The organism is Parasphingorhabdus sp. (assembly GCF_036568145.1).
Classification (GTDB): Bacteria; Pseudomonadota; Alphaproteobacteria; order Sphingomonadales; family Sphingomonadaceae; genus Parasphingorhabdus.
Genome location: NZ_DATCTC010000030.1, coordinates 1 through 167,982 on the forward strand (window position 1 = coordinate 1; position 167,982 = coordinate 167,982).

160 protein-coding genes, 2 tRNA genes and 2 pseudogenes are annotated in these 167,982 nt (G+C 55.6%); 101 read left to right on the forward strand and 63 right to left on the reverse strand.

Translation table 11 applies throughout. The features are described from left to right. Window positions 1–308 precede the first annotated feature (308 nt). Window positions 309–1,006, forward strand: a pseudogene (locus VIN76_RS10710) (IS701 family transposase); the annotation flags it as partial. A gap of 81 nt (window positions 1,007–1,087) precedes the next feature. Then, window positions 1,088–2,455: a DUF2779 domain-containing protein gene (locus VIN76_RS10715; RefSeq protein WP_332041841.1), complete on the forward strand. Its 1,368-nt coding sequence runs from the start codon at window positions 1,088–1,090 to the stop codon at window positions 2,453–2,455. An 81-nt stretch (window positions 2,456–2,536) separates the two neighbouring features. Here the strand turns inward: VIN76_RS10715 and VIN76_RS10720 are convergent, their stop codons facing one another. The 3 genes from VIN76_RS10720 to VIN76_RS10730 are packed head-to-tail and all read right to left on the reverse strand — an operon-like array spanning window position 2,537 to window position 6,884. Continuing rightward, window positions 2,537–4,612 carry an ATP-binding protein gene (locus tag VIN76_RS10720; RefSeq protein WP_332041842.1) on the reverse strand — a complete coding sequence of 692 codons (2,076 nt, stop codon included), beginning with the start codon at window positions 4,610–4,612 and terminating at the stop codon, window positions 2,537–2,539. A gap of 41 nt (window positions 4,613–4,653) precedes the next feature. Then, complete coding sequence (locus VIN76_RS10725) at window positions 4,654–5,622, reverse strand: ADP-ribosylglycohydrolase family protein (protein WP_332041843.1); 969 nt, start codon at window positions 5,620–5,622, stop codon at window positions 4,654–4,656. Window positions 5,623–5,672: 50 nt separating this feature from the next. After that, window positions 5,673–6,884, reverse strand: a complete 1,212-nt coding sequence (locus tag VIN76_RS10730; protein WP_332041844.1) for a hypothetical protein — start codon at window positions 6,882–6,884, stop codon at window positions 5,673–5,675. 148 nt (window positions 6,885–7,032) lie between these two features. Here VIN76_RS10730 and VIN76_RS10735 point away from each other — a divergent pair, with 148 nt between their 5' ends. From VIN76_RS10735 to VIN76_RS10755, 5 genes and pseudogenes are all read left to right on the forward strand, one after another. After that, window positions 7,033–8,049: a WYL domain-containing protein gene (locus tag VIN76_RS10735; RefSeq protein ID WP_332041845.1), complete on the forward strand. Its 1,017-nt coding sequence runs from the start codon at window positions 7,033–7,035 to the stop codon at window positions 8,047–8,049. Window positions 8,050–8,152: 103 nt separating this feature from the next. After that, window positions 8,153–8,530, forward strand: coding sequence for a hypothetical protein (locus VIN76_RS10740; RefSeq protein WP_332041846.1), 378 nt, complete (start codon window positions 8,153–8,155; stop codon window positions 8,528–8,530). A 299-nt stretch (window positions 8,531–8,829) separates the two neighbouring features. After that, window positions 8,830–9,306 carry a hypothetical protein gene (locus VIN76_RS10745; RefSeq protein ID WP_332041847.1) on the forward strand — a complete coding sequence of 159 codons (477 nt, stop codon included), beginning with the start codon at window positions 8,830–8,832 and terminating at the stop codon, window positions 9,304–9,306. Next, window positions 9,303–12,011: pseudogene (locus VIN76_RS10750) on the forward strand (BPTD_3080 family restriction endonuclease); the annotation flags it as partial. The gene VIN76_RS10745 and the pseudogene VIN76_RS10750, both read left to right, overlap by 4 nt. A gap of 912 nt (window positions 12,012–12,923) precedes the next feature. Beyond that, window positions 12,924–13,841 (forward strand): tyrosine-type recombinase/integrase, encoded by a 918-nt coding sequence (locus tag VIN76_RS10755; protein WP_332041849.1) that lies wholly within the window; start codon window positions 12,924–12,926, stop codon window positions 13,839–13,841. A 5-nt stretch (window positions 13,842–13,846) separates the two neighbouring features. Here VIN76_RS10755 and VIN76_RS10760 read toward each other — a convergent pair. Both VIN76_RS10760 and cpdR read right to left on the reverse strand, forming a co-directional pair. Then, a tRNA-Val gene (locus VIN76_RS10760) sits at window positions 13,847–13,921 on the reverse strand. A 43-nt stretch (window positions 13,922–13,964) separates the two neighbouring features. Beyond that, window positions 13,965–14,342 (reverse strand): cell cycle two-component system response regulator CpdR, encoded by a 378-nt coding sequence (cpdR, locus tag VIN76_RS10765; protein ID WP_332041850.1) that lies wholly within the window; start codon window positions 14,340–14,342, stop codon window positions 13,965–13,967. A 126-nt stretch (window positions 14,343–14,468) separates the two neighbouring features. Between cpdR and VIN76_RS10770 the strand changes: the two genes are divergently transcribed. Then, a complete protein-coding gene (locus VIN76_RS10770; protein ID WP_332041851.1) occupies window positions 14,469–15,377 on the forward strand; it encodes an N-formylglutamate amidohydrolase in 909 nt (302 codons plus the stop codon). 400 nt (window positions 15,378–15,777) lie between these two features. Here VIN76_RS10770 and VIN76_RS10775 read toward each other — a convergent pair whose 3' ends face one another. From VIN76_RS10775 to VIN76_RS10785, 3 genes are read right to left on the reverse strand one after another with little or no spacing between them, the layout of a single operon-like run. Further along, window positions 15,778–16,311: a cytochrome b gene (locus VIN76_RS10775; protein WP_332041852.1), complete on the reverse strand. Its 534-nt coding sequence runs from the start codon at window positions 16,309–16,311 to the stop codon at window positions 15,778–15,780. A 24-nt stretch (window positions 16,312–16,335) separates the two neighbouring features. Next, on the reverse strand, window positions 16,336–17,115 hold the full coding sequence (locus tag VIN76_RS10780) for a SapC family protein (RefSeq protein WP_332041853.1): 780 nt from the start codon (window positions 17,113–17,115) through the stop codon (window positions 16,336–16,338). 39 nt (window positions 17,116–17,154) lie between these two features. Next, window positions 17,155–18,615, reverse strand: coding sequence for an FAD-binding oxidoreductase (locus VIN76_RS10785; RefSeq protein ID WP_332041854.1), 1,461 nt, complete (start codon window positions 18,613–18,615; stop codon window positions 17,155–17,157). A gap of 279 nt (window positions 18,616–18,894) precedes the next feature. Here VIN76_RS10785 and VIN76_RS10790 point away from each other — a divergent pair, with 279 nt between their 5' ends. Beyond that, entirely contained in the window at window positions 18,895–19,284 is a 390-nt protein-coding gene (locus VIN76_RS10790) for a hypothetical protein (protein WP_332041855.1), read from the forward strand. A gap of 184 nt (window positions 19,285–19,468) precedes the next feature. Beyond that, entirely contained in the window at window positions 19,469–20,833 is a 1,365-nt protein-coding gene (locus tag VIN76_RS10795; protein ID WP_332041856.1) for a DEAD/DEAH box helicase, read from the forward strand. Window positions 20,834–20,953: 120 nt separating this feature from the next. On the opposite strand, the gene VIN76_RS10800 is transcribed toward VIN76_RS10795, so the two are convergent. Next, window positions 20,954–21,535, reverse strand: a complete 582-nt coding sequence (locus tag VIN76_RS10800) for a hypothetical protein (RefSeq protein WP_332041857.1) — start codon at window positions 21,533–21,535, stop codon at window positions 20,954–20,956. A 102-nt stretch (window positions 21,536–21,637) separates the two neighbouring features. Further along, a complete protein-coding gene (locus tag VIN76_RS10805) occupies window positions 21,638–23,065 on the reverse strand; it encodes a sigma-54 dependent transcriptional regulator (RefSeq protein WP_332041858.1) in 1,428 nt (475 codons plus the stop codon). A 189-nt stretch (window positions 23,066–23,254) separates the two neighbouring features. Here VIN76_RS10805 and VIN76_RS10810 point away from each other — a divergent pair, with 189 nt between their 5' ends. From VIN76_RS10810 to VIN76_RS10840, 7 genes are all read left to right on the forward strand, one after another. Continuing rightward, window positions 23,255–23,377 carry an aa3-type cytochrome c oxidase subunit IV gene (locus VIN76_RS10810; protein WP_332041859.1) on the forward strand — a complete coding sequence of 41 codons (123 nt, stop codon included), beginning with the start codon at window positions 23,255–23,257 and terminating at the stop codon, window positions 23,375–23,377. Window positions 23,378–23,389: 12 nt separating this feature from the next. Further along, entirely contained in the window at window positions 23,390–24,520 is a 1,131-nt protein-coding gene (locus tag VIN76_RS10815; protein ID WP_332041860.1) for a Re/Si-specific NAD(P)(+) transhydrogenase subunit alpha, read from the forward strand. An 11-nt stretch (window positions 24,521–24,531) separates the two neighbouring features. Continuing rightward, window positions 24,532–24,828 (forward strand): NAD(P) transhydrogenase subunit alpha, encoded by a 297-nt coding sequence (locus tag VIN76_RS10820; protein WP_332041861.1) that lies wholly within the window; start codon window positions 24,532–24,534, stop codon window positions 24,826–24,828. Beyond that, window positions 24,825–26,309, forward strand: a complete 1,485-nt coding sequence (locus tag VIN76_RS10825) for an NAD(P)(+) transhydrogenase (Re/Si-specific) subunit beta (RefSeq protein WP_332041994.1) — start codon at window positions 24,825–24,827, stop codon at window positions 26,307–26,309. The genes VIN76_RS10820 and VIN76_RS10825 overlap by 4 nt, the downstream gene beginning before the upstream one ends. 104 nt (window positions 26,310–26,413) lie before the next feature. Then, window positions 26,414–27,130 (forward strand): aspartate/glutamate racemase family protein, encoded by a 717-nt coding sequence (locus VIN76_RS10830; protein WP_332041862.1) that lies wholly within the window; start codon window positions 26,414–26,416, stop codon window positions 27,128–27,130. 126 nt (window positions 27,131–27,256) lie between these two features. Then, window positions 27,257–28,456, forward strand: a complete 1,200-nt coding sequence (locus tag VIN76_RS10835) for a parallel beta-helix domain-containing protein (protein ID WP_332041863.1) — start codon at window positions 27,257–27,259, stop codon at window positions 28,454–28,456. Then, complete coding sequence (locus VIN76_RS10840) at window positions 28,456–29,481, forward strand: SO2930 family diheme c-type cytochrome (RefSeq protein WP_332041864.1); 1,026 nt, start codon at window positions 28,456–28,458, stop codon at window positions 29,479–29,481. Before VIN76_RS10835 ends, VIN76_RS10840 begins: the two co-directional genes overlap by 1 nt. 3 nt (window positions 29,482–29,484) lie before the next feature. On the opposite strand, the gene VIN76_RS10845 is transcribed toward VIN76_RS10840, so the two are convergent. Beyond that, window positions 29,485–30,726, reverse strand: a complete 1,242-nt coding sequence (locus VIN76_RS10845) for a multidrug effflux MFS transporter (protein ID WP_332041865.1) — start codon at window positions 30,724–30,726, stop codon at window positions 29,485–29,487. A 76-nt stretch (window positions 30,727–30,802) separates the two neighbouring features. Between VIN76_RS10845 and VIN76_RS10850 the strand changes: the two genes are divergently transcribed. After that, window positions 30,803–32,401 (forward strand): hypothetical protein, encoded by a 1,599-nt coding sequence (locus VIN76_RS10850; protein ID WP_332041866.1) that lies wholly within the window; start codon window positions 30,803–30,805, stop codon window positions 32,399–32,401. Then, entirely contained in the window at window positions 32,398–33,513 is a 1,116-nt protein-coding gene (dinB, locus tag VIN76_RS10855) for a DNA polymerase IV (RefSeq protein ID WP_332041867.1), read from the forward strand. The genes VIN76_RS10850 and dinB overlap by 4 nt, the downstream gene beginning before the upstream one ends. Before the next feature lie 69 nt (window positions 33,514–33,582). Here dinB and VIN76_RS10860 read toward each other — a convergent pair whose 3' ends face one another. The 5 genes from VIN76_RS10860 to VIN76_RS10880 all read right to left on the reverse strand — a co-directional run bounded on the left by VIN76_RS10860 (window position 33,583) and on the right by VIN76_RS10880 (window position 38,039). After that, window positions 33,583–33,798, reverse strand: coding sequence for a hypothetical protein (locus tag VIN76_RS10860; RefSeq protein WP_332041868.1), 216 nt, complete (start codon window positions 33,796–33,798; stop codon window positions 33,583–33,585). A 22-nt stretch (window positions 33,799–33,820) separates the two neighbouring features. Beyond that, complete coding sequence (locus VIN76_RS10865) at window positions 33,821–34,096, reverse strand: hypothetical protein (protein WP_332041869.1); 276 nt, start codon at window positions 34,094–34,096, stop codon at window positions 33,821–33,823. Between the two features lie 190 nt (window positions 34,097–34,286). Further along, complete coding sequence (locus VIN76_RS10870) at window positions 34,287–35,687, reverse strand: glutamate--cysteine ligase (protein ID WP_332041870.1); 1,401 nt, start codon at window positions 35,685–35,687, stop codon at window positions 34,287–34,289. A gap of 96 nt (window positions 35,688–35,783) precedes the next feature. Continuing rightward, window positions 35,784–36,365: a YqaA family protein gene (locus VIN76_RS10875; protein WP_332041871.1), complete on the reverse strand. Its 582-nt coding sequence runs from the start codon at window positions 36,363–36,365 to the stop codon at window positions 35,784–35,786. Between the two features lie 102 nt (window positions 36,366–36,467). After that, a complete protein-coding gene (locus VIN76_RS10880; RefSeq protein WP_332041872.1) occupies window positions 36,468–38,039 on the reverse strand; it encodes an alanine/glycine:cation symporter family protein in 1,572 nt (523 codons plus the stop codon). 322 nt (window positions 38,040–38,361) lie between these two features. On the opposite strand from VIN76_RS10880, the gene VIN76_RS10885 reads away from it, so the two are divergent. From VIN76_RS10885 to VIN76_RS10895, 3 genes are all read left to right on the forward strand, one after another. Beyond that, entirely contained in the window at window positions 38,362–40,143 is a 1,782-nt protein-coding gene (locus VIN76_RS10885) for a cyclic nucleotide-binding and patatin-like phospholipase domain-containing protein (RefSeq protein ID WP_332041873.1), read from the forward strand. A 324-nt stretch (window positions 40,144–40,467) separates the two neighbouring features. Further along, the gene (locus VIN76_RS10890; RefSeq protein ID WP_332041874.1) at window positions 40,468–41,133 is read left to right on the forward strand and encodes a DUF6151 family protein; all 666 of its coding nucleotides are present in this window, start codon (window positions 40,468–40,470) and stop codon (window positions 41,131–41,133) included. Between the two features lie 191 nt (window positions 41,134–41,324). After that, window positions 41,325–42,419: an AI-2E family transporter gene (locus tag VIN76_RS10895; RefSeq protein ID WP_332041875.1), complete on the forward strand. Its 1,095-nt coding sequence runs from the start codon at window positions 41,325–41,327 to the stop codon at window positions 42,417–42,419. Window positions 42,420–42,432: 13 nt separating this feature from the next. Here VIN76_RS10895 and VIN76_RS10900 read toward each other — a convergent pair whose 3' ends face one another. Together VIN76_RS10900 and VIN76_RS10905 are read right to left on the reverse strand one after the other, a co-directional pair. Next, window positions 42,433–42,633 (reverse strand): hypothetical protein, encoded by a 201-nt coding sequence (locus tag VIN76_RS10900; RefSeq protein WP_332041876.1) that lies wholly within the window; start codon window positions 42,631–42,633, stop codon window positions 42,433–42,435. Window positions 42,634–43,061: 428 nt separating this feature from the next. Next, window positions 43,062–43,985 carry a hypothetical protein gene (locus tag VIN76_RS10905; RefSeq protein ID WP_332041877.1) on the reverse strand — a complete coding sequence of 308 codons (924 nt, stop codon included), beginning with the start codon at window positions 43,983–43,985 and terminating at the stop codon, window positions 43,062–43,064. A 338-nt stretch (window positions 43,986–44,323) separates the two neighbouring features. Here VIN76_RS10905 and VIN76_RS10910 point away from each other — a divergent pair, with 338 nt between their 5' ends. From VIN76_RS10910 to VIN76_RS11005, 20 genes are all read left to right on the forward strand, one after another. Further along, entirely contained in the window at window positions 44,324–44,941 is a 618-nt protein-coding gene (locus VIN76_RS10910) for a hypothetical protein (protein WP_332041878.1), read from the forward strand. After that, the gene (locus VIN76_RS10915; RefSeq protein WP_332041879.1) at window positions 44,931–46,253 is read left to right on the forward strand and encodes a DNA-packaging protein; all 1,323 of its coding nucleotides are present in this window, start codon (window positions 44,931–44,933) and stop codon (window positions 46,251–46,253) included. The genes VIN76_RS10910 and VIN76_RS10915 overlap by 11 nt, the downstream gene beginning before the upstream one ends. A 341-nt stretch (window positions 46,254–46,594) precedes the next feature. Beyond that, the gene (locus VIN76_RS10920; RefSeq protein WP_332041880.1) at window positions 46,595–46,903 is read left to right on the forward strand and encodes a DUF6127 family protein; all 309 of its coding nucleotides are present in this window, start codon (window positions 46,595–46,597) and stop codon (window positions 46,901–46,903) included. Further along, window positions 46,900–47,298, forward strand: coding sequence for an HK97 family phage prohead protease (locus VIN76_RS10925; RefSeq protein ID WP_332041881.1), 399 nt, complete (start codon window positions 46,900–46,902; stop codon window positions 47,296–47,298). The genes VIN76_RS10920 and VIN76_RS10925 overlap by 4 nt, the downstream gene beginning before the upstream one ends. Window positions 47,299–47,596: 298 nt before the next feature. Then, window positions 47,597–48,733 (forward strand): phage major capsid protein, encoded by a 1,137-nt coding sequence (locus tag VIN76_RS10930; protein WP_332041995.1) that lies wholly within the window; start codon window positions 47,597–47,599, stop codon window positions 48,731–48,733. A 72-nt stretch (window positions 48,734–48,805) separates the two neighbouring features. Continuing rightward, complete coding sequence (locus VIN76_RS10935; RefSeq protein WP_332041882.1) at window positions 48,806–49,351, forward strand: head-tail connector protein; 546 nt, start codon at window positions 48,806–48,808, stop codon at window positions 49,349–49,351. After that, entirely contained in the window at window positions 49,348–49,674 is a 327-nt protein-coding gene (locus tag VIN76_RS10940; protein WP_332041883.1) for a head-tail adaptor protein, read from the forward strand. Before VIN76_RS10935 ends, VIN76_RS10940 begins: the two co-directional genes overlap by 4 nt. Continuing rightward, window positions 49,674–49,892: a hypothetical protein gene (locus VIN76_RS10945; RefSeq protein WP_332041884.1), complete on the forward strand. Its 219-nt coding sequence runs from the start codon at window positions 49,674–49,676 to the stop codon at window positions 49,890–49,892. The genes VIN76_RS10940 and VIN76_RS10945 overlap by 1 nt, the downstream gene beginning before the upstream one ends. After that, window positions 49,889–50,290 (forward strand): DUF3168 domain-containing protein, encoded by a 402-nt coding sequence (locus VIN76_RS10950; protein ID WP_332041885.1) that lies wholly within the window; start codon window positions 49,889–49,891, stop codon window positions 50,288–50,290. Before VIN76_RS10945 ends, VIN76_RS10950 begins: the two co-directional genes overlap by 4 nt. Before the next feature lie 364 nt (window positions 50,291–50,654). Continuing rightward, window positions 50,655–51,062, forward strand: a complete 408-nt coding sequence (locus VIN76_RS10955) for a phage tail protein (protein WP_332041886.1) — start codon at window positions 50,655–50,657, stop codon at window positions 51,060–51,062. Continuing rightward, window positions 51,055–51,381: a gene transfer agent family protein gene (locus VIN76_RS10960; protein ID WP_332041887.1), complete on the forward strand. Its 327-nt coding sequence runs from the start codon at window positions 51,055–51,057 to the stop codon at window positions 51,379–51,381. Before VIN76_RS10955 ends, VIN76_RS10960 begins: the two co-directional genes overlap by 8 nt. 4 nt (window positions 51,382–51,385) lie before the next feature. After that, window positions 51,386–51,589, forward strand: a complete 204-nt coding sequence (locus VIN76_RS10965) for a phage tail assembly chaperone (RefSeq protein ID WP_332041888.1) — start codon at window positions 51,386–51,388, stop codon at window positions 51,587–51,589. After that, window positions 51,582–52,172, forward strand: a complete 591-nt coding sequence (locus VIN76_RS10970) for a tail tape measure protein (protein WP_332041889.1) — start codon at window positions 51,582–51,584, stop codon at window positions 52,170–52,172. The genes VIN76_RS10965 and VIN76_RS10970 overlap by 8 nt, the downstream gene beginning before the upstream one ends. Before the next feature lie 3 nt (window positions 52,173–52,175). Next, window positions 52,176–54,524 (forward strand): DUF2460 domain-containing protein, encoded by a 2,349-nt coding sequence (locus VIN76_RS10975; protein ID WP_332041890.1) that lies wholly within the window; start codon window positions 52,176–52,178, stop codon window positions 54,522–54,524. Beyond that, a complete protein-coding gene (locus VIN76_RS10980) occupies window positions 54,521–55,339 on the forward strand; it encodes a DUF2163 domain-containing protein (RefSeq protein ID WP_332041891.1) in 819 nt (272 codons plus the stop codon). Before VIN76_RS10975 ends, VIN76_RS10980 begins: the two co-directional genes overlap by 4 nt. Before the next feature lie 3 nt (window positions 55,340–55,342). Beyond that, window positions 55,343–55,756: a peptidoglycan endopeptidase gene (locus VIN76_RS10985; protein WP_332041892.1), complete on the forward strand. Its 414-nt coding sequence runs from the start codon at window positions 55,343–55,345 to the stop codon at window positions 55,754–55,756. Next, window positions 55,757–57,970 (forward strand): phage tail protein, encoded by a 2,214-nt coding sequence (locus VIN76_RS10990; protein WP_332041893.1) that lies wholly within the window; start codon window positions 55,757–55,759, stop codon window positions 57,968–57,970. Window positions 57,971–58,105: 135 nt separating this feature from the next. Then, entirely contained in the window at window positions 58,106–58,567 is a 462-nt protein-coding gene (locus VIN76_RS10995) for a DUF2793 domain-containing protein (protein ID WP_332041894.1), read from the forward strand. Window positions 58,568–58,750: 183 nt separating this feature from the next. Then, a complete protein-coding gene (locus tag VIN76_RS11000) occupies window positions 58,751–59,854 on the forward strand; it encodes an OmpA family protein (protein ID WP_332041895.1) in 1,104 nt (367 codons plus the stop codon). 233 nt (window positions 59,855–60,087) lie between these two features. Next, window positions 60,088–60,612: an AHH domain-containing protein gene (locus VIN76_RS11005; RefSeq protein WP_332041896.1), complete on the forward strand. Its 525-nt coding sequence runs from the start codon at window positions 60,088–60,090 to the stop codon at window positions 60,610–60,612. Here the strand turns inward: VIN76_RS11005 and purQ are convergent. The 5 genes from purQ to purC form a co-directional block, all read right to left on the reverse strand. Further along, a complete protein-coding gene (gene purQ / locus VIN76_RS11010; protein WP_332041897.1) occupies window positions 60,609–61,265 on the reverse strand; it encodes a phosphoribosylformylglycinamidine synthase subunit PurQ in 657 nt (218 codons plus the stop codon). The two genes, VIN76_RS11005 and purQ, sit on opposite strands and share 4 nt — an antisense overlap. A gap of 2 nt (window positions 61,266–61,267) precedes the next feature. Continuing rightward, window positions 61,268–61,522: a phosphoribosylformylglycinamidine synthase subunit PurS gene (purS, locus tag VIN76_RS11015; RefSeq protein ID WP_332041898.1), complete on the reverse strand. Its 255-nt coding sequence runs from the start codon at window positions 61,520–61,522 to the stop codon at window positions 61,268–61,270. 128 nt (window positions 61,523–61,650) lie between these two features. Next, window positions 61,651–63,087: a surface lipoprotein assembly modifier gene (locus tag VIN76_RS11020; protein WP_332041899.1), complete on the reverse strand. Its 1,437-nt coding sequence runs from the start codon at window positions 63,085–63,087 to the stop codon at window positions 61,651–61,653. A gap of 8 nt (window positions 63,088–63,095) precedes the next feature. After that, a complete protein-coding gene (locus VIN76_RS11025; RefSeq protein ID WP_332041900.1) occupies window positions 63,096–64,277 on the reverse strand; it encodes a transferrin-binding protein-like solute binding protein in 1,182 nt (393 codons plus the stop codon). A 145-nt stretch (window positions 64,278–64,422) separates the two neighbouring features. After that, window positions 64,423–65,202 carry a phosphoribosylaminoimidazolesuccinocarboxamide synthase gene (purC, locus tag VIN76_RS11030; protein WP_332041901.1) on the reverse strand — a complete coding sequence of 260 codons (780 nt, stop codon included), beginning with the start codon at window positions 65,200–65,202 and terminating at the stop codon, window positions 64,423–64,425. A gap of 214 nt (window positions 65,203–65,416) precedes the next feature. Between purC and VIN76_RS11035 the strand changes: the two genes are divergently transcribed. The 3 genes from VIN76_RS11035 (at window position 65,417) to VIN76_RS11045 (ending at window position 68,922) form a co-directional block, all read left to right on the forward strand. Beyond that, complete coding sequence (locus VIN76_RS11035; protein ID WP_332041902.1) at window positions 65,417–65,857, forward strand: hypothetical protein; 441 nt, start codon at window positions 65,417–65,419, stop codon at window positions 65,855–65,857. 40 nt (window positions 65,858–65,897) lie between these two features. Beyond that, window positions 65,898–68,171: a DNA topoisomerase IV subunit A gene (gene parC / locus VIN76_RS11040; protein ID WP_332041903.1), complete on the forward strand. Its 2,274-nt coding sequence runs from the start codon at window positions 65,898–65,900 to the stop codon at window positions 68,169–68,171. Between the two features lie 313 nt (window positions 68,172–68,484). Then, window positions 68,485–68,922 (forward strand): FKBP-type peptidyl-prolyl cis-trans isomerase, encoded by a 438-nt coding sequence (locus VIN76_RS11045; protein ID WP_332041904.1) that lies wholly within the window; start codon window positions 68,485–68,487, stop codon window positions 68,920–68,922. A 65-nt stretch (window positions 68,923–68,987) separates the two neighbouring features. Here VIN76_RS11045 and VIN76_RS11050 read toward each other — a convergent pair whose 3' ends face one another. The 4 genes from VIN76_RS11050 to VIN76_RS11065 are packed head-to-tail and all read right to left on the reverse strand — an operon-like array spanning window position 68,988 to window position 71,977. Then, window positions 68,988–70,262: a CCA tRNA nucleotidyltransferase gene (locus tag VIN76_RS11050; protein ID WP_332041905.1), complete on the reverse strand. Its 1,275-nt coding sequence runs from the start codon at window positions 70,260–70,262 to the stop codon at window positions 68,988–68,990. Then, window positions 70,184–70,795, reverse strand: a complete 612-nt coding sequence (locus VIN76_RS11055) for a CoA pyrophosphatase (protein WP_332041906.1) — start codon at window positions 70,793–70,795, stop codon at window positions 70,184–70,186. The genes VIN76_RS11050 and VIN76_RS11055 overlap by 79 nt, the downstream gene beginning before the upstream one ends. Beyond that, window positions 70,792–71,358, reverse strand: a complete 567-nt coding sequence (locus VIN76_RS11060; protein ID WP_332041907.1) for a DUF1285 domain-containing protein — start codon at window positions 71,356–71,358, stop codon at window positions 70,792–70,794. The genes VIN76_RS11055 and VIN76_RS11060 overlap by 4 nt, the downstream gene beginning before the upstream one ends. A gap of 52 nt (window positions 71,359–71,410) precedes the next feature. Then, the gene (locus tag VIN76_RS11065) at window positions 71,411–71,977 is read right to left on the reverse strand and encodes an N-acetyltransferase (protein ID WP_332041908.1); all 567 of its coding nucleotides are present in this window, start codon (window positions 71,975–71,977) and stop codon (window positions 71,411–71,413) included. Window positions 71,978–72,099: 122 nt separating this feature from the next. Here VIN76_RS11065 and VIN76_RS11070 point away from each other — a divergent pair, with 122 nt between their 5' ends. Further along, on the forward strand, window positions 72,100–72,963 hold the full coding sequence (locus VIN76_RS11070) for a DUF1499 domain-containing protein (RefSeq protein ID WP_332041909.1): 864 nt from the start codon (window positions 72,100–72,102) through the stop codon (window positions 72,961–72,963). Window positions 72,964–73,004: 41 nt separating this feature from the next. Here the strand turns inward: VIN76_RS11070 and VIN76_RS11075 are convergent, their stop codons facing one another. Beyond that, window positions 73,005–74,234, reverse strand: coding sequence for a PQQ-dependent sugar dehydrogenase (locus VIN76_RS11075; protein ID WP_332041910.1), 1,230 nt, complete (start codon window positions 74,232–74,234; stop codon window positions 73,005–73,007). A gap of 163 nt (window positions 74,235–74,397) precedes the next feature. On the opposite strand from VIN76_RS11075, the gene VIN76_RS11080 reads away from it, so the two are divergent. The 4 genes from VIN76_RS11080 to VIN76_RS11095 all read left to right on the forward strand — a co-directional run bounded on the left by VIN76_RS11080 (window position 74,398) and on the right by VIN76_RS11095 (window position 77,986). After that, window positions 74,398–75,744, forward strand: a complete 1,347-nt coding sequence (locus VIN76_RS11080; protein WP_332041911.1) for a methyltransferase family protein — start codon at window positions 74,398–74,400, stop codon at window positions 75,742–75,744. Between the two features lie 62 nt (window positions 75,745–75,806). Next, the gene (locus VIN76_RS11085) at window positions 75,807–75,989 is read left to right on the forward strand and encodes a hypothetical protein (RefSeq protein WP_332041912.1); all 183 of its coding nucleotides are present in this window, start codon (window positions 75,807–75,809) and stop codon (window positions 75,987–75,989) included. Between the two features lie 48 nt (window positions 75,990–76,037). Beyond that, entirely contained in the window at window positions 76,038–77,039 is a 1,002-nt protein-coding gene (locus tag VIN76_RS11090; RefSeq protein WP_332041913.1) for a threonine aldolase family protein, read from the forward strand. Continuing rightward, window positions 77,036–77,986: a DMT family transporter gene (locus tag VIN76_RS11095; RefSeq protein WP_332041914.1), complete on the forward strand. Its 951-nt coding sequence runs from the start codon at window positions 77,036–77,038 to the stop codon at window positions 77,984–77,986. The genes VIN76_RS11090 and VIN76_RS11095 overlap by 4 nt, the downstream gene beginning before the upstream one ends. A gap of 13 nt (window positions 77,987–77,999) precedes the next feature. On the opposite strand, the gene VIN76_RS11100 is transcribed toward VIN76_RS11095, so the two are convergent. Further along, a complete protein-coding gene (locus VIN76_RS11100) occupies window positions 78,000–78,800 on the reverse strand; it encodes an SDR family oxidoreductase (protein WP_332041915.1) in 801 nt (266 codons plus the stop codon). A 97-nt stretch (window positions 78,801–78,897) separates the two neighbouring features. On the opposite strand from VIN76_RS11100, the gene pepN reads away from it, so the two are divergent. The 4 genes from pepN to VIN76_RS11120 all read left to right on the forward strand — a co-directional run bounded on the left by pepN (window position 78,898) and on the right by VIN76_RS11120 (window position 85,148). Further along, a complete protein-coding gene (pepN, locus tag VIN76_RS11105; RefSeq protein WP_332041916.1) occupies window positions 78,898–81,489 on the forward strand; it encodes an aminopeptidase N in 2,592 nt (863 codons plus the stop codon). Between the two features lie 13 nt (window positions 81,490–81,502). After that, on the forward strand, window positions 81,503–82,264 hold the full coding sequence (gene pgeF / locus VIN76_RS11110; protein WP_332041996.1) for a peptidoglycan editing factor PgeF: 762 nt from the start codon (window positions 81,503–81,505) through the stop codon (window positions 82,262–82,264). A 67-nt stretch (window positions 82,265–82,331) separates the two neighbouring features. Continuing rightward, window positions 82,332–83,738 carry a DASS family sodium-coupled anion symporter gene (locus tag VIN76_RS11115; RefSeq protein WP_332041917.1) on the forward strand — a complete coding sequence of 469 codons (1,407 nt, stop codon included), beginning with the start codon at window positions 82,332–82,334 and terminating at the stop codon, window positions 83,736–83,738. 129 nt (window positions 83,739–83,867) lie between these two features. Beyond that, entirely contained in the window at window positions 83,868–85,148 is a 1,281-nt protein-coding gene (locus tag VIN76_RS11120) for a cystathionine gamma-synthase family protein (RefSeq protein WP_332041997.1), read from the forward strand. Window positions 85,149–85,199: 51 nt separating this feature from the next. On the opposite strand, the gene VIN76_RS11125 is transcribed toward VIN76_RS11120, so the two are convergent. Then, on the reverse strand, window positions 85,200–85,874 hold the full coding sequence (locus tag VIN76_RS11125) for an HAD family phosphatase (RefSeq protein WP_332041918.1): 675 nt from the start codon (window positions 85,872–85,874) through the stop codon (window positions 85,200–85,202). Between the two features lie 122 nt (window positions 85,875–85,996). On the opposite strand from VIN76_RS11125, the gene VIN76_RS11130 reads away from it, so the two are divergent. The 4 genes from VIN76_RS11130 (at window position 85,997) to VIN76_RS11145 (ending at window position 89,619) form a co-directional block, all read left to right on the forward strand. After that, complete coding sequence (locus VIN76_RS11130; protein ID WP_332041919.1) at window positions 85,997–87,109, forward strand: MlaE family lipid ABC transporter permease subunit; 1,113 nt, start codon at window positions 85,997–85,999, stop codon at window positions 87,107–87,109. Window positions 87,110–87,189: 80 nt separating this feature from the next. Beyond that, window positions 87,190–87,969, forward strand: coding sequence for an ABC transporter ATP-binding protein (locus VIN76_RS11135; RefSeq protein ID WP_332041998.1), 780 nt, complete (start codon window positions 87,190–87,192; stop codon window positions 87,967–87,969). A 64-nt stretch (window positions 87,970–88,033) separates the two neighbouring features. Beyond that, a complete protein-coding gene (locus VIN76_RS11140) occupies window positions 88,034–88,981 on the forward strand; it encodes an MlaD family protein (RefSeq protein ID WP_332041920.1) in 948 nt (315 codons plus the stop codon). An 11-nt stretch (window positions 88,982–88,992) separates the two neighbouring features. Continuing rightward, on the forward strand, window positions 88,993–89,619 hold the full coding sequence (locus VIN76_RS11145) for an ABC-type transport auxiliary lipoprotein family protein (protein WP_332041921.1): 627 nt from the start codon (window positions 88,993–88,995) through the stop codon (window positions 89,617–89,619). A gap of 27 nt (window positions 89,620–89,646) precedes the next feature. Here VIN76_RS11145 and VIN76_RS11150 read toward each other — a convergent pair whose 3' ends face one another. Further along, window positions 89,647–90,705 carry a class I SAM-dependent methyltransferase gene (locus tag VIN76_RS11150; protein WP_332041922.1) on the reverse strand — a complete coding sequence of 353 codons (1,059 nt, stop codon included), beginning with the start codon at window positions 90,703–90,705 and terminating at the stop codon, window positions 89,647–89,649. Beyond that, complete coding sequence (gene lgt, locus VIN76_RS11155) at window positions 90,698–91,558, reverse strand: prolipoprotein diacylglyceryl transferase (RefSeq protein WP_332041923.1); 861 nt, start codon at window positions 91,556–91,558, stop codon at window positions 90,698–90,700. The genes VIN76_RS11150 and lgt overlap by 8 nt, the downstream gene beginning before the upstream one ends. A gap of 147 nt (window positions 91,559–91,705) precedes the next feature. Here lgt and VIN76_RS11160 point away from each other — a divergent pair, with 147 nt between their 5' ends. Together VIN76_RS11160 and VIN76_RS11165 are read left to right on the forward strand one after the other, a co-directional pair. Beyond that, entirely contained in the window at window positions 91,706–93,370 is a 1,665-nt protein-coding gene (locus tag VIN76_RS11160) for a class I adenylate-forming enzyme family protein (protein WP_332041924.1), read from the forward strand. Next, on the forward strand, window positions 93,367–96,162 hold the full coding sequence (locus tag VIN76_RS11165; protein WP_332041925.1) for a [protein-PII] uridylyltransferase: 2,796 nt from the start codon (window positions 93,367–93,369) through the stop codon (window positions 96,160–96,162). Before VIN76_RS11160 ends, VIN76_RS11165 begins: the two co-directional genes overlap by 4 nt. On the opposite strand, the gene VIN76_RS11170 is transcribed toward VIN76_RS11165, so the two are convergent. Both VIN76_RS11170 and VIN76_RS11175 read right to left on the reverse strand, forming a co-directional pair. Continuing rightward, window positions 96,159–96,701: a DUF177 domain-containing protein gene (locus VIN76_RS11170; protein WP_332041926.1), complete on the reverse strand. Its 543-nt coding sequence runs from the start codon at window positions 96,699–96,701 to the stop codon at window positions 96,159–96,161. The two genes, VIN76_RS11165 and VIN76_RS11170, sit on opposite strands and share 4 nt — an antisense overlap. Next, on the reverse strand, window positions 96,698–97,225 hold the full coding sequence (locus tag VIN76_RS11175; protein ID WP_332041927.1) for a ubiquinol-cytochrome C chaperone family protein: 528 nt from the start codon (window positions 97,223–97,225) through the stop codon (window positions 96,698–96,700). Before VIN76_RS11175 ends, VIN76_RS11170 begins: the two co-directional genes overlap by 4 nt. A gap of 222 nt (window positions 97,226–97,447) precedes the next feature. Between VIN76_RS11175 and VIN76_RS11180 the strand changes: the two genes are divergently transcribed. Then, complete coding sequence (locus VIN76_RS11180; RefSeq protein WP_332041928.1) at window positions 97,448–97,930, forward strand: outer membrane protein assembly factor BamE; 483 nt, start codon at window positions 97,448–97,450, stop codon at window positions 97,928–97,930. Window positions 97,931–98,057: 127 nt separating this feature from the next. Here VIN76_RS11180 and VIN76_RS11185 read toward each other — a convergent pair whose 3' ends face one another. Then, entirely contained in the window at window positions 98,058–100,328 is a 2,271-nt protein-coding gene (locus tag VIN76_RS11185; RefSeq protein ID WP_332041929.1) for an NADP-dependent malic enzyme, read from the reverse strand. A gap of 277 nt (window positions 100,329–100,605) precedes the next feature. Between VIN76_RS11185 and mutS the strand changes: the two genes are divergently transcribed. From mutS to VIN76_RS11220, 7 genes are all read left to right on the forward strand, one after another. Beyond that, window positions 100,606–103,254, forward strand: coding sequence for a DNA mismatch repair protein MutS (gene mutS / locus VIN76_RS11190; protein ID WP_332041999.1), 2,649 nt, complete (start codon window positions 100,606–100,608; stop codon window positions 103,252–103,254). After that, window positions 103,255–103,833: a peroxiredoxin gene (locus VIN76_RS11195; protein WP_332041930.1), complete on the forward strand. Its 579-nt coding sequence runs from the start codon at window positions 103,255–103,257 to the stop codon at window positions 103,831–103,833. A 221-nt stretch (window positions 103,834–104,054) separates the two neighbouring features. Beyond that, complete coding sequence (argB, locus tag VIN76_RS11200) at window positions 104,055–104,996, forward strand: acetylglutamate kinase (RefSeq protein WP_332041931.1); 942 nt, start codon at window positions 104,055–104,057, stop codon at window positions 104,994–104,996. 109 nt (window positions 104,997–105,105) lie between these two features. Beyond that, window positions 105,106–105,408 carry a YggT family protein gene (locus VIN76_RS11205; RefSeq protein ID WP_332041932.1) on the forward strand — a complete coding sequence of 101 codons (303 nt, stop codon included), beginning with the start codon at window positions 105,106–105,108 and terminating at the stop codon, window positions 105,406–105,408. 11 nt (window positions 105,409–105,419) lie between these two features. Then, a complete protein-coding gene (gene folD / locus VIN76_RS11210; protein WP_414696346.1) occupies window positions 105,420–106,322 on the forward strand; it encodes a bifunctional methylenetetrahydrofolate dehydrogenase/methenyltetrahydrofolate cyclohydrolase FolD in 903 nt (300 codons plus the stop codon). After that, on the forward strand, window positions 106,322–107,041 hold the full coding sequence (locus VIN76_RS11215) for a hypothetical protein (protein ID WP_332041934.1): 720 nt from the start codon (window positions 106,322–106,324) through the stop codon (window positions 107,039–107,041). Before folD ends, VIN76_RS11215 begins: the two co-directional genes overlap by 1 nt. Next, a complete protein-coding gene (locus VIN76_RS11220) occupies window positions 107,038–107,655 on the forward strand; it encodes a MarC family protein (RefSeq protein WP_332041935.1) in 618 nt (205 codons plus the stop codon). Before VIN76_RS11215 ends, VIN76_RS11220 begins: the two co-directional genes overlap by 4 nt. Window positions 107,656–107,697: 42 nt before the next feature. Here the strand turns inward: VIN76_RS11220 and VIN76_RS11225 are convergent, their stop codons facing one another. Genes VIN76_RS11225 through VIN76_RS11235 form a run of 3 tightly spaced genes read right to left on the reverse strand, consistent with a single transcriptional unit; the run spans window position 107,698 to window position 109,417 of the window. Next, window positions 107,698–107,883: a Trm112 family protein gene (locus VIN76_RS11225; RefSeq protein WP_332041936.1), complete on the reverse strand. Its 186-nt coding sequence runs from the start codon at window positions 107,881–107,883 to the stop codon at window positions 107,698–107,700. Next, window positions 107,880–108,500, reverse strand: coding sequence for an LON peptidase substrate-binding domain-containing protein (locus VIN76_RS11230; protein WP_332041937.1), 621 nt, complete (start codon window positions 108,498–108,500; stop codon window positions 107,880–107,882). The genes VIN76_RS11225 and VIN76_RS11230 overlap by 4 nt, the downstream gene beginning before the upstream one ends. A gap of 2 nt (window positions 108,501–108,502) precedes the next feature. After that, window positions 108,503–109,417 carry a tetratricopeptide repeat protein gene (locus tag VIN76_RS11235; protein ID WP_332041938.1) on the reverse strand — a complete coding sequence of 305 codons (915 nt, stop codon included), beginning with the start codon at window positions 109,415–109,417 and terminating at the stop codon, window positions 108,503–108,505. A gap of 256 nt (window positions 109,418–109,673) precedes the next feature. On the opposite strand from VIN76_RS11235, the gene VIN76_RS11240 reads away from it, so the two are divergent. From VIN76_RS11240 to VIN76_RS11250, 3 genes are all read left to right on the forward strand, one after another. Continuing rightward, window positions 109,674–109,748 (forward strand) — tRNA-Gly (locus VIN76_RS11240). A gap of 411 nt (window positions 109,749–110,159) precedes the next feature. Continuing rightward, window positions 110,160–110,429: a hypothetical protein gene (locus VIN76_RS11245; protein ID WP_332041939.1), complete on the forward strand. Its 270-nt coding sequence runs from the start codon at window positions 110,160–110,162 to the stop codon at window positions 110,427–110,429. 11 nt (window positions 110,430–110,440) lie between these two features. Then, window positions 110,441–111,442 carry an ArdC family protein gene (locus VIN76_RS11250; RefSeq protein ID WP_332041940.1) on the forward strand — a complete coding sequence of 334 codons (1,002 nt, stop codon included), beginning with the start codon at window positions 110,441–110,443 and terminating at the stop codon, window positions 111,440–111,442. A 16-nt stretch (window positions 111,443–111,458) separates the two neighbouring features. Here the strand turns inward: VIN76_RS11250 and VIN76_RS11255 are convergent, their stop codons facing one another. Beyond that, window positions 111,459–111,623, reverse strand: coding sequence for a hypothetical protein (locus VIN76_RS11255; protein WP_332041941.1), 165 nt, complete (start codon window positions 111,621–111,623; stop codon window positions 111,459–111,461). 45 nt (window positions 111,624–111,668) lie between these two features. Here VIN76_RS11255 and VIN76_RS11260 point away from each other — a divergent pair, with 45 nt between their 5' ends. Continuing rightward, complete coding sequence (locus VIN76_RS11260; protein WP_332041942.1) at window positions 111,669–112,046, forward strand: DUF2958 domain-containing protein; 378 nt, start codon at window positions 111,669–111,671, stop codon at window positions 112,044–112,046. Window positions 112,047–112,213: 167 nt separating this feature from the next. Next, window positions 112,214–114,046: a ParB/RepB/Spo0J family partition protein gene (locus VIN76_RS11265; RefSeq protein ID WP_332041943.1), complete on the forward strand. Its 1,833-nt coding sequence runs from the start codon at window positions 112,214–112,216 to the stop codon at window positions 114,044–114,046. 262 nt (window positions 114,047–114,308) lie between these two features. On the opposite strand, the gene VIN76_RS11270 is transcribed toward VIN76_RS11265, so the two are convergent. Next, window positions 114,309–115,424, reverse strand: coding sequence for a Fic family protein (locus VIN76_RS11270; RefSeq protein ID WP_332041944.1), 1,116 nt, complete (start codon window positions 115,422–115,424; stop codon window positions 114,309–114,311). A 457-nt stretch (window positions 115,425–115,881) separates the two neighbouring features. Here VIN76_RS11270 and VIN76_RS11275 point away from each other — a divergent pair, with 457 nt between their 5' ends. Genes VIN76_RS11275 through VIN76_RS11285 form a run of 3 tightly spaced genes read left to right on the forward strand, consistent with a single transcriptional unit; the run spans window position 115,882 to window position 116,681 of the window. Further along, entirely contained in the window at window positions 115,882–116,013 is a 132-nt protein-coding gene (locus VIN76_RS11275; RefSeq protein ID WP_332041945.1) for a hypothetical protein, read from the forward strand. After that, a complete protein-coding gene (locus tag VIN76_RS11280) occupies window positions 116,010–116,204 on the forward strand; it encodes a type II toxin-antitoxin system PrlF family antitoxin (protein ID WP_332041946.1) in 195 nt (64 codons plus the stop codon). Before VIN76_RS11275 ends, VIN76_RS11280 begins: the two co-directional genes overlap by 4 nt. 21 nt (window positions 116,205–116,225) lie before the next feature. Continuing rightward, window positions 116,226–116,681 carry a type II toxin-antitoxin system YhaV family toxin gene (locus VIN76_RS11285; RefSeq protein ID WP_332042000.1) on the forward strand — a complete coding sequence of 152 codons (456 nt, stop codon included), beginning with the start codon at window positions 116,226–116,228 and terminating at the stop codon, window positions 116,679–116,681. 313 nt (window positions 116,682–116,994) lie between these two features. Here VIN76_RS11285 and VIN76_RS11290 read toward each other — a convergent pair whose 3' ends face one another. Beyond that, a complete protein-coding gene (locus VIN76_RS11290; protein WP_332041947.1) occupies window positions 116,995–117,258 on the reverse strand; it encodes a hypothetical protein in 264 nt (87 codons plus the stop codon). A 48-nt stretch (window positions 117,259–117,306) separates the two neighbouring features. Here VIN76_RS11290 and VIN76_RS11295 point away from each other — a divergent pair, with 48 nt between their 5' ends. Further along, complete coding sequence (locus VIN76_RS11295; protein WP_332041948.1) at window positions 117,307–117,630, forward strand: DUF736 domain-containing protein; 324 nt, start codon at window positions 117,307–117,309, stop codon at window positions 117,628–117,630. 51 nt (window positions 117,631–117,681) lie between these two features. On the opposite strand, the gene VIN76_RS11300 is transcribed toward VIN76_RS11295, so the two are convergent. Then, on the reverse strand, window positions 117,682–117,909 hold the full coding sequence (locus tag VIN76_RS11300) for a helix-turn-helix transcriptional regulator (RefSeq protein ID WP_332041949.1): 228 nt from the start codon (window positions 117,907–117,909) through the stop codon (window positions 117,682–117,684). A gap of 233 nt (window positions 117,910–118,142) precedes the next feature. Between VIN76_RS11300 and VIN76_RS11305 the strand changes: the two genes are divergently transcribed. The 10 genes from VIN76_RS11305 (at window position 118,143) to VIN76_RS11350 (ending at window position 125,054) form a co-directional block, all read left to right on the forward strand. After that, entirely contained in the window at window positions 118,143–118,397 is a 255-nt protein-coding gene (locus VIN76_RS11305; RefSeq protein ID WP_332041950.1) for a DNA -binding domain-containing protein, read from the forward strand. Between the two features lie 162 nt (window positions 118,398–118,559). After that, window positions 118,560–118,772, forward strand: coding sequence for a transcriptional regulator domain-containing protein (locus VIN76_RS11310; RefSeq protein ID WP_332041951.1), 213 nt, complete (start codon window positions 118,560–118,562; stop codon window positions 118,770–118,772). 163 nt (window positions 118,773–118,935) lie between these two features. Continuing rightward, the gene (locus VIN76_RS11315; protein ID WP_332041952.1) at window positions 118,936–119,364 is read left to right on the forward strand and encodes a DUF2285 domain-containing protein; all 429 of its coding nucleotides are present in this window, start codon (window positions 118,936–118,938) and stop codon (window positions 119,362–119,364) included. A 131-nt stretch (window positions 119,365–119,495) separates the two neighbouring features. Beyond that, the gene (locus VIN76_RS11320) at window positions 119,496–119,762 is read left to right on the forward strand and encodes a DNA-binding protein (RefSeq protein WP_332041953.1); all 267 of its coding nucleotides are present in this window, start codon (window positions 119,496–119,498) and stop codon (window positions 119,760–119,762) included. A gap of 9 nt (window positions 119,763–119,771) precedes the next feature. Next, entirely contained in the window at window positions 119,772–120,635 is an 864-nt protein-coding gene (locus VIN76_RS11325) for a replication initiator protein A (RefSeq protein WP_332041954.1), read from the forward strand. Window positions 120,636–120,873: 238 nt separating this feature from the next. Then, window positions 120,874–121,395, forward strand: a complete 522-nt coding sequence (locus VIN76_RS11330; RefSeq protein ID WP_332041955.1) for a DUF2840 domain-containing protein — start codon at window positions 120,874–120,876, stop codon at window positions 121,393–121,395. Continuing rightward, on the forward strand, window positions 121,392–121,970 hold the full coding sequence (locus VIN76_RS11335) for a S26 family signal peptidase (RefSeq protein ID WP_332041956.1): 579 nt from the start codon (window positions 121,392–121,394) through the stop codon (window positions 121,968–121,970). Before VIN76_RS11330 ends, VIN76_RS11335 begins: the two co-directional genes overlap by 4 nt. Before the next feature lie 2 nt (window positions 121,971–121,972). After that, the gene (locus VIN76_RS11340; RefSeq protein WP_332041957.1) at window positions 121,973–122,311 is read left to right on the forward strand and encodes a DUF736 domain-containing protein; all 339 of its coding nucleotides are present in this window, start codon (window positions 121,973–121,975) and stop codon (window positions 122,309–122,311) included. Window positions 122,312–122,314: 3 nt separating this feature from the next. Further along, the gene (locus VIN76_RS11345; protein ID WP_332041958.1) at window positions 122,315–123,064 is read left to right on the forward strand and encodes a lytic transglycosylase domain-containing protein; all 750 of its coding nucleotides are present in this window, start codon (window positions 122,315–122,317) and stop codon (window positions 123,062–123,064) included. A 259-nt stretch (window positions 123,065–123,323) separates the two neighbouring features. After that, the gene (locus tag VIN76_RS11350; protein WP_332041959.1) at window positions 123,324–125,054 is read left to right on the forward strand and encodes a relaxase/mobilization nuclease domain-containing protein; all 1,731 of its coding nucleotides are present in this window, start codon (window positions 123,324–123,326) and stop codon (window positions 125,052–125,054) included. Window positions 125,055–125,255: 201 nt separating this feature from the next. Here the strand turns inward: VIN76_RS11350 and dmeF are convergent, their stop codons facing one another. The 4 genes from dmeF to VIN76_RS11370 all read right to left on the reverse strand — a co-directional run bounded on the left by dmeF (window position 125,256) and on the right by VIN76_RS11370 (window position 127,840). After that, on the reverse strand, window positions 125,256–126,197 hold the full coding sequence (gene dmeF, locus VIN76_RS11355; RefSeq protein WP_332041960.1) for a CDF family Co(II)/Ni(II) efflux transporter DmeF: 942 nt from the start codon (window positions 126,195–126,197) through the stop codon (window positions 125,256–125,258). After that, window positions 126,194–126,469: a metal/formaldehyde-sensitive transcriptional repressor gene (locus tag VIN76_RS11360; RefSeq protein ID WP_332041961.1), complete on the reverse strand. Its 276-nt coding sequence runs from the start codon at window positions 126,467–126,469 to the stop codon at window positions 126,194–126,196. The genes dmeF and VIN76_RS11360 overlap by 4 nt, the downstream gene beginning before the upstream one ends. A gap of 157 nt (window positions 126,470–126,626) precedes the next feature. Further along, entirely contained in the window at window positions 126,627–127,190 is a 564-nt protein-coding gene (locus tag VIN76_RS11365) for an isoprenylcysteine carboxylmethyltransferase family protein (protein ID WP_332041962.1), read from the reverse strand. Next, window positions 127,190–127,840, reverse strand: a complete 651-nt coding sequence (locus tag VIN76_RS11370; protein ID WP_332041963.1) for a cation transporter — start codon at window positions 127,838–127,840, stop codon at window positions 127,190–127,192. The genes VIN76_RS11365 and VIN76_RS11370 overlap by 1 nt, the downstream gene beginning before the upstream one ends. Before the next feature lie 67 nt (window positions 127,841–127,907). Between VIN76_RS11370 and VIN76_RS16275 the strand changes: the two genes are divergently transcribed. After that, window positions 127,908–128,189 (forward strand): MerR family transcriptional regulator, encoded by a 282-nt coding sequence (locus VIN76_RS16275; RefSeq protein ID WP_414696347.1) that lies wholly within the window; start codon window positions 127,908–127,910, stop codon window positions 128,187–128,189. Here VIN76_RS16275 and VIN76_RS11380 read toward each other — a convergent pair. From VIN76_RS11380 to VIN76_RS11400, 5 genes are all read right to left on the reverse strand, one after another. Then, window positions 128,167–128,544, reverse strand: a complete 378-nt coding sequence (locus VIN76_RS11380; RefSeq protein ID WP_332041964.1) for a copper-binding protein — start codon at window positions 128,542–128,544, stop codon at window positions 128,167–128,169. The genes VIN76_RS16275 and VIN76_RS11380 overlap by 23 nt on opposite strands. Next, window positions 128,532–131,690: an efflux RND transporter permease subunit gene (locus VIN76_RS11385; protein ID WP_332041965.1), complete on the reverse strand. Its 3,159-nt coding sequence runs from the start codon at window positions 131,688–131,690 to the stop codon at window positions 128,532–128,534. The genes VIN76_RS11380 and VIN76_RS11385 overlap by 13 nt, the downstream gene beginning before the upstream one ends. Then, the gene (locus VIN76_RS11390; protein ID WP_332041966.1) at window positions 131,687–133,198 is read right to left on the reverse strand and encodes an efflux RND transporter periplasmic adaptor subunit; all 1,512 of its coding nucleotides are present in this window, start codon (window positions 133,196–133,198) and stop codon (window positions 131,687–131,689) included. Before VIN76_RS11390 ends, VIN76_RS11385 begins: the two co-directional genes overlap by 4 nt. After that, complete coding sequence (locus VIN76_RS11395; protein WP_332041967.1) at window positions 133,195–134,430, reverse strand: TolC family protein; 1,236 nt, start codon at window positions 134,428–134,430, stop codon at window positions 133,195–133,197. The genes VIN76_RS11390 and VIN76_RS11395 overlap by 4 nt, the downstream gene beginning before the upstream one ends. Window positions 134,431–134,581: 151 nt before the next feature. Then, entirely contained in the window at window positions 134,582–135,010 is a 429-nt protein-coding gene (locus VIN76_RS11400) for a hypothetical protein (RefSeq protein WP_332041968.1), read from the reverse strand. 769 nt (window positions 135,011–135,779) lie between these two features. Between VIN76_RS11400 and VIN76_RS11405 the strand changes: the two genes are divergently transcribed. The 4 genes from VIN76_RS11405 (at window position 135,780) to VIN76_RS11420 (ending at window position 140,243) form a co-directional block, all read left to right on the forward strand. Then, entirely contained in the window at window positions 135,780–137,816 is a 2,037-nt protein-coding gene (locus VIN76_RS11405; RefSeq protein ID WP_332041969.1) for a conjugal transfer protein TraG, read from the forward strand. 2 nt (window positions 137,817–137,818) lie between these two features. Continuing rightward, the gene (locus tag VIN76_RS11410; protein ID WP_332041970.1) at window positions 137,819–138,238 is read left to right on the forward strand and encodes a ribbon-helix-helix protein, CopG family; all 420 of its coding nucleotides are present in this window, start codon (window positions 137,819–137,821) and stop codon (window positions 138,236–138,238) included. Window positions 138,239–138,496: 258 nt separating this feature from the next. Beyond that, window positions 138,497–139,657, forward strand: coding sequence for a nucleotide-binding domain-containing protein (locus VIN76_RS11415; RefSeq protein ID WP_332041971.1), 1,161 nt, complete (start codon window positions 138,497–138,499; stop codon window positions 139,655–139,657). Continuing rightward, complete coding sequence (locus VIN76_RS11420; RefSeq protein ID WP_332041972.1) at window positions 139,650–140,243, forward strand: SLATT domain-containing protein; 594 nt, start codon at window positions 139,650–139,652, stop codon at window positions 140,241–140,243. The genes VIN76_RS11415 and VIN76_RS11420 overlap by 8 nt, the downstream gene beginning before the upstream one ends. Window positions 140,244–140,541: 298 nt before the next feature. On the opposite strand, the gene VIN76_RS11425 is transcribed toward VIN76_RS11420, so the two are convergent. Further along, entirely contained in the window at window positions 140,542–142,047 is a 1,506-nt protein-coding gene (locus tag VIN76_RS11425; protein WP_332041973.1) for a gamma-glutamylcyclotransferase family protein, read from the reverse strand. A gap of 314 nt (window positions 142,048–142,361) precedes the next feature. Further along, window positions 142,362–142,643 (reverse strand): hypothetical protein, encoded by a 282-nt coding sequence (locus VIN76_RS11430; RefSeq protein ID WP_332041974.1) that lies wholly within the window; start codon window positions 142,641–142,643, stop codon window positions 142,362–142,364. Between the two features lie 45 nt (window positions 142,644–142,688). Here VIN76_RS11430 and VIN76_RS11435 point away from each other — a divergent pair, with 45 nt between their 5' ends. Beyond that, on the forward strand, window positions 142,689–143,516 hold the full coding sequence (locus VIN76_RS11435; RefSeq protein WP_332041975.1) for a transporter: 828 nt from the start codon (window positions 142,689–142,691) through the stop codon (window positions 143,514–143,516). A 292-nt stretch (window positions 143,517–143,808) separates the two neighbouring features. On the opposite strand, the gene VIN76_RS11440 is transcribed toward VIN76_RS11435, so the two are convergent. From VIN76_RS11440 to VIN76_RS11475, 8 genes are all read right to left on the reverse strand, one after another. Next, window positions 143,809–145,572 carry an ATP-dependent helicase gene (locus VIN76_RS11440; RefSeq protein WP_332041976.1) on the reverse strand — a complete coding sequence of 588 codons (1,764 nt, stop codon included), beginning with the start codon at window positions 145,570–145,572 and terminating at the stop codon, window positions 143,809–143,811. After that, the gene (locus tag VIN76_RS11445; RefSeq protein ID WP_332041977.1) at window positions 145,569–147,377 is read right to left on the reverse strand and encodes an ATP-dependent nuclease; all 1,809 of its coding nucleotides are present in this window, start codon (window positions 147,375–147,377) and stop codon (window positions 145,569–145,571) included. Before VIN76_RS11445 ends, VIN76_RS11440 begins: the two co-directional genes overlap by 4 nt. 916 nt (window positions 147,378–148,293) lie before the next feature. Continuing rightward, window positions 148,294–149,499 (reverse strand): DUF2235 domain-containing protein, encoded by a 1,206-nt coding sequence (locus tag VIN76_RS11450; protein ID WP_332041978.1) that lies wholly within the window; start codon window positions 149,497–149,499, stop codon window positions 148,294–148,296. Continuing rightward, window positions 149,483–151,036 (reverse strand): CehA/McbA family metallohydrolase, encoded by a 1,554-nt coding sequence (locus VIN76_RS11455; RefSeq protein ID WP_332041979.1) that lies wholly within the window; start codon window positions 151,034–151,036, stop codon window positions 149,483–149,485. The genes VIN76_RS11450 and VIN76_RS11455 overlap by 17 nt, the downstream gene beginning before the upstream one ends. Window positions 151,037–151,951: 915 nt before the next feature. Further along, window positions 151,952–155,059, reverse strand: coding sequence for an efflux RND transporter permease subunit (locus VIN76_RS11460; RefSeq protein WP_332041980.1), 3,108 nt, complete (start codon window positions 155,057–155,059; stop codon window positions 151,952–151,954). Window positions 155,060–155,063: 4 nt separating this feature from the next. Then, window positions 155,064–156,182 (reverse strand): efflux RND transporter periplasmic adaptor subunit, encoded by a 1,119-nt coding sequence (locus VIN76_RS11465; protein ID WP_332041981.1) that lies wholly within the window; start codon window positions 156,180–156,182, stop codon window positions 155,064–155,066. Beyond that, the gene (locus VIN76_RS11470; RefSeq protein WP_332041982.1) at window positions 156,183–156,584 is read right to left on the reverse strand and encodes a hotdog fold thioesterase; all 402 of its coding nucleotides are present in this window, start codon (window positions 156,582–156,584) and stop codon (window positions 156,183–156,185) included. It lies immediately after the preceding gene. Further along, the gene (locus VIN76_RS11475) at window positions 156,581–157,426 is read right to left on the reverse strand and encodes an alpha/beta hydrolase (protein WP_332041983.1); all 846 of its coding nucleotides are present in this window, start codon (window positions 157,424–157,426) and stop codon (window positions 156,581–156,583) included. Before VIN76_RS11475 ends, VIN76_RS11470 begins: the two co-directional genes overlap by 4 nt. A 115-nt stretch (window positions 157,427–157,541) precedes the next feature. On the opposite strand from VIN76_RS11475, the gene VIN76_RS11480 reads away from it, so the two are divergent. After that, window positions 157,542–158,036: a MarR family transcriptional regulator gene (locus VIN76_RS11480; RefSeq protein WP_332041984.1), complete on the forward strand. Its 495-nt coding sequence runs from the start codon at window positions 157,542–157,544 to the stop codon at window positions 158,034–158,036. A 149-nt stretch (window positions 158,037–158,185) separates the two neighbouring features. Here the strand turns inward: VIN76_RS11480 and VIN76_RS11485 are convergent, their stop codons facing one another. Together VIN76_RS11485 and VIN76_RS11490 are read right to left on the reverse strand one after the other, a co-directional pair. Further along, window positions 158,186–158,536 (reverse strand): hypothetical protein, encoded by a 351-nt coding sequence (locus VIN76_RS11485; RefSeq protein ID WP_332041985.1) that lies wholly within the window; start codon window positions 158,534–158,536, stop codon window positions 158,186–158,188. Further along, entirely contained in the window at window positions 158,521–158,670 is a 150-nt protein-coding gene (locus tag VIN76_RS11490) for a hypothetical protein (protein ID WP_332041986.1), read from the reverse strand. The genes VIN76_RS11485 and VIN76_RS11490 overlap by 16 nt, the downstream gene beginning before the upstream one ends. 198 nt (window positions 158,671–158,868) lie before the next feature. Here VIN76_RS11490 and VIN76_RS11495 point away from each other — a divergent pair, with 198 nt between their 5' ends. The 7 genes from VIN76_RS11495 to VIN76_RS11525 form a co-directional block, all read left to right on the forward strand. Beyond that, window positions 158,869–160,071 (forward strand): aromatic ring-hydroxylating dioxygenase subunit alpha, encoded by a 1,203-nt coding sequence (locus VIN76_RS11495; protein WP_332041987.1) that lies wholly within the window; start codon window positions 158,869–158,871, stop codon window positions 160,069–160,071. Then, window positions 160,056–160,661 carry a TetR family transcriptional regulator C-terminal domain-containing protein gene (locus tag VIN76_RS11500; RefSeq protein WP_332041988.1) on the forward strand — a complete coding sequence of 202 codons (606 nt, stop codon included), beginning with the start codon at window positions 160,056–160,058 and terminating at the stop codon, window positions 160,659–160,661. Before VIN76_RS11495 ends, VIN76_RS11500 begins: the two co-directional genes overlap by 16 nt. A 1-nt stretch (window position 160,662) precedes the next feature. Beyond that, entirely contained in the window at window positions 160,663–162,306 is a 1,644-nt protein-coding gene (locus VIN76_RS11505; RefSeq protein ID WP_332041989.1) for an FAD-dependent oxidoreductase, read from the forward strand. A 222-nt stretch (window positions 162,307–162,528) separates the two neighbouring features. Then, on the forward strand, window positions 162,529–164,481 hold the full coding sequence (locus VIN76_RS11510) for an FAD-dependent oxidoreductase (RefSeq protein WP_332041990.1): 1,953 nt from the start codon (window positions 162,529–162,531) through the stop codon (window positions 164,479–164,481). Between the two features lie 60 nt (window positions 164,482–164,541). Then, a complete protein-coding gene (locus tag VIN76_RS11515; RefSeq protein ID WP_332041991.1) occupies window positions 164,542–165,786 on the forward strand; it encodes a cytochrome P450 in 1,245 nt (414 codons plus the stop codon). A gap of 8 nt (window positions 165,787–165,794) precedes the next feature. Next, a complete protein-coding gene (locus VIN76_RS11520; protein ID WP_332041992.1) occupies window positions 165,795–167,234 on the forward strand; it encodes an FAD-dependent oxidoreductase in 1,440 nt (479 codons plus the stop codon). Continuing rightward, on the forward strand, window positions 167,231–167,982 hold a 752-nt coding region (locus VIN76_RS11525; protein ID WP_332041993.1), incomplete at its 3' end, for a glucose 1-dehydrogenase. The genes VIN76_RS11520 and VIN76_RS11525, both read left to right, overlap by 4 nt.

A 167,982-nucleotide genomic window follows, 5' to 3' on the forward strand; every position in this document is an offset into this window, starting at 1 on the left:
CCGCACCCTGTCATAAAGAATGACACGGCTAGTGCGCAGCCTATCTGGTAACCATAGCTCAAGTATCACTCCCCCTATATGAGTGATCCACAAATATTCACAAAAAGAACTACACCCCAGAAGCCCCAGAGCACAGCGAAATTAAGCATATTGTTTATTTTGCAGGTAAATTACTGTCAAGTATATATGGGAAACCGGTAGGAAGATGAGTTTCTGGAAACGTTTCCGGATGCCGTTCAGCTGAGGCGAAATAGAGCTTTCTAGCATTACAGTTGTATTTTTGATCAAGCTCTGAATCAATGGGTGTCCATGATATGGAGGATCGCGCTTTATACTTGCCCAAGAGTTGGACCGGCGCTCCAGCGCGCATTGCTGCGACCCACGTTCCTGAAGCGGTAGCCTTCGCCACCAAGCATGCACGCTGGCAACCGATGTGTCGTTCTCATGGGTTGCAGCAGATGCAGTGTACGGCGTTGGCGATGCTGAACAAGCTTTGCGACGCGCCTGTAAAGGGTATGTTTGGCGTTATATCCGACTATTTTTTTGCTCGTGGTCACGCACACCTGCGATCGGTGGAATAGCGCAGGAGATCGCGCCTTTGCGTTGGTGATGGCTCCAAAGGCGCACGCCTCCATGACTGGGCCTATCTTGAGCTCGCCGATCTTGATGCCGAAGAATATAATGAGGCCGCAAGTCTCTGGAATCGCGGGCTTCTGGTACTGCGCAATATCAGCGATGGTGACGTAGCCTTCTTCACAACGTGGTGTCCATCTGGCACGGACATCCAGACGCTCGTCTCTGTCGAAAGACACCGCTGGGAAATCGAAGACAGCTTCGAGTCTACCAAAAACGAGCTTGGCCTCGACCACAACGAAACTTGATCCTAGCATGGCAGGTATAGCCATGTGTCCCTCGTCATACTTGCCTTTGCGATGATGGCGGCGACTGATATCGCGCTAATGTCACGCCCCAAAAAAGACCCAAGATGAGGACCATCAGGATCTGATCCGCTTGCATTCAGAAAGTCTGCAGCATCACCAACAAACTTACGCGCCGCCGTATCCAACCCACCTATCATGCTGGAGGCGTGCTGATCAGGCAGCATGCGGTGGGTGATCTGGCCTGTGCGCTGGTTCCCGGAGGCGTCATGGTTGAAATTGATCCGGATATGCAGGCGGCCCTTACCCGGACGGCGGAGCTGGTCGCTGCGGCGGATCGCCCGATCTTCGAAGCGACGTTTGCTCATGACGGCGTGTTAGTGCGTGTCGATATTCTGATCCCGCATCGCAAGCACAATGGCACGGTCTGGGACATTGCCGAGGTGAAAAGCTCTGGCAGCGCAAAGGACTATCATAAAGGGGATCTAGCGACGCAGCTTTGGGTTATTCGTCAAAACGGGCTCAATGTCGCCAGCGCCGCCATTCGGCATATCGACACGAGCTTTGTCTTGCAGACAGTTGGGAACTATGACGGCATATTTACCGACACGTCATTACTGGAAGAAATTGGCGATGTTGCCGATGGGCGGGCAAAGATTGTGGGCGAAATTCGCGAAATGCTCTCAGGAGATGAGCCTTTTTGCGCTACTGGCGAGCATTGCAGCTCTCCTTTTTCTTGCGAATTCATCAACCATTGCAGCCTCGATGAATCCGCTAAGCCGGAATGGCCTATCGCCGAACTACCCAATAGTGGCAGAAAGCTCGCCGATAAATGGAGCGAGAAGGGTATAACCGACATCCGCGACTTACCCGAAGACAACGGGCTGAACAGTCTACATACCCGCATCTGGCAATCGTTGGTGGGAGGCGAGCCTTATCGCGATGCAGGCGGCGCAAAGGCAGACACGGCTAACTGGGCGTATCCTTGGATATGGCTTGATTTTGAAACCATTGCCTTTGCTATCCCAAAATGGGTTGGCACAAAACCCTATAGCCAAATACCGTTCCAGTATTCCGCGCATATCGAAACCCGCGATGGCAGTATATCCCATATCGAAGCGCTAGACCTGAGCGGCGATGACCCGAGAGCCGCAATCGCGGCTAGTCTGGCACAGCTTCCTGCTTCAGGAACAGTGATTGCCTGGAATGCCGGGTTTGAACGACGATGCCTTCGTGATCTGGCAGCGGCGATCCCCGAACATGCCGAGGCTTTGCTGAGTCTGGCTGACCGCACCGTAGATCTGCTCCCCGTGACCAAGGCGAACTATTACCACCCCGATCAGCGCGGGAGCTTCTCGATCAAGGCTGTATTGCCTACTTTATTGCCTGAACTTGATTATAGCGCACTTGAGGTAAAAGATGGTGGCAATGCACAGCTCGCTTATTTCGAAGCGGTTGATCCAGACTGCACTCCCGAGCGCCGGCAAGCTATTCGCGCTGCGCTCGAAGCCTATTGTGAACGCGATACATGGGCGATGGTGGCAATTTATCGCAGCCTGATCGGTGAAACAGCATAATAATGGCGAAGTTACAAAGGGGGCGTTGGGTAGAATGGTAAAGTTGGTGCGCGCATTAACGGAAAGCATAACACTGCGCACCTAAAAGCCGATAGGTACGCGAGAGTCACCCCGCAACTCCGCCTCTGCCCGCAGCCAGTCAAGCAACCGGTCTGCGTTGTTTTCCCCGAGCAGCTCTGCGCGGCGGGCCACAACCGCAAAATCACCGGGGGTCTGGCCCGTCAGATAATGGCGCTCGGGTAGCGGCTGTTTGAAATAGCGCAGGAACAAGGCGGCGGACTGTTCCGGGGCCAGTGCGGAAAAATCCACACGCATCGTGAAGCGCCGCTGCGTTGCCGGATCGAGCTTGTCCGCCAGATTCGTGGTGGCGACAAAGGGGGCCTCTAAATGCTCCATCCAGCGCAGCATTTCGGTTACCATCGTGCGCTCCCAACTGCGCGTGGCGTCGCGGCGGTCTGTCAGAAAATCATCGGCCTCGTCGATCAATAGCATCGCGCCTGCACGCCTCGCCTCGGCAAAGGCCTCCGCAATCGCGGCCTCGGTCTGACCGAGATAGGGCTTTAGCAGATCACTCCCGCGTTTCTCGATGACGTCAATATTTATTTTTTGTGCCAGATGATGCGCAAATGCGCTTTTACCAGTGCCCGATGGTCCGGCGAGAAGCAAGCTCCAGCCCAAGTCGCGGGCCGGCGCATCTTGCCGCGCACGAAACCGCTGCACAAGCTGATCCAGCGGTACATTCGCATTCGAAAGCGAAGGGTCATAGGCCGATGGTAAATGCACGGGCGCAAGAATCTGGCCGCTTGTCGCCTCTACTAGCGAGCGCGCGATTATCTCTGCCATTTCAGGGCCGGAACCTCTATTTGCGGCGCTGGCAATAGCCGAACCCAGCATCGAGGGACGAGCAGGCAGCTTCGCGAGCTTAACCACTGCGCTTTCGTCCAGCTTTAATCCGTTGGTCTTGGCATGGGCCAGGACCATGCGCCGCCGGACAGCCTCGTTAGGCGGATCGAAACGCATTGCATAATGCATGCGGCGGCATACGCTTTCAGGAATAGCCTCCACATGGTTAAGAATAAAAATCGTTGGACCTTTTACCTGCTCGACAAGCCGGTTGACCCATTGCTTAGACCAAGATGCTCGGGAAAAAATGCCAGGCGAAGATAGGACATCGTCAGCCTCGTCGAGAATGACGAGATGTTTTTTTTCAGTATGCGCAATTTCATTCAGCAGCGAAAAATGCGCCAGCCTTTCGTCGCGTGAAGGCTCCCTTCCGTGTTCATCAGCAAGTCCTGCAAAAACAGCAGGTTTGCCCGTTTGATCTGCCAAGTGACGCGCGAACTCGGTCTTGCCGGTACCCGGCGGTCCATAAAGCAGAATCGCTGTGGGGCCTCCTTTTGATATGAGATTTCCGACAATTCCCGTCTGCTCGCGCATATGATCATAAGCCTGTTCATCCAGCGTCGAAGCAGGTGCAATTTGTAGCAAACGCTCAACCATTTCGGCGGCGCTGCTGATAACCATCTGTGATGCAGATATCAGAAAATCTCCGACAGTAATATCGCCCTCACTGTCAACCCTGATGAGACCACGTTCAATCAGCGGGCTTCCAAAACCGACACTCCGCTCAACATCGCTGTGAGCAAGTCCGGTTATCTGTGATAGCATGTAACTATTCATGCAATAGATACGCTCTGGTGACAAAGTCTGAGTTAAAACACGCCACCCATGTTTGTTGCTCCGCGCCAGAACAGAAAGACATTTGCGTTCGGTGACGCCTAGCTTCAGCAGATCGCAAAGCCACCCGATCTGGCGATCTATTTGAGTAAAGGGGGGATGTGGGTATTTTTCCAGGATCTGAAGAGATATTTCGCGCGTTCTTGTAATACGCTGCTCTCTACTGATGCTTGCATCCTCCACCTCTTCAATTTCCTGTGAAGAAAATTCAAAACTGGTTTCATCGTTCAGCAATTTTATGAGGGATTTCGTCTTCGTTCTCAGCTTCCAGTTATCTTGTCGCTGGACAATTTTGGCCCAGCATCTTTGAAAATATATATCTTCCTGTTCTTCGGCTGTTTCACCGTAGGCGATGACAGGACGGAAGGCTTCATCAAGGTTTCCGGGGAGTGTTTCGGGGGTGTTATGTGTTTTGCTCATACCCCCTTATACAACTGGGGAGCGACAGTTTCGGACGCATGCTATCGATGCAAAAGAGCCTCCGCCATGTCTCCGATTATGCCGCGCCAAGCCAGCTTTTCCAGCCAGTCTTCAGGTATTCCTGTCTCGCCGAAAAGTGCGCCTGCCAATTGCCCCGTAATCGCGGCAGTCGTATCGGCATCATCGCCCAGATTGGCCGCTCTAAGCACCATATCAGCAAAATCGCCTCCACTGTCCACACACCATAATGCCGCTTCCAGCGAGTGCGCTACATAGCCGCTGCTCTGGATGTCCTGGATTGGTTTCCTATGAAAACTGCCGCCAATTATCTGCCCGATGGTATCTCCTAAGGGTATGTCCGATGCCAGCAACAGCGCCGCCGGAAAATTCGCTCCTAATATCACCGATTTCATCATGACGGCATAAGCCTCGCAAGCATCCAGACAAGTGGTCGCGCCGTGGGTGGTCGCGCTTTGTAGCCGCGCGGTCTCACGCATCAGATCATCATCCCGGCTTGCCCCCCATATCGCGACGGGTGCGAGACGCATCAGCGATCCGTTACCCGCATCACCAGGATCACGCGAGCCTGCAAATGGCTCACCGCTTTGCTCGAAGAGTCGCAACGCTGTTTCTGTCGTGTGCCCAATGTCGAAACATTTTCCTGTCGCGCTATATTCGCCATCGCGAAACCATCCGACAAAATTCTGCATCAGATTAGTTGGATCAAATGCTGTAGAAGCCAACAGACTATCCGCCAGCGATAACGCCATACTGGTGTCGTCGGTCCACTGCCCCGCTTCCAGACCAAACGGACCGCCACCCACCATATCGGTTAGTGGCTCAAAGCTTCCTCGCGGTGAAAATTCGACAGTAGTGCCAATCGCATCGCCCACCGCAAGTCCCAGCAAGCACCCGCGCGCCCGGTCAACTACAGTGCCGGGACGCAGACGTGCCGATCTGCTTGCCGGGATCTCGGAAACGGGAAAGGGAGTATGAGGTGCCTCTGTCATAAAGAAACCCTGTAAGATGCACGAGCGACAATATCGGTCGTGACGGGGTATTATTCGGCTAAATGATTTCTATCAGCTAAAACTTTAGCAGTAATATCTATTATTGTAGTCAGTTTGCTTGCATTGGTTTTCACCCAACTAAAGATCTCTTCCGCGCGTTTGTCCGGGTCCATTGAAAACTCGCTCAAATCCTTGCAGATAAGAAAATCACCCTGAGCCCGAATAACATTCAATTCCTTAGGAATCTCCTTAATACTATTGAATGTGCCGGGGTCCATATGTCCAAATGACAGGCAAATCTTGATGTCCTTAGTTAAGCTATCAAACTTGGAATCAGGCCGCGGTATAATAATGCTAACCGCTACAAAAGCTCCTTTCATTACAGAATCAGCTGATTGAAGATACCGCCGGATATATATTTCACCATTCGCACTATCGATCTCGGAATATTTTATCGGTGAGAAATTTGCGATGTCCTTAGCCGATTCCCACATGCCATTAAGTAAGTGATCGAACTTTCTGTCTTGGTTTATATATAAATCGAGCGCAGAAAAGCTGCTTTGCGTTGGGTAATCAATATCCATATTCAATCCTTCCAGAAAGCCTTTGAAATTCTGCGCAAGATATCGCGCAACGGGATTGCCGCGAGTTTCTTTGGTCACATCTTGCAGCTTCTTGCACAAATCCCACCAGCGAAGACTGCTGCGCTGAACTTCTTCATAAAGGCACTTTTCGGCCGAAGCCGACTCATTGAAATCACCGGGTACCGGCGTCCAATGGGTCACGAAGAAAAGGTGCGGTTCGGCGGGGAGTTGATCGAGATTTCCTGAGTGCTTCGGACTTTCTAAGCCCCCTTTATGCTCGTCTTTCAGCCATTTTGCATAGGCGTGCAATTGATTGAGGCATTCACCGGTTTCACTTGGCTCACGTTGCGCAACATGATGCCCAACCTTGTTCTCGAATAAATAGGTAGGCACGCCATTAAAGCGGATCAGCAGATCAGGGCGCCCGTGATTTTCCGTAAACCATTGCGTTTTAACGGATATCCCTTTTTGATCGGCGCAAGCTATAACCGCATTACGGTCGGCCTCTGATATCTTTCCTCCGCTCAGATCTTTCAGCAACTCTGCCAACTCTTCCCCATTTAACGCACGCAGACATTCCGCCATACATTCGGTCAGATAATCTTCCAGCGGTCCGATCAGTTTATCGCCGCCTGTCGATCGTTGCTTATACATATATAGCGCGCTGAAAAATCTCATTTTATCCCCCCTGTGACCTCGCACTTAATGCGTGGTCGCTTTATATTCTCTACTTGCCGGCTCAGGTAAAGTGGATAATGTTTTATGCGTCCGTATTTGACGCGCTCATGATATATCAAGGTCGCGTTCGGACAATCGGGAGGCGCTAATGACTAACAGGAAAGAGGGGCTGGCCCGCACATTGCTGCTGGTTCAGGAATTGGCGGCCAGCGACGAAGGATATACTATCGAGCAAATGGCCGACATGCTAGGCCAGGGGCGGCGCAGTGCCGAGCGGACGCGCGCACTTATCGGCGGCGCATTCGACCTTACTCATACCATAGACCCGGACAGCGGGATGAAGAAGTGGCGTATCCAGGACGGCATCGGGGGCGCTTATGCCGCGTTAACGGCCGAAGAACTGGCGGCCTTGGATGTCGCTTTGAAGAGTGCACGCAAGCGGGGAAGCCAGCATGGCGATCTCCTCGCCCGACTTCTTGCCAAGCTTCGTTGCGTGGGGGAGGATAAGCGCCGTCTGACGCTGGAAGCGGACCTCTTCGAACTGTCGCGGCTGCAATCCAGCATCACCGGTCCCGGTCCCCGTATCGACGTCGCGCCCGACATCTACCCTGTTCTGGCGCGTGCGATCATGCTTGGCCAATGCGCGGAGTTTGAATATGTGAGACCCGATAGCAGCGAGCCGCAATGGCGCCGCGTCATCCCCTACGGCATCGTGCAGGGACAGGCCAATTATCTCCTCGGGAAAATACCGGACAAGGACGACGATCCGTTCCTCTACCGTATGGACCGGATGCAAAATGTACGCGTTTCTGAGACAATGGGCAGCGCACCAGAGGATTTCGACCTCGACGCGTGGCTAGCGAAAAGCTTCGGAATCTGGCGCGAGGCAGAGCATGAAGTAACCATACGGGTTCTGCCCCATGCAGCCGACCGTGCGAGACACTGGCGATTTCACGCCACCCAGAAAATTGAAGATGAATTGTGCGCGAACGGACAGCCCACCGGAGCACTAATAATAACATTCCGCGCAGGAGGACTGAGCGAAATGGCAGACCACCTGTTTTTGTGGGCAGGAGATACACAGATTATCGGGCCCGAGCTGTTAATTGAAGAGATGCGGGGGAAACTCACGGCAGCAGCACAAATGATAACTGGGGTAGAATAAATGCCGCGTGTGATTTGGTAGGTGAAATAAAAATTAGTTATGCACGTCCGGCCGATCAGACTGATTGATGTTAAGCCTTGGGGCTTACCGTAAGGAGGCACTTATGACGGGGGCTGTCGGTATTTTCTGGTTTGTAGATCACACACTTGTAGCAGCAGGCTGCACGCTGGAAGATGCGGTACAATATGGTGATTGCCTCACCTACGATGGAGGCCATGCCGATCACTGGGCAAGGTGGCAGGAAGCGGGTGGATATTGGATTTCCCGCAACGGGCTTCCTTTGGATATATTAACAACCGAATATGATGACCACTCGCGCGGACGTATCGTAAAAGAACCAGACAGTTTCGTAATTTACGCCGACCGCCGGTTGCAAACACCAAAATATCTCAATGCCGTATGTGCAAGATTTCGGCTTATTCGTTCGCAGACTTTAATACGTAGTGATGATCATTATCGTAATAGGGCGAAGGCAACGTAACTTCGTCGATTCTGCTGGAGCATTCAGGCACGCGAGACAGGAGAGGATGTCGTGACTTAAGTGAACCGACGCCATGCGATGAGGAGTAATACGATTATATCGTTAGACGTAGCGGAGCGACTTTCACTCGTTCCGTTGATGTTGCTATGAGGCAATCGTAACTTCAGGCTCGACTTAGACAACCGTTGCTACTAGCAATATTAGAGATGTTATAACTTGCAAATTAAATCGTTACTGAGTTTTTTATATTCAGAATGTCTAGGAGTTCAGCTTGGGGATGGCTGAAAATGGGGGACTTTTTGACACACAGAGCTGAACGCGAATTGCTGCGCCCTAGGTGCAATGCGCTCAACGATACAAGTGAAGGCCAGATGCCGGACAAGATGGAGCCTTCCGAAATGAAGCCACCGCAATCCGTCAAGGTGCTGGAGGAGCTGGACCGCGTCCAATTATCGAAAAGCTCGCTCATAGGGGATTTACTTTTCCCAGATATCTCAGCAAGTCATCGCCTGACCAGCGTTTCAAATGATCCTGACCTAGCGTTCACGACTGGCAGTCGGTTGTTTGAAGATCTGCTCGAACTATTGCAAGAACGCTTGGAGCAGGATGCAATCCGATCGGCTTACCGCTACTGCGAAGTCATCGCTTTTGGTAACGAGAGAGATATCGATAGCTATACCATACTGACAGTATGCCTTACGAAACCGGGTATACCGAATTTCAGCGGCCAACTCCAAAACGAATGGATTGGTATTGAGGAAACGATGACTAGATGAACAGCCAGGCATTTTTCAAATCCCCAATCCTCAATTCACCATATGAAGAACCAGGCCAACATTGGCAATTGAGTGATGCTGGTCAGCCTACGGGTCAAATCGAGCCGGGACGGCGCAAGAGCGACTTGACTACACCAATACCCAAGGCAAAAACGACGCGCGGGAACGCTGCCTCGCAGCAGGATCTTTATGCCGATGCCAAAGGCGAGATTTATGACCCTACTGAAACTATCAACGGAATTCGGTCTGCAGTTGAAAGTTGGCGCGCTTTGCCGGAAAGCCAGTGGCAGGTAACACCTACTACGGCGCGCCTTCTTCGCCACTGGCGCACGCACAAATTCGCAAATCAGCGACCATTTTTCTGCCAGGTGGAAGCCGTCGAAACAGTTATTTGGCTCACGGAAGTCGTTGGCCGCCCGAGCCGTAAGGGCGGAAAAGTGAAATTGGCAACGGGTCAGCGGTTTTGGGATCATCTTTTTGCTGCCAATGAAGCATCCAATCCCGATCTGATCCGTCTTGCGCTCAAGTTAGCGACTGGGGCTGGAAAAACGACAGTGATGGCGATGCTTATAGCGTGGCACACGCTTAATGCAGTCCGGCACCCCGGATCCAAGAAATACTCAAAAGGATTTTTGGTCGTCGCGCCCGGCATTACCATCCGAGACCGATTGCAGGTGCTGCAGCCGAACGATCCGAATAGCTATTACAACAGCCGCGAAATTGTGCCGGAGGATATGCTGCGCGATTTGGGGCAGGCCAAGATCGTTATTACCAACTTTCATGCCTTCAAGAAGAAGGACGAGGTCTCGCTCAACAAGGTCCAGCAGGCAGCGCTCAATACGACACCGAAGCAGGAAAGCGACGGCGCAATGCTGCGCCGCGTTGCCGGGCCGCTGCTAGGTATGAAGAATGTCGTCGTCTTGAACGATGAAGCCCACCACTGTTATCGCGAACGTCCCTTAACTCCGGAAGAAGAAAAGTCTCTGAAAGGCGATGACAAGGCGGAGGCGAAGGAAAACAACGAAGCTGCACGCCTTTGGATATCAGGCTTGGAAGCAGTCAAACGCACGCTCGGCCTCAATATGGTTTATGATCTATCCGCCACTCCGTTTTTCCTTAAAGGTTCAGGCTACCGCGAAGGGTCGCTGTTCGGCTGGGTGATGAGCGATTTCAGCCTGATGGACGCGATCGAGTGCGGCATTGTGAAATTGCCCCGGGTCCCCATCGTAGATAATGTGGAGCAAGGTGAAATGCCAATGTTCCGCAATTTGTGGGAGCATATCGGGAAGAAATTGCCAAAAAAAGGCCGCGGAAAATCGGGCTTTGACGATCCGCAAAAATTACCAAACGAACTGCTTTCGGCTATCGACGCTCTATACGGCCACTACGTTAAAACCTTTGATGCATGGCAAGAGTCCAAGCTGGGCGTCGAGCCCGTCTTCATCGTTGTGTGCAACAACACCGCTACGTCGAAGCTGGTGCATGATTATATCGCCGGTTACGAGGTGCCGACAAAGGAAGGTGGCAGCCAGCTGATCGCCGGAAAATGCCCGCTATTCCGAAATTTCGATCCCGATGGCGTGGCTCTGCCCAAAATGCGAACCCTGCTGATCGACAGCAAGCAACTGGAAAGCGGCGAAGCGGTTAGCGCGGAATTCAAAACCGCTGCAGCGGGCGAAATCGAACGGTTCAAGGACGAGATGATCCAGCGCACCGGCGACCGTGCATCGGCCGACAAGATCGATGATGCCGACATTCTGCGCGAAGTCATGAACACTGTCGGCCGCCCCGGCCAGTTGGGTGAGGCAATTCGCTGTGTGGTTTCTGTGTCCATGCTGACGGAAGGCTGGGATGCAAATACAGTTACCCATGTGCTGGGCGTGCGGGCGTTCGGCACGCAGCTATTATGTGAACAGGTGATCGGACGCGCATTACGCCGCGTTTCATACGAGCTGAACGCGGACGACCGGTTCGGCGTCGAATATGCCGACATCTTCGGCATCCCGTTTGATTTCACGGCGCAGGCTGTCCAGGCAGATATAAAAACGCCGCCGCCGATGGTCAGGGTGGAAGCGATCAGTCCCGAGCGCGACAATGTGGAAATCCGATTCCCGCGCGTCGAGGGCTATCGCACAGAATTGCCGCGTGACACGTTGACTGCGGAATTCACAGATGACAGCACTTTAGAGCTGACCCCGGATCTGGTGGGTGCAACGGAAACCGTCAGTTCAGGCATCATTGGCGAAACAGCCGATATGACGCTGGAGCATTTGGCAGAGAAACGTCAGAGTGAAATCGTATTCAAGCTCGCGACCCGGATCGTAGCGCGCCATTTTACGCTTGAGGGGGAGCTCCCAAACAACCAGCGTATTATGGAAATGCGCAAGATCGTCCGCAACTGGATGGCTGAGCATCTGGTATGCAAGGGCAGCACGCAGCCGGCGCAATTGCTATATTACGACATTGCTGACCGGGTCGCGGAGCGGATCAAGCGCGCCATCACCCGTGGAACGAAGGGGGAAAATCGTGTGGTCGCTCTGCTCGATCCCTATAACCGCGAAGGCTCCACTTCCCATGTCGGCTTTAACACCAGTCAGGACCGTTATGAGACTGGCGTTAAATGCCACATCAATTATGCGATTGCCGATAGCGATTGGGAACTGGAATTCTGTCGTATAGCCGATCAGCATAAGCGCGTGCTCGCTTGTTCGAGGTCGGCGGAATGCGTGATTGGGCTATTTTCACGCAACACGTGGAGAATCTCGCCATCTGCTGCTTGCGGATTATAGATCCCTACTGCTGCGCCAACGAGAGCTCACGTCGAAGGCTGGTCGATTTCGTAGTGCGGTTTGCAAATGCGTCCGGCGGCGTATCAAGCGTTCACATTGTCAGCTTTGACGCTGACTCTCTGCACGACAGCTGGGAAAGTGATGAAGACCAGCGGCGCGATCTGCATACAAGGTTAAAAGCGAAGCTTCCCGATGCCCAATTCCATCATGTCCAAAAGTCGCGACGATCTGCAGATGATCTCCACGACCGATCAGTAACAGCGCATCTGAATGACGGTCACCGAGTGATTTGGGACCTTGGCAGAGGTATCGATGGCGTCATGACGGCCAAACACGCATGCACGGTGAGTGCGCATCGCGAGCCCTCTATCGATGCTGTTACGTGACGCTGTTGCAGTCAAGACTCGGAGCCAAGCCACTTGCTTCCATGAGCAGAGGTGATATTTTCGCCATCGGCGCTTGGATGCCGGAGGCCTCAACTCCTGAGTGGAATGGTTAAGTATGAGCAGGACGACGAGCAAGTTTGCGAACGTTTAGTCTGATTGGTGCAGGTCATGCAAGAAACAATCATGTGCTACTGACTGAATGACTGTGCTTCTCTAGACCGGTGATCCGACAGCGGCCAGTCAGCAAGCGGCCCGCAATTCTCCGACTTACAAGACGTCACCAGGTGACGGTTTCTCTGCACTCTCAGTTTTTCCAAGTCCTGCTACAGACACATTGCGAGCGTTAAGTGTTCCAGAAGTCTTTTCACAACATGGAAAATTACTGGGAGAGAGGTCGCAAGACCTTTCACTTTCTGTATCGGAAAATCTTAGCAACTGGCTAATGAAAGAAGGTTATAAGCGGGAAGCTTATGTTTACGCTGTTGCAGCCCTGCAGCGCTGGCTAGCTTCAGAGGGAGGGTTAACCATCGATGACCTCGGACCCGAAGCCACTAAAAGACTGCTTCAATTCAGATTGAAGGAGGGAGTGATCGCTAACACAGTCAAAACGAACGATCTGGTTGCGCTCAGGCGCTCCGTCACATGGGCGTGGGAGAATAAGCTTATTCCGAGTGTACCATTTATCGGCCGAATCGATAACCGCGAGCTCCATAGTTCAAAACAAGCTCTCACTTTGACGCAGAAGCAAGTAGCCCAAATGCTCGATGTGATGGCGGCGTCAGAAGATAGAGAGCACCTCTTTTTATTTTCAATGATTATGCTTTCAACCCATGCACGCGTTGAGGCCGTGCTTGAGGCCGACTCCTCGCAGATTGATTTCGACAACAATATTTTCAACTTTAACGCACGAGGCCGCATGCAAACCAACAAGCGTCGCCCCATTGTACCCATCGCTCCGACCCTTCGACCTTGGCTTGAAGGATTGGATGGCAAAGTGCTTCGCTATCGGACATTGAGGAAGGACGGTAGTTATCGAACGATCGAATGCAAGTCTGTACGTCAGGCTTTTAAGCGCGTGCTGTCCAAGATTGGCATCGAAGGTGGTTATCCAAATACGTTACGGCATACCTGCCACACTTATCTTCAATCACAAGGCGTCCCACAAGCTCAGATTGATCTGGCTGCAGGGCACAGCGAACCTGGTAGTGGCCGCCATTATAGCCATCTCCGGCCGGAGTATTTGAAGGAGTTTATCGAAGGCGTTGAGACTTATTGGAATGGTATTGATCAATTTACCGATGTTCATCGTCGGTCCCAAGTCGGTCCCAGTTTTCATGCTTGGAGGGAGCTAAGTGCTTGATTTCATGGTGGGCGTAGAGAGAGTTGAACTCCCGACCCCTTCGATGTCAACGAAGTGCTCTACCACTGAGCTATACGCCCACGCTGAACGCCGTCTAGCCAGCCGCATGGAAGGGTGCAAGACTTAATTGAGTTCGCCGATGCTATCCGGTTCAAAAAGGCGCTGCACCTCCTGAACCAGATCCTTCAGATGGAACGGTTTGGAAAGGATTTTGGCTTTTGGCACGGTTTCGCCCGCGCGCAGGGTGACGCCGGAAAATCCGGTAATAAACATAACCTGCGTGTCAGGAGACAGCTTGGCGCAGTGCTGGGCAAGCTCGATTCCGTCCATTTCAGGCATGACAATATCGGTCAAGAGCAGGTCGAACTTTTCCGATTCGAGATAGGGAATCGCGCTTGTTCCGCGGTCAACAGCTACGACATCATAGTTGGATTTTTGCAGCGCGCGGGTCAGGTGTTCGCGCATGGACTGGTCATCTTCTGCAAGGAGTATTCTAATCATCTGGGCAATCCCTGTCTATTCTCGCCGTTGTTTATGCCGGATCCGGACTATAGGTGCAAATCCCTTAACATTTTGGTTCTGTCGGCGGACTTTATCGGATATTGAACAGGTAACGAATGGAAGCGCATGGCGGATCATATTGCCGATAATCTGGATTTTGCACCGCATGAGGGGCGTGACGGGAATTTCTCGTCCTATAATGTCGATGATCTGCAATTCCCGCTGTTGATTAGTGTCCCGCATGCGGGGCGGGTTTATCCTGACGAGATACTGGACAATCTGGCTGTTCCGGCTACGCATCTGTTGCGGCTGGAGGACCGGTATGCCGACCGCTTGGCGGGCCGGGCGATCGCCCGCGGATTTCCGGCCATTATCGCCCATCGGCCAAGGGCGTGGGTGGATTTGAACCGTAACCGCTCTGAAATTGATGCCGACATGATCGGCGGGCTATCAGCGGCCCAGCTACGGACCCGGCTACCCGCGCCAAGCCGCAAAGTGCGGGGCGGGCTGGGCGTTGTGCCGAGCCGTTTGCACGGTGCCGGTAATTTATGGCGCAGGAAATGGCAGTGGGAAGACATAATAAACCGTCTGGACAGCTATCATGAGCCTTATCACGCCAGCATTGCCGGGATATTGGAGCGGATCTGCCTGAAATTCGGCGGTGCTATTTTGCTGGACCTGCACAGCATGCCGCCGCTGAATGAGGGGCAGGGCGGGGTTGATATGGTGGTTGGCGACCGCTTTGGGCGCAGCGCAGGCTCCCGCTATTCAGAGCTTAGTGTGGCATTCCTAGAGCAATCGGGAATCCGGACGCGGCTCAATCACCCCTATGCAGGCGGCTATATTCTGGAGCGTCACGCCAGGGTCGAGAGGGATATTCACGCCCTGCAACTGGAGGTCGACCGCAGCACTTATCTGGACAGTGCTCTGCGCGAACCGGACGGGCGGTTGCCGGCTGTGGCGGATCATATCGCGGAACTGGCCATGCGGCTGGCGGACCAGATTAACAGCCAGTTCCTGCTTGCCGCCGAATAAGCGGGCTGCGAGTCGGGGGATTAGTGGGGAGAAGTTCATGCCCTTTTCACAGATCACAAGCGCCTGTTACGTAGTGTCATGGCCTTGATATCACACAGGAACCGGAAACAGTTTCAATAGGTCTGGAAGCAGCGGAAATTAGCGGCTAAGAGGAATATAGGTCTAGTCCAAAACCAAAAAAACCACCCCGCCATATCGGCGGAGTGGTCAAGGTTCAGGGAGGTGGCATTCAAAGAATGCCGTACTGATCCAATCGGGGGGGATGCGGACCAGTACATCCTCAATGTGGTCTTTCATCTATTAAGTTGCAAGACCCCAAAGCAAATTTATTGTCAGGTTTTCGCTACAAGCGGGGAAACAGGCCGCTTTCGGAGATTCAGGCGGAGATTCAGGCGGATATTCAGGAAGGCCACATCCGCTGGATCAGATTATCCTTGTCGATAAACTGGTGTTTTACAAATGCCAGCAGGTGCAGAATGATCAAGAAGAACATCGCTGTACCGCCCAGTTCATGCCCGGAATGAAGAGCATCGCCAAGAGCCTTTTGCCCCGCAACGGGGAATAAAGGCACTTCAAACAAACCGAAATAGCTGAACGGAGCCGGGGCGGTGGACATCCATATCCATCCGCTGAGCGGCAAGCCGATCAAGAGAACATAAAACAGGAAATGGATGGTTTTCGCGATGAAAGCCTGCCATCCCGGGGTCGATGCTGGCAATGGCGGGGGTTTGTGTCCCAGCCGCCAGAGCAGCCGGGCCACGCTCAAAGCCAATATCGTGATCCCCAGAGCTTTGTGAACATCCATATATCCACCGCGCACTTCACGGGGCAGGTCTTCGGTCAATCCGGCCAGACCGATATTGGTAATGACAGCGATTGCTATGATCCAGTGAAGCCAAATTGCAACTTGGCTATACCTGCTACGCTCGGCCATAGGTTCTCTCCCCGTTCCGTTTGATTACAAGCTTGGTGCTTCCGTCACCTGAGGGACTTTGCCCGCTTCTACCTGTTTTGCAAAGACTTCGCGCATGATCTGGAGCGAGAAGAGGTGCGCGTAGATTAGCGGTAACATGCCGTTCTGGTTGATTTTACGCAGTTCATCGCCGCGCAGATCGCGGAGTTTTTCTTCATTCACCATCTGGAAACCGCGATAGATGAACGGCTTTTCGACGCCGGTTTGCTGGATGGACACTTCACCTTCCATCAACAGGCCCATTTTTTTCAGTTCTTCGACAAACTGGCCTGTGCGGTGACCGGCCTGTTCAAACTGCTCGCAAAATTCGAGGATGGATTTGGTATTTTCAGAGGGCTTGTCGCCGTCAAACAGGGGATCGCCTTCTTTGAAATCGCCAATGGCGTCGGTCGTCGGATCGAAACAGAGCGACAGTTCCTCGGAATCAGGACGCAGCTTGGCGAGCATGAAAGGATAGCGGCGAACATAGGCCGGGACATAAGCGGGCTGGTTGAACCGGCCTTCTTCATCCATGAATGTGTTCACGCCCTCGTTCAGGCCCATCAGGATGAGGGGAACGCTGTTTTCGCCAATGGAAAAAACAATCGGATAATTGCGAGCCGCATTGGGAAATTCGTCAACCGTTAATGGAATCGCGTGCTGTGATTGCATGAAGGACGCATTATCAAGCCCTTTGATTTTCCAGTTGGCATGCTCTTTGGAATTGAGCGGAACCAGATCCTTGTAAAACATGGGTAGAGGCTGGGCTTGAGGCGCACTGGCCATAATAAAATCTCCGAGACTAAAATATTTGTTGCTGCGGCTTTAAGTTGCTGGCGTCCCCGACGCAAGAGGAACTAGTTTACCCGGATTCATTATGTTGTTGGGGTCGATCGCTTTTTTTATCGCGCGCAGCGTCAATATCCGGGCATCTCCGGACAGGCGTTCCAGCTCGTCGCGCTTGGTCTGGCCAATGCCATGCTCTGCGGAAATGGAACCACCGGCCGCCACGACCAGATCATGCACCATGGGCGATATGGTCATGGAGGATTTTTCCACCCACTGCGATTCCCCTGATTGCGCGCTGATATCCTTGGGCGCCTTGACGTGAAAATGGACATTGCCATCGCCCATGTGACCAAAGGCGGCGACCCTTGTGCCGGGAAAGGCTTTTTCAATCTGGGCCCCCGCGTCTGTGATAAAGTCCGCCATCTGCGCTACCGGCACGCTGATATCATGTTGCAGGGCCAGACCATCGGCGCGTTCCGCTTCCGAGATGGACTCCCGGATTTTCCAGAATGCCTCGGCCTGCGCTTCACTGGCGGCGATAGCGGCGTCGCTGATAAGCTCTTTCTCAAACGCTTCGGCCAGCAATGCCTCGGCAATGCTGTGCGGATTTGGCGCTGCGGGCTGGTCGCGGATAATTTCTATCAGCACGTTCCACGGCGCTTTTTCCGCCAGCGGGGGGCGGGTTCCCGGAATATGCCGAAGCACCGCGTCCAGACAGGAACCGGGGATTATTTCAAAGCCTTCCAGCGACTGGCTTTCACGGCTATTCAGAAATTTGAACAGTGCATAGGCTGCCTGCGGCGATGCCACGCCGATCCACGCGGCGCAGCGGTCGATGAGCGCCGGCACGGTTTTCAGCGTTGCCGCCGTCACGATGCCAAGCGTCCCTTCTCCGCCGATCAAAAGCTGTTTCAGGTCATATCCGCGATTGTCTTTTTTCAGGGCAGCCAAGCCGTTATAAATGCTGCCATCGGGCAGGACCGCTTCCAGTCCGGCGACAAGGGAGCGCATCGTGCCGTGCCGTAAAACCTGTGTGCCCCCGGCATTGGTGGAAACCAGCCCGCCGATGGTAGCCGATCCTTTGCCGCCCAAAGTCAGCGGAAAGCGCTGGCCATGCTTTTCCAGCGATTCGTGAAAATTCTGCAAGACCACTCCGGCGTCACAGACGGCCAGCCCGTCACCGGCATCAATGGACCGGATAGTGTTCATCCGGCGCAGGGACAAAATAATCGACTGCCCCGAATTGTCGGGGGTCGCGCCGCCGACCATGCCGCTATTGCCCCCTTGCGGGACTATCGCAATCGCGTGGGCATTGGCGATTTTGACAATGGCGGACACTTCCTCGGTAGAGGCTGGCGAAACCAGGGCCATTGCCTTGCCGGTATAGCGCCCCCGCCAATCGGTTAGCCATGGCTCCATATCGGCCAGCTCAATGGTAAAACCCCGCGACCCGACAATTTCGGCCACGGCCTTCAACCCATTGGACATTTCCGGCATATGTGCTCCTGTTTGCTTAAGATGTTCGTAACCATATAGACGCATCGCGATTCAACACCAATGTTTGACTGAAAATTCAGGACAGTGGCAGGGAAGACAATTTGACAGAAAGTGTAGTTCATCAATCATTCAATCACCATTGGTATAGCTTGTGATGAAAATTAGGGGTTTCTGGTGAGTCTTCCACTCTTTCTATCATTATTGCTGGCGACCCCAGAGGCTTCAGAGCTTCCACTACCCTATTCTCCCGAGCAAGAAGAAGGGGTTTTTTTTAAGTCTTTGAAACCGCAATATGCACAGGTCCGTATCGAAAGGCGCGTCATCATCCGGGTTCCGCGGAGCCGGTCGGCCTTGCCGTCGGGGCTGAATGCCTTTGAAGCAAATTCTCCACCCGTGACCTATAAGGAAAAGAAAATCGGCAAATGCGTGCCGATGAACAATATATTGGGTGTCCAGCGGTTTGATGACCGCTATCTGGATCTGGTCACCAAGAGCCGTCAGCTGATCCGGGTCAGGCTGGAGAAAAAATGCCAGGGGCGCAGTTTTTATTCCGGATTTTATATGGAGAAATCCAAAGACGGCAAGATATGCGAGGACAGGGATGTTTTGCATTCAAGAACGGGCGTCAAATGTGAAATTGACCGATTCCGCCTGCTCGTCCCAGAATGAGACTGAAACGAGAAATATTATGATGGTGCTTTTATAATAGGATAAGGGATTCCAAAGGTCTTTTCAAATAGTAGAAAATGCTAGAATGCTTGACAAAAGTGGCTTTTCGCACCATCCACCCAGCAATCGGCTTTAACAGGCTGGTTGAATGTGCCCCCATGCACCGTTATTTTCCGGAAACACTATGAAATTTGCCGACCTCGGCCTCTCTGATGAACTGTTGAACGCCGTCGCTGATGCGGGCTATGATGAACCGACGCCTATTCAGGCGCAGGCCATTCCCTCTGTCCTGATGATGAAGGACATTATCGGTATCGCGCAAACCGGCACGGGCAAGACGGCCAGCTTCGTTCTGCCGATGATCGACATTCTGGCACAGGGCCGTTCACGCGCGCTGATGCCGCGTTCGCTTATTCTGGAGCCGACCCGCGAATTGGCCGCTCAGGTTTCCGAGAATTTCGAAAAATATGGCAAGAACCATAATCTCAGCATGGCGCTGCTTATCGGCGGCGTTTCCATGGGCGACCAGATCAAGGCTCTGGAAAAGGGCGTCGATGTTCTGATTGCCACACCGGGGCGGCTGATGGATTTGATGGAGCGCGGGCGGATTTTGATGTCCGGCTGCGAATTGCTGGTTATTGATGAAGCGGACCGGATGCTCGACATGGGGTTCATTCCCGATATCGAGCAAATCTGTTCAAAACTGCCCGAGACACGGCAAACCATGTTGTTTTCGGCCACGATGCCGGCGCCGATCAAGAAACTGTCCGACCGGTTTCTTAAAAATCCGAAATCCATCGAAGTGTCACGGCCCGCGACGGCCAACACTTCTATTGAACAGTCGATCATCCATGTCGCGCCTCAGGCGAAGCGCAAGCTGCTTTACGGCATTTTGGACAATGAAGGCGTCGAAACCGCGATCATCTTTTGCAACCGCAAGACAGAAGTGCGCGATCTTTGCCAGCAATTGCGTAAAGACGGTTTTGACGCGGGGCAGATTCACGGCGACATGGACCAAAGCTCCCGGCTTGCGGAGCTGGATCGGTTCAAGTCCGGTGAAATCAACATCCTGTGCGCCTCTGACGTTGCGGCACGCGGGCTGGATATCAAGGGCGTCAGCCATGTCGTGAATTACGATATTCCCTGGCATCCGGATGACTATATCCACCGGATTGGCCGGACCGGACGGGCCGGGGCAACCGGCGTTGCGATCACCTTTGTCTCCAAGCGCGATGACGAGCATGTCGAAAGCATTGAAAAACTGACCGGCATGAAGCTCCCCGTTAGGGACATGAAATCGATCAAGACAGAAAAAGCGCCCGACAGCCACAAAGCATCGGATAAGCCAAAAGGCGAAAAGCCCAAGCGCGAAAAATCCGGCAAGCCACGCTCCGATGACCAGTTCGAGAGCAAGAAAAAGCGGCCCTCGAAATCGGTAGAGAAACCGATGAAACAGGAAAAGCCAGCGCCGGAACCAGAGCAGACCGAAGAAGATGGCGGCTGGAACGGACCGGTTCCGAGTTTCCTTTCCGCGAAACTAGGCCGCTAAGGCCGGGGTCTGCATAGCCCAAATAGTCAGGTAAAAGACCGTTAGTGGCGAGCCTGTCGAACCACGTATCAAAATCACACGCTATATTCAGGCCGCAGACCGTTGACCTGTGGTCTCAGCTTATCTGAGTGTCAGGCTGTCCAATATCTGCGCGACCAGCGGGTCGAGTGTTTCGGCTTCTGCTTCCGGATAGGTGATCGCGGCGCGGACCATCGTGCCATCGGGTTTGCGCAAGATGCGCTCGGCGGTTTTCTTACCATCCCCGATTGTGCCAGAAGCGCGATATTCGTCTTCATTGACATAATTGCCGGTCACGTCACCGGCTTCTTCCAGCTTTTTAACCGCGGCGAGCAAATCGGCATCTTCGCGATTTTCTGTCCATCCGGTGCTCAAAACTATCCCGGCTTCGGGATCGGTGAACATACTGCCATTATCGTCGCTCGATGCTTCATCTGCGGTCCAGTCTTTTGGCACCAACAGGGTAAAACCGCGCAAGGCGTTGGTATAGCTCGCCATCTGGGACGTATCTATAGCGGAGGCATCTGCCCCAGCCTCCTCGTCGCGAATGGCCTTGCTGGCGGCATCCGCTTTTTGGGCCAGCTCTTCACTCGACGGTACCTCTTCAACAGATTCCTGTTTGCCGCAAGAGGACAGAAATAGGGCCGCGGAAATCGCGGCGCTGATGATGAGTGATGTTCGCATATTTGTCATATTCCCTAGACTTAGAGAGTGAGGCCTTAAACATCAACCGAGAATCAGATGCTTCCGGTTACTATAAGATGGACGTAAGATAGGGATGGCCGGTCAGGCCGCGCTGTCGATTCCCAGGTCCGCCAGCTTGCGGTAAAGCGTCGAGCGGCCAATACCAAGCCTGCGCGCAACTTCTGTCATGCGTCCGCGGTAATGGCCAATGGCAAGGCGAATCACATCGGCTTCGATTTCGTCGAGCGGGCGCAAATTGCCGTCTTCGGAATATAATGTAATGCCGATGCCTTCCGCGCTTCTGGACGTTTGCGGCCGTGTCCCGCCGGAATCGGCGATATAGGACGCAATTTGCGGAAACTCGTCACAGGTCAGCGCATCGCGGTCGCACATCACGGCGGCGCGGAATAAAACGCTTTGCAACTGGCGGACATTGCCCGGCCAATGATAGCTGCGCAGCAAATGCAGTGCTTCATCGGTAATGCCAAGGCTGCGAAGTCCCGGTTGCAGCGCCAGCCGGGTCAGGAAATGCCGGGCTAGCCCCGGAATATCGCCGGTGCGATCCCGCAAGGGCGGGATGGTGAGCTGCACCACATTAATACGGTAATAAAGGTCTTCGCGGAAACGTTCTTTCCTGACTTCCTCTTCCAGCGAGCGATTGGTCGCGGCGATGACACGCACGTCCAGCCGGAAACTGTTCGGACTGCCCAGCGGCTGGATCTCGGAAGATTTCAGGAAACGAAGCAGCCGAACCTGAGTTTCGGGTGGAATACGGTCCACCTCATCAAGGAAAATCGTGCCGCCCTCAGCCTGTTGGAGCAGGCCGATCTTGCGGTCAAAGGCTCCGGTAAAGGCGCCTCTTTCGTGGCCGAATAATATGGAATCGAGAAGGTTACCGACAATAGCCCCGCAATTGACCTTCAAATAGGGCTGTTTCGCGCGCGGGCTTGCCGCGTGAATGGCATCGGCGATGACTTCCTTGCCAACACCGGCCTCGCCCTCGATCAAGACGGGGACACGGGCGCGGGCGGCTTTGGCAGCGATAGCCAGCGCGGCGCGAAAGGCCGGAGCCGCGCCAATAATTTCCTCAAAGGCAAGCGGCGTAGAGATTTTCTCGCTCAGCGGCTGCAATTCCCCGGTCTGCTTCGCATTTTCCACAGCAGTGGTCAGCGCCTGCAGCATCTGTTCCGGGGACACCGGCTTTATCAGATAGTCGGTCGCACCGGCCCTGATCGCCTCTACCGCTTCGGTGACGGAGCCACCGGCGCTCAACATCAATATCGGCAGGGCAGGGCGGCGGGATTTCAGCTCGGCGATCAGCTCCGTCGATTCAGAGCCCGGTGCCCAGTGGTCGAGGATGATGGCGTCCAGCATCATGCCATCCTGCGTACCCAGTGTCGCGATTGCTGTTTCGGCATCGCGCGCGAAAATCGTGCGATAACCGGCCCGTGATGCAAGAGCGGATATCAACCGGCACTGTGCCGGCTCATCATCAATTAACATCAGCAATTTTGTGCTGTTTTGAGCCATTTTTACCCTATAGGTGCGAGAATGAACAGTTTCTCTAGCAACGAGGGGTAAAGACCGGATTAAGAGTGGTCAGTATTTTCTACCAGTTAAATAATCTTTTCTATCACTCTAATTAGGATACTCCACTTGAGCCTCGCGATATATATGTTTAGAGCAGCCGCAATCATTGTTTGAATATGTGGAGGAATTATGGCGTCTGAAAATGAAATTAAATCAGCGGAAGAAACCTATGGCGGTTTTATTTCCTGGCTGAAAATCGGTGCCGTCATCACGGCTTTGGTGACAGTTCTGGTTATCATCCTCATTAGCTGATTGGAATAATCCTTGAAAATTGCGGTATTAAAAGAACTCGCCGAAGGTGAGCAGCGGGTTAGTGCTTCGCCGGAAACGGTAAAGAAGTTCAAAGCCCTGGGAGCAACATTGGCGGTCGAAAAGGGAGCGGGTCTGTCCGCTTCGATTAATGACGCCGATTATGAAGCCGAAGGAGCCAGCATAGGCACCCGCGCAGCCATATTGAAAGATGCGGATATCGTGCTGGGCGTGCAGGGGCCGGACCCCGAATCGATCAAGGGTATCAAAAAAGGTGCATGGCTCGTCGCCAGCCTGAACCCCTTTGGAGAGCGCACACGGGTTGACCAATATGCGGCGCTGGGCATTGATGCGCTGGCTATGGAATTCATGCCGCGCATAACACGCGCACAATCCATGGATATCCTGTCTTCGCAGTCCAACCTGTCCGGTTACAAGGCCGTTCTTGAAGCGGCGGCCCATTATGGCCGCGCTTTCCCGATGATGATGACGGCGGCGGGCACGGTTTCTGCGGCCAAATGCTTTGTCATGGGTGTAGGCGTTGCCGGTTTGCAGGCGATTGCAACAGCCCGGCGTCTGGGCGCCCAGGTATCGGCAACCGACGTTCGCGCAGCGACCAAGGAACAGATCCAGTCACTGGGCGCGAAACCGATTTTCGTCGAAGATGTCGCAGGCATCGAAGGCGAAGGAACCGGCGGCTATGCCACGGAAATGAGCGAGGAATATCAAAAGGCGCAGGCCGAACTGGTATCAAAACATATCGCCAAGCAGGACATCGTGATTACCACGGCCCTGATCCCCGGACGTGCGGCACCGCGCCTGATTTCCGATGACCAGATCGCAACCATGCGGACCGGCAGCGTGATTGTCGACCTGGCGGCTGAACAAGGCGGCAATGTCGAAGGCGCTGTTGCAGGAGAAGTCGTGGTCAAGCATGGCGTAAAAATATACGGGGCCAAGAATATGCCGTCCACGATGGCGGCGGACAGCTCGGCACTATTTTCCCGCAACCTTTATAATTTCCTTAGCGCCTATTGGGATGAAGAGGCCAAACGGCCTGTGTTGCCCGATGATGATGAAGTGACAATCGGCATAAGGCTAACCAAAGACGGCAAGGTTGTGAACGAACGCCTTCTGGCAAACTAGGGGCATTTCCAATGGACTTTATATCAATTCTCTCAATTTTCGTGATGGCCTGTTTCGTGGGCTATTATGTGGTCTGGTCGGTAACACCGGCCTTGCATACGCCGTTGATGGCGGTGACCAATGCGATCAGCTCGGTGATTATCGTCGGTGCGCTTATCGCGGCGGCTTCCGGAGCGCAGGCCGATGGCGGACAAACCGCCAAATGGCTGGGTCTGGTCGGCGTGGTTCTCGCCAGCGTCAACATATTCGGCGGCTTTGCCGTGACGGAGCGGATGCTCGCAATGTATAAGAAAAAGGAGCGCAAATAATGCGCGCATTACTGGGAGGCGCAGCGGCGCTTTTATTCGCCAGCCCGGCTTTAGCTGTATCAGGCACCGGCGAAACGATTAATCCATGGATACCTGCGGCATATCTGGTGTCGGGTGTATTGTTCATTCTGGCCCTTCGCGGACTGTCTTCACCTGAATCCAGCCGGGCGGGCAACCGTTATGGCATGGTCGGTATGCTGATCGCCGTCGCAACCACTTTGGTCACGCACGACGTTGCCGGCCTGCCAGAAATCGCGATTGCGATCGCGATTGGCGGGATTATCGGTTTTGTCATCGCACGGCGCATTCCGATGACGGACATGCCGCAACTTGTCGCGGCTTTCCACAGTCTTGTCGGTATGGCGGCGGTGCTCGTCGGTATGGCGGCCTATCTGAATCCTGGCGCGTTTGACATTGTCGACGCAGCCGGAGAGATATTGCTGGCCAGCCGGGTCGAGCTTGGCCTTGGCGTTGCCATTGGTGCCATCACTTTCTCTGGCTCGGTCATCGCGTTCCTGAAACTGAACGGCAATATGTCCGGTGCGCCTATCATGCTGCCGGGCCGTCATGTCCTTAACCTGGGCGTGCTGGTCGCGATTATCGGTCTGACCGCTTATTTCTCCGTCATGCCAACGGCGGAAAGTGCGGCAGTCTTCTGGACCATCGTGGCGCTTTCTTTCGTCATCGGTTTCCTGCTTATCATTCCAATTGGCGGCGCGGATATGCCGGTGGTCGTGTCGATGCTGAACAGCTATTCCGGCTGGGCCGCGGCGGCAATGGGCTTCACGCTGGGCAACACGGCGATGATCATTACCGGCGCACTGGTCGGTTCGTCCGGTGCTATCCTGTCCTACATCATGTGCCGGGCCATGAACCGCAGCTTCATTAGCGTGATCGCTGGCGGCTTTGGCGCCGACAGCAGCGGATCGTCAGACGGCGGCGAAAAAATCGACCGTCCGTGGAAACGCGGCAGCGCCGAAGACGCAGCCTATATGATGAAGCAGGCGGAAAATATCATCATCGTTCCGGGTTACGGCATGGCCGTGGCACAGGCACAGCACGCGCTGCGTGAAATGGGTGATATGCTCAAGGAAGAAGGCGTGAACGTCAAATATGCCATCCATCCGGTCGCTGGCCGTATGCCGGGACATATGAACGTCCTGCTTGCCGAAGCGAATGTGCCTTATGACGAGGTGTTCGAGCTTGAGGATATCAACAGCGAATTTGCACAGGCCGATGTTGCTTTCATCATTGGTGCCAATGACGTTGTGAACCCGGCGGCGAAAACCGACAAAGGTTCTCCCATTTACGGGATGCCGGTTTTTGATGTCGACAAGGCCAAGACGATCTTCTTTGTCAAACGCTCGATGGGCGGCGTCGGCTATGCCGGTGTGGACAATGAAGTCTTCTACATGGACCAGACGATGATGCTGCTCGCCGATGCGAAGAAAATGTGCGAGGACATTGTTAAAGCGCTTTGATGTTGCGCTGGCCCGCTTTAGTTACGGCGGGCCAGCCGACAATTTCCTGAAATGTTACACCGCGCTCTTTGGGCGATGCAGACTATAGGCAGAAAGCGATAATAATGCGAACAATTGGTCTTATCGGTGGCATGTCGTGGGTTTCGACAGAAACCTATTACCGCCGGATCAATAGCGAGGTCCAGCGCCGGCTGGGCGGATTTAACAGCGCCCACCTGTTGATCGAAAGCGTCAACTTTAACGATGTGGCGCGGTTGCAACTTCATGATGATTGGGATGCCGCGGCGGAGGTGATGATCCGTTCGGCCAAAAGGCTGGAGCAGGCAGGCTCCACCGCGATCCTGATCTGCGCTAACTCGATGCATAAAATTTATGATCAGGTTGCATCGCAAGTGGATGTGCCGGTCCTGCATATTGCGGACTGTGTTGGCGACAGGATGAAAGCCGACGGCATCAAAAGAGCGGCGCTGATCGGCACGCGAAATGTGATGACGGAAGGGTTTTACCGCAAACGGCTGGTCGCCAAGGATGTTGCGCTTGTCCCGCCGGACCTGGGCCGGGCGGAAGAGATTGACCGGATCATCTATGAAGAATTGATGTTCAGCCGCACGTCACGCGATTCGGAACGGTCGTTGAAAACCTTCATCACCAATATTGCCAAGCAGGACATCGAGGCAATCGTGCTGGGCTGTACGGAACTGGCGATGATTGTCGATACAAAGGCGAATGTCCTGCCGATATATGACAGCGCCGAAATCCATTGTGATGCTGCGGTAGAGTGGATGTTGTCGGGCGTTGAACCGGAAAAGCCGGAACTGTAGCGCCCGAAATCCAATGCCGGACTGGTAAAGCCGCTTCTTTACCTCCCCCTATTACTGACATGTCTGTCAATGCTCTTGGCAAAGCTGGAAAATTGCGTCATTATCCCAAGAAAAAGGGAGAGAGATATGATCCGCACTGCATTGGCCGCGACCGCCTTGGGCTTTACTATGCTTGGCACTATTCCGGCGCTGGCGAAAACCATCACCGTAGAATCTGGCGAAAACGCGCAGGAACGCTTGCAGGAAGCGTTGATACTGGCCGAACCGGGCGATGTGGTCGCATTGGGGGAAGGGACATTCGACCTCACCGACGGGCTCTCGCTGGATGTGAACGAGGTGACAGTGCGCGGGGCAGGCATGGACAAGAGCGTGCTGAGCTTCGCCGGACAGCTTGGCGCGGGCGAAGGGCTGCTGGTGACGTCCGATGACGTGGTGCTGCGCGATTTCGCTATTGAGGACAGCAAGGGCGACGGGATCAAATCCAAGGGCGCTGACCGGATTGTCTATCACGCAATACGCGTCGAATGGACCGGCGGGCCAAAGGCCAGCAACGGCGCCTATGGCATCTATCCCGTAGAGGCGAGCGACATATTGGTGCAGGACAGCATCGTGCGCGGCGCGTCGGATGCCGGGATCTATGTCGGCCAGTCGAAAAATATCATCGTCCGCCGCAATACCGCGATTGAAAATGTCGCAGGGATAGAGATTGAAAATAGCTACGATGCCGAGGTGACGGAAAATCTGGTCACCGGAAATACCGGCGGAATCCTTGTCTTTGACCTGCCGAACCTTCCGCAAATGGGCGGCCATAATGTGCTGGTGGCGCGTAACGCGATTATCAACAATAATACCGGCAATTTCGCTCCGGAAGGCAATATTGTCGCCAGCGTTCCGGCCGGGACCGGTGTGATGGTGATGGCCAATCGCAACGTGCATGTGACCGAAAACGCGATGATCAACAACGGCACGGCCAACGTGATGGTGGTCGCCTATACCGAGAAGTTTGACGATCCCAAATATGACCCGACCCCGCGCGATGTCTATGTTGCAGACAATATCCATGGCCGCTCCGGCTTTGCGCCGGATTTTGAAGGCGGTGTGCAGCTTGCCGCGGCCTTTGGCGGCGTGCTCCCTGCGATCATCTATGACGGATTGGGCAGCGGTATGATCGTCAAAGATGCCGTACCGGTGCTTGGTCTGGGCCTTACCAAAGCGGGCCAGCCGGTTAGCGAGGCCCAGCCTTCGCTCTATGAATCCGCTGCGGGAGAGGCCGCGCCATTGCAGCCGATCGTGCTTCCCGCTGCGATGGAGGAACGCCTGAAATAATGCGCTTGCTGATTGCCGCTATCGCCCTGTGCGCCGCCGGTTTTGCGGCCAGCGCCGCGCCCGACCATCCGCGCGAGCGGGTCAAGGATGCGGTAATCATGGCGGATGCCATGCCCCAAAAGCTGGCGGAGTTCGGCTTTTTCACCGATGCTGCCGGCTGGCAGCCGAACCGGGACGTGAAGCTCTATACGCTCAACAGCCCGCTGTTCAGCGACTATGCCGAAAAATACCGCTATATCTATATACCGGAAGGGCAGCAGGCGGTGGCCGATGATGACGGCGTGGTGCAATTTCCGGTCGGTTCCGCGCTCATCAAGAGCTTTGGCTACAAGATTGACGGCAAGGACCGGCTGCTCGAAACCCGCGTCATGCTGCACCGCGCCGATGGCTGGATCGCCTTGCCCTATGTCTGGAATGACGCGCAGACGGAGGCGACGCTAAAAGTGGCAGGAACGCGGATTCCGGTGCGCTTTACCGACCCGTCGGGCCAGGTCCAGAGCATCAGCTATGCCGTGCCGAACAAGAACCAGTGCAAGGAATGTCACTCGCTGTCCGGTGCGGTCATGCCGATCGGGCCAAAGCTGAGGAACCTGTCACCGGATACGCTTGCCATGCTGCGCGGCAATAATATGCTGAAAAACCCGGCCAGCGATCACGCAGCTATCCCGGACTATGCCGACAAGGCCAAGCCGCTGGAACAGCGCGCCCGTGCCTATCTCGACATAAACTGCGCCCATTGCCACAACCGGCAGGGTTCGGCGAGCAATTCGGGGTTGTTCCTGACCTATGAGGAAACGTCTCCGGTGCATCTTGGCATCGGCAAACGTCCGGTTGCCGCCGGTCGCGGGAGCGGCGGTCTGGATTTTGCGATTGCGCCCGGCCATCCGGAGCAAAGCATCATGCTATACCGGCTAAAAAGTCTGGAAGCGGGCATCGCCATGCCGGAAGTCGGCCGCTCTCTGGTCCATGAGGAAGGCGCGGCCTTGCTCGAGGAGTGGATCGCGGCGATGGGGGAAGATAGCTAGGGCCTAGCGCACGCCTCTTTTCGGTGCGGTCTGGACACGGCGGAACAGGACGCCTTTTTCCGCCCATAATATGAACAGCAAAGTGGTAATGCCGCAGATGGAAAAGCCGAGGATCAGCGGCAGGGTCGTTCCGTCAAACTGCAAGCCGATAGCCCCGCCAATAGCAGCCGAGAGCAATGTCCGCGTGAAGTTCTGGAACGAGGAGGCCACGCCCGCACCTTTGGCAAAGGGCTGCATCGCGATCGAGCTGAAATTCGCGCCGGTAAAGCCGACCATCCCCATGGACGCGGCCAGCAGGATGACGAATAGCGGCAGCGTCAGCCATCCCGCCAGGGTAATGCCAAGGTGGGCGAGTGAAACGAAGATAAAGAAGAACAGCGCCGATTGCGATACCCGGCGCGCGCCAAAGCGCGTGACGATGCGCGAATTGACAAAATTGCCCACGGCCATCGCCGATGCATTGGCCGCAAAAATGAACACGAAGATATCCCCCGCGTCGAAAACATTAACGAAAATCTGTTGCGCCGAGGCAATGAACGCAAACATCGGGGCCATCATAAGGCCGCTGGCAAACACATGGCCAACGGAATTGCGATGACGTATCACATAACTCCACGTGCTGATGACGGAAACCATGTTGATCTTTATCTTGTGATCCGGGTCGAGCGTTTCCGGCAACCGCATCAGCACCCACATGAAAATGACCATGCCAAAGACGGAAAGCACGACGAAAATCGCATGCCAGTCCGCAAAATATAATATGAGCTGCCCGGCCATAGGTGCAAGCACCGGCACGATCATGAACACCATCATTATGGTGGACATGGTGCGGGCCATTGCATCGCCCTCGTATCGGTCGCGGATGATACTGTTCGCCAGTACGCCCATGGCCGCCGCGGCAAGCCCCTGTATGAACCGGGCGAGCAGCAACAGATTGTAATCCTGACTAAATGCGCAGAATATACCAAAGCCTATATAAATCGCGATGGTAACGAGCAAAACCGGCTTTCGGCCATAACGATCCGCAAGCGAACCATAGATGATCGACCCTATGCCCATGCCGTAAATATAGGATGTGATGATCCATTGCCGGTCATTTGGGTTCTGTAGCGCGAAATCATCCGAAATCAGGCCAAGCGCCGGAAGCATGATATCAATCGCCATCGCGTTGAGCGACATCAGGCTAGCCATCAGGACGATAAGTTCAAATCGTCCGATCGGGAATGTGGGCCTGGCGTTTTGCATGGCTGCGCTATGGCAACTAAAATTCTTCATGGCTATAGGTTAAATGCTGTCAAATTAAATTAGGTATTGCGATATCGTGGCCGGATCAAAACCATCAAAATATATTCATCTGCTGCTTGCAATGGCGGGCACGATGGCGTTGCTATTTACCGCAGGCCCTGTTTCAGCACAATTACCAACGCCGCCGGTGCCGGGTTGCCAATATGCGGTAAAGAGCATCCATGACAGCAAAGAGGATTATCGCAGGGCCACGCCCCTGCAAAGCTATGACGGCACGAAAATTGCCTCTCCGCAGCAGCTTGCGGACTATGCCCGCAGCGCGGACGGCAAAACCACATTGATCGAAGGCGGCGATTTTTCCGCCTGGGATTTTACGGGTGTGACGCTTTCCAACATCTGTTTTGAGGGAAGCGATCTCAGCCAGTCGAACTGGACCGGCGTAACCGCAACGGGGCTGGGCTTTATCAATGCGGATGCCGGTGGAGCGATCATGGCCGGCGCGGTCATGACGGATATTTTGATCCGCAGCAGCAATTTTGCCAGCGTCGATGCCACGGGTGTAGACTGGACAAGCGGCAAGCTGGACGGCGGATGGGACGGTGATGTCGAGGGATTGAAGCTGGATGATGCCGATTTGACCGGCTTTCGTTTCGATTGCGGAATCACCGTCTTTGATGGCTGCCCCCTGGGGCGCAGCGGGAACAGCTTGCGCGGTGCGAATCTTGCCTTTTCCGACTGGAGCAGTTTCGGCTTTTACGATGCGGATATGACCGGCGCCATTTTGAACCAGACGATCATCAGCCCGCGCCAGTTGACCGGTTTCAAGGACGCGATGAGCATGGGCGCGGTCTTTCTGTCCGGCGGCAATGAAAAGATCATGGTGCTGCCCGAAACATGGGCGGTCTTGATGGCATCGGCGCTGGAGCAAGAGCGAGAGGACGCGCCTTCTTTTGATTGTAGCGCCGCGCAAACGGCGGTTGAAAAGGCGATTTGCGCCGAAGATAACAGCCTGATCCGGAAATATGACCGGCAACTGGCGACGCTCTACAAGGCAGTGCGCAAACGCGACAGGACTGTGGCGGCGGCGCAGAAAGCGTGGCTGGCAAGGCGCAATAGCTGCGCCGCAACGCCGGATATCGATGATTGCCTGCGTCAGTCCTATGACCAGCGCGTGGGGCAGTTAATCGGCCTGCTGGGGGAACCGGAATGGCTATTGTCCGGCGAAGAAGCCCTGTTTCTGGAACCGGTCCTGCCGCTGGGTGAAGAGGTAACAGCTTCGCAAAGCTATGCCGACCTGATCCCGGTGCTGGCGGGAGCGTCCCGGTCCAGCCTGTGGATGAAGCGCAGCGCGGATGGCAGCATCGAAGCGGCTGGCGAGGCGGTGGGTGCCAATGCCCATTTGTGCAGCCTGCGGGTCAGGGGCCTGCGCTTTGATCCGGCCTCCGGCTGGTATGGCTTGTCGGGGAAAGCCCGCACCTATCCGGTGCTGCGCTATCATGACGGGCGGATAGAGGTTTTCCAGAGCGGCCGATTGTCTGCCGAAGACGAATTGCCGGAAATGGGGGATAACTATGTAAGCTGCGGCGCACGGGCCAGCTTCCCGCCGATGGTCCGGATGGCAGTCCCGGCCCCCCTGATGGCCCGGTATCGCAGGGCCGCCCAAGAGGAAAGATGACGCAGCAGCCCGGCCTCCGCAACGGTCTTCGCAAAATCATCCATATCGACATGGATGCCTTTTTTGCGAGCGTTGAGCAGCGCGACCATCCGGAACTGCGCGGCAAGCCGGTGGCGGTCGGCAGTGCATCCGCACGCGGGGTGGTCGCGGCGGCAAGCTATGAAGCGCGTAAATATGGTGTGCGCTCCGCCATGGCATCGGTGACCGCCAAACGGCGTTGTCCGGACCTGATTTTCGTCAAGCATCGCTTTGATGTCTACCGTGAAATATCACGGCAAATCCGCGCCATATTCTTTACCCATAGCGATCTTGTCGAACCGCTCTCGCTGGACGAGGCCTATATTGACGTGACGCACGACAAGATGGGGATTGGTAACGCCACCCGCATTGCAGAGATGATCCGCGCAGAGATAAAGAAACAGACCGGCCTGACGGCCAGCGCGGGGGTGAGCTATAACAAGTTCATCGCCAAAATTGCATCGGACCAGAACAAGCCGGACGGAATATGCGTTATCAAGCCGCATCAGGGCGCGGATTTTGTCGCCCGCTTGCCGGTCAGGCGCTTTTTTGGCGTCGGGCCGAAGACCGCCGAACGCATGGCGGCGCTCGGCATCCATAGCGGCGCGGATTTGCGCGCGCAGTCGGAAGCGTTTCTGCGCCAGCATTTCGGCAAGTCCGCCGGTTATCTTTACCGTGCATCGCGCGGCGTGGATCACCGCGAGGTAAAGCCCGACCGCATCCGCAAATCGGTTGGCGGGGAACGCACTTATGCGAGCGATCTTGTCAGTGAAGGGGATCTGGAAGACGCGCTGGAAAAGATTATCGATATTGTCTGGAACAGCATCGAAAAAGCCGGAGCGCACGGGCGGACGGTCACGCTAAAGGCCAAATATGCCGACTTTCGCCAGATCACCCGCTCGCGCTCACTGGACCGCAATGTCGAGGATAAAGCGGAGTTCGCCGCCATAGGCCGCGAATTGCTGACCAGTATCATGCCGGTGGAAAACGGCGTAAGGCTGCTTGGCCTGACGCTCGCCAATCTCGAAGGGGTGGAAGAGAAAGACGAGGGCAAGCCAGTGGACGAAGCCGGGCAGGCGATGTTCGAGTTTTAAGGGGGGGCCATTAGTAGACGGTTGAGATCTAAATGGGAGAATGCAGTATATTTAAATTAGACTATTAGATTAACAATCTTCAGGAGGCATTGGAATCACATTGAAACCAAAGATAGCTGCGTCATTAACATCATCTACAATGATAAATGGGTCATCCTTCAGCACGATAATATCCTCGCCGAAATGACGATATACTATATGCAAATCATCTTCTGCAACTTTGATGTAGCCAGCTAACTCAAGCGTAGATTCTTCTACTTCGTCAAGAGAGACATAAAATCCCACTCAATACCCCCCCCAGAAATTGTTATGCGCAAATCGCCTGCGTCGGTCTAATAACCTGTCGTGGGCTATATTTTGTCCAAGTGTTGAGAGTTGCAGGTTTATGGATGATTTTATTTCGCTGGATTTCATGGCTGTCCTCCCAGCAAAAATAAAATTCCAAAGCACGCTCAGCCTTTTGGACAGCCTCTTCCTCGGAATCTGCACGAAAACAAAAATACGGAGCCGTATTCGTTGCGGCAACGAATCGACCATCGGACGTTTGTCCGACACAGAACTGGACTGATGCAACAGTGTTCATAATTCGCCTTCCTTTCACTCGGATTATACATATGAATCATATTAACATAAGAATGTTAACATAACATATCTGAGGATTATTCTCCTACAAAGCAATAATATTCTTTTTAAGGTTATTTAAAAAAAGCAATTTTCGCGACTGATGCCCTATTCTCGCTAGCTTTGCGTATTTTATTTGGAGGAATTCGTAGCTAAAAGCTCATTTCGTCATAGATACGCGACAGGTCGCCATTCCATTCGCCGTGATAGCGATCCAGCAATTGCGCCGCCGGGGATTTGCCCGTGGCTACAACTTCGCGGAGCGGATCAAGAAAGCCGCTTTCATTATCGCCGCTGCTGTTCAGGCGGCCCCTTGCGGTGAGGCCAGCCGAGGCAATGTCGAGAATCTCGCTCGCCAGATCCAGCATTGTACCGCCGCGTGGCAGCGGCGCGCTCAGGCCCTGTTTCGGGACAGCATTGCGCAATTCTTCCCGCTCTTCCATCGTCCAGTGCTTGACCCGGTCCCATGCGGCGTCCAGCGCCGTCTGGTCATAGAGCAGGCCGACCCAGAAAGCGGGCAGGGCACAAATCCGGTTCCACGGGCCGCCATCGGCGCCGCGCATTTCCAGAAAACTTTTCAGCCTCACTTCCGGAAAAGCGGTGGAAAGATGGTCATTCCAGTCGGATGCCGTCGGCTTTTCACCCGGCAGAGCGGACAGCTCGCCTTTCAGAAAGTCCCGGAAACTAAGCCCTGCGGCATTGATATATTCACCTTCTGGCGCATCGGGTCGGGACACGAAATACATCGGCACGTCGAGCATATATTCGGCATAACGCTCGTAACCAAAGCCATCCTCGAACACAAAGGGCAACATGCCGGTGCGCTGCGGATCGGTGTCGGACCAGATATGGCTGCGATAGCTTTCAAAGCCATTGGGCTTGTTCTCGGTAAACGGCGAATTGGCAAACAGCGCCGTGGCAAGGGGTTGCAGCGCCAGGCCGACACGGAATTTCTGCACCATGTCCGCTTCGCTCGAATAATCGAGATTGACCTGTATAGTGCAGGTTCTCAGCATCATATCGAGGCCGAGATTGCCGACCTTCGGCATATGCTCGACCATGATTTTATAGCGCCCCTTTGGCATGAGCGGCAAATCCGCGCGGGTCTTGTCCGGCCACATTCCCATGCCGAGGAAGCCCGTGCCGGTTTTTTTCCCTATCGCCTTGACCTGCTCCAGATGCCGTCCGGTCTCGTTGCAAGTCTCGTGCAGGTTCTCAAGCGGTGCCCCCGACAGCTCAAGCTGCCCGGCCGGCTCCAGGCTGACCGTGCCGTCCGCGCCGGACATGGCAATGACGCGCTTGACTCCGTCCGCTCCGGTTTCTTCGATCGGCGTCCAGCCAAATTCCCGAAGCGCAAGCAACAAATCCCGTATCCCGCCCGGCTCATCATAGCTCGGTGCGTGGTGATCTTTGGTGCAATAGACGAACTTCTCGTGCTCCGTCCCGATACGCCATTGATCCTTCGGCTTCTCACCACGTTGCATCGGCGCGATCAGGTCGCTGAGATCCTCGATCACAGGATCATTGTCTTTTGAAACTTGTCTAGTGCTCATCAGTCGTCTTTAGCAACTGTCCTTAATATCGCTAGAGATATTTTGATCCGGTCCGCTATACAAAGAAATCCAGTGGTTTCCGTATAAGTTTCAAAGCTAGGCAAGCAAACGCACCGCGATAAAACCGCCGACAAACAATATGCCGACGACCGTGGTGGCCAACGCAAAATTCTTGTCGATCCACGCCTTCATCGGCGGACCAAAATGCTTGAGAAGTATGGCGACGAGAAAAAAACGCCCGGCGCGGGAAATGATCGACGCAAAGATCAGGATATAAAGCGGCATCATGGTGCTGCCCGCAGCAATCGTAACGACTTTGAATGGCAACGGGGTAAAGCCGGCTAACAGGACAACGATCCAGCCCTGTTCGTTGAACTTCAGGGCGAATTGTTCAAAGCTTTCGGTCGCTCCATAAAATTCAAGAATGGCGATGCCGATAGTCTCGAACAAAAAATATCCTATCGCATAGCCAAGCATCGCGCCCATCACGGATGCAACGGTGCAGATAAAGGCATACCACAAGGATTTTTCCGGCTTGGCAAGACACATGGGCGCCAGAAGCACGTCGGGGGGGATCGGAAAAAAGCTGGATTCAGTAAAACTGAACCCGGCCAGCCATTTGCTGGCATGGGGATGCCCGGCCTTGTCCAGCATCCAGCCATAAAGACGTTTGAGCATGTGTGGTTTACCTCATGTGCGGGGGAGCGGTGAAAATGCTGAGAGCGAGAGTTTTTGGTACTCCGAAAAGAGGGGATACACCCCCCGATCCGAATTGCCAATCTAGTCTCCAGATGTTCCAGAAATTTCTTCCATCAGTTCCCTGGGCGTCTCCCTGCCATGATCCGTACCGGCATTCCGGTGCCCTTTTGCAAGCGCAAAGACCACACCGGAAAGGGCGAGCAGAGCAATGATATTCGGCAAGGTCATTGCAGCGTTTGAAATATCTCCAAGCCGCCAGACTAATTCAAGCGGCGCGAACGAACCAAAGAAAATCACCACGCACCACAGAACACGCCAAGCGAAATGCAGCTTCTTTTCTCCGTCAAGTGTTGATCCGGGCAACAGGTCGTAAAGATAGGTGATCGCGCGCTCGCCATAATAGCTCCACGTCAGCATGGTCGTAAATACGAACAGAATGAGCGCAACCGAAGCAATCAATGTACCGATTGGAATATTAAAAACAGTGAACGGAAATGCGGCTGCATACGCACCCGATGTCATAGCGAAACCACCAAGGTCGGATTGCCATGCATGCTCGACTGCCTGTTTGACGCCATTGGCATCGGTAACAGTGAAGTCCCCCGCCACGGTCAGCATGACAAGTGCGGTCATTGTGCAAATCAGAATGGTGTCGATAAAAGTCCCCATCATTGCAAAACGGCCTTGAGATGCCGGATCATTGGTTTGTGCTACAGCGTGAGCAATCGGCGTTGAACCTTGCCCCGCTTCATTGGAGAATAGGCCGCGTGCGACACCGGCGCGCATCGCAATTATAATCATCCCGCCCAGAAAGCCGCCGCTGGCAGCATCATAACCAAATGCACCTTCAAATATGAGGGTGAATGTTTCGGGCAGATAAGGCAGGTGAATTATCAATGCGGTGAAGGCCATTACCAGATAGATGCCTGCCATCCATGGCACGATGGTTTCTGCGACCTTGCCGATGGATTTAATGCCGCCGATAATCACGGCAAAGACTACAACCGCCGCGACTGAGCCGCCAATCCAGTCCGGAACACCGAACAATTCATTAGCGCTATCGCCAAGGCTGTTTGCCTGAATCCCGTTGCCGGTCACTAGTGCTGAGAACAGAGTGCCCAGACAGAAAAGAATCGCTAACCATTTCCACTTTGGGCCAAGGCCAATGGTAATATAGCTCATCGGTCCGCCTCGATAGGTTCCGTCGGCGGTCTGTTCACGAAAGCGCACGGCAAGTGAACCCTCTGCAAATGCCAGAGCCATGCCAAATAAGGCAGTCACCCACATCCAGAATATCGCACCGGGCCCCCCCAGCGTAAGCGCGGTGGCGACGCCCGCCAGATTGCCGGTGCCGACCTGACCGGAAAGAGCGGTGGAGAGCGCTGCAAAGGGAGAAAGCTCGCCCTCCCCCTTTTCATCCGATTTTTTGAAGAGCGCGGCTAAAGCCGGGAACAGGCGCAATAGTGGATAACCGCGAAGGCCGATCATGATATAGATGCCGGCCCCCAACAAGACGATGATCATTGGTGGGATAGGCTGACCGGCAATGGAGATTACCGTTCCCCCGTTCCAGGTTCCGGCCCAGATGAAATCCGATATGTTTGACACAGGCACTATTGCGGCCTCAAACCAGGAAACTGGTGCTGTACTCACTGAACTTCTCCCCGATACGCGCGTTTTGGCGCGGAAATTTCTTCCCTGTATAGGCTGTAATTTAATTACAATCGTGACAGGATTTAGCAGCCGAGCCGGTTTTGGCAAATGCTTTTGGCGCATGATGCGGGTGGTCTGTGCATTTGATTATAGCGACTATGGGTTTGGGAGAGTGACCAGAGCCAATAGAATTGCTCAGAAAGCCATTGCTTATCAGGGTGTAAGTGCGGATAATGAATATGAACGGGGCATATGGACAGGGGGATGGGATCATGGGGCCGGCGGTTATCGTGACTATATTTCCCCTTGAAAAGTGGAGGGCGTGATAGCTCATCATTCTGATTTGGCCCGACATGCTCTGTTCGACGGGGTTTCGGATACGGCTCTTGAAGCATTGGCGGCGGCATCCATTCGCAAACCTGTGCGCGGCGGTGAGCTATTGGTCGAGCAAGGGGATGATGCCGATGCACTCTATTTCGTGGAATCGGGGCGGCTGCGCGTAGTCGTCAACAAGGCCCATCTCGTCGCGTATATCGAAGCGGGGGAAGCGGTGGGCGAGCTGGCGTTCTTTGCAGGGGGAAAACGCACGGCCGATGTGATCGCGACGCGCGATTCGGTGGTTCTGGAAGTGCCGCGAAGCGCCTATGATGCCATCGCAAAGGACCATCCGGAGCTTACAGAGGCGATGCTGAAGCTGGTTTCCGAACGGCTGGCGGTTGCAACAGCGCGCACGGCATCAGTGTCGAGCAGCACGCCGCGCGTCATCGCTATATTGCCCGCCGGGACGAGCGAGTTGCCAGAGGGGTTGCTACAGCGACTGACCGCAGCGTTTGAAGCGACCGTTAGGGCCGAAACGCCGGTCATCGCAGTGGACCGGGCAAGCAACATCGCACCGGACAGCGCGGCCTATCAAGCGTGGCTGGCGCAGCAGGAGGCAAAGGGCGCTTATGTCCTGATCGACGGCAGCGGGCCGGACGAATGGGGGCAGCGCGTGTGCCGCAACGCCGATGCGCTGGTCATGGTGGGCATGCCCGGACACGGTGACCCGCAGCCTAGCCCGATCGAGCGCATAGCCATGGGGTGGATTCCCGCGCCGCAACGGACCTTGCTTCTGGTGCGCGACACGGCCAGTCAGCCTATCGCCAATAGCGGCGCGTGGATAGACCCGCGCAGTCCCAAGCTGCACCACCATGTTGCGCTCGACAGCGATGCCGACTTTGCCAAGGTCGCGCGCTTCCTCACCGGACGGGCCATCGGGCTGGTTCTGGCGGGCGGCGGAGCGCTTGGCTGTGCGCATCTGGGGGTGGTTCAGGCGTTGCAGGACGCGCGCATCCCCATCGACTTCATCGGCGGGACCAGCGCGGGGGCGGCGATGGGTGCGGCGATTGCGCAGGGGTTGAGCGTTGCCGAGACTCTGGACCAGATGGAGGCGATGTTCGTCAAGGCCAAGGCGATGCGGCGGCTGACCGTGCCGCTCTACTCGCTGCTCGATCCTACAGTGTTCGATGCGGAGCTGCGCCAGCGCTACGGGACCAAGGACATAGCCGACCAACCCGTTGTTTTCTTTGGAGTTTCTACCAATTTATCGACCAACGGCCTGCACATCCACCGGCGCGGCCCGCTGTGGGAATGTGTCCGCGCGTCGGGCTCGCTTCCAACAATTTTGCCCCCCTTTATCGACCGTGAGGGAAATATATTGGTCGATGGCGGCGTGCTCGACAATGTGCCGGTCAAGATCATGCACACATTGAAGGCCGGCCCGAATATCGTCGTCTCGCTGGGCGACCCGGACGAGATCTGGCGCACGCCGGTGCAATATGACGATATCAGGGGGCGCTGGACGCTGATGAAAGACATATTGCTGCGCCGCAAGCGGGAGGCGGAGTTCCCCTCGATCATAGAAATCATGTCGCGCTCCATGGTGGTGGCCAGCCGCATGGCGTCCAGGGAAATGCTGGGCGAACAGGACATTTTGGTCAATCCGCCGATCATTCCGGGCATGCAGATACTCGACTGGCATCTGGGCCGCGAATTGTCGCAAATGGCGGCGGATTATTTCACGCGGGAAGTGATCGAAAGCGCAGGATTGCGGGATCTGGCCTGAAGGATTTGGCATGAGCACCGTTAGTGCCGAGCCTGTCGAAGCAGGTTGCTAAACCAGACACACCGTCAAGCCTTAAGGCGTCCTTCGACAGGCTCAGGACTAACGGATTTTGGGCGGATTTCCTTTCGAGGGGGGCAACACGCCATCCACAATTAAGGCCACAATTAAGATGTTTCCTGCCGCCGATAGGTATATCGACAGCAAATGTTCAGAATGGCCGCTCTACTCGCTGGCAAAACAGCGGTCGACACCAACCATTTCACGGCCGATAACAGATTGTAAAGGTGGGGCAGCAATATAGGCATTATGTTTAAGGACCCCCATATGATTGCCACGCCGACACCCGCCCAAAACCTTGATTTTCAGTGCGAATGCGGCGCGGTTCGCGGCGTGTTGCACCGGGCCTCCACAAAGCAGGGACGCCGGGTGGTCTGCCATTGCCACGATTGCCAGGTCTTTGCCCATTATCTGGGCCGAGAGAAAGAGATGCTCGACGATCATGCCGGGACCGCGGTTTACCAGACCGACCTGTCGCGCTTTGAAATTACCAGGGGGCGCGACCGGATCGCCTGTGTCAACCTGACGGACAAGCCGATGCTGCGCTGGTATTGCGCGGTTTGCAAGACTCCGGTTGCCAATACGCTGGGCAGCAACCGCTATGGCTTTTTGTCGCTGATCCTCTCCGGCTTTGACCATGGCAAGACTAACGCGCTGCTCGGCAAAGACGCCCTGCACGTCGCCACCCGCTCCGGCGCCGGCGATATGAGCAAGGTCAAAAAGGCCGGAATAGCGGGCATTACGGCGATGCTATGGGACATGACAATCCGCGCCATCAACGCGCAGATGAAGCCGGAGCTAAGGAAATCGTCGCTGTTCGATGAGATGAGCGGAAAGCCGGTAACCACGCCGATAAAGCTGACCCGCGCAGAGCGGCTGGAACTGGATGAAAAGGCGGATATTTACCGCGATGTTTTGGGGGAGTTGCGGTAGGGGCGGGGAGGTCGCATTCACTTGCCAAAGCCGCGTGGACAAATTCCTGTGCTTAATTAGCGTCGGCCACTTGCGCCTCCGGAGCGGCCATGTCGCTTTCAGCGTTGCGCATCAGCTCTGCTTTTAACCGATGATGGGTGGATTCCTAACAATCTCTTGCCCCATCTGCATTAACCGCGATAAGACGGGATATGAACAGTTTCCCCGATGAAACCCCCGCTGCGCTGCCTGCGACAAGCCGGACGGACCATGTGTCGGCAAGCGGTCCTGCGGCGGTCGCCCGTTCTACCCTGATTGTTCTTGCGATTGTGGGATGCGCCTGGCTGCTGGTTGAGCTGAACCGGTTCTTCCTGCTGGTCTTTGCAGCGATCGTTCTAGGTGCTGTGTTCGATGCGATCACCGGCCGGATTTGTCGCTGGACCGGCATCGCCCGACCTTATGGATTGTCGCTGGCGATCATTGCATTTCTGGCTGTTTTTGTCGGTGCTTTCACGCTGTTTGGGGCGCAGTTGGCTGGCGAGTTCGACACCATCAGGCAGACAATCCCGGCCGCGATTGAACGGCTGCAAGGCTTTCTTGAACGCTACGGCATGAGTTCATCGGTCAGCGAGCTTGCCCAGCTTGGTAGCGATGATCTCTCACGTCTTTTCACACAAGCGGGCGGCTTTGCGCTGGCCGCTGGCAACGGGATCGCCGATTTTGTTCTGGTGCTGGTCGGCGCGATTTTCATGGCCGCCAATCCCGATGTGTATCGCCGGGGGTTAATGCTGCTTATCCCGGGCAGTGCTGAAGTGGTCGCCGCGCAGGCTCTGGAGGACACAAGCAGGGGTCTGCGCGGGTGGATGATGGGGCAGGCGATCTCGTCGCTGCTGGTCGCTGCGCTGACGTGGATCGGGCTGTGGCTGCTGGGTGTTCCGGCGGCAGGCGGACTTGGCGTGATTGCCGGATTGCTTGATATCATCCCGATGGTTGGGCCGATCATTGCCGGAGTTCCGGCGGTGCTGTTGGCGTTCACGGTGTCGCCGCTGACGGCGCTTTGGACGCTGCTGCTGTTTCTGGCCATCCAGCAATTGCAGGGCAATTTCCTGCAACCCATGATCCAGAAGCATGCGGTGGATATTCCGCCCGCATTGCTGCTGTTTGCCGTCCTCGCGTTTGGCTTGCTGTTCGGTTTTCTGGGCGTGCTGCTCGCGGCTCCGCTGACGATCGTGAGCTTCATTCTCGTCCGGCGGATCTATGTCGAGGCGATTCTTGGCAAACCGGTCTCGATTGCAGATGCAGAATAGTCCGGTTCTGGTATCAAGGCCCAGCCAAGCGCTGCCGCGCCATCAACGCGCAGATGAAGCCGGAACTAAGGAAATCGCCGCTGTTCGACGAGACAAGCGGAAAGCCGGTGACAACGCCGATAAAACTGACCCGCGCAGAGCGGCTGCAACTGGATGAAAGGCGGATATTTACCGCGATGTTTTGGGGGAGTTGCGGTAGGGGATTGGTTGGCACTTTCATTTTCCTGGCCGTCGCGGACGAATTTAGCCGTTAAATTAGCGTTGGCTTTCGGGATGCCACTTGCGCCTATGAAGCGATCAATGGTGGCTTCGTGTTCTTTAATGAACTCTTTGAATTTATTATTCTTTCGAGCCTCTACAAGACTTATTTTCCCGGTAATAGAGAAGTGACTCTCCTTTATAAATCAGTTGCTTAAGGTAACTTTCTGTTATGATTTATTGGCTGATTGTGTTATACATTAAGTCGTAATTTATAGCATAAGGTCGTCATTTATGCCATCAAAATTCACAGTGGCTAAAGACAGCAAATCTAACTTCGCATTGATGGTATTATCGGCCATCTTCACGCTTATTGTCTTATCGATTATAGGCGCAGTAAGTCCACGCCTAATGCTTGTGGTAGGAATTTTAGGCATGGCCATCTTAGCCATCAGGTTTATTTGGCTCGTCTGGCGCGAGCTTGAATGAAGATTGTAAGTCCACATTTGGCCTAACTACTTTGACTACATCAATCTCCTTTTCCTCCCACTCACCATCGACCAACTCTTCTTTGACGCGAAGATCAAGCCACATTTCCACGCCCTCGCCGATTTCAAGTTCAGTATGCCTTGCCCGTAAAGCCTCTAGGAATATCGGATCTCGCATCGTAGCGCTAAACTCGCCTCTTTTGTCTTCAAATTTCCACCTCCGCTCCTCTCCTTTCGAGTAGGGGCGGACGATAGTCACTCGTTGATTGTTCCGCGTAAGAGTTCGAGTTTCTACGGCTTGTTCATTATCAACGGCGGCGCCATGTTCCTCAAAATCAGCGCGAGGGATTATTAGACTTGTGGGGGGCTTTGCGATTTTAGGTAGCGCTCCTAAACCCCGGATTCGTTCATCCTTGTTAGCTTCTTGAAATATTTGTTGTTTTAGTCGCATCGCATCACGGTCACGCTGCAATTCGACAACTCTCGTGGCAACTCTATCTATATCGCCATCAACAAGCACAGAATCTTCGTGCCCAAACCATTCCTTTGCTAGATGGTTAGTTAAATCACTCGCAATGTGTGCTGGTGGAGCTAAAAGAAATACACCAGCCAGTGCGCTCAAAGAGCCCGCTGTCCAAGGATTGTCAATCGCAACCTTCGCGGTTGTTCTAATAATACTGTTGATTGAGCGACTGCCAATTGTACCGCTTAGAAAATCTATATGTATTTCATCCGATGGCGCTGCCACAGATGCTAATTCTTTAATCAAACTATCCCATGCAATTGTGGAACGAGCAATGACATCCAATGCGACTGCTTGATTGTGAGGCAATTCAAAATAGAGACTAATCGACGCACTATTCTCGAAATGATCTATCATAAATCCTCCCCGTTGTAGGAGGTTACGTATTCGACAAGCTGGCTTAAGAGTCAATCCAGCCTAGATTCTGGCCGCTTTCGTCAACTACTTATGCAACGGATAGTCACTAAAATGCAGGATGACGGTTTGGGTGGCTATCTTTGGCACACCAATTATAAAATAACCAAATAGGCACAAACTGCTTGACATTGTCACGCTGTTTGGGTACATATCAGGAACATCGAGAAATTGTGATTCGGGCCGGGCGGCTCTGGAGCAGGGTTGGTCCCGTGGGGACGACCTGTTTTGGCGCGCCGGGCCTTTTTTGTGTCCGGAGCGATCCGGGCGAGAGGATAGATATGGCTGAAACAACTGAAGATCCCAAAGACATACTGGACCCGCGCGGGGACCATTATGCGGCCAAGCGGGCGGTTTTTCTGCAGGAACTGGCGCTTTCATCCAGTGTGAAGCGGGCCGCGAAGCTGGCCAGAATACCCAATTCTACGCTCTATTTGTGGAGGGAGAGCGATCCCGATTTTGCAGCCGCATGGTTAAAGGCATTGGCCGCCGGTTATGATTTGCTGGAAATGGAAATGCTGGACCGTGCGCGCAAAGGGGTGATGCGCACCATCTATTATCATGGCAAGAAAGTCGCCACCGTGCGCGACTATGACCATAAAATGGCGCTGCAATTGCTGCGTATGCACAGGGATGCAGTGGCGCTGGTGCGGGCGGCGCAGGCGGAGGTAGCGGCGGAGCCGGTGCAAGACACGCTGGATGAAAAGCTGAAACAGATCAATGTCCGGCTGCGCGCCTATCAGACGGAAAAGCGCCGAAAAAAGCGGCTTTTGGCCGATGGCGGGGCCAGTGCCAGTGCCATTGCCACGGCCAATGCCAGTGGCATTGCCGGGATGTGTGCCAGTGCGGGGGTGAATGATGGATCGGGCGAAAGGAACAGTGTGGCCGATGGAACGTGACATCATAACCGCGGCAGACATTAACCGGCTGGATGACGATGACCGCATCTATTTCCTGAACCAGATGGGTGAGAAAACCCGGCTGGAATATGAAAATGACTGGCATAAATGGGCGCGGCCGCAGCAACTGGCCCCTGTGGGCGACTGGACGGTCTGGCTCATCATGGCGGGGCGCGGATTTGGCAAGACCCGTGCGGGCGCGGAATGGGTGCGGCACATTGCCGAAGCCGATGGCAGCGCACGTTTTGCGCTGATCGGCGCGACCTTTGCCGAAACCCGCATGGTGATGGTGGAGGGGGAAAGCGGCTTGCTGTCCATCGCGCCCGGCCAGAACCGCCCGCTGTGGGAGCCGTCGCTGAAACGGCTGCGCTGGCAAAGCGGGGCAGAGGCTTATCTCTATTCCGCCGCAGAGCCGGAAGGGCTGCGCGGGCCGCAACATAGCCATGCCTGGTGTGATGAAATCGCCAAATGGGTTAATTTTGGCGGGCAGGCGGTGGCAGCGTGGGATAATCTGAAAATGGGATTGCGGCTTGGCTCGGCGCCCAAAATCGCGGCGACCACAACGCCCCGGCCCGTGCCGCTGGTGCGCGCCTTGGTAAAGGACAAGGGCACCGTGATTACCCGCGGCACCACCAGCGACAATGTGATGAACCTGCCGACGGCATTCATCAAGGTGATGGAAGCCGATTATGGCGGAACCCGTCTGGGCCGGCAGGAACTGGACGGGGAGCTGATCGAAGAACTGGAAGGCGCGCTGTGGACCAGAGCGATGATCGAAGCGTGCCGGGTTGAAGGGGAGGGGCTTGAATTCACGCGCATCGTCATCGGCGTGGACCCGCCTGCCTCGCAAACGGGCGATGCGTGCGGGATCATCGCTGCGGCCTTGCGTCAGGACGGCAGGGCGGTGGTGCTGGCCGACCATAGCGCGGAGAAAGCCAGCCCCGAAACATGGGCGCGGGCGGTGGCTAATGCGGCGGAATTATGGGGCGCGGACCGCGTGGTGGCGGAGGCTAACCAGGGCGGGGCGATGGTGAAGTCCGTGCTCCACGCGGCAAATATTTCGCTGCCGGTAAAGCTGGTCCATGCCTCACGCGGGAAAGTCGCACGGGCAGAGCCGGTGGCGGCGCTTTACGAGGCGGGGCGGGTGCTGCACGGCGGCACTTTTCCACGGCTGGAGGATGAGATGTGCGGCTTGCTCACCGGCGGCGGCTATGAAGGCCCCGGCCGCTCCCCCGACCGCGCCGACGCGCTGGTCTATGCGCTAAGCGAGCTGATGCTGGGCAAGAGGCGGGAACCAAGGGTGCGGGTTTAGGGGAGGGGGGTTTTTATTATTCCCTCAAGCGCCGGGGAGTTTTTTTATTAGACCTCAAGCGCCGGGCGCGGGCTTTTTTTGTTTTACCTCAAGCGCCGGGCGGGCGCATCCGCGCCCTTGGCTTTCCTCGCATAAGCTCGGGCGCGCGGTCGCGCTTGCCGACGCTACGCGTCGGATTAGCGCTCCCTCGAAATGAAGCACCAAAGGGCAACCTAAAGAACACACACCAGACCGAGCGCAGCGAGGCAAGGCCGACCGGCCGCCGCGCCTTATTGGCGCGTAGCCAAGCGGGCAGATGCCCGCGCCCGGCGCCTGAGGTTAATCAAAAAGGAACAACAACAATGCAAAACGATGAAATGCTCGCCCGCCTGGTGGCGCAGGCGGAAGGCGACGGGGCTGATCTTGTCACGCTCCGCGCGATTATCGAGGAAGCGACCGACAGCGGGGCAAAGCGTGTGCTGGACCGCTTGGGGCTGGCTGATCCGTCGGCGCAGGATGATATTGACGACCTGCGCGAATTGCTCCGTGCGTGGCGCGATGCAAAGGCGAGCGCGTGGAAAGCCGCGATTACCTGGGCCGTGCGCGGGGTGCTGGCGCTGCTTCTGGTCAGCATTGCGATGCGGCTGGGCTTCGGGAATCTGGTGGCATGAGCGCCATTCGCTTTGCCGGATATGCCGCGATATTCAACCGCATCGACCGGGGCGGGGATATTATTCGCCCCGGTGCATTTGGCGCGCTGAGCGATGGACAAACGCTTCCCCTGTTGTGGCAGCACAGCCCCATGCAGCGCATCGGCAGCATCGATTATGCCTGTGAAGACCGGCGCGGCCTGCGCGTCATCGGCAGCATCTGCACCGCGTCCAAAGCGGGACGAGAAGCCGCGTCGATGCTGACGGAGGGATCGGTCAAGGGGCTGAGCTTTGGTTACAGGGTGACGCGATCGGCGGGCCAGCGTCCGCGCATATTATACAATCTGGATGTCGCGGAAATATCGCTGGTGACGCACCCGATGCAGCCATTGGCGCAGGTGCATTTGATACATTGAATGCTCGCCCAATATGGTGGGATTGAAGCCCTCTGGTTTCCCCCGTCGTCACCCTGAACTTGTTTCAGGGTCCATCGCGATCCAATTACCGCCGCTTACGAAGGCACGATGGATGCTGAAACAAGTTCAGCATGACGGTGTTTTATCAAGTGCGGAGCGCCAAACTGTCGGCCGTCCTTCACCGGGCGGCCTTTTTTATTACCCACAAGAAAGGAATATTATGGAAATTTCTAACACTGCCTTTTCGGCTCCTCTCGAAATTAAAGCCGACCCGCTGGAAGCCTCGTTCGATGCGGAGATGGAGGCCGAAGAAACCGAAGATCAACTGAACCAACACGGAAAAAAGATCGCAGAGCTTCGCACCGATGTCGATGGCCTGAAAGTCCAGATGACGGCAATCTCGCGTGCATCGGCGCGGCCTGTTCTGGCAGGGAATACAGACGGGGTGAAGGGCATGCGCTCATCCGCCGCTGCGAAGGATTTTGTCAGCAAATATCTGCGCCGGGGCGATCATGCGGGGGTGGAACTGAAAAGCTTTTCCGGTGCATCCGGCCCCGAAGGCGGCTTTGCCGTGCCGCAGGAAATTGACGCGCTGATTGGCCGGACGCTCAAAAATATCTCGCCGATCCGCTCGATTGCAACGGTAGTGCAAACCGGCAGCGCGGGCTATCGCAAGCTTGTCACCAATGGCGGCACGCCGTCGGGATGGGTCAGCGAAACCGCTGGACGGCCAGAGACAGACACGCCCAATTTCAACGAAATTGCCCCGCCGGGCGGAGAACTTTATGCCAATCCGGCGGCATCGCAATCCATGCTGGATGACGCGGCTTTTGATGTCGAGGCATGGTTGGCCGACGAAATTGCCCGCGAATTTGCCGCTGCCGAAGGGGCTGCTTTTGTTGGAGGTTCCGGTAACAATCAACCGAGCGGATTCTTGACCGCTACGGTGACGGCGGAGGCGGATGAGGTTCGCGCTTTCGGGTCGCTGCAATATGTTCCCTCCGGCGCAGCGGGCGGCTTTGCCGCCACGGATGGGGAAGATGCGCTGGTCGATCTGGTCCACGCGCTGAAACCCGCTTACCGGCAGGGCGCGAGCTTTGTGATGAACAGCAGTACGCTGGCGCAGATCCGCAAGATGAAGACAGCCGACGGCGCATTTTTGTGGCAGGCGTCACTGGCGTCGGGCCAGCCGGATATGCTGCTCGGCTATCCGGTGGTCGAGGCGGAAGATATGCCCGATCTGGCGGAGGACAGCCTGTCCATCGCTTTCGGCAATTTCCGTGCGGGTTATCTGATCGCCGAACGCAGCGCGACCAGCATTCTGCGCGATCCGTTTACGAATAAACCGTTCGTGCATTTCTACGCCACCAAACGCGTGAGCGGCCAGGTGATGAACAGCGAAGCGATCAAGTTAATGCGCTTTAGCGTGAGTTAGAACGGTATTTCCCCTCCCCTTCAGGGGAGGGGCTTTAATTCATCACTCAACAACAGAAAGGACGCCCGACCTGTGAGCTTCCAACCCGAAAACCTGCCCGCTATGCCGGTGGCGTTAATCCAGGAGGTCAAGGATTTCCTGCGCCTTGCCCATGGCGAAGATGATGCGGCGATTGCAGAAATGCTGAACAGCGCGGCGCATTTGTGCGAAAATTTCATCGGCCAGATGCTGATCGCGCGCGCCGTGACCGACCGGATACCGGTGCGCGGGGAGTGGCAGAAACTGAAAAAGCGTCCGGTGCAGGCGATCACGCTGGTCGAGGCCATTGGCCCGGAAGGCACGCTGACCGCTTTGCCCGCGACCGATTATGCCATGGATATTGACAGCGACGGCACTGGCTGGGTGAAGATGCATCCGGCCCACGGCGTGACCCGGATTGCGGTGACCTATGAGGCCGGACTGGCGGCGGACTGGGCCAGTGTTCCGGCAAGTTTGCGCCACGGCCTGGTGCGGCTGGCGGGTTATTTTTACACCCACCGTGACGGCGAATATATCAGCGGACCGCCCAGCGCGATTACCGCATTGTGGCGACCCCATCGCCGGATGAGGCTGGCATGAGCGGGGAGTTTAGCGGCCTGCTGCGCGAGAATATCCGCATAGAACGCGCAGGGGCGCAGCGCGATACCGCCGGATCAGCGAACGAAGCAAGGGACGTGATCGGCCATTTCCGCGCGGCGGCGGAGCCAATGGGAACGGGCGAGGAAGCACAGGGCGAAAGCCGTTCAGCCTTGCCGCGATGGGGCTTTACGCTGCGCTGGACGGATCTGGTCTTGCCCGGCGATTATCTGTTCTGGGCAGGGCGCGAAATGCGCGTGCGCAGCGTGAGCGGCGACCATCGCTTCATCCCGAAAACCCTGTTGCATGCCGAGGAGATAGGCTGATGGAAAAACTGAAACAAAAGGCAAAGGCACTGGCAGAGGCGGCGGCAGAAAAAGCCAGAGCGGAGGTCAAGGCGGCGCTGGCTGACGATTTGCCGCCCCATCTTGCAATTACCGAAACCGGCGAAGGCGTGACCGTTACCGGACGGGATTTGCACCAGGAAATGATCGAGCAAAGCAGCCTGCGCGACGTGGCATTTTTGATGCGCTGTGTTCGATGAGCGGCGCTTTGCAGGTGGTGCAGCAAAGCCTGATCGCTGCGCTGGACGGGCATCAGCCGTTGATGGACGCGATCACCGGAATCTACGACGGCCCGCCCCCGCGAGCGCGCTTTCCCTATATTGCGCTGGCCACCGGCGCGGCGCTGGACTGGAGCTTCAAAGGCGGCACAGGCCGGGAATTAAGCCTGGCGCTGACCGTGCACGACGACGGCGTGAGTGCATCGCGATTGCATCACGTTATGGCGCTGGTGGAGGACGCACTGGCGAGCGGGCTGGCGGATGCGGATGGCTGGCAAATCGTGACGTTCGATTTTCGCCGAGCAAGGGTGCTGCGCAGTGCCGTGAGCCCGTGGAACGGCTTGATCGAGTATAGAGCAAGGGTTTTGAAAGTGGGATGAACTTCTCCCCTCATTTTTATTTAACCTCAAGCGCCGGGGAGTCTTTATTTAACCTCAGGCGCCGGGCGCGGGCATCCGCCCGCTTGGCTTTCCTCGCATAAGCTCGGGCGCGCGGTCGCGCTTGCCGACGCAAAGCGTCGGACTGGCGTTCCCTCGAAATAACGCACCGAAACGCAACCTAAAAAACATTCACCAGACCGACGCGAAGCGGAGGCAAGGCCGACTGGCCGTCGCGCCTTATTGGCGCGTAGCCAAGCGGGCGGATGCCCGCGCCCGGCGCTTGAGGTCCAAAAAAAACAGCCGTTCCCAAGACCAAAACACAATAACAAAATCACACACAACCACACAAAAAGGAACAACACTCATGGCAGCAGAAAACGGCAATTCTTTCCTTCTGAAAATTGGCGATGGCGGCGATCCGGTGGGCTATTCCACCATTGCGGGCCTGCGAACGACGCAATTGTCGGTCAACGGTGCGCCGGTGGCGATCACCAACAAGGATAGCGGCGGCTGGCGCGAGCTTTTGTCGGGCGCGGGGGTGCGGTCTGTATCCGTATCGGGGGCGGGCGTGTTTACCGGCTCTGCGGCGGAGCTTAGGATTAAGAACCACGCGCTCGCCGGGGAAATTGACGCCTATGAGCTAAGCTTTGAAGGTGGCGATAAAATGCGCGGCGATTTCCTGGTCACGCGGCTGGATTATAGCGGCGATTATAACGGCGAGCGGACCTATACATTGAGCCTCGAAAGCTCTGGCGCGGTGATCAATGTCTGATGGCACGAACGCGCTGCCCAATGCTTTAAGGGGCGAGGCGGAGCTGGTTCTGGATGGCCGGCGGATCGTTCTGCGGCCCAGCTTTGCCGCTCTGGTCGCGGCGGAGGAGGAGCTAGGGTCGCTTTTCGATCTGGTCGAGCGGGCGGCAAACGGGCGGCTGTTGCTGTCCGAAATGGCGGCTTTGTTCTGGCACGTGATCCGCGACCGTCCGGATGATCTGACGCGCGCACAATTTGGCGAGGCGATGATGGCGGCGGGGCTGGCCGGGGTGACACCTGCGCTGAAAATCCTGCTCAAACAGATATTGCAGGGGCGGTGATGATATGGCGGCTGATTTCCGCACCAGTGCCGCGCATCTCGCTGGCCTCATCCCCGCCGCTTTGGGCTGGACGCCGGACCAGTATTGGAACGCCACGCCCGCGGAGCTGGCCGCGATCCTCATGGCTTTGTCCCCGGCTGGCCAAAGCGCCCGACCGCTCAACAAATCCGAAATGGAAAAACTGAAAGACACCCTTGAAAATGGATGAAGAAATCGAACGGCTGATCATTTCCGTGCGCGCTGATACGGCCGGATTTGCGAAAGATGTGGCGGATATGAAGGGGCAGCTTGATGGCCCGCTGGCAAGCGGGATGGAGCGCGCCGGGTCTGCGCTGGAAACCAGTCTGGGCCGCGCTATCCGGCGGGGTTCGCTGGATCTTCAGGACCTGAAAAATACCGCGCTGTCGGTCATGGCGGATATAGCGGAGGCCGCGATTAGCAGCGGTCTGGGCAGCCTGTTTGGTGGATCGGGCGGCGGCGCTGGCGGCGGCTTGCTCGGCCTCGGTAATTCGTTACTGGGCGCGGTGCTGGGCGCACCGGGGCGAGCGACGGGCGGACCGGTGACCGGCGGGCGCGCCTATATGGTGGGTGAGCAGGGGCCGGAGCTGTTCGTGCCCACATCATCCGGACGGATTGAGCGGAGTGGCGGCTCTGCACCCGCATCGCCCGACATTCGCCTGACCATCAATATATCGGACAATGGCCATGCCAGCGCGCCCGATCAGGTGCGCCGGTCCAGCAGGCAGGTCGCCCGCGCGGTGCGCAGCGCACTGGCCTATCGGGAGGGGTAGATCATGGGTTTCTGGTTGGCGAACGAGCGCACAGCGCAGCAAACGGACTTTATCCAGCGGTTCGATCCGCGTTTCTGGACCGTCAATTTCCCGCGTCCGGCCATGGCGTCGGTGGTGACAACGGCGGCAGATGCCCTGCGCGTCGATGCGGTTTTCTATAATAGCGATGAACTGGCGGGGCTGATCTGGGAAACGAAGGACACGCTCGATCACCCGCTGCTGGCTTATGAGACATGTGCCGATTATGCGCGGCTCAGCCTGAAATTTCGCTGGCGCTCGTCAGGGATCATGGCGCTGAATCAGGTCAACGGACCGACACTGACGATCGAGGGGCGCGATGCGCTGGGCAATGCGAAAAACTGGTATGTCCGGCTGTGGAACTATGCCAGCGGAACGCCGACCGACGCGCTAATCCAGCTTGAGTTTTCCAGCCTTGATGGCGGCTTCATGCTGCCGGGGGAAGCGGAGCGGGTCTATCCGCATGATATTGACCGGATGTTCATATCCATCATGCCGCCGGACTATGACGAGCTGGGAACCCGCTATCCCGCGCCGCGTATCGGCTGGGTAGAGATGAGCGGGATCAGGGCCGATGGCGGCGGCGCGGTGCTGGAAATCGGGGATATCATGGTGCCGGAAAACGGCCTGTCCATGGCGAGCGGCTATGATGACAGTTTCAACCAGACGCCGGAGCGATTGCTGCGCTCTATCCGCAGCCTCGGTTACCGCGGGGCGATCAACCATTATGTCGGGATGAGCCATTATTTCCGCCTGGAGACGAGCGGGGCGGGCCTCTATGCCAGCCTGTCCGCGCCGCAGCCGGGGGAGGAATTTGCCGCGATCAACCAGCCCTGCACGGCCTGGCACCGCGATCTGGTGACGCGGGCAAAGGCAATGGATTTCACGGTCATATTCTCGCTTTCATACGAGCTGTTCGACGCGCATTGCTGGAACGCGTGGAAACAGCTGGCGGAAAATGGCGATCCGGCGCTGACCGGATGGGACCCGCCATCGACCCTGCTATCCCCCGCCCAGCCAGCGGCGATGGGTTATTTGCAAGCGGCGGCGCGGGCCTTTACCGCCATAGCGCGCGATGCAGGAGCGGCGATCAAGTTTCAGGTCGGGGAGCCGTGGTGGTGGACCATGCCGGACGGGCGCATTTGCCTCTATGACGCGGCGGCGCAGGCGGCTTTCGGCCCCGCTCTGGTGAGCATAGCGGACATAAAGGGGCCAAAAACGGCAGCGCAAAATGCGATGCTGGATCAGGCCGGGGCGATACTGGCGCAGTCCACAGCGAACCTGATAGCCGCAGTAAAGAACGAAGCGCTTGGCGCGCCGGTCGAAACGCTGTTGCTCGCCTATTTACCGAGCATATTGGACGAGACAGCACCAGAGGCAAAGCGCGCCAACCTGCCGGTCGGATGGGCCAGTCCGGCCTTCGATATTTTGCAGTTGGAGGATTATGACTGGGTGATCGCGGGTAACCTGTCGGCAACCCGGCGCGGCATTGATCTGGCAACTGAGCGGCTGGGCTATCCGGCAGAGGCGCAGCATTATTTTGCCGGTTTTGTCTTGAGCGCCGATGCCCCCTTCATCTGGGCCAATATGGTCGATGCGATTGCCGCGGCACAGGCGCGCGATACACCGGAAATATTCATCTGGGCACTGCCGCAGGTGGCGCGCGACGGTTTTACCTATTTTCAGGAAGAGGAGGACGCAATGGACGCTTTTGACGACGTGCAATTCCCGATTGCCATTGGTGCGGGTGCCATGGTTTCACCGCAATTTTCGACGGATATTGTCACCACCCTTTCGGGCCATGAAAAGCGCAATAGCGACTGGGCGGATGCGCGGCTGCAATTTGACGCCGGGCCGGGTGTGCGATCGGAAGCGGAGCTACGCACGCTCATTGCCTTTTTCCGGGCGCGGCGCGGGGCGGCAAAGGGGTTTCGCTTTACCGATCCCTATGACCATAGCAGTCATGATATGGTTGGTTCTCCGACCGCGCTGGACCAGAATATCGGCACGGGCGATGGCGAGAAAACCCGCTTTCAACTGGTGAAAACCTATGGGGATGCTGAGGGCGAGGCGCAGGTGCGGCTGATTAGCAGGCCGGTGCCATCATCCATCCTTGTCGCCGTCGATGGCGTGGTGGCGGCAGGCTGGACACTTGGCGCGCTGGGGCAGATTATTTTCGACACTCCGCCAGCCGCCGACAGCCAAATTACCGCCGGTTTCCTGTTCGACGTGCCCGTCCGTTTCGCCAGCGACCGGATCGATATGAGCGCGAGCACATTTCTTGCCGGCGAGATTGCCGAGGTCCCCCTGATCGAAGTGCGGGACGCGGCATGAGCGCCGCGTGGTTGGACGGACCGATGACGACCAGTTTCTATGCCTGGCGGCTGGAGCGAGCAGACGGCGTGACATTGGGCTTTGTCTCGCATGACCGCGATCTGGTGATTGATAATCTGCGCTATCGCGCCGCGCCGGGCATGGTGCCATCGACCATCGCGCTGTCCGACAGTCTGGACGTGGACAGCGTCGATATAGAGGGCGTGATGACCAGCACGGCCATTGCCGAGGCAGATTTGATCGCAGGCCGGTGGAACGGTGCGCGGCTGCACATGGCGCTGGTAAACTGGGAAGATCCCGCAGCGGAGCCGCTCCATCTGGTCAGCGGCGAATTTGGCGAGATCACCCGCTCGGGCGATGCGTTTCGGGTGGAGATGCTGGGCGGCACGTCGTTTCTGGACGAAGCGATTGCGCCGCTGACCTCTCCCACCTGCCGCGCCCGGTTTGGGGATCGGGCGTGCAAGGTCAGTCTCGCCATGCACCGGGTCGAATTGGCGGTGACGGGGATTTCGGACCCGCATCTGGAATTTGCGGGGCTTGCCGGTCAGGGGGGCGATTATGCCTATGGCGAACTGCGCTGGATGAGCGGCGAAAATTGCGGGCTGTGTTTTGCGATTATCAGCGGCGCGGGCAATATGGTCCGGCTGGCGGATCAGCCTGTCCGGCCCGTTTCGATTGGCGACAAAGCACTATTGACCGCAGGATGTGACAAGAATTTTGCCACCTGCCGCGACCGTTTTTCCAACAGCATCAATTTTCGCGGGGAACCCCATTTGCCGGGCAATGACCTGCTCACCCGCTATCCGGGAGCATGAGAAATGAGTTCCAACCAAGCAGAAATTATCGCCGAAATGGCGCTGCAACTGTGCGGCAGCGATTTTCGGCTGCACGGGCGTAGCGCCGATCATGGTCTGGATTGCATCGGCCTTGCCGCACAGTGTCTGGCCGCAGCAGATGTCCCCTGCGAAGTTCCGACCGGCTATTCGGTTCGCGGCGGCAGCGCAGAACAGATAGAGGCTGTGATGCAGCAGGCGGGATTTACCGGCCTGCCCGGTGATGCGCCGCTGCATGAGGGGGATATTGTGCTGGCACGGCCTAGTCCTGTGCAATGGCACCTGATGGTCAGCACGGCAGGCGGCTTTGTCCATGCCCATGCCGGTCTGGGTCAGGTCGTTTTCACGCCCGGCGCGGCCCCGTGGCCGATTGCAAAAATATTCAGATTGGAGAGCTAAATGGCGACCTTGGTTTTGACGGCCGTAGGCGCGGCTTTCGGCGGGCCGATTGGCGGCGCTCTGGGCGCGATGCTGGGTCAGCAAGTCGATCAGAATATCCTGTTCAAGCCAAAGGGCCGCGAAGGTCCCCGGTTACAGGAACTGGCGGTGCAAACTTCCAGCTATGGATCACAAATCCCGCGTCTTTACGGGAAAATGCGTGTTGCCGGAACGGTGGTCTGGGCAACTGACCTTAAAGAAACACGCCAGTCCAGCGGCGGAGGCAAAGGCCGCCCAAGCACCACGACCTATAGCTATTCCACCTCTCTGGCCGTGGCTTTGTCCAGCCGGAACGTGAAAAATATCGGCCGGATATGGGCGGATGGCAAGCTTTTCAGGGGAATCGCGGGGGATTTCAAGACTCCGGTCACTTTCCGTTTCTACACGGGTGATGAAGATCAGCCGGTCGATGGCCTGATCGCCAGCGCCGAAGCGGCCGGGGGAACGCCCGCCTATCGCGGCCTTGCGATGGCGGTGTTCGAGGATATGGACCTGACCGAATATGGCAATCGTATCCCGTCATTAACGTTCGAGCTTATCGCGGATGACGGTTCGGTCAGCCTTGGAACCATAATCAGCGATATTTCAGGCGGAGCTATCACAGCCGCGGTTGACGAGGGACTGCACGGGTTTGCGGCGGCTGGACAGGACAGGCGGGAAGCGCTGGCGGTGATCAGCGACAGTTTTTCGCTATCCTTCCCGTCAGTCTCCGGCGTTCTTCACGCAAGGCCGCGCCAAGTTGACCCGCAGGAAATGGATCAGGAAGCGGGGATATTAGCCCTGCACGGGCATATCCTCTCCAGCCAGAATGGCCGCGCCGTTGAACGTCCGGAATCGCAGATCCTGCCCGAAACCAAAATCGCACGGCAACATGCCCTGCGCTATTATGATCCGGGGCGTGATTATCAATCGGGCATGCAAAATGCGTTTCGGCCCGGACGAAGCCGGGTAATTGCCAATCAGGATTTCCCCGCCGTGATCAGCGCGGCACAGGCCAAAAACATCGCCCAGGCCAAATTATGGACGCTCTATCAGGAGCGTAGCAGCGCCCGGTTGCATGTCTGCCGCAGCGCGATGCCCGTAAAGCCGGGGGCCTTGGTCCAGTGGGATGATGGCGGCGACATATGGCGGGTCAGGAACTGGGAAATGAGCAGGGGCAGTATCGGCCTGATGCTATCGAAAGCGGGCAGCGTTTTGCCGGATGCCGGGGGAGAAACCGACAATGGCCGTCCGGTCAGGGAACTGGACGCGCTGGCGGGGACGACCAGATTATCGCTGGTCGATCTGCCCTTTGCTCTGGGCGCGCCGACGGAGGTTTCCGATAGCGCCCGGCTCTATGCCGCTGCCGCCGGTGAAGCGGGCTGGCGCAATGCGCAATTGTTCGTGACCCAGGCAGGCGGAGGGACCAGCGACTTTATCGGCCAGATAGCCGCCCCCGGAACCATCGGCACTGTGCCTTTTGCGCTGGGGAATAGCGGCGCGCACATTATCGACCGGCAAAACGAACTTGTGGTCCAGATGCATAATGGAAACATGACGCTGCATGATGCGGATCACGCGCAGCTATTGGCGGGTGAGAATCTCGCAGCGATCGGCCGGGAAATACTGCAATTTGGCTCCGCTGTGCCGATTGGCGATAACCGTTACGTCTTGTCCCGTTTTCTAAGGGGGCTGGCCGGGACCGAAGCGGAGATGGGCGGACATGGGGAGGGTGAAGATTTTGTCCTGCTTAAAGGCGGCGAGGTGACGGAAATTGACGCGCGCCATTACACGCCGTTCCAGCCCGTAACCCTGTCGGCACTGGGCAGGGGGGATGCGCTTCCCGTCTCCCGCTCCGTTGATGAACCGGGCAGGGCGCTAAAGCCATGGTCGCCTGTCCATCCGCGCACATTGCTTCATCCGAACGGCGATCTTGAAATCGGCTGGACGCGCCGGTCGCGCGCCGGGCTGCTATGGCCGGACCATGTGGACATATCGCTGGCCGAAGAATCGGAAAAATACCGCGTCCTGATTGATGGCCAGCTTGTCGCCGAACCCGCCGAGCCGGTGCTGGTCCTGTCAGCTGCGGCTGTGCAGGTCTATCGGGATCTGGGCATGTCAGACCTGCCCGTGGCAATCCATCAAGTCGGTCGGCACAATATTTCCGATCCGCTGCACGTGGTGGCCGAAATATAGGGGGTCCGGGCTCAGAAATGTGAAGGTGGTTGCTTTCAGACCGTCAATCGTCATTGCCGCGCCGCCGAGAATCTACCCATGACATAGGCGAAACAAGATCCTTGCGAAATCATAGATAAACTTAAGGACATTGATATGACATCTTTGAAAACTCCCCGCTTTGGCCTTCCTTTACTGGCTGTTGGGCAGGCGCATAAGGAACTGTTCCATAATGATGCTTTGCTGTTACTTGACTTTTTAATAAACCCCGTGGTGCAGGCCGTGGCCGATGATCCGGACCTTTTGTCACCTGCGGAGGGGGATTGCTGGCTTGTGGGCACGTCCCCTGTTTCCGGATGGAGCGGTCATGCCGGTGAGATTGCGGGATGGTCCGCCGGTGGCTGGCATTTCATCAAACCCCAGAAATCAATGAAGATTCTTATATTGAGCGGTGATGCAAACGAAAAAGGCTCGGCTATTTATGACGGTACGGGCTGGCAACACATACCGCAAATATCAGCGCCCACGGGCGGGACTACCGTTGATTCAGAGGCCCGGTTGGCAATTGATTCGATTCTAGGCCTGTTTAGAACGCTCCGAATCCTCCCTGAAATCTGATTTGATCTTGATATCATTGGCAATTTATCCAATTTTTCGCACAGAAACGGTGATTTTTCCCGTAAAATCATGAAAATGGCGACATTTTCGCAACAGTTCAGCTATTTGCGCGCTTGCACTAATAAGGCTCAAGGGGTAGAAAAGCGCTGTGAATTCAGAACCTAAATGAGAAGGGGAATATAAATGCGGAAGCTTGCCATAGGACTGGCTCTTGCCTCCACAGCTCTCGCTTCACCTGCTCTGGCCCGTGATGGTCAGTGGTATGTGGGCGTAGAAGGCGGCGTGATGCTGGTAGAAGACATTGAGTCTGACATCGGTGCGTTCGATAATGCATCCAAAGTAGATTATGACACCGGTTATGATTTCGGCGGTATTGTCGGTTATGATTTCGGCGGATTTCGTCTTGAAACAGAAGTTGCTTACAAACAAGCATCAGCTAATGAACTTCAAGTTGGCCCTCCAGGTGTACCATCACAAGCTAACGGAACCGGTAGCTTCATTGGTACCACGGATATCAACGGCAAAGTCAATGCTCTGAGCTTCATGCTCAACGGTATGCTCGACTTTGGTGATGATGACGGCATCCAGGGCTTTGTCGGCGGCGGTGTTGGTGTAGCTCGTACCGAGATCACCAATATTCTCGCTGGTCCCTATCTTGATGATTCGGATACCGGTCTTGCATGGCAGGCAATCGCGGGTGTCCGCGCGCCTCTCAGCAGCAACTGGGACGTTGGTCTGAAATACCGTTTCTTCAATGCTGAAAGCATTGATCTGGTGGACCAGAATGGCAATGACGTGAGCACCCGTTTGCGCACGCACTCCATCCTGGGTAGCTTGATCTACAACTTTGGCGGCGAACCAGCGGCACCTCCACCACCACCGCCTCCACCGCCACCACCACCTCCTCCACCACCTCCTCCGCCACCTGCTGAAGTATGTGCGCCTGGACCATATATTGTGTTCTTTGACTTTGATCAGTCAGACATCACACCAGAAGCTGCTACAGTTCTGGACAATGCGGTTACGGCTTATGCTGATTGTGGTTCGGCTCAGGTTATGTTGGCAGGTCACGCCGATAGATCCGGCCCTGCAAGCTACAACGTCGCTCTGTCTGAACGTCGTAACGCTTCGGTTCGGGCTTACCTCGAATCACGCGGAATCGGTGCTGGCGTTATCACCAGCGAAGCCTTCGGTGAATCGCGTCCTCGCGTTGACACTGCAGACGGCGTTCGTGAGCCTCAGAACCGTCGTGTTGAAATTATGTACGGTCCTGGTTCAGGAAACTAATTTCACTACCGATATAATGGAAAGGGCTGGTCTTCGGACCGGCCCTTTTTTTTGCCCGATGAACGCGGACAAGGTTGAAGGGCAGGATTGGGGGACAGGATTTGGGAATAGAATTCAGGGCAGTTATTAAGATAATTCTGTCTAAACCATTGTTCCCAATCAATAATCTACGCAAACCGCGCATATCCCACAGGGTAACGGCATCATGGACTTGCCGCTTTATCGGAAGGGAAATGATGCGGTTTTCAAAGGTTAACCGGAAAAATGATGCTGGCTATAATCCCTGTTACCAGCGCCACCATTTAATCCCCCTGCAAGCCGCAACAATTGCTGAAGTGCGTGAAGCGCTGGAGTGGATGAGCAGCGGCGGCTTTGACTTCGATAATTTCAAAACAAACGGCGTTCTTTTGCCATCCGACGAGCATATGGCGCTCAGGACCGGCCATCCCCTGCACAGGGGCCCGCATCCACGTTATAATGAATTGGTTATTGAGCGATTATTGCTGATTATCCGTCTCAGCGAGCAGGTTGATAACGAAATCCAGCGCAAGTCGTTTTTCCGCCTGAGAATAGGGCTTTTGCAATCGACCCTTCGCAGGGCTCTGGTTGGATCACCATTGCCGGTGTTCCGCCTGAACAAACGGGATCCCGGCCTGTCTTCTTCGGACTTTGCCCGGTTGGATAATTGCGTTGACGCGCTTTACACAGCGACGCAGTGGCCGCCGATAAAGGGCCAGGATTCTTTCAAACGTGCTTAGCTAAGCAGGCTCTCAAACAGTTTCAGCCCGTCCGTGCCGCCATGCTTGGGGTCAATCGCGCGTTCCGGGTGCGGCATCATGCCAAGGACATTGCCGGCCTTGTTCAGAACGCCTGCAATATCCCGCGCTGATCCGTTAATATTCTCGGCATAGCGAAAAGCGACGCAATCATCATTTTCCAGCCGGTCCAGCGTATCGTCATCGGCGAAATAATTGCCGTCATGATGGGCAACCGGAATGGTTATCTTCTGATTCTCATCATAAGCAGAGGTGAAAACCGATCGGTTCTGCGTGACGATCAGCTTGGCGTCCTTGCAGATAAACTCGATATTCTTGTTCCGCATCAACGCGCCCGGCAACAAACCGATTTCGGTCAGAACCTGAAAGCCGTTACAGACGCCAAGGATTTTAACGCCCCTGTCCGCAGCCTTGATAACTTCCCCGATAATGTGGGAGCGCGCGGCCATTGCGCCGGACCGCAGATAGTCGCCATAAGAAAAACCGCCCGGTAAGGCGATAATGTCCACACCATCCGGCAAAGCGCTATCGCCGTGCCAGACCATGTGCGGTTTCTTGCCGGTCACTGTTTCCAGCGCGACCGCCATATCACGGTCGCAGTTGGAACCGGGGAAAACGAGAACAGCAGATTTCATATTCAGGCTTCTTCTGTTGCGGGATCGGGCAGCTTTTGAATTTCGTAATTCTCGATCACCGTATTGGCGAGCAATTTCTCGCACATCTTTTCGATGTCACTGTCGGATGTGCCGTCATCGACATCCAGTTCGATGAGCTTACCCGCGCGCACGTCATTCACGCCCTTGAAATCAAGATTTTCCAAAGCGTGGTGAATGGCTTTTCCTTGGGGATCGAGGACACCGTTTTTCAGTGTCACAAAAATTCTTATCTTCATGAATCTCGCTTTTCAAATGGCTGGCATGATGCGCTATTTCCAATAGCGTTCCTATAGCGTTGTCTTGGAAAGGAGCAAGAGGCGCGTGGCTTTTGGGGCGAGTGAAAATCGCCAAGTCGCAGCAGAGCCTAGAAAAATTTGGTCATTTTGAAATTCACGCGGTGCCGGTTCATTTGATACAGGTCATAATTGCTGTCTACGCGGGAGTAATTATAGTCGGCGGATGGCGAAAAGCCGAGGAACCGGATTTTCCGGCTACCGATATAGGCGCGGGCATAGCTGCGCCAGTCTTTGCGCTTTTCGGTGGAGTAGAGCAATAAAGCATCGTCAAAGGTCGACCGGCTGATACTACCTGAAATACCGGCGTTAAGGCCGAGTGGCAGTTCGCCGCCAATGCCCAGATTCACGCCATAGTTGATACTCGAATAGCCATCGGAATTAAGCAGGTCCCGCCGCGCAAACAGGCTGGCCGATGCGATAAACGATTTACCGATCAGGTGCTCGTAGGTCGCATTGGCCCCTATTTGCCAGCCGCTAAAGCTATCGCTCAATTTCGAGTCTGTCCTGCGGCCGTCCAGTTCGATGCCTACGCGCTGCCCCTGGCTGAGCGCCGCTTGAAAACCGACGCGCGCGCCATATTCACGAGTCGCCAGACTGCCGCCATACCAGCGTTGCAGACCTACGGCCTGAAGCGAGACGCTGGCATAGCGAGCAATACGCAGCTCCGGGCCAGCGGCGATCTGTGCAACAATATCATCGGCGGCTTGCCCCTGATAGTTGATCAGTTTGCTGTCGGCATCGAACAGGAAGGCCAGCCTGTCATTTGCCTTCAGCCGGACACCGCCTGAAAAGCCGGCGATCTGGCCGATACCGGATTTTTGCCGGGCATTCTCGTCAAGCTCTAATTCGCCTTGTGCGTCATCCATCCCCGGGAGAATGGCCCCGAAGTTGACATCAATGGTTTCGGCATTGGTCGCACCATTGATATTGGTATCGGGCGCGAAGCCGAAGTCGAAGCTGAACCGCCAGACCCTCTGATCCCGCAAAATGCTGCGGGTGTTGCGGATCGTGCGGGCAATCTCGTCGGGCAGATTATCGTCATTTTGCGCTAGTCGGAAATGATAGTCGGCGGCTGATTCCTTGCCGCTCAGCAAATAGGCGCGCGCCAGTTCCAGCCGCACTCTGGTTTGTCCCGGACTATCTTCCAAAATTCCGCGAAAGTTAGAGATAGCACCCTTCAGATCACCGGTTTCAACGGCAATATATCCGGCCAGAAACTGTTGCTGCATCCTGAGGTCCGGTACCTGACGTAGCGCCTCGACGAGCGGAAGGGCCGCTTGATATTGTTTCTGCAGAACCAATTGTTCCGCTCTCGCCAGCAGTTGCTTGGGCGTTAGGCGAAGCTCGCACCGGCCCAAACTGTCGCAATTTGGCTGGGCAAGCTGAGCCATGGTTGCGGCGTCAGATTCGTCTGATATTTCTGCTTTGGCAGATATTGAGACAAGAGCCGCCACACATATGCCAGATACCAGTCCGATCTTTGCCGGTAGAGCAACCCGTCTCATAGGAATTCCTATTTTGTACCGATAAAAGCACCCATGATGTCAACGCGCTCATCCGGTACACCGCCGACAATCCGGAAGCCGCCACCCACTTCATTGGCCTTTGGCCCAAAGAATGTGCCGTCGATGCTCGATCCGCTCAAATAGCGCTGGTCGAGCACGACATCGCCGTCTGGCGAACTGAACGAAGCGCTGCCAAATGCACCCCGAAAGCCGCCATATTTTGCAAAATCAATTGTGCCGCTGCCTGATGCGTTGAAAATTGATCCGTCGCTTATGGTATGGGTTGTGCCCACTCCTTCGTAATACTGCGGACTGAACACCGTACCTGTCAAATCCAGATTGAAAGTATTCGCGCCAAAATCAATACTGGTCGTTGATCTTCCTTCAATCCATTGAAAAAAGCTCGGTTTTAAAACATTGTCGAGATCGTTGTTGAATATCATGGTTGCGACCATCGGGCCGCTAAAGCTGCCGGTTCCGGATTTTGGGACGTCATCACTCGGTGTGATCTCGCCAAAGGCAAACGCACCCCGATCAAATTGATATGTTTCTTTAATGTCGCCAACTTCGCGGGCAGCGGTATAGCGATTTCGAACGAAACCGGCGAAAGAGACATATTGGGTCTCGGTGCCTGGGAGTTGATAGAATAATGTTGTAATATCCGCGCTGCCGGAAGCTTGATCCGGATCAAGAACGAAGTCCATCTCGGGTGCGGCGTAGGCAGCTACGACGCCATTTGTAATTGTTCCAGCTTGTAAATAACGCATACCGGGCGTCGTAAATTCCTCTACACCTTTTTGCGGCTCTATATTCCCGCCAAAATCTGTCCGGTGAAGGGGGTCCTGATAAGTAATGGATGTGCTGACCGAAGCCAGAGGATCGACATAGGTAAATGAAAATTCCGCACTCCGCGGATCAAAAGTAATATTGATACCACTGTTTCGAACAGTCGAGGCGTTACTATTATAAAGTTCGCCGTTCTCATCGAGGCCTAGATGATGGCTTGCACCAATACCATTGTAAGTTTTGACGTCCGAAGGATCAACAAACGAGTGCGGATTCCCGCTTTGCCCGGTCCCGCCAGAGCCAGAACCACTGCCGATTGGCGCGGCGCTGCCCGCAGATTGGGGGCCGGCACCGCCACATGCGGCGAGCATCGTTGTAGAGGCTAACAAGATCAAAAGGCGCATCGGATATAATCCTCACATGAGTTTTATGTGAGGATATTGCTATCAGCCTAATGGTTAAAATGGCGTAAACCATGATGGATTAGCGATTGCCAAAGGGTACTTGAGCCCGCCAGCTTAATGACGGGTGAGAGCTAAACGAGCTACTCTATTTCCCGCGTTTTTTGCGCTCGCTATCCAGGTCATGCACTTCGCTGGGGCCGCCTTCGGGGAACAGGCCAAGGCGACGGGCTACTTCCTGATAGGCTTCGGCTTCCCCGCCCAGATCGCGGCGGAAGCGGTCTTTGTCGAGCTTTTCGTTCGTTTCCATATCCCACAGGCGGCAGCCGTCCGGGCTGATTTCGTCGGCAAGAATGATGCGGGAAAAATCGCCGTCAAACAGGCGGCCAAATTCCAGTTTGAAATCGACCAGCTTGATACCGATTCCGGCAAACAGCCCGGCCATGAAATCATTGATGCGGATCGCCATTGCAGAAATGTCCTGCATCTCGTCCTGCGTCGCCCAACCAAAGCAGGCGATATGTTCTTCGGCGACCAGCGGATCGCCAAGCGCGTCATCCTTGTAGCAATATTCCAGCAACGTATGTGGCAGCGGTGTGCCTTCCTCGATGCCCAGGCGCTTGCTCAGCGAACCGGCGGCGACGTTACGGACGATGACTTCGATCGGAACGATTTCCACTTGTTTGACCAGTTGCTCGCGCATGTTCAGGCGGCGGATGAAATGGCTGGGGATACCGATATTGCCGAGCAGCGTAAAAATATGCTCGCTCACGCGGTTGTTGATGACCCCTTTGCCGCTGATCGTGCCCTTTTTTTCGGCATTGAAAGCGGTGGCGTCATCTTTGAAATATTGGATGAGAGTGCCGGGCTCCGGTCCTTCATAGAGAATCTTGGCCTTGCCTTCATAGATTTGGCGACGACGGGACATAGTGGATTCCTAACTCAGGAAGAAGCTTCAAAAACCAAGCCCCGACCGTGCGAATCAAAAGCATTCGGACCAATCGGGGCAACGATTGGCTCCCTATAAGCCAAAGCGGGTGCTGGCGCAATCTATCCTCTCGCGGCAATATATTGTAACCCTGTTTCACCGGAAAAGATTGTATATATTATCGTCGGTGAACAAGCGGTGAAAGGGAGGGACTTTGACCAAATATAGCACAATAGATGAAATCATGGGTGCGGTTTACGAATGCATTTCCGGCCCGCCCGGTGGGCAGGACTGGGAGCGTGACCGCGAAATCTATCACCCCCGCGCGCTTATCACCCGCACCCGGATCGAAGATGGCAAGCCGGTCGCCTATACATTCAGCTTTGACGAATTTGTAGAGGCGACGATCCCGTTGCTGGAGGGGCGCTCTTTCTACGAGATTGAACTGGGCCGCAAGACGGATGTGTTCGGCCAGATCGCCCATGTCTTTTCCACCTATGAAGCGCGCGAGACACCGGACCATCCGGAAATCCAGTTTCGCGGGGTGAATATGGTGCATCTGTGGAATGACGGTAGCCGCTGGTGGATCATGAGTATTATCTGGGACAACGAGCGTGAGGGTCTTGCGCTCCCGAAAGAGTGGCTCGGTAAATAATCTCTCCACAAGCTAAATCGACCCTGCTATCGCACCGTGCATGAGTGATGTAACAGAAGCGCCCGAACCAGCTCCCGAAGACGAATTTGACGCCATTGTCGATGCGCCCTTTGATGCGGCCCTGTCAGAACGCTATCTGATCTATGCCATGTCCACAATCACCGCGCGGTCGCTGCCGGACCTGCGGGATGGATTGAAGCCTGTTCACCGGCGGCTTTTATGGGCGATGCGATTGTTAAAGCTCGACCCCTCGCAAGGGTACAAGAAATGCGCCCGCGTCGTTGGCGATGTGATCGGTAAATATCACCCGCACGGTGACCAGTCGGTCTATGACGCGATGGTCCGCCTCGCCCAGAGTTTCGCGATGCGCTATCCGCTGGTCGACGGGCAGGGGAATTTCGGCAATATTGATGGCGATAATGCCGCCGCCTATCGTTATACCGAGGCCCGCTTGACCCGCACGGCGATCGAGCTGATGCACGGCCTTGACGAAGGCACGGTGGATTTCAAGCCGACCTATAATGGCGAGGATGAAGAGCCGGAGATCATGCCGGGCCTGTTCCCCAACCTGCTTGCCAACGGGGCCAGCGGTATCGCGGTGGGCATGGCGACCAGCATCCCGTCGCATAATGTCGCAGAGATAATCGACGCAGCGACGCTCTTGATCGACAATCCCAAGGCCGAACATGCCGAGATCATGGAGCTTATCAAAGGCCCCGACCTTGCCACCGGCGGCACGCTTGTTGACCCCAAATCCGTTATCGATGCCGCCTATGAAAGCGGGCGCGGTGCCATGCGCGTGCGGGCCAAGTGGGAAAAGGAAGATGCCGATGGGCGCGGCGCGTGGCAGATTGTCGTCACCGAAATCCCCTACCAGGTGCAAAAGGGCAAGCTGATCGAACAGATTGCCCAGATTATTGCGGACAAGAAACTGCCTATTCTCGCCGATATCCGCGATGAATCGGATGAACAGGTCCGCATCGTGCTGGAACCCAGAACCCGCACGGTTGACCCCGAAGACCTGATGAATGCCCTGTTCCGGATGAGCGATCTGGAAAACCGTTTTTCGCTCAACATGAACGTGCTTGACAAGGACCGCACACCCAAAGTCATGGGCATTACCGAGGTTTTGCAACATTGGATTGTCCACCAGATCGAAGTGCTGGTGCGCCGTTCCCAGCACCGCATGGACAAAATTGATGCGCGGCTGGAACTGCTCGAAGGCTATATTATCGCTTACCTCAATCTCGACCGCGTGATCGAGATTATCCGTAACCATGACGAGCCGAAGCCGATGTTGATGGAGGAATTCAAGCTCACCGACCGGCAGGCCGAAGCGATCCTCAACATGCGTTTGCGCTCTTTGCGCAAGCTTGAGGAAATGGAACTGCGGACAGAGCGGGACAAATTGCTGGAAGAACGCAAAGGGCTGGAAAGCCTGATCGAAAGTCCGGCGCGGCAAAAGACGCGGCTGAAAAAAGACCTTGCCGCCATGCGTAAGCTTTACGGCGAAGATACGGAGCTTGGGAAACGGCGCACGATGCTGCAAGAGGCGGCCCCGGCGCGGGAAATCTCGCTCGAGGCGTTTATCGAGAAAGAGCCGATCACCGTGATTATGTCAAAGCGCGGCTGGATCAAGGCGATGAAGGGCCATGCTGATCTGGGTGCGCCGGAAGCGTTCAAGTTCAAGGAAGGCGACGGGCCGAAATTTGCCTTCCACGCACAGACCACGGACAAGCTGCTGATGTGCTGTGACAATGGGCGCTTCTATACATTGGGCGCGGACAAGCTGCCCGGCGCCCGCGGCTTTGGTGAGCCGGTGGCATCGATGGTCGATATGGAAGCGAGCGCGGAGCCGATTGCATTGATGGTCGCCGATATGAAGGGCAAGCTGTTGATAGCGTCCACATGGGGCCGCGGGTTCATCACCAATATCGCGGATGTCGTGGCGGAAACCAAAAAGGGCCGTCAGGTCGTGAACCTGAAAGGCGATGCGAAACTCTTGGTCGTCCGCCCCGTTCCGGAAGGCGCAGACCATGTTGCGGCGATTGGCGAGAACCGCAAGCTGGTGGTGTTCGCGCTATCCGAAATGCCGGAAATGGCCAAGGGGCAGGGCGTCATGCTGCAACGCTATAAAGATGGAGGGCTATCGGACGCGACCGTCTTCAAACTGGAAGAAGGCCTAAGCTGGCCCATGGGTGGAGACACCGGCCGCACCCGCACCGAAAACGACCTCACCATGTGGCGCGTAGCAAGAGGCGCAGCCGGGCGATTGCCGCCGACTGGGTTCCCGAAAACGGGTAAGTTTGATTAGAGGTTTATAAAGCCCCTCTCCTCCCTTAAAAGGGAGGGGTTTCTAGAGATATTGTGCTCCGCACTTGATGCGGAGCCCAGGATGGCTGTTCTTACGACCTACTCTAGGCTCCGCATCAAGTGCGGAGCACAAGCTTCCGCCAATTCATGCTCACCTCCCACCCAATTGAGGAAGCCACATAAGCAGGCGGAAAAGATTGTGTTTGACTAGTGCGCTCATGGTTGCGACAATTCGGCCATCGCGTGTCAGGTGGATGCGCAGTCCATAACGGTTTGAAGATACCGTTCACACCCCCCCATAAGAAAGGATATATATGCAAAATGCAAAGCAAGGTGATACAGTCTTAATCGATTACTCCGTGCGTAAAGCCGATGGCACGGTCGTCGGCCATACCGAAGAGACGGGCCCCCAGGAAATCAAGATCGGCGATGGCGCGATTTTCCCGCAGGTTGAGGAAAAGCTTGTTGACATGAAAGTCGGCGACAAGGAATCGGTCACGATTGACTGCGAAAATGCTTTCGGCGCACGGCGTGAGGAAATGGTCATCGACATTCCTCGGGACAACCTGCCAGCCGATGCTGAACCGCAGCCGGGCATGACGCTTCAGGCGCAGCAGCAAGACGGTTCTGCCGTCACGCTTTATGTTGTTGCTGTGAGTGAGCAATCCGTGAAAGCCGACGGCAATCACCCGCTTGCCGGGGAAGATATTTCCTTTGATGTGACACTTCGCGAAATCAAGCACGCGGCTTAAAAGTTTAAGGACGGTCCGGGTCGGTCACGTCGGCTGACCGGATCGCCCGCTTTTCATTTGTGAGTTTAATCCGGGGAAATGCTCTCTCTGGCGAGCTGCGTCACCCGCTCCTCATCCGGAAAGCCCTCGTCGATCCATGCCTGTTCGACTTTTGCCAGTGTTTTCGTCACAATCGGGCCGGGCTCCAGTCCCATGGCGATGAGATCGCCGCCGGTGATCGGGAAGACCGGCTTTTGCCACCCGTCCAGCGCCTCCATACAAGCAGCCAGATCATCATCCGCCGCGAATAACAGCGCGATATCCTGCGCGGCCTCGGCCCCGTAATGATAGGCGAGAACGGGCATGTCTGCTGCTGCGGGTTCCTGCGCGGTTAAGCGATCCATTACGCCGCGACGCATTTTCTTTGAGCTTTTAAGCCCTGTTACAATCTTGCCTGCTTTGTCGACATCTTTGGGGAGCAAGGTGATAAGCCGCCTGATCGCGACGGGCGGTATGGAATAGGCTTGCTCGCGATTGACCAGCCTGTCGAGCTGCGCGGCGGCTTCGCTTTCGGCTCCTGCGAAAACATGGTCAAAAATACCGGCGTCCAGCATTTTCCCGACCGCAAATGCCGGATTGGCGGTGACGAGCAGCTTCATCAGCTCGTCCGCGATACGCTCCCGCGATAGGGAGTGAAGGCTTTCTGCAGCTTGGGTGCAGGCGGCATAGGCTTCATCATCAACCCTGGTTTCGGCAAACCGGGCCAGAAAGCGGAAATAGCGCATGATCCGCAAATGGTCCTCGGCAATGCGTTGCCGGGCGGAGCCGATGAAGCGGATATGGCGGTTTTCCAGATCCTCAAGTCCACCGAAATAATCATATATTTCCAGTGTTTCCGGATCGGCGGATAGCGCGTTGATCGTGAAATCGCGCCGCGCGGCATCTTCTTTCCAGTCATCGCTATAGGCCACCGTCGCGCGCCGTCCATCGGTCGAAACATCGCGGCGCAACGTGGTGATCTCTACCGGGCCATCACGGGTTATTGCGGTGACGGTGCCGTGACCGATGCCAGTGGGGATGACCTTGATCCCCGCTTTGGAAAGCCGCGCCATCACATCATCGGGCTTTAATATTGTCGCAAGATCAATGTCTTGCACCGGAAGGCCGAGCAAACTGTCCCGCACCGCCCCGCCTACAAATCGGACCATCCCGTCCTGGCCATCAAGCGCGGCGACTATATTTTTCAGCGATTGCCGCTGATGCCAGGGGGCGCCGGGCAGCTTCACGAAAGCCAGTCCAGCCGCTTTGACAGGTTGACCAATATTCCGGCGGTAATCCCCCAGATACGGTGGTTCTGCCATTCAATCTGGTAATATTCACGCCTCACCCCGCGCCAGTAACCGACATGGCTACTCTGGTTTTTGGGATCGAGCACGAAATCAAGCGGCGCTTCAAACCACTCATCCACCTCTTCGGGGCAGGGGACCAGCGGCAGGTCGGGCGGGATCACACCCACGACCGGCTGTATGTTATAGCCGCTGCCCGAATGATAGCGGTCAGTCGGCCCGATAATATCAACCTGCGCGGGGTTCAGGCTGACTTCCTCTTCCGCTTCACGCAATGCCGCGTGTATGGCATCCTTGTCACCGGGGTCGATCTTGCCGCCGGGAAAGGCGACTTGTCCGGGATGATTGCGCATATAATCCGGCCGATGGACCAGAATGACGCCGGGATCGGGCCGGTCGGTAATCGCGATCAGCACCGCTGCGCTACGCAGGCTGCCAATATCGCTGATGAAATGGCGCTCGTCCGAAAGCATATGGTCAAGGTCCATTTCATGGCCGCTACGCAGGGACTGGGACAGCCTTGTTCTAAGGTCGAGGGAGCGGGTCATGCCGGTAACTCAATCGGAAAAAAGGCCCCGTTGCTCCACAGGCCAAAGGGGTCGAGATTGTCATCAAGCGCATATTCGGCCAGTTCGTAATAGACGGGCCGCGCCAAAACCGCTTCCAATCCGCCGCGAACCGTCAAATAAGGCTGCGGCGCATCGCTGTCTGCGGGGAAACGCAAGGGATGATCGGCATCTGCCATCACCAGATGATCGGTGTTGAGCCGGAATGCCAGCTTGCGGTCCTTTCCTTGCCCTTCGCTTTCCATTTGAACCGCAACAAACGGTGCATCCTCAACGATAATGCCAAGCTTTTGATAGGGTGTGACCAGCACAAAGCTGCCATCCGGTTCCCGCCGCAAAAGGGTCGAAAAGGCGCGCACCATGGCGGGCCGGTTGATCGGTGAACCCTGATGCAGCCAACTGCCGTCCGCGTTGATCTGCATCTCGCTGTCGCCGGTTTCTTCCGGCTCCCATTGCTCCACGGGCGGAAGTTTCTGGGCATGAACCAGTTCCGCAATTTCGGAAAGCGAGAGAGATGCGAGTTCTGGTGGCGGTTCGTAGGGCATGATAATGGCCTATTGCGAATGTTCTGGCCTGTAAAGCGTCACCAGCGATGGATTACACCGTTTTGGCTTTTGTCCACGGACCCAGCTTGCCCTTTTCGGGGAGCACGGCATCATTTGGTGCGCGTACCAAAAGCCTGTCCGGATCCCACGGCCCCGGCAGTGTCCAGCCGCCTGTCCGCTCTGGCGAGAAGCCGAAGAAGCGGTCATAATAAGCCGGATCACCGATCATCACCAGCGGCAGGCTTTCTTCCCTGTGCAATTCCTTTAGCATCGCGGCGATCATCGCCTGACCAATGCCCTGACGCTGGCAATCGGGGTGGACCGCAACCGGCCCGACCATGATCATCGGGTGCATCTTGCCCGCTTCGTCGGTCAATGCCGCCGGCCAGCACTGGAGCGAGCCGAGCAATTCATTTTCCGCCATATCAACCGCAGCCACGCTCAATCCTTCAAGCATTTCCATGCCTTCGCGGACTTTATAGGCTGTGCGCTCGGTTCTGTCCTTGCCAAAGGCAGCGTCGAGAAGGCTTTCGACCAGTTCAGGGTCGATTTCGGCAAGCGGGATAATCGTCGGCAATTTATGGGTCCAGTCTATGGGCAAGGAGTCGAAAGCGGGCATTTACCGCTATTGAACCGCGCTGTCGAGCGCTACAACGCTGGAACGAAGCGCGGGTTGCGGTGTTGATTGCACTTTGGCGGCGGCATCACTAAAAGATGTTAATAATAGTGGGAGTTACGCGAATGAACAGCCAACAAGAGCAGCAACCCCAGACTGGCCATCAAGCGGCGGGTATGGACGGATCAGGACACAAAAAGCTGGCTATGCTGCGCAAGGACCCAAAGGGCTGGGCCGTGCTGGTTCTTTCCGTGGTGGCCGTTATCGCATTTTTTGGCGCAGCCTTTGGAACCGGTATTGGTCTGTGGAGCTGGAAGGTTGGCATGGCGATTGTGCCGTGGACCGGCTTGCTGGCTTTGGTTGCGCTGGCTATCGCAGCTTTTGGAATATTCTGGGATCGCCGGAAAGGACGCAAGACCCATTGGCTGCTGACAGGGCTTGGCGTCATCATATCGCTAGTTTTTGTCGGTTATCTAGGCAATTATGTGATGGCAAGGGTATCACTTCCCGCGATCCATGACATTACAACCGATCTGGCTGATCCGCCGCAATTTTCTGCCCTGACCCTGCGTGCGGATAACTGGGACAAGATTCCCGGCGTAGATGACAAGCAAATGAGCGGCATGAACCCGCGCCAGCGCTGGGCAACATTGCATCAACGCGCCTATCCTGACGTCCGCTCGGTCCGGATTGACCAGCCGGTGTCGCAGGTCATTGAAAAAGCTAAACGGCTGGCGGATGATCGCGGATGGGAAGTGGTCAGCGTTGACCCCGAATCGGGTCATTTGGAGGCGACCGCAACCTTTTCACTATTCCGTTTCAAGGATGACATAGTGATCCGCGCCCGTGCGGCCCAAAACGGTGACGCCAGCGTCATCGACATGCGTTCGGTTTCACGGGTCAGTGACCATGACCTTGGTGTAAACGCCAAGCGTGTGCGCCAGTTTTTGAGCGACCTTTCCGGAACCACTACCGCCGCTTCGCGGTAGGTTTTGACTTACCGAGTCACTGGGGACTATTGCCGGTGACGCTACTGTTCTGGATCGGGCATTACTGGCTGTTGCTGGCTGGCGGGTGTCAGCCTTAGCAACCGGGCGCCTTTGCCATCTTCCAGCACCCACAGCGCGCCGTCCGGACCCTGCTCGATTTCGCGGATACGCTTGTCCATAGGGAAGCGTTCGGCCTCTTGTGCTTTTTCGCCATCAAAGGAAACACGGATAATCGCCTCGCTGGCCAGCCCGCCGATAAAGGCGCTGCCTTTCCATGACGGGAAAAGATTGCCGCTATAAAAAATCAGGCCGGATGGCGCGATGGTCGGGTCCCACGACACTTTGGGTGCAGCAAATTCGGGGTGGGTTTCATGACGAGGAATCTTCTTGCCATCATAATGATCGCCTTCCGATACGACCGGATAACCATAATTGGCACCGCGTTGGACCAGGTTCAGCTCGTCGCCAGCCTTTGGTCCCATTTCCTGGTTCCAGAGTCTGCCCTTGCTATCAAAAGCCAGGCCAAGAATATTGCGGTGCCCCAGTGTCCAGATTTCCGGAAGAGCGTCTTTCATGTCAACAAACGGATTATTCTGCGGCACGGTACCATCGGGAAAGAGGCGGATAATTTTCCCGAGATTGCTGGACATATCCTGTGCCGGATCAAATTTCTGGCGATCTCCCGACCCGATGAACAGATATTTGCCATCGGGAGAAAATACCATGCGGTGGGAATAATGGCCGCGACCGGTGACTTTCGGTTTCTGGGTCCATATTATTTTGAGGTTGGAAATCTTTGGTGTGTCGGCTTTTGCGTCATCAGCATCAGTTTCACCGGATGGCAGAGTAAGGTCAGCATGCGCGACCACTGCGCCTCTTGTATCATCTTTCCCGGCTTCCACCCAACTGAGATAGATTTTCCCGGTGGCCGCAAAATCAGGCGCTAACACTACGTCGCCCAAGCCCCCTTGTCCGCCATAATCGACTTCCGGAACACCCGCAATTGGCGTTTTTTCGCCCCTTTGATCGACCAGCAGCAATTTGCCTGGCCGCTCTGTCACCAGCATCCGGCCATCGGGCAGAAATGTCATCGCCCATGGTTCATCAAAGGTGGTGATGGCAGTTTTTTCAAACGAGACGCGGTCCGCAAGAGAGGTGTCTGCCAAAGACTGCACCTCATTCACGCTGCTTTGTGTGGCCTGTGCATCTTCGCCATTGCTGCAAGCGACAAGGATTAAGGCCATTGCGGTAGCGAGCGTGTGATTTCTCATTTTTGTTCCCATAAATCTATATGTTGATCTCGTATGTTGCGGATAGCGTCTCTAGCAAGAATATAGCGGATTACAGTGAGTTTGCATAGATTATTCACGGTGGAGACGGGTTAAATATCGGGCGTTCACGGCTTGATTACCATTTCCGGTTAATGCAAAAATCATGTTTGCACGCAAATCAGACAGCGGTGATCCGCGCCCGCAATCCGCGGTGTCCAGCGGAGTGGGAGTGGCTGGCCTGATCGGACTGGCATCATGGATCATGATCGCCCGGCAATATGGCATGGACGGGCCATATTCTGCGCTAACCGCCTGTTTCTGCTGCGCTTTGCCCATGGTGGTCTGGTCACTGCTTCACGACAAAGTGCATCTGCGTGCTTCCACCGGCATTAACTGGAAAAATCCCAAGCCATGGAGACAGACATTCGACATCAGCATTGTAAAGATAGCCGGTCTTTGGGTCACATGGGCGGTAATCGCGAGCATATACTGTATCGGCCGCTGGTACTGGACGGGGCAGTATCAGTTCGCGATGGAAATGATGATGGCCGCTGCTCCATTTTTGCTTGGGTTATCGGTGCCTTATGTGCTGTGGCTAGACCGGCGCTTTGTCGAACCGCGCGATGGCGCATGGCATTTCGGACAATTTGTGATGGGCGCAGGTAGCAAAAAAGCGGGCGCAGAATATGATACAGAGCAAATCTATCACCACCTGCGCGCCTGGGCGGTAAAGGGGTTTTTCCTCGCTTTCATGATATCCATCGTGCCCGGCGGATTTGGTGAGATCATCCGCCTTGATATAGCGCAGATCATCCATGATCCGGTCGCTATCGCCCATTGGTTGATTGTCGCGATGTTTGTCGTCGATGTGCAGTTTGCAACCGTCGGTTATCTGCTGACCATGAAACCGCTGGACGCGCATATCCGGACGGCCAATCCTTATCTGGCCGGCTGGGTAGCGGCCTTGATCTGTTACCCGCCGTTCATTCTCATGGATGGTCCGCTCAACTATCATGTCAATACCGCCGATTGGACCCACTGGTTTGCGGGGCATCAGACCCTTTTGGCGATTTGGGGCGGGGTTCTGGTCATTCTTACCGCGATTTATGCCTGGGCCACGGTTGCTTTCGGGCTGCGTTTCTCCAACCTTACGCACCGCGGTATCCTGACCCACGGCCCTTATCGCTATACCAAGCATCCGGCCTATCTCGCCAAAAATGCCTATTGGTGGCTGGCGACAATGCCGTTCCTTGTAACGTCGGATAGTTTCACCGACATGGTGCGTAATACGGTGATGATAGCTGCGGTTAGCGGGGTTTATTATTGGCGCGCAAAGACCGAGGAAAAGCATTTGCTCAGCGACCCGGCCTATAAGGAATATGCCGAGTGGATGGACCGCAATGCACCAATTCCGCGTGCTGTAAACTGGGCCAAAGTGAAAATAGGCTGGTGGTCGCCCACGGACAAATGTGCGGATAAGGGTGAACCGGAGATCCAGCCCGCCGAGTGATTTCATTGACCGGCGAGTAACTGTTGTTGGCAATCCGGACCATTGATGCAATAGGGGGCCATATGGTGAAAGATCATTTTGAACGGCACAAACAGCCGTGGACCAGCGAAGAAATTCAGAGGCTTCATGCTTTTGCCAAAAAAGATATGACCCTGAAAGCGATAGCAAAAGCCCTTGTCCGCAGCGAGGAATCGATCAAAAAACGCGCCAAGGATGACAAATTAAAGATCGCCAAGAAGCGTTAGCGCAATCACAATCTTGACGTAGTGGGCGGTTCGCAGCATGGCGATGGCATGCGATTCTTCTCTGACAATGCTGCACCGGTGCATCCCAAAGTCATGGCGGCTCTGGCCAAGGCGAATGAGCAGGACAGCGCCTATGATGGTGATGCCTATAGCGCACGGTTGAATGGCGCGTTTTCCGATCTGTTTGAAACGGACGTCGAAGCGATGTGGGTCGCGACAGGAACCGCAGCAAATTCGCTGGCATTGGCGGCGCTGTGTCAGCCGCATCAGGGCGTGATCTGCCATGAAGAAGCGCATATTGAACAGGATGAAGCGGGTGCACCGGGTTTCTATACCGGCGGGGCAAAGCTGATGCTGGTCGGGGACGAGGGTGCCAAAGTTGCCGCGGAAACGGTAAAAAGCCACTGTGTCGCTATCCGCGATGATGTGCATCAGGTGCAGCCCGCCGCCGTGTCGATTACCAATGCGACGGAATATGGGCTGGTCTATCGGCCAGACGAGGTTGCGGCTATCGCGCAAATCTGCGCAGAGCGGGGCCTTGGCCTGCATATGGACGGGGCGCGCTTTGCCAATGCGGTGGCGATGCTGGGCTGTCACCCCGCCGATGTGACATGGAAAGCGGGCGTCGATATACTGAGTTTCGGCTTTGTCAAAAATGGCGGCATGAATGCGGAGGCGCTGGTTTTCTTTGACAGGGATTTGGCGCATATATCGCGTTATCGCCTTAAACGGGCCGGGCATTTGCAGTCAAAGGGCCGTTATCTGGCGGCCCAGATACTGGCGATGCTGGACGGCGATCTGTGGCTTGAAAATGCGCGCGCCGCCAATGAAGGCGCGCAGATAATCGCGCGGGCCGCGGGTGAGCGGTTGCTCTACCCTGTCGAAGCGAACGAGGCGTTCATACGGTTGTCTGCCAGTGAAGCCGAAACGCTTAGGCGTGCCGGTTTCGATTTTTATGACTGGGGCGAGGGGCAGGCTCGTCTGGTGACAAGCTGGACCCAAAGTGCAGCGGATATCCAGCCCTTAGCCAATGCGATTGCGGCTTTATGAACGCGCAGCAGGACGGCACCGCCGTTCAGGAACCAAGCCTGTTATCACCGCGGATATTGATCCCGTTTATGCTCATCTCCCTGATCTGGGGTTCGACCTGGCTGGTGATAAAGGATCAGGTTTCCGACGTGCCGCCAAGCTGGTCAGTAAGTTACCGGTTCATCGTGGCAGCGACGGCGATGTTCATATTGGTGGCGTTCAAGCGGTTGCCTTTCCGGCTTGGCCCCACGGGACAGTTTTGGGCCATGCTGATCGGTATCGCGCAATTTTCGTTCAATTTCCACTTTGTCTATAATGCGGAGCTTTACATTACGTCCGGTCTGGTCGCGGTGCTGTTTGCATTGTTGATGGTGCCCAATGCCGTGCTGGGCCGAATATTTCTGGGGCAGCGTATAAAAGGCACTTTTCTGGCCGGTTCCGCGATAGCCGCGACAGGGATCGCGCTGTTATTATGGCATGAATATAAATCGTCTCCGGCAACCATGACGGACGTGATATTGGGCATGACGCTGACCATTTGCGGGATATTATCCGCATCAAGCGCCAATGTGATGCAGGCATTGCCCAGATTAAGTTCCTACCCGATTTTTACGCTGCTCGCATGGTCGATGTTCTGGGGGTCGGTGTTCAATATATCATTATCATGGATTACCGCGGGGCCGCCGGTGATGGAAATGCGGGCGGGCTATATTGGCGGCATATTCTATCTCGCCATCGTCGGGTCGGTGATTACATTCCCGCTCTATTTCGCGCTGTTGAGGGAAATCGGTGCAGGAAAGGCGGCATATTCCAGCGTATTGGTGCCTGTCGTAGCGATGATATTATCGACCCTGTTTGAAGGCTATATCTGGACTGCTTTACCCGTTGCCGGAGCATTATTGGCGATGATAGGCTTGATAGTGGCTCTGCGGGCGCGAAAGCCGAAAATGCCTAGGGTGGTCGCGTGAAGGCTCATTGCGCTTATTCCGCCAGACTCGCCAGCCCCGCCTTATAATCCGGATATTGCGGTTCCCACCCCAGCAGCCGTTTTGCCTTGCCATTGGCAACGCGGCGGTTCTCTTCATAGAAACCCATGGCGGCATCCGATAATTTCGCATCTTCCAGCGATAGCAAAGGCGGCGTCTCCATCCCGATCAGCCGCGCGGCGTGGGCGATGACTTCATGCTGCGGTGCGGGCTGGTCGTCGGCAATATTATAAACCCCCGCCGGACCGTCGAAAGAAGCAGTGATGGCGGTTACAATATCATCAACATGGATGCGGCTGAACACCTGTCCGGGGACATTGACCCGCTTCGCCTGACCTTGCCGGACGCGGGAGAGAGGACTGCGCCCCGGCCCGTAAATGCCGGGCAAGCGAAGCACACGGACATCATCGCGCAGGGCCTGCCATTTGCTATCGGCGTTGCTGCGCGCCTTGCGCCGACCAGAGCCAATGGGTGCGCTTTCATCGACCCATGCGCCTGCTACATCGCCATAAACCCCGGTGGAGGAGAGATAGCCCGTCCATTGCAGCTTCGCGCCTTTAATCGCCGCCCCATAATGGTCAAGCACTGGCTCGCTGCCATCGCTTGCGGGTGGGACGGTGGATAAAATATGGGTTGCCGCGCCAATCGCCGTCAAGACCGCCGCTTCATCATCAAAGGCTATCGCTCCATCTGCGGCTTCCCGCCTTGTGCCGGTCACTTGCCACCCGTCGGCGCGCAGATGATCCGCAAGCCGCTGTGCTGTGTAACCCAGACCAAAGATCAGCATATGGGGCATGGTTCTGATAATTCCTGAACAGTATGAGGAGAGGGCGCAATCACCGGCAACATAATCGCAATTGCGCGGCGGGCCAATGGCTCTTATGTCGGGGGCTATGCTAGATATTGAAAAGACTGATCTCGCCATTACCCGCCGCGAAGATTACCGCCCGCCCGCTTGGCTCATTCCATCCATCGCGCTCGATTTCCAACTGGGTCTGGAACACACCACCGTGCATTCGGTGCTCAACGTGGTCCGGTCACAATCCGCGAAAGAGCAAGAGCCGCTGATGCTGGATGGTGACGGTTTATTGCCCATTTCGGTTAAAGTGGACGGTGCGGCGCGAACGGATTGGCAATTGATCGAGGGCAATCTGCAACTGCCGCTGGATGGCGATGAGCATCAAGTTGAAATCACTGTCGAGTTGGACCCGTCCACCAATACGCAGCTTATGGGGCTTTATGCGTCGCAAGGGATGCTCTGCACACAATGCGAGGCAGAGGGGTTTCGCCGGATCACGTTTTTCCCTGACCGGCCGGATATATTAAGCCGCTATTCCGTGCGGATGGAGGGCGATAAAGACCTGTTCCCGATCCTTCTCTGTAATGGCGACAAGGTGGCGGAAGGGGATGCCGAGAATGGCCGTCACTGGGCGCAGTGGAATGATCCGTGGCCAAAGCCGAGCTATTTATTCGCGCTGGTTGCGGGTGATCTGGTCGCCAATAGCGATAGCTTCACGACCCGTTCGGGAAAGCCGGTTGAGCTCAATATCTGGGTCCGCGACGGTGATTTGCCGCGCACCGGCCATGCCATGAAGGCTCTGAAAGACGCCATGCGCTGGGACGAGGAAACCTATGGCCGTGAATATGATTTGGGCCTGTTCAACATTGTCGCGGTGAGCGATTTCAACATGGGCGCGATGGAGAATAAGGGGCTCAATATATTTAACTCCCGCTACATATTGGCGGACCCCGAAGTTGCCACCGACGCTGATTTTGACGGCATCGAAGGCGTTGTGGCCCATGAATATTTTCACAACTGGTCGGGCAATCGCGTGACCTGCCGCGACTGGTTCCAGCTTAGCCTGAAAGAAGGGTTTACCGTTTACCGGGATCAGAGTTTTTCGGCCGACATGGGATCGGCGGCATTAAAACGGATAGACGATGTCCGCGTCCTGCGCGCAGCGCAATTTCCCGAGGATGCGGGGCCGCTGGCCCATCCTATCCGCCCGGAAAGCTATCAGGAAATTTCCAATTTCTATACCGCCACCATTTATAACAAGGGCGCGGAAATTATCCGTATGATGGCGACTTTGCTGGGACCAGAGCGGTTTCGCAAAGGCACGGACCTCTATTTCGACCGCCATGACGGCGAAGCGGCGACGTGCGAGGATTTTGTCACCGCGATGGAAGATGGCGGCGATATTGACCTGAAGCAGTTTCGCAGCTGGTATGAAACACCGGGCACGCCGCGTGTGTCCGCAAAGTTAAGTCATGATCCGCAGACCGGGACGGCGACGCTCGATCTCAAACAAACCCTTTCTGCAGGCGGAGCGCCTCAGAGACCGTCGGACATGGTTATCCCGCTGAAAATCGCATTGCTCGATCCGGTAACCGGCGGGCATAAGGGGGAGCAGCTCGTCACGCTGGATCAGGCGGAGCAGAGCTTTGCTTTTGAAGGACATGAAGAGCATCCGGTCCTGTCGATCAACCGCGGGTTTTCTGCGCCGATTATACTGGAAAGCAGCCGTTCGGCAGAGGAACTGGCCTTTCTGTCATCGCATGACGACGACCCGTTTGCGCGGTTTGAGGCGATGCAGCAATTGATGACCAGCTATCTGGTTGCGCAAGTGATGGGCACGCCCGCCGACCGCGACATTATTTTGCAAGCCGTCGGTGCGGTGCTGGCGGACGAGAATATCGACCGCGCGTTTCTGGCAGAACTGGTTCAGCTTCCCAGCGAGGCATTTCTGGGTGACCAGATGGCGCAGGTCGACCCGCAGGCGATCCACGACGCGCGCGAGAAATTGCGCGGCAAGATCGGCGTCCAGTTTGAACGCAAATTCCGCCGTCTTTACAAGCAATGCGTGCCGGGTGAATTTTCCCTGGATGCCGCGGCACGGGCGGACCGTAAATTACGCAATGTCGCGCTGTCCTATATCGCGGCTTCACAGGTCGAAGATGCTGCGGATCTGGCTTTCGACCAGTTTCGGGATGCGAACAATATGACCGCGATGCAGGGCGCGCTTGGCGTTCTGACCCATATGGATGCGAAGCAGCGGACCTGGGCGTTTGAGGATTTTTTCAAACGGTTCAAGGACAATGCGCTAGTGCTCGACAAATGGTTCACCTTGCAGGCAATGTCACAGCGCCCCGATACCTTAAAGCGCGTTGAAAAGCTGGCAAAGCACCCCAATTTCACCCTCTCCAACCCCAATCGCGTGCGCGCGCTTTATGCCGGATTTACCAGCAATGCGGTGCGCTTCCATGATCCGTCAGGGCAGGGCTATCAAATGCTTGCCGACATGATTATCGCGCTGGACGGGCAAAACCCGCAAACGGCCGCGCGGTTCATTCCCTCGCTGGGCCGCTGGCGCCGGTTTGAACCGGGCCGGTCGCAATTGATGCAACAGGCGTTGGAGAAGATTGCGGCAACGCCCGGACTGTCGAAAGATGTGTCGGAACAGGTGAGCAGAAGTCTTGCCTGACCCACGCCCATCAATGCTGGATGTCACAACATCGCGGCTTTTGGAGGGCGTGCCCCACGGCTTTCTTGGCCGCGCGGGCGGGTTTTCCACCGGCCTTTATACAGGGCTCAACGTTGGTCTGGGCAGCAATGATGACCACGATATATTACTGGAAAACCGCCAGCGTGCAAAAAATGCGGTGCTGCCGGACAGTGAATTGCTGACACTGCATCAGGTGCATAGCGCGGATGTTGTTGTGGTAAAGGATACCTTTACACTTGATGAGCGGCCCCATGGCGATGCGCTGGTGACAGACAGGCCGGGACTTTTGCTGGGAATATTAACGGCCGATTGCGTGCCGGTCCTGTTCCATGACCCCGCCGCACAGATTATTGGCGCTGCCCATGCCGGATGGAAGGGTGCGATTGGCGGCGTGACCGACAATACTATCGCCGAGATGGAAAAACTTGGCGGGGAGCGGGACAATATTGCCTGTGCCATCGGGCCGTGCATCGAACAGAAAAGCTATGAAGTTGATGCGGGCTTTTACCAACGCTTTGTCGCTGACGATTCTGATAACACACAGTTTTTCAAGGCAGGGCGTCAGGGCCATTTCCAGTTCGACATAGAATCCTATGTGGCGACGCGATTGGCGGCGGCCGGGATCACGAAAATCGACAAGCTCGGCCTCGACACTTACGCGCATGAGGATCGTTTTTACAGTTACCGCCGTTCTTGCCATCGCGGCGAAGCGGACTATGGTCGTCAAATATCGCTAATCGGTTTGCCGCGTTAACAAAGCCCTGCACAGACAGGAGTGTTAGCATAAGCACGGGCAACCGGAGCATTGGGGAAGGGGGATAATGACCGCAGGGCGTATTGGACTTTTTGGAGGCTTGACGGTCTTTATCGCCATGCTGATATTCCCAGCGCCCCCATCGATGAGCACTACCGCGTGGCATGTCGCGGCGCTCACTATCCTGATGGCGACATGGTGGATGACCCAGGCCGTGCCGCTAACCGCGACCGCCCTGCTGCCCTTTCTGGCCTTGCCGATGATGAATGTCATGGATGTCGGCGAAACGGCGAGCCAATATTATTCCCCGATATTATTCCTGATCCTTGGCGGCGCGTTTCTGGCGCTGGCGATAGAGCGTGTCGGCCTACACCGGCGGCTGGCGCTTGCGATTGTCAGTATAGCGGGAAAAAGCGCATGGGGCATATTGATCGCCTTCATGAGCGCGACCGCGCTATTGAGTATGTTTATTTCCAACACATCATCGACCTTGATCATGATCCCGATTGCCGTGGCGGCGCTGGTCGCGGGCGGAGTCAGGGACGGCGAGACAAAGGGTTTTGCAGGGGCCCTTATCATGGGTGTGGCATTTTCGGCCTCTATCGGAGGTCTTGGCACTCTGGTCGGCAGCCCGACCAATGCGATTGCCGCTGGCCTCATCAACCGGACCTTGGGCACGAATATTGATTTCCTGACCTGGATGGCTTTCGGTTTGCCGATTGTCATACTGGGTCTGCCGGTCAGTATGGTGATCCTGATCATAGTACAGAAAGTTGGCAAAAACAGTTTTGACGGAGAGAGGGCAAAGGCCGTAATCGGTTCCCCCGGCCCGTGGAGCCTGCCCGAAAAACGCGTAGTGCCGGTGGTGGCATTTGTCGTGCTCGGCTGGCTACTATTGCCGCAGATCAAGCTATTGCTACCCGCTGGCGCTGTTCACGATGGTACAATTGCGGTGCTGGGCGGTTTATTGCTCTTCATGCTGCCTGATGGAACGGGGCGCAACCTGCTAAACTGGGATGAAGCGGACCGCGCGCCATGGGGCGTGATCATGCTGTTCGGCGGTGGATTGGCGCTGGCTTCCGGGATCACGGAATCCGGTCTGGCTGACTGGCTGGGTCTGGTCCTTGCGCCGCTTAAAACTGTGCCGGTGATCGTGATCGCCGTTGTGCTTGTCGCGCTGGTTATCCTTGTCACCGAATTTGCGTCAAATGTTGCCACGGCCAGCGGGATCATGCCGGTGGTGGCCAGCTTGATCCTTGCCACTGGCGTTGACCCTCTCCTGCTTGCCGTGCCCGCTGCAATGGCGGCAAGCTGGGGTTTCATGTTGCCGTCCGGGACTGGGCCGAACGCGATAGCATGGTCCACAAACCACATCGAATTGCCCAGAATGTTGAAGTCCGGCCTGTGGCTTGATTTGGCGGGAATACCGATCATCATCGGCTGTGTCTGGATAGTTTCATTTGTAGTCAATTAAGTTTTGCGGCATGATAATTCTGCGATAATTCCACGATAATTTTCGGTTGAGAGGAAAGAAATGCCCAATCAAAATGACGGACCCAAAAAAGGCATAGAAGATCTTGGCGTTGCGGTGACACCGCGCAGCATGCCCAATGCACCGGTCGAGGAAATTGGCGGGCGCAAGCTGAAACCGTCGACGTTGATGATGGGCCATGGCTATGATCCGGCTCTGTCCGAAGGCTCCTTGAAGCCACCGATTTTTCTGACCTCTACCTTTGCCTTTGAAAATGCGGCAGCAGGGAAACGCCATTTTGAAGGCATTACCGGCAAGCGTCCCGGCGGGTCTGACGGCCTGGTTTATTCGCGCTTTAACGGGCCCAATCAGGAAATTTTCGAAGACCGGCTCAGCATCTGGGATGAAGCGGAAGACGCGCTGGTATTTTCCAGTGGCATGTCGGCGATAGCGACCGTTTTACTGGCCAATGTCAGTCAAGGCGATGTCGTCGTGCATAGCGGGCCGCTTTATGCCGCAACGGAAACGCTGATTAACAAGATTTTAGGCCGGTTTGGCGTTACTTTTCTTGATTTTCCGGCTGGTGAGACCCCTACCAAGGTTGCGGAAATGCTGGAGCAGGCAAAGACGCAGGCCAAGGAAAATGGCGGCAAGGTAGCGATAATCTATCTCGAAAGTCCGGCGAACCCGACCAATGTGTTGGTCGATATAGAGGGGATTGCCGGTGCCAGAGATCAGGTGTTTGGCGATGAAGGCACGGCGCCGCCCATCGCGATTGACAACACGTTCCTTGGTCCCTTGTGGCAGCAACCACTGAAACATGGCGCGGATATTGTGATTTACAGCCTGACCAAATATGTCGGCGGGCATAGTGATCTTGTTGCTGGCGGTGTGCTGGGTTCCAAAGCCTATATGGATCAGGTCCGCGCGATCCGGAACACCATCGGCACGATTTGCGATCCCAATACCGCGTGGATGCTGCTCCGCAGTCTGGAAACACTGGAACTGCGTATGACCCGCGCTGGTGAAAACGCGGCAAAAGTCTGCGCTTTCCTGCGTGACCATCCCAAGGTCGAGGGGCTTGGTTATCTTGGCTTCATTTCCGATCCATCGCAAAAGGATATTTTTGACCGCCATTGCACTGGCGCGGGATCGACATTTTCGCTGTTCATCAAGGGCGGGGAGGCAGAGGGCTTTGCGTTTCTCGACGCCCTGAAAATTGCCAAGCTGGCCGTTAGCCTCGGCGGAACCGAAACCTTGGCAAGCCTGCCAGCGGCGATGACCCACTTATCGGTGCCCGATGAACGCCGCGCGGCGCTGGGCATTACCGATAATCTGATCCGGATTTCCATTGGTGTCGAGGATGCGGACGACCTGATCGCTGATTTTGAGCAGGCTTTGGAAGCGGTTTGACAGATTTTATCTGATGGCTGTGGGCGAGCAATAACAGGGCGGTGAAGCTATTTAATTCCAGTCCAGAATTTTCCAGTTCCGTTTTTTGGCAAGAGCACGCAGCGGCGCGCTGGGCGTGGTGGCTATGGCTTCGTCGGCATATTCCAGCATTGGCACGTCCGTTATATGGTCGGAATAGGCACGGATATGGACAGCATCACGCTCTAGCCCCTGCTCGTCGAGAAAAGCCTTGATCCGGTCGAGCTTGGCTTCATCATAGCAGTTATCGTCGATAATTTTCGGTAGCACCTGGCCTTGTTCATTAATTTCCAACCGGGTGGCGATGACATTATCAAAGCCTAGACGCTCCGCTATGGCATTGACGTAAATTTCGTAAGAGGCGGTGGCGATCACCAGTTGTCTGCCTTCTGCACGGTCGGCTTCGATCTGGGTAATGGCCTTGGCATAGAAATTAGACCGCATGACCTTATCTGCATAGCGTTCGATATGGGGCGTGATCTCGGCAAGATTGACCCTGCTGCCCAGTAATAGCCGCTGGTTATAGGTTTTCAGGCTTTCACGGCTTATCAGCTTCAGGCCATAACCGATGAACCCAAAAGGCAGTAGCGGCATGAATATCAGTCGCCATGGTGCACGCGCAAACAGCATGTGAAACAGAAACGGAGTGTAAGTGCCCCGGACCGTGATTGTCCGGTCCATGTCGTAAATCGCAATTTTTTTCATCATGCCCTTTCTCAATATATGCGCTTTATCAGCAGCTTTCCGAAAGATGCACTAAATAATCGCTTCAATTGCATGACTTGTCATAATGGCTTGAGTTTTCAGTGATTCTCCGTCACGACTACAGAATGGATGGGACGAGCGATTTTGTCGAAGAGGTTACCGGAGAAGGCGTATCTGTGCTTCGCTTTTCGGGTGATCTGTCTATTGCGGCGATCGGCGATTTGCCCGAACGGCTGCGCGATTATGGCACGGATTTCCAACAGATTGACCTGTCTGGTGTCGGGTATATGGACACTGTAGGGGCGTGGCTTATCTATCGCACGGCCCGCGATAGCGGCGCTGAAATTATCGGCGCAAATGAAGATGCGAAGCGCCTGATTGCCGCAGTGAGCTCCTCAGACAATGATGTAGATGTGCGCCCGGTGCCGCCCAATCCGGTTATGCGCGTACTGAACGAAGTTGGTGAAGCGGTTACAACGGCATTTTCTACTCTGGGCGATTTGATCGGCTTTTTCGGCGCTATTCTTATTTCGCTCGGTACGTTGATATTGCATCCCGGCCGGATCCGCTGGAATGCGGTTATCCAGAGATTTGACGTGGTGGGCGTGCGCGCCCTAGGGATTATCGGGTTGATGAGCTTTCTCATCGGCATGGTCATTGCACAGCAAGGCGCAGTGCAGCTGAGGCAATTTGGTGCAGAAATGTTCACGGTTAATCTGGTCGGACGGCTGACCTTTCGGGAACTCGGCGTCCTGATGACCGCGATCATGGTTGCGGGCCGGTCCGGTTCGGCCTTTGCCGCGCAGCTTGGCACAATGAAGCTGACCGAAGAAATTGATGCCATGCGCACCATCGGTGTTTCGCCGGTAGAGGCTCTGGTGCTTCCGCGCTTTTTATCGGCTGTTTTAATGCTACCTTTGCTTGGATTTTATTCGTCGATTATTGCCATTATCGGTGGCGGCCTGTTGAGCTGGGTAGAGCTGGGCATTACGCCCGCAAACTTCTTTGCCCGGATAAGGGAAGTCGTTCCGATAACCGATGTCTATATCGGCCTTGTCAAAGCCCCAGTGTTCGGGGCAATCATTGCGGTTAGCGGCTGTTATCAAGGGATGCAGGTCAAGGGCAATGCCGAGGAGGTTGGCGCACGAACGACTGCAGCGGTAGTGCAGGCTATTTTTCTGGTCATCGTTCTGGATGCGTTTTTTGCCATGTTCTTTAGCTGGATCGGGTGGAACTGATGATGGACGATAATCAGGCCATAGATAATGAAGATCCCGGCCATGAAGCCACCAAGGCTGCCGATCATGATTCTGGAGAAATGCTGATCCGGATCAAAGGGCTACGCAACAGTTTCGGTCCGCAGGTGGTGCACGAGAATCTGGATCTGGATGTCCGCAAGGGTGAGATTTTGGGCGTTGTTGGCGGGTCAGGTTCAGGAAAATCTGTCCTGATGCGCTCTATCATCGGCCTGCAACGTCCGGATGAAGGCTCGATTGAGGTTTTCGGGGAATCGCTGCTCGACCGTTCGGTGGCGGAAACTATGGCTATCCGCAAACGCTGGGGCGTACTGTTTCAAGGCGGTGCGCTGTTTTCCACACTGACGGTGGCGGAAAATGTCATGGTCCCGATCCGCGAATATTTTCCAAAGATGGACCGTATTTTCCGCCGCGAAGTTGCGCGATACAAGGTCTGCCTGTCCGGCTTGCCGCCAGAGGCATCGCCCAAATATCCTTCGGAGCTATCGGGCGGTATGCGAAAGCGGGCGGGTATTGCCCGTGCTTTGGCACTTGACCCGGAACTGTTGTTTCTTGACGAACCGACTGCCGGGCTTGATCCGGTGGGGGCCGCCGCTGTTGATGACCTGACGCGCGAATTGCAACAAACTTTGGGGCTGACCGTTTTTCTGATTACGCATGATCTCGACACGCTTCATACCATTTGCGATCGTGTCGCCGTGCTGGCGGAAAAGCGCGTGATTGCGATTGGAACAATACCGGAGCTGTTGGCGCTCGACCATCCGTGGATACAGGAATATTTCAACGGACCACGCGGCAGAACAGCGGCCAACGCAGCGAAAAAAATAGCGGGGGCAAAATGAAAATACGGTTTCAGGGTAGAGACTTGTTGCAGGGGCCACTAGTGCTGGCCATAAAGGTGAAATAATGGAGACACGATCCAATCACGTTCTGGTGGGTACTATTACCCTGATCCTGCTTGCTCTAGTCGGTGCATTTCTGATCTGGATTGTGCGTTTTGGCGACGGTCCGACCAAGCAATATGACATATTCTTCTCGCAGGCGGTTGGCGGTCTTTCCAAAGGGACAGGCGTGACCTTTGCCGGGGTTCCTTCGGGGCAGGTGTTGAAAGTAGAATTGTGGAAAAAGGACCCGAGTTTCGTGCGGGTACGTATCGAAGTCAGCGAAGATACACCGATTTTGCAAGGTACGACCGCATCCGTTCAAAGTGTAAGCTTTACCGCTCCGCCGAATATCCAACTGGATGGCGCGGTCAAGGGCGCTCCGCCCATCGAAGAATTGGGGCCGGAAGGTGTGCCCGTTATTCCGACCAAACCGGGTGTGCTGGGTGAATTGCTGAACAGTGCGCCGCTGGTGGTGGAACGGTTGGCGACCCTGACTGACCGTTTGACCTTATTACTGTCTGACAAGAATCAGGAATCGATTGAGGGTATTTTGAAAAATACCGAGACTATGACCGGTACATTGGCGCAGCAAGCGCCAAGGCTGGAGCAGTTGTTGGAAGAATCGACGATCACCATCCGCAATGCTGGTCTAGCGGCGGAAAAACTGGCGTCCGTGGCGGATAATACCAATCAGCTTTTGGACAATAATGGTGAGCCTTTGGCAAAGAACCTGACCAAGACGCTGGCCGCAGCAGAGCAAAGCATGGCTGCACTCGCCGTGGTACTGGATGATGCCCGCCCCGGTGTCCGGCAATTCGGGAACAGGACGTTACCTGAAATCGACCAACTGGTTCAGGATATGCAAGCGTTGACCAAATCACTGACATCCGTGAGCGAGCGATTGGATGAAGGCGGGGCCGGTTCCTTGCTATCCGCACCAACGCTTCCAGATTATAAACCGGGCAAATAGAGGAACCCAAAATGAAACAACATGGCGTAAAGACCATATTGGGTAAGATGAAATCATTCGGATTGTTGGCCGGAACATTGGCTAGTGTGGGCGCTCTTGGCGCTTGTGTCAGTTTTGGCGGTGCAGAGCCTCCGCCATTTCTGTTATCGTTGACGCCCGATACACTGGTAGATGCAGGTGCTGTCCATAGTGGGCCCCGCGGTAACGCTTTGGTCATCCGGACGCTTACCACACCGCAAAAACTGAACAATTTGCGCGTTCCGGTTCGGACCAGTGATACGGGAATCGCCTATCTGAAAGATGCGACCTGGGTGGATAAACCCGCACGGCTGTTTGAAGAGCTTCTCAGCGAAACCATCACAGCCAGGAACAACCGGCTGGTCCTGACCCAGATGCAGGCGCGAGGCGCTGCGGATACATATCTGTCGGGTGAACTGGTCAATTTCGGACTGGATGGCCCCAGCCTGACCGTCATAGTGACTTATGATGCCGTTAAAATGCGCTCAGACCAACCGATTGAGAAGCGCCGCTTTGAAGCCCGCGAAACAGTATATGCCGCGCAAGCCGGTCCTGTGGGTGAGGCTTTGAACAGCGCTGCGAACAAAGTGGCGCTGGAAGTTGCAGATTGGGTTAATTGAGAGGGGGAGCTTTCCCGCCTTAATCGCTTATCCGGGATAGCCTTCCGGTTTCGGCCATTCCAGTGAGGTCGCGGCCATGACCCGGAACAAACTACCCATCTCTTCGGCATTGGTGAGCCGGTGATGTGCGGCGCGAACAGCGTCGGCTTTTTCCGGGCTGGCCAGTGCCAGCTTTGCCGCACGCTGGTCAATGCCCATGGTTTTCAGCCATTGCCCTTGTTCTGCCGGACCATGAACGGATAATAGCCGGCTTCTGGCAATGTTGGCGAGACTGTGAAAATTGACATGAGCGGTAAGGTCGGCAGAGCCGGGACTGTCAAACGGGTTGACCGGCATGTGGTTTTTCACGGCTTGCAAGGTGCTGCCAGTTCCCGGACGGTCATAGCCATAGTCTATAATCAATATCACACCGCCCTGTTTGGCAACGCGGCCCGAAAGCCGCTCCCAAAGTGCGGCGCTGGCGGGGGATGTTTCCAATATCGTGCCGATGGGGAAACCGCCGGTTGCCCGTGAAATCGGATCTTCAGCTTCCCTGTCCTCCGGTACCGTTACAAAACTGCCCGCTTCGCATGTTACCATCAGTCGGCGAAGGCCCTGCGGTGTCACGATAAATTGCTCAATCGGCAAGGCATCAAAAAATTCATTGGCTACGATCATTAGCGGGCCGCTATCGGGCAGGTTTTCCACCGTGGCATGCCAGGTTGCACCGGGATGAAGCGCGGCCTGTTTGGCTTTTAATGCAGCGCTGGTTTCGACAAAGTGGATATCCGGTTCATAGCCAAAGCGCGTCATCGTGCGAAGCGCATCGGAAGCCAGAGTGCCGCGGCCCGGACCCAGTTCAACATAATGGGCATGGTGCGGCCGGCCTTTGCGTAGCCACAGGTCCGATAGCCATATGCCGACCAGTTCCCCGAACATCTGGCTGATTTCGGGGGCGGTCACAAAATCACCTTGCTCACCAAGCGGGTCTTTGGCGGAATAATAGGCCGCATTGGCGATGCCCATATAATCGCTAAGCGCTATCGGGCCTTCCCGCCCGATTTTCTCAGCAAGAATCTGCGCTGTCGCCGATCCGCTTTCAGGCAATGGTTTTGTCTCCGGCAACCGGTTCCACACGGACGCGGCGGCTCTTTGAGGTAAGCACCAGATATATACCGAGCAGCAGCATGGGGACGGTCAAAGTCTGTCCCATGGTAAGGCCCCAGCTAAGATTTTCGAGGCCCTGATCCGGTTGGCGGAAAAACTCGACCGTGAAGCGGCTTAGCCCGTAAACCAGCAATCCGGTGCCGACCAGCTTGCCGGGGTGATAGCGCGCGTCGGTTTTCCAGAAAAGCAGCGACGTGATGAGGAAATAGACTATGCCTTCCAGTCCTGCCTCATAAAGCTGGCTGGGGTGGCGCGCGACCTCTCCGCCCATCGGAAAGATGATTGCCCACGGCACATCAGTGGCGCGGCCCCACAGTTCGCCATTGACGAAATTGGCGAGGCGGCCAAAAAATAATCCGAACGGGACGACACAGGCAATATAGTCGCAGATACGCAGAAAACTGAGCTTTTCCTTGCGCGAAATATACCAGATGGCAAGAACAACCCCGATTACCCCGCCATGGAGCGACATGCCGCCATTCCACACTTTTATAATATCCACCGGATTTTCAAGGATGCCCGGCTGATAGAAAAGCACATAGCCCAATCGCCCGCCGATAATGATACCCAGCGTCGCGTAAAAAATCATATCATCGGCATGCCGCCGCGCCATCGGTGCGCCGGGCTGGGCAATCAGCTTGATGAGATACCAGTATCCGATCAATATACCCGCCAGATAGGCCAGCGAATACCATTTTAGCTGGAAAAAACCGAGATCCAGAGCAGTGGGGGAAAGGCCTAGTTCCTCAAACCGGGTGAATTGCGCCGCGTTAGCAAGAATAATATCAATCAACTCTTTTCCCCATTCGGTTTCATCGCCATATAGTTAGGAGCATATAACGGGAAATTCTCCGATACCAAGAGAGAAACCCGTCTGCATTAACGGGAGAAGCTTGAAATGACATCGCCATTAGATGCTATTATAGACGAAACAGTTCGTATGATGACGCAACCTGGGCAGTTGTTGGAGCTGGACAGTGTTCAAAAGTTTGGCGTCGATTTGCCGGTTTTCAAAAATGCGCCCGACAATCTTTCGGACTATTATGCCTATTTCTGTGACCAGCATAAGGACACGGAATTTCTGGTCGATGGCGATATCCGGCTGACATACGGGGAAGCCTATGCCGCTGCACGCGCGCTGGCAGGTGGATTGGTCGGCGGGCATGGCGTGAAAAAGGGCGACCGGATCGGTATCGCTGCGCGCAATTCCGCCAACTGGATCATACTTGATATGGCGATCACCATGGCTGGCGGTATATCCACCAAATTAAATGGCTGGTGGCAGGGCAATGAATTGGCCGACGGCATTGAAGAAGTGGGCTGTTCATTAGTTTTTGTCGATAAAAAGCGCGGCGCCCGCTTGATCGAATCTGGGCGCGATCATGGGGCGGAGCTGATTTTCTTTGAACATGGCGTTCCCCCGCTGCAAGGATTGAAAGCCTGTCTTGAAAAAGGCGGCGATGCCGAAACTCCGTTGCCGCAAATGGGGCCGGAGGACAATGCGACAATCCTGTTTACATCAGGGTCAACCGGACAGAGCAAAGGGGCTTTTTCCGAGCACCGTGCCGTGGTGCAGGCGGCGATGAGTTACGTGGGCGCGTTTGCTGTGGTTGCCCACTTGATGGAAAAAACCGGAACATTGCCCTCGCTTCAACCGTGCGCGCTGGTTGTTATTCCGCTGTTCCATGTCACCGCAGCCGTGCCGCTGGTCCTGACCAGCTATGCCATCGGCCGCAAACTGGTGATAATGAAAAAATGGGATGCGGAAGAGGCGATGCGCCTGATTGAAAAGGAAAAAGTTACCTATTTTGTTGGTGTCCCGCTGATGAGTATGGAGATTTATTCCCATCCCAAACTGGCGGATTATGACCTTAGTAGCTGTGTCACCATGGCGGCTGGCGGCGCGCCAAGGCCGGTGGATCATGTGACGCGGATCAAGGAAAAGATGGGAGAGGGCTATCCGGTAATCGGCTATGGCCTCACCGAAACCAATGGTGTCGGTTGTTCCAACCAGAATGAAAATTACCTCGCCAAACCGGGCAGCACGGGCCGTGCGACGCCGCCTATTGTTGATGTCGCTATTTTTGACGATGACGGTAACAAGCTCCCGCAAGGGGAGCGCGGCGAGGTTTGTATCCGCACATCTGCCAATTTTACCGGCTATTGGAATAACGAACAGGCGACGAAAGACGCGTTTACCGATGACGGTTATTTCCGGACGGGCGATATTGGATATCTTGATGAGGCAGGTTATCTTTTCATTGTGGACCGCAAGAAAGAAATCATCATTCGTGGCGGCGAAAATATTAGCTGTCAGGAAGTGGAATCCGCCATATATGGCCATACAGCCATTTCAGAGGCTTCTGTTTTCGGCCTTCCTGATGAGCGTTATGGCGAAGTGCCGGCGCTGGTCTATAAAGTAAAAGATGGTGAAACGCTGCCACCTGACGCATTGCTGGATTTTTTGAAAGATAAGCTGGCACCATTCAAAATGCCGGTGCATATCTGGCAATATGATGAACCGTTACCCAAGTTGGGAACAGAAAAGATCGCGAAAATCGAGCTGATTAAAAAACATAGGGAAATGTTAGTCGGAGCCGGATGAATATAAGCACCAGAATACCAAAACCTGCGAAGGCTCCGGAAAAGCGGATTGTTCGTCAACGGGATGTCATCGACCGCCGCAAGCTGTCGGAAGAGATTGAAGCCTTGATCGCGAAGGATGGTATTTCCAAAGCGCGGCCCAAGATATTATTGTTATTGCAAGAGGCTCTGGCCAATGGTCGGGCAGAGATCAGTCGGCGACTGATTGAAAAGCCCTCTGCCGGTCATGATGCGGCGGCGGCCCAATCCTTTCTGATCGATCAACTGGTGCGGATAATCCATGATCTGGCTGTCGGACACCAATATCCAGTCAACAATCCGTCATCAAGTGAACGGATCGCGGTGCTGGCGGTAGGCGGCTATGGACGCGGGGAAATGGCGCCACATAGCGATGTCGATATCGCGTTTCTGACCCCCTATAAACGAACCGGCTGGACCGAACAGGCGATTGAAGCCATGCTCTATTGGCTATGGGATCTGGGCTTGAAAGTGGGCCAGAGCAGCCGCTCGATTGACGAGATGGTGCGGATGGCCAACGAAGATCTCAGTATTCGCACTGCTTTGCTTGAATCGCGTTATATCTGGGGCGATACCGAACTTTATGAAGAGGCGAAGGTGCGTTTTTACAGCGATGTCGTTGCCGGAACGGACCGCACCTTTGTCTCCGAAAAACTGGCGGAACGCGACGCACGCCATGTCCGTATGGGGGATAGCCGCTATGTCGTCGAACCCAATGTCAAGGAAGGCAAGGGCGGCTTGCGCGACCTGCAAACGCTCTATTGGATCGGAAAATATATCCATCGGGTCGCATCTGCGGAGGAACTGGTCGATGTTGGCCTGTTAACGGCTGATGAGTTCAAGCGTTTTCGCAAGGCCGCGAATTTTCTGTGGGCGGTGCGCTGTCACATGCACGACATGACGGGGCGGGCAGAGGATCGTTTGACATTTGACCTGCAGCCGAGTGTTGCGGAGCGGATGCGCTTTGCCGACCGGCCGGGCAAGTCGGCGGTTGAACGCTTCATGCAATATTATTTCCTGAACGCCAAAGTGGTCGGGAACCTGACCGGCGTGTTTCTGGCCCATCTTGATGAAACCCATAACGCCGGGGTTCGGCGATTCATTCCCAATATTACGCGGCGGCCGAAAAAGCTGAAAGGTTTTACGCTTGATCGCGGGCGGCTGGCTCTGCCGAGTGAGGATTTTTTTGAAGAAGACCCGGTCCGGCTGATCGAGATATTCCAGCTTGCAGACATACACGGGTTGGAAATCCATCCGCTGGCTATGCGTTCCGCTCGCCGTGATGCGAAGCTGATTACCAACAAGGTGCGCCGGAACAAACGCGCAAATGCGCTGTTTCTTGATATATTATGTTCCCCGCGTGATCCCGAACTGGTCTTGCGCTGGATGAACGAAGCATCGATCATCGGACGCTTCATACCCGATTTTGGGCGGGTCGTCGCCCAGATGCAATTTGATATGTATCATCATTATACAGTCGATGAGCATAGCATCAGAGCCATCGGACTGCTCGCCCGTATCGGCAGCGGCGAACTGGAGGAGGATCATCCCAATTCGACCGAGACGATCAATAAACTGAAAAACCGCAGAGTGCTTTTCGTGGCGACCCTGCTGCATGATATTGCCAAGGGGCGGGGCGGCGATCACAGCGTGCTGGGTGCCGAAGTGGCGATGAAACTATGTCCGCGTCTGGGACTGAAACCCTATGAGACGGAGCTGGTGGCATGGCTTGTTCGTCACCATCTGTTAATGTCGGCGATGGCGTTCAAGCGTGATTTGTCGGACTTTAAGACCATTCAGGACTTTGTCAGTCAGGTGAAGAGCATCGAACGCCTGCGCCTTTTGACTGTGCTGACAGTGGTAGACATCCGCGCGGTCGGGCCGGGCGTGTGGAATAGCTGGAAAAGGCAGTTGCTGACCGACCTGTTTGAAGCCGCGCAGGAAATGCTGCTCCTTGGTCATAAACAGCGTGGCCGCAAGGAGCGGATCGCTGCGAAGAAAGGTGCGCTAAGAGAGGCGCTGGATATATCGGACGAGCGTTTTGAAATGCTCGCCGACCGGCTGACCGATCCTTACTGGATAGCGGAGCCGGACGATGTCATCGCGCATAATGCCCAGCTGATGCTGAGTGCGGGTGAAGCAGGCAACGAGCATAGCCTGACCATATCGACGGTGGCCTATCCGGAACGCGGTGCGACTCTGGTGACGATTTTTGCATCGGATCATGCCGGGCTGTTCTATCGGATTGCAGGCGGTATCCATGTTGCGGGCGGTAATATTATCGACGCCCGTATTCATACCACACGCGATGGCATGGCGCTCGACAACTTTCTGGTGCAGGATCAGCATGGCCAGCCTTTTGCCGAGGAGCGGCAACTCGAACGGCTGAAAAAAGCTGTTGAAGATGCGCTGGCCAATCGTTCGAAACTTGCGACAAAGCTTGAAGCGCGGCCACTGGCTCACTCACGGGCCGGGGCGTTTACGATTGTCCCCAATGCGATGGTTGATAATGACGCATCCAACCGGTTCACCGTGCTTGAGGTGACGGCGCGGGACCGTCCGGCTTTGCTGAACGCACTGGCCCATGCCCTGTTTGAATCAAAAGTCACCGTACACAGCGCCCATATCGCAACTTATGGCGAGCGCGCTGTCGATACATTCTATGTGACCGATTTGCTGGGCGGAAAAATTGAGGGCAAGGTCAGGATCAGCAATTTGAAGAAGAATCTCGTCAATGCCGCGTCCCAAGGTTATGACGAAAAAACGGCCGCTTAGCCTAGTTTGTCCTTAAGCGCTGCCAGCGCGCCAAACGGTCCCGCCTCTTCTTCGCTTTTCAGGCCGCGCTTTTCCGCAACGCTGTCTGCATCGGGTCCGCGTGGATAAGGATCAAGCGCAAGATAAAGCGTTTGCGCTATCGCTTCGCCAAGGTCGATCCGGGCATTTTCATATTCGATAAGGTCGCAATCTTCGGCTGCAAGTTCGATTTCTTCCTCGGCAGGGGGATTATCGGCTTTCTCAACAAAGATTATGTCAAAATCTTGCGAAAGCTTGACGGGAAAGGGCTGCCCGCTAATTGCGCAGTTTTGATGCAGGTCCGACCGTATGGAGCCTTTGAAGCTGATTTTATGCTCTTTGGCTTCCAGTCGATAATCTGCGCTAAGCGATTCGATCGAGGGCAAGTCAAAGCGCTCCGCCAGCGCCCGGCGCTGCCCCTCATTGGCAGAAATTTGCCCGGTAAGGGCGGCGCCGCCGATCTCGGACAGCTTGACTATCTTGGACAGTTCAGGGGTTGGCAGGGATTGTGGCGCAGTCATGATTCAACCTTTGCGATATTTCCGGCAATCACATCATCCGTGGCCATCGCCGCTAGCTGACGGTGTAAATCGGTGAAGTTTTTGACCGTATGATCCAATTCGGCGGGGTCCGGTGCATTGCCGCGATAAAGATTGCGGGTCAGCGCCTCTTTGATATCGGAGTTACCGCCCAGCGCGTCTCGATAGGCACCCAGACGCCCGCCCAATGCGCTCATCATCTCGCCCACACGCTTGCCGACAATCATGTCGCCTATGCCAATCTGGCGCAGTTGCCCGTCCATATCCTTGACAAATAATTCGGTGAGCCAGGCAATTTCCTGCCGTGTCTCATCATCCTGCTCCAGCCGGATCATCACCAGACAGAGCATAGCCGCGATCATATCAAAACGGCCATCCAGAGTATCGGGAACCGCACCCTGTTCATACCAGTCTATCCGCCGCCCCTGTGAGATCACGGCGTTGTAAAGTGGCTGCATGACATGATTGGGATTCTTGCGTCCCAGCAGCTCGTTCAAAAATGACATTATTTACAAACTCCGGCTTTGGTCCCGACTTGGTTGCAGATGCGGCCGACTTGCGGCTAATGTTAAGACTACATACAGGGGATATTGATATTTATAACGCGAGATGCAATGGGCCTTACCATAAGCGGGTAAAAAACTGCTATAGTGATTGAAATCGTCTGATTCTGCGGTGGGATGTTTTACCGCAAAGACCATGGGCGGCCGTTTTGGAGAATAGAGTTGATGCGTAGCCAATTGAAAAAGCACATGGTGATAGCAGGTTTGGTCGCCAGTGGACTGGCCCTGTCCGGCTGTTCGCAGGTCAAAGGGCATCAGGGTTATATTTCCGATCCGGTCCTCACCAATGCCATTCTGCCGGGCGTCGATAATCGCCAATCGGTTGAGGCTTCATTGGGTCGCCCCACATTTACCGGACAATTTGATGACAATGTTTGGTATTATTATGCGCGTGATACCAAACAATATGCGTTTAATTCACCAACACCCAGAGATCAGATGGTCATGCGCGTGACGTTTGATGAAACCGGTAATGTGATAGCAGTTGATCGCACGGGACTGGAAAAGGTCGCGAGCATCAGCCCGAGCGGGGACAAAACCCCGACACTGGGGCGGGACCGTTCTTTCTTTGAAGAGCTGTTCGGCAATATCGGCGCAGTTGGCGCGCCGGGTGCCCAGGGCCCCAGCAACGACCCAACCCGGCCTTGACGCCGCGCTTGATCTAGGACCACCCTTCAAGAAGTTCAGGTCGAACCGGAATCTCTTTGCTCTAAAGGGATAACCGCCAAAGCAGTCTCGTGCTCCTGTGCGCCCTTATTTTGCCGCTATTTTGCCCCTATTTCGCAATGCCACTTGCCGCCAGAACGGCCAGGGTCACGAGTTCGGACGCGGTCGAGGCCATGGTTGCAATCTGCACCGATTTCTTGAGACCCACCAGCATCGGCCCGATCATTGCATCGCCGCCCAGTTCGCGAAGCAGTTTTGCAGACAGATTAGCCGATTGCAGGCCGGGCATGACAAGGACATTGGCCGGGCCGGATAGCCGGTTGAACGGATAATTTTCCATCAACTTGCGGTTAAGTGCCACATCGGGGGCCATTTCGCCTTCATATTCAAAATTGACGCGGCGGCTGTCCAGTACGGAAACAGCCTCGCGAATATTTCCTAGCCAGCGGCCAGCCGGATTCCCGAATGTCGAATAGCTAAGGAAAGCAACGCGCGGTTCGTGGCCCATTTTCCGTGCGACGGCGGCGGTTTGTTCGGCAATGTCAGCTAATTCTTCGGGGGATGGGCGCTCGTTGACAGTCGTATCCGCCATGAAAACCGTGTGGCTTTTGCCGATCATCACGTGAATACCAAACGAGGTACGGCCCGGTTCGGTGTCTATGACCTTGGCGATATCTTTGAACGTCTGTGAATAGGGGCGAGTGACACCGGTAATCATGGCGTCCCCTTGGTCCAGCGCGAGCAAGGCAGAGCCAAAAATATTGCGGTCCTGATTGACCATGCGTTTAATATCGCGCTTCATATGACCTTTGCGGTGCAAGCGCTCATAAAGCATATTGACCATATCGGGCACTAGCGGACTATTGCGCGAGTTGTGAATCTCGAAACTGTCCGGGTCGCTGACACCCAGTTCTTTAAGCTTTTCGCGCACCCTGTCGTCGCGGCCGACCAGAACAGGGGTGCCATATCCGCCATCCTGAAACTGTATTGCGGCGCGCAGCACGACAGTCTCTTCGGCTTCTGCAAAGATAATCCTTTTGGGTGAGAGTCGGGACGCTTCATAGGCTTGCGTAAGAGTCGATGTCGTCGGGTTCAGCCGTGCTTTCAGGCTTTGGCAATAGCTATCAAGATCCTCAATATGTTTCTGTGCGACGCCGCTATCCATCGCCGCCTTGGCTACGGCGGCGGATACGACTTCCATCAAACGCGGATCAAACGGCGCGGGGATAATATAATCAACACCAAAACTGGGTGCTTTTCCGCCATAGGCCAGCGCTACCTCTTCGGGAACCTGTTCGCGGGCCAGTTTGGCAATTGCATTGGCGGCGGCGACTTTCATCTCGTCATTGATGCGGGTGGCCCGGACATCAAGCGCACCGCGGAAAATGAACGGAAAGCCGAGTACGTTATTGACCTGATTAGGATAGTCGGACCTGCCGGTCGCAATAATCGCATCGGGCCGCGCTGCTTTGGCATCGGGCGGGGTGATTTCGGGATCAGGGTTTGCCATTGCAAAAATAATAGGCTTATCCGCCATATCCTTGACCATCTCAGGCCTTAATGCTCCCGCAGCTGACAGGCCCAAAAATACGTCGGCACCTTTCAATGCTTCGGTTAGGTCGCGGGCATCGGTATCAATTGCATGGGCTGATTTCCATTGGTCAACATTGTCACGGCCGCGATAAATGACGCCCTTGCGGTCACACATGGTAAGATTATCATGCGGAAGGCCCATTACTTTCAGAAGGGAAGCACAGGCTATTGCCGCTGCTCCGGCACCGTTGACGACGACCTTGATATCCTTGATATCACGATTGGTCAGCAGACAGGCATTGATAACACCGGCGGCGGCGATAATCGCTGTGCCGTGCTGGTCGTCGTGAAAGACAGGAATATTCATCCGGTCCCGCAGGGTCTGCTCAATTACGAAGCAGGCCGGTGCGCCTATGTCTTCAAGGTTGATACCCCCGAAGCTGGGCTCCATCAGTTGGACTGCGTTGATGAAAGCATCCGTGTCTTCAGTATCGAGTTCCAGATCAATCGCGTCCACATCCGCGAAACGTTTGAACAATACAGACTTGCCTTCCATCACCGGCTTGGAAGCGAGCGCCCCCAGATTGCCGAGTCCAAGAATCGCAGTGCCGTTGGTGATTACCGCGACCAGATTGCCTTTGGCGGTATATTCATAAGCTTTGGAAGGGTCTTCGGCGATTGCACGGACGGGAACGGCCACACCGGGTGAATAAGCCAGACTCAAATCCCGCTGGGTGGCCATAGGTTTGGAGGCGATAATTTCGATTTTGCCGGGACGGCCGTGGGAGTGGAATAATAAGGCTTCGCGCTCAGAAAATTCTACGTTACTGTCAATCTTGTCAGCCAAATTATATCTCCGTGCTCAAAATTCCGGCATCCCTTGCCACGTGATGCGCGTCCCGGCGCTTGCCTACTCTGAAATATAGGCATTGGGCAAGGGCTACTATAAGCCGATTTGGAATGAACGAAACCATATCAAGGTTAGATAAGAGTGAGATAAGGAAATGCGGCCCTTTTATGTGCCGTCATAGTTCGCTATCGCTTCGACTATGTCCACAAAAGTTCAGCCTAAAAAATCGGAAAAAACGGATGGTGAGTCCACTGCTCAGCCAAAGCTGACGCCGATGATGGAGCAATATTTTACTCTAAAAGAAAAGGCGCGTGATTGCCTTCTTTTCTATCGGATGGGCGACTTTTTCGAGCTGTTTTTTGAAGATGCAAAGCTGGCGTCTGCGGCGCTTGATATTGCGCTGACCACGCGGGGAAAAAATGCCGGGGAAGCGATACCCATGTGCGGGGTGCCGGTCCATGCTGCTGAAAGCTATCTGGCGAAATTGATTCGTGCCGGTTTCAAGGTTGCGATTGCCGAGCAGACTGAAACCCCTGCCGAGGCAAAAGCGCGCGGCGGGTATAAAGCGCTGGTCGCGCGTGACATCATCCGCTTTGTGACAGCCGGAACGCTTACCGAGGACACGCTGCTTGATGCGCGGTCCGACAATATGCTGGTCGCTGTTGCGGAGGTGCAGGGGCAGATTGGTATTGCGGCGGCGGATATATCGACGGGTGATTTTGAACTGCTGCATATTTCGGGGTCGCATGGAACAAATGGAGGCGATAGCGCACATGGGGAACATGGATCCAACAGGGGGGCGCTGACTGCCGAACTGGCGCGGATCGCTCCGTCTGAGGCCGTTTGCAGCCCCGCGCTGGACGGGCATGTGGCGGGGGCGACCGTCTGGCCGAAAGAAGATTTCGACAGCCAGAAAGCGGAACGCAAGCTGAAGGCTTTATTCGGTGTTTCGACGCTTGACGGTTTCGGCCATTTTTCCCGCAGCGAACTGGCGGCAGCAGGTGGGCTGATCGCCTATATCGAGCATACAGCCCAAGGCGATACGCCTTTCCTGAAGCCCCCGGTCCAGCGTCACGCAGGCGAATATCTACTGATCGACGGAGCGACGCGGGCAAGCCTGGAGATCGAGCGGACCATGGCCGGTGAGCGGGCAGGCAGCCTGCTTGGCACGATTGATCGCACGGTGACGCCGGGCGGCGCGCGCCAGCTTGGCAGGGATTTGGCAGGGCCTTTGTTTGACGAGGCGAAGATCAATTTGCGCCTGGGCACTGTCCAATGGTTTCATGACGCGCCCGCTATTCGTGATGTTGTGCGCGATGCCCTGAAAGCCATGCCGGATATCAGCCGCGCTCTGGGCCGGATTTCTGCGGGGCGAGGCAGCCCGCGGGATCTGGGCCAGATACGCGACGGGTTGAGCGGTGCGCGGATTTTGCGGGAACGGCTGACGCTTGATACAGGCCTTGGCGGCGCGCTTCCCGACCTGATGAATATATTGCTGCCGGCGCTTGATGGCCATGGCGCGCTAGTGGACTTGCTGACCCGCGCGCTGGTCGAAACGCCGCCGACGGATATGACGAATGGCGGTTATATCGCGGCGGGCTATGATGCCGCGCTGGACGAGCTGCGTAGCGCCGGTTCCGATGGCCGCAAAGCGATTGCGAAGCTGGAGGCCCGCTACCGCGAGGCGACAGGGATCAACACGCTGAAGATCAAGCATAATGCGGTGCTGGGCTATTTTGTGGAAGTCCCCGCGCGCCATGGTGACAGCCTTATGGCAGAACATTCCGGCTTCACCCATCGTCAGACTTTGGCGGGTGTTGTGCGGTTTAACTCGACCGAGCTTCACGACGAAGCCGTGCGCGTAACGCAGGCGGGCGCACATGCCCTCGCGGCGGAAGCGGCGCATTTCGAAGAGCTGATCGAACAGGTTTTGACGCGCAAGGATGCGATTGCGAAAAGCGCGGATGCACTGGCGCGGATTGATGTGGCGGCGGCATTGGCGGAGCGCGCAGCCGAAGGGCAGTGGAGCCGCCCCGAATTTACCGGCGGCAATGTGCTGGAGATCAGGGACGGGCGGCATCCGGTGGTGGAGGCAGCGCTTGGCGCGAAGGGTGATCCGTTTGTCGCCAATGATTGCGCGCTTTCCAATGATGAACGGCTGTGGCTGGTTTCCGGCCCGAATATGGGCGGTAAATCGACCTTTTTGCGCCAGAACGCGCTGATTGTTATTCTTGCTCAGGCAGGCAGCTTTGTCCCCGCCACGTCGGCGCGGCTCAGTCTGGTGGACCGTCTTTTCAGCCGGGTCGGGGCGTCCGACAATCTGGCGCAGGGGCGATCGACTTTCATGGTCGAAATGGTCGAGACGGCTACGATTTTAAGCCAGGCGACGGACAAGAGCTTTGTCATTCTGGATGAAGTGGGGCGCGGTACATCGACCTATGATGGCCTGGCGCTGGCCTGGGCCGTGGTCGAGGCGGTGCATGAAACCAACCGCTGCCGGTGCTTGTTCGCCACCCATTATCATGAGCTGACCCGGCTGGCGGACCGGCTTGATGCCATGTCATTGCACCATGTCAGGGCGCGCGAATGGAAAGGCGATCTGGTGCTGCTGCACGAGCTTGCCAAAGGTCCGGCGGATCGCAGCTATGGCCTGGCGGTGGCAAAGCTGGCGGGAATACCGAAACCTGTGCTAAAACGCGCCAAGTCGGTGCTAGACAAGCTGGAAGCGGGCAAGGCAGAGACAGGCGGTCTGGCCGCAGGACTAGGCGACTTGCCTTTATTCGCGGCCAGCCTTACGGTCGAGGAAGAGAAAACCGACAAGCTGCGCGAAGCCTTGCGAGAACTGGATGTGGATGCCCTAAGCCCACGCGACGCACTCGATCAGCTTTATGCCTTGAAATCGGCGCTGGAGCAGGAGGAATAGATGAACCGTTGGATCATAATCATAATAGCGGCGCTGGTTCTGGCCGGAGGCGCCTATTTCTATACCACGCGCAGCGCCAATGCCGAACCGCTGGAAGTGGGCGCGGTTGCCCCTGATTTCCAGGCGACCGGCGCGCTGGCTGGGGAGCAATTCAGTTTCCGCCTGTCGGACAAGCTTAAAGAAGGCCCGGTGGTGCTCTATTTCTTTCCCAAGGCCTTTACCGAAGGGTGCACCATCGAAGCCAATATGTTTGCCGAAGCAACCGCCGATTTTGAAGCGGCAGGGGCGACTGTTATCGGCATGTCGGGCGACGATGTGGAAACATTGACCAAGTTCTCGATCGAGGAATGCCGCGACAAATTCGCCGTCGCCCGCGCCGATAGCGAAGTTATGGACGGATATCATGTGCGAATGGTGCCCAAGCTGTCCATGACCAACCGGACAAGCTATGTCATTGACCAGAATGGTAAAATTGTTCTGGCCCACAGCGCGGGAGAACCGAAGGGCCATGTGACGCTGACACTGGAAAAAGTGCAGCAACTGGCCCGTGCAAAGGCAGCTGCTCCGCCTGAGAGTTGAGTGGGTTTTTCGGCAGTCGTATTCGACACACGTTTGATGATCCATTTTCGTCATCCTGAACTTGTTTCAGGATCTCGCGAATTCGTGCGCCTCATAATAGATCCTGAAACAAGTTCAGGATGACGATGTAGAGGGTGGTGCTACAGTAGTCACCAACCCCCAAAGCACCCGAAAATCCATAAAGGGCTTGCATTTGCCGCAAAGCTGGATTGAAAGACGGCATGACCGATAAAGCACCTAATCAAACCGCAAATCACGCGCCCGACCCGGCAATGCTGGCCAAGGCTGAAACGCTTACCGAGGCTTTGCCTTATTTGCAGCGATATGCCGGCAAGACTTTTGTCGTGAAATATGGCGGGCACGCGATGGGCGATCCGGCGCTGGCGCGTAATTTTGCCGAGGATGTAGTCTTGTTGAAAGCGGTCGGCATCAACCCGGTGGTGGTGCATGGCGGCGGCCCGCAAATTGGGGCGATGCTGGAACGTGTTGGCGTTGAAAGTAAATTTGTCGATGGCCTGAGGGTTACGACCAAGGAAACGGCCGAGATTGCCGAAATGGTTCTGTCCGGCGCGATCAACAAGGAACTGGTTAGCTGGATCGAACAGGCTGGCGGCAGCGCGATCGGCATATCGGGCAAGGATGGCGGCTTTGTCAAAGCGGTCAAATTGCGCCGCACCGCCCGCGATCCCGATAGCAATATCGAGCGGATTATCGACCTTGGTTTTGTAGGCGAACCCCACAAGGTGAACCGCAGCATCGTTGATACGATTTCTTCTGCGGGCATGATTCCTGTCATTGCCCCCATCGGGGTTGGTGAAGATGGCCATACCTATAATATCAATGCCGACACGATGGCAGGCGCAGTGGCAGCGGCGCTACGGGCATCACGCCTGTTCTTGCTGACTGATGTCGCGGGTGTGCTCGACAAAAATGGTGAGCTGCTGACCGACCTGAACCCGGCGGATATCCGGCGGCTTCAGGGCGATGGCACGATTTCCGGCGGGATGATTCCAAAGCTGGAAACCTGTGTCGATGCGGTGGTGAAAGGTGTTGATGCTGCTGTTGTGCTGGATGGCCGCGTGCCCCATGCGATGTTGCTCGAAATATTCACCAGCAAAGGGGCAGGGACGCTTATCCGGGATGATTTTGAAACGGTTGATTAATTGCCGAACTGTATTATATTGACGATACACTAATTTTTCATAGAGATTGCTTGGCATTGCGCGCCACTATCGTTTAGTGACGAACACGAAATAAAGAGGTTCCGGGTCCATGTTTTTTGCCTTGTTTCAGATTATCGATATCCTGCTTACGGTCGCGATTACCGTCATTATCGTGCAAGCGATCATGAGCTGGTTGCTCGCATTCAATGTTATCAATCTGCAAAATGATATTGTTCGCGCGCTGTGGACAGCGCTGGACGGGCTGACGGCTCCAATTTATAATCCAATCCGACGGATTATGCCGGATTTCGGGGCTATTGACCTGACGCCGATGGTGGTGATTATCGGGATCATCATCTTGCAGGATGCCATCCTGCCGCCACTCCGCGCGGCTCTGATCCCAGTTTTATGAGTTCAGTGAATATGAGCAAGCATGCGGCAAAAATAATAGACGGCAAGGCTTTCGCTGCCGGACTTCGTGAGCGGATAAAAGACGCCGTGCCGCATTTTCAGCAGCAAACGGGCCGCGCCCCCGGTCTGGCCGTGGTTTTGGTGGGCGACGATCCCGCAAGCCAGGTTTATGTGGCGTCCAAACATAAAGCGACCATCGCCGCCGGTATGGAAAGCTTTGAACATCGCCTGCCTGCCGATACGGCGCAGGAAGATCTGATCGCTTTGGTTGAAAAACTGAACGCCGATGATGCGGTGGACGGCATATTGGTGCAATTGCCGCTGCCCGGTCATCTGGATGAAAAAGCGGTGGTCATGGCGATTGACCCTGACAAGGATGTTGATGGTCTGCATGTTATCAATGCAGGTCGGCTGGCCAATGGCGAAAAGGCTTTGACGCCGTGCACCCCGCTGGGCAGTTTAATGCTGCTCAAGGACGAACTGGGCGACCTTACGGGCATGAATGCGGTGGTTGTCGGTCGCTCCATCCTGGTGGGCAAACCAATGGCGCAGTTGTTGCTGGCTGAAAACTGCACCGTCACCATCGCGCATAGCCGCACGCGTGACTTGCCGGACGTTGTGCGCCGGGCCGATATTGTCGTTGCTGCGGTCGGGCGGGCGGAAATGGTGAAGGGCGACTGGCTGAAAGACGGCGCGGTTGTCATTGATGTCGGGATAAACCGGCTGGACCCCGAACCCGGTGCGCAAAAGGGCCGCCTTGTGGGCGACGTTGCGACTGCCGAAGCCATGGATCATGTCCGTGCGATCACTCCGGTTCCCGGCGGGGTTGGGCCAATGACCATAGCTGTGCTATTGCGCAATACGCTGGTCGCCGCATCTTCTCGTGCAGGCATCGCCAAGCCCGAAGGATTATAATGAAACAGCTTTTGGCCGCGCTTGCTATAGGATCGCTTCTGACAGGATGCGCGGGTAGCGGAGTGTCCAGCGACCGGGAGCGGTATCTTCGCGTGGCCGGAAAGCCGGTTGCCAACCCCAGCGATATAGTAAGGGCGGAAATCGCCTTTGCGCGGCTCGCACGGGAAAAGGGGCAGTGGACCGCTTTTCGTGAAACCGCCGCGCCAGATGCGCTCATGTTCACGCCGGAAATGGTCAGCGCGCAGGACTGGTTAAAGAACAAAGCCGACCCGGCGCAATCAACCGATTGGCAAGCGCACAAGGTTTACATGTCATGCGATGGCAGCATGGGCGTGGCAACCGGCGCGTGGCAAGGGGCAGCGGGCAAAACCGGCTATTACACCACCATCTGGGCCAAACAGGATGCGCAAATCCGCCGTGAACGTGGCAGGGAGATCGAATGGAAATGGATATTCGATCATGGCGTGCCATTGGATGAGCCTTTGACGGAGCCGGATTATGTAACCACACGGGTAGCCACCTGTTCCAAAACTGCATTACCGGCCGTTGCTGCTGCGCCTGGCGGCGACAATCAAAAGAGCGGCTATTCCGATGACGGCACCATGTTCTGGAGCGCGGAAAGCTCTGCGGACCAGTCGCGCTCGCTGTTGGTAAAAATGTGGAACGGCAGCGAATGGGAAGATATAATTTTCAATGACGTAGCGGCCCCCGCCGGATGATCGAGCTTTTCCTCTCCGCCTTCATCACGCTTTTCGTGGTCATTGACCCGCCGGGCTGTGCGCCGATTTATGCCAGCCTGACCCGCGACGCTTCTGCGGCGCAGCGCCGGAACATGGCCATTCGCGCGGTGGTTGTTGCTGCGCTGATATTGGCTGTTTTCTCGATCTTTGGCGAGCAGTTGCTGGGCGCGTTGGGCATCAGCCTCGACAGTTTCCGCATTGCTGGCGGTATCATGCTGTTCATGATCGCGCTGGAAATGGTCTTTGAAAAACGCACCCAGCGCCGCGAAGACCGTGCACAGGAAATTATCGACCATCCCGAGATAGAGGATGTTGCCATCTTTCCGATGGCGATGCCGATGATTGCAGGGCCGGGGTCCATCGCGGCGATTATGCTGTTAATGTCCAGAAGCGATGACATGGAAAGCCGACTTGTCATTGTCGGTGCGCTTGGATTGGTGCTGCTGCTGACGCTAACCGGATTATTGCTGGCGGGGCCATTGATGCGGGTTCTGGGCGGCAATGTCGAAGCGGTTGTCACGCGCTTGCTAGGCGTGCTGCTTGGTGCACTGGCCGTGCAGTTTGTAGTCGACGGGCTGAGGGGCAGTTTTTAGGGAGAAGTTCAGGTCTATCGGTATCTTACCGAGACAACAAGGCTACAGCTTCCGCGCTTCCTCAATCAGCATCACCGGAACGCCCTGTTTCACCGGATAAGCCACGCCAGCGGCCTTGCTGACCAGCTCCCCCGCCTCCGCATCATATTCCAGCGGACCCCGCGTCACCGGACAGACCAGTATGTCGAGCAGCCCGGTGTCAAATATTTCCGTTGTTCCATCGCTCATTGTAAGGTTGCGCGCCCGTCATCGCCATCCTGCCGGCCAAAGAAGTCCAGCAACTGGATGATAAGTTCCGCGCGATTGGACAGGCCGTCAATTTCCAGCAACGCCTGTTTCGACGCCGGATCAAAGGGCGCAATCTGGGCAATGCCATTGACAAAGGACATGTCATCAAGCCGCCCGATGCTGTCCCAATCGACCTGATAGCCCTGTAATTCCGCAAATTTGCGCGCTTCAATTTCCAAGGCCGCGCGCTCGGTACTGGCGAGCACTTCGTCGATTTCCAAGTCGTCTTCTATTTCCGCCCGCACCTGGCGAAAGGCTGTGGACGCATCTATTTCCTCGATCACACGAAAACGCGCTATGCCTTCCAGAACGATGTTGAAACGCCCGTCCTCCAAAGCCTCTATATCGACAATCTTGCCGACGCAGCCAATGTCGAACAATTCCGCCTCGTCGCCAGCCGTCTTGGGCTGGATCATCCCGATCCGCCGGTCGCGCGCCATCGCATCGTTAATCAGCGCGCGGTAGCGTTCTTCAAAAATATGCAGCGGCAGGTGCATGCCCGGAAAAAGCAATGCACCGGCCAGCGGAAAGATCGATATGCGTTTGGTTTCGGTCATATCTATCCGAACAATATCGCTGAAAGTTTGCGCCGGGTGGCCGACACCCATTCATCTTCCAGCCCGACAACTTCAAATAACGAGAGCAGCTTTGCGCGCGCCGCACCGTCGTTCCAGTCCTTGTCCGCCGCGATAATGGCAAGCAGATGCTCTGCCGCGCCGTCATGATCGCCCGATGCAATCAAGGCATTGGCGAGATCAAAACGCGCCTGAAAATCGCTTCCGTTGGCGTCAACGGCGGCGCGCAGGGATTCGACTTCACCGTCATCCGGCCTGTCTTTCGCCAATGACAAGGCAGCGCGGGCGCGTTCAATAGCTGGCTCGCTTGCAAGTTTTTCCGGAATACCGGCCAAAGCAGCTTCCGCTTCATCGACATGACCGGCCATGACCAGTGCGCGGACCAATCCGCCCATCGCGTCGGGATTCTCAGGCTCCATATCGATGATCTGGGCAAATATGCCCGCCGCCCGTTCCCCGTCAGCCTGGGCCAGCACATCCTCACCCATGGCGAGCAGGGGGGCGATGTCCTGCTTTGGCTCTGCATTATCGCCGCCTCCAACAGGAAGCTGCGCCAATAGCTGGTCAAGAATTTGTCCCAACTGGCTCTCGGTACGGGCATTGGTCAGGTCAGCGACAGGCTTGCCCTGAAAAATAGCATAAACGGTGGGAATGGATTGCACCTGGAATTGCGATGCGATGAAACCATTTTCATCGACATTGATTTTCGCCAGCACCACGCCTTTGTCGGCATAATTGGCGGCTACTTTTTCCAGCACCGGCGTCAACGCTTTGCACGGCCCGCACCATTCAGCCCAGAAGTCGAGAATCACCAGATTGTTCATACTGGGAGCGACTACGGCCTGCTGAAATTGCTCTACCGCCTTTTGCTCTTCCACAGTTAGTCCTGCTGTCGCCAATGTCTGCTCCTTTAATTTGAGTCCATCCCTTTTCGTGCCGACCGCTTTCATAAGGGCCGTTTTCAAAGGGAATCGTGGACTGTTTTCCGATATATCTGCACTTTATGTGGGGAGGGATGTGGCAAAGCCAAGGTAATTTTTACATTTCATTGCGATAGATTGAAAAATGGGGCTTGCCGGGTGATAGAACCCATGCTAACCGCGCGCCTCAAGTGCTGATGACGAAAGCAATCACCCAATGTCACAGCAGCGCCGAGCGGGCGTAGCTCAGGGGTAGAGCACAACCTTGCCAAGGTTGGGGTCGAGAGTTCGAATCTCTTCGCCCGCTCCAGATTTTCCAAAGAAATTCAACGATTTAATGCTCATTGGTCATTTGAAATTTTGACTATTTCTAGTCTTGGTGTCCACATGGTGTCCACTAGATGGTAGTATTATAGCGCGGTTTAGAACAAACTCATTGAAATATTAAATTGGGGAAGGCCTTCCCCTGAGCCGGAGCCGTTGCGCTGTCTCCGGCTACCCCATCTGCGGGGACACCCCGCAACGCCCCGTGTTAATGAATGGGGGCTGGTGCCGCGCACTGCTGATTAAAGTCGGACAGGGCTTGACGTTATTGTTGGCCCCGCGTGCACTCTGGACCGGTGACCATGATTTGAAGCGCAAGTCGGTCGACGACAGGCCGCGACCAACCGCTTGCGATTGCGATGATTGGTAATTTCACCTCTTTCCAGGGTGCGATTTCTTGTTTGTTGTAATCTCGCTGGCCGCTCGGACCACAATAGCACAGGCAGGTTATATGGACGGCGCGGATGCGCCGGCGTTGTTTTCCGTCACCAGAGAGACGGTGTGGGCGGCGCTTCCGGCTAGGCCCACCGCGCTCAGGCGCAACCCGGCAAGCCGGGTCTTTCACGTTGTTGCAGCCTTACAGGTGCGCCTGATCACGGCGGGCCTCTTGGTCGCCCTTGCCGCCCACCCCGCCTCTCCGGGGCCGGTTGCGGCAGTTTTGGGGTGATGGAGGCGGTTATGTTGCATAAAAATTCTAAAGTCAGTGATAGCGGCACGGGCAAGGCAGCGAAGGCAAAACGCGCTTCGCGCGCAGCGCGCAAGGCCCGCCGTGGCGGCAATTCTGCGCCTAGGCGATCGCTTTATGATGAAGTGACCGCGCAGATTATCGCGCAGCTGGAGGAAGGGGTTTTTCCTTGGGAAAAGCCTTGGAAGTGCGGTAATGCCGTAACCGGTTTGCCGCGCAACGCGATTTCGGGGCGGCAATATTCCGGCATCAATATCCTTATATTGTGGGGCGCTGTCATAGATGGTGGCTATCCCTCACAGGACTGGCTGACATTCCGCCAAGCCTTGGCAGCTGGCGGATGCGTTCGCAAGGGCGAGAAGGGCCGGATAATATTTTACGCTGACCGCTTTACGCCGGATGAGGACCGGCAAGAGCAGGGTGAGGGTGACAAGCCTCGCACCATTCCATTCCTCAAACGTTTTACTGTTTTCAACGCTGCGCAGTGCGATGGTTTGCCGGAGCGGTTGTTCGCCGAACCTGCGCCTTTGCCGGAACGCGAGTTGCACAAGCAAGCCGAGGACTTGATCGTTGCAACGGTTGCGGATTTTCGGACGGGCGGGACGAAAGCCTTTTACAATGTGGGCGAGGATTATGTGCAGGTTCCCCCGCAACCCGCATTCACCCATCAAATCGATTATTACCGTACCGCCATGCACGAACTCGGACACTGGACGGGACATAAGACCCGTCTTGGCCGCGATCAATCGGGTAATTTCGGAACGGCGCTTTATGCGCGGGAAGAATTATGCGCCGAACTCGCTTCGGCTTTTTTGTGCGCAGCGCTTGGTATCCTTCCCACCGTTTGCCATGCCGATTATCTCGGTTCTTGGCTGGCGGTCTTGCGGCAGGACAACCGCGCCATCTTCAAAGCTGCCAGTCAGGCCAGCAAGGCGGCGGATTATCTACTGGCGTTTACCGATCAAGTGCCATTCCGTTCGGAGTGCGCGGCATGAGCGAGGTGTAGCCAGATCATTCTATCCCGCAGCTTGACGCCGAGGTCACGCCGGTTAGTGCCCAGACTTTGGTGTCGGGTGTCGCGCCGATCACGCCAGCCCAGAGGCTCGCGATGCGCGGCAACGCGCCAATGGAACTCAAAAAACCGCAGCGATCCGCTGGCCGTGGTTTGTTCGACACCAACAGCTGCAATCAGATCGAGATGTTTTGAAAGGAGTTTTTCCGATGCTTTTACTCACCCAAGACCAACGCGAGTGCCTGATATCCAACGGCCAGAATCGCGGTGACCATGTTCCGGTTGTCAAATTTTTCTCACCCGTTGGTGCAGCGACTTGGCTGCTGCCCGAACTGGACGGCGATGGCGATACTTTGTTCGGTCTGGCCGATCTGGGTTTTGGCTGCCCCGAACTTGGTTCAGTCAGTCTGTCCGAGATTGCGGCAGTGACCTTGCCGCTTGGTCTGTCCATCGAGCGCGATCTTCATTTTGAAGCGTGTTTCCCGCTCACCGTATACGCCGATGCCGCCCGATTGGTCGGGCGCATCACTGAGGATGAGGCGCGGCTCGAAGCCGCTGCCCTCGCGCAGCGCGAAAATGCGCGGTGATGGTCATCCCCCCCTTCCGCCGTCTTGCCCGTTCCCCGTTGGTACGGCGCGGCAGACCCTCGCGCAGCAATCCCGCCGTGCGAGATAACCGGCTCCGCTTCCACCGCCACCCCCGTATGCAACGGGAGCGGGGCCAATCATCAACGGGAAAATGAAGGAGAATAGCAATGCAACTCAAAACTATAGAACTCGCCAAACTGTCCATATCACCGGTCAATATGAGAAATGCCAAAAAGCCGCCTGACATTAACGATATATTGCCATCGGTTCGGCTGCGAGGCGTTCTGGTCCCGTTGCTGGTGCGTCCCAATGGCAGCGCCGATACGTTCGAGATTGTCGCGGGACGGCGGCGCTTTCATGCGGCCAATACCGTTGCGGAGGAAGGGGGCAGCGATGCACCGCTTCCCTGCGCTATACTGGAAGAGGGCGACGATGCCGCCGCCTTGGAAGCCTCACTCATTGAAAATCTTGTCCGCGAAAACCCCGATGAGGTGACGCAGTGGGAACAGTTTACGCAGTTGGTCAAAAAGGGCCGAAAGGCGACCGAGATTGCCGATACGTTCGGGATGGACGAAAAAACTGTGGGGCGCATCCTTGCACTTGGCAATCTGCTACCGCCCATCCGCAAAGCCTATCGCAGCGAAGAAATCGACGCCGCGACCGTGCGCCACCTGACCTTGGCCAGCATGGCACAGCAAAAAGCATGGCTAGCCTTGTTCAGGGATGAAGAGGCTTATGCACCGCGTGGAAGTCAACTCAAGGCATGGTTGTTTGGCGGCGCATCAATTTCTGTGTCCGCCGCAATATTTGATATGGCGGATTTCAACGGTCAGATCGTCAGTGACCTGTTTGCCGAAGATGGCTATTTTGCCGATGCCGACCAGTTCTGGGAAGCGCAGTCTGCCGCTATTGAAGCCAAAAGGTGCGAATATCTCGATGATGGCTGGGCCGATGTGCAAATCATCCCACAAGACAGCTATTTCCAGACATGGGACCATGAGAAAACAGCCAAGCGCAAAGGCGGCCGCGTCTATATTGATGTGAACGGTAAGGGCGAGGTCAGTTTCCACGAAGGCTATCTGACCGCCAAGGAAGCGCGGGCGCGGGAGACAGGACAAAGTGACAGCAAGGCAGACAAGCCAGCGCGTCCTGAAATCACAGGACCGATGGCGGAATATGTCGACCTCCACCGCCATGCTGCCGTGCGCTGCGAACTTGCTGCCAGTCCCTATGTTGCGCTGCGCGTCATGGTGGCCCATGCGATTTGTGGTTCGCCGCTTTGGAATGTGAAGGTGCAGGACCAGCGCAGCCGCAAGGAGACCATAGCCGAGAGCGTTGAAACCCGCGTGGCGGAGGCCCGCTTTGATGAGCGCCGCCGTTCGGTATTGGCAGTGCTTGGCTTTGATGCGGACGAACCCACAGTCACGCTCGGCCATGAAACACGCAATGGCATCAGCGGTCTATTGGTTCGCTTGCTCGATGTGCCCGATAACGTGGTGATGGAGATATTGGGCGTTGTTATGGCGGAAACATTGGCAGCGGGAAGTGATTTGATCGAAACATTGGGTGTCCATCTCGATGTGGAAATGGCAGATTACTGGACAGCGGATGATGCGTTTCTTGATCTAGTGCGTGACCGTGAAATATTGACCGCGTTACTTTCCGATGTTGGTGGAGCCAGCGTTGCCGCTGCCCATGCCAGCGAAAAGGCCAAGACAGTGAAGGGCATTATCAGTGACCATCTGACCGGCGAAAATGGCCGCGATAAGCAGGAGGCATGGGTTCCGCGCTGGATGGCGTTCCCGCCATCGGCTTATACGGAGCGGGGCGATGTTGGAACGGTTGCTGCCGCTGAAAGAGCCAAGTGGCTGATGGAAGGGGATAAACCATCCGATACCGACCCGCAGGGCGCGGTCGCAACCACGCCAACAAAAGACAAGGACGAAAGCAGCAAAGCCCACAATAGCGAAGCCGCCGAGGATGGACGGATTGCGGCTTGAGTAGATAAGCGGACGGCGCATAGCGCCGTCCGTCAACTTTTAACGATTCCACATTATATTGCGATTAGTGTTTGAAATGGGTGGAAAACAGGCTGTGATTTAAAAGAACCTCCCGGTTACCGCGCGTTGGAAGCCGTTATCCTCTCGAGCGGGGGAAAGGTTTCTTCCCTACAGGCCGTAGATCGAGCGCTACAGCGTTCTTTGCTTGTCTCTCACCTTCGAGTCTAAACAGATAATGGACGCTGTTTTGGCGAGGGAAGCGCTAAAGCTCGGCAGATCCTGCCAGTCTGTAGCTCGTGCTTCGGCCTCCGCCTGCATTCTGGAGCAGAACGCCAGTTTCGAGAAGCTCGCGAATGTCGCGCAAGGCGGTGTCGTTTGAGCACTTCGCAAGCCTGGCATATTTTGACGTATTCAGATAACCTTCCCAGCTATCTTCCACCATTCGATTAATAACAAGCCTTTGCCGCTCATTCACGAGATAGCGGTTGGCCTTATCCCAGAGCCTGGCTTTGTACAGTACCGCCTCGAGCGTTTCTTCAGCTCTGTCGAAGGCGCGGCCCAAACAACCAAGGAACCAGCTCAACCAAGGCGTAATGTCGAGTCCATCCCTTTGCTGCGCTTCGAGCCGGTCGTAATAGTCCTTTCGCTCCGTCTCAATCTGGGCCGACATACTGTAGAAACGATCCTTGCTGCCATCTGCGCGCGCGAGTGACATATCCGCGATTGCGCGCGCGATCCGACCGTTCCCATCTTCAAATGGATGGATGGTGACAAACCAGAAATGAGCAATCCCGGCTCGCAGAACTGGATCAATCGGAGAAGGGGCGTTGAACCACTTCAGAAATTCGCCCATTTCAGCCTGGAGCCTTTCGGCACTGGGCGCTTCAAAATGAACCTTCTCTCGTCCGTATGGGCCAGAGACCACCTGCATTGCACCGGCTTCCTTCGGTCTCCAGTCTCCTACGGTTATTTTTTGCATTCCGCTCCGGCCTGTAGGGAATAAAGCGGCGTGCCAGCCAAAGAGCCGTTCATCGGTCAATGGATCTGCGAACTTCTGGGTAGCATCAAGCATCATTTCGACGATGCCTTCAACATCGCGGCTTGATGCAACGAGCCCGCCCACATCCAGCCCTAAGCGACGGGCGATAGATGATCGAACTTCGTCAGGGTTTAGGGTTTCGCCTTCAATCGCGGACGATTTGACCACATCGTCGGTTAAAGTCTTGAGACTCGCTTCCTGTCTGAGATCGAAGCCCAGGCCTTGCATTCGGCCTACCAATTGCCCTTCGCGATAGCGTAAAGCAGCCAGTCCAGGCGACAACTCGTCACTCTCCCAGGCTAATTTCGGCCAATTCGCATTTTCGTGAATAAAGGGCATATTCGCCGCACCTCCTGCAGTGATTATATCTGTCAATCACCGCATGTGCAACATTCATCGCAAAAGATGCGGTGAATGTTGGGCGTATTCACCGCAAGCCATGTCAAAGGGTGAACGGTGCGCCATCAATCCGCGGTCTCAACAATCTTATTATCACATAAGAAATCAGGATAAACTTCTGAAATGCGCGAATCTAATTGATTTACACTCAGGGGATTATCCAAGTTTGGGACAACAAGAGGAGAATGTCCAACTGGATCGACATCTGTGTACAGGGGGATGCTCTTTTCACTGCTGACAGAATGGATCCGCAAGTGGTGGAACCGACATCATAGATGGCCATCACCGGTACTTATCCGCATGTGTATAGTCTTTCTCGGCTACCCGCTAAAGGCCAGAACCTCACCTTGATAAGTAAGGAATATTCCTTACATTAAGTGATCGAAAGGAAATCATCATGGGCATCGCTCTGGAAAAAATCAGCACCATTACCGCCAAGGATCAGACCACGATTCCAAAAGCGGTACGTCAGGCCTTGGGCGTCGATTTTGGCGGCCGTATGCCTTTCATGTCGGCGATGACGGCGTGACGCTGTCACGCGCTGATAACGGAGATGATCCCGCCATCGATGCGTTTCTGGGTTTTCTGGCAACCGACATCAAACAGCATCCAGAAAAGATCAAGGCGCTCGCGCCCGATCTGGCGAAGCGCATTACCGTGCTGACCGATGGTATTTCGGTTAATCTCGATGACGAGATTGACGGCGATGTTGCGCTTTAATCCGGTAGCGCCGGAAACATGATAACCGTTAATGGCTGGACGCTTTATGAGCATCCGCTTTTTCGGAAACAGCTGGAAAAGCTAACCAAAGCAGTCGAGAAAGCGAAAAAGAAAAATCCGGAGGATTATCAACAATCTGCCAACGCCAAATTGCTCGCTGCCATTCGCAAACTGACATTTGAAAATATACCGGTCGATCCGGCGCGGTCCGAATACCGGCAGGGAGGAACGCTGGGAAAAACCCGCAAACACTGGTTTCGTGCCAAATTTTCCAGTGGTCGTTTCCGGCTGTTCTTTCGCTACAGCAGCAGCGCAAAAATCATAGTGTATGCCTGGGTTAATGACCAGAATACGCTTCGAACCTATGGTTCTAAAAGCGATGCTTATGCAGTGTTCAAATCGATGCTCGATAAAGACAATCCGCCTCATGATTGGGATGCGCTGATCGCGGGCAGCGTGAACCTGCCGAAACAATGACTTTCAACGAATGCCCCGCCCGAACGGATCGGGCAGGGCAATTGGACTGACTACCCGCTGCCCTTAAAGGCCAATGACCCGCGTTTATATTGCCAGCCTCCTTCATCGGCGAACAGACAAGATGTTGTGCTTTGGCTGGAGGTCGAGACGATCCGTGAATTTGCCGGTCCTGTTTCTTGCTACGGTTGCAGCCACCGATTTCTGCACGGTCAAAAACGGGCATGGAAGAAGATTTACATTGCGCGGATCAGGGAATCATTGGAATTTGGCCTGGGGTCACATTCACATATTGCCGGATTTGCACTTTCTACTATTAGTTCAGACAGCGATATTTGCCAGCTTCCCCTAAATCCTGATTTAACCAATCCGCGCCCAGCACGGTCTCTTCGAATGGCTTGGTAGGCCGGAAACGGCTGCGCCTTATGGCCTTTGCTGCAACGCTGGACCCACCAATTTCTTCCCCTGCCTGTTCCAGGCATTCCTCGCGAAACCAAGAAATCCGCGTGACCAGCGTCCTTCGCTGCGCTTTGGTCTCAAGAGATGCAGCAGTCCCTATCCCGGCCTTTGAACCAGCCATCGAGACCGCGATGGGCGCGGGATCGATAGTAACTCAAGGAGAAATACAATGGCAAATATCGGATCATTCACAAAGTCAGGTGAAAGCTACAAAGGCGAAATCGTCACGATGAGCGTTCAGACCAAGAACGTCCGCATCGTTCCCGAAGAAGCAAGCGAAAATGAAAATGCCCCCACCCACCGGGTTTTTGTCGGCCGCGCAGAAATCGGAGCCGCCTGGACCAAGACCTCGAACGAAGGCCGCGATTATCTCTCGGTCAAGCTCGATGATCCGAGCTTCACCGCTCCCATTTTCGCAAATCTGTTCGATGACGAAGATGGCAAGACCTACAGTCTCATATGGTCACGCGCCCGCAAGGCCAGCGGCGAATAACTTCGCAAATTTCAGCCCCGCCCGATCTGTTCGGGCGGGGCTTATACCTGTTCAGTCCTGTTCCGGCTTTTGGGGTGTAGCAATAAGGTCCGTTGCATCGACGCCGAGTGCATCGGCAAGTTCCGCTAAACGCACGAGCGTCATGTTTTGTTTGCCTCGCTCGATCAGGCTGACATAGGCACGGTCAGCACCAATTTTGACAGCGATCGCTTCCTGACTAAGGCCAAGCCGCTCACGATAATATCTTGTGTTACTTGCCAGTTTGAGACGAATGTCCATTCATAACTTAAAAGACTTTCACGTAATAACGTGCTACGTAGTATAATACGCGGAGCAAATAAGTTTTGATGGCAATAATGATTCAATGGTGGATATATCCTGTAAAACTATGTGATACACTTGTCCCTAATGACAGAGTGATTATTACCAAAAGGGGGATAGGCTGATCACTAAAATTGATAATAGGATACACGCAAAATTCTGTACACATATTCAGGATGCCAGAAGCACTAATGACAATTATTCCGTTTGAACAAGAGCCTCCAAAGTCTGACGCGGTCACGGACTATGATGAGCGGCATCTTACAACCTATATCCGCTTGCTAGATGCTGATGCACAAGGCGCGGATTGGCGCGAAGCCGTGTCAATTATTTTTGGCCTCGATCCAGTAAAAGAGCCCGTCCGTGCGCGTCAAGTTCACGAGAGCCATTTGAAGCGAGCACGCTGGATGACTGAAGCAGGCTATAAACACTTACTGGCGAAATAAACCCTTAAATCTGTCCAGACAGACTGGATGGTTTTTGGGCAAAGTCTTTTATTGGTTATACCACTAATCGCCTAATCTCATGCAAAATTGGGGTCTTCTAGGGCTTGCGAATCATCGGCTTTTCTTCCCAGCCGTTTGGGAGGCAAAGGAACAGGCGAGCAAATGTCCAAAGCTTTAGATTGGCGCTCGCCTGATTTTGCGAAAGATTATGCGAGGCATGATTATGCCGATTTTGCACAGGAATTCTTGAGGCGTAATAAAAATTATCGCCGGGAATATAACGAAACTCTAGCACGCATTAGCGAACATGATGTGGACGCACAGGAAGAAATGGAGGTGCTCGCCCGGCGTTGGGGTATGATCTTTCCCTTGTGATCCAGACAAGGACGCTGCGTCCGCTCCTGCTCTCTGGCAGCCAGAACTGTTAGATTCTTACGTCCTCCTAGTTCCTGCACCGGCGCAATATTCTGGAAGTTATCAATTAACCGATTTACCTGCGCCGCAAGCGCAATATTTTAACGGATGCGAACGCTATATCGTGATTGATGGCAAACGCGGTCATCATCGGATCTGGCTGCACAATTGCACCCCCACTGATTACCTGACATCTATCATTCCTCTGGATAGTACCGCCCCGCAGCGATCAGCAGCGAGCGAGAGGTTTTGCCGTTTTCTTATGCACCAACGCAGACGCAAACTGGCGACCGGAATTGCTCCCACAGCTTATCAGCGCAGCCGTCTGATTGTGCTTCTGCGATTGCTCGATGCCGAGCAGGAGGGGTTGAGCCGCCGCAAACTGGCTTTTTCAATTTTGTATCCGCATTACATCACAATGCGTTCGGCGGAATGGAAGGCCTCGAATGAGCGCCGCCGTTTTTACCGTATGCTCGAAGATGCACATTTTCTTTGTGAAGCGGGATATCGGTCTATGCTCAAGGGTTCGATGAACGACAAATATATTCCGTAGTGATTTCAGCGCGAGTGACATTTCCTCCGTCCTGCATTTAGCCACTCCATCAGCCCATCCGGCTTTCGCCACAACGGCCTCCACGCTCACAGCACCCGCAAATCTTGCCGGTGCGCCGCTGGAGACCTTTTATGACCCATTCCAAAGCCCATGTAACGCCGTCCTATCTCAGAACGCCCGATGCCGCAGTGCATCTTGGACTGTCTGCCCGCACATTGGAAAAGCACCGTTGTTATGGAACCGGGCCTGTTTATCGTAAATTGGGCGGGCGCATTGTCTATGCCATTTGCGACCTTGAAGCCTGGGCGCAGCTTGGTACACGCCGATCCACTTCCGATCCCGGCCAAGGTACCGTTCATCCCGCCAAGCGTCTGTCTTCCGATGTTGTGCGGCGTTGAGCCACCGTCATGACTGCTCTTGATAATTCACAGCTTGATCTGTTCCACTCCATTCCCGGCGACTTTGCTGTTCGCGATGCACAGGATTTGATGACCTGGCCCTTTTTCAGTCTCGCCAAATCCAAACGTGTCCGCCCGATTGATTTCAAAATGGGCAATGTCACCATCAATGTTGAGGCGACACCGGAACATGGCATGGCAACCATCTGGGATGCCGACATCCTGATCTGGGCCGCGAGCCAGATTGTCGAAGCCTGCGATAATGGTCGGCCCACTTCTCGTTTGATGGCGACAACGCCGCATGAGATATTGCGCTTTACAGGGCGCGGCACGGCCAAACATCACTATGACCGGCTCAAGGCCGCGCTCGACCGGCTGCAATCGACCACCGTCGCAACCTCAATCCGGCAACCAAATGAACGCCGCCGTCACCGCTTCTCCTGGATCAACGAGTGGAAAGAACGCCTTGATGTGAATGGCAGGCCATCTGGCATTGAACTGGTCCTGCCCGACTGGTTTTATAGCGCTGTCATTGATCAGGCGCTCGTACTCACCATCGACCGGAATTATTTTCGATTAACTGGCGGCCTGGAGCGCTGGCTTTACCGGATGGTGCGCAAACATGGCGGCTATCAGAAGGGCGGATGGAGTTTTGACGTTGCGCATCTCCATCTCAAATCCGGCGCGCTCAGTCCGCGCAAGAAATTTGCTTATCAACTGCGCCAAATCGTCGAACGTCAGGCACTTCCTGGCTACCGGCTAAAAATCGGTATTGAAGCAGGCCGTGAGCGACTGAACTTTGCACGGATTCCCGAAGATCCGCTCGACAAGGCTGCACGGATCATGGGTTTTGCACCTGTGGATAAGTCATGAGTGCGCTCGTCCTATCATTGACCGCGAGGCTCGTCCTATCGTTGACCGAAGACTCGTCCTATCGGGAACCGAATCAGGGTGTAAGCTATTGCGATAGCTGCGAAATTCAGACCCTTAACTATGCTAACATAGAATCCTTCAGATTCTTGCTAACGCAAAGCGGCATTGTGGATAAATCGCGCGGTTCCCGCTGGCGTCCATCCAGACGCAGGCAAACGCACCCTCAGAGGCTCAGCCAATGACTATAAAGGCATCCAATGCGCTATTGTCGGCACAGTCTGCGCTGCCAGATGATTCCAGAAACCTCACCGATGTCGAGTGCATCTGGATCAAAGGCATTCAGGAAAACTGGATACGTTTTGGTAATGCTGTCAGCGACCGGATATTGGATCGCAGACGGCGCGTGATATCCTTTGCGCCGGACAGTATTTTTGCTTTCGTTCGTTGGCGGTCCAATGACTATGGGACGATACACAGCTCGATTTCGATTCTACGCGCCGTGCATAGCAGCGAATCCTATTCGACGCTGCCGCATGTCCGTCCCGGCGGAGAAATATTGTTACATCAATCGGGCTGGCCGAAAGTCAGCCAAGTGCTACAATTGATAGACGCAGTAGAAGAACTGGACCTTGATGCTGCCGATGCCGCACCCGATTACTGGCGTCATGTTCATAGCCGTATTAGCGCAGGACAAGTGCCGCGCTGTTATTCGCTGACCCGCCACAAAGCGTATCTTGGCCGCAAGGCATTATTGCCATGAAACGGCGCACAATCTTTCTCGCAGCAGCCCTGGCTATTGGCGCAATTGCCATAACAGCAACGGTCGCAATGCCGCGCCGCCTTATCTGGAACGCGAGTGCGAGCGTGCCAGTGGGGCTTTATGCCGTGCAGGAAGTGAACCAGTTTCGCGTCGGTGATTTGCTGGCCGCTACGCCGCCGCCAGAGATTGAAGAGTTTCTGGCAGATGGCGGATATATGCCGGCAAATGTGCCTTTGATCAAGCATGTTGCCGCCCTTCCGGGCCAAACTATCTGCCGGATTGGAAGCACGATTACCGTTGATATGCGTGTCGTTGGTAAAGCACGAAAGCGAGACAGCAGGGGCCGCCTCTTGCCCTATTGGCAAGACTGCCTGACGCTGGTTCCGCAGCAAATATTCCTCATGAATACTAATATACCGGACAGTCTCGATGGCCGTTATTTCGGGCCGTTTGAGCACAGCGACATTATCGGCCGCGCTGTCGCCATCTGGACCGATGACGGGGGCGATGGCCGATACATCTGGCATGGTTTTGATTCCTTCACACCACCAATCCAAACCCCCAAAGTAGAATGAACATGACACAAATTGGTATCTTTCATGCAAATGCCGACGGCTTTTGCGGACGCCTCTTCTGCCTCGGTATTGATGCCGAAATCTGCATCACCCTTGCCGAGCATAGTGACAGCGAAAATGCGCCTGATTATCGTATCTATATGGGGCCAGATGACCAAGGACCGGAGATTGGTGCTGGCTGGATACGCACCGGCGAAAAGGCAGGAGCCTATGTCGCAGTGCAGATTGATGATCCGACATTCACGCAGCCGCTGCGCGCAAATCTGTTCCAGTCAAATGGTGAGGAAGGCTCGCACATATTGCTTTGGAACCGTGCCTTCAAAAGCACCGAGGCGAACTGAGTCATGTCTGGCCCGTTCCAGTCTCAATCGGTTCGCGACTTGCTCTTAGGAATTTATTTGGCTGCTTTGCCATTACATAATGGCAGTGCATTTGCTCAAGATACGTCGTCACCAGCGTCAACAAACAACATATCTATTGCCGATCATGTGACCGAGGCCTCGCTACGCTTTGGCATACCCGAACATTGGATATATGCCGTGATGCACACCGAGAGCAGGGGGCGTATATCAGCGGTATCTTCTGCTGGCGCGATGGGATTGATGCAGATCATGCCTGCCACTTGGGCAAACCTGCGGGCGCGGTATCGACTCGGCAATAACGCCTATGATCCGCGTGATAATATCCATGCAGGAGCAGCCTATTTGCGCGAAATGTACGACCAATTTGGTGCGCCGGGCTTTCTGGCTGCGTACAATGCAGGGCCCGGACGCTATCTTGAACATGTCCGAAAGGGCCGCGTTCTGCCTGCAGAAACACGGGCGTATGTCGCCAAAATCATGCCGATGATTGCGAATGGTTCGAGCAGGCAGCTTGCAGTTAATGTGCAGCAGACGGCACCACCGGTTGCAAAACCTTTTCCAGTTCACTGGACGCAAAGCGATCTATTCCCGCCTCAAAAAGGGCAGCCGGACAGTGCATTGTCGCCATCAACGTTCTCATCTCCTACCGCCAAAAATACAGAATCTGCCGTGCAAGCGAAGATCGTCAGCCATAGTCTATTTGTCGATATTTCGGCACGCACTTCCCGCTAATGCTCGAAATCGTATCTTTGCGCAGTTTGGCGGGAGATTTCGCTGTGTTGGGTATGACAGCGGATTTGACTGATTGGGAAGAAAAGGGATGGCAGGATAAAGGGGAACGATGTGCGGAGCCATCACCCCCCGGTCGTTTCCTTGTTTCACAAGGAGTTAGAGAGGACACGCGCGAGGTGCGCAAAAATAGCGCGAGGTGCGTAACTGTCCCAAAGCCATTGCAAAGGCCAGTTTATTGCACCTCGCGCCGTCAAGTTGCGTGAAAAACGACGATGATCTTCGCATCCGGCCAGGACGCATCCGCTCGCGCGGCAGCGAGCGCACCAAACCTGCCATATTCCAGGCAATTGCCGCCGCGAAGCGTGCGGGCGGATTGATCTCAAAGCGTGGGCGCATCTATTCGCCCCGTGCATCGACATTTGGTCGGGGACGAGCAGCCAGTGTGATTGCCGGACACAGGCTAGGGCGCGGTGCACGCGGTGTCATGATCAAGGCGCGGGTGGTCCGGCATTCAGCGCGTTCGTCCCTTGGCGCGCATCTGAAATATCTCCAGCGCGATGGTGTGACCCGTGACGGTGAAAACGGAAAATTATTCGGTGATGAGGGACGCGCCGTTGACGCAGAAATTTTTGCCGGGCGCTGCGAGGATGACCGGCATCATTTTCGTTTCATTGTCTCGCCCGATGATGCGCTGGAAATGACAGACCTGAAATCCTTCACCGGCGACTTGATGAACCAGATGGAAAAGGATCTGGGAACGCGGCTTGATTGGGCAGCTGTGGATCACTGGAACACCGGGCACCCCCATATCCATGTGATTGTGCGCGGTGTTGGAGATGACGGAGAAAATCTGGTTATTTCGCGCGACTATATACGTTCCGGTATGCGCGCGCGTGCATCGGAGCTCATTACCCGCGAACTTGGCCCACGAACTGAAATCGATATTCGTCGTTCACTGGAAAAGCAGGTTGAGGCGGAGCGCTGGACCGATATTGATCGCGCCCTGGTCCGCTCGGCAGGGCGAGATGGATTGATCGACACAGCTCCCGAAGCTGGCATCCAGCCCGGTATAAGCCATGTCCTCAAAACCGGACGACTGCACAAGCTTCAACATCTGGGTCTCGCGAACGAGCTTGCACCCGGCCAATGGACAGTTTCGGGGGATGCCGAGCAGGTTTTGCGTGATATTGGTGCGCGCGGCGATATTATTAAACGCATGCATGCGGCAATGAGCGAGCGCGGTGTTGATCGCGGAGTATCAAGTTACGCATTGGACGCGCCGCCGGGGCAGGCTATCATCGGAAAGCTCGTAGATCGCGGTTTACACGATGAACTATCCGGCAGGGCCTATGCCATTGTCGATGGGATCGACGGACGGACACATCATATCCAGTTTACTGACATTGAAGCCACTGGCGATGCCAAGTCCGGCGCAATTGTGGAACTGCGGCAGTATAAAGATCGGAAAGGCCGGGCGCGAACCGCTTTGGCTGTGCGTTCCGACATGGATTTGCAAAGCCAGATTACTGCGCCCGGCGCGACTTGGCTGGACCGCCGGAATCTTGACACCCGCCCCGGTGATCTGGGCGGCGGGTTTGGAAGCCAGGTTCGCAGCGCAATGGAGGACCGCGCCGAGCACCTGACCCGTGAAGGTCTGGCACGGCGGCAAGGCCAGCGTATTATATTTGCACGCAATCTGCTTGATACGCTCAAAGGCCGGGAATTGGATAGTGCGGCCCAGCAGCTTTCGAAGGAAATCGGATTGCCTTACACGCCGTCCAAGCCGGGTGAATATGTTGCAGGCACAGTGCGCCAGCGTCTTACGCTGGCATCGGGCCGCTTTGCCATGATCGACAATGGCCTGGGTTTTTCTCTTGTTCCCTGGACACCGTCACTCGATAAACAATTAGGCAAGCATATCTCCGGCGTCATGCGCGGTGATGGCGGCGTTGACTGGTCATTGGGGCGAGGGCGTGATTTGGGAATATAGCGGATAGGCACCTTGTGAACCGTCTCCGATTATTAAGCATAACACCGAGATTTCAGAACGGTCAGGTATGTAGGATTATAACAATTGTTTAGGCTCTTTGCCGACTGCATCAACCCCCGAAAAACTGATGTTCCGCGAAAATCTTGATTCCAGAGCGATGAGAATGAAACCATCCGAAATCTCGGCGAGTTTCCCAACCGCCTAAGCTGTGTTCACTTCAACGGTAATGTGAGAAAGTCCAGCGGATTTGACCAGTCTCTCACGATAAACTGCGGGGTTTTTCTCACTTTTCGTACTGATTGCTACAATGGCGGCATGATGGCCCGGACCCAGTTGCCAAACATGCAGGTCGGTGATCTTGTCTCCGGCTTCCTTGACGACCGAGCGGATTTTTGCTGCGACTGGATCGCCCGCTTGCCTGTAATCCAGCATCGTCGCGCCGGTATCGCGCATCAGGCCCCATGACCAGCGTGCGATGACAAGCGCACCGACAATACCCATGAGCGGGTCGAGCCATATCCATCCGTAGATGCTACCCGCTATCAGGGCGATAATAGCCAGAACCGATGTCAGAGCATCGGCCAGCACATGAAGATAAGCGGCGCGCAGATTTTGATCCCGACCATGATGTTCATGATGATGGTCGTGGTCATGGCTGTGTCCGTGATGATGATCATGATCTTCGCGGAGCAACCAAGCACTGACCAGATTCACAATTAGACCAATGACGGCCACGAAAATTGCCTGCGGGAAACTGATCGGGATAGGGTTTGCAAGTCTAACGATACTTTCCCATCCTATCAGTAGCGCAACCAGCGCCAGAACAATTGCACTGGCGAACGCTGCAAGGTCTCCCACCTTACCGGTACCAAATGTAAAGCGCGGGTTTTTGGCATTGCGGCGTGCATAAAGATAGGCAATCGCAGCTATCAGCATCGCAGCGGCGTGAGTAGACATATGCCAGCCATCGGCGACGAGCGCCATCGAACCGTAAATGGTTCCGGCTGCAATTTCGACAACCATCATCACGCTGGTCAGGGCAATAACGAACCAGGTCCGGCGCTCGTTACGTTCGTGATTATGCCCTAAAAATATGTGGTCATGCCTGTCGCCTGCTGGCGATATGCTGTCCGGATTGTTCATTTCAAATATGTCCTGATAACCCGGATCAGATCAGCCGCACCTTGCCCGCGCTCTGTATCGGTATCCGTTTCCGGATTCGAGACATGTTCGCGCACATGATCCTCAATCAGTTCCACCGTGAGACCATTTACGGCTCCTCTAATCGAGGCAACCAAATTGAGTATCTCACCGCAAGGCGCTTTGTTTTCCAAAGCGCGCTCTACGGCTTCGAGTTGACCTTTAAGGCGGCTGACGCGAGCGAGTAGCTTCTTATCATCTGAAGTATGTGACATAATATAGGGGGCTACCCTATATTATAGATTTTGTAAAGACGTGATAGCCGCAGTGGCGGCCAAATTTGGAAATTGTCCTTTACCGACGCCAGAAGCAGAATGATGCCAACTGAGCTGAGGGATATTTCGAAACGAACAATCTGTAACAAGTCCAAGGTCATTTCGAAATTCCAATCCAGCGGGGTACGTCGCTGCAGAAATGTTCATAGGCGATGCCAAAGCTTTTGCTAAGATGCGTTTCTTCAATCCGGACCTGCGCATGGCAGGCTAACGCAAATGTAAGCAAAGCAACCCAGGCCCACCAAATGTTTGCGCTCACGGCAATGCTGAGGCCGATAATTATCATTCCCACAAAAATCGGGTTGCGGCTGAACCGGAAAAGTCCGTGCCGAACGAAAAGCGGCGCGTCTCCTTCGCGAACGCCAACCCGCCATGCCCGGCCCATCTGGATTTGGGAGACAATCACCATAACGGCACCAGCGACCGCCAGTAGCGCACCAACCCATGCAAATTTGGTCACAGGCTGCATTGCGGCTAGCGCACTTGCGATTGCCAGGACGATAATACTGATAGCAAATGCAAGTCCAGATAAACGCTGTTTGCCTTTTGCCGAACCGAATGCCCTTGCGCTGTTACCGGTTGACCGGGCCACAGAGCGGCCGCGCCAGAGCGAAGCAAGGAAGATAACAATCAGCGCAATGAATGGAACAGCCTGTATCATCAAGCTTCTCCAAAAGCGATTTTACGTTTTTTCTCGGATTTCAGTTCCCCGCGAGCCTGCCAAATAATTTGCACGCCGCCGGTGATGGCCAGACCCGCCATTATTCCTGCTACCCCGAGGTCGGGCCACGCGCTACCAGTCCCAGCCACACCAAGCGCGGCTGCAAGGACAGCGACATTGCTGATGGCGTCATTGCGTGAACAAATCCAGACTGACCGCATATTCGCGTCGCCCGTCCGGTAGCGAAAGAGCATCAGGGCGACGCCAACATTAACAATCAGTGCCAAGGTACCGATGAGCCCCATCGTTTCGGCAACCGGAGATGTACCATCAAAGAAAGCCCATAGGGCAGACCCCATCACCCATAACCCAAACAACAATATTGTTGCCCCCTTGAACAATGCCGCGCGTGAACGCCACGCAAGCGCCATTCCGGCTACGCCAAGGCTGATCGCATAATTGGCAGCATCACCAAAAAAGTCGAGCGCATCGGCTTGAAGCGCGCGTGAATCTGCCTGTACACCAGCGCCCATTTCGATAAAAAACATTGCAGCATTGAGGATAAGTGCAATCCACAGGATACGTCGCCAGCGCTTGTCATTCAGCGCATCTCCAGTTCCACAAGCATCGGCGCAGCAATTATCAGACATGATTTTTCCTGGACAAAGTTCGATTCGCCGATAGTTATGCACCCTATTGTAACTATAGGGTCAAGCGATGAAAATTGGAGCACTGGCAAAAGCGACTGGTGCGAAGGCTGAAACCGTCCGCTATTATGAGAAAATTGGCCTCTTGCCGCCTCCAGCACGAACTACTGCAAATTACCGCGACTACGGAAGTGACCATCTGGCCAGGCTTTTATTCATTTGCCGTGCCCGTGATCGCAACTTTACACTAGGAATGGGACGCGTCGTCCATTACCTGGAGCTCCTGATCTCGAAGGCGGCTTGCGGCCGGGCCCAATTATCTCTGGAATCTATTTCTGTGTTATCGAGGTGATCTCGCTGCCGGTATTGGTCATCCGAAAGGCGAATTCGACCTCATCGCCGACGGCGACCTGCCGACGATGCGCCTCATCCGCCTGGAAAGTCATCGTCATCGCCGGCCAGTCGACCGCCGGAACGGGGTCGTGATCGATCGTGATGGTGCCGACCTCGTCGTCGACGGCGGTGACGGTCCCTTCCGAATTGGCCATGCGCATCTCTGCGCCTGAACTCATCATCGACTTGTCGTCCGCCATCGGCATGCTCTCGGTCATCGGCCTGTTCTCCATATCGGTCGCTTCTTCGCCGCTGCCGCAAGCGGCCAAGGACAGCGACACGGCCAAAAATGTCAGCCAGGTTAGATTACGCATTTTTCTTCTCCTTCAAATGGGTTGGACTTGGCAGCCCCGGGGCGGCGCAGCAAGAGATAGGCTGCGGGTAATACGAACATGGACAATAGCGGCGCAGTGATCATGCCGCCAATCATCGGCGCGGCAATGCGGCTCATCACTTCGGAGCCCGCACCAGTACCTATCAAAATCGGGAACAGACCGGCGAGGATCACCGCCACGGTCATCGCCTTGGGGCGCACGCGCAGCAACGCGCCTTCGCGGATCGCGGCGCTAACATCTTCCGCTGTGTGCTCGCCCTCGCGCCGGTCGAGCGCGGCCTTGAGATAGATCATCATCACCACGCCAAATTCAGCCGACACCCCGGCCAGCGCGATGAACCCGACGGCGGTTGCCACAGACTGATTATAGCCCATCAGATACAGCAGCCAGAACCCGCCCGTCAGTGCAAAGGGCAGCGTTCCCATGATCAGCAGCGCTTCATCCAACCGGCGAAAAATCACGTAGAGCAGCAGAAAGATGATCGCGAGCGTGGCTGGGACCACGATCTGCAGCCGTTCATAGGCCCGAGTCAGATATTGGAATTGCCCGGCATAGGATAGACTGACGCCCGGCGGCAGTTCTATCTCGCTGGCAACGACTTGCTGTATGTCCCCCACTACCGAGGCAAGATCGCGCCCACGCACATCGACATAGACATAGCTTGTTGGTCGCCCTTGCTCGCTTTTAAGCATGGGTGGCCCATCGTTTACCGCGATCTTCGCAACAGTTCCAAGTGTGATCTGCTGCCCCATCGGCGTCAAGAGCGGCAGGCTACGCAATTCGTCCACACTGTCACGGATTTCGCGCGGATAGCGCACATTAATGGGGTAGCGCGCCAATCCTTCTACTGTGCGGGCGACATTCGCCCCGCCGATTGCGCCAGAAACGATCTGCTGCACATCGGCAATGTTAAGGCCATAGCGCGCCGCCGCCATTCGGTCGATATCGACATCGATATAGCGCCCGCCCGTCAACCTTTCTGCGAGCGCCGAGCTGACGCCCGGCACCTGTTTGGCCAGACTTTCCACTTGCAGCGCAATCCGCTCCAGTTCCTCCAGGTTTTCGCCGGACACCTTAACCCCGATTGGGCTCTTGATCCCGGTTGCCAGCATGTCGATCCGGTTACGGATCGGCGGCACCCACACATTGGCGAGGCCAGGCACCTGCACCACGCGGTCGAGCTCCTCGACCAGCTTGTCGGGGGTCATTCCTGCGCGCCATTCGTCCTGCGGTTTGAACTGAATTGTCGTTTCGAACATCGTCAGCGGTGCCGGATCCGTCGCGGTATCCGCACGGCCCGCTTTGCCGAACACGGTTTCGACCTCGGGCACGGATTTGATCAGTCGGTCGGTTCGTTGAAGCAGCTGCGATGCCTGCCCGGGCGACAGGCCGGGCAAGGCGCTCGGCATGTAGAGCAGGTCGCCCTCGTCGAGCGGCGGCAGAAATTCGCCCCCCAGCCGCGAGAACGGAATGATGGCTGTTAGAAAGACAAGTGAAGCGATGACCAGTGTCGTCTTCGGTCGCTGCATCACCCAGTCGAGGCCCGGACGATAGGCGCGGGTCAATGAGCGGTTGATGATATTGCTGTCCTCACGCGGGATCTTCCCGCGGATAAGCCAGCCCATCAGCACCGGGACAAGCGTGATCGACAATATGGCTGCGGCGGCCATCGCATAGGTTTTGGTAAAGGCGAGCGGCGCGAACAGCCTGCCTTCCTGCGCTTGCAGGGTGAACACGGGCAGGAAAGATAGTGTGATAATCAGCAAGCTGAAAAACAGCGCCGGGCCAACCTCCTTCGAAGCATCCGCCACAATCCGCCAACGCTCATTGCCCTGAAGTTCGGTATCGGGGTTTTCATCCGTCCAATGTTCGAGATGCTTGTGGACATTTTCGATCATCACGATGGCCGCATCGACCATCGCGCCAATGGCAATGGCTATTCCGCCTAGCGACATGATATTCGCATTAACCCCCTGAAAACGCATGATGATGAACGCCGCCAGCACCCCGAGTGGCAGCGTGATGATCGCCACCAAAGCCGAGCGGGCATGCCACAGGAACAGGGCGCAAATGATGCCGACGACGATGAATTCCTCGATCAGCTTGGTGGTCAGGTTGCTGACCGATGCATCGATCAGTTGCGAACGGTCATAAGTGGTCACAACCTCAACCCCCTTGGGCAGGCTGGCTTGCAATTCGTCCAGCTTAGCTTCCACCAATGATATGGCAGTACGCGCATCGGCCCCCTGGCGCAGCACAATGATGCCGCCTGCAACTTCGCCTTCCCCGTTCAGTTCGGCGATCCCGCGCCTCAGTTCCGGTCCAAGCTGGATATGCGCAACATCACCCAGCGTGACGGGCACTCCGCCCGATGTCGTCTTGAGCGGGATTTGTCGGAAATCCTCCAGTTTACTGAGATAGCCAGAAGCGCGCACCATATATTCGGCCTCTCCCATCTCCACCACCGAACCACCGGTTTCCTGATTGGCCGACTGGACCGCGCTGACAATTTCACCATGGGTCACCCCGAGCGAGGCCATGCGGTAGGGATCAAGCACGATCTGATATTGTTTCACCATCCCGCCCACACTGGCAACCTCGGCCACACCGGGGATGGTCTTGAGTTCATAGCGCAGGAACCAGTCCTGCAGGCTTCTCAGCCCCGCCAGATCATGGCCGCCGGTGCGATCGACCAGCGCATATTCGTAAATCCACCCCACCCCGGTCGCATCGGGACCGAGCGCGGGGGTCACGCCGTCCGGCAGATCGTCCTGAACCTGACTGAGATATTCCAACACGCGCGATCGCGCCCAATAGAGATCAGTTCCGTCCTCGAAGATGATATAGACAAAACTGTCGCCGAACATCGAATAGCCGCGAACCGTCTGAACACCGGGCACCGACAGCATGGTTGTCGAAAGCGGATAGGTAACCTGATCTTCCACAATCTGCGGTGCCTGACCCGCATAGTTCGAGCGAACGACAACCTGCACGTCCGACAGATCGGGCAAGGCATCGACCGGTGTGGTGCGCACCGCCCACATGCCGGCTAAAGTAATCGCGATGGCGGCCAGCACCACGAACAGCCGGTTCGCAATGGATGCGTCGATAATCCGCGCGATCATTGTCCGCGCTTCCGGATCGAGACAATTTGCGGCCCGCTGTCGGCCTGAACGAAGCGGAAGGCCACTTTATCGCCGCGGGCCAACCCCTGCAGCTGTGCAGGCGCCTTTATGGCAAACCCCATGGTCATCGCCGGCCAGTCTAGCGCTGCGACCGGTCCATGACGCAGGGTCACGCTGCGCGCGGTGATTTTCTCGATCGTGCCATTTGCACTATAGCTTTGCGGTTTTTGTTGATCTTCGGCGGCTTTTCCGCTTCCAGCCTGCGCTGCTTCGCCAATGGGACGGACATCGACGCCGCCAAGGCTGGCTTCGGAATCGAGCAGGAACTGGCCCGATGTAACCACTTTTTCGCCCGGTGCCAGGCCTTCGAATATCTCGGTCTGGCCGTTCGCTTCACGGCCTAAGCGAACTTCCGCGGGACTGAACCCGCCTTTGCCTTGCGCCAGCATCACCAGCGTGCGTTTTCCGGTGCGGATGACCGCTTCTGACGGGATCAGCAAAGCCTCGCGCCGTTCGGGCGAGAGCGACACTTTCGCAAACATGCCCGGCCTTAGCTTGAGGTTCGGATTGGGTAGCTCTGCCCGCACGGTCAACGTCCTGCTGTCCGCCTGCGCGCTCGGCAGGATAGTCGTGATCCGGCCTGTGAACAGCTCGCCGGGATAGGCCGTCAGTGTGGCGCGAACGGTTTGCCCGATCCTGACGTCACCTGCCTGAATTTCAGGGATGGCCGCCTCCAGCCAGATCGGGTTGAGACCGGTGATTTCGGCCAGGGTCTGACCGCTGCTCACACTCATGCCGGGTCGCACCGCAAGCATGGTGACAACGCCCGATGTGGGCGCGGTGATCGTGATGACTGACCTTGGACTGCCGCTGCGCGCTACTGCCGAGATCATGCTGTCCGGCATCCCGAGCAACCGCAACCGCTCATGGGCGGCGCGGGTGAGCGCATGGTCGCCGGTGGCGGCCACTGCCAGATATTCGCGCTGTGCGCCGCCCCATTCGGGGATCAGCAGATCAACCAGCGGTGCACCGCGCCGGACGATATCATCCGGGGCAAGGCCATAGGTTCGCTGGACAAAGCCGCCCGATCGCGGCTGTACGACTGCCATCTCGCGGGCGTTATAGGCGATGGTACCCGTCACCGTGGTTTCCGTCTGGAGAATGCCCCTTTCTGCCACGGCCGTGCGAATACCAAGATTCTGCACCAGCGCCGGATCGATGCTGACACCGGCCTGTTCCTCTCCGCCGCCCGCGCATTTGGGCACCAGTTGCATGTCCATGAAGGGTGACTTGCCGGGCTTGTCGAAGCGCTGGCCGGGGACCATGGGATCATACCAGTAAAGCACGTCCTCACAGCCTGCCTCAGTTGTGGCGTTGCCGTTCGCATTGTCAGCCTCGCCACCGAGGATGGACAGGGCATAGCCCGCCGCCACACCGAGCAGGGCAATCGCGGCAACCCCCGCCAAGGTGCGCTGGCGCGGAGATAGCGATTCCGATATCGTGTTCATGGCATTTCCTCCGAATAGGTAAGGCGCAGCTTGGCGGCGGCCTGAACGGCCGCTTCCTCTCGTTCAAGAATTTCTAGTTCGAGCAACGCCAAGGCCGTTCTGGCCGAAATGACGTCAATAAGATCAGCGCGGCCTGCAGCAAAGCTGGCGGTTTCCAGATCAGCCCGGTTGCGCGCCAACGGCAGCAATTCTTCGCGCGCGCGCTGCCATTGGCGGACCGCGCTTCGCCACATGGCAAGATCGGCTTCAAATTGAGCAGTGACCTCGCGCAACAAATCCTCTCGCTCCGCCACAGCCGCCATTGCCTGTGCTTCGGCCGCTGCTATTCGCGGTTTCTGCCGCCGCCCCGCAAACAGCGGCAGTGTGATCGAACCCATGACCGAAACAACATTGCCAAAATCGGGATTGCGCCGTCCGAAGCTTGCATTGACACCAAAATCAGGCCGTTTGTCCGCGCGGGCCAGTTCGATTGCTGCTGTCGCCCGGCCTTCGGCTGCATCCGCCACGACGATTTCGGGATTGCGGGCAAGATTGGCGCGCAACCGCACCGGATCGACCTCAGCGGACGGGGCCGCCCCCAGCGCAACGACACCTTCGCCGGGGATATAGCGGGCGAGCCGCGCCTGCGCAGCCTCCTGATCGGCCTTGATCCGGGTGCTGGCATCAGCAATGTCAAGCAAAGCCCGACGGACTTCGAGGCTCTCGGCAGGGCGCGCCGATCCCGCCGCAACTGCGCTGCGGGCCACTGGCACAAGTTTGCCCAAATCCTCGAGCGCACCCTGCGCTACTGTATGCCGCTGCTGTGCATAGTTGAGCGAAATCCAGGCTTGGCCAGCGGCCAAGACTACGTCCCGGCTTGCCATCCCTAACCGCGCTTCTGACAAACGGATGTCCGAAGCGGCCATGCTTGCCCTCGCATGTCGCTTGGCTAGATTGGGAATGGCCTGTTCCACTCCAACCTGAATCTGGCTTGGAAGCTGGCGGTCGAGATCAAAAGCCGCTGGGCCAGTAATTGGCAGGTTTGCGATCCCGCCCCGCAACACCGGGTCGGGCAGTTCATCGGCCGCCTCGGCGGCTTTGCGCTGCGCTTCAACTTGTAGTCCGCGCGCTTCAAGCAAAGGCTGCTCCACCCTTGCTTGCCGCAGCGCCTCTTCATAGTCGATCTGCTGCGCGTGAGCGGCGGGGGCCGCAATCAGCGCGGCAGCCGGCACCCAAAAAATTTTCCAGTTCATCAATTTTGCCTCGCGTTGGTTCTGTGGCGCGTTGGTCCTGTGGCGGACACGACGATCATAGAACCTGTATGGCCATTAAATGGTCACACAGGAGCGCAGAAGTCCGCAGCAGCATAGGCGCCGCGGGGGATTTTAGCCCCGCTTAACGCTGTTACGCAGAGAGCATCATTTGTGGAGGGGGAGATTCGGGCCGTGTCAGCATACCATGGAGCTTATCTGCCAACGCCGCTGAAAATATCGAAACGTGAACAGGTGGAAGATTGATCGCAGAAACCCCAGAAAGGGAAAGAGGCGCAATACAACCCATGGCAACAAGACAGCCAAGCGTCATATTCTTACAAGGGTTTCCGGTATCTTGCGCTTTCCGAGCATCCATCTGACCGGCATCGTGAGACGCCATCTCGGCGCAATCCATGACTTGGGTCATTTCGCCCTGCGGAATCGCGGCGGCATAGGCCGAACCCTGGACAAACAGACTGAGAAGGCTGCATATCAGAGCGAGGGTTTTGAAGATTGACACGCTCTCTTTGTAAATGAACAATGCCCTTATTGCAACCAAGTGTGCAGTGGCGGGCCGCATTGGTTCGCTCCACTTTGCCTAGGGCGAGTCAAAGCAGGTAGTGAACCGGGCAGGTCTGAATGAGCCATCATTCGCCAGCCAGCGATTCGGCGGGGATCAAACATCGGTCGCTTCTGGACAGCGGAATCGAGGTTGTGAAAGTTGATTTAGCTATCTTAGGCGCGCCCAACTTTTTGTTGGAATTCCTTACATATAGTATTACACATTTTTCACTTACCAAACCTTTTATAGTGTATTATCAAAGAGATGGGGAAGTCTCGTCCCACTCAAAGCCCTGCGCGAATTGCTCACCCTCTCGGATAATATAGAGTAATCCCTTGAAGCGGTTGACGATATTACCAGCAGGCGTCTCACACAAATTGACCAGAAAATTACCGACCTGACAACGCTTCGCTCGGAGCTAAGCCGAGTAATCGGCACTTGCTAACACGAGACGGTAGCCAATTGCAAAATCATTGAGACGCTGGCCCCGCTTTACGGGGAATGAACTGAGCTATCACGACTATGGGATTTCCATTGTCTCAGCAATTTTCTGCTAAGAGGCTACAGGATTGTTTTCGGTTCGCGAAGACATGAACCACTCGTGGAACAGCTTTCGGATCATCTGCAGATCCATTAGCAGCACCAAACCCTGAACATTCCGAAACGATCTGTAATCAACAATTGCTAACGCTACAGCCTGTTTTTATTCGCCAGACATTCCAAGCGTTCGGAAAACAATTGACCATCTCCCGTTCGTGCAATGTGTTTCTAATTTTGGAGACAACATATGCAGGCGACGCGGATATTATGGGGCCAGGTGCTGGCCGTTTTTATCATCATTCTGGCTGGCATTTGGTCAGCGACCCAATGGACGGCATCCGCTCTGGGATTTCAACCCGAACTTGGTGCGCCCTGGTTCATGATCGGGGATTGGCCCATCTATTCGCCGCCGTCCTTCTTTTGGTGGTGGTTCTCCTTCGATGCTTATGCACCGCTCATCTTTGAGCGGGGAGCCTATATTGCAGTTTCTGGCGGCTTATTTGCCATTGTGATCGCCATCGCAATGTCGGTTTGGCGCGCCCGCGAAATCAAGAATGTACAAACTTATGGGTCGGCGCGTTGGGCAAGTAATCGAGAAGTGAGGTTTGCCGGATTACTAGGTGACAACGGTGTGCTGCTTGGGAAATTCGGGAACCAATATCTCCGTCACGATGGGCCCGAGCATGTGCTTTGCTATGCGCCCACCCGTTCAGGCAAGGGGGTCGGTCTTGTCGTACCAACCTTGCTGACATGGCCGGGAAGTTGCATCGTCCATGATATAAAGGGTGAGAATTGGGGATTGACCGCAGGCTTTCGCAGTGGATTTGGCCGCGTATTACTGTTTGATCCGACCAATGCGGCATCAGCTGCATTCAACCCGCTCCTCGAAATCCGCAAAGGCGAATGGGAGGTGCGCGATGTCCAGAATGTCGCCGACGTGCTGGTTGATCCTGAAGGCAGTTTGGAAAAACGCAATCATTGGGAGAAAACCAGCCATGCGCTTCTGGTCGGGGCCATCCTGCATATCTTATATGCAGGAGAAGATAAAACACTCGCGGGGGTTGCAGCCTTTCTCTCCGATCCGAAGCAGCCGATAGAATCCACGCTCAATGCCATGATGACCACGCCGCATCTGGGTGAGGCCGGTGTTCATCCCGTGGTTGCATCTGCCGCGCGCGAGCTTTTGAATAAATCTGCCAATGAACGCTCCGGCGTATTGTCCACCGCTATGTCCTTTCTGGGGTTATATCGTGATCCGGTGGTTGCTGAAATCACACGGCGGTGCGACTGGCGCATTGCGGACCTTGTCGATGGCCAGCCCGTCACCCTCTATCTGGTCGTTCCACCGTCTGACATTAGCCGGACAAAACCACTCATCCGGCTTGTTCTTAACCAGATAGGCCGCAGGCTTACCGAAGATTTGCAGGCGCAAAAGAAACAGCAGCGTTTATTGTTGATGCTCGACGAGTTTCCGGCACTGGGCCGTCTCGACTTTTTTGAAAGCGCACTTGCATTCATGGCGGGCTATGGAATCAAGGCATTTCTGATCGCCCAATCACTCAATCAGATCGAAAAGGCTTACGGCCAGAATAACTCGATCCTCGATAACTGTCATGTCCGAGTGAGCTTTGCTACCAATGATGAACGCACTGCCAAGCGGGTGTCCGACGCGCTCGGCACGGCCACAGAAATGCGCGCCATGAAAAACTATGCAGGCCATCGTCTCAGTCCCTGGCTCGGCCATCTGATGGTGTCGCGTTCGGAAACAGCGCGGGCGCTGCTCACACCGGGCGAGGTCATGCAGTTGCCGCCCGATGATGAAATTGTGATGGTCGCTGGCACCCATCCTGTACGGGCTAAAAAGGCGCGCTATTATCAGGACCACAGATTGCAGGCGCGCGTTTTGCCTGCGCCGACTGTAAAATCAATGAATGAGGAACCGCAGACGGATGATTGGAGCAAGCTGCCTCCGATTACAGCGCCGATTGTGAATTTTCCGGTTAAAACTGAAGACACCGGGAAAGGCGGAAAAATGAAGAAAACTCAAAAAAGCTCCAAGCAAAAACCTGCAGATGATGCCGCCAACGGTGCTTTGCGGCGTGAACCTGACATGGAACTTTATGTTGACATAGCGCCGTCATTACCACCAGCGGCGCCAAATGAATTTGATCTGGACGAAAATAATGATCAGGTGAACGCAGCTAATATCCGACGAGTGACGCGTCAGCAAATGATGAATGCGCGTCAGGCCACGCTTGATCATGATGATGGTATTGAGCTTTAGATATGGCGACCAAAGTCCGCCTTTCCGCCTATCTTGAACCCGAACTGATGGAGGCATTGGCTGCCTATGCCGACCGGCGCGAACAATCACGTTCGCTGATAGCGGAGGCTGCCATCGCGTCCTTTCTGTCGCCCGATGCCGATGAAGCACGTGAAGCAACTATGACCAAACGTCTCGATCAGCTTGATCGCAGAATGAACCGGCTAGAGCGGGATGTTGGTATCGGCGTCGAAATGATTGCGCTCTTCGTAAGGTTCTGGCTGTCCAGTGCTCCGCCACCGCCAGAATCCGAGCGGGCTATTCTGCGCAAGCAAGGCGGAGATCGCTATGATGCATTTATGGCGGCGCTTGGTCGCCGTCTGGCGAAGGGGCCGCTGGTGCGCCAAGAGATTGCTGAGGATATTATCGCTGAAAATTTATGAAACCAAGTGATAGGCTGTCGGATGTATCATTGATAAGATTAAATGACCGTAATTGGGCCGAATCCGGCCCGTCTGCTTTCAGGAGCCGAAGACAAGATCGCGGCGATCCCGGGTAGGGACTATCTCAAGTCCGTTCAAAGAGCTTTTTACCTCTCCACTTCGACCCACAATCCTGTCGATTTTGGGGAACTGCCCAATTAGATGTTCTCATTCTTATTTATATAGTCCAAACAATAATAGACAGCAGGGGATCACAGATTGAGTATCGCGGATGCATTCACGCAGTTTCTTGCTAATCTGGAGGTCGATAACGCCGCGACAATCTCATCTAGATACGAGGAGATAACCTGTTCGCTTAACAAGAAATTTCGCGACACTGAATCCAAAATCGCGAATTCACTACAGGTCGGCTCCTATGGTCGCCGGACGGCAATCAAGGGAATTTCCGACCTCGACATGCTTTACATCATTCCGACGGGTGAGTGGGACACTTATGGCAGCTTCAAGTACCCAGACACCTACAATGGTGGGAGCTGGAAAATCACGAAACCGCGTGAGGAAATTCAGGCGATGAAGGAGTTTGACTTCCAGAAGAATAAGAACCTGCGTAGGCTATGCAAAATGGCGCGCGCTTGGAAGAACAAGCATGGCGTGGGTATGGGCGGACTTTTGATCGACACGCTTGCGCACAATTTCCTCAAGTCCACCACCGAGTACGAAGACAAGAGTTATTTCTACTACGATTTCATGAGCCGCGATTTCTTTGCCTATTTGAAGGATTTGCCGAAACAAGATTACTATGCCGCACTCGGTAGTGGGCAGCGTGTGAATGTGAAGAAGAGCTTCCAGCGGAGGGCGAAGAAGGCACACGAATTGTGCCTCAAAGCCATCGACGCCGAGGGCAAGAACAACCAGAATGACAAGTGGCGCGCGGTTTACGGGCGTTTGTTCCCTGCCTCCGAAAAGCTGATGATAGTCGAGGCCGCTCCGGATCGCGCTGTCCGCATGACCGAGGAATTTGCCGATAACGTGTTCGCTGGTATCGACATCAGAAACAACATCAAGATCGATTGCAATGTCGAGCAAGCTGGGTTCAGGACCGCATCGCTCCGCGAAATCCTTAAGGAGCGTAGGCTGCTTAAGCCCAAGAAGACGCTCAAATTTTCCGTTGTTAACACCGACATCGTTGGCCCCTATGGGCTGTTCTGGAAGGTGCTGAACCGGGGACAGGAAGCAGTCAAACGCGACTGTATCCGAGGTCAGATCGTGGCAGATGATGGGCACAAGAGCCGCACTGAGACTACTACCTTCAGGGGCGATCATGTGGTTGAGTGCTACGCGGTTGTTGATACTGTGGTCGTAGCGACCGATCGGATTCACGTACCGATCGATTCAAACCAAGAGGACGACGATGGATAAGGCCGGCTTGCTTAGGACGATTGCGGAGACCGGCTACAATGTGGGATTCGGCGCGAAGAAGACATTCGCGACTTTTGACATTGTGGAAAAGGGGCCTGGGTGGATCGGCTTCGTCTCGCTCGCAATTGGTGTTTACGCGCTCTATGTGGACGCGCTGGCTGCTAAGCTGCCCTCCGCAACATTAATCATCGCTGGTATCGCCGCGCTCTACATTTCCTTCTACAGAAGCGGGGAATACCAGAACGCTGGGAACGAGCAAATCAAGCTTTTTAATCGTTTGCGCGATCTGTATCGGGAGGTGGATGGAAACGCTGACATTTCGGTGTCTCAGGCTAAGCTCGCTCAGATCGAAAGCGAGTTTTATGCGGTTACAATCAGCAAACAAATCTTCCTCAGCGATTGGTACGCGCACTATAAGTTTTTCGCGCAGACTCAGATCAGATGGATGGACGAGCAGCTAAACTTCAATGTGTGGAAGGACATGATCCCGCTTTCCGCAAAGATTGTCATTATTTTCTCGGTCCTCGCGATCATCGGTTGCATAATCAGCAGCTTTTTAGTCGGATACCCGCTCTTGTGTAAGTAAAGTGTTCTTCCTGAGTGCTGGAGACCAATTTCTAAGCAAGCCGGGAGGCAGTTGGGGGACTTCGCTACGCATGTTGCCCTGTTGTTCAATGCGGCACCGTGATGTTCGCTTCTATGATCGCACCGACCCGCTGAGGTAACAGGTTTTGGGATCAACGGTGACACGCAGGAACGGTGTCAATTGGGTGCTTAGTAGACTGGCGGTTTGTAGGCCGTGCCCGAGCAGTCAGGTTTCGGGGCGAAACGCCACCGAAGCAAACATTCACCGCACGAAGGCTGCATGACTAGGTCGGATAGCCCTACGGTTCGGAGTTCGGCGAAATGTTGGGAATGAGCTTCGCCCGCTCCCTGGCGTTCCGCGCCCTGTCTGGGTCATCCGTCGCCTCGACCGATTGAACGCAGGCCGCGACGTAGTCAGTTGGCACCCCATGCTCGGCGCAGCCTGCCAGCACAAAGTCCTTGTACCAGCTGTAGGGTGCGAGGCTGTCATCGATGGCATTCGGGCTGGCGAGATAGGTAAGCACCTTCCGCCTGCGCCCCTTATCGTTGACGACGGTGACTGTCGCGTGTTCATAGCCGTTGCCGACGCCCTCCGCCTTGTCGAGTTTCGCTCGCTCAACAGGATCGAAGCTAAACAGGACTCCGACCACACTCCGACCATCGTCCACGGCGAAAGCGTTGCACTTCCCTGACTTGTCCTTGCTCCGCTTGTGGAAACGAAGCACGTGGCCCGGAAGCGTCGCGATGCCTAGCGGCTTGCAACTCGGCATGCGCTCGCGCAGCCGGGCGGTCGCCATGTTGGACCCATAGGCGAAATAAACGACGTGCTCCGGTGGCCCCGCCTCCGCATCCGCGAGCGGCTCGATCGGTGGATCGCTTGGCTTCACGATCGTGCGCAGCGGCGCCGTCATGATGCTGTGTTCGTGTGTCAGCTCGCCTTCGCGCATGATTATGGGGCGTCCAGCCTCCGCGCCGAGAACCGGGACGGGACGGCCGGTCCAGTCGCACTCGGTACAAGTCGGTCGCTCCCACACCACGTCGGGCGCAGTGCTGTTCTCACCACACTCAGGCTCCAGATGTGGCGATCCACATTGCGGGCACTCCTCCGGGACCCCTCGCAGCACCCGCAGGATTTGCGTCGTCGCCATGTTCACCGCCTGCTGAGTCAATGCATGCGCCATGTCCGCGTCGAGCCATGTCGCGGACTTGGCGTGCGTCAGCCAGTTGGTGAAGGTCCATGCGGATTCGAGTGTCTGCTTTATCGCTCCCCGACGCTCCTTGTTCGTTTCGCTGGGCAGGAGATCGTTGAAAATGATGTCCGTCCACGCGCGGAAGTTTGCGCTTTGTGGCGGCGAGTCCGTCCAGACCGCCGCGTCCTGCGCCGCACTTATCAAGGCAAGCAGGGTCTCGCGGCACCGTACACCGACGGCCTGGTAGTCCGCGAGATTGTGCGCTTGAGACATCGCGTCGCCGACTTCTTCCATCTTCTCGAGCACCGGCTCGAACGGGAGGATGCGAACATCATTCTCCCGCTGCTCCACCGTTCGCGGGATCCGGAGCATCAGGCCGATATGGAAGGTGAGTGCCAGATCCATGTTGGGAAACTGCGCCTGAGAGTAGAGGTTCGTGCCGCCCGTGATGATCCACCAGCGATCCTTGATGGTGTGAATGTCCCACACGTCATGACGTGTGTTTAGGACGGCCTCGGAATAGACCTTCTGCAGGAAGGTGACTTGGAGATCGGGCGCCTGCCATTCGAAATATTCCCGGACTTCCTCGGTCTCCGCCTCGGTCGCTTTCAGCATGCTCGGCCCCCTGCGATGGCACGCCGCGCCCCTCTGCCGGGGACCGGACAATCGCGGCAATAGCGTAGTATGGTTTAGTTTCTAGCATTCGCGCGGGGACGCTGCAAGGTTGTTGATCAGCGCGAAAAACCGACGGACTGCAACTGGAAAGCAAATCACAGCTGGGGAATGGCAGACAATGGGAAGGATTTCAGACCGGCGGGAATTGGGCCGGTTGCGGAAGGTCCACTTTTGTAAAACAAACCCCCGGATCGCCAGGGGCGGTCCGAGGGTGGTTGTTCCTCGCGGGCTAAAGGGACAACGAGGAGGTCATATTATTGTGCGGCTTCCTTCTGGCTTGCGGCAGTATCTTTAATCTGACCTTCGCTCATTGCCGAAACAAGAGTGTTGCCACTGCCCGAGAAATTTGCTGCAGGGAGCATTGCCGTCGCGCTATCGACCTTGACCAGCAATTCTTCATGGGCATCGGCGATCACGCCGCGCACCTTGCCCAGACGGTTTATCGGCAGGCAGGAAGCGAAGGTGCACGGTTGGCAGTAGGCGCGAAAGATATTTGCCGCAGCATGGATTAAAACGCGCGCATCACTCGTTGTCACCGTGAAAGCCCGGCTAGCGTTGCCGGGTTCGAGTGGAGACAGTCCATGCGCACAAGTCCAATCATCGCTATTCTTCTCGCCGCCACCGCGCTGCCAATGTCCACCCAAGCCTCCGCACAGACGCAAGAGCAGGGGCCCCGACCTTCGCCACACGACGATCAGTCAGGCGAGGTTTTCGCTGGAGTGGATTACCAGCAGGGTGATTATGGAACCGGCGCGAAAGTCGATATAGTTTCGACGTCGGTCGGTTTCGCTGTGCGCAAAGGGCGTGTGCGGCTGGCTGCCGCCATTCCTTACCTGCGGACCACCGCGCCGGTTGATGTCGTGGTCAGCCAGGGTGGTTTGTTCGGTACGCCGCTTCTCGCCAGCGGCAGCAATCAGACTGTGCGGACCAGCCGCGAAGGGCTTGGCGATGCGACATTGCAGGCCGCCTATGACATACCCATGGCCGGATTTGCCGCCACGCTCGGTGGCGGGGTGAAATTGCCGACGGCCTCACGCGCCAAGGGGCTTGGTACCGGAAAAGTCGATTACGCGGTCAATGCTCAGGTCGCTCGCCCCTTGCGCGGCGGTATCACGCCGTTTGCCTCTGTCGGCTATACCATCCTTGGCAAGCCGGATGGCTTTGCGGTGCGCAACACTTTGTCCGGGACCGCGGGAACGCGCGTGGCGCTTTCTTCGCAGACATCCGCGGTGTTGTCCTATTCTTATGAACAATCGGCTTCACGAGCGCTGGCCGACCGCCAGAGCATTGGAGTTGGCTTTGGCATCCCCCTCGGACACAAATTGCAGCTTGGCCTTCAGGGCGAAGCTGGATTAAGCCGGGGCGCACCCGACATGAAACTGGGTTTGCGTCTCGGTGCCGGTTTCTAGGCGTGGGAGGACCGGGTGCAGAGATACCCGGCGACTTCAGCGAAGCGGGGTGATCGGACGGTCGGTGGGTAAATATATCATGGCAAGTTCCTCTGGTTGAAAGGAACTCCATGATCAGAAACCGACTCCGCCCTGCTCAAAGTTGATGAATATAACTCTCGCCAATCCCGCGAAGCAGGTTCGTGCACCGGGCCGGTTGCGGACAGTCTGTTCTTCGCTACCCATTCCTGAGAAGCGGTCGTTCGGCTACGACCACATGCCAGCCATCGAACGAAGAGCAACATGCGGGCGCTCATCCAAGGCCAGCCTCCGTTATGAAGGGGGTAGGGGTGTTCTTCCAGTGAGACTGATCAGACGCTACGACGAGGACGCGTTTGGCTCGGGTCAGCCCGACGTAAAACAGCCGCCGTGCCTCGTCATAGGCCTCTTGCGTCGATGTCGAGAAATGCGGGATACTGCCATTGTTCATGCAGATCAGGGCGACGCCATCGAATTCGCGCCCCTTGGAATTGTGAAGCGTGATCAGTTTGAGCGCTTGCTCGGGATTAGCGAATAGGCCCATATCGGAGATTAGCAGATTCGCGAGATCGACCTTGCTGGCCTGCATGTCGGACAACATATCCTCGGCCGAATCGATCAGCGGCTGTTTGGCGCTGCCCGGCAACCATTCCTCACGTTCGAGATAGTCACCTGCCTCGCGGGCGATGGCACGCAGCCAAGCGACGCCGCCGGGATGCTGGTCGGCAAGTTCGCGAGATAGATAGATCAGGCCGAGCGCGACGCGACGCCCCTGATAGCTGAACATGTCGTAGCGCGAGTCCCCGGTGAGATCACCGATGAGCCGAAACAGTGCTCGCTCGACACCCGGGAGTCCGAGGAAATTGCCGGCCTCAGCGCAGGCTCCAAGTTGCTCGGCAAGTCCGGCAAGCAGACGTCGACGCTTGTAGGGGCGTGCACCCGGACCGAAGACTGGGACGTCGAATTCGCGGAGGGCGCGGGCGACGGGGATTAGATGCGTCCACCATGGTGCAAGGATCGCGGCCTTGCCGAGCGGGATGCCGGCATCCTGCAGGGCGGGCAGGAAATGGTCGGTGATGGCGTCGATCGGCCGGCCGACATGGACGTAGTTCACTTGCGCCGCGAGCTGGGCTGCATCGCCCGCCGACTGCATCACCGGCACGGTCGGGATGAGTGTTGATGCAGTGCTGACTATCGCTGGCCCGCATCGGAAGTTGCCGGTCAAGGCCGTGTCGCGGTGCGCGTCGATCTGATCGCCGAACTGCTCGGCGAGTTCGGAGCGAGCGCCGGCGAAGCGCATGATCGACTGGTTCTGGTCACCGACGAGAAAGAATCGCGTGTGGAGGAAATGCCGGAGCGCGCCGAAGATGGCAATCTGGATGTCTGTGGTGTCCTGGAATTCGTCGATGAGCAGCCAGGCAAAGCGGCTCGCGATGCCGCGTCCGACGAACGGGTGCTGTTCGAGAATCTTCCAAGAGTAGTGGAGGATCATCGCGAAATCGAGGTGTCCGTGGGCGCGGACCCGCTCCCAATAGAACGCGGCGGATTCGTTGGTGACGATGCCGGTCTCGATACCTGGGCCACAGGGTTCGCCGTTCATGTCGATGCGAAGCGATTCATAGTCCTCGAACACCTGCCCGGCGGGCATGCGACCGAAGGCGTCCTCGACCGCCGTCACGATCTGCTCGAACAGGCTTTTCTCGCGGGAGAGCACCTGAAACGACGCCGGCACTTCGGGAATCAGCCAGCTATAGGGTCGCAGGATGAATTGCAGGCAGAAAGCATGGATCGTGGAGATTTCACAGCGGTCCGCGATCGCGTTGTTGCCGTAGGTGCGCAACCGGGCCTCGATCTCGTCGACCGCGGCATTGGTATAGGTGATGCAGCCGATGAACTGGGGCGTGCCGACGACCTGATCGGCCAGCGTTAGCAGCTTGGCGAGAATGACCCGCGTCTTGCCGCTGCCTGGGCAAGCCGTCAGCAGCAGATTGCCGTCATGTTCGACCGCCTCGCGCTGTTCGGGGGTCAGCCGGATCATTCGGTGAGCCACTCATAGGCCTGCTCGATATAAGGCGGCAGATCAGTCGCGAGATTAGCGTAGCGCGCTGCTATCTGCGCGAAGCGCGCTTTGCCAAAACGCTTGGCGGTATTGAGCGTGATACGGCCAAGCTCGACGCGCAGCGCCGTCTCTTCGGCGAGGCCCAGTCCTCCGAGCGTGAGAGTTGCGAGCCCATTCTCCATCTGCTCAAGGATCTGTGTCGCGCCGAGAGCACGAACGGTCTCGATCAGCATCGGCAGGCGCCCGACCGATACCAGTTCGCGTTCGAAAGTGGTGGCACCCGCGAATGTGGACACAAAGTCGCTTTCCAGTGCTACCAGATCAGAGGCGTCGGTTTCCGGATCGAAGTCCTCTGCGTCGGACGGCTTCATGTCAGCATCGGCCACAATGGCGCATTTCTTCTCGAGCGAGCCGGCGCGGAACAGCTTGGCATAGACGTCGAAATGGACGCCATGAATCGCGATAACCGAGATGCCGAGCCGCTCGAGCTTCACGCCGTACACCTGCTCGATCAGTGCCGGGATGAGGAACATCTCGGCTGGCCCTTCAACCAGCATGACCTTGCGGGCGTAGAGCAATGCGCTCTTGGTTGCGTCGAGATAGCGTTCGAGATCGGCAATCTCTGGCACGGTCAGCGCCGCATTGAGCGCGAGATTGCCCGCAGCAATGGTCGCGTCCTCGCGCTTGGTTAGCGATACAATGCTGCTCAGCGGAACTTGTGAGGTCACCTGGGTGCTGTGACTGGTCAGGATAGTCTGCACGCCGGTCGCGCGCAGCGCCGCGATCAGCGAAAATTGCAGCTGGGGATGGAGATGCGCTTCGGGCTCCTCGATCAGGATCAACTGGCCGGCCGAGCGGGAGAGGGCGATCCGCCGCTGGAGATATTCCATAAGGATCGCGATATAGAGAATGTTGTTCATGCCAAGACCGTTGCGGCTGGGTTCGAATGAGGTGAGTGACAGGTCCGACAGAATGATTTTCAGGTTGCGGATAATCGCGCGGAAGGTCGCGGCGGATAGGCCGAGTGTGGCGTCCATCTCGAAGGCGGGACCAGAGACATCCTTGAACCGCGCGTCGATTGCCCCTGCTATCTCGGCGATAGTCGCCGATTCCGCGATTGCCTGATTGGCCTGGTCGAGGATAGCAATCAGGGCATCCTGCTCGGCCGCATCGATCTCGAATGCCTCGATCAGGCGGATAAGTGGTGACTGGCGGGGATTGCGCAGGTCGTTCTCGACATCGCGGAGTGCGGGCAGATGAACAAGAAGGTAAGATTGCAGGTCGGCGAAGCGTACGGACTCGCCGATCCCCTCGTCATCCCAGGCAATGTCGGTGAGGTCGATCGCAGGATCACCGCCACCGCGGATTTCGTACTGATAGTCCTCAAGAGTCAGCGTCCCAGGTGCGATGTCGCCACTCGCAAGCTGCTCCCGAATGGCCGGACGCGGCCGGAAACGGTAGAATATGCGCGCGCGATCCGCGGCGGTCTTCCAAGTGCTAACCAGCGCCTCTTCGTTAACCCTGCCCTCGAACCCAGTCAACTCAATGCCGATCAGAACCTGGCTTGGCTCGGCAATATCTATAGCGGAGTGGATATCCTCGCGCAGCAGTGACCGGAAACTCGACGGCAACATATTGTCGAGACAGATCTGGATCGCGCGCAGGATCGCGGTCTTGCCTGTGTTGTTCTCGCCAATGATGCAGCACAGATCATCAGCGACATTCACGTCAAGCGACGCGAAGGTGCGAAAGTTGTGAATCACGATTCGAGCTACCCGCATCATCTCCACCCTATTGTTGAGCAGCAAAATGACGCCGCGATATGTTATTGAATTAAAAGCACTATCAAAACAAGCGCCTTTGCCAAATACAAACCGACTCGCTCTACTCGGCAAAAGGCCTTGATCTGCGACACTGAGGATCTCAAGCCGGGCGCGCCGCCGTCGAATCACAAAGGTCAACCTAGGCACCGAGCTGCTGGTGACTTAACCTGAGCAGCGGCGGCGCGAAACCGAGACGCCGGTTCGCCATTGAGGACGTCCGCTTTCCCAAGCAGCACTTCTGAAAAGGAGACGATCCGGAGTGTCCAACAACACTGCGGTTCATTTGCTATCCGAGTGACGTCTGCTTTCAGCCACTTCGAATAACATCGCTGATGTCAGGGATGAGGGCGCAATGTGGACTTCTAGCGATAGACGGTTGTAGTTTCGTAACTAGATCGACATCTGAAGGGCAGTTTTTCGAGTATCACCGGACTCAACGTTTTTGCATCGAGCTTAGGATTTGTCACATCGGAGATTACGCCTTAGCCAGATCGATGCTGCCCGGTACTCTCACCTTCATTGAATGATAGAGGTAAAGACGCGGCAGGCAAAAAAACAATGAACGAACACCCGTATCCGTCTGTGGATGGCGCTTGCAAAAGTAATAGTAGGAAAAATTGGAGGGAAGGTACCGGTTTAGAATACCCAGCTCAGTATTTCACAACTGCTCAACGGAGATTTGCAAGCATCATATCGCCGTTCATATCCGTTACAAACCCAGTATCAAAGCAAACAGAGCCCTCATGAACCAATATGCCATTGGCAGAGCCAGAAGGAACACAAGCAGTCCGATTATCAGTTCGTCAAGATCGGGAGGGTGCATGCAGTTCGATTACAAATCCGGCCTTGTGTAGGAAAGCACTAATCGGCTCCGCCGTCATGGCACGTTAACCGGCCGATAGTCCGCCAAAGCCTTCTTTCGTTCATCAACCGATGGATGGATGTCTGCTTCCCCGATGAACCGGGGTTCAGCCCAAGGGAAATAATGCCAGAGAAGCGACCAGCGCTTCCATTCCCGGTGCTTGACATGCTTCGGGATGATCTCAAGCACCCACCAGCCGATCGTAAGTGACCTGTGAATCTTGGCTTTTGGTGAAGGCGGTTCATACTGATGCTTGCTGCCTTTGCGCGGTTTTCCGTAAGCCAGATGATTGAGCATCTGCGTGCTGATCCTGAGCCCTGCTTTTTTGGCCTCTTCAGCCATCCAGATGAGCGGATATTTGGAAAGAGCGCTGTCAATTTCCGGATAGCCTCCTCCGACATCGGAGTGGACGCCTGCAAACCACATTTGCTTGATGTCCTGAGCCTTTGTCATGCTCTTGTTAAAGGGGTTGGGTTCAAATTTCTGTGGTTCATTCCATTTGGCAACGCGGAACATGCGCCGACGCTCATCAACGGCCAGCGCATGGCGAAAGCGCGCTACCGAGGGGTTCTGATGCGTGTATGGCAATTTTTCCAGGCTCGGTATCCAGAAGCGGTCAGGACGCGGTACAAGTACCGAGGCGACCGTGTCCCAGACACCGATAAACTCGATTGGAACTCGCCGTGCTCCAATCACGCGGGCAAAGTGCCAGGCCAGATCGAGCTGATTGTCTTTCGCCGCCTTTTTATAGGTGCCAAGAGCGCTGTCACTCATATTGATCTGCTCCGGCTCCAGAAGTCCGATCAAATGGATGAACCCGGCCAGAACCCTTGCGGTCCAGGCGCCGCGGCTAAAACCGAACAGATAGATGCGATCGCCCTTTTGATAATTCTGGACGAGGAAGCGGTAAGCGCCGAGTATATTTTCATCGAGCCCGAAGCCAAATGCCAGCCCCAGAACACCGACCAGTTTCTGGCGAAACCGTTGCCAGGGGCTGATCCGGCTAATCGTGCCAACGCCGGGGCTGTAATAGACCAGCTGCCGATCGTTTTTCTGCGCGATCCGGTATAGCTTCAAAACGTTGGAAAGATTGCGCCCCAGCTCGTTGCCCGTGCCATCCAGTAAAATCACCAGATTTCGCGGCGTGGATGCTTTTTGCGCGGGCTTGGCTTTAGCAGGTGCCGTTTTGGGCTTTGTCGCTGGTTTAGGGGGTGATGCCATCGGCCATTACCACTTCATCTTGTGAAACCTTGTCATAGGTCACGGATTGAACGACGGTTCCTTCCGGCGCAACCAGTTCAATCTTGTCGCCGCCATTGTTTAGAGACATGGGCGCGCCATTGCGTATCAGCACCTCGACCTCATCCGGTGCGATACTTTCCAAAACATCCAGTTCCCAGACATTACCCGCGAGATCGCGAACGCGCCAACCAGCAAGATCAATCGGTACGTTCCCGATATTGCGAAAGGTAATCTGTTCGTTGGAGAAATCATCGCCTAGCGGGTCTGGTATCATTGAAACGATGCGAAGGTCAGGCAAATTATCAAGATGGTGGTGAAAGGATGAGGGCTCAAACCAGATTGGCGCTGTCCATAACCGATCGTCTTCTGCGTGTTCGTCATCCTCGCGCCCATATTGGGTTATGCGAAGCAGGACATATTCCCCGAGCGCCTCAAACCTTATGCCTTCGAGCTCCAGGGGCGAGACCTGGTCGCCAATAACCTCATAGCTTTCTACCGGCGATGATGCAGGTTTGCCGCCAGCAACGTCCTTGAACACGTCAATGCGGTACCCAGCGTCAGGTTCGTCATCATCGACAATCTGCACGGTGAGATTAAGTTCTGCGCCCAGAGGCGGCGGATTGGTGATGTCGCCTTGCAGGGCATCGCCTGATTTGAATATGACGCGCAGGTTCTTGTCTTCACTGGCATAGGCATGACGTGTGCGTAAGGCATTAATTATCCCGGCGCGGGTAAAGTCAGAGGTGATAACGGCAACCCGAGCATCGGTTGAATACCCCCAATTGCGATAATGATTATCCTGGCCAACGCTAGGCGCCAGATGAAAGCCCAGATTGAGATAGCGGAAATATTGGCCCTGGCGGCTGTGTGTGCGCTGATGAGTTCCGTCTTGCAAGGCAGGGGCATTGAGAATTTCGATAAGCGATACATGGGGCGCCATCGATTGCACCCACATTTGTTCTTCTCTCCCAAAATCATCACGGCCATAATCCATGCGTGCCTTCTGGCCGCCAGCGGGGTGGTTGAACTGCATTAGCGCCATATTGCCGCCGCTATCCGGGTTCGCCTGCAGCCATTCAAGCAAACTAGCAAAATCTCCATTCGGCGCATCAATGACTTTGTCTACATCAAAAACATTGGCATGATTGCCGCTCGATATTGTGGAGAATTCCTGACCATATAGTGTTACGCACTCGCCCGGTTTGTTGAGCCGGTCGGCGCTCTCGACCAGCGATGAGAATGTACCTTTATATAGCTGAGGCTCAGTTGCGATCATCAAACCGTCTCTGCGCTCGCCTTTGCCGTCGCCTGCTGCATGATTATGCTCAGTGACCGCGAAGAAATCGAGGCCCGCATCGCAGGCCATTTCATATGCTTCGGCAGGTTCGCCAAGACCGTCGGAATAGGAACTGTGAGAATGAAGATTGCCAAACCGCACATTCTCGACTTGAGCCTGTGCGGCCGAAGCGCAAAACAAGATGCCAATCAGGGTGTATTTGGCAATCGGCATCTTCATATCACCCCTCTGTCAAACATCATCGCAGGTCACAGAGGCATGGCTGCGTCATTTGCACGCCTTTCCGTCGCCATCTCGGTCGAGATGCGTTCCATATCCTGTGGTGACAATGCCGTCCACCGTTCTGGCTGTCATTGTGACAAAGTCATCGATAGGACCAGAACTGCCAAGTATTGCATGAATGCCTACGGCCCGAATATGACCAACTACGCAATGAGAGGTGAATCCATATAAATGTTGACTGCCTTTGCCAAATTGCGGTGGCCCAGACATGCGGCTGTGCCATATTTGTTCCACTTCGGCATGCCTGATTTGGCTATAACTCAAGTCCAACCTCCATATTTTGGAGAAAAGTCCCAAGCCTCTGCGCTGTTACAGTCAAGACCTCCCACATATTTGCAACGCAACACTCGTCTCTGTACAAAGCTATTAACCCCCGGACGACCGTCTTTGGCTGCAATTGGGCCGATAGACGACTGTCGGCTTCGGGTATTCTAGGCGAAAAAGCTGACGTTGCTGCTCGCGTTTCAGCAACGTCAGCTTACGCCCCAGTGTGCGACATTCCCGACATAGATCTCGTCTGCCAAAACGCCAAAACCTGCCATTCAATAAGTTAGAGCTATGGGCGGAAACTGGGCCGTGATTTCAACTAATCGTCTCAACACTTTAATTTTTTAATTGAAGATGGAGTGTTGAATATGAAACTGAGGAAGCGGACTATGAAGATTACGCCACTGCAAAAGCAGCTAAAGACCGGTAGTTTCTATATGTGACTGCAAAACACTCCTCGAATCGTTCGGCAGGGGTTTGATTGGTTTAGATTGATCGATTGAGGAGCGTTAATCGGGATATGGATCACCTGAGTTGCAGCGGCATCTGCAAAGGTTGCGTTGATAACGTGATGAGACAATTCGACTAAGCGCGGCGCGCTCTCCAGAATTGTCCCGATAGCTTGGCGCGAACGCGAATTTTTAGGCGCGCATAGTCATCGGGCAAGACATAAGCAGCAGGCACGACCAACAGAGTCAAAAAGGTCGAGGTAGTCAAGCCGCCCATAATAATAAAGCCCATCGCATTGCGCCATTCGGCTCCATCGGACTGAGCAAAAGCAACCGGCATCATACCGAAAATTGCAGCCAGCGCCGTCATTAACACCGGCCGGAGCCGCTCGGGTGCCGCCTTTTGCATTGCATCGCCTGCGCTCATACCGCCTTTCCGATATTCATTTGCAAGATCCACAAGAAGAATCCCGTTTTTCATCACGATCCCCATCAGAGCAATCATTCCGATTTGGGCGAACATGCTCAATTCCTGATTGGAAAGCCAAAGTGCAATAAACGCTCCGGAAAAAGAAAGTGGAGCCGTAACCATGATCAGGACAGGTTGTCCGAAGCTGTTAAATTGGCTGGCGAGGACAATGTATAGGGCCACAAAAGCAAGCGCGAAGGCCAGCAATATGGCAGAAGTTGTGTCTGCCAGTCTCCGCGCCATACCCTCCATTTTGGTCGACATTCCTTCAGGTGGGGGATTCTTGATCAGGATTTTTTCAAACTGAGCGACAGCGACGCTCAATGCTACGCCGGGCGGCGTGTTTGCCTTGACTGTGATTTGCCTAGCTCGGTCCACGCGATCAATCTGAGCCGGGCTGTCGGCAACTTCAATATCTGCAACTGCCGCCAGATCGACTAAACTTCCACTTCCTGATCGAACCGGAAGCCGGGCAATGTCATTCAAAGTTTGCCGTTTATCTTCATCCACTCGCACTCTAACGTCATAGCGTCTGCCGTCGGCTTCAAATGTTCCCGCATCACTCCCGCCAATTAAAGTTCGCGATGCTGCTGCGACGTCCCGTGCCGTCACCCCTAAATCTGCGGCCCGATTGCGGTCTAACCTGATCTGCAATTCCGGCCTGCCGCCTTCGTAGGTAGAGGCGACATCCACCAGTTCTGGATTAGCACGCATTTCTTCCGCGATGATATTTGCATATTCGTTGATCGTCGTTAGGTCAGAACCGGAAATTATAAGCTCTATCTGAGCCGATCCCACGCCAGCACCGGACACCCATGGGACTTCCACGGCGGAAATATCCTTGGCCTCTGGTAGCGCCTTTGCAAGAATTCCACGCGCCTGGTCCATGATGGCACCCTGTTGGATTGATCGACCCTGCTTGGGTGTGAGATCAATATAAAAGTCCAGCGAATTGGTTTTTTGATTTGTTCCTGCCCCGACGGTTACGAAAACATATTCTACATCTTCAATATTGCGCAAGGCCTCGTCGGCCCTCAGCGACGCCTGTTTAGCCGTTTCAATACCAGTTCCCAACGGAAGTTCCACACTTGCAAGGAACTCTGATCTGTCCGTGAGGGCCATGAACGTGGCGGGCACCATTGCTGCGAAAAGACCGCCGATAAAAAGACTTATAATCGCTCCCAAAAAAACGAGATATCGTCTTCTGATCGACCAACCTACAAGCTTTTCGTAACGCTTCCGCATGGTCTCGTGGAGGGCTTCAATTTTTCCCAGCCATCCTGTTTTTTCTTTCTCCGATTTCAGGAACCGCGATGCAAGCATCGGCGACAGGGTAAGCGCCACCAGCAATGAGACGCTGACCGAAAATACAATCGCCAAGCCATATTGAAAGAAGAAGCGGCCAACGATCCCTTCCATGAAGGCAATCGGCACAAACACTGCCAATGTGGCAAATGTCCCGGCAAGCACCGCCAATGCGACCCGCTTGGTTGCTTTTGGTGCCGCCTCCATTGGATCAACGCCATCATCGACGTCGCTTTGCACGGCTTCAACAACCACGATAGCATCATCAACAAGCAATCCAATCGCCACCGTCAACGCCAATAATGTCATGAAATTAAGTGTAAAATCGAACGCAGCAAAGGCAGCGAACGTAGCAATAACGGAAGTCGGGATGGCCAGCATAACAATAAACGTTGCCCGCCAGCTGAGCAGGAAAAAGAATGTGACAAAAACAACCAATACCACTGCGATCATCAGATCAAACAGCACATCACCAATGGCCGATTCGATGAAACGCGCTGTTTCTCTGGTGACAACAATTTCAACCCCGCTCGGCAGCTGGTCATTGATCTGCTCGATTTCCGCATTGATTGCTCTGGTCATTGCAACGGTATTGCTTCCAGATTGCTTGCGAACCTCAAGCACAACCCCGGGGCGACCATTTAATTGGGCATAGCTGGTTTCATCCTCGACCGAGTCTTCCACGCGACCGATATCGCGGACCCGTGTGACCTGTCCGTTGGGCCGATAAGCTACCGCAAGATTACCAAATTCCGAGGCTGTATTGGCTTCCGCCAGTGTTCTGGTTCCATATTGCTTGCTGCGACCATCAATCTCAAGACGGCCGCCCGGCAACTCGGCATTTTCGTTTCTCAAGGCGGCAACGACATTATCCGTGCTAACAGCGCTCGCCCGCATTTTTGCCGGATCAAGCCAGACCCGCATTTCTCTTTCCCGCCCACCTACAATTGAGATAGAACCTACGCCGCGAATACGCTGAAGCCTCTCTTTAACGACCTCATCTGCAAAAACTGTAAGTTCTCGGACCGGCGCATCTCCTGCTATCAGCAGCGACAATATCGGCGCTGCATCCGGATCAAGCTTTTCCACAATAGGCGCGTCCGATTCTTCCGGCAAATTGCTTAATATGCTGGCCACCCGGTCCCTGACATCCTGAGCCTTCACGTCGGCATCTTCCGACAATTCAAACTCCAACACCACCTGACTGACGCCTTCGGCGCTGACTGAGCGCATTTGCCGAATGCCCGAAACGCTGTTGACCTCTTCCTCGATAACGTCGGTTATTTCAGTCTCAATCGTATCTGGAGACGCACCGGGCGAAATGGTTGTTATCGACACATAAGGAAATTCGATTTTGGGGAACAGATCAACACCTAGTCTCCCAAAGCTCAACAGGCCCAGAACCACTAGCGAAGCAATCACCATCGTCGCAAAAACGGGACGCCGGATCGAGACATCAGAAATCCACATCAGCTTACCGTGCAGGCTTTCTTTGCTTACGCTCTACTTTTTGCCCATCGCGCAAAGTGGATGGCGGGTTTTGGATGATTTTTTCGCCGGTCCGGACGCCTTGTGTGACCTTTACCCGTTCGAAATCTATGCTTTCGACCTTTACATTTCTTCGGCGAGCGATGCCTTTGTCAAACAGGAATATATATGGCGCCGCGCTATCACCTTTAACAGCCGATCTTGGAAGAATGATTGCAGATTCTGGCGGCGTCTCGATTAGCGCCCGCACACCAAGTCCGCTACTGATTCGATAGTTCGGGTTTCTTATCGGCAATCGCAATTCGACTGTTCGGGATTCCGGGTCAACCCGGTCATTGATGATGAACACAAAGCTGTCGAAAGGCTCATCAAAGCCATCAATATAAACCTTTGCCTTCTGGTTGAGCTTGAAATCATCCACCCGGGCCTGCGGAGCACTGACGATTGCTGCCACTATTTCTAATTCCTGTAGTTGCAAGGCTGCAGATTGTTCACCCATCGAAAAGCGATTGTTGAGATAGGTCCCCTCATCGACCAATCTGGCAGTGACGACGCCGTTATATGGCGCGCGGGCAATCGTGTCGCGCAGCGCTTGTTTAGCAGTGGCCAGTACCGATTGCGATTGAGATGCCTGCGCTTTCGCAACGATCAAGTCTGTTTCAACCCTTTCGACTTGCGCTTTCGATACAAAGCCTCGCGGGGCAAGCGCAATTACGCGGTCATATTGGCGCTGGGCTTGTGTCGCCTGCGCTTCCGTCAGGCGTAGCGCCGCTGATGCTTCCGCAACCCGTCTTTTATAATCTGCTTGCCTGATCTGGAACAGCGCTTGGCCCTTCTTCACCCGGTCACCGACCGTCACAAACATGGTCTCGAGCGGTCCTTCGACGAGAGCGCCAATGGCGCTGCTTTGTTTGGCCGCAATCGTGCCAAAAACCTCTACGGGTTCGGCTAAAGGTTGAGATTTTGCTGTTAAAATTTCTACTTCGAGTGCGGCGCTTATATGAATGTCATCATCATTGGCATTCTCGGTATCATCGTTCGCGCAGCCCGAAACCAAGCCCAGCATGACCAAAGCCAAGATGATTATGATTTTTCTGACCAACATTTACGTGCTCAAATAGGTCCCACGTCCACTAGCCACCAAGCGATTATCATCGACGAAAATGCGCGTGTCTGCGGTACTTATGGTCTTTCCGAGCTTCACGACCTGCCCAATTGCACGAAGCGGGCCGTTGGTGGCTGCCCGATGATAATCTACCCTCAGATCCACGGTCGCCTTGGCAATACCCCCTGCAGCAATAATCGCATAAAGCCCGGTCAAATCGATCAAAGACGCCAATATGCCGCCGTGCACGGCTCCAATCACGGGATTAGATACAAGTTCGTCCCGCCACGGCATTTCCAGTTCCAAACAATCGCTGTCCTGGCGAACAATTTTTAGACCTAACCAGCGATGGAAGGGCGCAATCTGTATCGCGTCAGCTAGATTTTCCAGATTGTGTTTCATGCTGCAGCACCGCGCTTGTGGGTCGCATTCAAGAAAGACAGGATCGCCGAACAAAATGCATCGTTGCGGTCACCGGCGACCATATGGCCGGCATCTGCAATGTCTGTGAAATGCGCGCTAGGAACCAGCGTTTGGAAATGAGCTACGGCCTCTTCAGAGACCATGTCGCTGGAACCTCCGCGTATGAGATGAACCGGCAATGTCAACTTCGCGGCCGCCGCACTCAATCTGTCGAAGCCATTGTCTTTTGCCTCGGTAGCGTCGTCACGAGCATGCGTCACATGGTAAATAAAATTGGGGTCCCAATGCCAATAATATCGCCCGTCCTCCCGCTTGCGCAAATATCGATCAAGCTTGCCTGTGCCGGTGCGTTTCTTTCGTTGTGGCATATATTCGGCGATAACTTCTGCAGCTTCTTCAGGGGAGGAAAATCCATCAGTCATATGCGCCTGCATGAACCCGACCACCCTTGACACTCCGGCAGCTTCCATCTTTGGCGCGATATCAACCAAGGTGAGTGACTTAAAGCTTGCGGGGGCCAATTCCCCGGCTGCAATCATACCCGCTATTCCGCCCAGTGATGCTCCGACCAACGCTGGGGGGTTATCGAGTTGATTGGAAATAGCGATCAGATCACGCGCAAAATCGCGCATATCGTAGGCGCCATCTGATGCCCATTCACTGTCCCCATGACCACGCATGTCAATGGCCGTCGCGCGGTAGCCAGCATTGGCGAGTTCATCCAGCACCTTTGCCCAGGCATGACGGGTTTGCCCGCCGCCATGCGCAAGCATTACCGGAAAGCCGGTTTTTGGCCCAGTCGTGCTTGCCTTAATCTTCAAGCCGTTGTGGCCCGTAAAGGTGCCCTCTTCATGATCCATACCGATTTTATAGACTGTATAGGGACAGACAGTAAAGGGCTTTATATTATATTAAATTTACGATATGGTCACTATCATGACAACCGAAACAGCTACAATGAGGGCCAACGCGCAAGACGGGTTCCTTAATGAGACCGATGAGTTTGCGTTTTTGCTGGAGGAAGTGCCGCGAGTCCTGCGCAAAGCATTTGATGAATCAATTGCCCAGTTCGGCTTGTCCCGCACACAATGGAGAACATTGGCCTATCTGATCAAGACCGAGGGAATGACGCAAACAGAGCTGGCACAGTGTCTTGAGCTGGAACGGGCTACGATCGGATTGACGATTGATCATCTCGAAAAACTGGATTTTGTCGAACGTCGGGCGGCAGAAGATGACCGGCGTGTTTGGCGGATATTCCTGCGTCCAAAGGCGATCGACATTATTCCGGAACTTCGGAAAGAAGCTGACGCCGTTTATAGGAAAATGTTCAAAGGCATATCCAGCGCAAACATAGCCATCATACGAACCGCGCTGGAAAAAATGGTTGGAAATCTAAGGGTATTGAACCCATCAGATCCCGAAATTTAACTGGTTCTGATCCCTCTCTCCTGTTGGATCAGTATGGGCAAGTGGTGGGGGCCACTTGCCCTTTTTTTACTGTCCAGGCCAATTAATTTCATAATTATCGGACGGTGAAATATACCATTGATACCTGCCGGGGGACCATTAATTATGCGCTAACGCCCAAAAGTTGCTATGGCTGTGGCTAGCGGTTTCTCTGATCTATGGAAACAGGTGGCGCGGACAAAGCTCGCGGCCTTGCGTTCAAAACAGCTGTTCGCGATTAGATCGCGCGAACCAATGGCTGGACCCATATAACGAATGTCGATCGACTCTAGCTGTTGGCCGATCGAACTTTCACCACCTGCAACACGGCCTTGGCATGCAGCCATCAGCGCCGCAGCAACCGCGCCTCCATGGATAATATTTCCGCTCTCCCAGTCCAAAACGGCCCGGTTTCCTGCTGCAATTTGTGGCGATACGAGTGCGCCCGATAATCCCAAACTGGTGGCTATCGGTCCGGGCATTGCTTGAGGATCGCCTCATCACCCTTCAGCTTGTCTGAAAGGATGCGTATTCCGTTACATTTCATCGCCGCTACTTCGGCCTTAAGCGCAGCCAGTCGGTCGCGCAGCAATGGCTGTAGTCCAAGCGAATTCACCTGGCCGATTCCGGCAGTCCTTATTCGGGGCAGGCACGCCCCTATCAAAAAAGGGTATGCAACATATGTTGCATATGTCGACGCTTCATTATATTCTCCTACTCGATCACCTGTCGGGAGAACGTCACCATTAACAGTGTTCAGGAACATCAGCAGGACACTGCCCTTAATCCGCCCTTGGCTCCGAGGGCCAGAGCGGTGCTTGAACAGCACGCTACCGAATTGCTGCGTCATACGGTCGAGGAGACATTTCCGCTAGCGCGCGAGGTGATGACCCTTGATGCCAGACAATACACCTGCCCCGAACGATTCGCGCAGGAAAAGCAGCAGATTTTCAGCCGGGTGCCGCTTGTGCTGGCCGCGTCATGCGAATTGCGGAAGCCTGGCGACTTCAAGACCGTGGAGGTGGCGGGCATCCCCGTTCTGCTGGTGCGCAACCGTGAGGGCACGGTGCATGCCCTGCTTAACGCCTGCACCCATCGGGGTGCGGCGGTAGCATCAGGCTGCGGTTCTGCGGCGCGTTTCACGTGTCCCTATCATGGCTGGACCTTTGCGCAGGACGGCGACTTGGTGGGTATTGCCAGTTCGACTGATTTCGGTGCGGTGGACAAGACGGCGCTGGCTATGAAGCGGTTTCCGGTGACCGAACGCGCCGGGTTGATCTGGGTAATTCTCGATCCCGACAGCTCGCACGATCCGGCTGATATGCTTGGCGGGATTGACGAGCTCGTCGCCGGCTTTGGGTTTGCCGGGTGGAATCATATCGAAAGCCGCACGATGCATGGACCCAACTGGAAGCTGACATTTGATGCGCATCTGGAATTCTACCATGTCCCGGTGTTGCACCGGGAGACATTCGGTCCGGAGCGCAGCAACCGCGCCTTCTATTTCAGCCAAGGTCCGCACCAGCGGGTTGTCGCCCCGCGCGGTCGCCCCGGCGATACAGCCAAGGATGATCTCTATGCTCTGGGACGCCTGCCGGCGGCCGACGAGCCGTTTGATCCGTTGCTGGTCGGCGAATGGATCCTTTTTCCCGGCGCTTCGATCAACACGTTTTACTTGAACGGCCAGCGCGGAGTGCTGCTCTCGATTGTATTGCCAGGGCCGGATGTCGGAACCTCCACTACGACCCAAACTTTTCTTGCCGAAACGCCGCCTGACGAAGTGACCCGGGCAGCGATGGAGGAGCTGTGCACCTTCCTTGCACGTGTCGTGGGCGATGAAGATTTACCGACCTCGGCGTTACAGCAAAAAGCTTTGGCAACTGGGCTGCTTGAGCATGTCCGGTTTGGCCAAAATGAAGGGGGCTTGCAGCATTTCCACAGGTGGCTTGATGATCTGCTGAAAGCCGACGATGCTGAACTTGCCGCGCTGCTGGCTGAACCTTGCCCGCAGCGATAGATCACGACGCGCGCAAGATTGCGCTGGCTGAGATCGCTGCCGATCTGGTGGCGACGGGCGGGGCCGATGCCGCTACGGTGCGCGCTGTCGCCACGGCGGCGGGGTTCAGCACCAAGGCGGTGACCCACTATTTTGCCGACAAGCGTGCGCTTATGCTGCTGACCTATCGCCACGCGGCCTTTAGTTCGCAGGCGCGCAGCGCTGCCTCGCAGCTGGAAAACGTAGCGGATCTTGCCGCACTTCTCCACCCCTTGCTGCCAATAGACCCCAAGTCTGAACGCAACTGGCGAGTGTGGTTTTCGTTCTGGGGTCTCGCAATTGCCGATCCCGAATTTGCCGCAGAACAGCGGCTGCGCGTACGTGAATTCGTCGGTCGGATTGCCGAGTGCCTCGCTGCTGATCCGCGTTTTGCGCATCTTGCCGAAAAGCAACACCCGGCTATTGCCAGCGCTGTGCTGGCATCGCTGATCGGGATCGTCACGCAGGCTATTTTCGATCCGGCGGCCTGGCCGCCCGCAAGTCAGGTACAGGCCGTCAACGAGATGCTGACGCGAATGGCCAACCACGCCGCTTACGAGGGAGAACGATGACATGGGCCGGAAGGTAATCGTACTGGGCACTGGCGGATCGGGACTGACCGCTGCGCTCGCCGCGCATGACAGCGGCGCCGAAGTGACGGTGTTCGAAAAGCATGACCAGGTCGGTGGTACTACCGCGTGGTCGGGCGGTATGATCTGGGTCCCCAATAACCGCCATGAGGGGCAACTCGGAGTCGATGACAGCCGAGAAAAGGCGCTGACCTATCTCATGTCGCTCTCGCATGGGCTGATTGATCAGGCGATGGCCGAGGCGTTCCTTGATGCCGGACCGGCGATGGTCGAATACCTTGAGGACGCCGATGGTCCGGTTGTATTCCGGCCGATCCCCGAGTTTCCCGATTATCATGCCGAACACCCAGGTGGAATGCCGGGCGGCGGGCGCTCGCTCGATTGTCCGCTCTATCCGTTCGACGAACTCGGCGAATGGCGCAAACGGGTAACGAAATCTCCCTATTATCCCGACCCGCGCTATTCGATTTTCGATTCAACCATCGGGCAGGCCGTGCCGCAGCCGGTCTCGGCCGATGAGCTTGATCGGCGCGGCCAGCGCGATGAACGTGGCAGCGGGCAGGCCCTGATCGGGCGGTTGCTCAAGGCCTGTCTCGAACGCGGGATCGAGCCGCAGACCGGTTGCCGCGCGATGCGGCTTATTCAAAAGGACGGCGCGGTGTGCGGGGTCGAGATAGAACGCGATGGGGACCTATCCCCGGTCAATGCCGACGCGGTAATTCTTGCCACCGGCGGGTTTGAATGGGACGAAGAAATGAAGCGCGCCTTCATCCGCGGCCCGCTCACCCATCCCGTTTCGATACCGACCAATACCGGCGATGGCCTGAAAATGGCAATGCGGATCGGGGCGAAGCTGGGCAATATGCGTGAGGCTTGGTGGATGCCGGTGCACGAAGTTCCTCGCGAAGAGATTTCGACTGGAGTGGTTTTATTGGGCGGCGCACGTGCGCTGCCTCGCTCGATCATGGTCAATCAAAAGGGGCGACGTTTTGTAAATGAAGCTGCCAATTACAATGCTTTTGGCGCGGCGTTTCACGAACAGGATGTTTCCGCCTTCGATTATGCCAATCTGCCGTGCTGGCTGATATTTGACCAAGGTTACGTTGAAAAATATGGTTTTGGAATGATGGGCGGCAGGCCTGGAGAAGGCCCGCCGCAATGGGTGATGCGCGCCGACAGCCTTGTGGGTCTCGCGAACCGGCTCGGCCTGCCTGAAGGCTCACTGGAAGCCACTGTAAATCATTGGAACGCCATGGTCGCCGAGGGCCGCGACACCGATTTCCAGCGCGGCGAGGCAGCGCATGATATCTGGTGGGGAGACCCCGAACACCGGGAAAGCCCAGCAGCGACGCTTGGTCCTCTAACCGCCGGACCGTTCTTCGCGGTTGAGGTCAAGAGTGGCGCGCTTGGCACCAAAGGCGGCCCGCAGACTGATCGCAATGCCCGCGTTCTCGATGTTGACGGCGCGACCATCCCCGGCCTTTATGCCGCAGGTAATGTCATGGCGTCGGCTATGGGCATGACATATGGCGGCCCAGGCGGGACAATTGCGCCAGGCATGGTTTTCGGTTTCGTCGCGGGCCGTCACGCCGCCGGGCAACCCTTTTTTGCTGAGGAGCAGACGTAAGTGGCCGTTGTGTGGGACAAATCATTGCGATCACTGGCGCTGCTTTTCTCGATTTGGGCTGACGTCGAACACTATTCCGGAGCTCAAGAGGGCGGTTTTAGAATATTAGGATTATTCGCAAAGGCACAGGTTAAATCGGATTCTTAACGAAATAACATACTGTTTTACAACGAAATGCCAAGAGTAGAGAGAATAACAGGATAGCGGAGGATAATTGCGAAAATGAAAGCGCTGGAGCCGATCTCGATAGGAAGCGTAGAAATACCCAACAGGGTAGTTCGTACCGCTCACGGAACCCACTTCGGGGACGGCGGGTTCTCGCCAACCCTAATAGATTATCATGTCGAGCGTGCCCGGGGCGGCGTGGGACTCACGATTCTTGAAATCGCCGGAGTTCACCCGACTTGTCCTTCATCAATCTGCAATTTTGACGATTCAATTATCGATGGTTATGTGCGGTTGATGGAGGCAGTACGCCCCCATGGCATGCGGGTCTTCCAGCAATTGTGGCATGCCGGGCACAATAGCCTCCCGCTGGATGGTGGCCCGCCGTGGTCCTCTTGCGATTTGCCGAGCCCAGTTCTCGGCGTAGTACCAATCGGCATGAACAAAGCGCAGATTGAGGAATTGGTCGCGGCTTTCGCCGCTGCGGCCGAGCGTTGCAAGAAGGGGGGTATTGACGGTGTCGAGCTGCATGCTTCGCACGGCTATCTGCCGCAGCAATTTATGTCAGCGATGCTCAACCACCGTGATGACGAGTACGGCGGCAGCTTCGAAAACCGGATGCGCTTCACCGTCGAGGTACTGTCTGCCATCCGCGAACGGGTCGGTGCCGATTATCCGGTGGGCGTCCGGCTCAGTCCCGAAATTGTTGAAGGCGGAATGACACCCGAGGAGACCGCGAAGGCGGCAAGCTATCTCGAGGAGCGGGATCTCATCGACTTTCTCGACGTGTCAATGGGCGGCTATTTCGCTTTTCCGAAGATGATCGGAGGGATGTTCGAACCTGCGGGCTACGAATTGCCTACCAGCGCTCCGGTGACTTCGGCGGTCAAGGTTCCCCGCATTGTAACGGGCCGTTTTCGCACGCTGGAGGAAGTCAGCCAAGTCATTTCAGAGGGAACGGCCGATCTTGTCGGCATGACCCGCGCGCACATCGCCGATGCAGCGATCGTGCGCAAAACGCGTGAGGGCAGAGAGGCCGAAATCAGGCCCTGCATTGCTTGCAACCAAGGCTGCGTGGGAATGCTTCTCGGGCCGGAACGGCGAATGGGCTGTACGGTCAATCCCTATATCGGGCGCGAGGGCGAAGTGAACGACGACAAGCTGCCGCAGCCGGACGGGAAGCGGATGGTACTAGTGGTTGGCGGTGGCCCGGCCGGAATGGAGGCTGCGAGGGTCGCGCGGTTGCGCGGGCACAACGTTATCCTTGCCGAAGCTGCGCCCGAATTGGGCGGACAGATCAGGATTGCAGCGCTTGCGCCCCGGCATCAGGCGATTGCGGATTATACGCTTTGGCAGGAATCGGAAATCTATCGCCTGGGCGTCGATGTAAGGCTCAGCACCTATGTCGACGCGGATGATATCGCCGGGTTTGGCGCCGATCGTGTGATCATTGCCACCGGATCTTATCCGCGGATGGACGGGATTCAGATGGGCATTCCCGCCCGCCCCATGAAGGGGATCGACCACTCTGATGCAATGTCATCGATCGAGTTTTTCACCGGACGGCGCAATACCAGCCCGACACATGCGATCGTGATAGACGATGTCGGCCATTACGAAGGGATCGCAGTAGCCGAGGCACTGATCGAAAAAGGGGCCGCAGTGACTTTTGTTACCCGCCACAAGGCTTTTGCCCATTTGCTGGATTCTGCCCTTCAGCCCGAGCCTGCGTTGCAACGCTTAAACCGCGGCAAGTTCCGGTTGCATGTGCGTTCGCATGTCGATGCCTTCGATGGATCGGAGGCGGTGTTGCACGACCTGCACGGCGGCGGCGAATACCGCGTTCCGGCGGAATGGGCCGTCATAGTCAGCCATAACCGCGCGGCCGTCGAACCCTTCACGGACCTGCGAAAATCAAATTCCGACATAATATTTGTGGGGGATGCGAGCAGCCCGCGCTTTCTCCTGCGCGCTATCGCTGAAGGAAACGGGGCGGGCTGCCAAGTGTGAGACCGTTCGACGACTAGCGCCAAAAATGATTGGAATTGAACTGATGGAAAGAGGATTGAAATGACTTCAGATAGCCAAAGCGCGGATTCAGTTGAGTTGAATTTCGCAGACCCTCAAGTGATGGAATGCCCTTACCCCTTATACGAGAAGTTGCGAGACGAGGCACCAGCTTACTTCGTGGAGGCAACCGGTTTCTGGATAATCAGTCGTTACGACGACTGTCTGGCAGCAATTCGGAACCCGAAGGTTTTCTCTAGCAAGATGGGCTTCCGGCCTGGTGCCGTCCCCAGTGAGGTAATGCGGATTTATGAAGAGGAAGGGTTCGGCGACCTCCCCGATACGCTGGTTAGCAACGATCCGCCCTCGCACACGCGCTATCGCAAGCTGGTTGACCGCACCTTTACGGCCGGTCGTGTGCGCCAGATGGAAGATTACATGGTCGAGGTCGTCAGCGAGCTGATTGACGAATTTATTGCCGATGGGCGCCTTAAGGTGATGAACGACTTCGCCATTCCCGTTCCAATGTATGTGATCGCTGACCAGCTCGGCGTACCGCGCAGCGACCGCGACAAGTTCAAGGAATGGTCTGACGCTGCAGTCGCCCCGCTCGGTATGCTGATTTCCGATGAACGCAAGATCGAATGCGCCAAGCTCGCGGTCGAGATGCAGCACTATTTCGTCAAGGTCTTCGACGATCGCCGGAAAAATCCCCGCGACGACATCATTTCCGATTTGGTGACAAAGGAAGTAGACGGGACGCTGCTCGATACGCCCGAACTGCTGTCTGTCCTGAATCAGCTGCTCGTAGCTGGCAACGAGACCACCACGAGCGCGATCGGAGCCTCAGTTGTTCAGCTCGCCCAAGATCCCGAATTGGTCGAGCTACTCGCCAGCCAGCCGGACAAATGTAACAATTTTGCAGAAGAAATCCTCCGTTATGAATCTCCGGTCCAAGGGTTATTCCGGATGACGACCGAGGATGTCGAGGTTGGTGGGACCGCGATTCCCAAGGGCAGCCTCGTGAACCTGCGTTACGGTTCGGCCAATCGGGACGAGAACAAGTACGAATGCCCGGCGGAATTCAACGTCGACCGCAAGAATGCATCTTCCCATCTCGCCTTCGGGGCGGGCATCCACCACTGCATCGGTGCCCAATTGGCGCGTCGCGAGATCGCGATCGCGGTCCGCGAATTGGCGAACCGGCTGAAGGACATCCGCTTGGCTGACCCGGAAACGCTCTCGCATACGCCGAGCATGATCCTGCGTGGCCTCAATGAATTTGAGATCGAATTCTCGGAACGGTGAGAGCGGAGATGGAAGACGACATGACCTTTGATTACGATGTCATTGTGATCGGTGGCGGAGGTGCCGGAATGGCGGCCGCCATCTCGGCACATGACTCAGGTGCGCGCGTGGCTCTGCTGGAAGCCGCCGAGCAGCTGGGCGGATCGACGGCACTTTCGGGTGGCGTTGTCTATGGTGCGCCGACCAGTGTCCAGCGCGCGGCCGGCATTGAAGATGATAGTGTCGATGCGATGTTCGAATATTACATGACACTCAACCAGCACAAGGTTGAGCCAGGGATAGTTCGTCGCCTGTGCGAACTATCCGGGCCTGCGATCGAATGGCTTATCCAGCTGGGCGTGAAATTCGACCCAGCCGAACTTTATGCCTCGGGCGTGGAAAGCGTCGCGCGCGGTCACAAGGCGGCTGGCAATGGCGCTGCCATCACGGAGGTTCTCGACCGCGAGGTCAGCCGCCGCGAAATCGACGTGTCGCGCGCCTGCCGGGTGACTGCATTGCATACTAACGAAAACGGTGCCGTGCGAGGTGTGGTGCTGGACGGCGAAATCGTGAGTGCACGAAACGTGATCATCGCCACAGGCGGTTTTGGCCACAATAAGTTGCTGCTGAACCGCCACTATCCCGAAGCTGCGCAGCACGGAGACTGGACTTGGGCGATAACCGCAAAAACCTGCACCGGCGACGGCTTGCTGATGGGGCAAGAAGCTGGTGCTGATATCGCCGGCCATAATCGCGGTCTGCTGCTGACGACACCCGGCTTCTACCGCGATCTCGAAGTTTTTGTCCCCGGCTGGCTGGTTTACGTTAACCGGGAAGGCCGCCGGTTCATCGATGAAACCACCGAATATGCGGTGATGTCTGGAGTGGTGAAGGATCAACTTGGCGGTTCGGTCTTTGCGGTATTCGACGAAACAGCGCGTGCCACTGCTGAGCCCGAACCACGCTATGCAGATGCGCACAAGGCAGGCATTATCACGCTCAACTGGGTGACCGACAAAATCGACGAACAGATCGCGAAGGGCAAGGTTGTGAAGGCTGATACGCTGTCCGAACTGGCCGATCTGATGGGGATCGAAAGCGATACGCTGGAAACCACGATCAACCGGTATAATTCGGATTGCGAGAAGGGTGAGGACAGCAAGTTCCGCAAAGATGCCAGCTTGATGAAGCCGGTTGTGCAGCCACCTTTCTATGCGGCGGAAATTCGTCCGGCGATTGTCTGCCTCACTTCTACGGGCCTGCGGGTGGATGAGGACACGCACGTTCTCGACAGCGCCGATCAGCCGATCAGCGGCCTGTATTCCGCTGGCGAGGTGTCGGGCGGCGTTCTGGGCGACCGGTACATCGGTGGTGGCAATTCCATCGCCAACGCGATCGTCTTCGGCCGCGTGGCGGGCGAACAGGCGGCGCGCGAGGCAGGGGCGACAGCAAACAGGGAGCCAGCATGATGGCAGACGATCTATCTCTTCAAGGCAAGGTGGCGCTCGTTACCGGAGCTGCGCAGGGAATCGGGCGCGAAATCGCGAGCCGGTTGGCGCAGCACGGTGCGCGGGTGATCCTGACTGATGTCGAGCCTCAGCTTGGCAAGGAAGCCGCCGCCGAGATGAAAGATGCTTCCTATTGCGATCTTGATGTGACCAGCCAAGCCCAGTGGGAAAAGACGATCGAGGCGCTGCGCGAGGAGCACGGACGTCTGGATGTTCTGGTCAACAACGCAGGCATCAGTCCGGCGGCGAATATCGAGCAGACCGACCTCGATTTGTGGCGGCGCGTCCAAGCGATCAATGTCGAGAGCGTGTTTCTCGGATGCCGGACCGCACTGCCGCTGATGCGCGAATCCGGCGACGGCGGTTCAATCGTCAACCTCAGTTCAATCCAGGGCCTGCGCCCTGCAGCGCCGCTGGCTGCATACTCGGCATCCAAAGCGGCTGTGCGCGCTTTGACCAAATCGGTGGCACTGCACGCCGCAGGCGACGGTATACGCTGTAATTCGGTTCATCCGGGCGGAGTTCACACAAGGATGCTCGATGATTTCGCCGCGCTGACCGGCGATGCGGATGCGGCCATGGCCCAGATGAATGCGGCGAACCCACTTGGCCGGGTGGGCCAGCCGCTCGATATCGCGAACGGGGTTCTATACCTTGCATCTGACCTGTCTGTCTGGGTGACCGGTCTTGAACTTGTGATCGACGGAGG

Bases quoted from the DNA above. Each gene is read 5' to 3' on its own strand.
- VIN76_RS11450 (WP_332041978.1), bottom strand. From the start codon at position 149,499: ATGGCATCACCCCCTAAACCAGCGACAAAGCCCAAAACGGCACCTGCT.
- VIN76_RS10835 (WP_332041863.1), top strand. From the start codon at position 27,257: ATGATCCGCACTGCATTGGCCGCGACCGCCTTGGGCTTTACTATGCTT.
- VIN76_RS11365 (WP_332041962.1), bottom strand. From the start codon at position 127,190: ATGATACAGGCTGTTCCATTCATTGCGCTGATTGTTATCTTCCTTGCT.
- VIN76_RS10795 (WP_332041856.1), top strand. From the start codon at position 19,469: ATGAAATTTGCCGACCTCGGCCTCTCTGATGAACTGTTGAACGCCGTC.
- parC (WP_332041903.1), top strand. From the start codon at position 65,898: ATGAGTGATGTAACAGAAGCGCCCGAACCAGCTCCCGAAGACGAATTT.
- VIN76_RS10990 (WP_332041893.1), top strand. From the start codon at position 55,757: ATGGCGACCTTGGTTTTGACGGCCGTAGGCGCGGCTTTCGGCGGGCCG.
- dinB (WP_332041867.1), top strand. From the start codon at position 32,398: ATGACGCAGCAGCCCGGCCTCCGCAACGGTCTTCGCAAAATCATCCAT.
- VIN76_RS11460 (WP_332041980.1), bottom strand. From the start codon at position 155,059: ATGTGGATTTCTGATGTCTCGATCCGGCGTCCCGTTTTTGCGACGATG.
- VIN76_RS11470 (WP_332041982.1), bottom strand. From the start codon at position 156,584: ATGAAACACAATCTGGAAAATCTAGCTGACGCGATACAGATTGCGCCC.
- VIN76_RS10865 (WP_332041869.1), bottom strand. From the start codon at position 34,096: ATGAACACTGTTGCATCAGTCCAGTTCTGTGTCGGACAAACGTCCGAT.
- VIN76_RS10910 (WP_332041878.1), top strand. From the start codon at position 44,324: ATGGCTGAAACAACTGAAGATCCCAAAGACATACTGGACCCGCGCGGG.
- VIN76_RS10800 (WP_332041857.1), bottom strand. From the start codon at position 21,535: ATGCGAACATCACTCATCATCAGCGCCGCGATTTCCGCGGCCCTATTT.
- VIN76_RS10930 (WP_332041995.1), top strand. From the start codon at position 47,597: ATGGAGGCCGAAGAAACCGAAGATCAACTGAACCAACACGGAAAAAAG.
- VIN76_RS11005 (WP_332041896.1), top strand. From the start codon at position 60,088: ATGATGCGGTTTTCAAAGGTTAACCGGAAAAATGATGCTGGCTATAAT.
- VIN76_RS16275 (WP_414696347.1), top strand. From the start codon at position 127,908: ATGAAAATTGGAGCACTGGCAAAAGCGACTGGTGCGAAGGCTGAAACC.
- VIN76_RS11045 (WP_332041904.1), top strand. From the start codon at position 68,485: ATGCAAAATGCAAAGCAAGGTGATACAGTCTTAATCGATTACTCCGTG.
- VIN76_RS11305 (WP_332041950.1), top strand. From the start codon at position 118,143: ATGACAATTATTCCGTTTGAACAAGAGCCTCCAAAGTCTGACGCGGTC.
- VIN76_RS11360 (WP_332041961.1), bottom strand. From the start codon at position 126,469: ATGTCACATACTTCAGATGATAAGAAGCTACTCGCTCGCGTCAGCCGC.
- VIN76_RS11370 (WP_332041963.1), bottom strand. From the start codon at position 127,840: ATGTCTGATAATTGCTGCGCCGATGCTTGTGGAACTGGAGATGCGCTG.
- VIN76_RS11080 (WP_332041911.1), top strand. From the start codon at position 74,398: ATGTTTGCACGCAAATCAGACAGCGGTGATCCGCGCCCGCAATCCGCG.
- VIN76_RS11265 (WP_332041943.1), top strand. From the start codon at position 112,214: ATGCAACTCAAAACTATAGAACTCGCCAAACTGTCCATATCACCGGTC.
- VIN76_RS10805 (WP_332041858.1), bottom strand. From the start codon at position 23,065: ATGGCTCAAAACAGCACAAAATTGCTGATGTTAATTGATGATGAGCCG.
- VIN76_RS11425 (WP_332041973.1), bottom strand. From the start codon at position 142,047: ATGCTGAAAGCGACCGAGGCGGAGACCGAGGAAGTCCGGGAATATTTC.
- VIN76_RS10830 (WP_332041862.1), top strand. From the start codon at position 26,414: ATGCGAACAATTGGTCTTATCGGTGGCATGTCGTGGGTTTCGACAGAA.
- VIN76_RS10950 (WP_332041885.1), top strand. From the start codon at position 49,889: ATGAGCGGCGCTTTGCAGGTGGTGCAGCAAAGCCTGATCGCTGCGCTG.
- VIN76_RS11275 (WP_332041945.1), top strand. From the start codon at position 115,882: ATGGGCATCGCTCTGGAAAAAATCAGCACCATTACCGCCAAGGATCAG.
- VIN76_RS10740 (WP_332041846.1), top strand. From the start codon at position 8,153: ATGACGGGGGCTGTCGGTATTTTCTGGTTTGTAGATCACACACTTGTA.
- VIN76_RS11440 (WP_332041976.1), bottom strand. From the start codon at position 145,572: ATGATCCGGCTGACCCCCGAACAGCGCGAGGCGGTCGAACATGACGGC.
- VIN76_RS11335 (WP_332041956.1), top strand. From the start codon at position 121,392: ATGAAACGGCGCACAATCTTTCTCGCAGCAGCCCTGGCTATTGGCGCA.
- VIN76_RS11075 (WP_332041910.1), bottom strand. From the start codon at position 74,234: ATGAGAAATCACACGCTCGCTACCGCAATGGCCTTAATCCTTGTCGCT.
- VIN76_RS10970 (WP_332041889.1), top strand. From the start codon at position 51,582: ATGGATGAAGAAATCGAACGGCTGATCATTTCCGTGCGCGCTGATACG.
- VIN76_RS11175 (WP_332041927.1), bottom strand. From the start codon at position 97,225: ATGTCATTTTTGAACGAGCTGCTGGGACGCAAGAATCCCAATCATGTC.
- VIN76_RS11455 (WP_332041979.1), bottom strand. From the start codon at position 151,036: ATGAAGATGCCGATTGCCAAATACACCCTGATTGGCATCTTGTTTTGC.
- VIN76_RS11065 (WP_332041908.1), bottom strand. From the start codon at position 71,977: ATGCCCGCTTTCGACTCCTTGCCCATAGACTGGACCCATAAATTGCCG.
- VIN76_RS10780 (WP_332041853.1), bottom strand. From the start codon at position 17,115: ATGGCCAGTGCGCCTCAAGCCCAGCCTCTACCCATGTTTTACAAGGAT.
- purS (WP_332041898.1), bottom strand. From the start codon at position 61,522: ATGAAGATAAGAATTTTTGTGACACTGAAAAACGGTGTCCTCGATCCC.
- VIN76_RS11515 (WP_332041991.1), top strand. From the start codon at position 164,542: ATGACTTCAGATAGCCAAAGCGCGGATTCAGTTGAGTTGAATTTCGCA.
- VIN76_RS10905 (WP_332041877.1), bottom strand. From the start codon at position 43,985: ATGATAGATCATTTCGAGAATAGTGCGTCGATTAGTCTCTATTTTGAA.
- dmeF (WP_332041960.1), bottom strand. From the start codon at position 126,197: ATGAACAATCCGGACAGCATATCGCCAGCAGGCGACAGGCATGACCAC.
- VIN76_RS10785 (WP_332041854.1), bottom strand. From the start codon at position 18,615: ATGCCGGAAATGTCCAATGGGTTGAAGGCCGTGGCCGAAATTGTCGGG.
- VIN76_RS11480 (WP_332041984.1), top strand. From the start codon at position 157,542: ATGACAACCGAAACAGCTACAATGAGGGCCAACGCGCAAGACGGGTTC.
- VIN76_RS11120 (WP_332041997.1), top strand. From the start codon at position 83,868: ATGCCCAATGCACCGGTCGAGGAAATTGGCGGGCGCAAGCTGAAACCG.
- VIN76_RS10755 (WP_332041849.1), top strand. From the start codon at position 12,924: ATGAAAGAAGGTTATAAGCGGGAAGCTTATGTTTACGCTGTTGCAGCC.
- VIN76_RS11390 (WP_332041966.1), bottom strand. From the start codon at position 133,198: ATGAACACGATATCGGAATCGCTATCTCCGCGCCAGCGCACCTTGGCG.
- VIN76_RS10920 (WP_332041880.1), top strand. From the start codon at position 46,595: ATGCAAAACGATGAAATGCTCGCCCGCCTGGTGGCGCAGGCGGAAGGC.
- VIN76_RS11180 (WP_332041928.1), top strand. From the start codon at position 97,448: ATGCGTAGCCAATTGAAAAAGCACATGGTGATAGCAGGTTTGGTCGCC.
- VIN76_RS11085 (WP_332041912.1), top strand. From the start codon at position 75,807: ATGGTGAAAGATCATTTTGAACGGCACAAACAGCCGTGGACCAGCGAA.
- VIN76_RS10845 (WP_332041865.1), bottom strand. From the start codon at position 30,726: ATGCAAAACGCCAGGCCCACATTCCCGATCGGACGATTTGAACTTATC.
- VIN76_RS10890 (WP_332041874.1), top strand. From the start codon at position 40,468: ATGATTGCCACGCCGACACCCGCCCAAAACCTTGATTTTCAGTGCGAA.
- VIN76_RS11090 (WP_332041913.1), top strand. From the start codon at position 76,038: ATGCGATTCTTCTCTGACAATGCTGCACCGGTGCATCCCAAAGTCATG.
- VIN76_RS10895 (WP_332041875.1), top strand. From the start codon at position 41,325: ATGAACAGTTTCCCCGATGAAACCCCCGCTGCGCTGCCTGCGACAAGC.
- VIN76_RS10945 (WP_332041884.1), top strand. From the start codon at position 49,674: ATGGAAAAACTGAAACAAAAGGCAAAGGCACTGGCAGAGGCGGCGGCA.
- VIN76_RS11220 (WP_332041935.1), top strand. From the start codon at position 107,038: ATGATCGAGCTTTTCCTCTCCGCCTTCATCACGCTTTTCGTGGTCATT.
- VIN76_RS10925 (WP_332041881.1), top strand. From the start codon at position 46,900: ATGAGCGCCATTCGCTTTGCCGGATATGCCGCGATATTCAACCGCATC.
- VIN76_RS11510 (WP_332041990.1), top strand. From the start codon at position 162,529: ATGAAAGCGCTGGAGCCGATCTCGATAGGAAGCGTAGAAATACCCAAC.
- VIN76_RS10725 (WP_332041843.1), bottom strand. From the start codon at position 5,622: ATGACAGAGGCACCTCATACTCCCTTTCCCGTTTCCGAGATCCCGGCA.
- VIN76_RS11130 (WP_332041919.1), top strand. From the start codon at position 85,997: ATGGATGGGACGAGCGATTTTGTCGAAGAGGTTACCGGAGAAGGCGTA.
- VIN76_RS11165 (WP_332041925.1), top strand. From the start codon at position 93,367: ATGAATATAAGCACCAGAATACCAAAACCTGCGAAGGCTCCGGAAAAG.
- VIN76_RS11225 (WP_332041936.1), bottom strand. From the start codon at position 107,883: ATGAGCGATGGAACAACGGAAATATTTGACACCGGGCTGCTCGACATA.
- VIN76_RS10840 (WP_332041864.1), top strand. From the start codon at position 28,456: ATGCGCTTGCTGATTGCCGCTATCGCCCTGTGCGCCGCCGGTTTTGCG.
- folD (WP_414696346.1), top strand. From the start codon at position 105,420: ATGAGCAAGCATGCGGCAAAAATAATAGACGGCAAGGCTTTCGCTGCC.
- VIN76_RS11330 (WP_332041955.1), top strand. From the start codon at position 120,874: ATGACTATAAAGGCATCCAATGCGCTATTGTCGGCACAGTCTGCGCTG.
- pepN (WP_332041916.1), top strand. From the start codon at position 78,898: ATGCTAGATATTGAAAAGACTGATCTCGCCATTACCCGCCGCGAAGAT.
- VIN76_RS11320 (WP_332041953.1), top strand. From the start codon at position 119,496: ATGACCCATTCCAAAGCCCATGTAACGCCGTCCTATCTCAGAACGCCC.
- VIN76_RS11260 (WP_332041942.1), top strand. From the start codon at position 111,669: ATGCTTTTACTCACCCAAGACCAACGCGAGTGCCTGATATCCAACGGC.
- VIN76_RS11060 (WP_332041907.1), bottom strand. From the start codon at position 71,358: ATGCCCTACGAACCGCCACCAGAACTCGCATCTCTCTCGCTTTCCGAA.
- VIN76_RS11325 (WP_332041954.1), top strand. From the start codon at position 119,772: ATGACTGCTCTTGATAATTCACAGCTTGATCTGTTCCACTCCATTCCC.
- VIN76_RS11465 (WP_332041981.1), bottom strand. From the start codon at position 156,182: ATGTTGGTCAGAAAAATCATAATCATCTTGGCTTTGGTCATGCTGGGC.
- VIN76_RS11405 (WP_332041969.1), top strand. From the start codon at position 135,780: ATGCAGGCGACGCGGATATTATGGGGCCAGGTGCTGGCCGTTTTTATC.
- purQ (WP_332041897.1), bottom strand. From the start codon at position 61,265: ATGAAATCTGCTGTTCTCGTTTTCCCCGGTTCCAACTGCGACCGTGAT.
- VIN76_RS10770 (WP_332041851.1), top strand. From the start codon at position 14,469: ATGGCGGATCATATTGCCGATAATCTGGATTTTGCACCGCATGAGGGG.
- VIN76_RS11215 (WP_332041934.1), top strand. From the start codon at position 106,322: ATGAAACAGCTTTTGGCCGCGCTTGCTATAGGATCGCTTCTGACAGGA.
- VIN76_RS11095 (WP_332041914.1), top strand. From the start codon at position 77,036: ATGAACGCGCAGCAGGACGGCACCGCCGTTCAGGAACCAAGCCTGTTA.
- VIN76_RS11485 (WP_332041985.1), bottom strand. From the start codon at position 158,536: ATGCCCGGACCGATAGCCACCAGTTTGGGATTATCGGGCGCACTCGTA.
- VIN76_RS11115 (WP_332041917.1), top strand. From the start codon at position 82,332: ATGACCGCAGGGCGTATTGGACTTTTTGGAGGCTTGACGGTCTTTATC.
- VIN76_RS10985 (WP_332041892.1), top strand. From the start codon at position 55,343: ATGAGTTCCAACCAAGCAGAAATTATCGCCGAAATGGCGCTGCAACTG.
- VIN76_RS10870 (WP_332041870.1), bottom strand. From the start codon at position 35,687: ATGAGCACTAGACAAGTTTCAAAAGACAATGATCCTGTGATCGAGGAT.
- VIN76_RS11170 (WP_332041926.1), bottom strand. From the start codon at position 96,701: ATGACTGCGCCACAATCCCTGCCAACCCCTGAACTGTCCAAGATAGTC.
- VIN76_RS11295 (WP_332041948.1), top strand. From the start codon at position 117,307: ATGGCAAATATCGGATCATTCACAAAGTCAGGTGAAAGCTACAAAGGC.
- VIN76_RS10995 (WP_332041894.1), top strand. From the start codon at position 58,106: ATGACATCTTTGAAAACTCCCCGCTTTGGCCTTCCTTTACTGGCTGTT.
- VIN76_RS11300 (WP_332041949.1), bottom strand. From the start codon at position 117,909: ATGGACATTCGTCTCAAACTGGCAAGTAACACAAGATATTATCGTGAG.
- VIN76_RS11135 (WP_332041998.1), top strand. From the start codon at position 87,190: ATGCTGATCCGGATCAAAGGGCTACGCAACAGTTTCGGTCCGCAGGTG.
- VIN76_RS11050 (WP_332041905.1), bottom strand. From the start codon at position 70,262: ATGGCAGAACCACCGTATCTGGGGGATTACCGCCGGAATATTGGTCAA.
- VIN76_RS10810 (WP_332041859.1), top strand. From the start codon at position 23,255: ATGGCGTCTGAAAATGAAATTAAATCAGCGGAAGAAACCTATGGCGGT.
- VIN76_RS10915 (WP_332041879.1), top strand. From the start codon at position 44,931: ATGGAACGTGACATCATAACCGCGGCAGACATTAACCGGCTGGATGAC.
- VIN76_RS10960 (WP_332041887.1), top strand. From the start codon at position 51,055: ATGTCTGATGGCACGAACGCGCTGCCCAATGCTTTAAGGGGCGAGGCG.
- VIN76_RS11385 (WP_332041965.1), bottom strand. From the start codon at position 131,690: ATGATCGCGCGGATTATCGACGCATCCATTGCGAACCGGCTGTTCGTG.
- VIN76_RS11205 (WP_332041932.1), top strand. From the start codon at position 105,106: ATGTTTTTTGCCTTGTTTCAGATTATCGATATCCTGCTTACGGTCGCG.
- VIN76_RS11230 (WP_332041937.1), bottom strand. From the start codon at position 108,500: ATGACCGAAACCAAACGCATATCGATCTTTCCGCTGGCCGGTGCATTG.
- VIN76_RS11520 (WP_332041992.1), top strand. From the start codon at position 165,795: ATGGAAGACGACATGACCTTTGATTACGATGTCATTGTGATCGGTGGC.
- VIN76_RS10735 (WP_332041845.1), top strand. From the start codon at position 7,033: ATGACTAACAGGAAAGAGGGGCTGGCCCGCACATTGCTGCTGGTTCAG.
- VIN76_RS11025 (WP_332041900.1), bottom strand. From the start codon at position 64,277: ATGCGCCTTTTGATCTTGTTAGCCTCTACAACGATGCTCGCCGCATGT.
- VIN76_RS10720 (WP_332041842.1), bottom strand. From the start codon at position 4,612: ATGAGCAAAACACATAACACCCCCGAAACACTCCCCGGAAACCTTGAT.
- VIN76_RS10820 (WP_332041861.1), top strand. From the start codon at position 24,532: ATGGACTTTATATCAATTCTCTCAATTTTCGTGATGGCCTGTTTCGTG.
- VIN76_RS11345 (WP_332041958.1), top strand. From the start codon at position 122,315: ATGTCTGGCCCGTTCCAGTCTCAATCGGTTCGCGACTTGCTCTTAGGA.
- cpdR (WP_332041850.1), bottom strand. From the start codon at position 14,342: ATGATTAGAATACTCCTTGCAGAAGATGACCAGTCCATGCGCGAACAC.
- VIN76_RS11445 (WP_332041977.1), bottom strand. From the start codon at position 147,377: ATGATGCGGGTAGCTCGAATCGTGATTCACAACTTTCGCACCTTCGCG.
- VIN76_RS11290 (WP_332041947.1), bottom strand. From the start codon at position 117,258: ATGGCTGGTTCAAAGGCCGGGATAGGGACTGCTGCATCTCTTGAGACC.
- VIN76_RS11000 (WP_332041895.1), top strand. From the start codon at position 58,751: ATGCGGAAGCTTGCCATAGGACTGGCTCTTGCCTCCACAGCTCTCGCT.
- VIN76_RS10955 (WP_332041886.1), top strand. From the start codon at position 50,655: ATGGCAGCAGAAAACGGCAATTCTTTCCTTCTGAAAATTGGCGATGGC.
- VIN76_RS11020 (WP_332041899.1), bottom strand. From the start codon at position 63,087: ATGAGACGGGTTGCTCTACCGGCAAAGATCGGACTGGTATCTGGCATA.
- VIN76_RS11125 (WP_332041918.1), bottom strand. From the start codon at position 85,874: ATGATGAAAAAAATTGCGATTTACGACATGGACCGGACAATCACGGTC.
- VIN76_RS11250 (WP_332041940.1), top strand. From the start codon at position 110,441: ATGTTGCATAAAAATTCTAAAGTCAGTGATAGCGGCACGGGCAAGGCA.
- argB (WP_332041931.1), top strand. From the start codon at position 104,055: ATGACCGATAAAGCACCTAATCAAACCGCAAATCACGCGCCCGACCCG.
- VIN76_RS11055 (WP_332041906.1), bottom strand. From the start codon at position 70,795: ATGACCCGCTCCCTCGACCTTAGAACAAGGCTGTCCCAGTCCCTGCGT.
- VIN76_RS11160 (WP_332041924.1), top strand. From the start codon at position 91,706: ATGATGACGCAACCTGGGCAGTTGTTGGAGCTGGACAGTGTTCAAAAG.
- VIN76_RS11410 (WP_332041970.1), top strand. From the start codon at position 137,819: ATGGCGACCAAAGTCCGCCTTTCCGCCTATCTTGAACCCGAACTGATG.
- VIN76_RS11070 (WP_332041909.1), top strand. From the start codon at position 72,100: ATGAACAGCCAACAAGAGCAGCAACCCCAGACTGGCCATCAAGCGGCG.
- VIN76_RS11100 (WP_332041915.1), bottom strand. From the start codon at position 78,800: ATGCCCCATATGCTGATCTTTGGTCTGGGTTACACAGCACAGCGGCTT.
- VIN76_RS11395 (WP_332041967.1), bottom strand. From the start codon at position 134,430: ATGAACTGGAAAATTTTTTGGGTGCCGGCTGCCGCGCTGATTGCGGCC.
- VIN76_RS11435 (WP_332041975.1), top strand. From the start codon at position 142,689: ATGCGCACAAGTCCAATCATCGCTATTCTTCTCGCCGCCACCGCGCTG.
- VIN76_RS11195 (WP_332041930.1), top strand. From the start codon at position 103,255: ATGAACCGTTGGATCATAATCATAATAGCGGCGCTGGTTCTGGCCGGA.
- VIN76_RS10940 (WP_332041883.1), top strand. From the start codon at position 49,348: ATGAGCGGGGAGTTTAGCGGCCTGCTGCGCGAGAATATCCGCATAGAA.
- VIN76_RS10775 (WP_332041852.1), bottom strand. From the start codon at position 16,311: ATGGCCGAGCGTAGCAGGTATAGCCAAGTTGCAATTTGGCTTCACTGG.
- VIN76_RS11400 (WP_332041968.1), bottom strand. From the start codon at position 135,010: ATGCGGCCCGCCACTGCACACTTGGTTGCAATAAGGGCATTGTTCATT.
- VIN76_RS11380 (WP_332041964.1), bottom strand. From the start codon at position 128,544: ATGCGTAATCTAACCTGGCTGACATTTTTGGCCGTGTCGCTGTCCTTG.
- VIN76_RS10730 (WP_332041844.1), bottom strand. From the start codon at position 6,884: ATGAGATTTTTCAGCGCGCTATATATGTATAAGCAACGATCGACAGGC.
- VIN76_RS10975 (WP_332041890.1), top strand. From the start codon at position 52,176: ATGGGTTTCTGGTTGGCGAACGAGCGCACAGCGCAGCAAACGGACTTT.
- VIN76_RS11310 (WP_332041951.1), top strand. From the start codon at position 118,560: ATGTCCAAAGCTTTAGATTGGCGCTCGCCTGATTTTGCGAAAGATTAT.
- VIN76_RS11340 (WP_332041957.1), top strand. From the start codon at position 121,973: ATGACACAAATTGGTATCTTTCATGCAAATGCCGACGGCTTTTGCGGA.
- VIN76_RS10875 (WP_332041871.1), bottom strand. From the start codon at position 36,365: ATGCTCAAACGTCTTTATGGCTGGATGCTGGACAAGGCCGGGCATCCC.
- VIN76_RS11420 (WP_332041972.1), top strand. From the start codon at position 139,650: ATGGATAAGGCCGGCTTGCTTAGGACGATTGCGGAGACCGGCTACAAT.
- pgeF (WP_332041996.1), top strand. From the start codon at position 81,503: ATGCTGGATGTCACAACATCGCGGCTTTTGGAGGGCGTGCCCCACGGC.
- VIN76_RS10980 (WP_332041891.1), top strand. From the start codon at position 54,521: ATGAGCGCCGCGTGGTTGGACGGACCGATGACGACCAGTTTCTATGCC.
- VIN76_RS10965 (WP_332041888.1), top strand. From the start codon at position 51,386: ATGGCGGCTGATTTCCGCACCAGTGCCGCGCATCTCGCTGGCCTCATC.
- purC (WP_332041901.1), bottom strand. From the start codon at position 65,202: ATGTCCCGTCGTCGCCAAATCTATGAAGGCAAGGCCAAGATTCTCTAT.
- VIN76_RS11145 (WP_332041921.1), top strand. From the start codon at position 88,993: ATGAAACAACATGGCGTAAAGACCATATTGGGTAAGATGAAATCATTC.
- VIN76_RS11505 (WP_332041989.1), top strand. From the start codon at position 160,663: ATGGGCCGGAAGGTAATCGTACTGGGCACTGGCGGATCGGGACTGACC.
- mutS (WP_332041999.1), top strand. From the start codon at position 100,606: ATGATGGAGCAATATTTTACTCTAAAAGAAAAGGCGCGTGATTGCCTT.
- VIN76_RS11140 (WP_332041920.1), top strand. From the start codon at position 88,034: ATGGAGACACGATCCAATCACGTTCTGGTGGGTACTATTACCCTGATC.
- VIN76_RS11270 (WP_332041944.1), bottom strand. From the start codon at position 115,424: ATGCCCTTTATTCACGAAAATGCGAATTGGCCGAAATTAGCCTGGGAG.